This window comes from Devosia rhizoryzae, assembly GCF_016698665.1.
Lineage (GTDB): Bacteria > Pseudomonadota > Alphaproteobacteria > Rhizobiales > Devosiaceae > Devosia > Devosia rhizoryzae.
Window position 1 is genome coordinate 1 of the sequence record NZ_CP068046.1, and the last position, 228,680, is coordinate 228,680.

Consider the following 228,680-nt stretch of genomic DNA (forward strand, 5'->3'; position numbering starts at 1 on the left):
CGAAATGCTTGCGCAACTCGCAGATGGGGAAGGGAATGGCTGGGATGACGTTAACGCTGATGATGTCCTTGCTAATGCGCAAACATGGCTCCGCGCTATCATCGCGCGCGCAAAACGATGAGGCCCATCTCAGAGTAGACAGCTCTGCGCGCCTTCCCGGAGGTGCGTGTGCAGTGGGCAAGCAGACCAACCAAATCTTAACGGCAAAGTATGGAACAATACGTATGCTGGGTGGGTGCATGCGGTAATCAGGATATATAGGGAAGATAGAAGTTTCCTTGACCGGAACCAGCTCGCTCGTATCCGGCGCAAGTTTCGAGACATTGCGGAACAATGTTTGCAACAGCGTGTGGTGCTGTATCAAAGCAGCCGAGAGTCAGGCCCTTCCAATTTGGACAGAGGGTATTTCGCTACGGCGATCATCGACGGCGTGAACGACGATCCCGCGAACGAAAAACGATGTCTTGTCAGGATCAAGGATTTCAAACCCTTAGAGCCCTCTCAGCGGATGATGCTGGGCAACTTGCCGAGGGAGTCAGCACTGCTGTCAGCGGACAACCGCCTGAAGGGGTGGAAGGCGGCCGAAGATCTTCGTTCAATTTCGGACGAGGACTTTGCTATTCTAACGGGTGCTGACGAAGTCGATGAGATGTTTGGTATTGATTTGGTCAATCTACCAAAATTTCGATTTCGTACTGACCGCATGCGTGATCCGGAGTTCACTCATTTAATCTATCGCGCCTACCGAGGTCGGTGCGCGATAAGTGGTGTCACCTTGTTATCTGACGACGGCAGGTTTTGCGGACTGGAAGCAGCCCACATTTATCCCTACCGATTCCTTCAATTAAATATCGCTTCTGCAGGCATCTTATTAGCGCCATCTTGGCATAGCCGATTAGACATCGGCACGCTGATTATCGAAGATGATTACACTTGGCGAACGAAGAGTGAGGATAGCGACACCGCGCCGATTAAGAACAGGATTGTGCGGCTGCCGACCGTTTCTGATCAATGGCCAGACATCGCTTTGCTGCAACGCAAGCGAGCTCTTTTCGGCAGATAAGCTGTCGCAGGAAGGTACTTCCGCCCGTCAAAGCCTTGACCTCTTCGCCCAAGCCGCCATGGTTAGGTCGATTTCCTCGGCCAATCGAACCTTATGCAGCTCCTTCTCAGACTTTGTTTTTTCCTTGCCCTTCTGTCGGCGCCAGCTTTGGCACAGGTGCCAGGCTTGCCAAGTTCGTCGGCGCCTGAGGCTTCGGCCGCGGAGTCGACGCAGGCCGTCGATGACCTCGTTCGTATCCTGCAGGACGACACTGCGCGGGCAGAGCTGATCCAGCGCTTGCAACAGGAAGTGCCGGCCGACGCGGTGGCAGAGGCTGAGGCCGTGCCGCCTGATCTGAGCATAGCGCGGCAATTGGCCGAGTATACGCGCAGCGTAGCGCAAGGGGCCTCGCAAACCGTGCGGCAGCTTGGTGCTGCTCTTGGTAGCGTCCAGAACCTTTTCACCGGCGGTGTTGCAGCCGATACGGAAGCCTGGCGGAACTTGGCTATCAACCTTGGGCTGCTGATTATCGCGCTGTTCGGCAGTTTCTTTGTTCTTCGCCTGGCGTCAAACGCGCTCTGTGCACGCCTTTCTGCCCGTGTGGCCGCCGCCAACTGGGTGCGGCGGTTGGGCGCGCTACTCGTGGTCATCTTCGTCGATGCCGGTACGATCGTGCTTGCCTGGGCGCTTGGCTATGTCATTGCGCTCAACACCGGCACGCTGCCGAATGGGGAGATGGGCATAAACCAATCCTTGCTGCTCAACGCCTTTCTCGTGGTTGAGCTCAGCAAGCTGGCCCTGCGCATTATCCTCGTGCCGCATTTCCCGACCATTCGGCTGCTGCCGATCGCGGACGACAATGCGGTTTATTGGTCCTTTTGGCTCGGCCGGATCATCTCGCTGGTCGGCTATGGCTTCATGTTCGCAGCGCCCATGTTTTCAGGCATGGTGTCCTCGGCGGCTGGCGGCGCGGTTCAGGTGCTGACCATGGCAACGGCGATTACGATCGCCGTCATTATCGTGCTGCAGAACAAGAACGACGTGCGCGCCTGGCTGTCAGCCCTTGCGGTGCGGCATAACAATGGCGGTCTTTGGCGCTTGCTCGCGGCCGTCGGCCAGCAATGGCATATCCTCGTCATCGCCTATCTTGTGGCGCTGCTCGCCGTCTGGTTCGCCAATCCGGATGAAGCTTTGCCGTTCATGTTGGGCGCAACCATCCAGTCGATCATTGCAATCCTGGTAGGCTCGCTGATCGTTACTTTCATCGGACGTTTTGTCAGTACGGGCCTGTCCTTGCCGGCCGATGTACGTCAGCGCCTGCCATTGCTCGAAGGACGACTTAAGGCCTTCGTGCCCGGGGTGATGGGCGTGGTTCGTTGGGTGGTGATCGCGGCAGTTGTGCTTGCGATCGGGCAAGCCTGGTCGCTGTTCGATTTCGCAAGCTGGATCAGCAGCCCGGAAGGTCTTTCGGTGGTTGGCTCAGTTGTGTCGGCGGCCTTGATCATCCTGGCTGCCATCGCACTTCACGTGGTGGTGGCGTCCTGGGTCGAGTATCGGCTCAACACGACGATCGGGCGCATGCCGACGGCGCGTGAGAAGACGCTGCTGAACCTCTTCAAGAACGCCTTCACCATCGCCCTTGTGGTGTTCGGCCTTATGCTGGCTTTGGCGCAGATCGGGGTCAACATTGCGCCGCTGCTGGCCGGTGCCGGTGTCATCGGCCTTGCGATTGGTTTTGGTGCGCAAAAGCTCGTCGAAGACATCATCACCGGCATCTTCATCCAGTTCGAAAACATCATGAACGAGGGCGACGTCGTCGAGGTCGCGGGCAAATCCGGGACGGTGGAAAAGCTCACCATACGGTCGGTGACCATTCGCGACATGAGCGGAACGATCCACCTGATCCCGTTTTCCGCCGTTGCGCAGGTTTCCAACATGGTGCGCGGCTTCAGCTTCTATGTGTCGGAGGTGGAGATTGCCTATGACAGCGATATCGAAGCCGCCAAGCAGGCGATGCGCGACGCTTTCGCCCTAGTCATGGAAAAGGACGAGTTCAAGGACGTGATCCTCGACGATCTTGACCTTCAAGGGCTCTTTGCCATCACGCCGACTTCGGTGTCGCTGCGCTCGCGCATCAAGACGCTGGCGGGCAAGCAATGGGGCGCTGGCCGCTACTACAGCGAAATGTTGATGCGGCTCTTCGCCGAACGCGGCATTGAGACGCCGACGCAGCGGATCAACTATGTGTCCGACGCTGCAGGCCAAAAGCCGGTTTTCGAGCTCAAAGCGCCGCCAAGGCCTGCCTGACTCCTTCGTGATCGGAGGAGCGGTTTGCCTTAAGCTCATCTTAATCGGATGCGTTAATTCTTTGCTATGCGCGTCCGTTGCGGCACAGCCGGCGCGTTCGTGAATTCCGTAGCGCGTAGCACGAGGCTGAGATGATTCTTTCAAGCGGAAACGCTTCCCGTCGCCGTCGCTTGGCGGCATGGTTTTTTGCTCTTCTGGCCGGCGCTTCGGCGACGCTGCCGGCTCAGGCGAACACTGCCGACTTTGTGCGCGGCCTGTGGCCTGATGCCGAGCGGGCAGGGGTAAGCCGGCAGGCTTTCGATGCCGCGCTGGGCAATTACAAGCCCATTCCGCGGGTGATGGAGCTGACCAAGAAACAGCCCGAATTCTCGCAGACGGTGCAGCAATATATCGACAAGCGCGTGACGGCGGCGCAGGCCAGCAAGGGCCAGGCCATGCGCAATGAATGGGCGCAGACGCTTGGCGGCGCGCAACAGCGTTATGGCGTGCAGCCCGAGATTGTCCTTGCCATCTGGGGCATGGAAACCAATTTCGGTGGCTTCATGGGTGGCAACAACACCATCTATGCGCTGGCGACGCTGACGCAGAATGGCTACCGGGCCGAATTCTTCCGCAAGGAATTGCTGACGGCTTTGCGCATCGTTTCCGATGGACATATTTCGCCCGGCTCGATGGTGGGGTCGTGGGCGGGCGCCATGGGGCATACCCAGTTCATGCCGTCGAGCTTCATGAGCTATGCGGTCGACTACAATGGCGACGGCCGAAAGGATATCTGGAATTCGGTGCCGGACGCCCTGGGCTCTACCGCCAATTACCTCAAGAGCTTCGGCTGGCGCCCTGGCGAGACCTGGGGCTATGAGGTCAAGATTCCAAGCGGCTTCAATTTTGCAGCGGCTCGCCAGATGGAAAGAGCGCCGATCAGCCAATGGCAGTCCATGGGCATTACGCGCGTTTCCGGCCGGGCCTTTCCGCGCGCAGGCGATGTCGGCCGGCTCTATATGCCCGCGGGTGCGACCGGTCCGGCCTTTCTGCTGTTGCCGAACTTCGACGTGATCAAGCGTTACAACAATTCGGATAGTTATGCCTTGGCCGTCGGTCATCTTGCTGACCGGATCATTGGTGGCGGCAGCTTCGCGACGCCATGGCCGGCAGGGGACTATGCGCTCAACAAGGCGCAACGGACCGAGCTGCAGGCGCTGCTGTCGCGGGCTGGCTATGACGTGGGCACGCCAGACGGCGTTGTCGGACCCAAGACGCGGGCTGCGGTGATGGCGTACCAGGCGCGGGCAGGACTGCCCCCTGACGGGCACGTGTCCGGCCTGCTGCTCGAGCGGCTCAAGCGTTAACCTTTTGTTAACCCAGTGCTCCCACACTGGAGGGGCTTAAGTAGGGGGCAGGAAAGCGAGCAACATGCGGCGCTCCTGCCCCCGCCCATTTCAGTGCCACATTGTGCCCGGCTTTTTCTGCTAGCCCACAATCCTCCTGTTCCGCTCACCTCCGAAATGATCATGAACCCGTTCCGTCGCGCCGTTCTGGCGCTGAGCCTATTCGTTCTCGTTGCCACCGGTGCCGCCCAGGCGCAGTCGATCATGGATCCGTTCAATCTGCCTGCGGCAATGGACGGCGGAACCTCAAAGGTTGGTGACGGCATCGCCTATGGTGACGGGCCGCGGCACAAGCTTGATGTCTATGCGCCTGAGCAACGTGGGGAATTGGCGCCGGTCGTGTTCTTTATCTATGGCGGCGGCTGGAGCCGGGGAGAGCGGCGCGAATATGAATTTGTCGGCCGCGCCTTTGCATCGCGCGGCTTTGTTGCGGTGGTCGCCGATTACCGGCTGGTGCCGGAAGTGCGGTATCCCGATTTTCTTTATGACAGCGCCGCCGCGCTGCGATGGGTGCAGGACAATATCGCCAATTATGGCGGCGATCCGAACCGGCTGTTTCTCTCTGGCCACTCCGCGGGAGCCTACAATGCCGTGATGCTGGCGCTCGACTCCTCGTTCCTGCAGCAGTTCGGGGTCACCATGCCGGTCCTGGCGGTAGGGGCCTTGTCGGGTCCCTACGACTTTTATCCCTTCGAGTATAACGAGGTGAAGGAAGCCTTCGGCTATGCGCCCAATCCGCAAGGGACGCAGCCGATCAATCTGATCACCTCGGACGCGCCGCCCATGTATCTGGCGACCGGCACCACCGATCCGATCGTGCGCGTGCAGAACACCAACCGGTTTGCCGACAAGCTGAGGTCGCAGGGCGTTTGGGTGACGACGCAGTATTATGATGGTTTTGGCCATATGGAGCCGGTGCTGGCGATGGGCGCCATGTGGCGTTGGCGCATGCCGGTGCTGGACGACATGGTGGGCTTCTTCCAGCGCTTTGGCGCCTTCCCGAGCGGGGTTCCCTATATCGCGGTGATCCCAAGTGCGCCCGAGGAACTGCCGGACTCGATCATGCCCACCGATCAGATCCTGGAGCAGTTGAACCAGATGTTCCAGCCGATAGAGGACTAGAAACAGATCAGGCTTGACCATCCCACCGGCTGTCACCCCGGCGAAGGCCGGGGCCCATCCTGAGATTGGAGGCTGGGCCCCGGGTCAAGCCCGGGGTGACAATCGAGTTTGCGGCATGTTTCGGCCGTCTCAGCCCGCCGGTTCAATCACCACAGACTCCGCCGAGCGCGTGTTCGGCCCATGGAACACCGCCTCGATATTGTTCCCATCGGGATCAAGTACGAAGCAGGCATAGTAGCCTGGATGGTAATTGCGCTCGCCCGGACCGCCATTGTCCGTGCCGCCGGCGCGGAGGGCGGCTTCGTGGAAGGCTCCGACCATTGCGCGATCCTTGGCCTGGAAGGCCAGGTGAACGTGGCTCAGCACGGCGTCCGTGTCCGCGCCGTCGACGAAGAGTTCATCGACCTGAAACCAGTTCTCGCCGCTAGCGGTGATGGGTATGCCGAGCACCTTGAGCACTGCTTCGTAGAAGGTGCGGGTCTTGCCGAAGTCCCTGGCACGCAGGTGCACATGGTCGATCAGGCGGCCGGTGTGGTATTCCATGATCCTCTCCCCCAAAGCAAAACGCCCGGAGCGATCCGGGCGTTTGTGTCTTACTCGGCTTCGTTGGCCGGGGCGGCGTTGAGGAGGCCGTAGCGCTCCTCGCCGATCTTGGCGAGTAGATCGAGCTGGGTTTCAAGGAAGTCGATATGGCCTTCCTCGTCCTTGAGAAGCTCGTCGAACAACTGCTTGGACACATGGTCATGCAGTTCAGCGCAGAGTTCGCGGCTGTTCTTATAAGCTTCGCGCGCTTCGTATTCGCCTGCAAGGTCGGCTTCGAGCACTTCCTTGATGGTCTGGCCGATGCGCAGCGGCGCGACGCGCTGCAGGTTCGGATGGCCTTCGAGGAAAATGATGCGCTCGATCAGACGATCGGCGTGATGCATTTCTTCGATGGATTCGGCGCGTTCCTTGGCGGCGAGCTTCTTATAGCCCCAGTCGTCCAGAAGGCGGAAATGCACCCAATACTGGTTGACCGCGCCGAGCTCGAGAAAGAGGGCCTCGTTAAGCCGCTCGATGACCTGTGCTTCGCCTTTCACGACGTACTCCACTCCGTTGCTTTTTGAGTTTTTCCAACCCGGACTGGAGATTGACCAGTTCAGCGGGCTGATGGGCTTGCTGTGCCTGGTAGCTTTCGGTGACGCGCACGATAATGTCCACCACATTCGGCACGCAGCCCGAACATTTGGCGCGGCGATTGAGCTCCGCATAGACCTTGGCCGGCACGACAAGCTGCCATGGATCGGCTCGCAAAAGCTCAAGGACAATGTCCTCGATCTCCTTGGAAGTGATCATATTACACTGGCAGACAAGCATAGCAGGGCCGATCGGATCTCAACGGGCCGGAATAAACGCCTGACTATGTTGAATGTCAACGTCATAAAATAGCTAAGGAACTGCATGTTTTGCGCATGGTTATGGTCAAAACGCCGCAGGGCGAAACAGAAGACGCAAATCGCCCGTAGCTAAGCGGCACGTGGACGTCTCGAATGAAGCTTTCCCCGCTCGATATTCTCGGTTTCCTGCTGCCCAAAGACGGTGGCTCTGAACGCGTTGCCCAGGACCTCGCCTATGGGCCGGAAGCGCGGCATCGGCTCGATATCTATGCGCCCCGGCGCATGCTGGTGCCGGCGCCACCCGTCGTGGTGTTTTTTTACGGCGGCTCCTGGGGCACCGGCAACAAGGAAGCCTACGGTTTCGTCGGACGAGCGCTGGCGGCGCTGGGCTATGTGGTCGTCGTGCCCGATTACCGGCTGGTGCCGGACATCGAATATCCCGCATTTCTCGACGATTGTGCTCGAGCTGTGGGCTGGGTGGGTCAGAACATCAATCGCTATGGCGGGGACTGGACGCGCATGGCCTTGGCGGGTCATTCGGCCGGCGCCTACAATGCGGTGATGACGGCGCTCGATCCTCGGCTGGTCGAGGCACATGGACAGAGGCAGGCTATTTGCGGGGTCATCGGGCTTTCGGGCCCTTATGACTTCTTCCCCTTTGACGGGCCGATCTCGCTGCGCGTGTTCGGCGGGGTAGAGGATCCCAAAGCCACCCAGCCGGTCAACCATGTAGCGCCCGGCGCGCCGCCGATGTTCTTTGGCCATGGCGACAAGGACACGCTGGTCCTGCCGCGCAACAGCTTCCGCCTGGCGGAAAAATTGCAGCAGGTGGGAAGCCGTGCCGAGACGCGGATCTACAAGGGCCTGGCCCACGCCGGCCCGCTGCTCAGCATCGGGCTGCCGCTGCGCTGGCGGGCGCCGGTGCTCGCTGATATGGCAACGTTCCTGCGCGAGCTCTTCGGGCCTAGCCGCTGAGCTTGGCCTTGCGGTGGCGCGCGGCGATCACTGCGGCCGAAGCGGCGGTGCGGTGGGACGAGGAAAAGAACTCGCGATGGGCGAGGACGAGGACTGTTGCGAGACAAGTCGCGACCCCTACCCATTCCGAGACGAACCAGGCCACTGTCGACACGGAAAAATAATAGGCGCGAATGCCGCTGTTGAAGTTCTTGGCGCCGAGCGCGTTCATCTGCGCGATGGCCTCGATCTCTTCTTCGCCGGTCTCCCGATCATGGTCGAGGGCACCCAGCATGATGCAGAAATGGTTGAACTGGCGCAGCGACAGCGTGAAGGCGAAAAAGGCCAGAGCGAACATGGCGAGCATGACGGCAAGGTGAGCCTGGACGTCGACTACCGTGAGATTGCGGTCGAATGACAATGACTCCAGGGCGTTCATCAGCGTCGGCAACTGGCCGAAGACAGCAAACACCGCCAGGACCAGCAGCACCGCGGTGGAGGCCAAAAAGCTCACCGAGCCCATGATATTGCCCGAGAGAATGGCGTCGAAGGGGGACTCGCGCCGGGTTGCATTGGCCACCCAGTGACGGCGCTGCATGTTCATGATCACTGATAGCGACGGCCGCAGTTTTTCCACCTGCGGCACGACGATGTTGTAGGCGAGATAAACGAGCAGCGGGAAAACCGAGGTTAGCAGGGTGATAGTCACGGGGCGCTCCGCTGGATCGAATGGCGCTCACTATAGCGGCGCCATGTTGACCAGTTGTTGCCGCGCGATCAGATCGGGCGCGGCATGCGGCGGTGCAGGGTGTCTATGTCGGCGAGCACTTCGGGGCTGAGGACGAGGTCGCGCGCGGCGAGCACATGCGCCAACTGTCCGGTGCTTGTCGCGCCGATGATGGTGGAGGTCATGAAGGGCCGGCTGCGGCAGAAGGCAATGGCCATGTGGATGGGGTCGAGCCCGTGCTGAGCGGCGAGAGCATGGTATTGTTTGGCGGCGGCTTCCGAATGCTGGTTGAGCCGCCAAAATCCCTTCTGGTAGTCCTTGCGGCTGCCCTGCGGCGTTTGGCCGTCGAAATACTTGCCGGTGAGGAGCCCGCCCGCGAGCGGCGAATAAGCGAGAAGGCCAACGTCTTCGTGGTGACTGAGCTCGGCGAGGTCATGGTCGAAGATGCGGCGCAGGAGGCTATATTCGTTCTGGATCGTGGCTACACGCGGCAGGCCATGCTGTTCGGCAAGGCGCAGCCATTGCGCCGTTCCCCAGGCGGTTTCGTTGGACAGACCGAACTGGCGGATCTTGCCTTCGCGCACCATGTCGCACATGGCGCCGATCACTTCCTCCATATTGGCCAGGGTGTCGGCGGTGTCCTGCCTGGTCGGGTCGAAGGTCCAGTAGTTCTCGAAATTATAGTGGCCGCGGCTGGCCCAATGGATCTGGTAAAGATCGATGTAGTCGGTCTGGAGGCGCCGCAGGCTGCCCTCGACGGCTTCACGCACGCTGGCTTTGCCCGGGCGCTGACCGTTGCGGATGTGAGCGCTGCCGCCGCCAACGATCTTGGTGGCGAGCACCCAGCGGGTGCGGTCGCGCTCGCGTGCGAACCAGTTGCCGATGATCTCTTCGGTGCGATTGCTGGTCTCGGGGCTGCCCGGCACGGCATAGACTTCGGCCGTATCCATGAAAGTGATGCCGGCATCGCGCGCCATGGCGATCTGCCGGTGACCCTCGTCTTCGGTGTTCTGGCTGCCCCAGGTCATGGTGCCGAGGCAGATATCGGTCACTTCAATGTCGCTGCGACCAAGGGTCTTGAGGTGCATGGTTCTGTTCCGGTTGGCAAAATCGGGCGGACCCTAGACTGAAAGCCCGCCCCCGGGAAAGCCGGAGCGGGCGCAAAACGGTTCTGTCAAAAAACTGACATCAATCGGACGATGGGGGGTTGAGGTCTCGAACATGACCCCCTATATAGCCCTCACACGACGCGGCAACGCACAGTGTTTGACGCGGGATGGAGCAGCCCGGTAGCTCGTCAGGCTCATAACCTGAAGGTCGCAGGTTCAAATCCTGCTCCCGCAACCAAAAACCCCAGTTAAGCCAAGCGCTTAGCTGGGGTTTTCCTTTTTGTGCTCTCGTGTTGATAGCGTAGTGCTAGCGTATTGCTAGCGAGATCCCTCGTGCTGGACTAAAGGCGACCCAGTCAGCGATACTAGCACCGTGGAAACATTCCGGGTCTAATAGCTTGAGTATGCAGGTGATTGCGACCAAACGTGCGAACGCCAAAATTCTGGGTGCGTTTTACACTCCTGCAACTATCGCGGGAATGCTCGCCGAATGGGTGGTCCAAACAGGCAATGAACGGCTGCTCGAGCCCAGCGTTGGTGACGGCGCGTTGTTGGCTGCCGCGATTGAGCGCCGCCGGGAACTACGGGGGGCCCGTGGTGAACTGAGGTTTCTCGCGTGCGATATTGACGCCGCGGCTATTCAAGCATTGGAAATCTCGCTGCCAGATACCTTTGAGGCCCGTGCCGTCGATTTCCTCCAGCTCGATCCCGCCAGCACTGGCTTGTTTACAAGCGTCTTAGTGAATCCCCCATTCACTCGGAATCACTCTATAGAGCCAGCACGCAGAGAGATTTTGCGGCGGCGCTTTGGCGTTAATGGGGCCGCAGGGTTGTGGGTACACTTTCTCATTCACTCGATGGATTTTTTAGCGCCTGGAGGTCGACTGGCCGCGATAGTGCCGGCAGCAGCGCTTTTTACGACCTACGGACGCAACGCCATTGAGCGCATTTGCGCGCAGTTTGCCCACGTCGAAATTCGGCAGATCGTCGATAAACCACTATGGACAAATGGAGCGGCGGAGCGAGGGGCGGTCATACTCGCTTCCGGCTATGGAGTTGGCCACACGACGGTACCAACGCCCTCGCGGTGGCTCACTAACGGCTACCGAGAACCTAGTGCTCTTCCCATGCAATCTGGCGTATTTGGGAAGCTGGCCGCAATTGCCATACCTTTAGGCGACTTAGCCAGCATCGCAATTGGCGCAGTTACCGGCTGCAATGCTGTCTTCCTGTTGAGTGAGGAGGAGCGCTTGTCACTCGACATTCCTATCGAGCAACTCACGTCGATTGCCTCGCGGGCACGACAGCTACCCGGACTAACTATTACATGCAGCGAGTTGCTTGATAGCGCCCGCGCCGGAGAGAAGACTTGGTTGTTAACGCCGGAAAATCTCGCAGAACGCGGCACTGGCGTGAGAAGGCGATTAGCACAAATCTCTAAGAGAAAACGTGCGCACACCGTGTGGCTCAATAAGCGTGACCCATGGTGGCAAGTGGATGTCGGGCCGCCGTGCGATGCTTTCTATACGTACATGAATGACTTGGGACCCCGCCTGGTGCTGGCTGATCCGCAAGTGAGGTGTACCAACACCCTACATAGAGTGACGTTTAAGGCAGATATCCTTCGCCAGCAGCGGATCGCGGCTTCGCTTTCGATGGTGTCAACCTTTGGGCAACTCGCTGCCGAGAAAATCGGGCGCAGCTACGGCGGAGGGCTTCTAAAGTTCGAACTTATGGATGCACGGCGAGTACCTATCCTACCCGCTCGACAGGAATCACTTGAAGCTGTCCTCATGCTGGCGGATCACGCATTGCGCTCGGGTAATCGCGATAGAGCACGAGCACTCGCCGACGAAGCTCTGATAGCTCCTATTCTTGGCAGCAGGTGGGAATCCGATGTTCTCCTATTGGAGGACGAGTTAAAGGCGTCCCGAATGGCTCGGCGAGGCGGTTAGAGTATGGCTGAAGAGCTCCGATTCACGGCTGACGCCGCGTTGATAGATCGTTTGGGGCGGGAACTTGTCGGCAAACAAGAAACTGCGCTGATCGAACTAGTCAAAAATAGTTACGATGCTGATGCTCAGCGCGTTCGTGTAGATTTGACCCACGATAGGCTGGTTATCGACGATGATGGGGTCGGCATGAATAGGGAGGAGCTTGTCGGCGGCTTCCTACGCTTGGCCAGCGATATGAAAGTTCGTCATCCGCTCTCGTCAAAGTTCCTGCGCCACCGTGCTGGCCGGAAGGGCATTGGTCGTTTTTCGACACAACGCCTTGGCAGCAGCTTAAGGCTGCGCACGTGGAAAGGCGGTGACCAGCTTGGCTTGGAATTAAGGGTTGACTGGAGGGATTTCGAACGGGGATTGGAACTGGCCTCTATTCCGGTGTACCTGGAGGAGATCCCTCCAAGGCATGCCGGCACTGAGATTGAGATTGGCTCACTTCGGGACGGATGGACTCCAGCGCAGATACGAAGGTGCTGGCGCGGCGTAATGAACTTGCTGCAGCCTTTCCCGGTCGCACCCATCGATAATAAGCCGCAGGCCGACCCCGGGTTCGAGGTTGAATTTTACCAAACCAATGGGCTTTTTTCTGACCCGGAGCTAGTGGCGAACTTCCAGACGGAAATTCTTGACCACATGCACGCGGTCGTCGAATTCCGCGTCGATGAAAACGGCCGTGCTGAGTGGCGCCTTACTGATAATAAGTTTGGTGAGGGCATTTCTTGGACGGCAATCCACCACGAGCACAGCGATGGAAGCAACCCGCCCAATTATCAGCATCTGCACAATGCGTGGATGAAAGCTTACTACGCGATTCTCGATCCAGAGGAGTTCTCAAGTCTCATCTTTACGAGGGTGCGGGAGACTCTCGTGGCAGAAGGCGGCATTCGCCTGTACAGAAACGATTTTCGGGTAGTGCCATATGGCGAAGCGGACAATGACTGGCTTCGACTGGATGAGATTTATGGTCGTCGCACTATTCTAGTTCCTGTGGCCAATCGAAATTGGTTCGGTGTCATTGAAGTTCGTGATCCCGAGGGCCAGAGCTTCGAAGAACACACGTCACGTGAAGGATTGATTGAGACACCAGCATTCAGCGAATTGCGAGGCTTGGCGACCGCTGTCTTGCTCGATGCAGCACAAAGAATTGCGGCACAGCGGGGGCGGAAGACGCGCGCTGGCGGTTCAGCAGAACCCACAGAGAGGTTCTTAAATCGATTAAGAGAGGCAGTGCGCAAAGCACGAGAGTTAGATGAGGGCGCTTTTAGCTCCAGCACCATCGACGATGGCCCTCCTCCAAAAACAGGCAGCAGCACTGTCCAATTGATGACGGACGCTGAGGCTGTACTTACTGAGGCTCAGGCAATATTCGCTGATGAGCTCGCCATGCTCCGGTTGCTCGCTACTCTAGGCTTGACAGCCGCTGAATTCAGCCATGAAACCGGTATGACTTTTCAGGCCGTAAGGCTCGATTTCAAGCAAATCTTCGACGTGGCTCTCAATTCCCTACCTGATGATGATCCTTTCATCGCGCGTGTAGAGCGGGCACGATCAATGCTCGACCGTCTGGATGCGCTTACCTCATATCTCAATCAGCTGGCATCTGCCCGGTCCGCCAGGCAGCTGTCTCGGGTTAGCGTAAGTCGCGTCGTGGAAGAATTTGAGAAGGGCGTCCGGGATTTGGCAGCGCGAAGCGCGGTCAACTTGACAGTCGACACCCCACCGATTGAACCACTTTATACTCGGCCCATGCACAGTGCAGAGGTGGCCTCTCTTCTCCTGAACTTCTACTCGAATGCAATTAAGGCCATCAAGGAAACGACTACTGAACGCCGCATGCATGTAGAGGCGAGTAGCGAAGGGGAGGAGGTGGTTATTCGCTTCTCCGATACGGGCGAGGGCATCCCAGAAGAAAATCGTGAGAAGATCTTCGACCTTTTCTTCACAACGCGATCAGCGGCGCCAGCAACTGCAACGGCCCTTCAGGAAAACACAGGTACAGGGCTAGGCCTGTGGATAGTGCACCAGATCGTGACGCGGGCGAACGGCACCGTCGAAGTAGTTCAACCGCCGGAAGGGTTCGTCACCTGTATAGAAGTGCGGTTGCCCGCATATGAGGACAATGAATGATCGAATGGCTTTTCGTTGACGACGTGCCTGACGATCGTGCGTCTTTTGTTGACGCGCTAGAGATCGCAAACATCTTGCAAATCGCCGCTATTTCCGGCCTAGAGGCTAAGAGCATGTTAGCGGACAAGCGTATGGCGCCTGCTGGCGTACTCATGGACGTTGATCTTTCAAACGAGCAAGGAATGCAGGGCACAGGGCTCGGTTTGGCCTTTGATATTCGATCTGCTCAATATCGAGGGGCGTTGCCATCATTCCCCATCATACGCTTTTCACTGCGCGAGGTGGTCAAGCAAAACGTTGGACACGACACTTCCAGCGACGATGCTTTCGATCTCAAAATCTATAAGGACGATGTTAAAAAAGACGGCCACTTATCGTCGATGCAGTGCTGGATGCGTGGCACCTCGGCCATCTATGCCGCGATAGGGCCCAACGTAGATTTCTTAAATGCCGCTGGTGTGACCGCATCTCAGTGGGAGGCTTGGGGGGACGTGAGCTTTGTAGATGCGCTGCGTTATGCTGATCGCCCTCACCTCAAGGCCGCATGTTTCGTCCAACTAATCTCTACCCCAGGGTTGCTGATAGATGAAACGCTGCTCGCCACAAGGCTAGGCGTAGCCCCAGGCTCGACCGGGTATGCGGCTGTTTTAAAAGAGCTGGAAGTATTCCGATACACAGGCGTTGGCGCTGACTTTTTTCCGCGGTGGTGGGCTCGCGGACTTGAGGTGTGGTGGGATCAGGAGATCAATCCCGACGTGCCATTGTCTGGGGCATCGCTATCGGAACGCGTAACAGAACTACAGGCTCGGTTTGGCGAGTTTCAGCAACTCAGCATGCCTGAAAGTAGCCCAGGGAACCGACCCTGGCGCTTATGTTCTCTGAGCATGGAGCGGTCAGGAGAATTCCTTCCTGTGGATCCCATCTGGGCAGTGCCATTCAGGCCTCGAATGCTGCCAGCAGAATGGGCTGACCCAACGTACGCCGCGTTGGGTGTGGCTGCTAAAGACGCGGATAATCCGCAGCTTGACGGTGGGGAACTCGAGCGTCAGTTAAAACGGTATCGGAAAAACTGATGCATTTGCCGACCAATCTTCAACAGTTGGAGAGCGTGCTTCGATCCAAAAGGCCCACTAGGGCCACGGCAGATTTCTTACGTTCGCAGCGTTCAACCTTCGCCGCGCAGTGGACGAAAGACAGGTCTGTGCGCGCACGAGGCATGCCATTGCCCCTTCCACGCGATCAGGGCCTGCATCCCACAGGCTGCAGCCTTGAAGCGGCAACACTCAATTTTCATTTCAAGGCGAGTGAGGGAGGACGAAGTCCGGCACTTGCCGAGTTCCAGGTTAAGGTAACCGGGCTCCTAGAGGCGGGACCTGCCACGATTGAGTTGGAAGACCACTGGCGGATAGATGCCGAGGCTGAGCCGTCCCAAAACTCCAAAGCGCCAGGGAAGGAAGGTAGAGAGCCGCATCCTCGCTTTCACTTCCAGCGAGGAGGACATGCGCAGGACGTTTTCGCTGCCATGGCAGGATTTCTACCCAGTAAACATACGGAGCTACAGGTCGGAGAGTGGCGCTCATTGTTGCAGTATCCAGGGCCACGAATCCCTAGTCTGCCGTATGACCCCATCCTGGCTATCGACTTTTGTATCGCACAAAATGATGGTCCGTTGTGGAAGCTGCTAAGGGCCATCCCCGAGTACCGTAACCTCGTTGAAACCTCCCAACTTGAACTTTGGAAGCCATTCATTGATCGGCTAAGTGAACCGGCGGGTCGTCGGGATTGGCTTGGGCCGGTGGTCGCGTTCTAGCGGCCGCTATTGGGCGTCAATCCTCCCGGTAATACGACCCCACGCTTCTCGGAACTCTTCGTTCTCATAGTCTCGGCGCTCGAGCCAGTACGATTGATCACCACCCTTATCTCGGCTGGCAATTCGTCGCACGTCATTGATAGAGAGAATGTAGCAAGACGGTGCGTCTGCGTTCGCGTTGACCGTGATTATCCACCATTCGGATCGCAGAGTTTCGAGGGACTTTCCCAGCCCTACAGCACCTCGTTTGCTCAAGGCTTTTGATTGCACGCCAAAAAAGACCGTCTCATCATCGTTGACCACAATGAGGTCTGAACCGCGCGCGTTGCGAATAGTCGGCATCACGTGCCAACCGCGCCGGGATAGCTGCCATGCCGCATAGTTCAGCCCGGCATTTCCGGTGATTTGACTACGCTGTTTGGTGGTTTCTGCTGCCAAAGTTCGCTCCAATTTTGATTGGAGCTGCCCGGCGTGTAGCCGGGCGTTCGTAACCTTGCACACAGACAAGGCGCCGCCACCTTTGGGCAGAGCCTTGGACATGCGTGACAGCCGCCCGGCCAAGAGTTATCTCGACCGGCCTGTGTGCCTCGGGGTTACGACGCCCCACGGCTGGGATTGACCAAACCGCAAAAACTTCAATGCCACGAAGGGCGTCCATCTTCAACGACGCATATCTTTTGGTGCACGGTGACAGATAATGGAGACATGCCCAGCTGGATACCGCGTCCTAGTCCTCGTTGTCGCTGTCCGGCAGCGTATCGATAAACTCCGGCAGTTGCCCATTCACGAGCCAGTCCAGCAGATCCCCGTCCTTCAGCACAGAAGCAAAGTAGATGTGCCGCCATCCGTTTTTGCCACGGCCCGCCTCTAGCTTACGGAATGACCGGATCTGGTGAACTACGTTCTGGTCCAGCGCCCGCATGTTGGCCACAGTACGAATTAGATGACCGTGCATCTCTTTGACAAAATGGACGAAGCGCGGCTGTAATTTGAGCCCGGCCACATGACGTAAAAGGAGCGCCTCAAGGTCGGCCTCTAGACCATCCATTGGCATCAGCTCGAAACTGTGCGGGGCCTCATAGGGCTCTCCAACGACAATTCGCAAAACCCGATTTTCCACGAACTGGTCAAAGTAGGGGTGGATGAAAATCCGAAGATCGTCTTTGTCCAAGGTCTCGGCCAGCTTGTGCCCCTGGCAAATGTCGCACATCGGCGACAGGTTCGCCGGTATTACCGAAAAATGGGGAAAGTCCGTTTTAGGAAGATAGTGGTCAAGGGTGTGAGGCGTCCCGTCCTCACCGCAAGACGGGCAAATCTGGAGTTTTTTCTCGCGCATAGCGCTGAGGACAATCTGATGGGCGTGCCCATCGGCCGGTGAGTTGTACAGCGTCAGAAACGGCGTGGGGTTGGCTAGGCTTTCGTCCCACTGTTTGATCACTTCCGGATTGCCGGCGGCATCGATGAACGCTTGCACACGCTCAGTCCAATCATCGCCTACTCTGGCGAAGAATTTCGCGTTCACACCCTTTGCTCGTTCAGCGATGATCTCCTTAAGGAGTTCGACACTGCCTTTTTTAGGCAGGTCAAGTTTAGTCACCACTTGCCAGCCTCCATGGCGGTGATCTGCACAATGAGCTCTTCATTGATGTCATCGCCTAAGGCGTCAATGAGGGCCTCTGCAGTTCCAAATTTCTCTAATTCCGCGCGAAGCCAAGCTTCGTGCGGCTTTGCCACACGCTTGTCCTCAAAGACATAGGATGTGATGCGCTGCACATCGCCGCCGAAGGTTTCAAAAGGCGGATTGGAAATGTGGATCTCATCCTTGCCTCGACTGAAGACATGGACGCAATCAGCGGGGGTTTCACGCACCGTCACCACGGAGTGGGTGGCCAGGAGAGCTTTTGACGAGTAGGCCGCAAGTATTTCTTTGAGCATGCCGACGAACCTGATCTCCAGGGTTGGATGGAGGAAGAGTTCCGGCTCGTCGACCAGGATAAGACTGTTTTGCCGTATCGCGCCTAGTATGTTTATGACGATGTAGGAGAAGAGGCGTTGGCCAGAACTTAACCCGACTGGCTCCCCATCTTTGAAGAAAAAAACCCCGTCGATCAAGTTCACCCCGGACCGGATGGCCTCCGGCACGAGGTTTTCGACACGGTCGGCTGATATGCGAATATAGCGGCGAACGAGATCCCCATCCTCGACTTCTATGATCGTGCCACGTCTACCAAACCGACCAGTAGTCATGGCTTCCGTATCCGCGTCATCGTTCAACGCGAGGGCGGCGAATTCGAAATCGATCGCCGAACCCATGACGGATTCCATGGTTGCTATCTTCGCCGACCATTCCTGAATGCGGCCGAAACGCTGGTCGTGAGATAGGGCATTGATCAACGAGCTTGCAGCGTTAACCTTCGGAATGCTCCGGGAAAGTTGAACAGGCTGAGGGGAGTCGGTTTCGGTGCCACCAGCGCGGCCTCTGAGGCCAAAATACCGATAGAATCCCAAATCCTGGCGATCGGCCTGCTTCCCATCAGTCGCATCGACGGGAAACAGTTCGAATGGACTATAGGACACCACGACGACTTGGCTGGCTCCGGGCGGAGTGGTAAAGCCGGGTTCGTCTGCCGGCGTGTCGCCGTCGTCGAGCCAGGAATCGACCATTTGCCGGAGGAGCTGGGATTTGCCGACTCCATTCGGCCCGATGACGACGTTGATGTCGCGCGGAAGCAACGTATTGGACTCAAACGGCAAAGTCATGTCGCGCAAGACACCGTCGACATCTCGATACCGAAAGCCGATGTTGGCCAGCGCGGTTTTTCTGCCAGCCAAAATATGCCAGTTGTTCGAGAAAGCCTGCTGGGCACCACGCTCGCGGAGCAATGACGCGCCAAATGCGGGGTCCGCGATGAGCTTGATGGCTTGGTCATCCGCCAGATTGCGCGCGAGGTAGCTAGCATCGCGCAGCTTTTCCGCCACTTTTTGAGCAACTTCGCTACCGGCAATGCCGATGAGCTGCTCGTAAAATACAGTAGAGGTGGTGACTGAGACATAGTCGGCGTCTTCAATTGGGAACCTGCCATTCCAACCATTCGCCCGGCGTTCGACGAGGAAGGGATGCGAGTGGGGGTGACCGGCGAACATGATCTTGACCGGACCGAGTTCCACCTCCTCGCCGCCGATCACACACAGCGTTGGAAACGTCGTACGATTCCCATAGTCATCCCAGTTGTTATAAAGCAGGACGATCCCGTCCTTGCCGGATGCGGTGAACGCCGAAACCACTGCGTCATCCGACCCAGCATAAAGAATCCTCATCGTCCCTCCTAATCAGCCAATTGCAATTGGCCGACACTCGACCAGGTCTATCCCCGTCAAAACGGCGCTATGCGATTTTCGTCGGCGGCAGCACTCCACCCGGAGGGAAGGCTTTTGGCTCGAGTATTGCCGGAGGCCAAACGGGCACAGCGCCTATAACCGTTGCTGCCTCGGGATATTCAGGCCTGATAGCAGGTCGATAGTCACGTGTGCCCAATTGCCATAGCGAGTCGAGGTTCGCCAGATAGAGTCCAACCCGATGTTCGCTATCACCGATGATGCCCTCGTATATGCACTGGTGGGGGCTTCCGGGTGAGCGATCGAAGCTGCCAAGTTTAGCCGTCCAGGGGTCGGGCAAGTCCTGAGCAATTCTCGTAATTGCCGATCTATAATTTTCCGTGTCCACCTCTGAACCATGAAAGTAAAAACGGGCAGCAACTATCGCGGTTAATGTCCCTTTTCTCTCACCGAAGAACTGCACCGGTGACAACAACCCGGCCATGTAAATTTGCTCAATCGCCTCGATCACTCGTGTGTCGTGATCTTCGTCCCATACCACTTTAAAATCGTGGACCTGAGGGAGCGCTAGCGCGCGGCGGGTCACATCAAGCCATTCAACGGATCTGAAGACCGAGTAGTGGGTCCCGCGGCCGATCGAGCCGACAGGATTGGGTTCATCGTACAAACATGTGAAAAGCTTGGAATATTGCGGCACAGTAGTCATGGTCTAACACCTTGGTCGGAGGGTTGATGTGAATTCCTTCACGGCCGCCCCAATTTCGTCGGGGCCACCAATCGCTGATAAATATATAGCGGCGCTGTACCACGCGGAAGCTCTTGAGCCATGAGGATGGCGAAATGTGCCGCAAGGCTGACGCGGTGGCTTTAATGGTTGGCTTTTAAAGCTCGGCATGCAGGGGGCTAGCATATGACCTGGCTACATGCGGAGTATCGAAGGCTCTCAATGGTCTCGCTACGACATCCAGCAAACTATGTGTTTGATGGTCGGCAAATAAGTCCTGTTTGCTGCTTCTGACCTTATCTCGGTCATTCCACCTTCTTGGACGCTAGCGAACCGCTGGGTGGGCAGAATCTTTTACAGCTGGCGCTGCCAAAAGTGCTTGAAGTCGCGTTGGGTCGTCCCTAGCTATAATGCGCGAATTGGCGCGGGAGCCGAAAACTCCCTCGCTGCAGTTGACAGCTGCGACATTAACCCTGACCCGGAGATGAGAATGGTTTCTCTACCAGTTTATTCGACTTTGTTTTCCTGCCTGCATGATGAACCTGATTTTGTAGGTTCTCTTGGTCGGGGTACTCACTATTCTGTCCTGAGAAGCGTTGAGTGGCTCGACGTTATTCGCGAGCCGCTTTTGACACCGCAGATACACGACTTCGCGGTGATCTGGGATGAGGACCATGATACCCGCGTCATTTCTGCTATCGAACGCATCTATATGGCTGGCCTGCTCTCCCCGGTCCAGTTTGTCGGCGAACGCAAGGGCTTACTTTCTGTCATCCTCGCTTCCCGGTTCTTCTTCCACGGCGACGGGGGAGCGCTGGAGCAGTATCGCAAGGCAGTAAGCGAGATTGCGTCCAACCTTGGATTTGATAGCTGGACATCCGAGATTGGAACATTCGATCGCCAGCTTGGGTCGCCGCACCAAACTGACCCTGTAGGCATCATCAACGATACCGACGAAAAAGTGGAGACCTACCTCAGGAACATCGATAATCTTTGGGGGCTTGGAACTCGCAACTTTGAGCCGGAGCGTGACACCCTTTATCCGGGGTTGTTTCAGCTCGAGCCTCCATCGTTCACGAAGCCCCTACCGTTCCCGGCCTCACGAAGCTAGGGGAACTGAGCAGGATTGGCTCAGTTCCAAGCGAAGCCTTTAGTGGCGATGGCTGAGAGCCGCCTGTGCAGCCGGTGGCCTTGCTTTTCGCTACCCTTGTGGCGGCCCTAACCCTAATGCGGCTGCTGGTGCTGCTCTGCCGAAAGCAGTGAGCATCAATGCAGCAGCTTTCGTTGAAGGCTAACGAGTCCTGCAAGCCAGTCTGAAAACATCTCTGCTATCTCTGCATTACGTACACAGCGCCCTAGTGCATAATAAATGATGGCAGCCCCTTTTAAGGGGCGCGCAAGGAAGAGATAGCAGAGATTAAGCAGTCATTGGTCGATCTCTGCTATCTCTGTGCTGATCTACTGTTCTGCCTCCCCAATAGCATCCTTGACCGCCGCGCGACGAGCGCGCCATTGCTCGCCTTCAGGTGCGAATAAATCGAACACCTGAGGGTTGACATTGTATTTGCTGGGCCATCCGCCATAGGTTCTTGCTTGAGCATGCGCGTTAAGCCAATCGGCGTCCTCAAGAATTTGAACCGCACCTCGGCGAACGCGATCATCTGCCTTCTTGAACGCCTGACAGTGCTGGGTCATCCAGTCACGACCCACCGTGGGCACTTTCTCATCACACGCCACGATGGATCGAGCTAGCGACTGAGCCAATTCGAACGCCGGTGCGCTGCTGAGGATGGTCGAATAGAGTACATATGCGTGGCGACGAACCTTGCGCATATACCGGATTGCATAATGCATCGCATCCGAACCGACCTCAGTGGCCTGGTGGCCAAGCAACACATGGAACACAAGCGCGACTTCTGCCAACATGCCGGGATGCTTCCCGAGGTGTGCGGCATAGGCGGGCGCGAATTCCTGTGTCGCCAATAACATCCGTCGGATTTGAAGTTCCTCAGCATCAAACAAGCGGCGAGCTTCATCAGTAAGCGTCAAAAAACGAGGAAATGTGCTGGTCGTGGCGCCCCATGCATATTCAAGCCAATCGCCCCAGAGCTTTGTCGCTTCGCGCGCGTCGCCAATAACTGCCTCCAAATTGGGTGCAGCCAAGATGCATGGGACGAAGCGCTGGATAAGACCGTCTTCCGGCATGGACTTCATGTTATCGGCCAGTCCATTTGGGGTGCACGCCGCTAGGACGGAGACCCCCCAATTTTTGACTAGCATTGCACCGCGTTCGACCCGGTTGATCTGCCGGGGGCCGCCATCGCGGAGCTGCAACCAGTCCCCTCGATTCTTTGACGCATCGCCCTTATTCGAAGAGTCGATTGCACCGATCCAAGATGACATTTCTTCAGTTAGCATTAGAAGCCCTCGCTCGTTGGCTACGAGGGCATCCGCAAGCGCGGCAACTGTTGAATCGCTCGTGTACATCGCTGGCAGAGGTGGTCTGGGCTCACCTTTCTCAAGCCCCTCACACGCACTCGTCCATCGGTCAAACTGCTCGTTGTGCATTGACTTTATGCGCTCTGTTGCTGCTCGAATAGCTGGCGATTTACCCGCGCTAGGACCACCGCACAGGAACGCCCATTGGCGCGCTGAGACGCTCCAATTCGATTGGGGGCGAACCATCAGCTTAAAGCCATCATCAATGACAGAAGCGGCAGCGGTCACGGCGCTGATGATGACACCGCTTTGGTCATGACCAGTAGCGCTCGAGTAGGCGCGCGCAAAATCAGCAATGCACGGTGGCACTTCATCGAACTCGTACGGCGGTGGAATGACCTGCCGCAGCAAATCGCGCGGCCTCCCAAAGCCTGATGCGCCGGAAGCGGGAGCGAGCTGCGCGGCCTTGCTCCCGGGGTTGACCCATCCGTTTCGTTGAGCTTCAGCGAAGACGGCCTGATAGCCGGTGTTAGTCGGAGCGAAGCCGTCCCACTTGCGAGAAGCCTCCTTTGGATTGAACTTGTCCGACGTAGCTGACCAGCTAAGCCAAAGCTCACGCCCTACATCGCCCAGCTCGCGCAACCCAAGGCCCATACGAATCCAAAGATCATATTCGTCTGCACGCATGTGCAGGAGCGCGGACCGTAATTCCGAGACAGTCTTGGCAGAAACTCGCCCTACCTCAACTGTCTTACCCGTCGTAGGTGCGTCGCGGCCCACACTGTGTAGTGGCGCAAGCTCGCGCTCTACATACTCGGCAAGGTCGACGACATGGCCTGGACTATCGGCGCGAACTTCCCGCTCGGTAACGGTGAAAAACCTTCCCGATGAGTAGGCTTCAATGCCGGTGGTGTTCGACCCGAGCGCTGCGAACAGCCTGCCGTAGCCGATGACGTGCTGTCCGGTTCCGCTCGGGCTGATCTCAACGTGACCCCAGTCATGGAGGTCTTCCCTTACCCATCTGTTGGCGAGACGCCCTAGTCCCTTGACTTCTATTTGGTCTAAATCGATCCCCTGCCAGTGGCCCCCTGTGCCATCGGGACCAAGCGCGAATGCCAATCCCCAATCTTTTCCGCGTTGTGCGAGCGCCGCCTTGGCATCGTCGTAGCTGGCAAGCTGCGCCCAGTCTTCTGGCGTATCAGTCGAACCACGAGTGGCGCCGTTGACGTAGAATGGCACCTTCAGGGGTTTCTTGTCTGGCTGTGGCACCTTTTTCCATACAAGCCAACGGCGCACCACGCGCATTGCCTTAAAGGTTGAAAACCTTGTCATTTGCGGACCGACTCCGCGGTCTGCTACACGTCCAACATCCATTGGTAATACTGCCTTTGTTCGGGCAGGGTGGTGGCACACCCTGCCGTCAATATTGGCGGCGCATTTGTTGGGCTGGATGATGCAGCTGCTTTAGGGTGAAACAAGCAGAGGCATTCCAAATTCGTCCGACCCCGCGCCATTTAATGGTTTGAGGTCGGTTATGCGGCTTCGCTAGTGCTGCGCTTCGCGCCCGCGGCCATCCATTCGAGAATATCGCGCTCCGAATACCAGCAACGGCGGGTGCCCGTGGGGCTATAATAGCGCGGACCTTCGCCGGTCTGCCGCCAGTCTTCGATTGTACGGATGCTGATGCCGAGCAGCTCGGCAACTTCGAAGCCCTTTAGAGGGCGACCCTTTGGGGTATACGTGAACAACTCACAGAGCTGCTCGAATTTCATCTGGGGCATTATGATCTCCCGCGTATTTGCGTCGGCGGGGATCGCAGCCAACTTCGCGGGTGCCCGACTCCCTATTGGAGGGAGCTGCTGTTGTCATACCGTTAGGATAACGTGGTGGCCGCAAATCGTGCAAGTGCGTAGTTGCTGTCAGCAGGAAACGCGCTGCCGCTACTGGTCACTAAGGTAGCCCCGCTGCCGCCGCTGCGGTGGCGCTGTAGCGAGGGACTGCCCCGCGCCATCAGCGGGGTAGCGCTATGCGGGATCGCGGCTGTGCGGGCGGCCGTCATGCACGCAACGGCACCACATTGTCGCCCGCGGTAATGTGTCCCTGCTGTTCGATCCAGTCTCCGATGCGCTGGCACTCAGGATAAAGCCAATCGAGCCGCGTCAGATCAAGGTAATTGCGGGCGGTCACATCTGCCTGCGCGGGCACATGGCATGTCAGAAGGTCGGTGCGGAACTTCTCGATCAAACATTCGCGCATTGAGATATTCGTGTAAGTACGGCGCAAGTCGTGGCAACTCAAGGTCTTGCCCGCAATCTTACTGACAAGTTCCATTGGTGCACGTGGGTCCGTGACATGCCCGGTCTTGGACCGTGACGAGAAAACAAATTTGCTGATCGTCAACTTTTGCCGCTCCCGCAGCACCGCCACTGCCTGACTGTTCAATGGCAGGAACACCTCGCGCCCGTTCTTCGGGTCGGGCAGGTGCCACCAGCACGCGGCGGGGTCATCGCTGATGTTGACGCGATCCCACGTCAACATCGCCCCTTCATTGCGCCGCGCTCCTGTGAGCAGAAGGAACAGCGTCAAGTCAATCCCGGCGAGGGCGTCTTGGTTCTTAGGGGATGTGCGGGCATCGTGTAGCGCATTCCAGACCGTCCCGATGCCGCGTTTGTCGATATAGCGCTGTGTCCGGGTACCCAGCTTCGCCCAGTGGTCTTTCAACACATCGACCGGGTTGAACAGGAACAGGGGCGAGCCATCGGCGCGCCGATACTGACGGCTGGCGAAATTTATCAGCGCCCGCAGCGTGGTCATGCTGAGGTTGGCCTGACCGGGTGCTGGACCTTTGCCGCGGAGGCCCTTCGTCGCCATCTCGCGGTGCCGTTTACGAATGTCGTCCTCGGTGATGCTCGCGATGGGCCTATCCAGCCACGTTGCGAACACCTGTTCGACGTGCCGACGAACCTCGGCCTTGCTGCTGGGCTTCAGTTTGCCGGGGCGGTTGACATAAGCTTCCATCACCTGTCGCAGCGTTACCCGCTCCGCCTCTTCCGCTTTCTTCGCGGCACGCGGATCAATGCCATCCCGCATCTGTTGCAGAATGGCCTGCGCCCTGCGTCGCGCTTGGTCCTCTGTGAATAGTCCGAACCTGCCGATGGTGATGATGACTGCTTTTCCCTTGATCCGCCCTTGCGCGATAAAGGCTCGGACCCCGTTGGCCGTTACCCGCAGGCCATAGCCAGAGACGCGGTCATCCCAGTGAATTTCGTATGCAGTAGCGGGTGCCTTCACCCCGTCAACGTAAGCCTTGGTAAGCCTCGGCACGTGAGTATCCTCCAGCGCAGTGCTAGCACAGTACAAGCGCGCTAGGGGTAGCTAGGACGTAGTGCCACGCTTTTACAAGGACATCAAGTCATTGAATTTGCATAATAAATAGTACTGATTGCGGATAGGTCGTAGTCGACCGTAACCCTATTGCTCAAACTCATAACCTGAAGGTCGCAGGTTCAAATCCTGCTCCCGCAACCAATCTGAAAGGAAAGCGCTCGAAAGGGCGCTTTCTTTTTTTTCCAGCTCAGCGTTCGTCATTTCGATAAAGTCGAGCCGGTGTTTGGCTGAGGATTGGCATCATTCCATGCGCGCTGTTGCCCGTCCGCTTTGACCCCGTGGCGGACACTAACAGGCGACTACAAAGCGCCTGTTAGCTGACACTTGCGGTGACGTTGCTGGAGCTTCGGGCTCGTATCGCTGCTCAAAGATGCTCGCGTGCATCCAGCGTCAGATCAACATTGAACGCAAAGATCATGCCGGCAGGTCTCACATCGCGCCGAAGAGTGCTTTTTGTGCGATCTTGAGCGCAGTGATGGCATCGTGGCGGCTCTGGGCTTCCTGGAGGGCATCGATGTCGAGGGCGTCAAGACCTTTGGCGGCGGCCTTGAGGAAGTCGATGGCGTGGGTGGCCGTGGCAACGCTGTCTTCGCGGAAGGGGAACTGGTCGAGCTGCCAGACGCCGTTCCAATTGTTTTTCTTCAGCACATAGAAGAATTCGAAGAGTTCGATCGGATGGAGGCTGCCGGCGACGAGGTCATCGTCCCAGGAACGATAGTTGTCGTTGACGTCCATGCCGAAGAGGCGGCCGTGGTCGATGGCAAGCTGGGCCGAGTCGGCCGCAGATTCACCGCCCATGATGGAGTGGCCGAAATCGAGGAGGATGCCGACATTGGGCAGCCCGATCTTTTCGACGCCGAGAATGGTGCGGGCGACCGACCCAAAACTCATGCGGACGCGCGGTTCGCGCGGCTTGTATTCGATGACGAATTTGAGATCCGGGTTTTCCGACGCGAGTTGGCCGACGCCGTCGAGCGAACGCTGCCACTGCGTCGAGTAATCGACCTGAAATGGATAGTCCCAGCCGTCCTGACCGGGCCAGAGCTTGACGTAATCGGCCTTGTGGAAGCGGACGACGTCGCAGGCGGCCGTGATCAGCTCATGCGCCTTGCGGCGGATGCCGGCGTCAGGATTGGTGAAGGCGCCCTTGACGAAGTCGCGGGTGTAGATCTCGGGCGTGATGCCGATGACGCCCAGATTATTGCGATCGAGCGCCGTCTTGATCTGATCGTTGGAGAACTCGCCGCCGAAATAGGGCCAGTTGAGGTCGACGACCGAGAGGTCTTTCACCTGGCCGGCGAGATCGATGGCTTCGATGATGTTGCGCGGAATGCCGTAGCCATCGGTGGCGTAGCGGTCGAGATAGGTCGCAAAGTGCCAGATGCCGGCGCCAAAACGCTGGTTGGTCATTGGGTTCCTCCACTGTTCTGTTGGTCTGGTGTTGCAAGCGTCTGGGTCACGGCGGACTGCCAGCGCTGGCGTTGTTTTTGGGCGGTAGTTTCGTCCATCTGCGGCGCAAAATGGCCGGCGGCATGGACGCCCGGCATGGCAACGCCGATAGATGAGAAGGCGAGGGCGGCAGCGCCGAGGGCGCTGACTTCAGGCGCAGCGGCAGCAGCGACCGGGCGGCCGAGAATGTCGGACTGGAACTGCATCACCGTCTTGTTGCGCGAGGCCCCGCCATCGGCCCGGAGTTCGCCCAGGGGCGAGTCCATGTCGGCTTCCATGGCGGAATAAACGTCGGCGACCTGGAAGGCGATGGCTTCCAGTGCGGCGCGGGCGAGGTGGGCGGGCTTTGTGCCGAGAGAGAGGCCAGTGATGGTGCCGCGCGCATCGGCGCGCCAATGGGGGGCGCCGAGGCCGACAAGGGCGGGAACGAAGGCAACGCCGTTGCTGTCGGGGACGGTTTCGGCGAGGGCAGATAGCGCGGCTGCGTCAGCGAGGCCCAAAAACTCGGCGGCGAAGGCGGCGGTTTGGCCGGAGACGGAGATGTTGCCTTCAAGGGCGTGTTGGACCTGACCGTTCTGGCTCCAGGCGATGGTCGAGGAAATGCCATGGGTGGAACGGACGCGGTTGGGTGTCAAAGCCATCAGCGAGGTGCCGGTGCCGTAGGTGGCTTTTACCGTGCCGGGGGTGCGGACGCCGTGGCCGAAGAGGGCGGCGTGGGAATCGCCGATCATGGCGAGGATGGGCGTGCGGGCGGGGAGGGCGGTGGTGCCTTCGGCGGTGACACCGAAGCGGGTGTCGGAGGATCTGACCTCGGCCAGCATGTTCTGCGGCACGCCGAAGAGTGTGCAGAGATCTGCGTCCCAGGCCAGCGTTTCGGTATTGAAGAGCTGGGTGCGGGAGGCGTTGGAATGGTCGGTGGCGTGTGTTGCGCCGCCGGTGAGATTCCACAGGAGCCAGGAGTCGACGGTGCCGACGCGGAGTTCGCCCTTTTCCGCACGGGCGCGGGCGCCGGGCGTGTTGTCGAGTAGCCAGGCGATCTTGGCGGCGGGGAAGAGTGGGTCGAGCGCGAGACCGGTTTTAGCTTCGATGGTGTCGGCATAGCCGGCGGCGCGGAGGGCGTCGCATTTGGGGGCCGAGCGGCGACATTGCCAGATGACGAGGGGGCCAATGGGCTCGCCTGTTGCCGCATCCCACACGAGAATGGACTCGCGCTGGTTGGAGATGCCGATGCCGGCGATGTTGGCGTCACCGGCCTTGCGGACAACTTCTGCGATGACCGTCTTTACGCCGTTGACCAGCGCCGTGGCCGATTGCTCGGCCCAGCCAGGCTGGGGATAGGTGACCACATTGGGCACCGAAGCCTGGTGCAGCACGCTGCCGGTGGCATCCACAAGCAGGGCCTTGGTATTGGTGGTGCCCTGATCGATTGCGAGGATCAGCTCGCCACTCATTTCTTGCGCGCGACCGTCTGGCGAACAGCATCGGCGATGCCGGTTTCGTTGAGCCCGAAATGGTCGAACAGCCATTCGGCCGAGCCGGTGGGAACAAAACCGGGGAAGCCCAAGATGCGCATGGGGACCGGCTCGGTCGTGGCAACCACTTCGGCAATGGCGCCGCCCAGGCCGCCGCGGACGGAATGCTCTTCCACCGTGACGATGGCACCGGTTGCAATGGCAGCGGTGATTGCATCTTCGTCGAGCGGATTGACGGTCGCCATGTTGACGACGCGGGCCGAGATGCCCTCCGCGGCGAGGGTTTTGGCTGCGGCGACCCCGCGATGGACCATGGTGCCGTTGGCGATGATGGTGGCGTCAGTGCCTTCGACGAGGGTTTCGGCCTTGCCGATTTCGAACCTTGCGCCTTCGGGGCGTTCGAGCGCCGGAACCGCCATGCGGCTGACTCGGACGAAAACGGGACCATCATAGGCGGCGGCGGCCTTGATCGCTTCGGCGGTCTGCCAAGGGTCGGCCGGAACGATAAGCTTGAGGTTGTTGAAGAGGCGGAGCCAGGCCAGGTCTTCGATCGAGTGATGGGTCGGGCCCAATTCGCCATAGGCGACGCCGGAGGACTGGCCGATCAGCTTCACGTTGACATTGGAATAGGCGATGTCGGCTTTGACCTGTTCCAGCGCACGACCGGTAATGAAGCAGGAGGCGGCCGAAACAAAGGGCACCTTGCCGCCATTGGCAAGGCCGGCGCCGACGGCGACAAGCGTCTGTTCGGCGATGCCGACATTGACCATGCGCTCGGGAAACTTGGTGCGGAAGCCGCCGAGCTTGGACGAGCCGACGCTGTCGCTGACCACGGTGACGATGCGCGGATCGGCTTCTGCCAAGGCTTCAATCGTGGCGGCAAAACTATCGCGGCAGTCGAAAAGACCGGCTTTGTGGGATGGAGCAGCGCTCATCAGACGAGTTCCCGCATGGCTTGTTCGTATTGGTCTTTGTTGGGTACGCCGTGATGCCAGGACACGTTGTCATGCATAAAGCTGACGCCCTTGCCCTTGAAGGTGTTGGCGATAACGCAGAGCGGCTTGCCGCGCCCCTTGGGGGAGGCGGAGAGCACGTCGAGCAGCTGGGCATGGTCATGGCCATCGACCACTTCGACGTGCCAGCCGAAGGCGCGCCATTTGTCGTCGAGCGGGTCGAGCGAGGCCGTATCTTCCGTGCGGGCGCCCTGCTGCAGGCGGTTGCGGTCGACGATCAGCGTCAGGTTCTCGAGCTTGCGGTGCCCGGCGGTGAGCGCCGCTTCCCAATTGCTGCCCTCTTGCAGTTCACCGTCACCAGTAAGGACGAAGGTGCGGTAATCCGCCTTGTCGATCTGGCCGGCAATGGCGATGCCAGTCGCAACGGGGAGGCCGTGGCCGAGCGGGCCGGTATTGGTTTCGACGCCGGGCAGGTAGTTGCGATTGGGGTGGCCGTTGAGCATGGAGAGCGGCTCCATATAGGTCGCAAGGTCCGCCTCGGGGAAATAGCCGGCAGCGGCCAGCACCGAATAAAAGGCACCGGTGCAATGGCCCTTGCTCATGACGAAGCGGTCGCGGCCGGGATCGCGCGGCTCTTTGGGATTGTAGTGCATCACGCCGAAATAAAGCGCTGCCAGGATATCGGTGGCGCTGAAGTCGCCGCCCGGATGACCTTGCCCGGCCTCATAGACCATCTGGAAGCTGCGACGGCGAATCCACAGCGCCTTTTCGGCAATGGCGGCAATGCGATCATTGCTGCGATCATAGGCTAGAGCGCTCAATTGGGGTCCTCACTGCCGGATGGGGTGGCGAACGGTTGAGGCGCAAACTAGCGACCGACAATCGTTGCGGCAATCGAAAACTTTCGATTTTTGCGAAATTGAAAAGCCAAGAAGATGCGGATAATGGGGCGGTTTCGCCATTGACACGATAAGCGTGGCTGCTGCAAAACAGTGAAATCGCAAAAAATCGCAATGAACTGGAATGGTCGGCGATCGCGAACGAGGAGTTTCGCTGCATGTTCGACCGGCGCTTTGTGCTCGCAGCTCTTGCTTTGGTGGTTGTGCCCCTTTCCGGCTGCAAGATCGTGCAGATCGCCGAGGAGGAGGCTGCGGTGCCGGCCGGATTCGATGCGTCAGGCTATGCGGAAGGTATCTGGTCTTCGCAGGCGCTGCCGTATTTTTCCGAATCCGCGCGCCCGGTCACCGAGGTGATCCCGGCGATTGTCGCAGATCTCGAAGGGGCGGGGACGAGCTACGGTTACCGCGCGGGGGAAGGGTCTCCCTGGAGCTTTGTGGTCAATGGGACCGGCGAGGTCACGGCCAAGAACACCGAGTCTCGTGCCGGGACGCTGGAAGTAGCCGTGGATGGTCTGGCCGAGCCGGTGGTGGTGCAGATCGGGCCGGTCATTCGTGGCAATGGCGTTCGCGATGCGCTGCCCTTCGTCTCGTTCAAGGACTTCGTCAACCAGATCGAATATGCCAATGCCGGTAAGGCCCTGACCGCGCTGGCCTACCAGGCCATCGGAACCAATGCGGAGGCTGTTGCGGTGGGCGATACGGTGACCTTTACCGGTGCCATCGCTGTCAGTCGGCCGGGGGATGCGCTGATGGTCACGCCGGTCAGCCTCGAGGTGGCGCCGTGAGCGAGGTCGTCCTCAGCGCTCGTGCCATTACCAAGGCTTTCCCCGGAACCGTGGCCCTGCAGGACGTCGACTTCGACGTTCATGCCGGTGCGGTCAATGTGTTGATCGGCGAGAACGGCGCCGGCAAGTCGACGCTGATGAAAATCCTTGCCGGGGTGGAGCGGCCGACGCTTGGCACCATCACCATGGAGGGCCGGCCGGTCAGCTTTGCCTCGATCCGCGATGCGGCAAGCAACGGCATCGGCATCGTCTTCCAGGAACTCAATCTCTGCCCCAACCTCAGCGTCACCGAGAACATCTTCCTTGGCCGCGACATTACCAAGGCCGGTTTCCATATCGACCGGGCGGCGCAGCGAGCGCGTGCAGCAGACCTGCTGGCGCGGCTCGAGCACGATATCGATCCGGATTCTGAAGTCGCCGAGCTGATGATCGGCGAACAACAGATCGTTGAAATCGCCAAGGCGCTGGCTGAAGATGCCCGTATCCTCATCATGGACGAGCCGACTTCGGCGCTTTCCGCCTCGGAAGTGGAAGTGTTGTTCAAGGTTATCGGCGAGCTCAAGCGCGCGGGCGTCGCCATCATCTATATCTCGCACCGGCTCGAAGAGCTGATCCGCATAGGCGACCACTTCACTGTGTTGCGGGACGGGCGCCTTGCCGCCAGCGCACCGCGCGACGAGGTCAGCATTCCCTGGATCATCAGCAAGATGCTGGGCTCCGAAGCGGTGGCGGCCAAGCGCCCGCCGGCGATCGCACCGGGACCCGCCATTGTCGAAGTGGAAAACCTCAGCCTGCCGCGGCGTGGCCATGGGCTGGCGGTGGACAATGTGTCGGTGTCGTTTCGCCCCGCTGAGATCACCGCGATCTATGGCTTGCTCGGGGCAGGGCGGACCGAGTTGTTCGAGAGCCTTTATGGCCTCCGCTCCGGGGCATCCGGTTCGGTGCGGCTCGATGGCAAGGAGCTGGCGGGGCATTCGGTCAGTCACCGAATGAAGGCGGGGCTGCTGCTGGTGCCCGAGGATCGGCAGCGCGACGGACTGGTACAGAACCTCTCCGTCGGCGGCAATCTGGGGCTCGCAAGTTTGAAGCGCTTCACCAGGTTTTTCTCGATCTCCAAGGCAGCGGAAAAGCCGCTGCTGCAGGAGATCATCGGCCAGCTGCACATCAAGACGGCAGGACCGGACGCGCCGATCACCTCGCTCTCCGGCGGCAACCAGCAGAAGGTGGTGATCGGCAAGTCGCTGCTGACGCAGCCGCGGGTCTTGCTGCTCGACGAACCGAGCCGCGGCATCGATATCGGGGCCAAGGCGGAAGTGTTTTCCACCATGCGCGACCTGGCCGACAAGGGGCTCTGCATCGTCTATACGACCTCCGATCTCAAAGAGACTCACGCGGTGGCGGACCGCATCCTGGTGATGGCCTATGGCCGGATCACCGCGGATCTGCGCGCCGAAGACGCTACCGACGAGGCGCTGGTGCGCGCCTCGACCTTCAAATCCGACGAACCCGCTTTCGCCTGAGGAGCCATCATGTCCACTGCCAGCGCCACCGTTCAGTCCGGCCCCAGCGGCAACACCTCGGCCCTGCTGCTTCTGCTTAAGCTGCGCACCTTCATCGCCCTGATCGTGGTGACGCTGTTCTTCGCATTCATGGCGCCCAACTTTGTTTCCGTCGCCAACGCGATCATCATCTCCAAGCATGTGGCGATCAACGCCATCCTTGCGATCGGCATGACCTATGTGATCCTGACCGGCGGCATCGATCTTTCGGTGGGCTCGATCGTGGGTCTCACCGGCATGGTGGCGGGCGGGTTGCTGGCTCACGGGCTGCAACTGCCGATGCTGGGCATCATCGTCTACCCCAATGTGCTCGAAGTGATCTGCATCGCGCTTTTGGTGGGTACGGCGATCGGGGCGGTAAACGGCTTACTGGTCACAAAACTGGGGGTGGCACCCTTCATCGCCACGCTGGGCACGCTCTACGTCGCCCGCGGCGCGGCGTTGCTCCTGTCTGGCGGCGCAACCTTCTCCAACCTCGTCGGCAAGGAGGAGCTGGGCAACCAGGGTTATCCCATCATCGGTTCGGGCAATGTGCTGGGCGTGCCGGTATCCGTCATCATCCTTGTGATCCTGGCGCTGATCGCCGCCTATGTCGCCCAGCGCACCCCCTTCGGCCGCAAGGTCTACGCCGTGGGCGGCAATGAGCGGGCAGCGGCCCTGTCCGGCGTACGCGTCGATCGGGTCAAGATCGCGGTCTACATGATCTCCGGTTTCTGCGCTGCGGTGGTGGGGCTGATCGTCTCCTCGCAGCTTGTTGCCAGCCATCCGGCGAGCGGGGAAACGTTTGAGCTCAACGCCATCGCGGCGGCTGTTCTGGGCGGGACATCGCTGTCGGGCGGGCGCGGTTTGATCGGCGGCACCATTATCGGCGCCTTTGTGATCGGCGTCCTCTCCGATGGTCTCGTGATGATGGGTGTTTCCGAATTCTGGCAGATGGTGATCAAGGGACTGGTGATTATTGCGGCCGTGGTGCTCGATCAGTTGCAGCGCAGACTTGCCGCCAACACCCGCCAGGGTTAAGCCGGAGCACTGATATCGAGAGGGTGCGCCTTGGCTGAAAGCAGGACTGCAGCAGTGGCAAGACGGGGTCGCAAGGCCGCCGAGCCCGAAGGTTCGCGCCAGAACCTGCTCGCCGAGCCGCGGCGCATGAAGATCCTTGAATGGCTGCAGGAAGAAGGCAGCGCCCGGGTGCGCGACCTGTCGCAGGCCTTTGCTGTGTCCGAGGCGACGATCCGTCAGGATCTCGAACGCCTCGACAATGACGGCTTCGTGGTGCGCGAACATGGTGGCGCCTACCTCAAGTCCGTGCCCCAGCAAGTGCAGTCCATGTCCTTGCAGCACCTCACCAATATGGACCGAAAGAAGCGCATCGGCCGCGCCGCGGCAGGGCTGGTGCACAATGGCGAGACCATCATCCTCGATGCGGGCTCGACAACCACCGAGGTTGCCAACAACCTGACCGGCCACCAAAACCTCAACGTCATCACCAATGCAATCAACATTGCGCTGATGCTAGGCGCCTTGCCCAGCATGGCGGTGCACCTGTCGGGTGGGCTGTTCAAGGCGCCGACGCTTTCGGTCACGGGGGAGAAGTCGGGCGACTTCTTCAACGGCATTTTTGCCGAAAAACTGTTCCTCGCGACAGCCGCTGTTTCGTTCGAGGCGGGGCTGACTTTCCCTGCAATGGCCGACCTTTACGTTAAGCGCGCCATGATCAAAGCGGCTTCGAAGGTCTACCTCGTGGCGGACAGCACCAAGATCGGTCGCACCTCGTTTTCCTCGCTCGGGCCGCTCGACATGATCGGCGGCTTTATCACCGATGACGGAATTTCCGACTCGGACCGCGCCGAATTCGAGCGTCGCGGCATCGAGGTCATCATCGCGGCCTGATCGCGCTTTTCGCACTCGCATCATCTTCACGTCACGATGCAGTTTGCTAGCAGACTGTTAGCGTTGCGCTTGCCCTCTGGCGGGTTTTTTCCGGCTGAAGCGTTTTGCTGCGTCAATCGTCTTCAACTCTCGTTGACACTTTGCGATTTGTTTGCATACATCAGCAAACGCAAAAAATACGAAGCAGCCGAAAAGGCTTTGCACTGCGAACGACCCGTTTGGTCATGGAGGACGAAAATGAAGTTGATGAAGACTTTTGCTGCCCTTGCGCTGGGCGCAATGGCTGGCGTGGCGCTCGCCATTCCGGCGCATGCTCAGGATGGCGAACTGGTGGTGATCATCACCCCGAGCCACGACAATCCATTCTTCAAGGCAGAAGCCGACGGTGCGCAGGCCAAGGCGGAAGAACTGGGCTACACCACCCAGGTCTATTCGCACGATGACGACGCCAACAAGCAGAACGAACTGATCGACACCGCCATCGCGGCTGGCGCCAAGGCCATCATCCTCGACAATGCCGGCGCCGACGCTTCGGTCGCTGCAGTGCAGAAGGCCAAGGATGCGGGCATTCCGAGCTTCCTCATCGACCGCGAAATCAACGCCACCGGCGTTGCCGTGGCGCAGATCGTCTCCAACAACTACCAGGGCGCGACGCTGGGTGCCGAAGCCTTCGTCGAAGCCATGGGCGAGGCCGGCAACTATGTCGAGCTGACAGGCAAGGAATCCGACACCAATGCCGGTATCCGTTCATCCGGCTACCATGACGTGATCGACCAATATCCGGACCTCGTGATGGTGGCGCAGCAGTCGGCCAACTGGAGCCAGACCGAAGCCTTCACCAAGATGGAATCGATCCTCCAGGCTAATCCCGACATCAAGGGCGTGATCGCCGGCAATGACACGATGGCCATGGGTGCGCTCGCAGCCCTCGAAGCCGCCGGTCGCAACGACGTGATCGTCGTCGGCTTCGACGGCTCCAACGATGTGCGTGATGCCATCACTTCGGGCAAGATCCACGCCACCGTGCTGCAGCCGGCCTACCGCCAGGCACAGTGGGCCGTGGAACTGGCCGACAAGTACCTCAAGGAAGGCTCGACCGGCATGGACGAGAAGATCTCGATGGACTGCGTGCTGATCGACGAGACCAATGCAGGCAGTCTCGAAACCTTTGCGCTGGCTGATTAAGCTGAACGAATAGAATGACGGAGCCGGGCCGGAAGGTCCGGCTCTTTTGTTTAGCGGGGGGGCAAATGGCACTCGCGCCCTCCCCTGCACGATGTCACCCCGGCGAAGGCCGGGGTCCAGCCTGAAATCTCAAGATGGATCCCGGCTCAAGGCCGGGAAGATATCGGGGGTTTGGAAACGAAAGAAGATGCCAATGACCGCCACCGTCGCCCAGTGGGACATGTTCGAAGCCAGCTTCGAGGGGCCGCGCGAGGGCAATCCGTTTCTCGATGTCCAGTTGGAGGCCGTGTTCTCCCAGCATGCACGGGAAGTGCGGGTGCCTGGCTTTTACGATGGGGACGGCCTCTATAAAGTTCGCTTCATGCCGGACAATCCGGGTCCTTGGACTTTTACCACGCGCTCCAATGCGCCTGCGCTTGACCGGCAAGAGGGTGGCTTCGAAGCGGTGGCGCCGCGGCCCGGAAAGCACGGTCCGGTGCGGGTGGCGAACCGCTTCCACTTTGCCCATGCCGATGGCACGCCATTCCTGCCTTTCGGCACCACCTGCTATGCCTGGACCCACCAGCCGCTCGGCGAGCAGGAAAAGACGCTGCGCACGCTGGCAAAGACGCGCTTCAACAAGGTGCGCATGGGCCTTTTTCCCAAGGACTATCCCTACAACACCAATCAGCCGCTGCATGATGTCTTTGTGCGCGGTGCTGATGGCGCGCTCGATTTCGATCGCCCGAACCCACAAAGTTTCCGCCATTTCGAAACGCAGGTGAGGGCGCTGGGTGAAATGGGCATCGAGGCCGATGTCATCATCTTCCACCCTTACGACCGGTGGAACTATAGCGGCATGAGCGAGGCGCAGGATTATCGCTATGTCGCCTACCTGACGGCGCGGCTGGCGGCGTTCAGCAATGTGTGGTGGTCACTGGCTAACGAATACGACTTCATGCTCGATACCAAGCCGATGCACCAGTGGGACCGCTATTTCCACATCATCGAGGAAAACGACCCGGTCGGGCATCTGCGCTCCATCCACAATGGCGCGCCTGCCGCGAGCTACGATCATCGCAAGCCCTGGGTCAGCCATGTCTGCATGCAGCATTGGGACGTCAAGCGAACCGGCGAGTGGCGGCAGACCTGGGGCAAGCCGGTGGTCAACGACGAGCCCGAATATGAGGGTGACCTGGTCGAGGCCTGGGGCAATATTTCGGCACAGGAGCTGGTGCACCGCTTCTGGACCATGGCGCTGCGCGGCGCCTATGCCGGGCATGGCGAAACATTCGCCCATCCCGAGGACCTGATCTGGTGGGCAAAGGGCGGGGAACTGCACGGCGAGGCCTGGAAGCGGATCGGCTTCCTGCGCGATGTGCTCGAGGAAAGCGCGGTCAATGGGTTCGAGCCGATCGACGCCAGCGTCCGCTTCAGCGGGCGCATCTCGGGCGCGCGGGATGGCGACACGACCATTCTCTACCTCGGCGAGCATCAGCCGGCGATCTGGCCTTATGGCCTGCCCAAGGATGACGGGGAGTATCGGGTGGAGGTGATCGACACCTGGAACATGACCATCGAGCCGGCCGAGATCGTGCCGGCTCCGGCGAACCATCCGGTGCGGCATGGGGCGGTGGTGCTCAAGACCGAGCCGGCTGCGGCCTTTGCGGTGAAACTGCCGGTACGGCCGTATCTGGCCATTCGGGTGCGGCCGGCTTAGCTGCGGCGGGAGCTGGCGCGGGCGACGATGCGGGGGGTGACAACGAAATGCTCTGCCTCGGTGCGGCCTTCAATACGTTCGATCAGGAGGCGCGCGGCCTGAAGGCCCAGGAGTTCACCGGATTGGTCGACGCTGGTCAGCCGATTCTGCGCGAAGTCGCAGTACATCGTGTTGTCATAACCCACGATGGCGATATCGCCGGGAATGGAGAGACCCATGTCGGTGGCGACGCTGATCGCCTCGATGGCGATGAGGTCGGTCCAGCAGAAGAGGGCATCCGGCCGATCGGGGCTTTCGAGGATCTTGCGAATGGCGCTCTGCACGTCGCGCAGGGTTTGCGAAGAGCGCGTGATCTGGATGGCGGTGCCGAGGCCTTGTTCCATCATCTCGATGCGGTATCCCAATTCGCGCTGGCGGATGATGGTGGACGGTTCCTGGTTGAGGCTGACCATGGCGATGCGACGGTAGCCGTTTGTCGCTAGGTGCCGGACCACGAGCTTGGCGCCGAGCTGGTCGTCGTTGTTGACGGTGTCGAGGAGGCCGGCACCGGGTTCGTAGTGGCCGACCAGCACCAGTGGCACTCGCTTGGCGAGGGCAACGAGCCGCAGCGACTCTTCATTGGGGCCGATGAGGATGAAACCGTCCATCTGCCGGTCGATCATAGCATCGACCAGCTCGTTGGCATGAACGGACACCCCTTGCATAGCTTGGTACTGGGTACGGGCAAGGGCGGAGGTCACGCCGTCGAAAATGTCGGCGAAGAACGGGTTGCGCATGTCCGGAAAGAGGATGCCAAGCGTATAGGTGCGGCCGCGCAGCCCGCGGGCAGAGGCGAGCGGTCGATAGCTCAGCTTGTCCATCGAGACGCGGACTTTTTCACGCAGCGAGTCGCTGACACCATAAGCATCGCGCAAGACTTTGGACACGGCGGCGACCGATACACCGGCATCGGATGCCACATCCCGGATGGTCACGCGTCCTGGCCGTTTCGGGGCTTTAATTTCGGCCATTTAAATCGTTCTCCGGAGCTCCTTCGCTTAGCCGCCGCGAAAGGCTATTGCAATTCGCATCAGAATGTAGAACGCTACACGTAGAACAGTATACAGCCGCGTCAAGCGGCGGATTTGGGAGGTTTTACGCGTGTACGACGCAGCACTTGCGCATGGCTCAGCAGCATCGGTCTCCGGCTGGACAGCCAAGATGGTTCGCCCCTTGGCGGACGAGGGCGTCAGCACGCCTGCCAGCTTCCTGCGCAAGAGTTTTTCCGTGGATGCGATCGGCGGTTCCGAAGAACTGCGCATCACGGCGCTTGGCCTCTATATCGTTTTCATCAATGGCAAGCGTGTCGGCACGGATGTCCTGACACCCGGCTGGACCAGCTATGACAAGCGCCTGAGCTACCAAACCTATCCGGTTGCCGACCTGCTGGTCGCGGGTGAGAACACCATTGAAATCTGGCTGGCTGACGGCTGGTATCGGTCGCAGCTGATGTGGGGCAAGTTCCCCATCGTCAACACCTATGGCGACCAGATCGCCGCCCTTGCCGAATTGCGCAAAGGCGACGCTGTCGTCGTTGCAACCGATAGCAGCTGGGAGAGCGGGGAACTGCCGGTGCGCAAATCCGGCATCTATTTCGGCGAGATCTTCGATGCGCGTGTGGCGCCTGAGGCGACCAGTGGCAGCGCCGTCGTCGACTTCGACTTCGGTACTCTGGTGGCGGCGGAAAATACCGGCGTGCAGCAACTCGATGCGCTCCGTCCAGTGAAGCACTGGACCGATGCAGAAGGTGGCACGGTCTATGACTTCGGGCAGAATGTGGGTGGCTATGTTGCCTATTCGGTGCGCGGCGACGCTGGAGCTCGCGTGATCGTCGAGCACGCCGAAGTGCTCGACAAGCATGGTGATTTCTACAACGTCAATTATCGGACCGCCGAGGCTCGGACGGAGTACACGCTGTCGGGGCAGGGCGATGAGCATTATCGCCCGCACTTCACCTTTCACGGCTTCCGCTTTGCTCGCATCACGGTCGAGGGCACGGCCGAGGTGCGCAATGTCGTGTCGGTGCCGATCAGTTCGGTGACCGAGCTCAAGGCCGGCTTTACTTCAGGCAACACGCTTGTCGACCGCCTGTTCCTCAACACCGTCTGGTCGCAGCGCGGCAATTTCATCGACGTTCCCACCGATTGCCCGCAGCGCGACGAGCGGCTGGGCTGGACCGGCGACGCGCAGGTTTTCGCCAGCACGGCCATGTACCTGGCAGAAACCAAGAACTTCTTCCGCAAGTGGATGCGGGACGTGATGGCCGACCAGCGCGAAGACGGTGCGGTGCCTCATGTGGTGCCCGATCCAACGCGCCTCAAGCCCGAGCACTATCCTGGCTTCTACGGTTCGACCGGCTGGGGCGATGCGGTCTGGGTCGTGCCGTGGCAGCTCTACCTTCACTACGGCGACGTGGATTTCTTGAAAGAAGCGCTGCCCAGCATGATCAAGTGGGTCGATTTCGTCTGGTCGATCAGCGATGGCCCGATCGTGCAGCCGCCGCGCGAATGGGGCGCTCGCGGATTTTCCTTCGGCGATTGGCTGCAGCCGAGCGGCCCCAGCGCCAAGCCGCTGCCGACCATCAGCGATGAGGCGTCGGCCACGATCTACCTCTTTATCGCGTCAAGCCATGTGGCCAAGATTGCGCGCATTGCCGGCCAGGCGGATGTCGCTGACCGCTTCGAGGCGATGTCCGCCCAAGTGCGCGACGCGTTCCAGCGTGAGTTCATCACCGCGGCAGGCCGCGTAGGGGGCGATGACCAGACCTCCTATGCGCTGGCTTTTCTCCATGACCTGATCCCCGCCGACAAGCAGGAGGCCGCCAAGCGCTACTTCCGCAACGCCATCGCGCGCTCCGACGGCCGCATCGGCACCGGCTTTATCGGCACGCCGGCGCTGCTGCCGGCACTGGTCAAGATTGGCGAATGGGGCCTCGTCGCCGACGTCTTCCTTCAGGAAGAAGTTCCGGGCTGGCTCTACCAGGTCAAGATGGGCGCAACGACCATCTGGGAGCGGTGGGACGCCATCCAGTCTGACGGTACGATCTACAATCCGCAGATGAACTCCTACAATCACTATGCCTATGGCGCGGTGTGCCAGTGGCTTCTGGAAGGGGTTGCCGGGTTCCGGCCGGATGCGGAAGCGCCAGGTTTCGAGCACATCATCTTCGAGCCCACCGTGCTCGACGGCCTTTCGCCGGTTCAAGCGCACCACGACAGCCCGAGGGGCACCATCCGGGCCGGCTGGACCGTCGACGGCGACCAGGTGCGCTATGAGATCGAAGTGCCCGAAGGCACGCGTGGCACGCTGCGACTGGCCGATGCCTACCGCGATGCCAAGCTCGATGGCGCAACAACCACCAATGGCGCCGCCCTAAGCCCCGGCAAGCACACTGTTTCTTTCACCTTTGCTCCAGCCAAACGGCAGGAGCGGACGAAATCGCAGGTCAATGCCACGACGCCCTAGGGCCATGACAACTTCAGTTTCAACAAGGGTCCGGAAGGCGGACCACAAGGGAGGACGACCAATGACCAAGACCAGGATTTCAGCCCTGATGGGCGCCAGCGCCCTCGGCATGTTGCTGACGGCAGGCGCCGTGCAGGCGCAGCAATCGGGCAATCTGCAGTTTCTGATCGACAACGGCCCGCAATCGGTCGCCGTTGCCGAAGCCTGGGTTGCGGCCTTCACCGAGCAGAACCCGGACGTCACCATCGACATCGAAGTGCGCCCTGGTGGCGGCGAAGGCGACAACATCGTCAAGACGCGCCTCGCGACCGGCGCCATGGCCGACGTGTTCTTCTACAATTCCGGCTCGCTGTTCCAGGCCATCAACCCGGTGCAGAACCTCCTGCCCGTGACCAACGAGCCCTGGCAGGAAGGCATCCAGGACAGCTTCAAGTCGGTGGTATCGGCTGGTGGCGAAGTCTATGGCACCCCGTTCGCTCCGGCGATGGGCGGCGGCATCTTCTACAATATCCCGATCTACGAAGAGCTTGGTCTTGAGATTCCCACCACCTGGGAAGAGTTCATGGCCAACAACGAGAAGATCAAGGCGGCCGGCAAGACGGCTGTGATCCAGACCTATGGCGAAACCTGGACCAGCCAGCTTTTCGTCCTCGCCGACTTTTTCAACGTGCTCGCTGCCGAGCCGGACTTTGCGGAAAAGTTCACCGCCAACGAAGCCAAGTTCGCAACCTCGCCGGCTGCGCTGCGCGGCTTTGAGAAGCTGCAAGAAGTCTATGAAGCCGGTTATCTCAATGCCGATTTCGGCGCCGCGACCTATCCCGACGGCCTCCGCATGGTGGCAACAGGCGAAGGCGCGCACTACCCGATGCTGACCTTCGGCGTCGGCGCCATTGCCGAAACGCTGCCCGACAACCTCCAGGATGTCGGCTTCTTCGCCCAGCCGGGTGACAGCGCCGACAGCAACGGCCTCACCACCTGGATGCCGGACTCGGTCTATATCGCCAAGAGCACTGCCAATCCCGCACTTGCCAAGGCATTCGTCGGCTTCATCGGTTCGCCAGAAGGCTGCGATATCCGCAACGAGGCCGTGGGTGCCACCGGCCCCTACATGATCGAAGGCTGCGAACTGCCCGAAGACGTGCCGCCGGCCGTTGCCGACATGCTGCCCTACTTCCAGGAAGGTGGCCAGAACGCTCCGGCACTCGAGTTCCTGAGCCCCGTCAAGGGTCCGGCGCTCGAGCAGATCACGGTTGAAGTCGGCTCCGGCATCCGCCCTGCCGCCGATGGCGCCGCGCTCTACGACGAGGACGTCCGCAAGCAGGCCCAGCAGCTCGGCCTTGCCGGCTGGTAAGTCTTAGGGCTCAACATCTCGGCTCTTGCCCTCCCTCCCCCTTTGTGGGGAGGGTAGCGGCGCTAGGCCGAAGGCCGTAGCAAAGCTGGGTGGGGGCTGGCCGGTTGCAGACCAAAAAACACCCCCACCCTCATTCTCTCCCCACAAGGGGGAGGGAGGCGACAACGACGCCACCGGGAGCAACATACGCATGACGGCAATTGCTGCCACGACAGTGGAAGGGAAGGCCCCAGCCCGAAAGCGCCGCGGCTCGACTTACCCAGGCTGGTTCTTTTTGCCGGCCGCGATCATCTATGCGGTGCTGTTTCTCGCGCCCACCTTTGCATCGCTCTATTTCAGCCTGACGCGCTGGACGCTGTTCGACAGCGTCTTCATTGGGCTCGACAATTTTGCGCAATTCTTCCGCGAGCCATTCTTGATCCGCGGCCTTGTCAACACCGTGCTTTATGCGGTGATCACTTCGGGGCTGAAGGTCGTGATCGGCATGGCGCTCGCCATCATGTTGACCAGCCAGATCGTGGCGCGCGGCTATCTGCGCTCGGTGATCTTTTTCCCGGTGCTGGTCTCGACGGTGGGCGTCGGCATCACCTTCACCGTGCTGATGCACCCAACGCAGGGCATCATCAACGAGACGCTGGCGCTGTTCGGCATTGCCGGGCCAGGCTGGCTTGTGGACCCCCGCCTCGCGCTTTTTTCGGTGGCGCTGGTCGACGTCTGGAAAGGCGTGGGACTCGCGACAGTCATCTATATCGCTGGCGTCGTCGCCATCCCAAAGGACTATTACGAGGCGGCGCGCATCGATGGCGCGACCAAGTGGCAGAACTTCCTTTACGTGACGCTGCCGTTGATGCGGCCGGCGACCGCTACCGTCATTACGCTGTCCTTTATCGGCGGGCTTCGCACCTTCGACCTCATCTGGGCAATGACCAAGGGCGGGCCGGGCTTTGCCTCCGACACCGTGGCCTCGGTGATCTACAAGCAATATCAGGCCGGGTTCTATGGGCTCTCGACCGCCGGCAATGTGGTGCTCTTCGTGCTGATCGCAATCCTGGTCGTGCCGCTGACCATGTTCCTCAACCGCAAGCAGGGACACGAATGAAACACCGCGCTTCCCTCCTCGGCGGCATTGCCGCGATCATCGCGACCTTTGTGGTCTTCGTGATCCCGTTCCTCTTCATCATCCTCATGGCATTCAAGGATCGCCAGCAATCTGCATTACGCGATTTCTCCTGGCCGGCGGGCTTCCACCTCTGGGACAATGTCGTCGAGGTGGGGCAGACCCGAAACTGGATGATGATCACCGCCTTCATCAATTCGAGCATCATCACCGTTGCGAGCGTGACGCTGCTGGTGGTGTTTGCCGCCATGGTCGGCTTCGTGCTGGCGCGGCGCAGGACACGCTGGAACCCGCTGATCGAGTTCCTGATCCTTGCCGGGCTCATGGTGCCACCGGCCGTGGTGCCCACCATCTGGGTGCTGCAGGGGTTAAAGCTCTTCGGCACGATCCACGGCATGATCCTGATCGAGGTGGCCTATAACCTGCCGTTCTCGATCATCCTCTATCGCGCCTTTATCGCCACCATTCCAAGGGACATGGACGAAGCTGCGGTGATCGATGGCGCCCGGCCGCTCGATGTGTTCTTCCGCGTCATCCTGCCCATGCTGTGGCCGGTGACGGTGACCAATATCGTGGTGCAGTCGGTGGGCATCTTCAACGACTTCACCAACCCGCTCTACTATCTACCGGGCAATGCCAATGCGACGGTGCAGCTGACGCTCTTCAATTTTCAATCGCAGTTCAGCACCGCCTACAACCTCCTCTTCACCAATATCCTGCTGATCACCATCCCGCCGCTCATCGTCTTCCTGTTCTTCAACCGGCAGATCGTGGCGGGTATGACCGCAGGCGCCGTCAAAGGGTAATCGACATGGCCGGACTGCAACTGAAGTCGCTGCGCAAGAGCTATGGCGAAGTAGAAGTGATCAAGGGCGTCGATCTCTCGATCGACAATGGCGAGTTCGTGGTGTTTGTCGGCCCCTCGGGCTGCGGCAAATCCACCTTGCTGCGTATGATCGCGGGGCTCGAGGATATTTCGGGCGGCGAGCTGGTGATCGGTGACCGGGTGGTCAACGAGGTCGAGCCACGCGACCGCGGCATCGCCATGGTGTTCCAGAGCTATGCTCTTTATCCGCACATGACCGTCTACGACAATGTCGGTTTTGGGCTGAAGCTCGCCAAGACGCCCAAGGATGTGCGCGACAAGAAGATTCGCGACGCTGCCCGCGTCTTGCAGATGGAGCATCTTCTTGATCGCAAGCCCAGCCAGCTTTCGGGCGGGCAGCGGCAGCGCGTGGCCATCGGCCGGGCCATCGTGCGCCAGCCCGAAGTGTTCCTCTTCGACGAGCCGCTCTCCAATCTCGACGCGGCGCTGCGGGTGGAGACCCGCATGGAGATCGCCAAGCTGCACAACGATCTTGGTACGACCATGATCTATGTAACGCATGACCAGGTCGAGGCCATGACGCTGGCCGACAAGATCGTGGTGCTCGATGGCGGCGTCGTGCAGCAGGTGGGGTCGCCGATCGAGCTTTATCAGCGGCCCGCCAACCTCTTTGTCGCCGGCTTTATCGGCTCGCCCAAGATGAACTTCTTCCGGGTGACAGTGGATGCGGTGAATGGCAATAGCGTCAGCGTTTCGAGCAACGATCTGGCGGCGACGACCGTCGCGGTGGCAAAGCCGACGCTCAAACCGGGCGAGACGGTGACGCTCGGGGTGCGACCGCACGCGCTGCGGCAATCCGACAATGGCGGCGTCGTCGGCCGAGTCTTACTTGTCGAGCGCCTGGGCAACGAAACCAATATCAGCGTGACGCTGCCGAGCGGGACGATGCTGATGGCGGTGCTCGACGGCGATCGCGCCCTCCATTCAGGCGAAAGCATCGTCCTGGCATTCGATGCAGGTGACGCGCTGCTGTTCGACGGGGCAGGACAAGCGCTTTGAGATCGCGGATATTGGCACCTAGGTCATAGGCTGGCTCAAGGGCAGGCTTGGCCTAAAGAGAAGCCGCTACCTGGGCAGTTACTCAGATGAACGTCTGCTTCCCGAAGCACGGCGTAATACCAGTTCTTGCGCTCCTCGCCCCCCGAGCGTCCAACCTGCTTTCCGACCCCATTGCAAGCAATCCCGAACACGCCCGTGAACAACTACCCTACGAGCTGCCATAAGCCGTGCACGAGCATTCCGCGCGTTGGAACTGCATCCCAGCTCGATCATTAAGCGCCTCAGACAGGTGAGGTAACGTATCGCTTGGTGTAAGCCCCCCGTTCAGCCGAACGGCCGAGTTCTCCGCCCTCTCACCTGGTGAGGAACAATCTGTGTCAGCCCTGGCCAAAGCGGGCGATCAGAATCGGGAGCGGGAGATGAGTGAACAGTTTCGCATCAACCGTCGTGACATGCTGCGCATAGGGAGCGTGGGTGCCGCGGGCATGGTGCTTGGCGGTTCGGCGCTGGCGCAGTCCGGCGAGTATCTTCCCCCCACCGAGGTGGATACCGGTAAGGTGGTGGGCAACAAAGTCATCTTCGAGAACTGGCGCGCCCCTGCCGACGCGCCGTCGGCACCACCGCCAGCGCCGCTTCCGCCGGAGGAGCGGGTGGGCTTTGCCCTGGTCGGAATAGGGCGCCTTTCGCTTGAGGAACTCTTGCCGGCTTTCGGCGAATGCAAGAAGGCCAAGGTGACGGCGCTGGTTTCAGGGACACCGGACAAGCTTAAAACGGTGGCCGAACAATACGGAATTCCCGAGCAAAGCTGCTACAGCTATGACAATTTCGACCAGATCGCCGACAATCCAGATGTGCAGGTGGTCTATGTCGTGCTGCCCAACAGCATGCACCGTGAATATACGGAACGGGCGGCGCGCGCAGGCAAGCATGTGCTGTGCGAAAAGCCGATTTCGGTGAGTTCGGCTGATGCACAAGCCATGGTTGATGCCTGTGCGCAGGCTGGCGTCAAGCTGATGATTGCTTACCGTATTCAATACGAAGCCTATAACCGGCGGTTGCAGCAGTTTGTGCGGCAAGGCACGTTCGGGCGGTTGGTCGGCATGAGTGCGGTCAATGTTCAGACGGTTGCCGAGAACGGAACCCAGCAATGGCGACATAAGCGAGCAATGGCCGGTGGAGGATCATTGCCCGATATCGGGCTATATTGCCTCAACACGGCGCGTTTTCTGACCGGCGAAGAGCCGGTCGAGATTTCGGCCAGCATCTACAGTCCGCCCGACGATCCGCGCTTCGCGGAGGTTGAGGAAACCGTCTCGTTTACGCTGCGCTTTCCGTCCAACTTCATGGCAAATTGCTTCACCAGCTATGGCGCGCGGGATGACAAGTACCAGCGCCTCAACTTCGCTGAGGCGACTGTGGGCATGCCCAATGCCTACAAGTATGAAGGCCAGTCCATGCTGATCGGCCAGCGCCAGGGCGAAAACGACGGGGAAACGGAACTGGTCATCCAGGCACCCAACCAGTTCTCCGAAGAGATCGACCACATGGCAACGTGTGTTCTCGAGGACAGACGGCCCTACACTCCGGGGGAAGAGGGCGTCCAAGACCACAAGCTCATGGAAGCTATCTACCAGGCTGCCCAAACCGGCCAGCCTGTACAGCTAGAACCCATACTCGGTCTGGACGCGTTCCGCGGCGATCCGGCCACTGAAAACTCCTGATGGTCACTTTTAGCGCAAGCCTGACCTGAACTTGGCTTTCGCGCAACGCCATCTCAGCTGTATCTTGGTCTGTGACGTCTCTGCCTTCAACGGAAATGCCGGCGACCCATTGCGGACCTACACGCAATGATTGTGGGTTCCCCAAATCAGCCGTCGTGAGCGCGAAGCCAGCAGCGCTCTTATGAAATCCTTACGCCACTTGCCAGCAATCCATATGGAATGCTGATGGCGCCCGGGAGCACTTGGTGAGCCTCAACAACAGAGGCTCTAAATGCTTGACCTTACCTTTATCGCCCTCGGCGCCGGCACCCTGATCGCCCTCGCGATCTATGCTGCAGCGCTTGATCGGCTTTGAGCACCGCCATGCTCACGATTTCCTTCCTCATCGCCGTGGCCCTGGCCGTCTACCTCGTGGTGACGCTGCTGGCGCCCGAACGCTTCTGATCCGGAGCCATCATGTCCCTTATCGGTTGGCTGCAGATCGGCTTCGTGCTGGTCGCCGTCCTCCTTCTGGTCAAGCCGCTCGGCCTCTATATGGCCCGCGTCTTTTCCGGCGAACGCACCTTCCTCTCGCCCGTGCTCGCCCCCGTCGAGCGCGGCTTTTACGCCCTGGCCGGCGTCAAACCGGAACGCGAGCAGTCCTGGCTCGGCTATGCCCTCGGCGTCATCGCCTTCAGCATCGCTGGTTTCCTCGGCCTCTACCTCTTGCTGCGCCTGCAGAACTATCTGCCGCTCAACCCGCAAGGCTTCCCGGGCCTCGCGCCCGATCTCGCCTTCAACACCGCCGTGAGCTTCGTCACCAACACCAATTGGCAAAGCTATGGCGGCGAAACCACCATGAGCCATCTTAGCCAGATGCTGGGCCTTACGGTCCAGAACTTCGTCTCTGCCGCCACCGGCATCGGCGTCGCTATGGCGCTGACCCGCGCCTTCATGCGCTCCGGCGTGAGCGAACTGGGCAACTTCTGGGTCGATCTCACCCGCGCCACACTCTACGTGCTGCTGCCCCTCGCCATCGTTGTCGCACTGGCTTTCGTGGCAATGGGCGTGCCGCAGTCGCTCGACGCCAGCTTTGTCGCCACGACGCTTGAAGGCGCGCAGCAGACCATCGCCACTGGTCCGGTCGCCTCCCAGGAAGCCATCAAGCAGCTGGGCACCAATGGCGGTGGCTTCTTCAACACCAATGCCGCCCATCCCTTCGAAAATCCCACCGCCTTCTCGAACTATCTCAATATCATCGCCATGCTCGCCGTCTCCTCGGCTCTGGTCTACGCCTTCGGCCAGATGGTCGGCTCGCGCCGCCAGGGCTGGGCACTGCTCTCCGTCACCGTCATCATGCTGGTCGTCGGCACCGGCGCCATCTACTGGGCCGAAACCTTCGGCAATCCCTTGCTGACCGCGGTGGGCGTCGACCCTTCGCTGGGCAATATGGAAGGCAAGGAAGTCCGCTTCGGCCAGGCCATGTCGGCCCTCTATGCCGCCGTCACCACCGGCCTCTCCAATGGCGGCGTCAACGCAATGCATGGCTCGCTGACCCCGCTCGGCAGCCTCGTGCCGCTGTTCCTGATGCAATTGGGCGAAGTGCTGCCCGGTGGCGTCGGCTCGGGGCTTTACGGGCTTTTGGTCTTTGCCATCCTCGCGGTGTTCGTTGCCGGTCTCATGGTCGGCCGCACGCCGGAATTTTTGGGCAAGAAGATCGAGGCGCGCGAGATGAAGCTCGCAATGCTGGCCGTCCTCATCCTGCCGCTGACCATCCTGGGCTTCACCGCGGTATCTGCCGTAACTGAGTGGGGCACGAGTTCTGTCCTCACGCCCGGCCCGCACGGCCTCAGCGAAATCCTCTATGCCTACACCTCTGCCGCCGCGAACAATGGCTCAGCCTTTGGCGGCCTCACCGCCAACACGCCCTGGTACAACACGACCCTGGGCATCGCCATGCTTCTGGGCCGTTTCGCTTACCTCGTGCCCGTGCTGGCCATCGCCGGTGCCATCGCCAAGAAGCCGCGCGCTGCTGCCTCTTCCGGCACCTTCCCGACCGATCGTCCGCTCTTTGTCGGCCTCCTCATCGGCATCATTCTCATCTTGGGCGGGCTGCAATTCTTCCCGGCCCTGGCTCTCGGACCCATCGTCGAGCACTTCGTCATGCTCGCCGGCCAGAGCTTTTAGGAACATTCCATGTCCACTAAATCCATCTCGATCCTTGACCCGGCCATCCTCGTGCCGGCCCTCCGCGACGCGCTGCGCAAGCTCAACCCGCGCCAGCTCATCCGCAACCCGGTGATCTTCGTCACGGAAATCGTCGCGATCCTCGTTACCGTGCTCTTTGTCCAGGAATTGCTTGGGGAATCCGGAGTGCCTGGCTTTTCAGGTCAGATTGCCCTTTGGCTATGGCTTACCGTCTTGTTTGCCTGCTTTTCCGAAGCCGTCGCCGAGGGCGGCGGCAAGGCCCAGGCGGAGTCGCTCAAGCGCAGCAAGTCCGATCTCTTCGCCAAGAAACTGCTGTTTCCGAACGAGCGCGACAACCGCGCCTGCGAGGTCATCCCTGCCACGAGCCTCAAGCTCGGCGACATCGTCCTGGTCGAGGTCAATGACCTCATGCCCGGCGACGGCGAAGTCATCGAAGGCATTGCTTCCGTTAACGAAAGTGCCATCACCGGTGAATCCGCGCCCGTGATCCGCGAAGCCGGCGGCGACCGCTCTGCGGTCACCGGCGGAACCCAGGTCATCTCCGACTGGCTCAAGGTGCGCATCACCACCAAGCCCGGCGAAACCTTCGTCGACCGCATGATCACCTTGATCGAAGGCGCCGAGCGGCAGAAAACGCCCAACGAGATCGCGCTCTCGATCCTCCTCAGCGGCCTGACGCTGGTCTTCCTCATTGCCGTCGTGACGCTTTATGGCCTTGCCGCCTATTCCGGCACCGACCTGTCCGTCGCCGTTCTCGCGGCGCTCCTCGTAACCCTCATCCCCACCACCATCGGCGGACTGCTCTCGGCCATCGGCATTGCCGGCATGGACCGGCTGATCCGCTTCAACGTCATCGCCACTTCCGGGCGCGCGGTGGAAGCCGCCGGCGACGTCGACACACTCCTCCTCGACAAGACCGGCACCATCACCTTCGGTAACCGCATGGCCTCCGAATTCCTGCCCGTCGTCGGTGTCGGCGAAAAGGAACTTGCCGAAGCCGTTCTGCTCGCCAGCCTCGCCGATGAAACCGCCGAGGGCCGCTCGATCGTCGCCCTCGCCAAGTCCGACTTCGGCCTCAGCGAGCCGCGGATTGTTGGCAACGGCACGGCGACCATCGCCTTTTCCGCCCAGACCCGCATATCCGGCATCGACATCGAAGGCCGCCGCATCCGCAAGGGCGCCGTCGACGCTGTGCTCCGCTTCGTCGGCCTCGATCGCGCCACGGCGCCTGCCGACTTCACCAAGGCCGTCGACACCATCGCCCGCTCCGGCGGCACGCCGCTGGCCGTCGCCGAAGCCGATCGCCTGCTCGGCGTCGTGCATCTCAAGGACGTGGTCAAACCCGGCATCAAGGAGCGCTTCGCTGCCCTCCGCGCCATGGGCATCCGCACGGTCATGGTCACCGGCGACAACCCGGTGACTGCCGCCGCCATCGCGTCCGAAGCCGGCGTCGACGATTTCCTCGCCGAAGCGACGCCCGAGCAAAAGCTCGACTATATCCGCAAGGAACAGGTCGGCGGCCGCCTGATCGCCATGTGCGGCGACGGCACCAATGACGCGCCGGCCCTCGCGCAGGCCGATGTCGGCGTCGCCATGCAGTCCGGCACCCAGGCGGCGCGCGAAGCCGGCAACATGGTCGACCTCGACAGCAGTCCCACCAAGCTCATCGAGATCGTAGAGATCGGCAAGCAGATCCTGATGACGCGCGGCGCGCTCACCACCTTCTCCATAGCCAACGACGTGGCCAAATACTTCGCCATCATCCCGGCCCTGTTTCTCGTGACCTATCCGGAGCTCGGCGCCCTCAACATCATGGGCCTCCAGTCACCGCAATCGGCGATCCTTTCGGCAGTGATCTTCAACGCCCTGATCATCGTCGCACTGATCCCGCTCGCCCTGCGCGGCGTCAAATACCGTCCAGTCGGCGCCGCGGCGCTCCTTTCCCGCAACCTGCTCATCTATGGCCTTGGTGGCCTCGTCGCGCCCTTTATCGGCATCAAGCTGGTGGACATGGCCGTCACCGCCATCGGCATCATCTAAGGAGGCTAGCATGCTCACTCAAATCCCCCCCGCCATCGTAATTTTCGGCCTGCTCTCTGCCGTGACCGGACTTTTGTACCCGCTCGCGATCACGGGCGTTGCACAGGCCGCATTCCCCACTCAGGCCAATGGGAGCCGCGTCATCGACGAAGGAACAATCATCGGCTCCGACCTAATTGGTCAAAGTTTCAGCCAGCCGCAATATTTCTGGCCGCGCCCTTCGGCCACCGGACCGGAAGCCTACAATGCCGCTGCCTCCAGCGGCTCGAACGTCGGGCCAACCGGGGCAGCATTGATCGAGCGGGTAGGGGAGGCGGTCACTGCTACCGGAAAACCCACCGCCTCCGCCGATGCGGTGACGACCTCCGGCTCCGGCCTTGACCCGCACATCACCCCTCAAAATGCTGCAGCACAGGTCGAGCGCGTCGCGACCGCCCGCGGCGTTGACGCATCGGTCATCTTATCCGTGCTCGCCGATGTGACCGAAGCGCCCACCTTTGCTATCTTCGGTGAACCGCGCGTCAACGTGCTGCGCCTCAATCTGGCGCTGGACGAGGCCGCGCCCCTCGGGAACTAAGATGGTTCGCCAAACCGAAAAAGATCGGCCTGATCCCAGGGCCTTGCTCCAGCTTGCCGCGCGCGAAAGCCGCGGCAAGCTGACGATCTTTCTTGGCGCCGCACCCGGCGTCGGCAAGACCTACGCCATGCTGGAGCGCGCCCGGGCCCTCAGGGCCGCCGGCATCGACGTGGTCATCGGCCTCGTCGAAACCCATGGTCGCGGCGACACGGCCCGTTTGGCCGAAGCCATCGAAACCCTGCCGCGGCTTGAAAACACCGCCTATGGCGAGTTCGATCTCGACGCTGCACTCGCCCGCCGGCCCACTCTCCTCGTCGTTGACGAACTCGCCCACTCCAACAAAGCCGGGGCGCGCCACCCCAAGCGCCACCAAGACATCGCCGAACTCATTGCCGCCGGCATCGACGTCTGGACCGCGCTCAACATCCAGCATCTCGAAAGCCTCAGCGATCTCGTCGCCCGCATTGCCGGCGTGCCCGTGCGCGAAACCGTCCCCGATATTGTGCTCAAGAGTGCCGACGAGATCGTCCTCGTCGATCTGCCGCCCGCCGAGCTCATCGAGCGCCTTCATGCCGGCAAGATCTACCTGCCCGATAACGCCGCCCGAGCCGTGGACGGCTTCTTCAAGCCCGCAACTCTGACGGCCCTTCGCGAGCTTGCCTTGCGTCGTGCTGCCGATCGCGTAGACGACCAGATGGTCGACTTCCTTCGCCAAAGTGCCGTCGACGGACCCTGGGCCACCGGCGAACGCTTGCTCGTTTGCGCCGGCCCCGACCAGATGTCCGAAAAAGTCGTGCGCATTGCCAGCCGCCTTGCTTCTGGCCTCAATGCCCGCTGGCTGGTCGTCTCAATGGCGCGCCCCGGCGCCGCCCTGCCGTCACCCGCAGATGCCGAGCGGCTGGAAGAAACGCTACGCCTAGCCGAGCGCCTTGGCGCCGAAACGCGCCGCGAAACCGCTGCCGATTTTGTCGAAGCCATCCTGCGCCTTGCCCGGCGCGAGCACATCACCCAGATCGTCATCGGCCGACCCGCCGGCCGGCGCTGGCTCCGCCGCTCCTTGCCCGACGCCGTCCTGCGCCGCGCCGGCGACATCGGCGTTCATGTCGTTCCGGGCGAGCCTGAACCTCAAACGCGCAAGTCACGAAGGACTTTGACCGCTCCAGAATGGGCGCTAACTCTCGGACTACCCCTCGTATCGGTAAGCGCCACCACCCTTTTCGGCCTCGGCATCAATGCCCTTGTCGCGCTGCAGAACCTCTCGATGCTCTATCTCGCAGCCGTCCTGCTGTCGGCCGTGATCGCCGGGCGCTTCTCGGCGCTGCTTGCGGCCGGCCTGTCCTTTGTCGCCTACAACTTCTTTTTCATCGAGCCGACCGGCGCACTGACCGTCGCGCAGCCGCAGGAAGTTCTGTCGCTGGTGATCTTCATTGCCGTGGCGCTCGCCTCAGGCCAGCTCGCCGCGCGCTTGCGCGAACAGGCCGACCTCTCCCGCCAGCAGGCGCGCCAATCGCAGGCACTGCTTGATTTTTCCCGCAAGCTCTCGGGCGCGCACGGGCTCGACAGCGTCCTCGACGCCATTGCCAGCCACCTTCATTCCAGTCTCTCCCGCCCCGTCGTGGTCCTCACCGCAAACGAGGACGGAGAACTCGTGCCCACCTCCGCCTGGCCACCCGACCAGGCGCTCGACTTTACCGAACTTACCGCTGCGCGCTGGGCCTTCGACAAGCGCGAACCCGCCGGCTTCCTTACCGGCACCTTGCCGCAAGTGCGCTACCTCTTCCGCCCCATCATCTCGGCGCAGCGCATCTTCGGCGTCGCCGCTTTGCGCATGGGGCCAGGTGACGCGCCACTCCCCGCCGACGACGAACGCACCTGGATCGCGCTGCTCGACCAGGCCGCCATTGCCCTCGATCGCGCCCGCCTCAGCCGCGAAAGTGCTCAGGCCTCGGTGGCGCGCGAAGGCGAAAAGGTGCAGGCCGCGCTTCTTTCGTCGCTCTCGCACGACCTGCGCACGCCGCTGGCTTCCATCACTGGCGCCGTCACTACGCTCCGCCAGCTCGGCGACAAACTCCCCGCCGAGACCCGCGACGACCTCCTGCTATCGATCGAAGAAGAGTCCGGCCGCCTCAAACGCTTCGTCGCCAACCTGTTCGAAATGACCCGCATCGAAGCCGGCATCGTCAAAGCCCGCCGCGAACCCATCGATCTCCCCGCCATCATCGACGCCGCCACGGCCCGCGCCAGGCGCCTCCACAACGACCTTCGAATCGAGCTCAGCCTCGCGCCCGACCTGCCACATGCCTTGGGCGACGCTACCCTCCTCGAACAGGTGCTCTTCAACCTCCTCGACAATGCCCGAAAATACGGCGGCGCCGACCAGCCGGTCGCCGTATTCGCCAAGGCCGAAGGCAAGCTGGCCGCCATCTCCGTCACCGATGCCGGTAAGGGCATCCCGGAGGCCGATCTCGAAAAGATCTTCGAAAAATTCTACCGTCGCGCCAAGGGCGATGGCCGCCCCGCCGGCACCGGTCTTGGCCTTTCAATCGCCCGTGGCCTCATGACCGCGATGGGCGGCACCATCAAGGCAACGAGCCCCGCGGTCCGCAAGCGCGGCACCCGCTTCACCCTGCGCCTGCCGCTTGCCGAAAGGGACAACTGATGCTGCAACGCGTTCTGGTGGTCGATGATGAACCGCAGATCCAGCGCTTCCTCAAACCCGCCCTGATCGCCGCCGGCTTCGATGTCGAAACCGCCGCCACGGCCGCCGAAGCCAAGCGCCTCGCTGCCACCCGCGCCCCGGCGCTGATCGTGCTCGACCTCGGCCTGCCCGATGGCGACGGCAAGACCGTGATCGAATCAGTGCGGGCGTTTTCATCTGTGCCGATCATCGTGTTGTCGGCGCGCGAAGGGGAAATCGAAAAAATCGCGGCGCTCGACTTAGGCGCCAACGACTATGTCGACAAGCCATTCGGCATCGGGGAACTGCTGGCGCGTATCAGGGTCGCGTTGCGTCTTACGCAGTCGACCGAGCCGGTGCCATCGATCCAGAACTTTGGTTCGATCCGGCTGGATCTCGAACATCGCCTCGTGTCTGTCGGAGGCATCGACGTGCATTTGACGCCCAAGGAGTTCGACCTTTTCGCGTTGCTGGCGGTCAATGCCAACAAGGTCGTCACGCACAGGCAGGCTCTGACCAGTGTCTGGGGCTCGGCGCACGGTGAGGATGTGCAATATCTGCGTGTCATCATCGCGCAACTGCGGGCTAAGCTCGAAACCGACCCAAAGATGCCGCGGCACCTTCTTAACGTAGCGGGCGTGGGATATCGGCTCGTGGACTAGCACCCTCCATCTGCGGGCTCAGATGGGCATGTCCGCTCACGGACGGTATGCCGCACGTGAGGCCTCACTCGATAGATGCCGGCATGCCCGCACTGTTTGCGCCATGATGGTAAGGGTCGTGCCAGTGACGCCACTGCCGGCAAAGGCGCTGGCATCGGTGACATAAACGTTGGGAGCGTCCCACACTTGCCCCCACTGGTTGAGCACCGATGTCTCGGGGGACGCGCCCATACGCGCGCCACCGGTTTCGTGGATCGCCGCACCCATGACCATGACCTGCTTGAAGAAGCGCTTGAACAGAAAGCGGGACACGGGATCGGCATCGGGGTAGGCGCCGCGGCCCCACTCCCTTATGCCGCGAGGCGAGCCGAGAAACTCGACCTGCCCGCCGGCGTCATTGATTGTTTCGACAAACGCGGCTTCCTGCCGCTCCAGCAGCGCTGCGTCCTCGGGCTGGATCTTGCAGCGGATATGCGGGGCCGGGATGCCCCAGCGATCCTTGCGGGAGGGGTCAAGCGTGACGCGGTTATCGGCGTGCGGCTGCATGAGGCCGAAACCAAAGAACAGGAGCGAAGCGGGATCGTCGGAAGAGCCACCGCGCCCGATCGCGCCCTGATAGTCATAATCGGCACGCGGGGCAGAATTACCTGTGCTCTCGAAGCGCGGAATGAAGATGCCACCTGAGGCATCGTAGAACGGATCGGCGGGCTGGCTATCATCGCCGTTCCAGCCGCCCTTCATTTTGGGGTAGATGCCAAGGCCCAGCATGGGGATCTGGTCCATGAAGTAGCGCCCGAGCTGGCCGCTCGAATTACCAATGCCACCGGGATGATCACCGGAAGCAGAGTTGAGGAGCAGCCGCACGCTTTCGATCGGCGACGCGCAGACAACCACGTGGGCGGCGTTGACCACCGAATGCTCATAGGTGATCGCGTCGATGATCTCGACGCCCGTCGCCTTGCCGCCTTCAGTAACAACCCGGCGGGCGATGCTGTTGAAGCGGATAGTCAGACGTCCCGATCGTTTGGCTTCTTCCAGCGGACGCAGCACCCGGCTTGGCGAGGGTGCGAGCGAACGCCAGGCAACGACGTGGCGCTCGGGCCATTTGTTTTCGACCGTGCGCTTGAAGTCTTGTTCTGCCGGGCTGAGCTTAGCCGGCCCCTTGTACTTGCCGTCGGGCAGCGTGGAGACGCCGTCGGTATTGCCATAGAGGCCAAGGAACTCCTCGACTTCATCGTAAAAGGGTTCGAGATCGGCGTAGGAAATCGGCCAATCCACACCCTTTCCGGTGCGGCTTTGCGCCTTGAAGTCGTCGTCTGTCCAACGGAGCAGGACGCGGCCGAAGGTGTGGGTGCGCCCGCCGGCCTGCCGGCCACGGATCCAAACGAATGGTGCGTCGCTCGGCGTCGTATAGGGATTGTGCCGGTCATTCACATAGAACTTGCCCAGCATGCCCCGGAAGAAGGCCGCCTTCGACTGGACGGATTGCCCACCAAAGGTGGCGAGCGCTCGCTCCATGATGTTGATGGGCGGCACCCGCTTTGGCTTGCTTGCAGGATCGAAATCGGCCGGGGTGATCTCGCGCCCCGCTTCGAGCAGCAGCACGTTCAATCCCTGCGCCGTCAGTTCCTTGGCCGCAAAACTCCCCGATGCGCCTGAGCCGATGATGATGGCGTCGTATTTGGGGGAAGACATGGGGGGATCCTTGGAGCTTGGTCGTCGTGGAGCAACCCCGGACCAGCTGGTCCGGGGTAGGGAGTGGTCGAGTGAGCGGGAGGTTTACTGCCCGATGCGGCGCATGGTCTCGATGGAGCGGGTGGCGAAACGCTGCCAATCGGCGGGCAGATCGTGCTCGACGATCATAAGCTGGGCACCTGCATCGACGCTTCTGTTCCATAGCGTCTGCCAATCGAGCGTGCCATGGCCAAGATCGGCGAAGCCTTTTTCGTCCAGCCCTTGCCCCTCGGGCGCGATATCCTTGACATGCACCGCCGGAATGCGGCCCTGGTATTTTTCCAGCCATTGGAGCGGATCGGCGTTGCCGACCGCAATCCAGGCGAGATCGGGTTCGAACGGCACGGTGTCGCCCAGTAGGTGATCAATGGGGTAGCTGCCATCGGGCAGCGGCATCATCTCGAACTCATGATTATGATAGGCAAAGGTCAGGCCGCGCGCTTCCATGTCCTTGGTGTAGGCGGCGAGCTTGTCGCCGATGGCCTTCCAGCCTTCCACCGTAGTGGGACGGTCTTCCGGGTTGATCCACGGCACGACGACCAGCCACATGCCGAACTTTTTGGCGATCTCTTCGACGAGATCGGGAGACTGTTCGAAAATATCGAGCGTGAAATGCCCGGACTTGGCGGTCAATTTATACTGCTTGAGCAGGGCGACATAGTCGTCGAGTTCAGCCGGGTTTTCGGGCGGCCCAAAAAAGAAGGGCTGAACGTCGGTATAGCCGAGTTCGGAAAGGAGCTTGAGCTGCTCCTCCAGCGTCGCGGCGCTGCGAGAGGAGAACATCTGGAAGGACAGGTCGTTGTTCGGGATCATGGAAATTGCCTTTGGGTGTTCGTTCTAGGCGAGGCGAAGGTCGTCGGCACCGAACAGGTGGACGCGCGACGAGTCGGGGACGATGTGAATGGTCTCGCCTTCCTTGGCAGTGATGCGGTCGCGGAACACGCCGACCACGACGCTGCTGCCAATGCGCAGCTGCACCATGGTTTCGGCTCCGGTTGGTTCGACCAGTTGCACGACCGCCGGAATGCCGTCGCCATTGCCCAGCGCCAGATGTTCCGGCCGAATGCCGTAGGTGAGCTTTTGCCCGTCGCTAACAACCGTTGCTGATGGCAGCGGCAGGGTGACCCCGTCATTGCTGACGAATGCGCTGCCTCGAACGCTGCCCTCGATGAAGTTCATCGAGGGAGAACCAATAAAGGCGGCGACGAACTTGTTGGCCGGCTTGTCGTAGAGATTGAGCGGCGTATCGGCCTGCTCGACCTTGCCGTCGCGCATCACGACGATCTTGTCGGCCATGGTCATGGCTTCGATCTGGTCGTGGGTGACATAGATCATCGTTGTCTTGAGACGATGCTGCAGCGACTTGATCTCGGAGCGCATCTCGACGCGCAGCTTGGCATCGAGATTGGACAGCGGTTCGTCGAACAGGAAGACCTGCGGATTGCGCACGATAGCGCGGCCCATGGCAACGCGCTGGCGCTGGCCGCCCGAGAGTTGCTTGGGAAAGCGCTTGAGCATGGGCGTGAGGCCCAGGATCTCGGCGGCTTTGGCGATACGAGCATCGCGCTCGGTCTTGTCCAGTCCCTTGAGCTTGAGCGAGAAGGCCATGTTATCTGCTACTGTCATGTGCGGATAAAGCGCGTAGCTCTGGAACACCATGGCGATGTCGCGGTCCTTGGCGCTGACATCGTTGACGACGCGCTGGCCGATGCGGATCTGGCCGCCCGAGATTTCCTCAAGCCCCGCGATCATGCGTAGCAAGGTGGACTTGCCGCAGCCCGAGGGGCCGACCAGCACGACGAACTCGCCGTCCTCGATATCGATATCGACGCCATGGATGACGTCCACCGGTCCATAGGACTTGCGAACGCCGTTAATGCTGACTGAGGTCATGAGCTTGGTCCCATGGAAAAGAGGAGAGGGCGGGTCATCCCTTGACTGCGCCGCCGAGGATGCCGCGCACGAAATAGCGCTGCAGCGAGATAATAAGGAGGATTGGCACCGCGACCGAAAGGAAGGTTGCGGCCATTAGCGGGCCCTGGCCTTGCGTGGTCTGCGCCACGAGCCCGGCCAGGTTGACGGTGATCGGCGGCGACATGCCCGAACCGCCCATGAAGAGCAGCGGGATCAGCAGGTCGTTCCACGACCAGAGGAAAGCCATGATGCCGAGCGACGCCATGATCGGGCGCGACAGCGGCAGCACGATTGAAACGAAAGTTCGCAGTTCCGAAGCGCCATCGAGATAGGCGCTTTCATAGAGCTCCTGCGGAATGGAGGCCAGAAATCCGCGCAACAGGAAGATGCCGAAGGGCAAAGTGAAGCCGACCTGATAGAGCCAGATGCCCGGAATAGTGCCCGACAGGCCCACCGCATTGTAAAGGCGCAGCAAGGGCACGAGCGTGATCTGCGGCGGCGTGATCAGCAGCGCCACCAGCAGCAGCGATAGTGCTGTGCGGCCCGGAAATTTCATCCGCACCAGGGCATAGGCGCCGATCATTGAAAGAATGACGGTGAGGATCGTGGAGGGAATGGCTATCGCAAGCGAGGTGCCAAGGCTTGCTCCGACGCGCAACTGGTCAAGCGCCAGAAGGTAATTGTCGGCCGTCAGCACTGGACGAGCGAAAACGGTCCACCAACCCGAGCTGGCCGTGTCGATCTGCGGCCGGAATGAAGAGATCAGCAGCGCCAGGATCGGCATGAACCAGAAGGCAATGAACAGCACGACCACGAGGTGGACGAGCCACTTCAACCACTTGCCCTGGCTGGAACCTGCGCCAGTCGTTGCCAATGTCGCTGGCGTCTGAACGGTCGCGTCGGTCATGACCGTGCCTCCGAGCGGAACTGGAATATGTTGATGAAGGCGATCGGCAGCGCGCTGAAAAGCAGGATCACAGCAATGGCGCTGGCATGGCCAAGATTGCTGGCCGCGAACAGCTCGTAATAGAGCCGATTGGCGATCACGTCGGTGCCGAAATTGCCGTTGGTCATGACATAGACGATGTCAAAGACCTTGAGCGCGGCGATGATCATGGTTGTCAGCACCACCAGCACGGATGGCAGGATGTTGGGCAGGACGATCGAAAAGAACACCCGCCATTCGCCCGCGCCATCGAGCCGTGCCGCCTCGATCATTTCGGTGCCGACATTCTTGATGGCCGAGGAAAGGATCAGCGTTGCGATCCCCAGCTGCAGCCAAACGGCGATGAAGATCAGCGAGAGATTATTGACGACAGGCTGGATCAGCCAGGGCACGGGCCGCATGCCGAAGAGCCCTAGAAAGGCGTTGAACGTGCCGATCTGCGGCGTTCCGGCCGGCTGAAAGGAATACATCTGCGTCCAGATCACCGACCCAGCCGTAAAGGAAATGGCAGTCGGAAGGAGCACGATGGTCATCGCCAGCGGCTCGTACTTGACCTTGTCGAACAGCGTCGCCGCAGCCAGGGCCAGCACGACCGTGATGATGGGGAAAGCAATCAGCCAGATGATGTTGTTCTGAACGATGCCCAGCATGGAGCCGGAAAAGGCCCAGGCGTAGTTCTCGAAGCCGATATAGCTGGCCGCGCGGGCATCCATGAGCGAGGTGCCTAGGGTCACGATCACCGGAAAGATCAGGATCGTTGCGGCAAGGGCGATGGGCAGGAGCAGCCACACCCAGGGGCGTAGTCGCTGACCCGCACGTACAGGCATGAGGGAGAGCATGCCTTCCCCAGCGCCGAGAGCCAGGTATACCAGGATCGGTATGCCAATAGCTCCGGCGACAATGAGAAGCAGTACGATGGCAAGCGGGTCACTCATTTCAGCGCCGTCCGGGTGTGGCTAAGGGGATCACTCGGTGGTGGCTTCGATGCCGGCGAGGATGTTGTCGAGATCGCCGGGATTCTGCATGTAGCTCACGATCGCCTTGTAATAGGCTGAGCCGGTAGCAGCGCCGTTGAGCACGTTCGGGCCAGCTGCGAACTGGACGTCGCCGCTGAGATACTCAGAAGCGATCTTCTGCAGCAGCGGGCTTGGGTAGACGTCGGCCGAAACGTTCTGGTTGGCAACCGGCCAACGGTTGAGCGAAGCCAGGTAAGTCTGGGCCGGCGTCGAGGCGATATACTGGAGGAACGCCTTGGTCGCCGCATCATCGGTGAAGCCGACGCTGATGGCGGACTGGAAGAGTTCGTTGCCGTAGAACGCCGGATCGCTTGCCGGAACGCGGAAGAAGTCGATGTTGTCGCCCGGAACGGCAGTTTCGCCGATCAGGCCCGGAACCCACGCACCCCAGAGTGAAATCTGGCAGGTCGCCGGATCGGTGACGAGGCCGGTATAGCCGGTCGAGATCGGGGTCGAAAGCGCGCCGATGACGCCGCCCTGGACGTGGCTGTCCTGCATAACGACGCGGCCGAACTCTTCAAACGCCCACTTCACCTCTTCGCTGGTCCAAGGCAGTTCGCCCGAACCCCACTGGGCATAAAGCTCGGGGCCGTACTTCTTGAGGAAGATGTTGTCGACGATCTGCGCGCCCGGGAAGCCGCTGCCGGCACCGGCATTTTGCGCCGCGCACCAGACGGCGTTGCCCGCTTTAGCCTGTTCATTGGTCCAATCGACGATCGCCTGCCAATCCTGCGGCGCTTCGGGGCCGGTATAGCTCTTGGGATTGTACCAGACCATGAAGGGGTTCATGCCCTGATAGACGCCGAAGACCTTGCCGTCATAGGAAGCTGTTTCGAGCAGCATTTCACCGAAATTGGCGGTGAGTTCATCGCCGAACGCGGCAGTCAGGTCGACCAGCTGGCCGTTCTCGGCCAGATCGATGGCTTCACCCAACTGGATGTCGGCGACGTTGGGCGGGTTACCGGCCTGGATGCGCGACTGGACGATGGCGGTGATGTCCTGAGTGCCGGTATAGCGAACCTCGATGCCGGTGGCTTCACTGAACGCTGCGTAGACGTCCTGCAAGGTCTGGCCTTCAGCCCCGCTGTTCTGGCCGATGACTTCGACATAGCCGCCCGGCTCGATGCCTTCGGCAATGCGCTTGGCCTCGGCGACAGCCGCGTCGCGGTACTGATTGGCATCCTGTGCCAGAGCGGCAGCGCTGGAAACGGCAGACAGCGCAACGCCAAGAGCGGCCATGGCGGCCAGCTTGTTCATGATCATAATGGTTCCTCCGTTGTCGGTTTCAAGTCAGCCGATCAGGGCCGTCGTACCAACTGTAACAATTATCACGCATGTTGACACTTATATGTCAACACTGATCTAATAACGTCAAAATTGACGTATATAGGCAGCCGATGGAAATGATTGATGCTCTTCAAAGTTCGGCGCGACAGCGCGAATTCGATGCCGATGCCATTACGCTTCTTGAGGCCTTGCGGCGTGGTCCCAGGAGTCGCGCGGAACTGGCTAACACTATCGGGTGGTCGCGAAATACCGTCGCCGCCAAGCTTGCGTCCTTGATTGACGCTGGCTGGGTTATCGAGATCAACGATTCGCAGGGGGATCGCGGGCGACCTTTTACCCGCTACGGCCTCAATCCGGTGGCCACCCATATCTTTGTGGCGCGCTTTGACGCGGAAAGCGTAACGGCGGCGCTCACCCAGCTCAACGGCAACGTGCTCGATTGGGAGCAGCGCGACCTTCCTCAAGCGCAGGGGCCGGAAACGGCCATTCGCACGCTGGACGAAATGCTGGAAGCAATCTGCGGCCGTACCGGCATTTCCCGCTACCAGATCGGTGCCACGATTGTGGGGGTTCCGGGACCCGTATCGGAGATGCGGCGGACCGTGCCTTGGTCGAAGGTGGGCGTGTTGCCGGCCGACCTCGCTGCGCATTTCGGCATGAAAGTGGCAGTCGAGAACGATGCCAACATCATGGCTCTGGGCGTGCAACTCGAACATCCCGAAGCGGAGTCCGTGCTCTTTCTGCTGGTGGAAACCGGCATCGGCGCTGGTCTCGTCTTCGGAGGACACCTGCATCGGGGTTTTGGCGGCTGGGCCGGTGAGGTTGGCCACATTCCCGTTGCGGCAGGCGGCAACATTCCCTGCATCTGCGGCAATCGCGGCTGCCTTGCCAATGTCGCTTCCAACCCCGTACTGCTGCGGTCGATATCGACGCCAGAACGGCCTCTTAATACCGTCGAGGATTTGCGCGCCGCTGTTATCGATGGCGATACGGCAGCCATCGTCGCTCTACGCGAAGCAGGACGTCACATCGGCGAAGCAATCACCGGCCTTGTCGTCGGCCTTGCCCCCGACATCATCAGCGTCGGCGGCAACATCGCCCAAGTCGGCGACCACGTGATCGCCGGCATCCGCGAAACCCTTTCCACGCGTACGCCCCCGGCCATCTCCTCGCATCTGCGTATCATGGGGGCACCCGAGCATAACCGCACGGGTGTGAAGGGCGCGACCGAGTTGGCGCTTGATCTGCTTTTCCAGCTCTAAATACTTTTGTTCTTGAGAGAGGCGCGAAACGACTTGAACGGCCGGGCTGGGCGCTGACCTGCCATTGGCAGGTAGTTGTCGGCTCCAAAGCTATCCACCCCGTTCAGCTGCCAAGACTCACCTCCTTGTGGCATCAGGCTCTTCAAACGAGGTTGCTGGGCTTTCCTCCTCTTGCCCTGTTGCCGTGAGGGCACGGTGGGCGCTCCCTTGGGGGAGGTTTGCACATTGTTCATTGCCCGCCTCTAGATTGGTCGGTACTTTATCGATTAATGGGGCGAGCTGCCGGAAGGCGGCCTGTTCCGCGCGTGCTGGAGAGTGCAGTGTTTGAGTTGTGGCGCGGCGCTGGGGGCAGGACTTCTTGAGGTTGGCTCGGCAACATCTTTTGGGTGCGATCGCAAGCGCTCTCCTTTTGGGGGTGGCCGCTGCCGTGCCTGCATCTGCGCAGATGCTGGTGCCCGAGAACTTCTTCAACGCCCCGATCGACCCTGCTGCGCCCACCGCGGTGGAAGCGGACGAGCTGGTCTTTGACAGCGTCAACAACATCATCAGCGCCCGCGGCGACGTCGTGCTGCGGCTTGGCGGCTATACGATCACCGGCAATGAGCTGGTTTATCGCCGTGCCACCGGCGACATGGATGTGGTGGGCGATGCTACCGTGACCGATCCTGCCGGCAATGTGACGGCGAGCCCGACCATTTCGCTGACCGGCGGCATGAAGCGCGCCGTGCTCAACACCATGACCATCACCGCCTATGATGGCTCGCGCATCACCGCTGACAGCGCTGATTTCGACCGTGAGCTCGAAACCATCCTCACCAATGCGCAATATGCGCCTTGCGGCGAGTGTATCGATGAAGAGGGGCGGCGGATCGGCTGGTCGATCAGCGCAGCGCGCATCGTCCAGAACAACGAAGACGGCTCGATCAGCTTCGAGCAGCCAACTCTGGCGCTGCTTGGCGTGCCGGTCGCGTGGCTGCCCTATCTTTGGTTGCCTGATCTTAGCAACGAAGGCCTCGACCGCGTACCCAAGCCCAGCATCGGTTACACCGAACAGATCGGCCTCAAGGCCGAAGTGTCCTTTTCTGCGTATTCTTCGCGCTGGACCGATATCATTCTCACGCCGACCCTGCTCACCAATCAGGGCTTCTTGATGGGCGCCGAATGGGTGCAGCGTTTCGACAATGGGTCGATGCGTATTAAGGCATCGGGGCTTTACCAGTTCAACCCCGATGCCTTTACCTTTCCCGATGCGCGGCGGGAGTGGCGTGGCGCAATCCAGGCCCAGGGCGAGTTCGTACCGGTCGAAGAATGGACCGCCGGCTTTGCCTATGCGACCTTTACCGACAGCGCCTACTTCAAGGACTACCTCCTTGAGCCGCGCCGCGCCGGGATCAACGAAGTCTATGCGACGCATCTGACCGAAGACACGTTTGTCGATGCGCGCGTGCAGCAATACAATCTGCTGGGCGACACCGAAAGGTTCAACCAGCGCCAGGACGAGCAGGGGATTGCATTCCCCAACCTTCGCGTGGAGCGGACCTTCGATCTTCCGCCGGGTGCAGGCCGCATCGATGTCGAGGCCAAGATGCTCAACATCTATCGGGCGCGCGAACACACGACCACGGTCAACGGCATTCCGTATGACCTTGGCTATGGTGGTACCCGTTTGCACGGCATGACCCAGGCGAGCTGGCAGAACCAGCTGATCTTTGGTGGTGCGGTGGTGACGCCTTTTGCCGGGGTGCGCCTGGATGCGGCGTCATATGACAGGTCCTCTGCGACCGACCTTTCCAATCCCGGCATTCCCCCCGCCAATCAGGTTCTGCTTGGCGCAACGCCCATCGCCGCGCTCGATGTTCGCTATCCGCTCGCCGCCTATGGCAATGGTGTGACCCATCTGATCGAACCGATCGCGCAGCTGGTGTATCGCGGCGCTTCGAGCACGCAGCCGGGGATCACCAACGAAGACTCGCAAAGCGTGTTCTTCGATGACAGCAATCTCTTCAGCTACAATCGCTTCACCGGCATCGACCGGCAGGAGACGGGCCTGCGCGCCAATCTGGGTGGCCGCTATCTGCTCGACTTCAACGACGGCAATTATCTCGAACTGATCGGCGGGCAGTCGTTCCAGCTGGCCGGTACCAATGTCTTTGCCGAACCGAACCGTCAGCAGGTGGGCGTCGCTTCGGGGCTCGACCTGGCCTCGTCCTATGCGGTGCTCGGCGCTTATGGCGTGCTTGCCGATACGGTCAAGGCGGGCGGCAAAGTGCAGCTCGATACCGGCACGATCGATATCGCGCGTGCGTCGCTGGGCGCGACCTATTCCGGTGACCTCTTCAGCGCCGGCGTGAGCTATCGTTATGCGAGGGCAACGCCAGCAGCAGGCAATATCAGGGCGCAGCATGAACTCGGCGGCGAACTGACGGTGCCCTTCGCCGATTACTGGTCCGCAACTGGCCAGGCCTATTGGGACCTTTCGGCCAACAGTTTCCTTCTGGCGGGCGCTGGCCTCACCTATGACGATGGATATCTCAGCGTCGGCGGCTCCGCCGTCAGGACCGGGCCGACACATACCAGCCCGAACGACACGCGCTTCCTTGCGTCCTTCCGCCTCAAGGCGCCGGCGGGGCTCGATATCGGCTATTCGGGCGCGGTGCCGGTGGTGCAGGATTGGCTGAAACGGGCAGGGACGCCATGACGATGAAGCATTTTTTGGCCCCTCTCGTTGCCGGTGTCTTCGCGATCACTCTTGGCGCCTGCACCAGCTTTGCGCCGGTCTATGGCGATGTCTCGAGCACCAGCGTTTCCGCTGCGCGCTTCAACTTAGCGCCGCCCAAGAACCGGCTTGAGCAGATCATTCTCAACCGGCTCGACATCGCCTTTCCGGGCCCCGCCAATCCGAGCGATCCGGTGTTGACGGTAACAGCGGCGACCACGGGCCTGGCTGGTGGCCTCTCCAACGCCATTGTCGTGGGCAATCCGGTCTCGACCCGGGTCGAGGCGACGGTGACGATCACCCAGGGCGACCAGGTGCTGTTCACCACGCGGCGCTTTACCGACTCCACCTATCAGTCCGGCAAGCTCACGCCCACCGACGTGTTCTCGGCCACCGGCGCGCAGGAAACTGCGGCCAGGAGCACGGCAGAGTCCCTGCGTGCGGCGATCCTTGCCGGTTATCGGCCGGGCATGACCCCGATCACGCCGGCGCAGTAAACGCGCTCATTGTTTGGCAATCGGCAACACTGCGTGGCGCGGGCCCGCTGTTGCCTTGCGGCCGGTTTGTCCTGATATCGTGGGCAACAACGAGGAGCCCGCCATGTCCACCTACCATTTCCGTGCCGATCAGAATGCCGACGCCGATGCGCTGATCTTTCTGTTTCACGGCACTGGCGGCGACGAAAACCAGTTCTTTGATCTCGCCGGGCAGCTGTTGCCAGGCGCGCGGCGGGTCGCCCCCCGGGGCGACGTCAGCGAGGGCGGCGCCCTGCGCTATTTCCGGCGCACCGGTGAAGGCGTCTATGACATGGCCGACCTTGCCAAGCGTACCGCTGCAATGACGGACTTCGTTCGCGATCAGATCGGGTCGTCACGCCCGGCACGGGTGCTTGGGCTTGGCTACTCGAACGGCGCCAATATTCTTGCCTCAGTGCAATTTGCTGCGCCGGATCTCTTCGATGCGACCATGCTGATGCATCCGCTGATCCCGTTTGCGCCGCCCCCCGCTGACTTCCAGAACCGGAAGGTGCTGATCACAGCGGGGCGTCGCGACCCGATCGCACCGGCAGGAGCGACCCAGGCGCTGGCGGATTATTTTACGGCGAGCGGCGCGGCCACGACGCTTTTCTGGCATGAAGGCGGTCACGAATTGCGTGGCGAGGAACTGAGCGCCATCCAGGCTTTTCTTTGATCCGCAGCACTTTGTATGCCGAGGCGTGACGTGGCTCCGCAGAGAAGCTAAGCTCCCGGCAACAAACAGGTTCGAGGGCCGCCATGATCCGCTTTGCTGTCGCCACTTCGCTGTTTCTGGCTGGCTTTTCCCTGCCCAGCGTTCCGGTTCTGGCAGCAAGCTTTGATTGTGCCAAGGCCGGCACGCCATTCGAGCACGCCATCTGCGACAGCGAGGAGCTCTCCGCCGCCGATGTCCGGCTGGCGCGCACCTATGCCACGGCTGCCGGCGGCTTGAGCGAGAGCGCGACCGGGGCTCTGCGGGCCGGCCAGCGCGAGTGGCTGAACTATGCGCAGCGCGCCTGCACGCCCGATGCCGAACCTCTGACGCGTGGCGAATACAACGAGGAAGGCACTTCCTGTCTGGTCGACCTCTTCGCTTCGCGCGCCCGAGTGCTGGAGACCAGCCGGATGATCGAGGGTCTGCGGTTCTACCCGGTCAGCGAATATGAGGCGCTGCCCGATCCCGAGTATCAGGGAGATTCGTCCTGGGCGGTTGCCGAGCATGAACTGTCGCTGGTGCAGCTCGATGGTGAGCAGCCCTTCGCCGAATCTTTCAACGCGCTGGTGCGCGCCGAAGGCGAAACGATGCAGGGCGGCGACGAGAACGTCGCCAGCGATGCCAGCAGCGACAGCACCAATTCGATCACCGTCAAGGAAGTGGCCGGCACCGGGCGCATCACGCTCGACGTCAATACCTACTGGTATGGACATGGCGCAGCGCATGGCAACTACACCATCAGCTATCTCCACTTCCTGACCGGCGAAGGCCGAGCCCTCGAGGCCAGCGATCTCTTTACCGGCAAGAAGTGGCAGCAGGCCTTGCTGGATCTGACCGTCGCCGCGCTTGAGGAGGAGCATGGCGAAGCGCTGATGATGGATGGAACCGAGTATATCGAGGACACAGTCATCGATCCGGCAAGCTGGGACCTGTCGAACCCCTATGGTCTGGTGATCCAGTTCCAGCCCTACCAGGTTGCCGCCTACGCCTATGGCGCGCCGACCGCGACCGTGAGCTGGGACGATCTGGTGCCGTACCTTGCCGAAGGCTCCAACAGCATCCGCTTTGGCTTCTAGCGCCTAGGCCAGCAGGTCGCCCCATTCCTTGTGGCGGCGGAACTGGGCCACGACATAGGAGCAGACGGGGCGGATCTTGAAGCCCTGCTCGCGGGCATCGGCGATGGCGGCATTGACGAGCTTTGAGGCGATGCCGCGGCCCTCGAAGGCGGGTGGCACGCCGGTGTGGTCGATGACCATGGGGCCGTCACCGGACTTGCTGAAGGTCATCTCGGCTTCGGCGCCGCCATCGAGCTCGATGAAGTAACGGCCGCGGCTCGGTCCGTCTTCGCGCTGAATGGTGTAATCCTGATCGGCCATGATGGTGAAGTCCTTGATGGTTCAGCTTCGGATCGGCGGCGGTCCGAGCTCTGGGAAGAGGCTGCGCTCGGGCAGGAAGGGGTGGATCTCCAGCCCTTCCAGAAGCGCTGCCTTGGCCTCTTCATATTTGCCCTGCGTGTGGAAGATTAAAGCCCTGCCGGCGAGGGCGCCGAAATGGCGAGGCTCGAGTTCGAGCGTCTTTTCGACATCGCGGAGGGCACTTTCATAGTCGCCGCGAAGGAAGTTGGCGGTGGCCCGGAGGTTGTAGGCTTCTGCGTAACCAGGGTAATCGGCAACAAGCTCGTCGATCTGCGGCAGCTGGGCGACGGGACCGGCAAAGCCGCCGCCCTTGATGATCGCGTCGACGCGGGCTGCAAGTTCTGCGTCATCCGGATGGGTCCAGAGCTGCCAGATCTGGTCGCCTATGGCGCGGGCCTGGGCCTCGTCGGTAGCCCCGTGCAGGCTGGCGAACAGGGTGTCGAGTTCGGCGGATTGTTGGGCAGAAAGTTGGGCGAAGACTGTTGTGGCCGGAACGGCGGCGAACAGGACGGCGAGGATGAGAGCGCGTGCTAATCTTGCCATTTTGCGAGTGTGGCGTCTTCGCGACGCCGCATCAAGTGCCAATGTGCTAACGGAGGGGTAACACTTGCCGGCCCCCAAGCGTCAATCAAGGAGAAACCATGAGCGAACTGCAACACCATCTGATTTCCTCAGGGCCGCGACCAGTCGCCCCGTTCAGCCATGCGGTCGAGACCGACGGCTGGGTGTTCGTTACGGGGCAGATGCCGACCGATCCGGCGGCACCCAACGCGCCCCTGCCGGAGGGGATCGAAGCGCAGACACGACGCGTGGTCGAGAACCTCAAGATCGTACTCGGCGGCATCGGGATGGGGCTCGAACATGTGACCATGGCGCGCATCTACCTGACCCAGTTCGAGCGCGACTATGCGGCGCTCAATGCGCTCTGGCCCAGTTTCTTTGCAGAGGGCCGGTTGCCGGCGCGGACCACGGTTGGCGTAACGGCGCTGGCCGTTGGGGCGCTGGTTGAAATCGACCTCGTCGCGCGGCGGCCCTAGCCCCCACCTTGCCTCCCCGTCAGGAGAAGGGAGGAGAAGAATGGCAAATCCTCTTGCAGGATTTGTTCGGGCCGCCTAACCCTTTGCCCAGCTTTTCGGGAAGGATCACCATGCCGCAGGACGCCAACGCCATCCGCTCCATTCTGTCGCTGGCGCCGGTGGTGCCGGTGATCATCCTCGACGATGTGGCGCAGGCGCGGCCCTTGGCCGAAGCTCTGGTCGCCGGCGGCTTGCCGGTGCTCGAAGTGACATTGCGGACGCCCAATGCGCTGCGCGTCATGGAAGAAATGGCCAAAGTGACCGGCGCCATTGTCGGCTCCGGCACGGTGCGCAATGGGGGGCACATGAAGGCGTCGGTGGATGCCGGTTGCCGCTTCATGGTGTCGCCCGGCGCATCGCCGCGGCTGCTGGATGCGGCGGACGATGTCGCCATTCCCCTGCTGCCGGGTATCGGCACGCCGACCGAAGCCATGGCGGCGGCAGAGCGCGGCTATTCGTTCCTCAAGTTCTTTCCGGCCGAAGCGCTCGGCGGAGCGCCGGTGCTCAAGGCCTTTGCGTCGCCCTTGCCGGACATCACCTTCTGCCCCACCGGCGGCATCGATGCGGAAAAAGCCAAGACCTACCTTGGCCTTCCCAACGTGATCTGTGTCGGCGGCTCCTGGATCATGCCGGCCGATGCTCTTGCCAGCGGCGACTTTGCGCGCGTGGAAGCGCTGGCGCGCGAGGCGAGCGCGTTGCGGGGCTAAGCATCATGGCCAAGGACGTTCCCGAGCACGGGCTTGGCCATCTTCGCATCGTCCTGACCGAACATGCCTATCTTGGCCCGGGCCGGGCTGATCTCCTCGAAGGCATCGCCCAAACGGGCTCGATCGCGGCTGCCGGCAAGGCGATGGGCATGAGCTATAAGCGCGCCTGGAGCCTGGTACAGGCGCTCAATTCCGGGTTTGGCGTGCTGGTGGTTTCGAGCCGCGGGGGCGCTGGGCAGGGCGGAGCAAGCCTGACGCCGTTGGGCACGGATGTCTTGGCGCGCTACAGGGCGATGGAAGCGAAGGCACAGGCCGCCATTAACGAAGATGTCGAGGCCTTGCGCTCGATGATTTCCGATATCTCCCCATAAACATATCGCTTGCGTGATCGGTCTCTTCCGAGTCACGATGTGTTCCGAAGAACATATCGGAGATCCCATGTCCCGCATCCTGTTGTCCGCCATGCTGCTTGCCGCTACAGCGCTTCCGGTCATGGCTGAAAGCGTCAATGTCGCGGTTGCGGCCAATTTCACCGCAGTGGCAGAGGAATTGGCGGCAAAGTTCGAAGCGGAGAGCGGGCACGAGGTGGAGCTGAGCTTTGGCGCCACCGGACAACTCTATACCCAGATCACCCAGGCGGCGCCCTATGGCGTGTTTTTGGCGGCTGATACGGAGCGACCGGAAAAGGCCATCGCCGAAGGCCTGGCGGTGGACGGCAGCTTCTTCGTTTACGCCCAGGGGCGCCTTGCGCTCTATGGCGAGGGCGTCGATGCCGACAATGGCAAAGCGGCGCTGAAGGGCGACTTCGCCAAAATCGCAATCGCCGATCCCGAGGCGGCCCCTTACGGGCAGGCAGCGGTCGAAACGCTGGAAGCCCTCGGACTATGGGAAACCCTCGAGCCCAAGCTGGTGCAGGGCGAAAGCATTTCCCAGACGCTGCAGTTCATCGAAAGCGGCAATGCTGAGCTCGGTTTTGTGGCGGCCAGCCAGGTACTAGGCAAGGACGTCTGGATCGTGCCGGCGGAGCTGCATCAGCCGATCGAACAGGGGGCGGTGCTGCTCAAGGCAGGCGAAGGCAATGCTGCGGCAGAGGGGCTTTTGCAGTTTTTGCGTAGTGATGCGGCGGTGGCGGTAATCGAGGGGGCGGGGTATTCGGTGCCTTGATCTGAACGCGCACCCCCGCCCAGCCTCCCCCTGAAGGAGGGGGAGGAGTGGAGCCGGTGGTCTTGGCACGATAGAGCTCCTCCCCCGTCTTCCGGGGGAGGTTGGGTGGGGGTGTTTGCAAGAGGCATGAGCGAGCTGTACTCCCCCATTCTCCTGACCCTCATGCTGGCGCTGTGCGTGACGCTGATCCTGCTGCCGCTTGCAACGCCCATCGCGTGGTGGCTGGCGCAGGGGCGGGGCAGGGGGCGGGAGGTGGTGGGGGCCGTCGTGACGCTGCCGCTGGTATTGCCGCCCACCGTCCTCGGCTTCTACCTATTGCTGGCGCTGGGGCCGTTTGGCCCGGGCGGCGCATTAGCGTCGCTCTGGGGCGCGCGGACCCTGGCGTTTTCGTTCACGGGGCTGGTGATCGGCTCGATTATCGCCTCGCTGCCCTTCATGGTGCAGCCGCTGCGCAATGCTTTCGCCGCGATCGAAAGCGAAGTGCTGGAAACCGCCGACACATTGGGCGCATCGCGCTGGCAGCGCTTTCGCCGGGTGGTCTTGCCGCTCGCGCGGCCCGGCTATCTGGTGGGCGCCATCATGACCTTCGCCCATACAATGGGGGAATTCGGCGTGGTGCTGATGATCGGGGGCAATATTCCCGGACAAACCAAGGTCCTCTCCATCGCTATTTACGACTTCGTCGAGCGGCTGGAATGGGAACGGGCGCATGTCCTGGCGGGCGGCATGGTCGTTTTTGGCTTTGTGGTAATCTGGAGCTCGTTGGTCCTGGGCCGAGACCGTGAGCGCAGCGAGAATTGACGACTAACATGTTAGTTGCTAGGCCGGTTGCGACAACAGCCGGGGTGCCCCTATGCCTGCCATCGACAAGGTTCTTACCGTCGACGAGATGATGCGCCTGGCGCGGCGCCGGGTGCCAAAAATGTTCTTCGAATATGCCGATAGCGGCTCCTACACCGAGGGGACCTATCGGGAAAACGAGAGCGATTTTGGCAAGATCAAGCTCAACCAGAAGGTGGCCGTCAACCTTGAGGGGCGCAATCTCAAGGTAGCCATGCTGGGCAAGGAAATTGCCATGCCCGTCGCCATCGCACCCGCAGCAACCGGGGGCATGCAGACCGCGGACGGCGAGATCAAGGCCGCGCGGGCGGCGGCAAAAGCTGGCATCCCATTCACCCTTTCCACCATGAGCGTCTGCTCGATCGAGGATGTGGCGGAGAACACGACGGCGCCGTTCTGGTTTCAGCTCTATGTCATGCGCGACCGCGACTTCATCTATCGGCTGATCGACAGGGCCAAGGCTGCCAATTGCCCGGCGCTGGTTCTGACCATGGACCTCCAGATCCTGGGGCAGAGGCACAAGGACATCCGCAACGGGCTGGCGACGCCGCCAAAGTTCACGCCCTATTCGGTGTGGCAGATGATGCATCATCCCCTGTGGTGCATGCGCATGCTCGGCACCAAGCGGCACACGTTCCGCAATATCGTCGGCCATGTCGGCGGCGATCACGACCTCGCCTCGCTGTCTGCCTGGACGGCTTCGCAGTTCGACCCAACGCTGAACTGGGGCGATGTGCGCTGGATCAAGGAGCGGTTCGGCGGGCCGGTAATCGTCAAGGGCGTGCTCGACGCCGATGACGCGCAGGCGGCGGTGGACAATGGCGCCGATGCGGTCGTGGTCTCGAACCATGGTGGGCGGCAGCTGGACGGCGCGCCCTCGACCATTCGCGTGCTTCCGGAAATCGTCGACCGCGTCGGCAAGCGCACCGAGGTCTATCTCGATAGCGGCATCCGCTCCGGGCAGGACGTGATCAAGGCGCTGGCCTATGGGGCCAAGTCGACCTTTATCGGGCGGCCGATGCTCTATGGGCTCGGGGCTGGCGGCGAAGAGGGCGTGACGCGGGTGCTGGAGATTATTAGGCGTGAGCTCGATACGACAATGGCGCTGTGCGGCGAGCGGGATGTGCGCAATGTCGGGCCGCACAATATTTATTCGAACGACATTCCGGCGAGGAACGCGCCGAGGGTGCAATAGACTGTGCTCTTGCGCATCCCTCCCCTTGAGGGGTAGGGAATGAGGGTGGGGTAGGGCCGAGCACTCGGAACTGTATGCTTGGCCCCACCCCACCCAGCTTTGCTACGGCTCTGCGAGCCTAGCGGCGCTACCCTCCCCCTCTAGGGGAGGGAGGTGCAAGAGCACTATATTCAGCTCTCGTATAACGGGCTGGCGCCAGGGCTGAGCTGAGCGAACACCGCATTGGCGATGGCTTGCAGCTGTTCCGGCGTGCCGGTGCCGACGATGGTGCAGGTGAAGATCGTGTTGGCCCAGTAGAGCACCTGGTCGGTGCCGAGGCGGACGCTTTCGTAGGCCGGTCCACCCACGCCGGTGGCTGGGGTGATGTAGAGGGTTGTCCGCTCGCCAGCGGCATTTTCATACATCAGCTGGGCGGCGCGGCCGCCGGGAATTGCTGGGGCGGGGAGGAGGCGGCCGCCGAGAAAGGTGAGTCCCTGCACGGATAGATCGGGCATGGCAAGCGTGGTATCGAGACGGTTGGAGAGCCAGGTGGACAGATGTTCGCTATCGTTGCTTGCCACTTCAACCGCGTGGCGGTTTTCGGCGACATAGACGGTATGGGCGCTAACGGCGTCGGCGATCAGGCGATCGTAGAGCGCCGGCGCGTTCGCGCTCGGACGCAGCAGCCAGCCGGCGGCAATGCCGATGCCGAGCACGCAGACGATCATGGCGGCCTGAGCGACAGCGCGCCATTGGCGGCGCTGCGCCTGAAGTGCCAGGCGATGCGGATCGAGGTGGCTGGGCAGGGGTTCGGCACCGACGGGGGCATAGAGAGTGCGGATAGCGTCGGACTGACGCGCATAGGCCGCGACCTCGGCCATGGCGGCGGCATCGGCCTCGACCTTGACGCGGGTTGCCGCGTCGAGCTCGTTATCGAGATAGGCCATTAGCGTGTCACGAGAGATTTCGCTCATTTGACGGTCCGCAAGTGGGGCTGCGTTTCGCCGCCGGTCAGCTGGCGCAGCGTGGCGCGGGCGCGGCCGAGCCGGCTCATCAATGTGCCGGTCGGGATCTGCAAGATCGCGGCAGCTTCGGAATAAGCGAGGCCTTCAAGGGTCACGAGCAGCAAGGCTTCCTTTTGATCGAGGGGCAGGGTTTCGATGGCGCGGGCGAGTTCGGCAAGCGCCAGGTGTCCGGGTTGCGGGGCCGAGGTTGCGAGTTCGACCGTGGCGACATCCACCGTTTCGCCACGGCGGCGATCGCTGCGGCGGCTGTTGCGGTGGAGGTTTGTGAGGATCGTGAACAGCCAAGGACGAAGCGGTCCGCGCGGACGAAAGAGGCCGCGGCGGGCAATGGCGCGTTCCAGCGTATCCTGTACCAGGTCGTCGGCGCGGTCGATGTTACGGGTGAGCGCGCGGGCGTAACGGCGCAGGGCCGGCACGTCCTTTTCGAGCTCATCGAGAAAATCGACCACGCCGCAGCTTTCAGGCTTTATTCGACCGCAAGATGCCAGACGCCGCCGACGCCGTCACCGGTGATGTCGCCGGGCGCCTTGTCGTTGACCCAATAGTAAAGCGGCATGTCCTTGTAGGCCCACATCTTGGTGCCGTCGGTGCGCTCGACAATGCTGAAGTCGCCTTCAGCCTGGGCGGCGTCGTCGGCCATCAGCGGCGGCCACTTTTCGGCACAGCTATCGTAGCAATTGGTGACGCCGGCGGTGTCCTTGTCGAAGATGTAGAGCGTCATGCCGCTCTCGTCGGTCAAAACCTGCTTGCCGCCGATATCGGTGGATTTGACCATGCCGCCGAGATAGTCGACGGCAAAGCTTGGAGCGGCGATCAGGGCGAGCGCGGCGGCGCCCAGAAGAAGCGAACGGATGTGCATGGGATTTCCCTCCTGTTGCGAGGCCGACGCTGCGGCCTCCACCAGGATCAACACCGGGGCGGCGGGTTTAATCCGCAAATAGTTGTAGATTTTTCTTTAAGCGGCACAAGGCGCTGGACAGGTTCGGTGCGGATTGCTTTGTTAGCGCCAAGCGCTGCGCCGCTCGCAAAGGCCCAGCGATAAGAATGATCATTCCGGGAGGAACACCATGATGAAGAGACGCGAATTCTTTAAGCAGGCTACGGTTGCCACGGTTGGCGCCGCCGCTGTCACCGCCGGCCTTGCCGCTCCGGCAATCGCCCAGGGCAATATCACCTGGCGCATGGTGACCACCTGGCCAAAGAATTTCCCGGGGCTCGGTGTCGGCGCGCAGACGCTGGCCGATCGCATCACCAAGGCTTCGGGCGGCCGTCTGACCGTTCAGGTGTTTGCTGCCGGGGAAATGGTGCCCGGCCTCCAGGCTCTTGACGCCGTCATCGACGGTTCGGCCGAAATGAGCCACGGCACGCCATATTACTGGCAGAACAAGAGCCAGGCCCTGTCGTTCTTCACCGGCGTGCCCTTCGGCATGACCAACCGCGAACTCACCGCCTGGGTGCGCTACCTTGGCGGCCAGGAAATCTGGGACAAGGTCTACGACCAGTTCGGTCTCCAGGGCTTCCTTTCCGGCGATACCGGCACGCAGGCTGGTGGCTGGTTCCGCAACGAGTTGACCGGCGTCGCCGATATCCAGGGTCTGCGCTTCCGCACGCCAGGTCTTGGTGGCCAGGTCTGGGCAAAGCTTGGCGCTTCGGTGACCAACCTTGCCGCCGGCGAAATCTTTGCCGCGCTGCAGTCGGGTACGCTCGATGCCGCCGAATTCGTGGGCCCCTATAACGACCTCGCGCTGGGCTTCTACCAGATCGCCAAAAACTACTATTTCCCCAGCTTCGTCGAGCCGGGCCTCGCTACCGAAATCGTGGTCGACAAGGCCAAGTTCGCCGAGCTGCCGGAAGACTTGCAGGAAATCGTGCGCGTCTGCGCCCAGTCGGCCTATGACCAGGTCGCTTCGGACATGTATGCCAACGATCCGCGTGCGCTCAATGCGCTCGTAGCCGAGCATGGCGTTCAGGTTCGTGCATTCCCCGAAGAGATCGTCGAAGCCGGCGCCAAGGCCTCGATGGAACTGATCGCCGAAATCCGCGAAGGCGGCGATGCCCTGACCAAGGAAACCGCAGAAAGCTTCGTTTCGGCCTTCAACCTCCTCCGTCAGCGCACCGAAGGCACAGATATGCCGTATCTCGCGGCACGCGAGAAATACATCAAGTTCGAATAAGGACCGCTCGGTCAAAACGAAAAGTCCGGGTGAAAGCCCGGGCTTTTTGCTTTTCAGCACTTCATTTGTCTGAAGCTCGGTAAGTGGAGTTCTCTCCGGACAAGCCCGGCGCGCTTTGGGTAACTTATTCCTCTTATCCCCGCCCCTTCGACCTTGCGCTAGAGTTTCCCCTATCAGCCGGGCAACGATGGAGTTGCAACGATCAACTGTCCGGCGACAGTCGGGAGCACCCTGAATCGTTACGGGGTGTGGGTCCGGGGATGGGTCGCGGCGAAATCCGCCCCTAATAAACCTCCTGCCAGAAATCCTGACGCTCCGAGACGGCCTCCGTCTCACTCTACTACCTACCATCGAGGCGAAAGCCGTCTCGGGGCACCGTCAAATGTTCTTACCCGGAGGTTCCAGACCGACCGGCGCCTTGGCACGTCGCAACACCACAAACAAAAACGCCCCGGCGCGTGCCGGGGCGTCAGAACCAAAAGCTGATGATCCTAGTACAGCAGATCGGGCAGCGAGGTGATGAGCTGGGGGAAGAAGAACAGTGTCACGAGGCCAAGGATCTGCAGCAGCACGAAGGGAATGACGCCCTTGTAGATCATGCCGGTCGAAACACGGGAGGGAGCGACGCCGCGAAGGTAGAAGAGGGCGAAGCCAAAGGGCGGGGTGAGGAAGCTGGTCTGCAGGTTCACGCCCACCATGACGCCAAGCCAGATCGGGTCAACATCGAGCGCCAGAAGCACCGGAGCGGTGATCGGAATGACGATGAAGATGATCTCGAAGGTGTCGAGGATAAAACCCAAGAGGAACATTACCAGCATGACGATGATGATGGCACCAACGGCGCCGCCCGGCATGGACGAGAGGAATTCATGCACCAGATTGTCGCCGCCCATCATACGGAAGACGACGGAAAACACTGCAGCACCGAACAGGATGATGAAGACCATCGAGGTGATGGTGGCGGTGGAGATGACGGCCTGCTTGAGGATCGAAAAGCTCAACCGGCGACGCAGTGCTGCCAGCAGCAGTGCACCGACAGAGCCCACCGAAGCGGCTTCAGTAGGAGTTGCGATGCCGGCAAGGATCGACCCCAGAACCGCAAGGATCAACAGCAGCGGCGGGATAAGGGCAACCACGACTTCGCGCAGCAGACCCGCACGTTCAGATTCCGGCACCGGGGTGGCGGGAGCCGATTGCGGATCTCGCCAGGCCTTGAAGATGACGTATGCGGCATAAAGGGCCACGAGCAGGAGGCCGGGAATGATGGCGCCGGCAAAGAGCGCACCCACCGAGACGGGCTCGGGGGCAAAATTGCCCTTCTCCATCTGCACCTGGGCGTTGATGCCCGAAAGCATGTCGCCCATGAAAATTAGGACGGTTGAGGGCGGAATGATCTGCCCCAGCGTGCCCGAGGCGCAAATAACGCCGGTGGCGAGCTTTGGATCATAGCCGGCGCGCAGCATGGCGGGCAGGGAGATCAGGCCCATGGTGACCACGGTGGCGCCGACCACGCCAGTCGAGGCGGCAAGGAGCGCGCCGACGACGATCACCGAAAGAGCAAGACCACCGCGCAGATTGCCGAAGAGCTTGCCCATGGTGAGCAGCAATTGTTCGGCAATGCCGGATCGCTCCAGCATCACGCCCATGAAGACAAAGAGCGGCACGGCGACCAGCACTTCATTGGTCATGAGGCCGATATAGCGGCCGGCCAGAGAGCCATAGTTGGAGGGGTCGTAGACGCCGAGCATCCAGCCAACGAGGCCGAAGATGATGGCGGTGCCGGCCAGCGAAAACGCGACCGGGAAGCCGAGCATGAGGACGCCGATGACGCCCACGAACATGAGGGCGGCGAGGATCTCGCCAATAAGGACGGGATCCATCAGTGAACTTCCCTTGCGTCTTCAATGGGGTAACGGAGGTCGTCCGGCAGCAGCTCTTCACGATTGGCTAAAACCAGAATGGCGCGGGCAGCCATGGCGATGCCTTGGAGACCGACCAGTACGGCGAAGGCGATGATGAAGCTTTTCAGAATGAAAAGGCCAGGCATGCCACCAATATTGGCGGAGCCTTCATGGTAGCCCCAGGAGCGTGCCACGGCAGGATAGGTGTACTGCAGGACCACATACATGAATGGCAGGAGGAAAACGACGACGCCGAAAAGATCGGCCATGGCTTTGCGGCGGATCGAGGCGGGACGATAAAAAATGTCGACCCGCACATGATCGTCGCGCAGAAGCGCGAAGCCCGCAACGCCGGTGAACATGGCACCGGCGATCCAGACGTAAAGGTCCTGAACCCAAAGGGTGGATGTGTTGAAGAAGTAGCGCTGCACCACGACGGTGAAGCAGACCAGCACACAGGCTAGTGCCAGCCACGACAAGATCTGGCCGATCAGCCAGTTAATTGCGCTGATGCCTCGCACCAGCACGGCAAGTCCCTGCACGGAACGCCCTCCCCAAATTCGTCGTTCACGCCGACTTCTTTGGGCAAATTGAACATCATCCGCAAGAGCGGTCAACCGATCGCGGCAGCAATTGTGGCGGTTTAAGCTGGGACGTTCGGCTCGTTCAGGTGTTCTGGCTCAGTGGCCGATGGCGCCATCGACCAGAGCTTCATGCAGATGGATGATCTGCTTGCGTTCAAAGGTCTGGTCGCCGACGCGCAGCATGGCGCCGCGCAGGCTTACCGGGGCGGCGTGTTCCATGGCGAAGGCGATGGCTTTGGCCGCGGAGCGGAAGTGCCGGCCGCCTTGGGCCAGGGCGGTCTGACGATCAGAGCCCAAGAAGAGTTCGCCGGGGGCGTTGAGAATGTGCGAATACATAGACGACTTTCTGCCGGCATCAGGCCGGCCGGATGGCGCGCAAGCGCCTGGGTGCGGCGCTGAGATAGCGCCAGAATGAAGCACCCACATGTCAAATGGATGATACCGTCCGGCGGCCTTCAAGGCGCACGGGAAGACGGCAAAGGAGATGCGCAAAAGCGCTCAGCGGCGGCGCGAAACCGCAATGCTGATGCTGCTGCGTTCGTTTTCAACTGCCTCTTCGGCAGACTTTGCAGCAGTGCTGGGGACGAGATCGGTTTCTTCGACGACACGCTCATTGCGCTCGTTGATAGACTGAACCCGGTAGAGAACCGGCCCTTTGTCATGGGGCAGGCAGGCGACCACTTCGCATGTGCCGGCGGGACGATTGCTGAGCCGAGGCGCAGAGCGCAGCTCCAGCAATTGGCCGATCTTGTATAGGTGCGACATGGAACGCCTTGGTTGGCAGCGCTTGCCTGAAGCATGCGCCAGTGAATAGCCGCGCAAACTTGCGCAGCCAAAACGTTTGCAGATGGAGGGAAAAACAAACATCCGCCTTGTCCGGCGGGAATGAGATCGCCAACGAGGGCAGAACGTATGGAGCACATATCGAGGCTCGTTGCGCTTTTGTCAAGTGCAAGGGGTGCCGGACGGCCTTGCGCGGCAGGGTTGAGCGTGCTTTAGGGCGCTCTTGGACGCCGAAACGAACGCGTCACCCCACGTCATTGGGTTATCCCCCGCGGTTCTGTCGCCGCTATCCTCCACCTCAAAGGAGGCAATGCCCAAGCTCGAACCTAGAAGGCCATTCATGATCCGTCTTGAAAGCATCGGCAAGCAGAACGGCAAGCAGATCGTCTTTATCGAGGCGTCGGCGGCGCTGCAGAAAGGCGAAAAGATCGGTCTGGTCGGACCAAACGGGGCAGGCAAGACGACGCTCTTCCGCATGATCACTGGCGAAGAAGCACCCGACGAGGGGCAGGTGTCCGTCGATCGTGGTGTCTCCATCGGCTATTTCAGCCAGGATGTGGGCGAGATGGGTGGCAAGCCCGTTGTCGCCGAGGTTATGAACGGCGCCGGACCCGTCAGCGAGATGATGGCCGAGATGGCTGAGCTCGAGGCGGCGATGGCCGACCCGGATCGGGCAGACGAGATGGACACCATCATCGAGCGTTATGGCGAGGTGCAGGGCCGGTTCCAGGAACTCGACGGGTATTCGCTCGATGGCCGGGCTCGCGAAGTGCTGAATGGCTTGGGCTTTTCGCAGGAGATGATGGACGGCGATGCTGGGGCCCTGTCGGGCGGCTGGAAAATGCGCGTGGCCTTGGCACGGATTCTCCTGATGCGGCCCGATGTCTTGCTGCTGGATGAGCCGAGCAACCACCTCGACCTAGAAAGCCTGATCTGGCTCGAGCAATTTTTGAAAGATTATTCGGGCGCGCTGCTGATGACCTCGCATGACCGCGAGTTCATGAACCGCATCGTCAACAAGATCCTCGAAATCGATGCCGGCACGCTGACCAGCTATACCGGCGACTACGAGTTCTACCAAAGCCAGCGCGAGATCACCGACCGCAACCAGCAGGCACAGTTCGAGCGCCAGCAAGCGATGCTGGCCAAGGAAATCGCTTTTATCGAGCGCTTCAAGGCACGGGCCAGCCATGCGGCGCAGGTGCAAAGCCGGGTCAAGAAGCTCGACAAAATCGACCGGGTGGAGCCACCGAAGCGCCGGCAGACGGTAGTGTTCGAGTTCCGGCCGGCGCCGCGCTCGGGCGAGGACATCGTGCGCGTCGAGGGCGTGCACAAGCGCTATGGCAGCCGCACCATCTATGACGGGCTGGACTTTCATGTGCGGCGGCGCGAGCGCTGGTGCATCCTCGGCGTCAATGGTGCCGGCAAATCGACGTTGTTGAAGTTGGTCGCAGGAGCGTCGGAGCCGGATGCCGGCAATGTGGCGCGGGGGCCGAGCGTCAAGATGGGCTATTTTGCCCAGCACGCCATGGACATGATCGATGGCGACCAGACCATTTTCCAGACGCTGGAAAGCAACTTTCCGCAGGCCGGACAGGCGCCGATCCGCGCGCTGGCGGGAGCATTCGGGTTTTCCGGCGACGATATCGAAAAGAAGTGCCGGGTGCTTTCAGGTGGCGAAAAGGCGCGCCTTGCCATGGCGCTGATCCTCTTCGATCCGCCGAATTTCCTCGTGCTCGACGAGCCGACCAACCATCTCGATATCCAGACCAAGCAGATGCTGATCGAGGCGCTTTCGAACTTCGAAGGCACAATGCTGTTTGTCAGCCACGACCGGCATTTTCTCGCAGCCCTTTCAAACCGGGTGCTGGAACTCACGCCAGAAGGCGTACATGCCTATGGCGGCGGCTATACCGAATATGTCGCGGCGACGGGGCAGGAAGCACCCGGATTGCGCAGCTAGCTCGGCTTTCTGAACACAATGACCAATTGGTTCTACGTAGCGTCACTCATTGACGCACCGTAATTTGTGATACGTATTTGATGTGCTTCCCGGGACGGGCGGCGCTGGGAATCGGCTTGATTCTCAGTCTCTTGCGAGCTTCTATCCTGGGAACTGCAATGATTGGCCGCTTCGTTTACATGGCCGGCGCACCCGCGGGCTATATCGTCCTGCAGATGCTGTGGCGGGACAATTTACCGATGGCGCGGGTTCGCTCGCCCGAGATCGTGGTCGACCGGCTAAGGGGCGATAGCATGGATGTCCGGCGTGAAGACGAATATATGAGCCTGCCGGTCGCGCTGGGTTATGGGGTGCTGCTGGCAGCCCTTTCCGGCGCCGGCATGGTTCTTTCCGGTGACCGCAGCGTTTGGCCCGACGAGTGGGGCGAGATGATGGATGCACAGCCGGTGAGCCTCGCCTGGGCTAGATCTCGTTAAGGCGAACCGCCCGCACCACGGTGTGAACCCGATTGAGACCACCAAGCTTGGTGCCGGCATTGGCAACATGGCTTTCCACCGTACGCCGGGTAATGCCCAAGGCTTCGGCGACAGCCTCGCTGCTCTTGCCCTCAGCCAGAAGGCGCAGCACGTCGCGTTCGCGGTCGCTTAGCTCCTTGTAAGCGGGTCCGCGCTGCACAAGGCCGCGCAGCTGGTCGTGCTCGATGGGAAAGGTGGTGCCGAAAAAGCCCTGGAAGAGCCCATTGTCACTGAACTTGGGCAGACCCACGGCCCAGGCCAAGGTGTAGCTGCCATCGGGGCGGATCAGGCGATAGGCAACGCCATAGGCGGACTGGGTGTCGGTCGCGTTGAAAAAGGCCTGGCGGACGTTCATCAGGTCATCTGGATGAAGGGCCATTAACCAGTTGAAGCCAAGTCCCGTACCGGGATTCATGCCAGTAAAACGGTACCATTCCGGGCTCATGTAGAAGCAATGCCCGTCCACATCCGTGGCCCAGGCCATGAGGGAAGTGCCTTCAGTAACGGCCTTGAAATGCTGCCGCTCCGGTGTCCAAAGATGGACAGTAGGCTTATGATCTATAATGGTCATAGAATAGTCTTTGTTGACGATTGTCCCTCGTCACCCATCCGGTTACCGGATTCTCTGATACACTGGAAGAGAAAATCCTTAACTCAGGTTACACATCTCGGTGCTGGTGAGCATGGGGGCAAAATGCTATTGGCACGCGCGAGAGGCGAGGGGGACACTCGATGTTTGTTGTTGGCGGCGAAAGCCTGATCGATTTGGTGCCCGGGAGCGACGGGGCACGTGTTGCCCATGCCGGAGGATCGCCGTTCAACTGCGCCATTGCCTTACGCAAGCTGGGCAATGATGTTGGGTTTTTGTGCCCGATCAGCCAGGATGAATATGGCGACCTGCTGCTGACGCCGCTTGCCGAAGCGGGGGTCTCGGTGCTGCTTGAGGCGCGCGTGGCGGCACCGACCACCAAAGCGATCGTCAGCTTCAATGAGCGGATGCAGGCGTCCTATGTCTTCGAGCGCGGAGCCGATCGGGCGTTTTCGCGGGATGGGCTGATGGCGGCTCTGCCGGGGGCAATCGAGCTTTATCAGATCGGCGGATTTTGCCCGATCCTGCCAGAGGATGCGGCGGTGTGGAGCGACGTGGTGAAATCCGCCATCGGGCGCGGCGCGACGGTGTCGTTCGACATTAATGTGCGCGAGAAGCTGGTGGACGACGAGGCTGGCTATCGCGAGCGGCTAGGGCATTTTCTTGATCTCGCCCATATCATCAAGCTCAGCGAGGAAGACCACGAGTGGCTCCATCCGGGCCAAAGCATCGAGAGCCATGCCGATGCGCTTCTGGAGCGGCCCAATTGCGAGCTGGTTGTGGTGACGCTGGGCGAAGGCGGGTCGCGGGCATTTACGCGTGAGGCCAGCGCGGTGGCGCCCATCTACAAGCCGGCCGTATTTGGCGACACAGTTGGTGCGGGCGATAGCCTCATGGCGGGCATTCTCACCTGGCTTGAGGAAGCAGTGTCCCTGCGGCCGGAGGCCCTGATGGCGCTGAGCGAGGGTCAGCTCGGCCGAATGCTGGGTTTTGGCGCGGTCGTGGCAGGGATCAATTGCGGCCGCAAAGGCTGCCAGCCACCCAGCCGCGCGGAGGTGGATGCGGTGTTAGCCTGGGTCAGGCCAGGTTCCTGACCAGAACTCGGTGGCGGCTTCATCGAACTCACTGCCTGTCACCATGCCGATGACGTCCGTAAAGGTGGCGTCCGACACTTCGAACATTCCCGCCCCAGCGGGATTGTCCTGACGGAACGTGGCGACCTGGGGAAAATTCCGGATGGAGCCGATAAGGGCAAGTGTTTCGTGCCCCTCGGATGTGAAGCCTTGGAGCATGCCGAGCGCGATGAAGCCCTGATGGAGGGGAGCGCCGATATTGGCGACCAGGATTGGGTCGCCAATACGGCTCGAGAAGTTCAGCTCGTCTCGAAAGGTGCTGGGCAAGGACACGGTTTCACCCTCGGGAAGGATGCGGTCCTGATGGATGAAGATTGCCAGCTTGGACAAAGGCGAGCCCCGGTATAGAGGCTCAGCCTTAGCGTGATTATCCGAATGGATAAACTACCTATGTGCGGTCATGCGCTGTAAGCGCGCACGGTCTGACGCTGTTCGCCCAAGCCTTCGATGCCCAGATGCATGACGTTGCCGGGTTTGAGCCAGACGGGCTCGGGCTTGATGCCCATGCCAACGCCGGGCGGGGTGCCGGTGGTGATGACGTCGCCGGGCTGGAGGCTCATGAACTGGCTGACATAAGAGACGATCTTTTCGACGCCGAAAATCATCGTCTTGGTGGAGCCGTTCTGGTAGCGGTGGCCGTCGACTTCAAGCCACATGGATAGGTTCTGTGGATCGGCGACCTCGTCCTTGGTGACGAGCCAGGGGCCGATCGGGCCGAAAGTGTCGGCGCCCTTGCCCTTGTCCCAGGTGCCGCCGCGCTCGGTCTGGAAGTGGCGTTCGGAGACGTCGTTACAGACGCAATAACCAGCCACGTGGTCCAGCGCATCGGCTTCCTCGACATAGCGGGCTTCCTTGCCGATCACGATGGCGAGCTCGACTTCCCAGTCGGGCTTGATGGCGTTCTTGGGAATGATCACATCGTCATTGGGGCCGATGATGGCGCTGGTCGCCTTCATGAAGATGATCGGTTCTTCAGGAATCTTGGCGCCGGTTTCGGCGGCGTGGTCGGCATAGTTGAGGCCGATGCAGATGAACTTGCCGACATTGGCGACGCAGGGCCCGATGCGTTCGCTAGCACTCAGCTCAGGCAGCGCGGCAATGTCGGTGGCGCGGATACTGGCCAGACCTTCGTCGAGAAGCGTTGTGCCGCCAATATCGGGAACAATGCCGGACAGATCGCGAATGGTGCCGTCATCGGCGAGGATGGCGGGCTTTTCGGCGCCCTTGGCACCGACGCGGAGCAGTTTCATGCTTGGTCCTTCTTGGGTTAGGCGGCAGAGGGGCGAATGATGCCCTTCTTGAGAATGATGTTGGCGTAGAGCCGGCTTTCGCCGGTCTGGATGACGGCTGCAGCTTTGCGGGCGCGGTCGTAAAAAGCGAAGCGCTCGATGGTGGTGAAGGACATCTTCGGCTCGTGCCGGGTGATGATGTCCTGAAATGCGTCATAGATCGGTTCGCGCGCATCGGGATCGCCGACCACGGCCATGCCGATGGCGGCTTCGTCCACGAATTCATCGAGCGGCATGACGGTGAGCACGGCTTCGAGCATGTCCGTTGCCGAAATGCCATCGGCGCGCATGGTCAGCGGTCCCAGAAATTCGGCCGGGAAATTGGCGTCGGCGATGACGATTTCGTCGCCATGGCCCATGGCACGAAGCGTCGACAGCAGTTCGGGGCCGAGCAGGGGCGGGATGTTCTTGAGCATGATGTTGTCCGGTCAACCGAAGGGGAAGTCGTTGGTGTCGGCGGCAAAATCAGCGCCGTCGGCGAAGAGCTCGGGATGTTCCTGAGCAAAGGCGAAAAGCTCGACCATTACAGCGTCGATGTGAGCGCGGATGGCTGCCATGGCCATGGCGGTGTCGGCGGCAAGAATGCCATCGAAGATCGCCTGGTGCTCGCTGATGGTGTGGGCAAGGCGGCGGGGCGTGATGATCAGGCGACGGGCGCGATCGAGATTGGCGCGGGCCCGGTCGATGATGGACTTGACCTTGGTCAGGCGCATGCCGCGAAAAATGATGTCGTGAAAATCGACGTCCACGCCATGGAAGGTTTCGGCATCGTCGCGGGACGCGGCTTCGCGTTGCGCCGCCATGTTGGCATGAAGGCTGTCGATGACCTCGGCGTCGTGCCGGCCGATCAACACGCGCAACGCTTCTGACTCAAGGCCTTTGCGGATCAGCATATATTCGCGCACGTCGGCAATCTTGACGAGGGACACGGTCGTGCCGCGCTGCGGGGCGATGTCGACGAGACCTTCATCGGCCAGACGCGCCAAGGCTTCGCTGACCGGGAAGCGCGAAACGCCGAGCTGGGTGCAGAGCGCGGACTTGTCGAGCATGGCTCCCGGCGGCAAGGCGAGCGTCACGATAGCGTCGCGCAAGGTATTGGTCACGTCGACGGTCACGCTGCCGCGCGCAAAGGTGCCGGCGGGTGGCAGAAATTGATAAGGACCGGCTTCCGTTTTCATGCTAACATGTTAGTCAGAGCGACGCTGAATAACAAGCCGATGTTCCCCATTTGCGTTCGCCAATCCGGGGCAGCATTCGGCACGTTGCGATGCGAACCGCATTCCACTGGCCCCTGGAACATCGACCACAATGACCGACATCATGACCCGCCCCGAGGGCAAGACACTGGTGCTGAACGCGCTCGACAATATCGCCGTGGCGCTCAGCAATCTCGATGTGGGAACGCCGACGCAGCAGGGCGTCAATGTCGTGCGGCGCGTGCCCAAGGGGCACAAGTTCGCCACGCGGCCGATCATGGCGGGCGAAGCGGTCCGCAAGTTCGGGCAGATCATCGGCTTTGCGAAGGAAGCGATCATTCCCGGCGACTGGGTGCATGAGCACAATTGCGGGATGGGCGGCGCCGACGGCACCTTGCACCACGACTATGCCTTTGCCGAAGGCGCCGTGCCGGTGAACTTCCTGCCGATCGAGCAGCGGGCGACATTCGAGGGCTACCGCCGTGCCAACGGGTCGGTGGGAACGCGCAATTTCATCGGCATTCTGACCTCGGTCAATTGCTCGGCGACGGTGGCAAAATTCGTCGCCGAAGCGATCAACCGCTCGGGGATCCTCGAGGACTATCCAGAGATCGACGGCGTCGTGCCCTTTGTGCATGGCACGGGCTGCGGAATGGAGTCGCGCGGCGAGGGCTTCGATATTTTGAAGCGTACGCAGTGGGGCTACACGTCCAACCCCAATCTGGGCGCTGCCCTGCTGGTCGGCCTCGGCTGCGAAGTGTTCCAGATCGGGCGGATGAAGGAGCTTTACGGCATCGAAGAGGGCGACGCCTTCCAGTCGATGACCATCCAGGAGCGCGGTGGCACCAAACGGATGATCGAGTGGGGTGTTGAAAAGGTCAAGGAAATGCTGCCTGTCGCCGCGGCGGCGCGCCGGACGACGGTGGATGCAAGCGAGCTGACGCTGGCGCTGCAATGCGGCGGGTCGGATGGCTATTCGGGCATCACCGCCAACCCGGCGCTTGGCTATGCAGCGGACATTCTGGTGCGCAATGGCGGCACCGCGATCCTCTCGGAAACGCCGGAAATCTATGGCGCCGAGCACCTTCTTACTCGCCGTGCAGCATCACGCGAAGTGGGCGAGAAGCTGATCAGCCGGATTAAGTGGTGGGAGGATTACACCCAGCGCAATCATGGCGAAATGAACAACAATCCCTCGCCGGGCAACAAGCTGGGCGGGTTGACGACGATCCTCGAGAAATCGCTCGGTGCAGCGGCCAAGGGCGGAACCACGCCGCTGACTGCGGTCTATGAATATGCCGAGAAGGTCACTGAAAAGGGGTTCGTGTTCATGGACACGCCGGGCTTCGATCCAGTGTCGGCGACCGGGCAGGTGGCAGGTGGCGCCAATGTCCTCGCCTTCACCACGGGGCGCGGTTCGGCTTATGGCTGCAAGCCCGTCCCCTCGATCAAGCTCGCGACGAACTCGGATGTTTATGCGCGGATGACCGACGACATGGACATCAATTGCGGCGACATCGTCGAGGGCGTGAGCATCGAGGAGAAGGGCCGGCAAATCTTCGACCTGATGTTGCGGGTCGCGTCGGGGGAGCGGACGAAGTCGGAAGAGCTGGGCTATGGCGACAATGAGTTTGTGCCGTGGCAGGTTGGGGCGGTGATGTAGGGCAATCTTCCTTCTCCCCTTGCGGGAGAAGGTGCCCGTAGGGCGGATGAGGGGTTCGGGCCTGTCTCGACACTCGACTTCATGGAGAGGGCCATACCCCTCATCCGTCTCGCGCTGTGCGCGATCCACCTTCTCCCGCAAGGGGAGAAGGGAAGGTGGGGGCTACTCCAAAAACCGGACCTTGCCGATATGGGCGAGGTTACGGTTGCGCTGGGCGTAGTCGATGCCGTAGCCGACGACGAATTCGTCTGGAATGTCGAAGCCGATCCATTTTGCCGGAACATGCGCCTCGCGGCGGGATGGCTTGTTGAGGAGGGCGCAGACTTCCATGCGGCGGGGGTGTCTGGTCTCGAGGATTTCGAGCACGTGCTTGAGCGTGTGGCCGGTATCGATGATGTCTTCGACCACCAACACATCGCGGTCGGCGATCTCGCCGCGCAGGTCCTTGAGAATGCGCACTTCGCGGCTCGATTCCATGGCATCGCCATAGGAGGAGGCTTCGAGGAAATCGACTTCCACCGGCAGATCGATCTCGCGCACCAGGTCGGCGATGAAGATGAACGAACCGCGGAGGAGGCCCACGACGACGAGCTTGTCGGTGTCGGCGAAATGGGTGGAAATGTCTCGGGCCAGGCCCTCGACGCGGGCGGCGATGGCTTTGGCGGAGATTAGCTCGTCGACGGTGTAGGGGGCTTGGGGCATCGCTGGTCCGAGGGAATCGAGTCTGCGGGACAATACCCCCACCTAGCCTCCCCCTGATAGGGGGAGGGACAGATCAAGTTTGTGGCGATCAGCGAGGAAGGGCCGTTTTACCCATGAGGTCGAGGTCGATCGAGCGGGCAGCCTGCCGGCCTTCCCGGATGGCCCAGACGACGAGGGACTGACCGCGGCGCATGTCGCCGGCGGCATAGACCTTGGGGACGGTGGTGCGGTAGCTTATCGTGTCGGCGAAGAGATTGCCGCGCTTGTCATAGTCGGCACCCAGCTCGGTCAGCATGCCTTCCTGGACCGGGCCGGCAAAGCCGATGGCGAGGAGCACGAGGTCGGCCTTGATGATGAATTCGGAGCCGGGGATGGCGACGCGCTTGCGGTCGACGCGGGCGCATTCGACGCCGGTCACCTGACCCTTGGCATTGCCGACGATCTTCATCGTGCCGGCAGAAAATTCGCGGATGGCGCCTTCGGCCTGGGAGGACGAGGTGCGCATCTTGACCGCCCAGTTGGGCCAATTGGTGAGCTTGTTTTCAAGCTCGGGCGGCATAGGGCGGACGTCGAGCTGGGTGACGGCAATCGCCCCCTGGCGGAACGATGTGCCGACGCAGTCGGAGGCCGTGTCACCGCCACCGACGACGACGACATGCTTGCCGGCAGCGGTCAGCTGGAATTGGTCGGAAACGTCTTCGCCACCGACGCGACGGTTCTGCTGCACGAGGAAGGGCATGGCGAAGTGGACGCCATGGTAGTCGAGGCCTTCCACATCGACGGGGCGCGGCTTTTCGGCGCCGCCGGTCAGCAGGACGGCATCATGGTCGCGCTTCAGATAGGAGAGCTTGTGGGTGACGCCGATATTGGCGCCATAGTGGAAGGTGACGCCTTCGGCTTCCATCTGGCTGACGCGGAAGTCGATATGGTCCTTTTCCATCTTGAAGTCGGGGATGCCGTAGCGAAGGAGGCCACCGGCCTTGGGCTCGCGCTCATAAAGATGGACTTCGTGACCGGCGCGGGCCAGCTGCTGGGCTGCAGCCATGCCGGCGGGACCGGCACCGACAACGGCGACCTTCTTGCCGGTCGAGGCTTCGGGCGTTGCGGGCTTTACCCAGCCATTGCGGATGGCCTTGTCGGCGATGGCCTGTTCCACCGTCTTGATGGCGACGGGGGTGTCCTCGAGATTGAGGGTACAGGCTTCCTCGCAGGGCGCGGGGCAGATGCGGCCGGTAAACTCAGGAAAATTGTTGGTGGAATGGAGGTTGCGCGAGGCTTCCTCCCAATCGCCGTTATAAACGAGGTCGTTCCAGTCCGGGATCTGGTTATGGACCGGGCAACCGGTATCGCCATGGCAGAACGGAATGCCGCAATCCATGCAGCGGGCGGCCTGATCGGCGACGCGTCCTTCGGACATAGGGATGATGAATTCGCCGAAATGGCGAATGCGATCGGAAGCGGGTTCATAGCGCGCTTCTTCGCGTTCGATCTCGAGAAAGCCTGTAACTTTACCCATAGGACTACTCCCTCGCTTCGCGGCATTCGACGGCGGAAACCCGCCAGCCGACGAGGTCCGGATGATTTTCAGGATTGGACAATTGCCGCACCAGCATGTCGCCGGCACCCGCATTAAGCGCTTCGCGGCAATCGAACATGCTCATGGCGCGCTGCTGAAGACGGGCTTCAACCGGCTTGAACTGTCCCTGGGCGTTCTTGAACATGATCCAGACGATGGCATCGGCATAGGACGGTGCGGCCAGGCCAAAGAACAGCGCAACACCGAGCAACATAGGCTTCAAATTCATTGCGCTAACTCCCCTGCCGCCACGTAGCCGCCGGTCGACCGCTTCTTTTCCATTTCTAGGATGGCGCGGCGGTACTCGACTGGCATGACCTTGACGAATTTTGGCCGCATCTCGACCCAGTTGTCGAGGATGGCCTTGGCTTTGGTCGAGCCGGTGTAGTGCAGGTGATTGGAAATCAGCTGATGCAGGCGCTCGTCGTCGTGCTTGGTCATGTCGCCCGAGATGTCTACGCGGCCATGCCATTCGAGGTCGTTGCCGTGGTGGTGCAGCTTGCGCATGAGCTGCTCTTCTTCCTCGACCGGTTCGAGATCGACCATGGCGAGGTTGCAGCGCGAGCGGAAGGTTTCGTCTTCGTCGAGGACGTAGGCGACGCCGCCACTCATGCCGGCGGCGAAGTTGCGGCCGGTGGGGCCGATGACGACGACGAGGCCGCCGGTCATGTATTCGCAGCCATGGTCGCCCGTGCCTTCGACCACGGCGATGGCGCCGGAGTTGCGGACGGCGAAGCGTTCGCCGGCGACGCCGCGGGCATAGAGTTCACCGGCGGTGGCGCCATAAAGGACGGTGTTGCCGACGATGATCGACTTGGACGGCTCGAACTGCACCTTCTCGGACGGGCGCACGACAATGCGGCCGCCGGAAAGGCCCTTGCCGACATAGTCGTTGGCGTCGCCGATCATGTCGATCGAGATGCCCTTGGCGAGGAAGGCGCCGAAGGCCTGGCCGGCCGTGCCGCGCAGGGTGATCGAGACCGTGTCCTCGGGCAGGCCGTCATGGCCGTACTTCTTGGCAAGGGCGCCCGACAGCATGGCGCCAGCGGAGCGATCGCGCGAACGGATCGGCAGCTCGATCTGCACGGCGGTGCCGTGTTCGAGGGCGGACTTGGCGAGTTCGACGAGCTTTCGGTCGAGCACGGTTTCAAGGTGATGGTCCTGGCGCTCGGACTGGAACAGCGTGTCGCCGCCGATGGGCTCTGGCTTGAAGAAGACCTTGGAGAGGTCGAGGCCGAAGCTCTTCCAGTGATCGTCGGCGCGGCGCTGATCAAGAAGATCGGAGCGGCCGATGATGTCGTTGAGTGTGCGGGCACCGAGCTCGGCCATCAAGCCACGCAGTTCTTCGGCGACGAAGAAGAAGTAGTTGATGACGTGTTCGGGCGTGCCCTTGAAGCGCTTGCGCAGCACCGGGTCCTGGGTGGCGACGCCGACGGGGCAGGTGTTGAGGTGGCACTTGCGCATCATGATGCAGCCGGCCGCGATCAATGGCGCGGTCGAAAAACCGAACTCGTCGGCGCCGAGGAGGGCACCGATCAGCACGTCGCGGCCCGTCTTGAGACCGCCATCGACCTGGAGCTTGACGCGGCTGCGGAGGCGGTTGAGCACCAGGGTCTGGTGGGTCTCGGCAAGGCCGATCTCCCAGGGTCCGCCGGCATGCTTGAGCGAGGTCAGCGGCGACGCGCCGGTGCCACCATCATAGCCGGAAATCACGATGTGATCAGCGCGCGCCTTGGCGACGCCGGCGGCAACGGTGCCGACGCCGACTTCGGAGACGAGCTTGACCGAGATGTCGGCCTGCTCATTGACGTTCTTGAGGTCGTAGATGAGCTGGGCGAGATCTTCAATGGAATAGATGTCGTGGTGCGGCGGGGGCGAGATGAGGCCGACGCCGGGGGTGGAGTGGCGCGTCTTGGCGACGATCCAATCGACCTTGTGGCCGGGCAATTGGCCGCCTTCGCCGGGCTTGGCACCCTGCGCGACCTTGATCTGGATCTGGTCGGAATTGACCAGATATTCGGTGGTGACGCCAAAGCGACCGGACGCGACCTGCTTGATGGCGGAGCGCAGCGGGTTGGGCGAGCCATCTGGCAGGGGCTTGTAGCGATCGGGTTCTTCGCCGCCTTCACCGGTATTGGACTTGCCGCCGATCTTGTTCATGGCGATGGCAAGCGTCGTATGGGCTTCGCGGCTGATCGAGCCGAAGCTCATGGCCCCGGTGACGAAGCGCTTGACGATCTCGGCGGCGGGCTCGACCTGGTCGAGCTCAATGGCTTCGCCGAAGGGGCGGATGTCAAACAGGTGGCGGATGGCGAGGTAGCCGTTTTCGCCCGAGTTTACACGCGCGGCGTAGCTTTCGTAGCGGGTGAGGGCGGTTTCTGGGCTTTCGTCGGCAGTGCGCACGGCGTGCTGGAGATCAGCCACGACGTCCGGGCTCCAGGCGTGCTTTTCGCCGCGGATGCGATAGGCATATTCACCACCGATATCGAGCGCCTTGCGCAGAACAATGTCGTCGCCAAAGGCGTCGGCATGGCGGCGCACCGTTTCCTCGGCAACTTCGACGAGGCCTGCGCCTTCGATGGAGGTCGCGGTGCCGAAGAAGTACTTCTGCACGAAGTCCGAGTTTAGGCCGATGGCGTCGAAGATCTGGGCACCGCAATAGCTCTGGTAGGTCGAGATGCCCATCTTGGACATGACCTTGAGGAGGCCCTTACCGACCGACTTGATGTAGCGGTAGACCACTTCATCGGCCGACACCTCGGGCGGATATTCGCCTTCGGCATGAAGGGCCGCCAGGGCCTCGAAGGCGAGGTAGGGGTTGATGGCTTCGGCGCCGTAGCCGGCCAGCATGGCGAAGTGGTGCATCTCGCGGGCTTCGCCGGTTTCGACGACGAGACCGGACGAGGTGCGGAGGCCCTTGCGGATCAGGTGATGGTGGACGGCAGCAGTCGCCAGCAGTGCCGGGATGGCAATGCGATCGGCGGCGACGAGGCGGTCGCTCAGAATGATGATGTTGTATTCGCCACGGACGGCGGCTTCTGCCACTTCGCAGAGGTCGCTCAGCGCCTTCTCCATCCCTTCCGCGCCTTGGCTGGCATGGTAGGTGATGTCGAGGGTGCGGGTCTTGAACTGATTGTCTTCCATGTCCCCGATGCCACGGATCTTTTCGAGATCGGGGTTGGTGAGAATGGGCTGGCGCACTTCAAGGCGCTTCTCGCGGGACGAGCCTTCAAGGTCGAAGATGTTGGGACGCGGGCCGATGAAGGAGACGAGCGACATCACCGATTCCTCGCGGATCGGATCGATCGGCGGGTTGGTGACCTGGGCGAAGTTCTGCTTGAAATAGGTGTAAAGCAGCTTGCTCTTGTTGGAGAGCGCCGAGATGGGCGTATCGGTGCCCATGGAGCCGACGGCTTCCTGGCCGGTCGTGGCCATCGGCGCCATCAGGATCTTGATGTCTTCCTGGGTGTAGCCGAAGGCCTGCATGCGATCGAGCAGCGACTCCGAGGTGGACGGCGCCTTGGGCTCGGTTTCGGGCAGATCTTCGAGGACGATCTGGCTGCGAGCGAGCCACTCGGCGTAGGGGTTCTTGGTGGCAAGCGTGCGCTTGATCTCGTCGTCCGAGATGATGCGGCCTTCTTCGAGGTCGATCAGCAGCATGCGGCCGGGCTGAAGGCGCCAGCGTTCGACGATGTCTTCGTCCGGAATATCGAGCACGCCGGATTCGGACGCCAGAACGACGTGACCTTCCTTGGTGACGAGGTAGCGCGCCGGGCGAAGGCCATTGCGGTCAAGGGTGGCGACGACATAGCGGCCGTCGGAAAGCGACATGGCGGCGGGGCCGTCCCATGGCTCCATAAGGGCGGCGTGATATTCGTAGAAGCTGCGGCGCTGTTCATCCATCAACGGGTTGCCGGCCCAGGCTTCGGGGATCAGCATCATTGCCGCGTGGGGCAGCGAATAGCCGCCACGCACGAGGAATTCGAGCGCGTTGTCGAAGCAGGCGGTGTCGGACTGGCCCTCATAGGAGATCGGCCAGATTTTGGTGATGTCGTCGCCAAAAAGCGGGCTGGAGACCGACGCCTGGCGGGCCGCCATCCAGTTGACGTTGCCACGGATGGTGTTGATCTCACCATTGTGGGTGGTCATGCGGTAGGGGTGGGCGAGCTTCCAGGAGGGAAAGGTGTTGGTCGAGAAGCGTTGGTGCACGAGGGCAATGGCGGACTCGAAGCGGTCGTCGTGCAGGTCAGTATAGAAGGAGCCGAGCTGGTCGGCGAGGAACATGCCCTTATAGACCAGGGTGCGCGCCGACATGGAGACGACATAAAAACCGTTGTCGGAATTGGACTCCGGCACTTCGGCGTAGACGGTGTTGGAGATGACCTTGCGGACGATCAGCAGCTTGCGCTCGAACTCGTCCAGCGTCAGCCCGTCGGGCCGGCGGATAACCATCTGTTCGATCACCGGCTGGGTGGCTATGACGCCGCGGCTCAGCTTGCCGTTGTTGGTCGGCACGATGCGCTCGCCGAGAAGCTCGAGGCCTTCGCCCTCCAGGCAGCGGCGAATGACGGCGGCGCAACGATCGCGCAGACCTTCCACATTGGGGTAGAAGATCATGGCAACGGCATAGCCGTGCTTGTCGGGAATGGCGAAGGGCAGGACCTTCTGGAAGAAGGCGTGCGGGGTCTGCACCAGAATCCCAGCGCCATCGCCCATCAACGGATCGGCGCCCACGGCACCGCGATGCTCGAGGTTCTCGAGAATTTCGAGACCCTTTTCGACCACTTCGTGGCTGGGCTTGTTCTTGATGTTGGCGATCATGCCGATGCCGCAGGCATCGTGCTCGTTGGCGGGGTCGTAGAGGCCTTGAGCCTGCGGGCGGCCATCGACGCGCTTGCCGTTCAAGATCAAGGTTTTGGTCTTGGCAGTGCTCGTCTGGGCGGGAGTTCCGGTCCGTTCGTATGCCATGGCTTTACCTCGTTTGTTCGGCGCCCTTTACGGGCTATTGCTTTGTCGTGGCGCATCCTTGAAGACCGGCATTCCGGCGGCTGGATGCTCTCTTTTCCTCTAGGGCGCAGAGCTCTGTGCGGGTCGTACTACAGGGTACGGCTCGGATGAGCAACTTCGACCTTTTTGTGGGGAGCGGCACTGCATCCAAATGGCCGCTCATACTCTTGGCTGTTTCAGCCCCGCCTATCCGTTTCCACTCATAGCAAAGTGGGCCAGCCGGACCAGCGTGCGTGCTTGCCGCGGAGAGCGGGGCGACGCGTCAGATAGGACAGACGTGCTGCCCTAACGAAGTCACATTTGCATAATTCAAAACTTGCTGCAAGCGCTTTTGCCGTCATGCAGACACAAAAAATAGGACTTTGCGGCAAAGTCCTATAGAAAAGCGTAGGAAATTAGCGGCTGGTCGACCATTTGGCGGACGACCAGCCTGTTTAATTCTTGAAAATCCTATTCGAGATGCGACTTGATGAACCAAAGGTCCTTGTCGAGCTCGCGCGAGAAGGCTGTCAGGATATCGGCTGCATCAGCATCACCGGCTTCGTCCGTCGCATCGATATCTTCGCGCACCTGGTTGGCAAGTGTCGCGAAACGGTCGGCAAGGGCGGCAAGATGATCCGGAACCTTGCGGATGTCGGTGGGGTAGGGCTCAAGCTTGGTGGCCTTGGCGATCACCTGACTGGTGCCCAGGGCAATGCCATCGAGCTGGGCGACACGCTCGGCAATGATGTCGACATGGGTATCGATGGCAGCGCGCATCGGATCAAGCATTTCATGCACGGCGATGAACTGGATGCCCTTGAGGTTCCAGTGCGCCTGCTTGACGATCAAGGCGAGATCGATGGCGTCGGCCAGGCGGGCATTGAGGATGTCGATCACGGTCGACTTGGCATTGCCCTCAAGGGCGATGGATGGGGTGCTCATGGGTAGTTCCTTGGGAGGAGATTGCCCATCTAAACCCGCCGCCCGCGGGGCAGTTCCTTGCGCGCGCGCAAACAAAAAGCGCGGCCCTTGTGGACCGCGCTTCTATCACCAAAATGTCGTCGATGTTAGTTAACCGACTGGTCCTCGATGGTCTGCTGGGTGCCACCATTGATCTGAATGGTGCGCGGCTTCTTGCTTTCGGGCAGTTCGCGCTTCAGTTCGAGATGGAGCAGGCCGTTCTCGAGCGTGGCACCATGAACCTCGACATAGTCGGCAAGCTGGAAACGCAGCTCAAAGGCGCGTTCGGCAATGCCGCGATGGAGGAATTCACGCTTGCCATCATTGGTCTCGGCGGGCTTGGCGCCCTTGACCACGAGGCTGTTCTCCTTGGTTTCCACGGCGATGTCGCCATTGGAGAACCCGGCTACGGCGATGGAGATACGGTAGGTATCATCGCCGGTGCGCTCGATATTGTAGGGCGGGTAGGACTTGGTTTCCTGGGCGCCCAAGGTGTCGAGGCGGTTGAACAGGCGGTCGAAGCCGACGGTGGAACGATAGAAAGGGGAGAAGTCGATGGTCTGCATTTTCACGTTCTTTCACTAAGCAACATGGTTGAGCATTCCGCCTTTGCACTGACCGGTCCCAGAAGCGGCGAACGGTGGTTTTTCGCATCAGCGGCGTCCCCGGATATCCGGCGGACAGCCATGATGTAGGGGGTGTTTTTCCCGGTTCAAGAGCTTTTGCGGCATGAACCGAAAATGAACGTTTCGGTCCGATCCGGTTCACTCAAGGCGGCTTAGAAAGGGTCATGTGAACGGCGACGCAAACCGTTTACGAGGCCCTTTGGCCTGCCCATCACCCCGCCCCCCGCATGGGACGGGCCAAGGACCAAGCCAGCAGCTTTCGGGCTGCTGGCTTTTCTGTGTTCAGCGGTTATGGTGCGCCAAATTCTCACGAGGCCGCACGTGAACGCCCAAGTCGATCCCAACGGACCCAGGCTGGTCAATATTGCCAGCAATCCCGTGCCCGAGGGTGCGCGACCGGGCTATTTCATGACGTCGGACCGAGTACGGCTGCGCTATGCCTTGTGGCCGAAATCGGCGGGGCCGCAGCGGGGCACGGTGTGCCTCGTGCAGGGGCGGACCGAATATATCGAAAAGTATTTCGAGACGATCGAGGATTTTCGCAGGCGCGGCTTTGCGGTGGCGACCTTCGATTGGCGGGGCCAGGGCGGGTCGGACCGGCTGATCCCTAACCGCACGCTGGGCTATGTCGACCGTTTCGACGACTATGTCACGGACCTCCGCTGTTTCCACGCCGAAATCCTACTCCCCGATTGCCCGCCGCCATTCTATCTGGTCGGGCACTCGATGGGCGGGCTCGTGAGCCTCCACACCGCGACGCGGGACCGGCTGATGTTCGACCGGATGTTTTTGTCGACGCCAATGGTCGGCCTTCACAACATGGACGAGAGCCTGGGGCGCAGCCGGATCATTTCAGAGACGCTGAGTTTTATCGGGCTTGGGCATATGCCGCTGGCGCGCCGGGGCGACCGGCGGCCGGACGAGGCCATGTATCCGAACAATCCGCTGACCTCGGACATGCTGCGCTACAAGCGCATGGTCGAAACCGTGCGGGCCGATGACAGCCTTTATCTCGGATCGCCCACCTTCCGTTGGCTGGCGGCGGCAATGCGGGCGATGCTCGAAACGCGGGCGGACCAGTTTCCAGGCGACATCCGCATTCCCTTGCTGATCTTGGCGGCGGCGCGGGACACCATCGTGTCGACACCAGCGATCGAGCAACTGGGACTGCGGCTGCGCACAGGGCGGCACATGGTGATCGCTAATGGGCGGCATGAGCTGTTCATGGAGACCGACGCGATCCGCGGCCAAGTCTTGGCCGCGTTCGATGCGTTCATCACCGAACAGTCTGCGTAAAAATGGCTACGTAGATAAGCCTTTGGTAAGTGTGCCGCTTTATAGTGCCCGGACGGTCAGAATGACCGGCTTTTCCCAGAACGGGCACTCGCGCGATGCAGGTATTTCGTCGCTTTTCTCGCGACACGCGAGGCAATATCGCGATCATTGTCGCGTTTATGCTCATGCCTATGCTGGTATTGGCGGGCGGCGCCACCGACATGGCGCGCTACGAGGCCCATCGCGCACAGCTGCAGGACGGGGTCGACCGCGGCGTGTTGGCGGCAGCATCGCTGTCGCAGACCATGAATGTGCAAAGCACGATCAGCGACTACCTCAAGACCTTGAGCTTCAAGGATGACGTGACGCTCAGCGTCACGCCCAATGTCGCGCTCAACAACCGCACGATTACAGTGACGGCGGATTACGAGATGCCCACGGGCTTCCTGCCGCTGATCGGCATTGCCAGCCTGCCGATCCATGTGGTCGCGCAGGCGCAGGAGAGGCGCAGCAATGTGGAAATGTCGCTGATGCTGGATTTCTCCGGCTCGATGGCGGGAAGCAAGTACACGTCCCTGAAGTCGGCAGCGACGCAGTTCGTGCAGACTATGATCACCCCGCAGACAGCGAGTTACACTTCGCTCAACATCGTGCCCTATGCGGGTCAGGTCTCGGTGGGACAGACGATCTTTGACGCCATGCAGGGCGCGCGGGCGCATTACAATTCATCCTGCTTCCTGCTGCGGCGGCCCGACTATGCTGCGGGGCTGATCAATCTGGCAGGCCGGGAGCAGATCCCGCATTTCACCAAGTGGAACGACACGAACTCCAAGCCTACCATGCCGGCCAATATGAACCCGGCCTGGTGCCCCTCTGACGATACGTCGATCACCTTCATGTCCAACAATCAGACGGACCTCGTGAACAAGATCGCCGGCTACAAGATGTATGACGGGACAGGCACGGCGATCGCCATGAAGTGGGGTCTGATGCTGCTCGATCCGGCGCTGCGGCCGCTGATCATGCAGGCGGTGCAGCACAATATGGTGCCGGCCAACTTTGCGGGGCGCCCAGCGGATTTTACCGACGGCAATACGATCAAGGTTCTGGTCCTGATGACGGACGGCGCCATCACCGAGCAATATACCGCGCTCGACCCGACCAAGGACGTGCGCGCGCCCAACAATACCAAGCTGTTGCGGGACACGAGCTACAACACCGACCAGTCGGTCACCGAGACCAAGAAGCATTTCAAGACGGTCTGCCAGATGGCCAGGACCAACAATGTTCTGGTGTTTACGGTCGGCTTCCAGCTCAGGGACAGCAATGCCGGAGAGTTGGCGATGAAGAACGAGCTGCGCGCCTGCGCCACCAGCACCTCGCATTATTACGACGTGCAGGGACTTGATATCGCTACTGCTTTCCGCTCCATCGCTACAACCATCCAGCGCGTGAAGCTCACGCAATGATCCGGCGAAGCAAAGATAAACGCGGGTTCTGGCACGACGGGGCAGGCGCCGCAGCAGTAGAATTCGCGTTGGTCATTCCGATGCTCTTGATGATCGTGGGGTCAACGCTCGAGGCCGGCTGGATCATGATGCAGACGATCATGCTCGACCGCGGACTCGACCAGACGGTGCGCGAATTGCGGGTGGGGAGCTTTGCCAATCCGACGCAGGAGCTGATGCGCCGGCGGGTCTGCGCGCGGGCGATGATCCTGGCCGATTGCGAAGCGCATCTGGCGCTCGAGCTTTTTCCCATCAATGGCAGTTCCGGCTATCCGAGCGACGCTCAGCGTTGCGTCAACCGCAACAGCGCGGTAGCGCCCGTGCTGCGCTTTACGCCCGGCGGCCGAATGCAGACCATGTTCGTGCGGGCCTGCTATGTAGTGTCACCGATCACGCCGGGACTAGGTCTTGGCCTGTTATTGCCCAAGGATGATTCGGGGGCCATTCGCATCATCGCCAAATCGGGCTTCGTGAACGAACCATGAGCATGATGCCAAGGACATTTCGCCACGATCAGCAAGGCGCTTCGATCATCGAATTTGCGTTGATGGCGCCGATCCTTCTGGCGCTGCTTCTCGGTGCGGTGACGCTGTTCGACCTTTTCCGGAACCTCCAAAGCGTCGAGAAAGCCACCTTCACCGTGGGCGATATGATGTCGCGAGAGCTTGCAATGGACCAGACGAAACTGGCGTCCATGCTGACGCTGGTGAAGAAGATGGTGCCGACGGCAAGCGACGGGGGGCTAAGGGTCTCGAGTGTCACCAAGACCGGCGGGAACCTCCATGTCAATTGGTCCAAGCCGGTCGGCTCATCGATCCCGACGACGCCGGTTTCAACCGCCAACCTGCCCGCTATTGCCGAGGGCGACACGGTGTTGATCACGGAAAGCTTCGTGCCGCACCGAGCGTTTGTCGATACATTCGGACTCGACGCGGTGGTCTTCAGCGCCAGCGCGGTGCATCGCCCGCGCTTCGTCAATTCGATGTCGTTCCCGAACTAACTAGCGTTGACCAGGGCCAACGCCTTTTCGAGCAGTTGTGGCGTCGCAGCGGCCACGACATTGCCGCCGCCGGTCGGGTCCGAGCCGTCCCAGCAGCTGATGGCGCCGCCCGCTTCACGGATGATCGGCACCAGGGCGGCGATGTCGTAGGTATTGAGATAGGGTTCGATCACGAGGTCGGCCTGGCCGGCTGCGAGCAGGGCATAGCCATAGCAGTCCATGCCGAAGCGCTGGAGGCGGGTTGCCGCTTCCAGTGCTTCCCACTTGGCGAGAAGTTCGGTGGTGTTGAAGAGGCGTGGCGTTGTGGTGAAGACGCGGGCGCTTTCAAGGTCGGTGGCGCCGCTGGTGCGGTTGGGTAGGGCAGCGTCGCCGCGGCGATAGGTGGAGCGGCCGGGTACGGCGAGAAAGGTCTCATCGATGAAGGGCTGGCTCATGAGGCCAGCAACGGCAATGCCATCAACGGCGAAGCCGATCAGCGTGCCCCAGACGGGGGCGCCGGAGATGAAGGCGCGCGTGCCGTCCACCGGATCGATGATCCAGGAATATCGGCTATCGCCGGAAGAGCCCCATTCTTCGCCGATGATGGCGTGATCCGGGAAGGCCTCCTCAATCACCATGCGAATGGCCGTCTCGGCGCCCTTGTCGGCCTCGGTGACGGGGTCGAAGCCGCTGGCAAGCTTGTTGTCCACCGTGAGCGGCGTCCGGAACAGGAGAAGCGTTTTTTCAGCGGCAGCACGGCTGGCAGCGAGCAGAACGGTTTCAACGCGCGCAAAATCGATGTCAGCACTGGTCATGAGATGCTCCAAAGCCTATTCGGCAGCGCGTTGCGCCAGCGGCGCGGCACCGGCGAGGGAGGCGAGGTCGAGCCCGATAAGGGTGTGGATCAAGCGCTCGATCAGGGTCTTGATGGTTTCGAAACCCTCGTGTTTTTCGAGGGTCGCCTCGTTCATGTAGAGGTGCCGGCTGATCTCGATCTGGAGGGCATGAACGCCATGGGGCGGGCGCCCATAGGTGCGGGTGCAAAAGCCGCCGGCATAGGGGCGGTTTCGCGCAACGCGGAGCCCCGCGGCGGTGAAGACGGTTTCAACGAGATCGACCAAGGGGCCGGCGCAGGTCGTGCCATAGCGATCGCCGAGGACGATGTCGGGCGTTGCGCGCTCGCCATGCTTGCCGATGCGCGGCATGGAATGGCAATCGATGAGGACCGCTAGGCCAAAGCTGGTGACGCTCTCGCTGAGCAGCTTTTGCAGGGCGGCATGGTAGGGATGGTAGATGCCCTCGATGCGCATTCGAGCATCATCAAGGCTCAGGCGATCGCGGTAGATCGGCTTGTTTTCGGCCACGACGCGCGCCAGCGTGCCCAGGCCCGCGGCAACGCGTGGCGAAGTTGTATTGAAGCGGTCCGACAACGGCTCGGCAAACATCGTGGGGTCGAGTTCCCAGGGTTCGCGATTGACGTCCAGATAGGCTCGGGGAAAGTGCGCCCTTAGCAGGGGTGCGCCCAGATGGGGCGCCCGCGCGAACAGTTCGTCGACGAAAGCATCTTCAGACTGGCGGATCGAAAGGTGGTCGAGCCGCGTCATGGCAAGGAAGCGCTCGGGATAAACCCGGCCGGAATGGGGCGAATTGAACACGACCGGCGCGACCAGGCGGCGGGGCCGGATGGTCTCAAATGCCGGTTGATCCCAGTAGTCCGACCGCACGCCTTCTCCCCCGATCAGCGGCGTGACCGCCGAAGTGATTTGCTTTGCATCAGTTTCGCCCGGCCCGGCGCTGTTGTCCAGTTGTCGCACAAGGACATCGACGTCACGAAAAGCGTAGCCAAGTGAAGCTCTAACGGTTGCGAAAGCGAACAGGTGGCATAAACATCGCAACAAATGCGACTCACCTGCCGGCGCGGCCTTTCGGGCCTTCGGCGCGGACCCATGGAGTTTTGATGAAGCGGATCCTGCTCGCCGAAGACGACAACGACATGCGTCAGTTCCTGACCCGCGCGCTCAAGACCGCGGGCTATGATGTCGTCTCGTTCGATAATGGGCTTTCGGCCTATGAACGCCTGCGCGAAGAACCGTTTTCGCTGCTGCTCAGCGACATCGTCATGCCGGAGATGGACGGGATCGAACTGGCACGGCGAGCGACGGAACTCGATCCGGACCTCAAGGTCATGTTTATCACCGGTTTTGCAGCCGTGGCGCTCAACCCCGATAGCGACGCGCCCAAGGATGCATCGGTGCTGAGCAAGCCCTTCCACCTGCGCGACCTTGTGAGCGAAGTCGAGCGTCTGCTGGCCGCCTAGGTCTTGGGGTGAGGGCGGTCTGCAAATGGCAGTTTTCTGCGCTTCCGGTACTCACGTACTGATGTACGCTCCGTTCCGGTTCTCGAAAACCACCATTTTCGCCTCGCCCTGACCCCAATCCCTCCCGCTCATGTCGCTATCCACAGGCATGGAAATTGGCGCTTGACCAGCACTGCGGATTTATGGTCTATCCGCGCCACCGGAAGGGCCTAGCGGCTTTTCCTTCCCGGAGAGATGGGCGTATAGCTCAGCGGGAGAGCACCTCGTTGACATCGAGGGGGTCACAAGTTCGATCCTTGTTACGCCCACCATCTCTCTAGAAGACTTTCGCCTCAGGCGATGGGAGTATAGCTCAGCGGGAGAGCATTCGCTTCACACGCGAAGGGTCACAAGTTCAATCCTTGTTACTCCCACCATCTGATCTGGCACCGAATGCCTTCCTTTGACATTGCCGACAGATCACGCCACATGCTTGTTCGCGCCGCGTTGCATTTGGTTGCAACCATCGGGCGCGCTGCTCGTTCGCGTGCAGCGGTTCCACGATCGGGGAAAGCATGACTGATTCGGAACAGTGGGTCGGTGCCAGCGAAGAAAACGCGCGCTTCCGGCTCCTGGTCGACTCCATTACCGATTACGCGGTCTATATGCTGGACCGTGACGGCGTTGTGACCACCTGGAATGCCGGCGCCGAGCGCTTCAAGGGCTACAAGGCCGCCGAGATCATCGGCCAGCATTTTTCACGCTTTTATCCCGAGCCCGACCGTGCTGCGGGGGCACCCCAGCGAGCGCTTGAAATCGCGGCGCGCGAGGGGCGCTTTGAGACCGAAGGCTGGCGTCTGCGCAAGGACGGAACGCCGTTCTGGACCCACGTGGTCATCGATCCCATCAAGGCGCCCAACGGCGAGCTGATCGGCTTTGCCAAGATTACCCGCGATCTCAGCGAACGTAAGCACGCCGAGGCCGCGCTGGCCGAGAGCGAGGAACAGTTCCGGCGTCTCGTGCTCAACGTCGTCGACTACGCCATCTATATGCTCAGCCCCGAGGGCATGGTGACGAGCTGGAACCTTGGCGCAGAGCGCATCAAGGGCTATGGCGCCGAGGAAATCGTCGGCCAGCACTTTTCCCGCTTTTATCCAGAAGAGGATCGCCTTAAAGGCGGACCGGCGCGCAGCCTCGAGATGGCGCGAACCACCGGGCACTACCAGGCCGAGGGCTGGCGGGTGCGCAAGGACGGTTCGCGTTTTTGGGCGAGCGTCGTCATCGACGCCATTCACAACGAACAGGGCGAGCTGATCGGCTTTGCCAAGATCACTCGCGACGTCACCGAACGGCTGGAGCAGCAGAAGCGGCTGGAACAGGCGCGCGAAGAGCTGTTCCAGGCGCAAAAAGTCGAGGCGATCGGGCAGCTGACCGGCGGGGTGGCGCACGATTTCAACAATCTGCTGATGGTTATCCTCGGCAGCCTCGAGGTTCTGGGCCGGCGCGTGTCACTGGAGGAACGCGACCGCAAGCTTGTCGACAATGCCGTGCACGCAGCGCAGCGTGGCGCGCAATTGACGCAGCGCATGCTGGCCTTTGCGCGGCGGCAGGACTTGGAACAGACCCCGGTCGATTTGCCGGACCTGGTGCGCGGCATGAGTGATCTCCTGTCGCGCACGCTTGGTCCGACCATCCTGATTGAAACACGCTTTCCGGTCGCCCTGCCCAAGGTGCTGGCCGATCCCAGCCAACTCGATTCTGCGCTGCTCAATCTTGCGGTGAATGCGCGTGATGCCATGCCAGAGGGCGGGCCGCTGATCATTTCGGCGCGCGAGGTGGTCGTCGGTAATGATCAGCCGGACCTCAAGCCAGGTCGCTATGTGTGCCTTGCCGTAGAGGACCGTGGCGAAGGCATGGACGCCGAAACGCTGGCGCGGGCGACCGATCCCTTTTTCACCACCAAGGGCGTGGGCAAGGGTACGGGGCTCGGCTTGCCCATGGTGCAGGGCATCGCCCAGCAATCGGGCGGCAAGTTCCTGCTCAAGAGCCAGGTAGGCGCGGGCACGACGGCCGAAATCTGGCTGCCGATAGTGGGCGACAAAATGCCCGAGCTGGTCGAGGCTGTTCCGGAGCCGGTGACTGCGCAGGGCAGGCGGCTCAAGGTTCTCGCGGTGGACGATGACGCGCTGGTGCTGATCAACACGGCGATGATGCTGGAGGAGCTGGGGCACGAGGTGCTCGAGGCAACCTCGGGCGAACAGGCGCTGCAACTGCTCGAAGCGGCGGGCGATGTCGATCTTGTGGTCACCGACCAGGCCATGCCGCGGATGACGGGCCTGGTGCTGGCAGGAGAAATCGCGGCGCGCTGGCCGGGCCTGCCCGTGATCCTCGCCAGTGGCTATACCGATATCGAAGAAGCGCGGGTGATGAAGCTGCCGCGGCTGGCGAAGCCTTTTTCGGAGGCTGATCTCGAGCGCGTCATTGCCCGCGTCACTGATACCGAACCAAGCGTCGCAGCGGGCTAGCTACCACATGGTGGCTTTGGCGCGCTCCGGCCAGGCTTTGTCATAGCTTTCGCCACCGACCTGATTTTCGGTCATGCGCGCGAGTATCTCGCCGGGCGTCGGCAGTGTCGCAGGGTCGACCTGACGTTTGGGATTCCACAGTTCCGAGCGCACGATGGCGCGGGCGCACTGGAAGTAAAGCTCGTCCAGTTCGAGGACGATAACGGTGCGCGGGGCTTTCTCCTCCACGGCGAAGCTTTCAAGCAGCACCGGATCGACCGACAGATGCGCACGGCCATTGGCGCGCAGCGTGGTTCCGGAGCCGGGAATGAGGAACAACAAGGCGCAACGCGGATCGCGGACAATGTTGCGGAGCGAATCGATACGGTTGTTGCCGCGCCGATCCGGCATAGCCAGGGTCTGGTCATCGAGGATGCGGACGAAGCCGGGCTTGTCGCCCCGGGGCGAACAGTCGATGCCTTCAGGACCAATCGTGGCGAGCGCGGCAAAAGGGCTTGCTTGGATCAGGCGGCGGTAATCGGGTGTGACCGTATGGGCGACCTTGACCATGGAAGCGGGGCCCGGCTCGGGCAGGTAAAGGGTTTCGAGCTCTTCAATCGAAGTTATTCGGGTCATGAAAATGGAACACCAGCTGGGATTTGGGTGTAACTATCCCCATATGACCTGCGAATAATAGGCCGACAAAGGAGTTATGCCATGGACGCCCATGCTTATCCCGTAACCCGCACCGATGCCGAATGGCGCCAGAAGCTGACGCCTGAACAGTACCAGGTGATGCGCGAGCACGGCACCGAACGGCCCGGCAGTTGCGCGCTGCTGCACGAACATCGCCAGGGCACGTTTGCCTGCGCCGGATGTGATACGCCGCTGTTCGGCTCGACGCTGAAGTTCGAAAGCGGCACCGGTTGGCCAAGCTTCAACGACCCGATCTCGGGTTCGGTCGCGACCACGACCGATCGCTCCTATGGGATGACGCGCACGGAAGTGCATTGCGCCACCTGCGGCAGCCATTTGGGTCACGTTTTTCCGGATGGCCCGCCGCCCACCGGCTTGCGTTATTGCATTAATGGCGTAGCGCTGAATTTTACGCCCAAGGAATAAGACAAGCCCCGGACGAAAGTTCGGGGCTTTTTTTTATGTGCCGCGCGGTTTGGCGCGATTGGTGGCGGGGGCGGCGATGGGGTCATCTGGCCAGGGATGGCGCGGATATCGGCCTTTGAGGTCTTTTTGCACATCGCGCCAGCTGCCGCGCCAGAAGCCGGGGAGGTCTCGGGTGGTCTGGATCGGGCGATGCGCTGGAGACAGAAGAACCAGCAGCAGCGGGATCTTGCCATTGGCGATGGTGGGATGGCGATCGAGGCCGAAGAGTTCCTGGACACGAATTTCCAGCGCCGGACCGTTTTCGGCAGCGTAGTCTATGGGCAGGTGCGAGCCTGAAGGCGCGTGGAAGTGGCTAGGCAGCAGCCGGTCGATCTCCTGGCGCTTGGACCACGGCAGGAGCGTATCGAGCGCCTGGCCAAGGTGATCAGGAGTGATGGAAGAGAGGCGGGTTTCGCCGATGAGGTGCGGGGCGAGCCATGCCGGGTTTGCGCTGAGGCTTATGTCGGAGAGGTCGGGCCACTCGTCGCCAAGGGTCTGATGAAGGTAGGTACTGCGGGCACGAAGAGCCTTTTGCTCCTTGCTCCACGGCAGGGTGTCCGGACGTTTCAGTGCGGCCTCAGCCAGCAGCATGGCTGCGGCCTCGAAGTCGGTGACTTGTGCGGTGTCGTCGGCGAGGCGCAGGGCATCGAGCTTGCGCTGGCGGCGAGCGCGGACGGAATTGGTCTGCGGGTCGAAACTGAGGGTGGTTTCGGATTTGATGTGTGCAGCAAAGAGCGTTTCGATGTCGGCAGCATCGAGGGCTGCGGCGGAGCGGATACGGCCGGCGGTGGCGCTGCCGGTGATATCGGCGACGACCAAGAACGGAGCGCTCGCGAGGGGATGCGTTTCATCGAGCTGAGCCTGGCGGCCATTGGCGAGCCGGAAGCGACCGCGAGGCCCGGCAGCTTGCGCGACGCGGTCGGGAAAGGCGCGGGCAAGGTGATGGCCCGCAGGAAGGTTCTCCGTCGAGGATTGGCCGCCCAGCTTTGCCCAACGCTGGGCGAGGCTGCGCGCGTCATTTGCTCGGGGTGAGCGATCAGCACGAAAGCGTTCGAGGCGGCGCGAGAGGTCGGGGTCATCGCCGCCAAGACCGCGTTCGCCGATCAAGACGGCCAGATCGCTAGCGGTACGAGCATCGCCGTCGTCGGCGCCGGCGACCACCATGTGCGCTAGGCGTGGATGAAGCGGCAGGCGGGCAAGCGCCTTGCCGGATGCGGTGAGGCGGCCGAATGGATCGATCGCATCGAGGCGGGTAAGCAGGGCCTTGGCCTCGGCCCAGGCCGGCGCCGGCGGAGGATCTAGGAAGTGCAGGGCTTTGGGAGCGCTGATGCCCCAGGCAGCGAGATCGAGAGCGAAACCGGCAAGATCGGCGGCAAGTATTTCCGGGGTCTCGAAGGCGTCGAGAGCTGCCGTTTGTCCCTCGTTCCAGAGACGAATGCAGACACCCGGACTGGTTCTGCCTGCGCGGCCGCGGCGCTGGTCGGCGCCGGCGCGGGACACGCGGCGGGTGGCGAGGGTCGTAAGGCCGGTTGCGGCTTCAAAGACCGGGACACGGCGGAAGCCACTATCGACGACGATGCGGACGCCTTCGATGGTTAGCGAGGTCTCGGCAATCGAGGTGGCAAGCACGATCTTGCGGCGGCCGTCCGGAGCGGGCTGGATGGCGCGGTCCTGCTCGGCAGGGGTAAGCTGGCCGTAAAGCGGTGCAAGGTCGGTATTTGGCGGCAATCTGGTGGCTAAGCGCTCCGCTACGCGGGTGATTTCGCCCTGGCCAGGAAGGAAGACGAGGGCGGAGCCCTCATGCTCGCGCATGGCCTTGAGCGTGGCATTGGCGACCTGGTCTTCGAGACGGACCAAGGGATCCGGCTCGGCATAGAAAGTTTCAACCGGAAAGGTGCGACCGGGGCTATCGATGACCGGCCCATCGTCGAGCATGGCGGCAACGCGGGCACCGTCAATGGTGGCGGACATGATTAGAATACGCAGGTCTGGACGCAAAGCGCGCGCGTCGAGGGTCAGGGCGAGACCGAGATCGGCGTCGAGGCTCCTTTCATGGAACTCATCGAAAAGCACTGCAGCGACGCCGGTAAGCTCGGGATCGTCCAGCAGCATGCGGGTGAAGACGCCTTCGGTGACGACCTCGATGCGCGTTTTAGCGGAGGTTCTGGACTCCAATCGCACGCGATAACCGACGGTTTGGCCGACTTCCTCACCAAGCAGGTTTGCCATCTGCCTTGCTGCCGCGCGGGCAGCAAGGCGCCGGGGTTCGAGGACGATAATGCGGCCATCTCCGCGCCAGGGCGCAGCGAGCAAAGCCAGCGGCACACGCGTGGTCTTGCCGGCGCCGGGCTGAGCGACGAGTACAGCCGCAGTGCCACTCGCCAAGGCTTTAGCCAGGGTGGGAAGGGCGGCGTCGATGGGCAAAGCGGGCCAAGACATGGCTTGGGATAGCCGCTGATGGCGGGCTGGGCAACGGGCGGAATAATCTTTCAACCACGACCGTACCGCTCCGTTCTCAGGCCTGTCGCTTGCGTTTAGGGTGCGGCGCCTGAGTAATCGAATCGGCTGGAGAGACCGTGCAACTAACCCGCATCAGCAATGGCGAGATCACCGTCGACATCGCGGCCCTCGGCGCGGAAATGCAGTCGATCCAGACGCGGGATGGCCGGCATTGGCTCTGGCATGGGGACGCATCCTATTGGACCGGGCGGTCGCCAGTCCTTTTTCCCATGGTTGGGCGCGCGCCGAACGACACGGTGAGCATCGAGGGCGAGCGCTTCCAGATGAGCCAGCATGGCTTCGCACGGCGCAGCAATTTTTCGCTGGTGGTGGAAGAGACCGATCGCTGTGTCTACCGGCTCGAGGCTTCCGAGGCGACGCTTGCCATGTATCCGTTTCACTTCCGTCTCGATGTCGAGCATCGGCTAGAGGGGCGGGCGGTGGTGGTGACGGCCGAGGTGACCAACCAGGATCGGCGCGTGATGCCCTATGGCATCGGCTTTCATCCAGCCTTTGCCTGGCCGCTGCCAGGCGCAGGAGATGCGCCGCATCGTGTGGTGCTGGACAATGGCGGGGAGCTTGGGCTGCATCGGTTGTCGGGCGGGCTGGTCGAGCCGGAGCCGGTGGCTTCGCCCTTTGCCGCGGGGGCGCTGACGCTTGCCCACGAGATGTTCCGGGCCGATGCGATGGTGTTTCCGGAAGGGGCGGGCGCGGGGTTGCGCTATGGACCGGATGTGGGGCCTTCGGTGAAATTCACCTGGGAAAACCTGCCTAATTTCGCGCTGTGGTCCAAAGGGGACGCGGGCTTTATCTGCCTCGAGCCCTGGCATGGGACGGCGGCAGAGGTAGGCGGATCGGATGAGCTGAGCGAACGGCCCTACTCCGAAACACTGGGGCCTTGGTCGACGGCGCGCTATTCGTTTCGGGCGGAATTGCTGGACTAATAAGGCCCCTCACCCAGCGCTTCGCGCCTACCTCTCCCCGATGGGGCGAGGTAGGGAGAAGTTACTCGGCGGCGCCGCGGAGGTCTGCCATGGCGTCCGGGCCGGCGGGGTCGCCGGGGGCGGTTTCGCAGTTGAGATCGGGGAAGGCGGCGATGCGCTGGTTGCGGAAATCAGTGCGGAGGACGATCAGGCCCCGTTCTTCGAACCAGGTTAGCAGGCGGCGGGCGCGGCTGGAGGAATGGGTGCCGTAGAGCCGGGCTAGGGTCGCGTCGGAGGGGCAGGGCTGGGCGGTGAGCGCGGCTTGCGCAAGGATCAGGAAGACGCCCTGAACGTCGTCGGTCAGGGTTTCGGAGAGGGCCAGTGCCTGTTGCCAGCCGTCGGAACTCGCGGTGGTTTCGTCGGGCGCGACGCGCGCAACCGCAAGGAGGCGCTTGAAGGCAGGCAGGGCTGGCGGCTCGCCGGGAACGCGGCGGATGCGGCAGCGGACCAAAAAATCCTGGTAGAGCACGGCGGTGGTGCGGAAGCTGGCGTCGGGGTCACTCAAGAGCTCGGCCATGACGGTGGCGATCTGCGCTTCGCGTTCGGCTTCATCGATCTCGGGGAAAAGCGAGATGGGTTCTGGCGTGGCTTCGGCGCGGGCCTTGGCGACCTGGGCCAGAAGCTCGTTGGTCGAGGGTGGCGGGGGAGGCGGCGGACGCCGGACGACGGGACGGCTAAGTTCTTCAGGAGCTTGGGTAAAAATCAGGTCGGCGGCATCGACAGGCGCTTCAGGTAGCGGCGTCAGCTTGGGGCTAGTGGAGCGGGCCGAGGTCTCGACATCGCCGATGACCACCGGCAAGGGACGGCGGGAGATGGCTGGGCCAAGGGCAACGAAATGGCCACGGGCGAGGTCGCGGAATTGCTCGGCCTGGCGGCGATCCATGCCCAAGAGGTCGGCGGCGCGGGCCATGTCGATATCGAGAAAAGTACGACCCATCAGGAAGTTGGAGGCCTCGGCGGCGACATTCTTGGCGAGCTTGGCGAGGCGCTGGGTGGCGATGACACCGGCAAGGCCACGCTTGCGGCCGCGGCACATGAGGTTGGTCATAGCGCCGAGCGATAATTTGCGCGCTTCATCAGACACTTCGCCGGCCGCGGCGGGAGCGAAGAGCTGGGCTTCGTCGACGACGACGAGGACGGGATACCAATAGTCGCGATCAGCATCGAACATGCCACCGAGGAAGGCGGCGGCGGCGCGCATCTGCTGTTCGACGTCGAGGCCTTCAAGATTGAGGACGACGGAAACGCGGTGCTGGCGAACGCGCGCGGCGATGCGGGTCAGTTCGTTGTCGGTGCGGGCGGCGTCGACCACCAGATGTCCGTAACGGTCCGACAGCGTTACGAAATCGCCTTCCGGATCAATGATGCATTGCTGCACCCAAGGGGCGGATTGTTCGAGGAGGCGGCGAAGGAGGTGGGATTTGCCGGAGCCGGAATTGCCCTGCACCAGGAGGCGGGTGGCCAGCAGTTCCTCGAGATCCATGTGGGCCGGGCCGGTACCGCGGCTTTCGCCCATGTCGATGGAAACCTGCATCAAGACTCACGCTTACTGTTTGGCTGACCCTTATGGCAGAGAGCTAACGATTCGGGTCTAGCTGACAGATCGCTGCTAACAGTTCTCTCCAAAACGGATCACAAATCTCGCAGCAGACGCGCCGGTCGTGCTGACGCGGCGCGGAGGATGGTCATGGCGCCCAGGAGGGCGGTGACCAGAAGGGCAACGCCGAGGACGATCGTGATCACGTCGGGCCGGTAGGTGAACTCGACTTCGAGCATCAGCGCGCTGACGACGCGACCGACGCCGAGGCCGATGATCGTTGCCGGAATGGCGGCGAGGAGGCCGAGCAGCCCGTATTGGATGAAGGCGGTGGCGATGAGCTCGGTGCGGGTGGCGCCGAGGACTTTGGTGATGACGGTATCGGCTTCGCGCTGGCGGCGGCCGGTGGAGAGGCTGCCGATGAGGACTAGGAGGCCGTTGCCGACCGCGAGGCTGCCGACCAGGGTTGCGGCGAAGGAGAGTTGGCTCAGGGCATCGGTCACCTGCTTGAGGGTATCGCCGACCGAGATGAAGCGGATGTCGGGGAGGTCGGCGGCGAGGCGGCGGGTTACGGCTTCTTCCTGACCAGGCGCCGCGGTGACGGCTGCGAAGAGGGTGGTGGGGTAGTTGTCGAGGACGCCGGGGGAGAAGCTGGCGAGGAAGTCGATGCCGCCTTGCCACGAATAGTCGCGGAAATTGGCGACCGTGACTGTCTTGGGTTCGCCGAAGATTTCGAAGGTCAGGGTGTCGCCGATGTCGACGCCGAGGCCATTGCGGAGGCTTTGGTGCAGCGAAACTAGGCCGGGGCCGGAATAGTCATTGGGCCACCAGTCGCCGGCGACGAGGCGGGAACTCAGGGGCATTTCGGCGCGCCAGGTAAGGGGCACTTCGCCGGATAGGAGGAAAGTGGCTTCCGGACCGCGGGTGCGGGTCTCAGCGACGGGCACATCCTTGATGGCGGTGAGGAGGCCGCGAAGCATCGGCGTCGAGACGAAGCGGCTGATGCCGCTGGCCGGATCGGCGGAAAGGCTTTCGAGCGCTTCGACTTCGTCGGGGAAGAGATCGGAGCCGACAAGGGTGGGGGCATCGAAGGCGGAGGCGCCCAGAAATTCCTGCTGCAGATTGGCTTGCATGACGAGGACTACGATCAGCATGGCAAGGGCCATGCCGGCGGAAACGGCGACGGCAGCGGCGTTCTGTCCGGCGGTGGAAATATTGCGCAGGGCGTGGCGGAGCACGCGGGGGCCGGTTTCGGGGAGACGGGCGAGACCGAGCTGAACCAGGCGAATAAAGAGCTGGAACAGAATTGCGGCCATGGCGCTGGCAAGGCCGAAGGCAAATACGAGGGTCCAGTCGCCGGTCATCAGCCAGGCAAGGACGAAGAAGGCGGCGATGGAGGCCAGGAGCGGGAGCACCTGCCAAGAGAGGAGCAGGGAACTCCAATCGACCGGCGGGGCGTCGAGGCCCTTGGCACGGAACAGGAGGACCGGACGAATGGTCTGGGCCTGTTGCAGCGGCAGATAGGCAAAGGCAAAGGCAGTGATGAGGCCGGCGCCGGCGGCGACCAAAATGGGTTGCGGGTAGATGGAGGGGGCGAGCGAAATGCCGACGGCGCCGCCGATATAGGGCAAGAGGATCCAGGCGATGCTGGCGCCGACCAGGAGGCCAATGAGAACGCCGACCAGCGCGAGGGCAGCGACCTGGGTCAGGAAGTGAATGAAGACGCGGGAGCGGCCGGCGCCGATCGAGCGCATGACCGCGATAACGCCAGAGCGCTCGGCAATATAGGCCCGCATGCCGGTCCAGACGGAAACGCCGCCGATCAACAGCGAACCGAGACCGACGATGACCAGGAAGCGCATGAACAGGTCGTAGTAGCGCACCATTTGGCCGAGGCCGTCGCGGGCGGAGCGGATGGTCCAGCCGCTGTCGATGAAGCGGTCGACGACGGTTTCGAGGCCGCGGTCGATGTCGCGATCGGTGAGGTGGAGCTTGTAGCGGTACCAGGTGCCAAGTCCGGGCAGGGGCGAGGTGCGATCGCTGACGCTGTTGAAACCATCGACCAGGATCAGCGCCGGCATGCCGAGGCGGAAGCCGCGCACGGCGGCATCGGGCAGGCGGGAAAGGGTGCCGCGGATGATGAACTGGCTGCCGCCCAGGCCGATGGTGTCGCCGACACTGGCCTCGAGTTCGTCGAGCATGACGGGATCGACGAGGACGCCGGGGATGTCGTTTTCCTTCGCAAGAAGAGTGTTGACGTCCTGGTCCGCAGGAAGGTTGGGGCTCACCACCTGGCCAAGCAGGGGGTAGCTCGGGCCGACGACGCTGACATCGGCGAAGGCTTCGCCGGTAAAGCTTTCGGCGCGCAGATTGGTGTCGATGACGAGGACGGTGCGGCCGAGTGTGTTGAGGGACGCGAGTTCTTCGGGGGTCGCGAGGCGGTCGGCGCGCGAGATTTCGATGTCGCCGCCCATGAGTTCGGCGGCGCCTTCCTCAATGGCCGAGGTGATGCTGGCGCCGACGGAATTGACGCCGGCGATGAGGGCGGTGCCGACGGCGAGACAGACGACGAGCAGCAGGAAGCGACGCAGGTCGCCGCGCATGTCGAGAAGGCCGATGCGGATCGCGGGCCAGATGTTCATGGGGATATGCTGTGGTGAGTTGGTTTAACGAGCAGTCGGTGCGCGTGAAGAGCACCCCCACCCGGCCTCCCCCTTAAGGAGGGGGAGGAGTTCGGCCGGTGCGAGACCACTAGGTTGCCCTCACTCACAGGAGCGCTCCTCCCCCGACTTACGGGGGAGGTTGGGTGGGGGCTGGTCTGAAAGAACAAGGCGTTAGACACGGTGCGTCGTCTCAGTCAGCTCGCCCGCCGTCATCGTGTAGACGCGGTCGGCTTTGGCGGCGAGGGCGGGGTCGTGGGTGATGAGGACGACGGCGGTGCGGTTGCGGCGGGCGAGGTCGAACATGAGGTCGACGACAACAGCGCCGGTTTTCTGGTCGAGATTGCCGGTGGGTTCGTCGGCAAGGAGGAGCGGCGGATTGGCGACGGTGGCGCGGGCGAGGCCGACGCGCTGTTGTTCGCCGCCGGACATGGCGGAGGGCCGGTGATCGAGGCGGTCGCCAAGGCCGACGGCGGCAAGGGCGGCGGCAGCCTTGGTGCGGATTTCGGCCATGCCCAGCTTGGGCTCGGCGATTTCGGTGGCAAGGCCGACATTGTCGAGCGCGGTAAGGGATGGAATGAGGTGAAAACTTTGAAAGACGATGCCCAGCGTATGGCGGCGGAAGCGGGCGAGCTCGTCTTCGTTCATTTTCCCCAAGTCGCGGCCATTGACGATGACTGCGCCGCCGGTGGCTTTTTCGAGCCCGGCGAGCAGCATCAGCATGGAGGTCTTGCCGCTGCCGGACGGTCCGACGATGGCGACCACTTCGGCGGGGGCAACCTGAAGCGAAACATTGCGCAGAATGGTTAGGGGACGGCCGGCGACATCGAGCGTGTAGTCGATGTTTTTTGCATCAACGATAAGAGCTTCCGAACCGGCCATAGATGCTTTTCCCCCTGGCCCACTTGTCTGGGTGGTTTGCCAAACCTCCTTTAGCGGTAAGTTATTGGCCAATCCGTAACAAGGGCGTCATTGCCTTCAGTTTTGCTCTGGTGTCGGCCGGGCAGTGCTGGCAGGAATGAGCCGGGCGGTCTTTATGAGGGAAGTAGATGACGATGCGATTGTTGCGCGTGGTTTTGGCGGCGCTGGTCTTGCAGGTGGCGGCGATGGTGCCGAGCTTTGCGCAGGACCAGATGGCACTGTTGAACACCTATATTGGTGACTGGCGCGGCGAGAGTGCCCTGATCGGTGGCGACCGCAACGAGCCGTTCCGCTGCCGTCTGAGCGTGGCGCAGGGCGACGTTGGCAAGATCAACTATACCGGCCGCTGCACGCTGGTGAATGCGACGCTCTCGATCAGCGGGACCATCGCTTATAAGGAAGACCAAGGGCGCTACGAAGCGGCGATGAGCTCCAATGCGGGCTATACGGGGCTGGCGGTGGGCCGGGTTTCCGGCGACACGATCAGCTTCGATCTGCGTGAGCAGGCCAAGGATCGGGCGGGCAGCGATGTGCGGATCGGGGCCAAGATCGTCCTCGTGCGCGACACGATCCAGGTAGATTTCGAGGTCGAGTTCAACGAATCGGGCGAAGTGCTGACCGCGGCGGTGCCGTTCAGCCGGTAGGATTTACCCCCACCTCAGCTCTGATAGGGCTTGATGGCCCAAGCAGCGCTATCCTCCCCCTGCAGAAGGGGGAGGAGGTGAGAAAACCTGGGCTTAGAGCCGCACCAGGGTTTTGACATCCACTGGCAGGCCTGTCGCAAAGCTCTGGTTGGCAGCAATGCCGGTGAGGATGGAGAGGGCGCCGTCGCGGTGGTTGGCGCCGTAGCCGGGGCGCGGGGTGGCGTCCCCGAAGATCTCTTCGAGCATGATCTTGTCGCCGCCGCCATGGCCGCCTTCGCCTTGCTTGACCGGGACTTCGACCGCTTCGCCATGAAGCGGGAAGTGGTAGAGCTTCACGCCCTTGGCCGCGCCTTCGGTGTCGGAGGTGGAGCCGGCATTGATGTAGCTGGTTTCGTGTACGGTGAGTTCGAGGCGCCCGCCGGTGCCGTTGATGGCGACGTTGAAGCCTTCCCAGGGCGCATAGGCATAGAGCGAATAGGTCATCACCGCCTTGTTGCGGTAGCGGACCATGACATTCATCGTGTCTTCGATTGAGATGCCGTCGCCGAACACGTTCTGATCGCGCTGGTAGCCGTCTTCCTTCTCGGCGTCCCAATAAAGACCCTTCTGCACCGGGTTTGAGGTCAGATCGATGGCGAACTTGTCGTCCTTGGCGGCTTCGACGCCGGTGGTGCGGGTATAGGGGGTGAAGACGCCGCGCTCTTCGGCATTGGCGCGGCCATAAAATTTCAAATCGCCCATGCCGAAGACCGTGCTTGGCTCGGAGCCGAGCCAGAAGTTGACCAGGTCGAAATGGTGCGTCGACTTGTGGACCATTAGGCCGCCGGAATTGCGCTTGTCGCGGTGCCAGCGGCGGAAATAATCGGCGCCATGGCGAGTATCGAGCAGCCATTCGAAATGAACCGAGGTGACCTTGCCGATAGCGCCATCTGCGATCATCTCGCGCAGGGCCGAATTGTGCGGGGCATAGCGGTAGTTGAAGGTGACGCGGACTTGTCTGCCGGTGCGCTCGACGGTGTCGAGAATGGCCTGGCACTTTTCGGCGTCGGTGGTCATCGGCTTCTCGGTGATGACGTCGCAACCCGCTTCAAGCGCGGCAATAATGTAGAGGTGGTGGGTGCGGTCGATCGAGGTGACGATGACGGTGTCCGGCTTGTGCTCGGCCAGCATCCTCTTAAAGTCCGCCGCCTTGTAGGTGGGGACGGGCTCGCCGCCCAGTTCGCCTGATATGACCTTGTTGGTGAAATCCATGCGCGCCTGGTTGGTATCGCAGAGCGCCACGAGGCGGGATTGGGCGCGGTGCGGGCCCAGGATTGCCTCATAGAACATGCGGGCGCGGCCGCCGGTGCCCACCAGAGCGTAGGTCTTGGTCATCGATTTCCTCCTCGAAACGTCGCTGCGCAAGACTTACGCCGTGCCTGTACAATCTTCCATACAAGATTGTGGAAATCTGCGATAGTTTCCATTGACCGCCGGTTGGGGTAGGGGAGCGACATGAGCGAGATCGCAGGCGACATCGTTGCGGAAGAAACCATGGCCATGCGCGTGGTGGGATCACTTCGCGACGAGATCGTCTCGATGGCAATGAAGCCCGGCGACGTCATATCGGAGAGCGATATCGCGGCGCGCTACGGGATTTCCCGGCAGCCGGTGCGGGAGGCGTTTATCCGGCTGGCGCAGCAGGGGCTGCTCTTGATCCGGCCCAAGCGCGCCACGGTGGTGAAGAAAATATCGCCCGATGGGGTGCGGCAGAGCCGGTTCATTCGCGAAAGCATCGAGGTCGAGATCATCAGGCGGGTGGCGGCGCAGCCGGGGGCGGATGCAGCGGCGGTCTTGGCGGGGCTGATTGCGGACCAGGAAGAGGCGTCGGGCAAGGGTGACAGCCGCGGCTTTCACCTCCTTGACGAGCTTTTTCACCGGACCTTGGCGCGGCTGGCGGGAGTGGAATATGCCTGGCAGCTGATCGACGATCACAAGATGCAGCTCGACCGGGTGCGATATCTGACGTTGGGCGTGAGTTCGAGCCAACGGGCGATCGCCGAGCATAAGGCGATCGCCGAAGCGGTCGGGCGGGCAGATGTTGCCGGGGCGGAGCGGGCGATGCGCGATCATCTGGGGCGGGCCGAGGCGCTGTTGAGCCAGACGATCGCCGATTTCCCGGATTACTTCGAATAGGAACCAGCAGCGCCGCAGACTTGTTCACCAAGAGAGTGGCCTTTAGGTTGGCGCTCGACTTGATTTGGGGAATACAATGAAAACGCGGCGGCTGGGCAAGACGGGTTACGACGTAAGCGAAATCGGGCTCGGCTGCTGGCAGCTGGGCGGTGATTTCGGGCCTGTGGGCGACGAGACGGCCAATGCCATTCTCGACCATGCGCTGGCGGGGGGCGTGACCTTCTGGGACACGGCTGACGTTTATGGCGGCGGGCTTTCGGAGAGCCGGATCGGCGCGCATGCCAAGAGCGCCGACGTCAAGGTTGCGACAAAGCTCGGGCGTTCAGGCGCCTTGTTCCCGAACGGCTATACCAAGGATGGCATTCGCGAGAGCCTCCAGGCTTCGGCTTCGCGGCTGGGTGTCGCAACGCTGGACCTGGCGCAGCTTCACTGCGTGCCGACCGAGGTGCTGCGCGAAGGTTCGATCTTCACCTGGATGGATGAGCTCAAGGCCGAGGGGCTGGTGCGCCACTGGGGCGCCAGTGTCGAGACCATCGAGGAGGGTCTGATCTGCCTCGACCAGCCGGGTTGCGCGACGCTGCAGATCATTTTCAACATTTTCCGGCAGGACGCGGCGGAGAATTTGCTGCCGCTGGCGGCGGAGCGCGATGTCGGCGTGATCGTGCGGTTGCCGCTGGCCAGCGGGTTGCTGAGCGGGAAGTACGACAAGACCACGCGCTTCGATGAAAGCGACCATCGCAACTATAATCGCGACGGCGAGGCTTTTTCGGTGGGCGAAACTTTTTCCGGTATCCGCTTCGAGCGCGGCGTCGAGCTTGTGGCGCAGCTCAAGGGCCTTGCGCCCGAAGGCATGCCGATGAGCCAGTTCGCCCTGCGCTGGATCCTCGATCATCCGCAGGTTTCGACGGTGATTGCGGGCGTCAGCAAGCCCGAGCAGATCGCGGACAATGTGGCCGCAAGCGAGCGCAAGAGCCTGTTCCCGGCGCTGAACAAGCAGCTGGCCGAATGGTACGAGAAGAATGTGAAGGCGGAGATCCGGGGCGGGGTGTGAAGACCCTTCACCCGGCGCTTCGTGCCGACCTCTCCCCAGAGGGGCGAGGTTAAGCAAGCTCAAGCTGCTGTGTGAGACCTAGCGGTGCGCGATTTGGGCACCTAGGTTAGGGCCACCTGCCGCATAACCAGAGTTCCCCCGATGTCCCATCCTGCCTTCGAGCTTGTCCGCGACGAGCGTATTGCCGAGATCAATTCGCAAGCGCTGCTCTACAAGCACAAGAAGACCGGGGCGGAGGTGCTGAGCCTCGTCAATGACGACGAGAACAAGGTGTTCGGCATCACCTTCAAGACGCCGCCGGAGGACTCCACTGGCATCGCGCATATTCTCGAGCACTCGGTGCTGTGCGGATCGCGGAAATATCCGGTCAAGAAGCCGTTTGTGGAGCTCCTCAAGGGCTCCATGCACACCTTCCTCAACGCCATGACCTATCCGGACAAAACGGCCTATCCGGTGGCGAGTCAGAACCTCAAGGATTTCTATAACCTTGTGGATGTCTATCTCGATGCGGTGTTGTTTCCGCTGATCTCGGAGGATACGTTCGAGCAGGAGGGCTGGCATTACGAGCTCGAAAGCGCGGATGCGCCGCTGGTTTATAAGGGTGTGGTCTTCAACGAGATGAAGGGCGTGTATTCGTCGCCGGACTCGGTGATGCATACGCTCAGCCAGAACGCACTTTATCCGGATACGACCTATGGCAAGAGCTCGGGGGGTGATCCGAAGGCCATTCCCGAGCTGACCTACGAGCAGTTCAAGCGCTTTCACCAGACCTATTATCATCCGAGCAATGCACGGGTGGTGTTTTCGGGCGACGATGCGCCGGAGCAGCGGCTGGCAATTCTGGATGAGTATTTCAGTCAGTTCGACCGCATCGCCGTGAATGCCGAGGTCAAGTTGCAGCCGCGCTGGAATGCACCGCGTCAGGTGTCCGGCACCTATGCGGGTGCGATCGATCCGGAGAAGCGCCGCGACGGAATGGTGACGGTCAACTGGATGATCGATCCTCCGGAAGATCGCGAAGAAACGCTGAGCCATGGCTTGCTGAGCTATTTGCTGGCCGGCAATTCGGCGGCGCCTCTGCGCAAGAAGCTGACCGAGAGCGGGCTGGGCGAAGGCATGATCGGGGGCGGGATCGGCACCTATCTGCGCCAGCCGATGGGCGGTTTTGGACTGAAGGGCATCGATCCGGCGGATGCTGGGAAGGTTGAGGCGCTGGTACTGGAAACGCTGGGCGAGATCGCCGAGAGCGGTTTTTCAGAAGAGCAGCGCGAGGCAGCGCTCAACACGTTTGAATTCAACCTGCGCGAACAAAATACCGGCGGCACGCCGCGGGGTATGACCTATATGTTTTCGGCGCTCGGCTCGTGGCTGCATGGCGGCGACCCTCTGGCGCCGCTCGTCTATGAGGATGCGCTGGCGTCGCTGAAGCAGAAGGCGGGCGAGGGGCATTTCGAGCGTGAAATCCGCCGGCTGTTCCTCGACAACCAGCATCGCGTGACGGCAAAGCTTGAGGCCGATCCGGAGCAGGGCGCGCGCGAGGCAAAGGCGGAAGCGGACCGGCTGGCGGCGGTGCGGGATGGTCTCGACGAGACTGCGCGCCAGCATGTCGTCGAGCGGACGGAGCGGCTCAAGGCCTTGCAGGAGGCCGTCGACAAGCCGGAGGATCTGGCAAAGATCCCGACGCTGACGCTGGCTGACCTCGATCGGGATATCCGCACCGTGCCCACCGAAGAGAGCGCCATCGACGGGGCGCGGCTGCTTTATCATGACCTGTCGACGCTGGGCATTCTGTATCTCGACCTGGGGTTTGACCTCCACGTGCTCGACAAGGAGCACTTGCCCTATTTGCCGCTATTCGGGCGGGCCTTGCTGCAGACCGGGACGCAGAAGGAAGATTTTGTTTCGCTGACGCAGCGGATCGGGCGGACGACTGGCGGGGTGCAGCAGCACCGGGCGCTGGCCACAAGGCAGGACGGCTCGGGCACGGCAGCGTGGTTCTTTCTTTCGGGCAAGGCCGTGCCGGACAAATTCGGCGCCATGCTCGAGATCATGGGCGAGGTGCTGCTCGACGCAAACCTCGATAATCGCCAGCGTTTCCGGCAGATGGCGCTCGAGGAAAAGGCCGGGTTCGAGGCGCGTCTTGTTCCTGGCGGCAACGGGATTGTCGACACGCGCATCAAGGCGGGGCTGACCGAAGCGGGCTGGATCGCCGAGCAGATGGGCGGCGTAAGCTATCTCGAGTTCTTGCGGGGCCTCGTGAAGCGCATCGACGCGGATTGGGATGGCGTCGAGGCCGTGCTGCGGACAATTCGCGACCGGCTGTTCAACCGGGACGGAATGGTGGTCAACCTCACCGCGGACCAATCGCTGTGGCAGCAGGCGCGCAGCGAACTGGGCCCATTTATCGGCGGCCTTCCCGATCTCGACTATCCGATAGCGGACTGGAGCCAGGACCTCCTGCCCAAGAACGAAGGGCTCGTGATCTCGGCGCAGGTCAATTATGTGGGCAAGGGCGCGAACCTCAAGGCGCTTGGGCTGGAACTCAGCGCGGCAGCGACGGTGGTGCTGCGGCATCTCAACACAACATATTTGTGGGACAAGGTGCGTGTGCAGGGCGGCGCCTATGGCGGGTCGAGCCGCTTCGACCTGAGTTCGGGCAATTTTGCTTTCCTCAGCTATCGCGACCCCAATCTGCTGAAGACCGTGGATGCCTATGATGGGGCAGCCAAAGCCTTGCGCGCCGGGATCGGCGAAGCAGACCTGGTGCGTTCGGTGATCGGCGTCGTCGGCGATCTCGATCGGCCGGAGTTTCCCGATGCCAAGGGATATTCGGCCATGTGGCGCATCCTGAGCGGCACGACCGACGCGATGCGCCAGCAGCGGCGCGACGAAATCCTTACGGCATCGCCGAAGGATTTTGAGGCGGTGGCGGATGCGCTTGAGGCCGTGGCACGAGAGGGCCATGTGGTGGTGCTGGGTGGCGAGGCGGCGATCGCGGCGGCGAATGATAAGCGGCCGGGGATGCTTGAGGTGACCAAAGTTCAGTAGGGCAGGATAAACGCCCCCTCATCCGTCTCGCTGGCGCGAGCCACCTTCTCCCGCAAGGGGAGAAGGGTAAGTTGGTGGTTGTTTGGGCACAGTGCCCCCTTCTCCCCTTGCGGGAGAAGGTGCCCGAAGGGCGGATGAGGGTTACTTGCTCAGCACTTCAGCCAAATAGGGCAGGCTCACGTCCATGCGGTAGTCGACGCCGGAATGGTTGTCCGGGAATTCTTCGTAGCGGTGGGCGATGGCTTGCGCTTCGAGATGTTTGTGGATGCGGCGGGTGCCGTAGAGGATCGCGTATTGGTCCTCGGTGCCGCAATCGAGGTAGAAGCCCTTGAGCTTGGTGATGCTGTCGGCATGGGTCTTGACCATCACGGCAGGGTCCCAGTGCAGCCAATTGTTCCAGCGGTCCTCGATGACCTCGCAGGTGTCGAGTGTGACCGGCAGCCGGATGCCAAGATAGGCGTCCGGATCCGGGTCAAAGCTCGCTGCCTGGCAGAGGAACATCAGGACATGGGTGTCCTTGCCATCGAGCTTGAGCTTGGCTTCGAAGGCATTCATCCATTGCTCGATCGAGTTTCCCTGCTTGGCAAGAGCCATCAGTATGTCCGGGAAGCCCGCGAGATACAGGTTCTCGAAACCGGCATCGCCGGAATGACTGGCAGCGGCCGACCAGGTGTCGGAATGGCGCATGGCGTGGACTAGGGCGCCAAAGCCGCCGGAGGATTTGCCGAAGACGCCGCGCTTGCCCTGGCCGCCGCAGCCGAACTTGCTTTCGACTGCGGGGAGCATTTCGTCGATCAGGAAGTCCTCGTAGTTCCCGAGAACGGGTGAGTTCACATATTGATTGCCGCCGAGACGCGAGAAGCAATCGGGAAAGGCGACGGCGACCGGGGCCATCTTGCCGTCGCCGATCAGCCGATCGAGGCGCTCGGGAACGTTTTCGGTGAAGCTTTTCCAGGCGGTGTGGGCCGGGCCGCCCGCGGTATAGCCGACGAGATCGACGAGGAGGGGGAGGTTTTCGCCGGTGTGGCCGGCGGGGATGTAGACGTCGACAATGCGAGTCGTGGGATCGCCGAGGAGATTGCCGGCGAGGGCTTTGCTGTCGAGGGTGAGGCGGTAGATGGTGCCGGCGGGATGATTGGTTTTGCGCATGTTTTTGTTCCTTTTTTGACGAGCCTAGCACGGGAGCGCGGCATGCGCCTCCCTCCCCCTTGAGGGAGGGATTGAGGGAGGGGGTGGTTCAGTTCGTCACTGATGGACCCCCACCCCCAGCCCCTCCCCTCAAGGGGGAGGGGAGCCGGGCCGGCAGTCGTACTGAACCGCCCTGCATTTAGAGTCGTTGTGGACTCCATGAACAAGCCGATCCTCAATCGCGATCTTTATGTGCCTTCGATCGATGCGTGGATCGATCCCAATACGCCAAAACCGCGGGCGATCATTACGCATGGGCATGCCGACCATGCGCGGTCCGGGCATGGCGCGGTGCTGGCGACGCCGGAAACGGTGGCGATCATGAAGGTGCGCTATGGCGAGGATTGCGCCGGCACGTTCCAGGCATTGGCGCTGGGCGAGCGGCTGGTGATGGACAATGCCGTGGTGAGCCTTCATCCCGCCGGGCATATTCTGGGATCGGCGCAGGTGCTGATAGAGGCCGAAGGGCAGCGGGCGGTGGTGACGGGGGATTACAAGCGCCTGCCGGACCGGACCTCGGAAGCGTTCGAGCCGGTGGACTGCGATATTCTGGTGACCGAAGCGACGTTCGGACTGCCGGTGTTTCAGCACCCAAAGCCACAGGCGGAGATCGCGCGGCTGTTAAAATCGGTGGCGGACCAGCCGGAGCGGGCGCATCTGGTCGGGTCGTATGCGCTGGGCAAGGCACAGCGTGTCATTGCGCTGTTGCGCGATGCCGGCTGGGACAAGCCGATCTACCTTCATGGCGCGATGATCCGGCTTTGCGAGCTATATCAGGAGCTGGGTGTCGACCTCGGCGAGCTGATCCCGGCCACCGGCATGCCGAAGGCTGCGATGGCGGGGCAGATCGTGATTGCGCCGGCTTCGGCCATTCGCGACAGGTGGAGCCGGCGCTTTCCCGATCCGGTCGTGTGCCAGGCTTCGGGCTGGATGAGCATCAAGCAGCGGGCGCGACAGGCGCTGGTCGAGCTGCCGCTGGTGATCTCGGACCATTGCGACTGGGGCGAGCTCAACACATCCATCATCGACAGCGGCGCCTCGACCGTGTGGGTGACGCATGGACGCGAGGATGCGCTGGTTTATTGGTGCCGGCAGCAGGGTTTGGACGCCGAGCCGCTGGCGCTGCCGGGGCTCGATGACGATGGCGGGGAGGGCGGCGAATGAAGCGCTTTGCCGACCTCCTTGAACTGCTTGCCCTGACGCCATCGCGCACGCGAAAGATCGATGCCTTGGCGCAGTATTTCACCGAAGTGCCCGACCCCGATCGCGGGCTGGCGCTGGCGGTGCTGACAGGGGAGATGGATATCCGCAACGTCAAGCCGGCGCTTTTGCGCGAAACGGTGCTGCGCGAGGTGGACGAGACGCTGTTCGCCATGAGCTACGACTATGTCGGGGATCTCGGCGAAACCATCGCGCTGATCTGGCCGCATCACGGCGAGGGCGAATTGGCCAAGCTCAGCGAGGTGGTGGCGATCCTCAACCGCACCAGCAAGGCGGAATTGCCGCTTGTAATCGGCGATATGCTGACGCAGGCGGCGATCCACGAGCGCTGGGCGCTGATCAAGCTGGCGACGGGGGCGCTGCGCGTGGGCGTGTCGGCGCGCCTGGCAAAGACGGCACTGGCGGAAATGAGCGGGGTCGAATTGCAGGCGATCGAAGAAGTGTGGCACGGGATCAAGCCGCCCTATCTTGAACTCTTCGAGTGGCTGGAGGGCAAGGCGGGACGGCCGGATATCGATCATACGGCGCGGTTTCATCCTCTGATGCTGTCGACCCCGATCGAAGATGCCGATTTCGGCAAGCTCGATCCCAAGGATTTTTCGGCCGAGTGGAAATGGGACGGCATCCGCGTGCAGTTGGTACTGGGCCGGGATGGCGCGTCGATGTTTTCGCGCACGGGCGACGATATTGCGGCGAGCTTTCCCGATGTGGTCGAGGCGGCAATAGGCCATGCGGTGCTCGATGGGGAATTGCTGGTGGGGCATGATTTTGAAGCGCGCAGCTTCAACGACCTGCAGCAGCGGCTGAACCGGAAAGTGGCGCAGGGCAAGCAGATGGCGGAGCTGCCGGCTTTCGTCAGGGTCTATGACATGCTGTTCGATGGCGATGAGGATATCCGGACTCTGAGCTGGCAGGAGCGGCGGGCAAGGCTCGAGGCGTCGTTTGCCAAGAACCCGCAGACGCGGATGGATGTGTCCGAGATCTTGCCGTTCGGCGACTGGGAGGATTTGGCGCGGCTGCGGCGCATGGGGGCCGACGAACATGGGCATGAGGGCGTCATGCTGAAGCTGCGCACCAGCCCTTATGTACCGGGACGGCCCAAGGGCTATTGGTTCAAATGGAAGCGGGACCCGAACGTCGTCGATGCGGTGCTGATGTATGCGCAGCGCGGGCACGGGAAGCGATCCTCGTTTTACTCCGACTATACGTTCGGCGTGTGGAAGGGGAACGAGATCGTGCCGATCGGCAAGGCCTATTTTGGCTTCACCGACGAGGAGCTGAAGCAACTCGATCGCTGGATCCGTGCGCATACGGTTTCGGCCTTCGGGCCGGTGCGCGAGGTGAAGAAGGAGTTGGTCTTTGAGGTGGCATTCGACTCGGCGCAAAAGAGTGCGCGGCACAAGTCGGGCGTGGCCTTGCGGTTTCCGCGCATCAACCGGATCAGGTGGGACAAGCCGGCCCAGGAAGCGGCGCGGATCGAGGATATGGATGCGTTTGTGGGGTAAATGATGTCGTCACGAAGCAATCATGCGCGGCTGGTCGCGCTGGAAAAGGAAATGGATGAGGCGGCGGCGAATTTCGATTTCGAGCGTGCCGCGGCCTTGCGCGACGAGATTGCGCGCTGGAAGGGCGAAGACGAGGGTGTCGTAGGCCAGCCGCCGCCAGGGCAGATGGGGCTAGGCTCGAACGTGCCGGTGCGCGAGCCGCCCAAGAACTGGGTGAAGCCGAAGAAGCCGGATTTTATGACGAGGAATGTGAAGCCGAAGGGCGGGCGCTAGTTTTTATCGTAATGGAAGCGGCACTGGTTAACCCATAGGATTTCGCCTTCAACTCGATAGACCAAGCGATGCTCCTTGGTGATGCGGCGCGACCACCAGCCTTTGCGATCGCCTCTGAGTGCCTCTGGTTTTCCGATGCCGCTGAAAGGAGAGCGTCTGCAGTCCTTGAGCAGCGTGTTGACCTTCTCGAGAATATCGCGGTCGTTTGCTTGCCAATGTTGATAGTCGTCCCAGCCTGTCTCTGTGAAGAGAAGTTTCACTCAGGCCACTCGGCTTCAATACCTTTGCCTGCCTCAAAATCAGCTTCACCTTGAGTCAGACGCCGAGAGTTCGCTTTGGTGCTGTTTAGGTGGAGGGTTTCTTTCCAACCCTCGAACTCCTCCAAAGACATGACAACGACAGGCTGCTTTCCAGCTGGACGCGTGATGATGAGGGGTTCGAAATCGGTCACTACCGCATCTATGTCGGCAGCTATATTCTTGCGGAAGTCGGAAATGGATTTGGCGCGCATAGGGAACTCCTTAGCGCAATATGTACCTTATGTTGTACAAACTCAAGTCACGCCTTGGCGAAGCGTCGGTCGGCGAGCTTTCGGATCTCGCGCAGTTCGGTGATCGTGGTTTCGAGGTCGTCGCGCTGGCGTTCGAGGAGGGCGATGCGTTCGTCGACTTTTTCCGAAAGGAGGTTCACCTGCTGGGTGCGGTCGGCGTCGTAGAGGCTAAGATAGTCGGAGATATCGCGCAGGGAGAAGCCCAGGCGCTTGCCGCGCAGGATCAGGATGAGGCGGGCACGGTCGCGACGACGGAAGATGCGGGTGGCGCCGACGCGTTCGGGGGACAGCAGGCCCTTGGCTTCATAGAAGCGAATGGCGCGAGTCGAGATGCCGAACTCCTTGGCGAGGTCGGCGATGGCGAAGAGGTCGCGGTTTTCCGGGTCGACGTGCTTCACTTGGCCCTCGCATGGGTTTTCGCATATTCTTCACGCAGCTCTTTCTTAGAGAGCTTGCCAATCAGCGTCTTGGGCAGGGTGTCCTTGAAGATGAAGTGCTTGGGCATTTCAATCTTGTTGAGCTTGTCGGAGAGGAAGCTCTTGAGGCCCGCCTCGGTCGCGGTCTGGCCTTCCTTGAGCTTGATATAGGCCACCGGGGCCTCGCCGCGATATTCGTCGGGCACGCCGATGACGTTGACCTCTTCGACTGCCTCGTGGGTCATTAGCGCTTCCTCGATGGTGCGCGGATAAACGTTGAAGCCGGAGCAGATTATGAGATCCTTGATGCGGTCGACGAGGAAGACGTAGCCGTCGTCGTCCATGTGGCCGACGTCGCCGGTCCGGAGCCAGCCGTCCATGAAGGCATCGCGCGAGGCTTCTTCGTTGTCGTAGTAGCCGGGCATGACCTGCGGGCCCTTGACCTGCAGCTCGCCATTTTCGCCGACACCGACGAGGCTCTGGTTGTCGACATCGACGAAGCGGATGTCGGTGCCGGGGAGGGGGAGGCCGATGGACATGGGCTTTGAAGGCTTGCGCAGGGCAGCGCAGCAGACAACGGGGCTAGCTTCGGTGAGGCCATAGCCTTCGGCCAGCAGGGCCTTGGACTTTTTGGCAAAGGCAGCACGGACTTCGTCGGGCAAGGCGGCGCCGCCGGAAATGGCGACTTCAAGGCTTGTGAGCTGTTCGGGCTTGGCACTGTCGGCACGGGCCACGGCGTTGAGCAGGGTTGGGACGGCGGGCAAGACATTGGCCCTGGTGCGCTCGAGCAGCGCCAACAGCGCCTTAAGTTCGAAGCGCGGCAGCATGATCACCGGCGTGCCATTGCTGAGCGGCACGTTCATGCAAACGGTCATGGCAAAGATGTGGAAGAAGGGGAGGACCGCGACGACCTTGGAGGGCGGCAGGAAAAGGCCGTCACCCCATTTGTCGATCTGGCTCATATTGGCCGAGATATTGGCGTGGGTGAGGAGCGCGCCTTTGGGAATGCCGGTAGTGCCACCGGTATATTGCTGGACGGCGATGTCCTTGCGCGCGTCGATGGTGACAGCCGTGGGCGTGTCGTTGCGGCTCAGCAGATCATCGAAATAGCTGATGCTGGCGGCGTGCGGAGATTGGCGCGGCTTGGCAAGGTCCTTGCGCTTTGCCACCGAGAAGAGGATTTTCTTGACCAGCGGCAGCGCGTTGGGGAAGTGCGCGACCACGAGCTTTTTAACATGGCCAGCCTTGAGCAGTGCCTCGCCTTTTTCGAAGATCTGCTGGAGATCGAGCGTCACCAGGATATCGGCGCCGGCATTCTTGGTGATGTGGCTGAGTTCGGGGACGGTGTAGAGCGGGTTGCAATTGACGACGGTGCCACCGGCCCGCAGCACGCCGTAATAGGCAATCGGGTAGAAGGGCGTGTTGGGCAGCATGAGCGCGACGCGCGTGCCCTTGGTGACACCGAACTGGGTCTGGAGCGCGCCGGCAAAGGCGATGATCTTTTTGCCGAGCTCACCGAATGAGGTCGTGCCGCCGAGGAAGTCGAGGGCAAGGGCGTGGGGGGTCTTGGCGCAGGCAGCGAGCACTTGCTCATGCACCGGGGTTTCGTCGATCCGATCGTCCCAGCGGATGTTTTCGGGATAGCTCGAGACCCAGGGGCGCAGGCTGGTGGTCGCAGTCGTGTCCATGGGGTTCCTCCACATGCCGCAGGGAGCGGCTTCAATCCTGTGCCGTTTGCGTCTCGCGCCTCTGCTCAAGGGCAGGTTTATTCGGCAGTGGGTGGAAACTATTCCACTTGTTTACGTTAGCGTCAACGGAGGGCAGGGGCATTCCAACATCGAACAAGATTATGCCGCGTCAGCCGAGCGAAGTCGCTTGAACCTAATGGTCTCACCGTTGACGTATAGGTAAACTTGAGTAAGGTATCGTTGCCCTGTCGAAAGCGCGCTAAGCTGCGCCTCAAGGCAGAGCCGGCAAAGCGGCCGGGAGTGAATTGACGGGCAAGGCCCAGGGCGCGGGTCGGCCTGTCCGAGGAGGAGTGGGCGATGACCATTTTGCTGATCGTAGCCGGGCTTGCGGCCTTTGCGACCTTGGCCGTGCGGGAAAGCCCGCTGTGGCAATGGGGTGCGGCATTCGTGCTGCTTGGATTTGCCTCGGGGCTCGACTTCGAGAGTGCTGCGGTTGCCTATGAACTGGGCTGGTTCTCCTGGCTGTTTATCGTCTTCGGCGCGGTGCTGCTGGTGCTCTCCGTCAAGCCGATCCGCATGGCTATCCTGATCCCGCCGATCTATGGCGCGGTGCGATCCATCCTACCCAAAGTGTCCAAGACCGAGCAGGAAGCGCTCGATGCCGGTACGGTCGGTTGGGATGCTGAACTCTTTTCAGGCCGTCCGGACTGGGACAAGCTGACCAAGATCCGGCCGCTGACGCTGACTGCGGACGAGCAGGCGTTTCTGGACAACGAGACCGAAACTGCCTGCCGGATGATCGACGATTGGGACATCCGCCATAACCGTGCCGACCTGTCGCCGGAGCTTTGGGACTATCTCAAGCGCAAGGGCTTTTTGGGCATGCTGATTGCCAAGGAGCATGGTGGCCTGGGCTTTTCGGCACAGGCGCAGTCGATGATCGTTTCCAAGATTGCCAGCCGATCGGTGGCGGCGGGCATCACGGTGATGGTGCCCAATTCGCTTGGGCCCGGCGAATTGCTGGAAAAGTATGGCACGCCGGAGCAGAAGGAAAAGTACCTCCATCGTCTCGCCGTGGGCGATGAAGTGCCGTGCTTCGCGCTGACCGGCGTGCATTCGGGATCCGATGCCGGGGGCATGCGCGATGTCGGGGTTGTCACCAAGGCAATGTGGAACGGGCAGGAAACGCTGGGCGTCCGGCTCGACTTCGACAAGCGCTATATTACGCTGGCGCCGATCGCGACGCTGGTGGGCCTCGCCTTCATCCTCAAGGATCCCGACAACCATCTGGGGCGTGGCGACAATATCGGCATTACGCTGGCGCTGATCCCGCACGATCATCCGGGGCTTGATATCGGCCGCCGGCACTTCCCGGCGCGGCAGGCCTTCATGAACGGTCCGGTGCGCGGCAAGGACGTCTTTATCCCGATGGACTACCTGATCGGCGGCACCGCCTATGCCGGGCAGGGCTGGCGCATGCTGATGGAATGCCTCTCCACCGGCCGCGCCATTTCGCTGCCGGCGATCGGGACGACCTCGATGAAGTCGACGCTGCGGGTAACGTCGGCCTATGCTCGCGTGCGCCGGCAGTTCGGTATTCCGGTGGGGCTGATGGAAGGCGTGGCCGAGCCGCTCGGCGAGATGGTGAAGCGCGCTTACATGTATGAGGCGGCGCGGCGTCTCACCGCCTCGATGGTCGACGAAGGCCAGCGCCCGGCGGTGATCGCGGGCCTCCTCAAATATACGACGACCGAAGCCATGCGCGACAGCATGGACGACGCTTTCGACATCCAGGGTGGCCGCGCCATCCAGGACGGACCGGGCAATTACCTGTTCGGCGGCTATATGGCCATTCCGGTGGCGATCACCGTGGAAGGCGCCAATATCCTGACGCGCACGCTGATGACCTTCGCGCAGGGTGTGCTGCGCGCGCATCCGTACCTGCTCAAGGAAGTGCAGGCGGCGCAGAACAAGGACAAGCGCGCTGGGCTCGATGCGTTCGATACTGCCTTTGGCGGGCACACGCGGTTCATGCTGCGCAATATCGTGGCGAGCTTCCTCCATGGCGTCAGCAATGGGGCCTTTGCATCCTCGCCGAATCAGGGGCCGATGGCGCGCTACTACCGCCATCTTCATCGTTACGCGCAGGACTTCGCGCTGGTGGCGGACTGGACTACGGTGGTGCTGGGCGGAGCGCTCAAGCGCAAGCAGAAGCTTTCGGGCCGCATGGCCGATTTGCTTGGCGAGCTTTACCTGATGTCGGCGACCCTGAAGCGCTTCGACGAAGAAGGCCGTATCGCCGAGGATCGCGAATTGGTCGAAGCGATCATGGATGACCGTATTGCCAATCTCGAGCGTATTCTCGGGGAGGTTTTTGCCAACTTCCCCAATCCGGTTTTTGCCGGGGCGATGAAGTTCTTGTGCTTCCCGCTGGGGCGGCATGCCAAGCGCGCTTCGGACCGGGCAAATTATCGCTTCGCCAAGGCAGTGCTGCAGCCCGGCGCCTTCCGCGATCGGCTGACCACGGGCACCTATGTTTCGCACGATCCGGACGATGTCACGGGTGTGCTCGAAGATGCGTTTATCAAGGTGACAGAGGCCGAAGAGATCGAAGGGCGCTTCATCAAGGCGGCGCGCAAGGGTGTGATTGAGCGGCGGCATGATCGCGATGCGATCGACGATGCCATCGCCGCAGGCGTGCTTAACGACAATGAGGCCGGCATCATGCGGGCGGCGGACGAGGCGACCAATCGGGCCGTCAATGTCGATGATTTCGACGATGTGCTGAAGCCGACAGCACCACGGCTGGCGGCGGAATAGGGAGCTGCAGGCGCAGCCTGCGCCTCCCTCCCCCTTGAGGGGAGGGAATGAGGGTGGGGGTGGTTTAGTGGGTCACGGAGGGACCCCCACCCCCAACCCCTCCCCTCAAGGGGGAGGGGAGGACGACTGAAAAATCGAGGAACGCAATGATCGCCCACAACGCGACCGAGACCCCCAACTGGAGCTTTCATACCGATCTCGAAAAGATCGGCTGGCTGACGATCCATTCGCCGGAAGGCTCGGTCAATACATTGAGCCGCGAGGCGATCACTGAGCTCGAGACGCTGGTCGGGCAATTCGAGGCGCTGGCAAGTTCGGGTCAGCTGGTCGGGGTCGTGCTCTTGTCGGGCAAGGATTCGGGGTTCATTGCCGGAGCGGATGTGTCCGAGTTCGACACGATGAGCGATCCTTCGGTGCTGACCGAGGCGCTGAAGCGCACGCATGCGCTGTTTGCGCGGATCGAGAAATTGCCCGTGCCGGTGGTGGCGGGCATCCATGGCTTTTGCCTGGGCGGTGGGCTGGAGCTGGCGCTGGCCTGCCACTACCGCATCGCGGTCAACGATGAGAAAACGCGCATCGGCTTTCCCGAGGTCAATCTGGGGATCTTTCCAGGGTTTGGCGGCACCGGACGCTCGATCCGCCAGGCGGGTCCGGTCGATGCCATGCAGATCATGCTGACCGGCAAGATGTTGCGGGCCGGGGCGGCGCGCAGGCTGAACCTCGTCGACAAGCTGGTGCGCCATCGCGACATGCTGCGATGGGAAGGCCGAAAGGCGGTGCTGCAGAAGCGCAAGTCGAGCGAGGCTGGTTTGGTGAAGCGCGCCATGGCGCTGCCGCTGGTGCGCGAGGCCGTGGCCAACAAGATGCGCGAACAGGCGGGCAAGAAGGCGCGCAAGGAGCATTTCCCAGCGCCCTATGCCCTGATCGACCTGTTTCAGAAACATGGCGACGACTGGAAGGCCATGGTGCGCGGCGAGATCGATGCCTTCGTGCCGCTGATGGGGTCGCCGACGGCGACCAATCTGCGGCGGGTGTTTTTCTTGTCCGAGAGCCTCAAGAAGCAGGGTCTAAAGGGGGCCAAGTTTTCGCGCGTGCATGTTATCGGCGCCGGTGTCATGGGTGGCGATATTGCAGCCTGGTGCGCCTATCGCGGCATGAGCGTGACGCTGCAGGACCTCGACATGGAGCGCATCAAGCCGGCGCTCGATCGAGCCAAGAAGCTCTTCACCAAGCGCTACAAGAAGCGGCGCGAGGTTGATGCGGCAATGCTGCGGCTGACTGCGGATCCGCAAGGCACCGGGGTGGCGCGGGCGGATGTGATCATCGAAGCGGTGGTGGAAAAGCTCGAGGTCAAGCAGGCGATCTTTTCGGGGCTGGAGGACAAGATGAAGCCCGGCGCCATCATGGCGACCAATACGTCGTCGATCGAACTCGAGCGCATTGCCGAGGCACTGAAGGATCCGGCGCGGCTGATCGGGCTCCATTTCTTCAACCCGGTGGCGCAGCTGCCATTGGTGGAAGTGATCCGCTCGCGCTTCAACTCGGACGAAGCCATTGGTAAGGGCGCGAGCTTTGCCCAAGCGATCGGCAAGTCGCCGGTGGTGGTCAAGTCCGCGCCGGGCTTTTTGGTGAACCGCGTGCTGATGCCCTATATGCTCGGAGCGGTGGAGCGGGTGGAGCGCGGCGAAAGCAAGGAAGTGCTCGACGCCGCGGCCGTTGCCTTCGGCATGCCGATGGGGCCGATAGAGCTCATGGATACGGTGGGCCTCGATGTCGGCAAGTCGGTGGCGACAGAACTCGGTCATGCCGTGCCTGAGGGCAGCCAGTTTGCCAGGCTGATCGCCGAGGGAAAGCTTGGCCGCAAGAGCGGCGAGGGTTTTTACAAGTGGGAAAACGGCAAGGCGGTCAAAGGCGAAATGCCGGAACGCGAGGACCTTGCCAAGCTCGGCCGTGAGCTGGTGAAGCCTCTGGTCGACATGACCGAAGTGGTTGTGTCCGAAGACGTCGTCGCCTCGCCGGACCTCGCCGACATCGGCGTCATCATGGGCACCGGCTTTGCCCCCTTCCTCGGCGGGCCGATGAAGGCTCGCGCCGATGGCCGCGCGTAAGGAGATTTGAGATGAGTGAAACCAAGCGCGTTGCCATTGTCGGTTCGGCCCGCATTCCCTTTGCCCGCGGCGGCACGGCCTATGCGGACGAGACCAACCTTTCCATGCTCAGCGCCACGATGACGGGACTGGTCGACAAGTATGGGCTCAAGGGCGAAAAGATCGACGAGGTCATTGCCGGCGCGGTGATCAACCATTCGCGGGACTTCAACATTGCGCGCGAGGCGGCGCTGGATGCAGGCCTTTCGCCGCGCACGCCGGGAACCACGATGCAGATCGCCTGCGGCACGAGCCTGCAGGCGGCGCTGGTGCTGGCGGGCAAGATCGCTTCGGGGCAGATCGATAGCGGCATCGCGGCGGGGTCTGACTCCGTGTCGGATAGCCCGATTGTTTTTGGCCCAAAATTCCAGAAGCGGTTGCTGGGCGCCAATGCCGCCAAGACGACCGGCGACAAGGTCAAGGCTTTCACCAAAGGCTTCTCCTTCGGCGAGCTGACGCCGGTGGCGCCTTCGGTCAACGAGCCGCGCACGGGGCTGTCCATGGGCCAGCATGCCGAGCTCATGGCCAAGGAATGGGGCATCACCCGCGCCGAGCAGGATGCACTGGCGGTGGCGAGCCATCGCAATGCCGCCAAGGCGTATGACGAGGGGTTTCACGACGACCTCCTCGTGCAATGCGCTGGGCTGGTGCGCGACAACAATGTGCGTGCCGATGCCAATATGGAGAAGATGTCGACGCTCAAGCCTGCCTTCGACAAGACCAGCGGGCAGGGGACGCTGACGGCGGGCAATTCGACGCCACTGACGGACGGCGCGGCCGGGGTATTGCTGGCCTCCGAAGAGTGGGCGCGAGCGCGTGGGCTGCCGATCCTGGCCTATCTCACCACCGGCCGTGTCGCTGGCAATGATTTTGCTCATGGCGAAGGACTGTTGATGGCGCCGACCATTGCCGTCAGCGAAATGCTCGATAAGGCAGGCCTGAGCTTTGCGGATATCGACTATTTCGAGCTGCACGAGGCGTTTGCAGCGCAGGTGCTGTGCACGCTCAAGGCCTGGAAACACCCGGACTACAACCGCGATGTGCTGGGGCGGTCCGACGTTCTGGGCGAGATCGATCCGGCCAAGATCAACGTCAAGGGTTCGAGCCTTGCCTACGGGCATCCGTTTGCCGCAACGGGGGCGCGGATTTTGGGTATCACGGCAAAGCTTTTGAGCCAGGATCCTGGGAAACGAGCGCTATTGTCGGTCTGCACCGCCGGCGGCATGGGTGTCGCAGCATTGGTCGAAAGCGCAGCATGAACGACAACGTCGTCAAGTTCCGGCGGCCCGAGAAAAAGCCCGAGCCGCCGGTAAGAAAGCCTCGCGGCCCGACGCCAGGATGGCTGCCGTTCGCGGTGTTGCTGGCGGTGGCCCTGGTGATCTATGCTGTGGGGCAGGCGGGGCTGCTTGGTTAGGAACGTGCGATGAGCGAAAAACTCGATCCGATCATTTCCGAGTTCGAAACGCAGGAGCAGGCGGACTCCTACGACCGCTGGTTTCGCAAGAAGGTGCAGGAGTCGAAGGATGATCCGCGTCCTGCCATCCCGCACGACGAGGCTATGGCACGGCTCCGTGAGACGATCCGGCGCACATCGCGGAAAAGCGCTTGATGCAAGTGCAGTGGTCGGCTTTCGGATTGGACCAAGCTGACTTGGCCGCTGCATACGTTGCGCAATTCAATGTAACGGCTGCTCTCAGTCTTTATGAGCGCTTTGCCGAGGTTGCGCTGCTTTTGTCTGATCGTCCCTATATGGGGCGACCGGGACGCGTTGCGGGTACTCGGGAATATGTCGCCCACCCCAACTACATCATGATCTACACGGTTCATACGGATCGGATCATCATCGACAACGTCGTCCATTCCCGCCGCGAATATCCCTGATCGCGCCGCCTCACCGCACACCATTGCATCAAAAAGCGTCAGCATTGACGCATAGGTCAATGTTTTGCTTGTCAGTGGACGCTTCCTGGCGATACCGTCCAACGAACTTGACCGCCGGCACCAACGGCGGCGAGGGCTAAGCCGCACATAGAGGGGCGGCAACAAGACTTTCAGGACTTCCACAAGGAGATGGGACGAGAATGAAGTTTACGCAAACCCTGACTGCGGTAGCGACCGCGGGCCTCATGGCCGCGCTGATGACTGGCGCCGCTTCGGCCGTGACGCTCAACATGATGAACGGCTCCGAACCCGGCTCGATCGATCCGCATCAGGCTTCGGGCGACTGGGAAAACCGCATCATCGGCGATTACCTCGAAGGCCTTATGGCCGAAGACGTCAATGCGGAAGCCATTCCAGGCCAGGCCGAAAGCTACGAAATTTCGGAAGACGGCCTCGTCTATACCTTTACCCTGCGTGACGGTATTCAGTGGTCGGACGGCGAACCCGTCACCGCAGAAGATTTCGTCTTTGCGTTCCAGCGCCTGTTCGACCCCAAGACCGCTTCGGACTATGCGTATCTGCAGTTTCCGATCAAGAACGGTTCGGAAATCGCTGACGGCAGCGTCACCGATTTCAACGAGCTGGGCGTCAAGGCCATCGACGACAAGACCGTCGAAATTACCCTTGAAGGCCCGACGCCGTTCTTTCTCCAGGCGCTGACCCACTACACCGCCTATCCCGTGCCCAAGCATGTGATCGACGAGGTCGGCAACGACTGGACCAAGATCGAGAACATCGTTTCGAACGGCCCCTATACGCCGACGGAATGGACCCCCGGCAGCTACATCAAGTCGGTCAAGTCCGACACCTATTGGGATGCTGCAAACGTCCAGATCGATGAAGTGAATTACTTTGTGCAGGACGATCTGGCCGCCGCCCTGTCGCGCTATCGCGCTGGCGAATACGACATCCTGACCGACATCCCCTCCGACCAGGCCGAGTGGATCAAGACCAACCTGCCGGGCCAGGACTATTTCGCGCCGTTCCTCGGCATCTACTATTATGTGATCAACCAGGAGAAAGAGCCCTTCGACAATCCTGATGTCCGCAAGGCTCTGTCCATGTCGATCAATCGCGACGTGATCGGCCCCGACGTGCTCGGCACCGGCGAATTGCCGGCCTATGGCTGGGTTCCGGAAGGCACTGCCAACTATGAAGGCGTAGAGCCCTACCAGCCCGAATGGATCGGCCTCTCCTATGAAGAGCGTGTGGCCGAAGCCAAGTCGATCATGGAAGGCCTGGGCTATACCTCGGCTTCTCCGCTTGCCGTGCAGCTCAAGTACAACACCAATGACAACCACCAGCGGATTGCCGTGGCGATCTCGTCGATGTGGGAACAGATCGGTGTGAAGACCGAGCTCTTCAATTCCGAAACCGCCGTGCACTACGACGCACTGCGCGCCGGCGACTTCGACATCGGTCGTGCCGGCTGGCTGCTCGACTATTCGGACCCGTCCAACACGCTTGACCTCTTGCGCAACGGCATCATGCAGGACGGCGCCATGAACTGGGGCAACAACTACGGCCGCTACCAGAATGACGAGTTCGACAGCCTGATGGACCAGGCAACCACCGAGCTTGATCTCGCCGCGCGTGCCAAACTGCTCGGCCAGGCTGAAAAGATCGCGATGGATGAAACCGCCGCTTTCCCCATCTACTGGTACATCGCCCAGAATGTCGTTTCGCCGAAGGTCACCGGTTTTGTGTCCAACGCTTCGGACATTCACCGGACGCGCTGGTTGAGCAAGTCCGAATAAGCCCAAGGCAATAATGCGGCGTCGCCCCTTGGGAGGGGCGGCGCCGTGCGTTTTTGATCCGCCGACGTGCGCTTGAAGGCGCGGTGGATGCGAAAGGTCCAATTTTCATGTTTGGATATGTAGCGCGGCGCGTGCTGTCGGCCATCCCGATTGCTTTGATCGCCGTTACAGCCTGTTTTTTCATTCTGCGGCTGGCGCCCGGCGGTCCCTTCGATGGCGAACGCGCGCTGCCGCCGACAACGCTTGCCAACCTGCGAGCGCATTACAATCTCGACCTGCCGCTGATCCAGCAATACTGGATCTATGTGACGCGATTGCTCCAGGGCGATTTCGGCCCGTCCATGGTCTACAATGACTTCAGCGTCGCCGAGATGTTGTGGATCGGCCTGCCGTTCACGCTGATGCTGGGATTTACAGCCTTTATCATCGGCACGATCGTGGGCTTGATTGCGGGCGCGCTGAGCGCGGTCAACCAGAACAAGCTGCCCGATTTCGTGCTCGTGGCGCTGGTGATGGTGGGGCTCGTCGTCCCCAATTTCCTGATGGCCGCCATCGTGCAGCTGGTGTTCGGGGTTTACCTCGACTGGTTCCCGGCCGGGGGCTGGCAGAACGGCTCGATCGCGCATCTGGTGCTGCCCGTCTTTGTTCTGGTTCTGCCGCATGCCGGGCGCACCGCGCGCCTCATGCGCGGGTCGATGATCGAAGTTCTGGGCTCCAACTATGTGCGTACCGCGCGGGCCAAGGGGTTAAGCGAGCGGCTGGTTCTGGCGCGGCACTCGATCAAGGCCGCGCTCCTCCCGGTGGTCTCCTACCTAGGGCCAGGCCTGTCGTATCTTCTGACCGGATCGCTCGTCGTCGAGCAGGTGTTCGCTTTGCCGGGGATCGGCAAGTATTTCATCAGCGCCGCGCTCAATCGTGACTATGGCCTCGTGCTGGGAACGACCATTTTGTACATGTTCATCATCCTCGCGGTGAACCTTGTGGTCGACATCATCTATGCATGGCTCGATCCCAAGGTAAGGTACAAATAATGGCCGGACTAACTGGCAAGGACGCCGTCCTCACCGACTTCGCCAACAAGCTCGAGAAGGCGCCTGCAGGCCGCTCGCTGACACAGGACGCGATGAAGCGCCTGTTGCGCAACAAGGCGGCGCTGGTTTCGATCGGCGTCGTCATCTTCATCGTGCTGTTCGCGTTCTTGGGGCCGTACCTTTTGCCGTGGAGCTACGACAAGATCGACTGGTCGGGCATCCGCAAGCCACCGAACTTTGAAGCGGGCCATTATGCCGGCACCGACCAGAACGGTCGCGACATGCTGGCCCGCATCATGCAAGGCACGCAGATGAGCCTCATCGTGGCTGGTGTCGCAACGCTGGTGTCGGTGATCATCGGTGTCGTTTATGGCGCGATCGCAGGCTATTTCGGCGGGCGGGTCGACGCCATCATGATGCGTTTCGTCGATATCATGTATGCGCTGCCCTATATCTTGTTCGTGATCATCCTGGTGGTGATCTTCGGGCGCAATCCGGTGCTCTTGTTCGTGGGTATTGGGTGCCTTGAATGGCTGACCATGGCGCGCATCGTTCGCGGGCAGACGCTTTCGATCAAGGAGCGCGAATTCGTGGAAGCGGCGCGGGCAAGCGGCGCGAGTTCGTGGTCGATCATTTTCCGCCATATCGTGCCGAACCTGACCGGGCCTGTGGTGATCTATGCGACGCTCACCATTCCCGAAATCATCCTCACCGAGTCGTTCCTCTCCTATCTCGGCCTCGGCGTGCAGGAGCCGCAGACATCGCTCGGCACCCTGATCTCGTTCGGCTCGCCGGTGGCAGAAACGCTGCCCTGGATGCTGATCGGGCCAGCCGTCGTGCTGGTGAGCCTGCTGCTCTGCCTCACCTATATCGGCGACGGGCTGCGCGACGCACTCGACCCCAAGGATCGCTAAGCCATGGCACTTTTGGAAGTCAAAAACCTCAAGGTGGATTTTGCCACCAATGATGGCACCGTCCAAGCCGTCAAGGACCTGAGCTACACGCTCGAAAAGGGCAAGACGCTGGCCATCGTGGGCGAAAGCGGATCGGGCAAGACGCAGGGCGCCTTCGCGCTGCTCGGCCTTCTCCCCAAGAACGGCCGTGCCTCGGGCTCGGTGATGTTCGACGGCAAGGAAATTCTCAACCTGCCGCTTCGCGACATCCGGGCTTACCGTGCTGCCCGTATCGGCATCATTTTTCAGGACCCGATGACCTCGCTTAATCCGTATCTGCGCATTTCGCGGCAGATGACGGAAGTGCTGGAGCTGCACAAGGGCATGAGCCACAGCGCAGCGCTGGCCGAGAGCGTGCGCTTTCTCGATGCGGTGCGTATTCCGGATGCCAAGAACCGGGTGCGCATGTATCCGCATGAATTTTCGGGCGGCATGCGGCAGCGCGTGATGATCGCCATGGCACTCCTTTGCGGACCGGAACTGCTGATCGCGGACGAGCCGACCACGGCGCTGGACGTAACGGTGCAGGCCGGGATTATCGACCTCCTGGTGGATCTTCAGGAGGATTTCGGCACCTCCATCATCCTGATTACCCATGATTTGGGGATCGTTGCCGGCACCTGCGAGGATACGCTCGTCATGTATGACGGGCGGGTGATGGAATACCGCAAGACCGAGGCGCTCTTTGCCAATCCCGAGCATCCCTATACGCAGGGGCTCCTCGCGGCGGTGCCGCGGCTCGACCGCAAGGTCGATCGGCTCTCCACTGTTTCCTACGACTTCATGAGCGCACGAGGCGAGGCATGAGCGACAAGCAACCCATTTTGCAGGTCCGCAATCTCTCGGTCGATTTCCAGATCCCGACCGGGCTTTTCGGCAAGACCAAGGTGCTGCATGCGGTCAAGGACGTGTCCTTCGACCTCTACCAGGGCGAGACGCTCGGCATTGTGGGCGAAAGCGGATGCGGCAAGTCAACCTTGTCGCGCGCCGTGATCCGGCTGATCGAGGCCACGTCCGGGCAGTCACTGTGGATGGGCAAGGACATTACCAAGATGAGCCCGCGCGAGCTGATTGCCTTGCGCAAGGACATCCAGATGGTGTTCCAGGACCCGCTGGCTTCGCTCAATCCGCGCATGACCGCGGGGCAGATCATCGCCGAGCCGCTGCAGATCCATTACCCCGAAGTGGGCAAGGAAGAGCGGACGCGGCGCGTCGCCGAAGTGATGCAAAAGGTCGGGCTGACTCCAGCCATGATCAACAAATATCCGCACGAGTTTTCCGGCGGTCAGTGCCAGCGCATCGGCATCGCCCGGGCGCTAATCACCAATCCGAAGATGATCGTCTGCGACGAGGCCGTTTCGGCGCTCGACGTTTCGGTGCAGGCGCAGGTCATCAACCTTCTGATGGACCTGCAGAAGGACCTGGGGATCTCGCTTCTTTTCATCGCGCACGACATCGCCGTGGTTCGCCATATCGCGCAGCGCGTCATGGTGCTTTACTTCGGCGAAGTGGTGGAAATCGGCGACAGCGAGCAGGTGGTGACCGATCCGCAGCACGATTACACCAAAAAGCTCATCGCCTCGGTGCCGGTGCCTGATCCGAAAATGGAGATGGAACGGCGCGAGTTGCGCCGTCGCATGCGGAGGGAAGCGGCGGCTGCAGCCTAGTCGCGCGAGCCGGTGCACTTTTGTGGATTGGCCGGTTCAGGCGCGTTGACAGCTTCCGTCAACTTGCCTATGAAGAGCCCAGTTTTCGGGCGCCTTGGCGCCCCTTTTGTTTAAGCCGAGGATTACATCGATGAAAGTCCGCAACTCGCTGAAGGCGTTGATGACTCGCCACCGCGCGAACAAGCTCGTCCGCCGTCGCGGCCGCGTCTATATCATCAACAAGGTCGACAAGCGCTTCAAGGCTCGCCAGGGTTAATCCTTAGGCAAGCTTGATCCCGTTTTTCTGACAAGGCCCGCATGAAAGTGCGGGCCTTGTTGTATGTTGAGGCTATGACGGCAGGGGAGCGGCGCGGCATGGCTCTTTCACATACCATCGTGGTGGCGATCGATGTGCCCTACGACAAGGCATACGCCTATCTCTCCGACCCGCGCTCCTATGCGGACTGGGCAGCCGTGCTGCCGGAAACCTATCGGCAGCTCCCGGATGGCGACTGGGTTGCCGAGGTGCGGTTCGGCGGCGAGCGCCATATCCGTTTTTCCCAACCAAATAGCGTAGGCGTCTTGGACCATGCCGTGTTCCGGCCGGGCGAGGCGCCTTTGTGGATGCCGATGCGAGCGCGTCCGCAGGACGATGGCACCGAACTCAGCTTCACCTTTACGCAGCGGCCCGACATGAGCGCCGACGAGTTCAACTCCACCGTCGAATGGATCACGACGGACCTCCAGACGCTCAAGACCGTGCTGGAGCATCGCTATCCCCACCAATAGGAAGTGGCTGGCTGCCTAGCGGACGTTCAGCAATTCGTTGGTTTCAATAGCGGCCTGGCATATCTCGGCAGTGTCAGGCGCCAGGCCCGCTGCCTTGATCAGGATGTGACGAAACTGTTCGGCCTCGCTGCCCGAAAGACGCGACAGCACGCGTGCCTCAACGGCATCGACTGCCTTGGTCAGGGTGGCGAGCCTGGCTGCGCCGTGATCGGTAAGATTGATGTGGCGGGCCCGGCGATCGGCTGGGTCGGGCGTGCGGGTAAGGAGGTTTTCCCGCTCCAAGCCGTCGATCAGGTAGGTCACCGTGGTCCGATCAAGGCCAAGCCGTTCCGCAAGAACGACCTGGCTCTGACAATCGGTTTCGGCGATGGCGGTCAGCATCATGAAGCCGCGCGATCCGCCCGGCAGGTCTTTGAGACTATCGTCGACCTGCTTGAGGTAATCGCGCAGCAGCGCGGTCAGTGCCCAGCCCAGATTGCTGTTGGATGGTGACATGGAAAGGACGCGTCCTTGATGTGTGGCGCCATGTTACCGTCCCCCGCAACACGCGTCATCCCCGATCTTAGGCGGCGGCGGGAACGGAGAGACGTTCGGCCATGAGCTTGCCGCGCTTTTCGGCAGTGGCATAAGCATCAGCCAGGATCTGCGCTGCCTGCGGGCGCAGGGCTTCCATGGCAGGCGTGACTTCGGCCAGGGTCAGTTCGACTTCCATCACTTCAACCTCCAGCCCAAGCATGTCTTCGAGCACGCGGCGATAATAGGCGGTGGCGTGATCCCAGCCGTGACGTGGGGTGCCCGGACCATAACCACCGCCCTTGGCGACAACGAGCTGCGCGGGGCGACCCTTAATGGGACTCTGCGTGCCGGGGGCAAAGCGGGCGTCGGTCAGCAACAGGTCGATCCATGCCTTGAAGTGCTGCGACACGCCATAGTTATAGAGCGGAATGGCAAAGATGAAGGCGTCCGCGGAGGCCAATTCGTCGGCCACCTGCTTGGAGAGCGCCAGGCCTTCGTTCTGCTCGGCGCTGCGCTGTTCGGCTGGCGTATACGGACCGAACACGGCCGCGGCCCAGGCTGTTGCGGGCAGTGGTTCGATGCCGACGTCGCGACGGACGATGCGGGCATCCGCGTTGTCTTCGACACCGGCTTGAAGGCGGTCGGCGACAGAGCGGGTGACTGAGCCATCGTGACGGATGCTGGCATCGAGGCGGAACAGGGTGGACATGAGTGATCTCACTGAAAGTATCAATGTAAGATCATCTAGATCACCGACTATATGTCTGCAAGATCATTGTGAGCAGGTCAGGTGTGCAAAACGAAAAGGGCCCGCCGATCTGGCGAGCCCTTTGGATTGAAACACTGGAACTGTGTGATTAGCTGGAGCCAGCGCCGTCCTGACGGACGAAGGCGATGCGGAGCATATTGGTGGCGCCGGGGGTGCCCAGGGGAATGCCAGCGGTGATGGCGATGCGGTCGCCGGGGCGGGCGAAGCCTTCCTGATAGGCAATGACGCAGGCGCGGTCGACCATGTCTTCGAGGCTCACGGCATCTTCGGTCTGGACGCAATGGACGCCCCAGACCACCGACAAACGGCGGATAGTGCGCTGGTTGGGCGAAAGGACGATGATCGGCTTGGCAGGGCGCTCGCGGGCGGCACGGATACCGGTCGAGCCCGAGGCCGTGTAGGTGACGATGGCAGCAAGATCGAGCGTTTCGGCAACCTGGCGCGTGGCGGCCGAAATGGCGTCAGCGGCGGTAGCTTCGGGCTCGGTCTGGGCGGCACGGATAATGCCGCGATAGTTGGCATCGCTTTCGACGGCCACGGCCACCTTGTTCATGGTGGCGACGGCTTCCACCGGGTATTGGCCGGAAGCGGATTCGGCGGAGAGCATGACCGCATCGGCGCCTTCGAAAACGGCGATGGAAACGTCAGACACCTCGGCGCGGGTGGGGACCGGCGCGGTGATCATGGATTCGAGCATCTGCGTCGCGACGACCACCGGCTTGCCGTAGCGGCGGCACATGCGGATCATTCGCTTTTGCAGGCCAGGCACGGTTTCGAGCGGCAGTTCGACGCCGAGATCGCCGCGGGCGACCATGATGGCGTCGGAGAGCTTGACGATCTCTTCGAGCCGCTCGATAGCCTGCGGCTTTTCGATCTTGGCCATGACGCCGGCGCGGCCCTGAACGATCTTGCGCACGTCGATAATGTCTTCGGGACGCTGCACGAAGCTGAGCGCAATCCAGTCGACCTCGGCCTTGAGGGCTTCGAGCAGATCGGCGTGATCTTTTTCCGTCAGCGCGCCGGTGGGCAGAAGCGTATCCGGCAGCGAAACGCCCTTCTTGTCGGAAAGCTTGCCGCCATAGACCACCTCGGTCTCGATGACGCCGCCTCCGACTTTAGTCGCCTTGAGCTGGAGCTTGCCATCGTCCAAAAGAAGACGGTCGCCGACGGAAACGCTTTCGATGATTTCCGGATGCGGCAGGTAGACGCGTTCGGAATTGCCGGTATCGTTCTTGTCGCTGTCGAGCGTGAATTTCTGGCCCGCGACGAGGTTCACCGAGCCTTCGGCGAACTTCCAGACGCGAAGCTTTGGGCCCTGAAGGTCGGCGAGGATGCCGATCGGGTGATTGAGGCGCTTTTCGACCGAGCGGATACGCGCCACGGTCTGGTGCATGAGCTCATGGCTGGCATGGCTCATATTGATGCGGAAAACGTCGGCGCCGGCCTTGGCCAGTTCCTCGATCTGCTTTTCCTCGTTGCTGGCAGGGCCAAGCGTGGCGAGGATCTTCGCGCGTCTGATCCGTCTCATTGCGTATCCGTGGTGGCTGGCGTTTCAGGGGCGTCGGGGTCGACCAAAAAGGCAGGATCTTCAAGATCTTCGCCCAGATCCGGCCCGACCACTGCCGGTGCGCCCGCGTTCTCGGTGAGCTGCAGCGTCCAGTCCGCCCGGTTCTGTGTATCGATTTCAAAGAACCCGGTGCGCTCATAGCCCCGGGCGAGGCAATCCTCAACCCCGAATATGGTGAAGGTTTCGTCACGTGTGCACATGAAGACGTCGCCGTCCCAAGCGCCACCACCGATGTCGTCCACCGCGTAGAGGTAATAGAAGCGGCGTTGCAGGTCGCCCTGGTAAAGGGTGCGGCAATCGCCGGGAGGGGCTTGCCACCAGCCTTCGCTCATCCAGCCACGCTCGGCGCGATAGCCGAGGCTGACCGAAATCAAGTTGGCAGTCTGGTTGCAGATGCGCAGCTCGGCCTGAGCCGGGGTGGCAAACGCGAAAAGGCCGGCAATCGCCGGGAGCAGCAGTGTGGTGCCGAGACGGATACCGCGCAATGGAAAGCCGGAAAACATGAAAAAGCGAGCCCTTGTTTGACCCGATGGAGTCAGCCGGGTCAATGGCTAATGGCTTTCTATGACGGAAATTGGAGCGGGGCTTTTGCCCAGGCGATCACGCTTCCGTAGTCTTCGCCGCGGCGGCAGGCGGATGTGGATTGGCCCGAGAAATTGGTTGATCCTTAACTATCGTTACGGTTCATGGGCGCCAGGAATTTCGGATATTTTTGCTCCCGTACGTGCCGCAAGGCGCGGATGCGGGCTGCCATTGAAAGAGGTTGATCATGGCCGTTGAAGATAGCGTCGCGCAGGACCAGCTCCGCGCCTTCATCGAGCGCATCGAGCGCATGGAAGAAGAAAAGGCTGCCATTTCCGCCGACATCAAGGAAATCTATGCCGAAGCCAAGGGCAATGGCTTCGATACCAAGATCCTGCGCAAGATCGTCGCCATCCGCAAACAGGACACCAATGAGCGCATGGAGCAGGAAGCGCTGCTCGAGCTCTACATGTCGGCGCTTGGCATGGTCGAGGCACCGCCGGAGCGATAGGTCAGGTCACTGACGTTTCGGCTCTTGCGCCTCCCTCCCCTTGAAGGGGGAGGGATCGAGGGTGGGGAGGGGCCACGCACTCGATGTTGGGAGCTTGGCCCCACCCCACCCAGCTTCGCTAGGTCCCTGCGGGACGAGCTTCGCTACCCTCCCCCTCCAGGGGAGGGAGCGCAGGAGCCGATGGATCTTGCGGGACTAGGGAAGCCGCCGTCAGCTTGACCGAGCGCCATTGCGTGTTGGAAACGCCGGTGCGCGGGCTGATGGCGTCGGGGAAGTCGAGCAGGATGTCGATAAATCGCGCCGAAGCGAGTGCCGCGGGAACGTCGAAAGTGAAGCGCTCGGTTTCGCCGGAGGGGACTTCGATCTCGCCGAGCGCTGTGCCGTTAGCGGAGACATGAACGCGCTGCGCGGGCGGGCCGGGTAGGGTGACGCCGGTCAGTTCCAGCATCAAGGTCAGGTCCTGTGGCTCCGATATGGCGAACCGCAGGCGGGAGCTTTGGCCGATCGAGTGCATGCCGTCGCCGGCGGGGCCTTCCCAGCCGCAGGGGCGCAGTTCGCGCGTATCGGGGCCGCCCGAGCGGAAGTTTAGTTCGGTGCCAATGGTGTAGTTGCCGGTGACTGGCTGCGGCAGGCAGGTCGTGGTGTGGTCGATGTAGTAGGCGCGGAAATCATCCGATACGTTGGGGTGGATCGCGTCCCACAGGACGACAAGCTCGGTGATGGCGAGGAGGCCAGCCAGGGCGTAAGTAGTGATCGCGGCGGGAGATGTTCTAGACAAGCGCAACATTGCCTCCCAGCCAAGCGAGAGTAGTGAACCAAGCGCCGATCAGCAGGCCGGCAAGGGTGATCGCAAAGACCAGACGATAGCCCCCGAGCAGCGTCGCCAGCGTGATGGTGACGGGCGGCATGCCGGCCATGAAGCGCAGCATCGAGGCGAGACCTGCTGCCAGCGGGATAACCGTGGCGACAAAGACGAAGAGCGCGGCCGGCCATTGCCGACGGAGCGCAAGAACGGCGGTGGCGATCAGGCCGGTAATCGCTGCCAGGGCCAGGATTTGCGCGTTCGAAACCCAGGCGCCATCGGTCGGCCAGCTGGTGAGGCCCTGCCAAAGATAAGCCATGGGGTTTGCGATGACGCGGGCCCAGGCGCGCTGAACATGGCTGAAGGCGAGGCCGTCGCCGATCCAGTAATGGAGAAAGGCCATGTAGGCAAAAAGGCCGAGCGGGGAGAGGAAAATGGCGAGGACAAGCCTTGGTTGGCCGAGTAGCCCACCGACGACGCCGCGCCAGGTGCCGGCCTGCTTGCGATAGTCGAGCAGCGCCTGAAGGCCGATAGAGAGCGAGGCGAAGACGCCGACTATGCGCGTGGCCGAGAGCAGGGCCGACGCCAGGGCGGCGCCGAGATAGTTTGAACGACCGAGGGCGCGGAAGACGATGGTGGTCAGCAGCACGAACATGACTTCGGTGAAGAAAGTCGTGAAGTAGATCGAGAGCGGGCCGCTGAGCATGAAGGCGGCATAGAGCGTATAGGCGCGGAGGTTACGGCCGAGCAGCGGCCAGGCGAGCACGACGGCGGCATAGGCGGTGATGATCGACATGCCGCTCGCGAGGACGATGGTCGGGATCGGGATCAGCTTGCCAACGACGCCGACAAGCATGGGATAGAAGGGGAAAAACGCCCAGTTGCCGGCAGCGATGCGGCTCGGCACGGGGAAACGGTCATAGCCGGTCTCGGCCATGCGGATATACCACTCGCAATCCCAGCGGCAGAGCGCGCCGAAATAGTTCGACCATTCGGCATCGGGCTGTGCGTAGCGGAAGGCAAAAAAGCGCAGCAGCGTGCCGGTGACCACGAAGAGGAGGGGCAGGAGCCAGACCCACAGGGTAGGGCGATCCGCATGGCGATCGAGCTGAGGTGAAAACATTGGCCCTCCTGCCACCGACAAAGCGTATGGCGGCAGAAAAGGATAGGGCCCGACATCTGCGTGGGGCGCAAGGGTGCCATGTTCGGCTGCATGCAACGGAAATGGCCCAAGCGTGCTTGGGTGGATCAGCCCTCAACAGAGTCACATCCTATGACGATCGGTCAAACGCCTGAAGCCCTCGTCCATTCGCAGGTAAGTTTCCATCCGCCGCAGCTTGCCGTTATCGTTCCCTCGTACAATGAGCGGGACAATATCGAGCTCCTGTACGAAAAGGTGGCTCTGGCGCTGGGTGGCACGCCTTGGGAAATGATCGTCGTCGACGACGATAGCCCGGACGGCACGGCCGATGTGGTCAATGAATTGAGCCGCGTCTATGCCAATATCCGCTGCCTTCATCGCTTCGGCCGCCGCGGGCTGGCTTCAGCCTGCGTCGAAGGCATGGCGGTAACATCGGCGCCTTATGTGGCGGTGATCGATGCGGACCACCAGCACGACGAGTCCATTCTTCCCGAAATGCTGGCTCGGGCGCAGCATGGCGCCGATCTTGTCGTCGGCTCGCGTTTCGTCGAAGGTGGCTCGGCTGGCGATGGGCTGAGCGCCACTCGCCTTTCGGGCAGCAATTTTGCCAATCGGCTGGCCGGCATGATTGCAGGGCAGACGGTGAGCGATCCGATGTCGGGCTTTTTCCTGATCCGTAGGGAAGCGGCGCTCGAAGCGGCGCCAAAGCTTGCCAGCGATGGCTTCAAGATCCTGATCGATCTGATCGTGACCTCGGCGCGCATGGGCAAGCCTCTCAAGATCGAGGAAGTGCCCTACACCTTCCGCCAGCGCCATGCCGGCGAAAGCAAGATGAACCCGCTGATCGTCATCCAGTATCTTGGGCTCTGGGTTTCCAAGATGACCGGTGGTGCGCTGCCACCGAGTTTTTTGTTGTTCGGTCTTGTGGGTGGCACGGGCGTCGTCGTGCATCTGGCGACGCTTTGGCTTTTTACCTCGGTGTTCGCACAAGGCTTTGTCGTCTCGCAGATCGCGGCAACGCTCACCGCCATGACCTGGAATTTCGTGCTCAACAACAACCTGACCTATGCCGATCGCAAGCTGCGCGGCATGAAGATGGTCAAAGGCTTGATCAGCTTTTTCGCAATCTGCGCGCTGGGTGGCGTTGCCAACATTTCGGTCGCCAACGCGATCTACCAGTGGGACCACCAGACCTTTATCGCCGGCCTTGCGGGCGCGGTGATGAGTTCGGTGTTCAACTATGCCGTGACGCGCGCCTTTACCTGGAAGTAAGGCGCGCTTCCATCGTTACGCTTTTGCCAAGGCCGCCTTCATGGCGGCCTCGTCGTATCCGAGGGCTGTGAGTGCGGTGGCGACGATGCCGCTGCGATCAAGGCCTGCGGCGGCGTACATGTCGGCTTGCGTTGAGTGCTCGGTGAAGACGTCCGGAATCATCAACGGGCGGAAGCGCAGCTTGCCGTCAAGGAGGCCATTGCTAGCGAGGAAGGTCGCCACATGGCTGCCGAAGCCGCCGATGCCGCCTTCTTCGGTCGAGATCATGACGTCGTGGCTTTGCGCCAGCTTGGCGATCAGCTCTTCATCGAGCGGCTTGAGGAAGCGTGCATCCGCCACTGTGGGGTTTAGGCCGAGCGCTGCCAGCTTGTCGGCGGCAGCGAGGACTTCGCCGAGGCGCGTGCCATAGGAGAGGAGCGCGATGGTTGCGCCCTGGCGTACAATGCGGCCCTTGCCGATGGTGAGGATTTCGCCGCGCGCGGGCATGTCGACACCCATGCCGTCGCCGCGTGGGTAGCGGAAGCTGATCGGGCCGTTGTCGTATGCGGCGGCGGTTGCCACCATGTGGCGCAGTTCAGCTTCATCGGCAGCGGCCATTTGCACGAGGCCTGGCACTGCCCCGAGATAGGCATTGTCGTAGTTGCCCGCATGGGTGGGGCCGTCGGCACCGACATAGCCGGCGCGATCGATGGCGAAGCGTACCGGTAGCCCCTGGATGGCCACGTCGTGCACGACCTGGTCATAGGCGCGCTGCAGGAAGGTCGAGTAGATGGCGCAGAACGGCTTCATGCCTTCCGACGCCATGCCGGCGGCAAAGGTCACCGCGTGCTGCTCGGCGATGCCGACGTCAAAAATGCGGGTGGGGAAAAGCTCGGCGAATTTATCGAGACCGGTGCCATTGGGCATCGCCGCGGTGACGGCGACGACGCGCGGGTCGGCCTCGGCTTCCTGGATCAGCGTTTCGGCGAAGACATTGGTGTAGGACGGAGCGTTGCTGACCGCCTTAGCCTGGGCGCCGGTGATGACGTTGAACTTGGACACGCCATGATATTTGTCGGCCGAGTTTTCGGCTGGGCCGTAGCCCTTGCCCTTCTTGGTGACGGCGTGGATCAGGATCGGGCCGGCATCGGCGTCGCGGACATTTTCGAGGATGGTCAGCAGGTCGTCGAGATTATGACCGTCGATGGGACCGACGTAATAGAAACCCAGCTCCTCAAAGAGGGTCCCGCCAGTGAAGAAGGAGCGGGCGAACTCTTCGGTCTTGCGCGCCGGTTCATGGAGGAAGGGCGGGAGTTTGGATACCACCGCCTTGGCCGCCTCGCGGGTGCCGCGATAAACCGGGCCAGACACGAGACGTGCCAAGTAAGATCGCAGGGCGCCGGTGGGCGGGGCGATCGACATGTCGTTGTCATTGAGGATGACGATCAGCCGCGCATCCATGGCGCCGGCATTGTTCATCGCCTCATAGGCCATGCCGGCGGACATTGCACCGTCGCCGATCACGGCGATGACGTTGCGCGGGGTGTCGAGCTGTTGGCTGGCGACAGCCATGCCAAGACCCGCCGAAATCGAGGTCGAGGAATGGCCGGCGCCGAAGGGGTCGTATTCGCTTTCGGCCCGGCGGGTAAAGCCGGAGAGGCCATCCTTCTGGCGCAGCGTACGCATGCGCGAGCGGCGGCCGGTGAGGATTTTATGCGGATAGGCCTGGTGACCAACGTCCCAGATAATGCGGTCGTGCGGGGTGTCGAACACGGCGTGCAGCGCCACGGTCAGTTCGACGACGCCCAAGCCGGCGCCGAGATGGCCGCCGGTGACCGAGACAGAGTCGATCAGTTCGGAGCGGACTTCATCAGCCAGTTGACGCAGTTGCTCGCGCGGCAGGGCGCGGAGGTCGGCAGGCGTGTGCACGGTGTCGAGCAGCGGCGTTTGGGGCGTATCGGCCAACTGGTCCTCGCAAAACAAGCAATCGACCTTGTTTAGGCGCGGATACGGGCCTTGGCAATGCCGAGAGCCGCCGGTGGCGGCTCACAATATTGAAGCCTTCATTTCAGGCTATTGCGCGGCAGAGCAGGTTTTAGATGCTAGTTGATCGACGGCGAGGCGGCGGTAAATCGGTCGGCGCTGAGAGCCGGCATGTCGCCTACACCCTTGACCAGGGTGTGACGGCCCATCTCCGACGTGGGATCGAAATCGGCCTCATCATGGTCGAAGATCACCGCGAAATGGTTGGACTCGAGCGCGGCGGGCGCCATGAACACTTCGGCCACATGATCGAGATCGGGGGCGACGAGGTCACGTTGACGGATGCCAGCGTTGGTAGTGTCGCGGGTTGCGACATGGGCCGCGAGGGCTACGGCCAGCGGATCGGCGCCGTTGGCCTGCGTGGCGCCAAATGTTTGCTCAAAGAGGCTGTTGACCGGGCGAGCGGGCTTTCCGCCCATGGCTGCAGCGGCAAAGCCGTTTGCAGCGTCGAGCGCCGGCAGCTTGGTTGGCAGTGTCGGCGAAGCTGCTGCTACTGCCGGGGTATTTTCCTGCAGCAACATTTCAAGCGCGCGTTGTGCGCCGGCGTTGGGCGCGTTGGTCGGCACATAGGCGGAGAGCGTTTCGGGCGGCGCGCTCATGATGACCCGCGGCGTCGGCATGGTGGGTGCGGTCAGGGCGGCAAGTGCCGTCACGGCGTCACCGGAGGGCAGGGTGCGGGCGGTGGTCGCGCGCAGATCCTCGGGCATGGTCACCGGCATGGCGACTGCGACGGTGGTTACCTCGGCAGCGTCCAGCGGCGTGCTGCCCGTGGTCGAGAACGGAATGGCCCCGATGCCTGCAGTTGCCACTTCGATACCGGCAGGCGCAGCGCCGCCGAGATCGGCCGGACGCATAGTGGGCCAGACCGGATCGACACGGCGCGTTTGTGGCGCAACGGCAGCAGCGGTCTGAACCGTGGGCTGGGGGGCAGCAGAGACCGGGGCAGGGGCGGCATTGTTGCCACCACCGAACAGCATGTCGACCAGGGTGCGACCGCCACCACCGGCGACTTGCGTACCCGAGCTAGAGTCGCCGCAGGGGTAAGAATGGCAGCGCTTCCACTCGTTCATGGCGACCTGATAGCCTTCCTGGGAGAGCGGTGTGCCATCGGTGGGCAAGTGCATGGTGCGGCCGTCAGGGAAGATTTCCTTGAGCTGCGCGCGCGTCATGCGCGGCCAGGCACGGACCGAGCCGGTATCGAGGTGAACGAAGGGGCTGCCGGAGGTCGGGTAGTAACCGACGCCGCCGACCTGCTTGCGCATCGCCGCGGCACGAAGTTTGGAAAGCGAAATGCCGGGAATAAAGAAATCCATGGCGTGGCCCTTGGTGTGCTGGCTGTTTTCAGCAACGCCCGACGAGGTTTCGCGCAGCATTTCGTTGGTCGCGGGGGAGCGGTAGGCGGAGACGACGTTGACAGGCTCGGAGCCGCCGACTTCCTGGTAGACCTCCCAGACAAGGTCGAACAGGCGCGGGTCCATCTGCGTCGGCTCGTTGCGGCGCCAATCGCGCAGGAAATAGTTGAGCTCGTTCAGCCCGGACTGCACATATTGCCCGTTGCGCTTGAAAACGATGCGGGCCGTTTCCTTGGTGTGGGTGTAATAAAGGTAGAGCGCGCGCTCGCTGGCCGCCTGAACCGGCGCCGAAACAAGCACTGCAGACAGGGTCAGCAGCGCAGCAAATACCAGCCGCACCAAAGCCCGTCCCTTGAACACATTCGATACCGTCACGCCAAACTCTGCCCGGTTAGTGTCAGATATGGTGGACGTTAGCGCTAAACCGAAACGAATTTCTTAACGCTAACCAGATGTGAACCGGTACCTCCCCTGCTCACAGCCTCGTTATTAAGGGTAAATCCGGGCACAACCAAGGCGAAATTGTAAAGGGGGAGTTAAGCAGGCGGCACCCGATGGCTGTGCGATAGCCTCCCTCCCCTCGAGGGGGAGGGTAGCGGCGCTAGGCTCAAAGAGCCGTAGCAGAGCTGGGTGGGGTGGGGGCGAGTATTCGGAACTCGGTCGCGGATGTAGGATGTCAGGCGCGTGTGGCCCCACCCCACCCTAGTTCCGCTACGGCCTGCCGGCCAAGCTGCACTACCCTCCCCCTCAAGGGGAGGGGTGCAGGAGCCGAAGCTTCAAAGGCTCATTAAGGGGCCAGTTCTTCCGGTGCAGTCTCCACGGCCGCAATGATCGCGGGCGCGGCCGTGGGTGCTAGACCCATGGCGGCGATCAGGGCTTCGTTGTGGCCGTAGACGTCGCCATAGGAGCGGAGCGTGCCGTCGGGGTCGGCGCGCAGGGTAAAGTAGGCGAGATGCACCGGAATTTGGTGCTCCGGGTTCACCCAGCGTTCGGATGGGCCAAACATGCCCTCGAGCGAGGCACGGGAAATGTTGGGCTCATTGGCCATCAGCGCGCCGGCAAATTCCATCGGGTTTTCGACGCGGACGCAGCCATGGCTGAATGCCCGCGAAGAGCGCCCAAACAGCGACTTGGACGGCGTATCGTGGAGGTAAACGTCGTGCTTGTTGGGGAACAAGAACTTGATCTGACCCAGGGCGTTGTCTGCGCCGGGGCGCTGGCGGACCTTGAAGGGGAAATAGCTGGTCGAAACCTGCGACCAATCCACCTGCCAGGGGCTGACGACATTGCCCTGGTAAAGGAGGTCCATGTTCTTGGCGTCGGTATAGCCCGGGTTGCGCAGGACGGCCGGCGCAATCTCGCCCTTGATGATCGACGACGGAACATTCCAGTAGGGGTTCACGACCACATGCCGGATATTGTCCGAAAAAATCGGCGTCTGGTTCTTAGTGGTGCCGACCACAACGCGGGTCGTGTATTCGGGCTTGCCGTTGCGCTGGATGGTCAGCTTGAATTCGGGAATGTTGACGAAGACGTTGAAGTCGCCGAGATCGCTCGGCATCCAGCGCCAGCGCTCCATATTGGCGATGATGTCTTCGCGACGGGTGGCGGCGCCACCGTTGAGCGCGGCAACAGTCGCCGGCCCGATGATGCCATCGACTTCGAGGCCCTGTCCTTCCTGGAACATTTTGACGGCGTCGACGGTCAGCTCGTCATAAAAGCTCGAGGTCGAGGTCGAGGCCGTGACCTTGAGCCGTTCGCGAATGGCGGGAACGCGCGTGTCGGCGCCACCGGGACGCAGGACCGGGCCGTTACCGATTGGAGTCGGGCGCTTGGTGGTGTCGGTTTCGAAGCTGGCCAGCGCCTTGCGCAGGGCCAGGAATTCTGGGTGGTGGGGCTGCAGCTCGTTGAAGATCGCGACCGGGTCTTCACCCGAGACCAGGCGCTCGAGGATTGCGGCTTCGTTGATCGGCTTGGGCTGGATATCGAGCAGTTCATTGACCGACTGCGGGCGAATGCGGCCGTTATGGATATGGTGCGCATAGCGCATCGTGGCCGATGTGAAGGCGGTTTCCAGCGTCGCAAGCGCTATGGAATCGCCCTTGAGACGCGACATGTCGAGTTCGGGCGTGAGGTAATCGGACGGGCGGAGGCCTTCGGCTTCGGCATTCTCGAATACAGCGATCAGCTTGTCGGCGGCGTCCGAGAAGGTGACCTTGCCGACGGCATCTTCGCTCAGCCAGATGGGCTCGAAGTGACGTTCGCCATAAAGGAAATAAAGGCGCTGGGCTTCTTCATGCGCGGCGGTGTCGGGGCGAGCGCCATAATAGGCAGCGGAGAGGCCGGACTTGATGGTGCGCCCAAGATCGCTTTGTGCCGGAGCGATGACGACGCGGCTGGCTTCGAGGGCCGCCACGGCTTGCTGGGCGAAGGTTGGGTGCGCAAGGCTCGTCGAGGCCAGAAGGGCGACAACACCGACCAAAAGCTTATGCATGGATGCTCCTTGACGCTGCGGCAGCCTGGCCGACTCCGGTCAAAGAGCGTGCCGCTCAAAAATTCATAAACCGCAAAGCTTAACGCGAGCAATCACTCGCAACTTCGTGAAACGGGCTTGTGGCAGAGGCGCAACGGGGCACCCGGCCGAAGCCGGATGCCCGAGCTCAAAAGACTAGAACTTGTAGTTCACACCGGCGCGGATGACGCTGAAGCGCTGGGTGACATCGCGATTGCCGAGGCCGGGAAGGCCGTTGTAGGCCTGGCTGCCGAGATCGACGTAAAGGTATTCGGCCTTGAGCGAGAGGTTCGAGGTCGCCTGGGCTTCAAGGCCCACGCCCGCGGTCCAACCGAGGTGATTGGCGCCCTGCGAGGTGACCACGCCGGCATTGTCGACCTGAGCCGAGCCGCGGCCATAGGCGACGCCGAGTGTCGCGAAGGGCATGACCTGGCCGATGGGAATACCAGCACGGCCGCGTACAGTGCCGTAGAAGTCGGTCTTGGCGGTAAAGGTGCCGCCGCCGGGATTGGCCTGGCTATAGCCGATATTGGCCCAGTTGAGATCGGCTTCGCCGCCGAGCACGAAACCGCCCATATCCATGTTGTAGCCGGCGGTGCCGCCCAGCGTCCAACCCTGGGAGTTGTTGTTGGTGGTGCCTGCGCCCACAGCGGGGCTTACATTGGTCGTGCCCCAGCTGTAGCCGCCGCTGACGCCGGCATAAAAGCCGGTCCAGTTGGCGGAAGACGAACCGGCGAAAACCGGCGACGAAGCTGCGCTGGTATTGGTCCAAAGATCCGCCGCAAAGGCAGAAGTGGAGAGGGCGACAGATGCGAAAAGCGCAATGCCAAGACGTTTCATAATAGGGGCCTCGCGGTTAATTATTGAGGGCAAAATCGACCCAAAAATTTAACGTCGGGGTAAGAAACGTGGTTAACGGCTCGCCTTTTCAGTCACGATTTAAGTGATCGTTATCCGTCAGGCGGCGTCGCTGATCAGCCCCTCGGCGAGACCATATTCGTGCAGCTTGCGATAAAGCGTCGAGCGGCCGATGCCCAATGCGCGAGCCACCCGCGACATGCGGCCGGCGTGATGAGCAATGGCAAATTCGATCGCCGCGCGCTCGATATCGGCAAGGGCATGAAGCTCGCCGCCATCGTCGAGGAAGCGGTCGCGCTGCTTGGGGGCGGGGAGGTCCGGTCGCAGCCGGGCAGGGGCGGCGTCGATGTGGATCGGTGCCTTAAGCACGGTGGCCAGTTGGACGGTGCGCAGCGCTTCCTCGCGGCCAGCAGCATGGGCGACGATCTGCGGGAAGTCTTGAGTCTCGAGGAAGGCGCCGTCGGCAAGGACGATCGCGCGGTAGACGGCGTTTTCGAGCTGGCGGATATTGCCGGGCCAGTCATAGCTTTTCAGCAGCTCGGTCGCGGCGGGGGTAATACCAAGGACGCGCTTGCCGGCTTCGGCAGAGAAGCGGGCGATGAAGTGCGCGACCAGATCGGCGAGGTCATCCATGCGCTCGCGCAGCGGCGGCACGTAAATGGGAAAGACGTTGAGGCGGTAGAACAAGTCCTCGCGGAATTCACCGGACTTGGCGAGATTGAGCAGCCGCCGGTTGGTGGCCGAGATCACCCGGACATTGACCTTTTCGTGCCTTGTCGAGCCGACCGGCTCGATCTCGCCTTCCTGAAGCGCGCGCAGGAGCTTGACCTGGGTTTCGAGCGGCAGCTCGCCCACTTCATCGAGGAATAATGTGCCGCCATGGGCCTCGGCAAATTTGCCCTGCTGGTCGGCATGGGCGCCGGTAAAGGCACCCTTCTTGTGGCCGAAGAGCACGGATTCAACGAGGCTGGGCGGGATGGCGCCGCAATTGACGGCAACGAAGGGTTTGCCGGCGCGATCTCCCGTGCCCTGGATGATGCGGGCGACGAGTTCCTTGCCAACGCCGGTTTCGCCTTCGATCAGTACCGGAATGGCGGACTTTGCGGCCTTGCTGCAGAGGGTCAAGACGCGGGCCATGGCGGGCGCCGCGGCGATCATGTCGGAACGCGAGAAGGTGCCGGACTTACGTGCATGTTCGGCGCGGATGGCGGTTTCGAGCGCATCGAGCTTCATGGCATTGCGCAGCGAAACGATCAGCCTCTCGGGCGCCACGGGCTTGACGAAATAGTCTGCCGCGCCCTGGCGCATGGCGGAGATGACGGTTTCGAGCGAAGCATTGGCGGTCTGGATGATCACGGGCGTGGTGAGGCCTTCCTTGCGCATGGCTTCGAGCACGCCCATGCCATCAAGATCGGGCATGACGAGATCGAGGATCATGGCGCCGACCTGGCGATCCTCGCGCAGAATGGAGAGGGCCTGCTCGCCGCCGGTCGCAGTGATCGGCTTGAACCCGGCCCGGTTGGCGACCTCGGCGGTCAACCGCAATTGCACCGGATCATCGTCCACCACCAAAACACGCGTCATCGATACCCCAATCGAAAAGTCCAACGGCGCACGAATCTTGATGTGCCGTTTTGGGAAGACGATGCCGGGCGGGGTTTAAGAGGGCGTTAATGCTGAAGATTTCGTGGCTAAAGAAAAAGGGCCGCGGCGGTTAAGCCGTGACCCTCCAGAGCGTTTCAGTTTTGGAGCCGCTTACTGCTGGGCACCCTGGAGCTTATAGAGTTCGTCCTTCACTTCGAGTTTCTTGCGCTTGAGAGCGGAGACCGCCAGGTGGTCGGATTGACGATCCTGCAGTTGCGAGAGGATTTGCCGATCCAGTTCCTGGTGGCGCCGGGTAAGCGCTGCGATGTGGCCTTCAGTCGTCATAGTAACTCCTTAAAGCGTCATGGACGGGGGTATCGTCACAAAACTTTCGCACTTTGTCGACCGCTAAGGCTCACTTTGGAAAGGTGATGCAAAATGGGCAATGATCGAGTAACCAGAGATGCGAGAGAGGCCCGTGGAGCACCGGTTTTTTCCATGTTGTTGCTGAGCAAGGAACAAGAAGCCCAGTTCGGACTGGAGCTGGCGACCAAGCGGCAGGAGCATGCCGACCTCGATGCTGCCATAATTACGCTCACGCAATCGCAGTTCGCGGACCGCATGCTGATCCAGCGATTGAAGAAGCGGAAGCTGACGCTCAAGGACCGCATCGTGCAGCTGGAAAACATCCTCCTGCCCGACATCATTGCCTGATCCCAAAACTTGGGCTAATGGCGGACTTTGCGGAGCGGCACGGGGGACAAAGCCATGCTCAAGCCAAAGGTCGCCATCGTCATGGGCAGCCAATCGGACTGGCCCACCATGCGGCTGGCCGCTGAAACCCTCGAAACTCTCGAAGTCGAATACGAGGCGCGCATTGTTTCGGCGCATCGCACGCCCGAGCGCATGGTGGATTTTGCCACCAATGCAAAGGCTGAAGGCGTCAAGGTGATCATTGCCGGGGCAGGGGGCGCAGCGCATCTGCCGGGCATGATCGCGGCCATGACGACGTTGCCGGTTTTTGGCGTGCCGGTGCGCTCCAAGGCGCTGAGCGGCATGGATAGTCTTTATTCCATCGTCCAGATGCCGGGCGGTGTTCCTGTCGGCACTTTGGCGATTGGCGAGCCGGGCGCAATCAATGCGGCGCTGCTTGCTGCGTCGGTTCTGGCGCTGAGCGACGACGAGCTCGATGAGCGGCTGGAGCTTTATCGCGCGCGACAGACCGCATCCGTGCCGCAGTTTCCCTCCGACACCGAGTAGCGCCTTGACCGACTTCAAACCCCTTCCGCCCGGCTCCACCATCGGCATCTTGGGTGGTGGCCAGCTCGGGCGCATGCTGGCGCTGGCAGCGGCAAAGCTTGGATTGAAGTCGCATATCTATTGCCCGGATCCGCAAAGTCCGGCCTTCGACGTTACGCCGCTCAAGACCGTGGCCGCCTATGACGATCACGAAGCGCTCCGCGCCTTTGCCGCGCAGGTGGACGTGGTCACCTATGAGTTCGAGAACGTGCCCGCAGCGTCGGCGGAAGTTCTGGCCGGATTGAAGCCGCTCCGTCCAGGCGCCAATGCGCTGGCGATCTCGCAGGACCGGCTGGCAGAAAAGAGCTTTCTCGCCTCCAAGAATATTCCCGTGGCGCCCTACCGGGCCGTGCATTCGATCGACGAGTTGCGGGCGGCGATCGCCGAGCTTGGTCTCCCCGCAGTGCTCAAGACAACCCGGCTTGGCTATGACGGCAAGGGACAGCGCGTGTTGCGTGAACCGGGCGATGCGGAGACGGCTTTCGCGGAACTGGCGCCGCATCCATTGGTGCTCGAAGCCTTCGTGCCCTTCGAAAAGGAGATTTCGGTGGTGGTGGCACGCGGGCTCGACGGAACGGTGCGCGCCTTCGATGCCGCTGAAAACGTGCATCGTCACCACATTCTTCACACCTCGACCGTTCCGGCCGATGTGCCGGCGGGGGTCGAAAAGCATGCAGCCATGCTGGCCAAGGTCATTGTCGTGGCGCTCGACTATGTCGGCGTGCTTGGCGTTGAGTTCTTCGTCATTCCCGGTGACCGCCCCACACTGATGGTCAACGAGATCGCGCCTCGGGTTCACAATTCCGGCCACTGGACGGAAGCGGTGTGCCTCACCGATCAATTCGAGCAACATATCCGCGCGGTAGCTGGGTGGCCGCTGGGCGATCCGCGGCGCATGGCGGATGTGGTGATGCAGAACCTGATTGGCGACGAAGTCGAGATCGTGCCGGGCGGGCTCGACGGCGACACCCAGCCGCATCTTTACGGCAAGGCCGAAGCGCGTCCGGGGCGGAAGATGGGGCACATCAACCGCATCGTGCGGGGCTAGGCCACCCCTCATCCGGCGCTGCGCGCCACCTTCTCCCGCAAGGGGAGAAGGGAAGACAGGATCTCCGCTTCATCTTCCTTCTCCCCTCGCGGGAGAAGGTGCCCTAAGGGCGGATGAGGGGGGCTTATCTCGCCAGCCAAGCCCGCATTGCTTCTATGACTGCCAGCGGGTTCTCCAGCGTCGAGACATGACCGGCTTCCGGAAACACAACCATTTCCGCATCCGGAATGGCCGCCGCCATTTCTTCAGCTAGCTCCGGTGGAGTCAGACGATCTTCCGCACCAACGCCTACCAGAGTTGGAACCTTGATGCCGGCAAGATGCGGACGCGAGTCGGCGCGGCCCATAATGGCTTCCTGCTGCCGGTAATAGGCAGCGTCGCCGACGCGCATCGCCATGTCGTGCACCGCGTCCCCGACCGGACCGCCGACATGATGGGCGGCGAGGAGGTTGGGCAAAGAAGTGCGAGACACCAGCGACGCCTTGCCCTGGACGACCAGCGCCATTTCTGCGCGTCGGGCGGTCTTCCGTTCTTCCGTGTCGGGGCGGGCGGAGGTGTCCAGCAGGGCCAAATGCGTCACCCGCTCTGGCGCCTGGCGCATGATCTCGAGCGCCACGTAGCCGCCCATGGACAGGCCAGCAAGAGCGAAGCGGGCGGGCGCCGAGACCAGGACGCGTTTGGCCATGTCAGTTATGGTGTCGTCGAGCGTCAGATTGGGAATGGTCGGCGCTGCAAGGTCGGACAGGCCGGCCGCGACAGCGTGCCAGAGATGGGCATCGCAGCGCAGGCCGGGCAGAAGGACGAGTGGCTGCATGCTGATCTCCCGATCGGTCTTTGGCTGGAAGGGGCAATATAGCGGCACTTTTCCACTGGCCAAGTGTGGACAGGCCCCCTTTGTTGCGCTATAGGACGCGCCACGGTGACCGGTTCAGCTGGTCGGCGGGGTGGTCCTTTTGGCCTTCTCGCATCCATCCAAACATATTGCCTAGCTTTGAAAGGGCGGTTGACCTTTGCAAGTAGTCGTTCGCGATAACAATGTTGACCAGGCGCTGCGCGCACTGAAGAAGAAGCTGCAGCGTGAAGGCGTCTTCCGCGAAATGAAGCTGCGCAACTATTACGAAAAGCCCTCTGAGAAGAAGGCTCGCCAGAAGGCCGAGGCCGTTCGTCGCGCCCGCAAGCTGGCTCGCAAGCGCGCCCAGCGCGAAGGCGGTGTCGCCGCAGCACCGGCAGCACGTCCCGGCGCACCGGCGGCCCGCTCGTAGGATCGGTCGCATAGAATTTCAAAACGCCGTCCTTCGGGACGGCGTTTTTGTCTGTTTAGGCGCTCTTCGGCCTCACCCCACCCAGCTTCGCTAAGCCTTGCGGCTAAGCTGCGCTACCCTCCCCTCGAGGGGAGGGAGGTGACGACCCAAACTTCGGATTATCAGAGGCATCAGCTCGTGCGCCTCCCTCCCCTCGAGGGGGAGGGAATGAGGGTGGGGTGGGGCGCTAGGAGTGGCGTTCCGGGCTGTCGCTCAGTGACGCCGCCGGTCCATCAGCGCAACCGCGATCGCCAGCACTGCAACCACCGGCAGTTGCACCACCAGTGCCGTGCGTGCATCTGGAAACAGCGTCCCCGCCGCCAGCGATCCGACAAAGCCTCCGCCCACCTGGAAGAAGCCGGTCATCGCCCCGGCTGCGCCGGCAATGGCGCCGAAGCCGGACATGGCGGCGGCCGTGGTGGACGGACTGATGAAGGCAAGCGCCAGCATCCAGATGCCGACCGGCGCCATGATGGCCAGCACGGAACCAGGAAAAAGTTGCGGCAGCACGGCAAAGCCCAGGCCGCTGATGGCGAGCAGGATCAGCGCAATCTCGACCAGGCGTGCGCCGCTGATGCGGGTCGAAAGGTAGCTCACCACCAGATTGCCTGAGATGAAGGACGCGGTTTGCACCAACAGCGCTATGGCGAACTGGAAGGGCGTCAGTCCCAGATCGTCGATCAGGATAAAGGGCAGGAGTGCGGTAAAACCGTGGAAGCCGGAAAAGGTCAGGCCCAGGAGAAGAGATGGAAAGATGAAATCCGGGGAAGCCAGCAGCCTGCGGTAGTTGCGGGCGATCACGGCCGGGTTAAACGGCTGGCGTGATGTTACCGGCAGCGTTTCGCGGGCGCCAAGGCTAAGGAGCGCGAGGATGGCGAGGCCAAAGCCCGCCATGACGATGAAAAGCTGATGCCAGGTGCCGAACAGCAGCACGATGCTGCCCAAGGTCGGTGCAACGGCCGGCGTCACGGTCAGGATCAGGTTGATCAGCGTCAGGATGCGGATGGCTTCGCTGCCCGTGAACTGATCGCGCACCATGGCGCGAGAAAGGGCGACGCCCGCCGAGACGCCAAAGCCCTGGATGAAGCGCCCGACAAACAGCCATTCCAGCGTCGGGGCGATGGTGCAGAGCAGGCAGCCCAGGACATAGATGGCAAAGAAGACGAGGCCGACACCCCGCCTTCCATAGCGATCCGAGAGCGGACCGCAGATGAGCTGCGCCAGGGCAAAGGCTGCGAAGTAGACGCTGAGCGTCAGCTTGCCGCCCGCATCGGTGGTGCCCAGATCCTCGACCAGCGTCGGCAGGGCAGGAGCATAAAGCGTCAAGCTCAGTGGCCCGGTCGCGACCATCAAGCCGCCGATGATGGCGGTGCGGCGGGCGGACATGCCCACCGGGCGTAGGGTGGTCACTGGGCTAGCGCTCGCTCGAAGAAGGGCTTGGCATGGGCCCAGATCCCTGCATCCCAAAGATCGGAATGGCCGGCACCGGGGACGATCCAGAGCTCGTCCTTGTTGGAGGCCAAAGCATAAAGGCGCTCGCCATTGGAGACGTCGATCGTCGTGTCGCCCGTGCCATGCGCGACCAGCACTGGCTCGGCGACGTCGGCGATCCACTCGTCATTGCGGTATTGATCCTGCATGACCATGGTCACCGGCAGGAACGGGTAGCGTTCTCCGGCTACCGTCACCGCCGACAAAAACGGCGTTTCGAGCAGCAGCGCTTTGGCGTCGCGTTGGCTCGCGACATAGGTTGCCGGGCCCGAGCCGAGCGAACGGCCCCAGATCAGGAGCGGAACGTTCTTTGTTGCGGCAAAGTCGAAGGCCGCGAGAGCGTCTTCGAGGACATTGGCTTCGGAAATGTCGCCGGGGGAGGCCGGGAAGCCGCGGTAATCGAAGGCAAGGAAGCCATAGCCATCGGCGACGAACTGCTCGAAGCGCTCGTGCTCGGCGGAGAAACTTTGCGAGTTGCCCTTGTAGTAGACGATCAGCGGCATGCCCGCGCGTGGCGCCTGATACCAGCCGTTGACCACGCTTTCGCCGGTGTTGATGGCAACCTGTTCGGCACCGCTGAGCAAGGTCGAGGTCAGGGCAGTGACATCGCCGGTCGCGTCGTATTGGAGCGCCCGCTGGTTGACGAACATATAGCCGACGATGCCGGCATAGGCGACGACCAGCAGCAGGACCAGAGCAACAAGACCACGGCGCAACAGTTTCACGGGAGCTTCCTCAAGCGAACTCGCCCCGCTTCTAGCCTAGTCGATCACAGTTCGGAAATGGTCTTGTCCAAGGCCTGTTTGAAGACTTCGTCCGGCTGGGCGCCGGAAAGCGCATATTTTTCGCCGAAGACGAAGAAGGGAACGCCGCGGATGCCTTGCTGCGCGGCGCTGGTGGCAAGTTCTGCGGTGATCGAGAGTTCGTTCTCGTCGTTGATGGCGTCCAAAGCATCGCCACGATCCCAGCCGAACTCGACGGCAATGTCAGCGAGGACATTGTCGTCGTTGATCTGCCGGTGCTCGAGGAAATAGGCGTCGGCGATGGCATTGGCCAATTCATGCTGGTTGCCATTGGCTTTGGAGAGGCGGGTGATCGTATGCGCCTTGGCCGTGTTGAACATGCGCGGCTGCTGGCTGAGGTCGAGGTCGATCCCGGCCTTGCGCGCCTCGCCTTCAACGCGCTCCCACATCTCGCTCGGCTCTTTGCCGTATTTTTCCTTGAGCATCTGACCCACGTCGACGCCTTCCGGCGGAACGTTGGGATCGAGATAGAAGGGGTGGTTTTCGAAGATCACGTCGACATCGTCGGGCAGGGCGGCCAAGGCCTGATCGAGCCGCGCCGAGCCGACGAGGCACCAGGGGCAGACGACATCGGTGAACACATCGATCTTGAGTTGCTTGGTCATCTGCGCACTTTCGGAAAAACGAAACTCCCGCCCAGATGGAACTCTGGACGGGAGGAAACAAGAGGGCACTTGGGGGTAAGTGTGCCTTAAGCTGCCGGGGCAGGAGCGGGCTGCTGAGCCTGCATCAGGGCGAATGGCGGGGAGTAGGCGACGGCAAGAGCGAGGCCCATCACGGCGCTGAAACCGACGATTGCCAGGGTCGGCGACATCAGCAGGGCAGCCGGGGTCGACACCTTGCCGATGCGCACCATGCCGGCCAAGGTCACGAGAAACAGGGCAGAGCACAAGATACTGAGCTGCAGGCTATCAAGCGGCGGCGTGATGTAGGGCAGGAGAATATAGGCAGCGATGATGGCGGTGAGCCAGACCAGCGGAGCGCGATCATTGGTTGAGCGCGTCACGGCCCAGAAGGCGACACCGAGCATCGACAGTTGAGCGAGATGGCCGACGGCGCCAATCCAACCCGGAATGCCGAAGGGGGCAAAGAAGAGCGGCAACACGTTCATGGCTTCGGCGCCAAGATTGACCAGACCGAAGAGGCCCAGCGGCAGACCGGCGGCAACCAGGAACGATAGCGCATCGCGATAGGGATGGGCGTGGGCGCGCTGGCCGGACTGGACTGTGTTGATCGTTGCAGTGGTGGCCATTTGAGCGGCTCCCGTTCTTCTAGACGCTGAACCAACTGCCCGAATGGAGATCGGGTTCCGCAAGCGTCAACGCGGCGTGGTCAACATCGCTCTTGCCGTGACTGACGTCCCCACCTATTCGGATGGTAAGATTTCGTTAGGAGATTTTGGTCTGATGGCGGACGCAGAAGACGAACGCATTGAAGCACTCGAAGCGCGAATTGCCTATCAAGATCAGACGATTGAGGAGCTCAACCAGTCGATCACCGAGCAGTGGAAGATTATCGATCTTCTCACCAAAAAGCTTTCGACGCTCGAAGAACAGGTGCGTTCCGGCAGCTACATCGCCGACCCGGCAAGCGAGAAACCACCCCCGCATTACTAGCTGCAAGTTTTCGTGATGAAACCACTTGACAGGTGCCGAGTTCTTCGGTCGCAGCAACATGCTGCGCCCTCCAAAGTGGTCCCGGCCCTGCCCCCCCCCGGCCGGGACCAGGCTTTGGAAACAACAAGGCCCGCGTGAGCGGGCCTTTTGCATTTCAGGTGTGTCGAGCGGGCTAGTGGCCCAGCGCCTTGACGATGTCTTCGGTCATCTTCTTGGCGTCACCAAACAGCATCATGGTGTTGTCGCGATAGAAGAGTTCGTTCTGGACGCCAGCGTAACCAGCGGCCATGCCGCGCTTGATGAAGAGCACCGTGCCGGCATCTTCGACGTTCAAAACTGGCATGCCGTAGATCGGCGAGCTCTTGTCGGTCTTGGCCGAGGGGTTGGTGACGTCATTGGCGCCAATGACGAAGGCCACGTCCGACTGGGCGAATTCGGAGTTGATGTCTTCGAGCTCGAACACTTCGTCATAGGGCACGTTGGCTTCGGCGAGGAGCACGTTCATGTGCCCCGGCATGCGGCCGGCCACGGGATGGATGGCGTATTTGACTTCGACACCGGCGGCCTTGAGTAGATCGGCCATTTCGCGCAAAGCGTGCTGGGCCTGGGCGACGGCCATGCCGTAGCCGGGCACGATGATGACCTTGCCGGCATTCTTCATCAGGAACGCAGCATCGTCTGCGGCGCCCTGCTTGACCGGACGGTCGTCTTCGACGCCACCGGCAGCAGACGACGTGTCGCCGCCAAAGCCACCCAGGATGACCGAGATGAACGAGCGGTTCATCGCCTTGCACATGATGTAGCTCAGGATGGCGCCCGAGGAGCCGACCAGCGCGCCGGTGATGATCAGCGCAGTGTTGCCGAGGGTGAAGCCGATGCCTGCCGCGGCCCAACCGGAATAGGAGTTGAGCATCGAAACGACCACCGGCATGTCGGCGCCGCCGATCGGAATGATCATCAGCCCGCCCAGGATCAGGGCAAGGATGGTGATGGCCCAGAACAGCCAGGGATCGGCAGAGACGGTAAAGGCCCAGACTAGCGCGATGATGGCGACGCCCAGCGCGATGTGAATGAAGTGGCGGAAGGGCAGGATGATCGGCTTGCCGCTCATATTGCCGTTGAGCTTGGCGAAGGCGATGACCGAACCGGTGAAGGTGAAGGCGCCGATGGCGACGCCGATCGACATTTCGACCAGCGCCTGGGCGTGGATGGCGCCGGGCACGCCGATGCCGAAGGCTTCAGGCGCATAAAGCGCCGCTGCGGCCACGAAAACAGCAGCCAGACCAACCAGCGAGTGGAAGGCGGCAACCAGCTGCGGCATGTCGGTCATCTTGACCGTGCGCGCCATGTAAGCGCCGATGGCGCCGCCAAGACCGAGGCCGGCAATGATCAGCAGCCAGCTCAGCCAGTCGCTGGGCGAAGCGACCAGGAGGGTGGTGACGATGGCTATGCCCATGCCGACCATGCCGAAGGTATTGCCGCGGCTGGCGGTGCGAGGGCTCGAGAGGCCGCGCAGGGCGAGAATAAAGAGAACGCCCGAGATCAGGTAGAGAAGGGCGGCGATATTTGCGTCGATCATCGTGATCAACCCTTCTTCTTGTACATGGCGAGCATGCGCTGAGTCACGAGGAACCCGCCGAAGATGTTCACCGAAGCAAAGACCAGCGCGATGAAGCCGAAGAGCTTGGAAGCCCAGCCGGCGTCATTGACCGAATGGACGCCGACGGCAAGGAGCGCGCCGACGACGATGACCGAGGAAATGGCGTTGGTGACGCTCATCAGCGGCGTGTGGAGGGCAGGGGTCACGCCCCAAACCACGAAATAGCCGACAAAGATGGCCAGGACGAAGATGGCAAGGCGGAAGGTGAAGGGGTCGATGGCGCCGCCGATCGCCCCATGGGCGATGGCCGTGGCAAGATCCGCCGTGGTGTTTGCAGTTGTTTCCATCTTAGTTGCCCTCCTCCGGAGCGACAGGCTTCTTTACGGCAGGCTTGCGGGCCGCCGGCTTCTTGACGATGGTTGGGCTCGCGGCTGCCGCCGTGTCGATCACTGCATCTGCCCTTCGGGTCGCAGCGCGCTTGCGCGGGGTAACCGAAGCCGGTTCAGCCCCATCGGGGATGGACTGCTCGACTCCGGGCTCGGCCTTTTTTGGCGTATCGGCCATGGCCGGTACATCCGCCTTCTTGGCCGATGCGCGGCGCACTGCCGGACGAGCGGCAACCGGCTCTGTGGCAACTGCTGCGGTTACTGGGGCTGCGACGGGGGTAACGACCGGCGCTGCGGCGGCCTGCTGGAAGTTGGGATGCACAACGGCCCCGTCGCGGGTCAGAACGGTGGCCTTGACCAGTTCGTCGTCCCAGTTGACCGCGAGTTTCTTTTCCTTGGCGTCGATCAGCGTCGTGATGAAGGCAAGGATATTGCGGGCATAGAGCTGGCTGGCGGTGGTCGGGATGCGACCCTGCACATTGGTGTAGCCGACAATGATCACGCCATTATGGTCGACGACCTTGCCGGGTTGGGTCAGCTCGACATTGCCGCCGCGTTCGGCCGCGAGGTCGACGATCACCGAACCGGGCGCCATGGACTCGACCATTTCGCGGGTGATTAGGCGCGGCGCGGGGCGGCCTGGAATCAATGCGGTGGTGATGACGATGTCTTGCTTGGCGATGTGCGAAGCGGTGAGCTCGGCCTGTTTGGCCTGATATTCGGCGCTCATCTGCTTGGCATAGCCGCCTGCGGTTTCGGCCTGCTTGAACTCTTCGTCCTCGACGGCGATGAACTTGCCGCCCAAGGACTCGACTTGTTCCTTGGCTGCAGGGCGCACGTCGGTCGCCGAAACAACGGCGCCGAGACGCTTGGCGGTGGCGATGGCCTGGAGACCGGCAACGCCGGCGCCCATGACGAAGGCCTTGGCCGGGCGGACGGTACCCGCAGCAGTCATCATCATCGGCATGGCGCGTTCGAAAACGGCTGCCGCTTCGATGACGGCCTGATAGCCGGCAAGGTTGGCTTGGGAGGAAAGGATATCCATGACCTGGGCGCGGGTGATGCGCGGCATGAATTCCATGACCATGGCGGTGACGCCGGTCTGGGCCAAGGCGGCAACATCGGCTTCGTTGCCATAGGGATCGAGCGCGCCGATCACCAGTGCGCCGGGATTGACGCCGGTCAGTGTGGACGCTGAGGGACGGCGGACGCAGAGGACGATGTCGGCGCCTTGAACGGCAATGGCGACGGTCGGGCTGATGGTCGCACCGGCGGCAACGAACTGGTCGTCGCCGATCCGGGAGCCGAGACCAGCGCCTTCTTCGACACTGACCGTGGCGCCGAGGCCAATGAACTTGCCCACGGTTTCGGGGGTGGCGGCAACGCGGCTTTCACCCTCCGCCCGTTCGCGCAAAACGGCGATCTTCATGAAAACTCTCCTACCCGCCTGTCCACGGACAGGCTCGTTTCAACCAGCCCGATAATTGGTCCCGCTCAGGGCTGGACGACGAAGTAAAGCACCACCATGAAAGCGGCGAGGCCGTAAACGGTCCACTTCACGCCAGTCACGAAGCCCGAATAGGTTTTTTCGTGCTGCGCGTAATCCATAAAGGATTCCTGTACCGGAGCGGGGTGGGGATCGGTGGGGTGCTGAGTAGCCATCAGGTCCTCGAAGGCATAGTCGTCAAAAGGTGGTAAGCCGAAAGTCGTACGTCCCTCAGGGAGACGTTGCTTCCAGCTCGTCGATAAGGCGCTCGATCATGGAAAGGCCGAGCGACCAGAATTGAGGATCTTTGGCATCGAGTCCGAAGGGCGCCAAAAGCTCGGAATGATGCTTGCTTCCCCCGGCTTTGAGCAGCTCGAAATAGCGCTCCGCAAAGCCTTCACTGGCTTTTTCATACTGAGCATAAAGCGAGTTCACAAGGCAATCGCCAAAGGCATAGGCGTAGACATAGAAGGGCGAGTGGATGAAGTGCGGAATATAGGTCCAGAACACTTCATAGCCGTCGTTTGAGGCGACGCCTTCGCCCAGCGATTCCCGCTGCACATCGAGCCAGATCTGGTTGATCTCCTCTGCCCGCAACTCGCCCTGCCGGCGGGCGGTGTGGACGCGGCGCTCGAAGGTGTAGAAGGCGATTTGCCGCACCACTGTGTTGAGCATGTCCTCGACCTTGGAGGACAGAAGCGCAAAGCGCTGCTTGGGGTCGGTGGTGTTGTCGAGGAGCGAGCGGAAGGTCAGCATCTCGCCAAAGACCGAAGCGGTTTCAGCAAGGGTCAGCGGCGTATTGGCGAGGATCGGCCCTTGCGCGGCGGCGAGGCGCTGGTGGACGCCATGGCCCAGTTCGTGCGCCAAGGTCATGATGTCCCGCGTGCGTCCGAGATAGTTCAGCATCAGATAGGGATGGGCGCTGGGCACGGTCGGATGCGCAAAGGCGCCCGAAAGCTTGCCGTTGCCGGTGGGTGCGTCGATCCAGCCGGAGTTGAAGAAGGGCCGGGCGACGTCGGCCAGTTCGGGCGAGAAGCGGCCATAGGCGTCGAGCACGGTGGTGACGGCGGTGTCCCAGTCCCAGATGCGCTCGTCGCTGGTCGGCAGCGGCGCATTGCGGTCCCAGGCATTGAGCTTGTCCTTGCCGAACCAACGGGCCTTCATCTTGTAGTAGCGATGCGAGAGACGCGGATAGGCTTCTTCGACTGCCTTTTGCAGCGCATCGACGACTTCGCGTTCCACCGAATTGGCCATATGGCGGCTGTCGGCAATGTCTTCGTAGCCACGCCAGCGGTCGGAGATTTCCTTGTCCTTGGCCAGCACATTGGTGATGTGTGTGAAGAGCCGCACATTGGCTTTGAAGGTTTTTGCCAGTGCCTCGAACGCCGCTTGCCGCTGTGTCTCGTCGCGTTCGGAAAGCAAATGCAAGGTCGATTCCAGGTTCAGCGTCTCGCCGTTGACCTCGAATTCGAGGCCCGACAGCGTTTCGTCGAAGAGCCGGTTCCAGGCCGAATAGGCGGTTACCGACTTGTCGTGGAACAGCTCTTCGAGCTTGTCGTCGAGCTGGTAGGGCTTGGCCTTGCGCAGTTCGGCGAACCAGGTCTTGTAGCGCGCCAGTTCCGGATCGGCTGCGATCGCGGCATCGAGTTCGGCATCGCCGATGCGGTTGAGTTCGAGTTCGAAGAACAGAACCTTGGTGGACAGCGAGGTCAGCGCCTCGTTGGTGTCGCCCATGAACTTGGCGCGGTCTGGATCGGTCGACTTCTGCGCATATTGGAGAAACGAGAAGGAGCCGATGCGGCCGGTGAGGTCGCCGAGGACTTCGCTGTCCTTGATGGCGTCGACGAGTTTGCCGGAGGCGGTCAGGTCGGCCAGCTTGCCTTTGTATTTGGCCTCGAACTGCGTTGCGAGGCTTTTGGCTTCGTCCAATGCGGCCTTGAACTCGGCGCTGTCCTTGTCCGGATAAAGATCGGTGAGGTCCCAGACCGGCAGGTTGCCGAATTGGTTATGGCCCTTTTGCGCTGCGGCTGCGGACATATTCGCGTCTCCGGAAATCATTTGCGGCGGACCTTAGCCAGCGAGAGTCTTGCAGGGAAGGCGTGTGCTGTCGAAAGGCCCCCTCACCCGGCCCAAGAGGGCCGACCTCTCCCCCAAAGGGAGAGGTGTCGCTTCGCAACGGGCTGACCCCCACCTCTCCCTAGGGGGAGAGGTCGACGCGTAGCGGCGGGTGAGGGGGCCTTTGCTTGATTAGCTGCCCGCGATCACTCGGCTGCCGCCTTCCCAAATCAGCTGCAGCGCCAGCGAGAATACCAGCCAATAGGCGATCCGGTAAAAGAGGCGCGCATCGATCCGCCGCACCAGGTAGACGCCGACAAAGACGCCGAGCACGCCAACTGGCGCAAGGGCTGCCGAGAGCAGCAGGTTCTGCGCGTTAAGCTGTCCGAGGAAGTAATAGGGGATGAGCTTGGACGTGTTGACGATGGCGAAAAAGAACGCCGTGGTGCCGGCATAGACGGCAGGGGCAAGGCGGCGCGGCAGGACGTAGATCTGGAAGGGCGGGCCGCCGGTATGGGAGATGAAGCTGGTGAAACCGGCGACGCCTCCCCAGAACGTGCCCCAGGGCTTTGACGGCGGCAGGCCTTCGAGCTTCTTGCGCAGTGGAAACACGGCGTCGATGCAAAACAAAAGCGTCACGACGCCGACCATCAACAGGACCGCGGCGTCACTGACCACGGCCCAGAGCACCCAGCCCAGGATCGTGCCCACGGCGGCGCCGGGCAGCATGATGCGGATGATGTTCCAATCGCATTCGCGCCGATACATCCAGATCGCCACCGCATCCATGCACAGCAGCACCGGCAGCATCATCCCAGCGGCATCGCGTGGCGCCATGACCAGGGTCAGGAGCGGCACGCCAACAACGCCGAGCCCACCGAGCAGGCCGGCTTTGGAAAGGCCCACGATCAGGACCGCAAGCACGGCGACGGTGACGAAAAGGGGGTCGATCATGGGGTGGATCACAAACGGCCCAAAGACCTCATCCTGAGCTTGTCGAAGGACGAGGTCGGGCACCGGTGGCTGCGACCTCGTGGTTCGACAAGCTCACCATGAGGTCTAGGGGAGTAGGGGGCGCAAAACAAAAAAATCCCCGCCGAAGCGGGGATCGATCTTATTCGTCGTCGGAATTGCTCTTGAGCGACTTGAGCTTGGCGAAGACGGAGTCTGCGTCGAGCTCGTCGGCGGCATTCTGTGCGCGCTGGCTGCCTTCTTCGCCGCCACCGTAATTGCCGGTGTCGGCATGGGCACGGCTGGCGGCGCGTTCGAGGGCTTCCTCGGCGGTCATCAGCGTCGTGCCTTCGTTGAGCTCGGCCTGGGCCGGAGCGTCCTTGGAGGCGCGCTTGACCTCGAGATCGAGGTCGATCTGGCTGCAGAGGCCCAGAGTCACGGGGTCCATGGCCGTGAGGTTGGCCGAGTTCCAGTGCGTGTTTTCGCGGACCGAATCGATGGTCGACTTGGTGGTGCCGACGAGACGCATAATCTGCGCGTCCTTGAGCTCGGGATGATTGCGCACCAGCCACTTGATGGCATTGGGTCGCTCGTTGCGGCGCGAAATCGGGGTGTAGCGCGGTCCCTTGCGCTTGGGCGCGGCGACGCGAACCTTGGGGTCTGACACCTTCATGCGGTAGTTCGGATCGGCTTCGGCCTTTTCGATCTCTTCGCGGGTCAGCTGACCGTTCTGGATCGGGTTGACGCCCATGATGCCGGCGGCGACGTCGCCATCGGCGATGCCCTGGACTTCGAGCGGGTGCAGCGTGCAAAAGGCCGCGATCTGCTCGAACGAGAGCGCAGTATTGTCCACCAGCCAGACGGCGGTTGCCTTGGGCATCAGAAGGGTCTGGGACATGAGCTAAATTTCTCCTGGAGGCGCGGCCGGTTTTCCTCCGGGCCGCTCCGCCTCTTGGTCTAATGCTGAGGGGGAACTGCCGGTCAATATAAGGAAAATGCCGCCAATCCGCAATCATTAACTCAGCTGTTCACCGCTTCCGAACGCGGTCACCAGCACCAGCTTGCCGCGATGGCGGCGCGTTTCCATGGCGGCATGCGCGTCGCTCGCGCGCTCCATCGGAAAGGTGGCGATTTCGGGTCTGGCAAATCCGGGCGAGGAGAGGGCGGGCAGGAGGTCAGAACGGATCCGCGCGGCGATGGCAGCCTTGGTTTCGGCGGTTTGCGGGCGAAGTGTCGAGCCCGAAAGCGTCAGTTCCCGGGCCATCATTTGCCGAAGCGGCATTGTTGCGGTGGCGCCTTCCAGCGTCGAGATCTGGACGATATGGCCTCCACGCGCAGCAGCCGCGACATTGACCGCGAGCATGGGTCCGCCAACGAGGTCGACGATGCGGTCGGCGCCGCGTCCATCTGTCAGCGCCATGACGCGCTCGGCGATGTTTTCGCGGGTGCGGTCGATGACCGCGACGGCGCCAAGTTCGGCGCAATAATTTGCTTTATCATCGTCCGAGACGATGCCGATGGCTTTGGCACCCAGAATGCCGCTGATCTGGATGGCTGCGCCGCCGATGCCGCCGGCAGCGCCATGGACGAGGACGGTCATGCCCGATCGAAGGCCCGATCGCATGACCAGCGTCTGCGTGACCGTGAACCAGGTTTCGGGCAGCGCTGCCGCTTGCTCAAGGCTCCAGCCGTCCGGCACCGGCAGAACCTGCCCCGAAGGCACGGCGGCATATTCGGCATAACCGCCGCCATTGGTGAGCGCCATGACGCGATCGCCAGAGGCAAAGCCGCTGACTTTGTCGCCGACAGCCACGATCTCTCCAGCCACTTCGAGGCCGGGCAGGGGTGAGGCACCCGGCGGCGGATCGTAATGGCCGCGCCGCTGCGCGAGGTCGGGGCCGTTGACGCCCGCTGCCGCGACCCGGATCAGCACGTCGGTGGCCTCAATCTGCGGCAGCGGCACGCGCTGCGGGGTCAGGACTTCGGGACCGCCGGGCGCGGCGATGGTGATGGCGAGCATGTCTTGGGGCAGGGTCATACTCGCATGCTGGCGCAAGCCGTCTTGTCCCGCAAGCGCTCTGCGCTACACTCTCCCGCACAAGGAGAATGCCATGTTCGACGACGATCGACCCAAGCCACCCAAGAGCCATGAGATCGGCATGGCGCTCGATACGCTCTCCATCGAAGAGCTCGAAGCCCGCATCGGTCTTCTGGAAGCAGAAATCGTGCGCTTGCGAAGCGCCATCGACGCCAAAGGCAGTTCGCGCAAAGCCGCTGACGCGGCTTTCCGCGTCTAGGTTAAGAAATCGACTCCTGTTAAGCCTCAATTAAGCTTTGGGTGCTAGCTTCTCATTATTCAGATTGTTCTGAATTTTTCAGAGTGGTTTTCCCTCTGTTTGACGCCTCCCTGTTAACTTCGAGAGCTGCATCCCATGCGGCTCTTTTTCTTTTTGTGCCAGGGCTTGCGGCGCCACGCTTAAACCAGATTTTGAGGATAGCTCGGCGTTTCAAGTGACGCCGTCGCGCGTTGCTCCTAGCATGGCGCGAAGCGGAGGACCGGGCGGGATGGATCGAGGCGAAACCAGAGAAGCGATCTCGATCGGACCGCGCATCGTCGCCTCGGGCGGGTTCGACGCGCTTTATCGCGAAGGCATGGCGCTGATCGAAAGCGTTGCCGCCTATCTCGACGATCAGGGCCGCATCGAAAGCCGCGTGCTGCCGCGCGAGGCGGGCTTCCTTTACGCCACCGAATCCATGCGCCTTACCACAAGGCTGATGCAACTTGCCTCGTGGTTGCTGCTGCAGCGCGCGGTCAATGAAGGCGAGATCAGCCGCGAGAATGCCCGTTCCGAAAAGGAAAAGGTCAAGTTCTCCGCCACCCCATCGGAGCGCGGCGGGCCGGGCTATGATCTTTTGCCGGAGACGCTGCGCAGCTTCATCGACAAGGGCGATCGCCTGTTCGATCGCGTGATGCAGCTCGATGCGCTGGAAAAGGGCAGCCTGCCCGAGGTCAATTCGCCTGCAGCCAACGGCATTGCCGATCAGCTGGCGCGGCTCAAGGCGGCGTTTGGGCGCTAAACGGCGCGCGGTCCGAAAAAGACGATAGCGGCTCCGGCGAGGGCCAAGCCAGCGCCGATCATGTCCCACCGGTCCGGCCGAATACCTTCGAAGCCTGCCATGAAGGCGATGGAGGCGACAATATAGATGCCGCCATGATCTTTTGCCCGAAGCGCTGCGCAGCTTCATCGACAAGGGCGATCGCCTGTTCAATCGCGTGATGCAACTCGATGCGCTGGAAAAGGGCAGTCTGCCCGAGGTCAATTCACCTGCTGCCAACGGCATTGCCGATCAGTTGGCGCGGCTCAAGGCGGCGTTCGGGCGCTAAACGGCGCGCGGTCCGAAAAAGACGATAGCGGCTCCGGCGAGGGCCAAGCCAGCGCCGATCATATCCCAACGGTCCGGCCGAATACCTTCAAAGCCTGCCATGAAGGCGATGGAGGCGAGAATATAGATGCCGCCATAGATAGCAAAGGCCCGCCCGGCGCTGTTCTGGCCTGTGAGCGTCAGCAGGTAAGCAAAGATGCCCAAGGCGATAAGCGCGGGCAGCCACAGAAGCGCGTTGCCACCGCGCGCCGCCTGCCAGACCAGATAGCAACCGCCGATCTCGAAAGCGGCAGCGGCGAAAAACGTGACGAAAGCCATCCTGCACTCCAACAAAAAACCCGGCACAGAGGCCGGGTTTTCCAATTCACACAAGCAACCTGGCTTAGATGCCGAGGCCCTTGAAGCGTTCCTTGAAGCGCGAGACGCGGCCGCCGCGGTCCATCAGCTGGCCCGTACCACCGGTCCAAGCCGGGTGGGTGTTGGGATCGATGTCGAGCTGCAGCGTGTCGCCTTCCTTGCCGTAGGTCGAACGGGTCTGGTAGGTGGTGCCATCGGTCATCACGACGTTGATGGTGTGGTAGTCGGGGTGGATGTCACTCTTCATGGCGCGCCTCAAATCAAACGGGCGCCGCAGCGCCCGGAGAGCAGAAAACTGGTGTTGGGCGGGTTCCTACATGAAGAGGCCCGGTTCTGCAAGACCGGCGGCGCGGCAATTTTGCCGGTCGCCCCATGGTTGCGGGGCATCTAGCCAGAGCCTATATGGGGGCGGTCGCGCGATGCGACCCCGTGCAGCAAAAAGCGGCCAAAAATCATGACAGACCAGGCCGTGCCGCTTTCGCCCGATGCCGAAACCATTGCCGCCAAGGCCAAGAAAGCGCCGGGGCGCCTGCAGCCGCTGCGCCGGCTTTTGCCATTCATCCTGGCCTATCCGGTGCGGCTGACGCTCACCGTTCTCTTTCTTCTTGTCTCCGCCATTTCGTCGCTCGCCATTCCTGCGGCCCTGGGCGGGGCCATCGACGAGGGCTTCGTCAGCCAGAACCTTGAAAATGTCGGCCGCTATGGCTGGCTGATCATCGGCATCGCCGCCGTCATGGCCTTCGCCAGCGGCGCGCGCTTTTACTTCATCTCCGTGCTCGGCGAACGCGTGCTTGCCGATCTGCGGCAGGCCGTCTTCGGGCACTTGCTGCGCCTCGACACAAGGTATTTCGATACGCATCGCGTCGGCGAGCTCACCAGCCGCCTTAATGGCGATGTCGTCACCGTCCGCAATGCGGTGGGCTCGAGCTTTTCGCTGGCCCTTCGGTCGCTGGTGACCATAACCGGCGCCATCATCATGATGCTGCTGACGAGCCCGGTGCTGACGCTGGCGGTGATCATTGCGCTGCCGGCGATCTTGCTGCCGGTTATGGCTTTTGCCCGCAGGCTGCGGGGCATGTCGCGCAAGACCCAGGATGCGCTAGCCGATCTTTCTGCGATGGCGACCGAAATGCTGGGCGCTAACCGCACGGTCAAGGCTTTCGTCCAGGAAGAGCAGCAAACCGTGCACTACGATGTGCGGTCTGAAGCCAGTTATCAGGCCGAAGTGTCCCGCCTTGGCGCGCGCGCCTTTTTGGTCGGCATGGTCATTTTCCTCGGTACCGCCGCTCTCGTCGGCCTTGTGTGGTGGGGTGCCAAGTCGGTGTTCGACGGCTCGGTCACGGCAGGGCAGCTGGCGCAGTTTCTCGTCTATGCGTTGATGGCGTCCGGCGCGCTCACCAATGTTTCCGAAGTGCTCGGCACGCTGCAGACCGTGTCCGGCTCTACCGAGCGGCTGATCGAGATCCTCGATACTGAGATTGAAGTCCGCGAGCCGGCCAACCCCGTGCCGCTGCCCCAGCCACCGTTGGGCACGGTGCGCTTCGACAATGTCGATTTTTCCTATGCGGGACCGGATGGTGAGCCGGTGCTCCGCTCGCTCGACTTTTCCGTCAGCAAAGGGCAGACCGTAGCGCTGGTGGGACCGTCGGGCTCGGGAAAGTCGACGACGCTATCCCTGCTTCAACGCTTTTACGACGTGACCTCCGGCACGATCAGTGTCGATGGCGTCGACATCCGTCGCGTCAAGCTTTCCGAGCTCCGCCAGCGCTTCGCCTATGTCGAGCAGGAGCCGGTGATTTTCGCCGGCACCATCACTGACAATATTCGCTTCGGCAAACCCGATGCCTCGACCGAAGAAGTCATCGCTGCCGCCAAGGCTGCCTTGGTCGACGACTTCGTGTCGGACCTGCCGGGCGGCTATGACACCATGGTGGGCGAACGCGGCGTGATGCTTTCCGGCGGCCAGAAGCAGCGCCTGGCCATTGCCCGCGCCATCCTCAAGAACGCACCGATCTTGCTGCTCGACGAAGCAACTTCCGCCCTCGATGCGCAAAGCGAGCGGCTGGTGCAACTGGCACTCGAGCACCTGATGCAAGGCAGGACCACGCTGGTCATTGCCCATCGCCTCGCCACCATCCGCGACGCCGACAACATTCTCGTGCTCGACGGCGGCGAGATCATCGACCAGGGCACGCATGGCGAGTTGGTCAGCAAGGGCGGGCGCTACGCGGAACTAGCGCGGCTGCAGTTCCGGATGGACGAGCCGGCCTAAGGCACCCCCTTCCGAGCGTCGCAAGGCTCCTTTGTCGCCAAGCTCTGCTTGCCTTCCCCTCTGAGGGGGAAGGTCGGCGTCAAGTATGTGGCACCCCTTCACCCTCCCCCTTAGAGGGGAGGGTAGCGAAGCTTGGCTGCAGGCCTTAGCGTAGCTAGGGAGGGGGTGCCTCTTGCCTACTCAAACACTGCAGCACCAAATCCCAAAGCCGCTCCCGCCCCAGGATCAGCAGCCACACTGTTCCGTCCGCCGGCACGATTTCCACCAAGCCGCCCGTGGCCGCATTGCTGGTCCCCAGCCTTCCGGCTGGATCAAGCACCAGCCCATCCAGCGGATACGCCAACCCCGCCGACCTCTCAAACCGCACCGGCAGAAGGGGGTGCACCGACACGCGCTCGCCCGCCTGTGCCTCGAAGGCAAAAGGTCCGGACACGGCCAGCGCCACGTCCACTTCGTCGACCAGCAAGACGTGCCGCTCGGCGCCCACCTGCAACAAGGCACTCAGCGCTGCCAAAGTATGGTCGAGCCGTTTGCCGGTCATCCCCAGCGCCAGCGTCACCGGCGCCTGCGTCGAATAAAGTGCCTTCTGGAAATCGGTGGTCACCTGTTCGCTGAGTTCGATGACGCGCGTCCGCTGCTCCCAGCCTTCTCGGTCGCGCAGCGAATCGAGGTCGCCAATGATGGCCTCGGGCACGAGCCCGGCGGCGCCGATCGTATCGCCGCCGCCATCGGCTCCCACCAGCGCCACGCCGCGCGCGGCCAGTTCACGCAGCAACGCCTGGTCCACTGTTCCGCCGCCGACAATGGCTAGGGGCCGAGTGAAGACGAGCGGGATGGCCGCCTGATTCAAAGGGGATTGCACTGGCGAAAATCTCTTCGTAAGGTCCGCGCGTCTCGCTGGGGTGTTCCGGGGTTCCGGAGCTGAGAGTTACCCATTGAACCTGAACCAGGTCATGCTGGCGGAGGAAGTTCGAGATGGCAAGGGCGCCTGTCTCGCGCTCCGACCATTGACACCAACCCTTCACCCATGGCCGCAAACCGATGTGAAGGACGAAACCCATGGTCAAATCGTTTTCCCTCGCGCTTGCGGTCCTCGTCGCCGGATTTTCCGGTGCAGGATACGCGCAGGATAAGCCGACGCTCACCGCCTATACCTATGATGGCTTTGCCGCCGAATGGGGTCCGGGTCCGCTGCTCAAGGCGGGCTTCGAGGCCACCTGCAACTGCACGCTCAACTGGGTTGCTGCCGACAGCTCGATCGGCACGCTTCGCCGCGTGCAGCTCGAAGGCGCGACGACGGAAGCCGACGTATTGGTCGGGCTCGATACCGCCATTGCCGGCGAGGCGCGCGCCACCGGCCTTTTTGCAGATCATGGCCTGACACTTACCGGCCTCGACCTGCCGGAGGACTGGTCCGACAGCCAGTTCGTGCCCTTCGATTATTCCCACTTCGCCTTCATGCACGATACCGACACGATGCCGGTGCCGCCCAAGAATTTTGAGGAGCTGATCTCGCTTCCCGAAGACGTCAAGATCGTGATCCAGGATCCACGCTCGGCGACTCCCGGGCTCGGCCTCCTGCTCTGGGTCAAGGCTGCCTATGGCGACCGGGCCCCGGAAATCTGGGCCGGGCTCAAGCCGCATATCCTGACCATCACGCGCGAATGGAGCGAGAGCTATTCGCTGTTCCTGGAAGGGGAGGCGGACATGGTGCTGTCCTATACGACCTCACCCGCCTACCACATCTTCGACGAAGATGATCACACGATCAAAGCGGCACTCTTTAACGAAGGGCATTTCCCGCAGATCGAAGTGGCGGGAATCTTGAAAAGCTCGGACCAGCCCGAGCTTGCCGCGCAATTCCTCGCCTATCTCGCCTCGCCTGAAGGGCAGAAAGCGATCCCAACGACCAACTGGATGTTCCCCGTTGTCGACCTCGGCGCGGATCTCGATCCGTCCTTCGCCGACTTGCCTCAGCCGACGAAGACGCTGACGCTGAGCGAAGAGGACATCATTGCGAATTCCGGGGCTTGGATCGACGAGATGCTGGCGGCTGTGCAGTAGCTGATGGTCTGAACCTTCATGTGTGTTGCGAAAGCACCCCCACCCAACCTCCCCCGTAAGTCGGGGGAGGAGTGTCATCGCGTTTTGGGCGCGATCGCGGACAAACACCGGCAGGCTCCTCCCCCTTCTGCAGGGGGAGGCCGGGTGGGGGTTGCTAGCGCTAAGGGGGGAGGTGTGTTTTGATCCTCCCGCACCGTCCCCTTCGCATCGCCACCGCCGCCATCCTATCCCTTGCCATTGCCGCACTCATAGCGTCGGTGTTGTGGGCAATCTTCGCCGCGGCGACCAGCGCGGTTGCGCCGTCCCGCATCGACATCCCGCACCTTTTGCGCATGACGACGCTGCAGGCCGGTCTCACCACCGGCCTGTCCTTGATCGTCGGCATTGCCCTAGCCTGGTCGCTAAACCGGTTGCGATTTCCCGGCCGCGACCTCGTCGTTGGCCTCTTTGCTGCCGCCATCGTCACGCCGGGAATGGTCGTCGCCTTCGGGCTCCTGTCGATCTGGGGCCGCAATGGCTGGATCAACCAGGCGCTCAACGCTGTCTTCGGCGTCACCGTTGAAAGCCCTGCCTACGGCCTTGGCGGCATTCTTCTGGCCCATGTCATTCTCGACGGTGCCTTTGCCGCCCGCATCCTCCTGGCCCGGCTCGACGCCATTCCGGCGAACCGACTTAAGGTAGGCCAGTCGCTTGCCTTGTCCGCCGGCCAGCGGTTTCGGTTGATCGACTGGCCAGCGCTTCGCGGCTCACTGCCTGGGCTGGGCGCCATCATCTTCCTTCTGGCCTTCACCAGTTTCCCGATCGTCCTGTTGCTCGGCGGGGGACCAGCCAACCAGACGCTGGAAGTCGCCATCTATTCCGCGGTCCGCCTCGATTTCGATCTCATCGGCGCCGTACGCTTGGCGCTGACGCAAATGGCGGTCTGCGCCGCGGTTATCGTCCTCGCCTCGGCATTTACCGCCGTACCGACCGCACTCGGTCGCTCGGCGCAGCCCACGTGGTCGGACAGCCGCTTCGCGCGGGCGCTGCAGGGACTGGTGCTTGCTCTTTCAGTGCTCGGTTTTGCCTTGCCGCTGATCTGGGTGCTGGTCGATGGGGTCGTGGGTGGCTTTGGGCGCGTCGTCGCACAGCCGAGCTTTTGGCAAGCGACCGCCACCAGCATCGGCATCGGCGCGGCTTCCGCCGTTCTGACACTGCTACTGGCCCTGGTGCTGGCCTTGGGCCGCGCGGCTGCAGCGAACAGTGTCGCTCGCACGCTGCTCGGCGTGCCTGCCTATGCCTATCTTGCGGTGCCGGCGGTGGTGTTGTCGCTGGGCTTTTTCCTGCTCGTCCGCAATGTCGGCCTGCCGCTCGGAGCGGTTTCACCGATCGTCGTCATTTGTGCCAACAGTTTGCTGGCACTTCCCTTCGCCATGGCGACTTTGGCGCCACCGCTCGATGCCATCGTGCGCACGAAAGGCAAGCTTTTGCGCAGCTTGAACATGTCCGGATGGGCGCAATTTGCGCGCATCGAATATCCGCTGCTCGGTCGCGATATTGGGTTGATGCTGGCGCTGAGTTTCTGCTTCAGCCTCGGGGATCTCGGCGTTATCGCGCTCTTCGGCACGCAGGACTTCCAAACCCTGCCGCTGCTGATGTATCGGGCGCTCGGCTCCTACCGCAACAACGATGCCGCCGCTATCGCCGCCATCCTCCTGATCGGCACCATCGTGGCCTTTGTCGGCCTGCCGCGCCTCATCGAAAGGCTTGCTCATGCTCCGCGCCAGTGACCTGGAGTTCAGATATCGACCCGAAGAAGCGCCCTACCGTTTCAGCTTCGAAGCCGCGGCGGGCGAGGTCACGGCGATTTCCGGCGCCAGCGGGTCCGGGAAATCGACGCTCCTCGATCTTCTTGCGGGATTTCTCCAGCCGAGCCGGGGTGCGCTGACGCTGGACGACACCAATCTTCTGCCGCTCGAGCCTGAACACCGCCCGGTCTCGCTGCTGCTCCAGAGCGACAATCTCTTCGAGCATCTGAGCGCGGTTGGAAATGTCGACCTCGGCATGCCTCGCGGCGAGCGTGGAAGGGAAAAGGTGGACGACGCTCTAGCGGAAGTGGGTTTAAGCGGACTGGGTGGACGCCCCGCTTCGACGCTTTCTGGCGGCCAAAAGCAACGCGTGGCGCTGGCGCGTACCCTGTTGCGCAATCGTCCGGTGCTGCTGCTGGACGAGCCGTTTTCGGCGCTCGATGATGAAACACGCGGCACGGTGCGGACGCTGGTCGGTGAGCTGACCAACCGTCACAGCTGGCATACGGTTCTTGTCAGCCACCATGCCGACGACATCGCGGCCTTGGCCAGCCGGCACTACCGGATCATCGACAAAAAGCTAAGCGAAGCGGTCTAGCTTCGCCACGCCGTCAGCACACGGTCGAACAGGACTTGGGCATCCTCGTCCTTTTCTAGGGTGAGGATGGCATTGCGGCCGGTGCCGTAGACAACCGCCAGATCTAGCCAGCGCTGGCTGTCGAGAAGGCCGGTATTGGTCGCGACATCTTCTTCCGAAGCGCTCAGCGCGAAGAGGAAGGAGTTGCCGACAACCCTGGCGGCGGCGCCTTCGAGGGCCGTGCCCGGCACCAGCTCCTCGTCCTTGAGCAGGACGCCTGCCAGGGTCGCGATCGAGCCGCCGATAAAGGTGTCGGGGACGTCGAAGCTGATTTCCATCAGGTGGCTGGCGGGCAGTACCGGATCGTTGTTCTTGCGGATGGTGATCGATACGCCCAGGTTTCGAGCCGGAATGCTGGCTTCGCCGACCAGGGTCGGTGCGCCGATTTCGTCCGTACCCTCGGTCCAATCAACGGTGCCCGAGAAGGGAACGGCGCCGCTTTGGCCATCGGCGGAAGCCTCAAGCAGCAGGGACTGGTTGCCTGCAAGGTTCACCGGATCGACGCTGGCGACCGGATCGTCGGTCGCAGCGATGGTGGTATCGGCGCCGGAGAGGCGCTCTTCCGACTTGGCCTCGCCATTGAGCGCCGGCAGCACTGTTTCGGTGCCGGTCGGCACGACGGGCTCGGGGGACGGCTCGAGACGGTCGTCTGTTTCAAGGCCTTCAAGGGCTGCCGTGGGCTCATTGGCCTGTGTCGTTGCCGTGTTGCCCGGACCGGCAGCGCCCTCGTCGCCCACCGTGGTGTCGGCAACCGTCGTGTCCATCGTGGGCACGACGGGTTCGGTAACCTGCGCCTGTTCGGTAACCGTCGGCGTGCTGCTGCCGAACATCTGGTCCAGATCGACGAAACCTTCGCGCCAGGCCCAGAAACCGGCGCCACCGACGCCGACGAGCAGCAAGGCAAAGACCACGAGGAAAATAGTCAGGCCTGCACCGGAGCGCGTTTCGGCATTGGCAGCGGCAAAAGCGGCATCCTCGGGACGCTCCGGCACTGCTTCTGCCTCAAGCGGTGCCGGATCGTTGCGCTCGGGCAGGGGCTCGGCGAACTCGCCGCGCGCTTCACGATCCAGCGTTTCGATGGCGCGTTCGATGGCGCCTTCGGCTTCCTTGGCCTCATCGTTTTCGAGGTCGACTTCGCGCACACTCGACAGCGCCGGCTCGGTCGGCAACGGCGGCGAAATGATGACGGGCTCGGATGCCGGCTGGCGCGCCAGTGCTGTGCTGCCAAGGCTCGATTCAATGCGTGAAGGGGTGGACGCCGGGGGGAAGGTGATCGCCGCCGTGTTGGCGACGGCAGGAGGCGGCGTTTCGCGGCGTGAGAAGAAGGACAGGCGGCCAGGCTTGGATTCTGGCTTAGTCTCGACCAGAGGGATGACTGCGGGCTGCTCGGACTCGCTCGGTGCGTTGACGGAAGACGCCTGGGCAATGATGTCTTCGATCGACGTCGTTGGCGGCTCTTCCGCTGCCGGCGGCTCGGGCTCGGGCGTCGCTTCGACGACTGGCTCAGGTTCTGGTGCTGGTTCGGCCGCGACCGGCTCAGGAGCGGGTTGGGGTTCGAGGATCGGTTGGGGCTCAGGCTCTTGGGCCGGTTCGAGTACGGGCTCGACGACAGGCTTGGGCGCTTGCGACGCGGGCCGGGGCGTGAATGCCGGCCGGGCAGCGGCTTGACCTTCACGGCCAAGGCTGATCACTGCTTCGCTGGCTTCCTGCTCAACCTGGCGAATGCAATCTTCGAGCTGCAGCCGGTGCTGGGTAATGTCGCGGGCGGGAAGGGGAGGATTGATGGCGCGCAACTGGCCGACCAAAGCCGTGCGTGCCTTCTCGTAGACCGCGCGCCGCGCAGCCCCGTTGTTCTCCGGCAGCGCCGAGATGGCTCGGCGCAGCAACTCCCTATAATCCGCCATCAGCTACTCGGTACTCACTCTTGCAGCGCAGTTGTAACAAAATTTCTCAATCTTGGAATGGGTCAACCACCAGGATCGTGTCTGCTCGTTCCGGGCTGGTCGACAGCAACGCCACCGGCGCGCCGATCAGCTCTTCGATATAGCGAACATATTTGACTGCCTGAGCCGGCAATTCCGCCCAGGACCGCGCCCCTGCCGTGGTTTCCGACCAGCCCTCAAGCGTTTCGTAGATCGGCTTAACGCGCGCCTGTGCTCCCATTGAGGCAGGCAAATAATCTATGCGTGAACCATCGAGTTCGTAGCCGACGCAGACTTTTATTTCCTTTAGCCCGTCGAGGACGTCCAGCTTGGTCAAGGCAATGCCGGTGATGCCCGAGGTCTTGACGGTCTGGCGTACGAGGACGGCATCAAACCAGCCGCAGCGGCGGGGGCGGCCGGTATTGACGCCGACTTCCTTGCCGACGGTTGCCAAGTGCCGGCCGATCTCGTCGTCGAGTTCGCAGGGGAAGGGGCCTTCGCCGACGCGAGTCGTATAGGCCTTGGTGATCCCCAGCACATAGCCGATGGCGGTGGGGCCAAGGCCCGAGCCGGCAGCAGCCTGGCCGGCTACGGTGTTGGAGGAGGTCACGAAGGGATAGGTGCCATGATCGTTGTCGAGCAGCGCGCCTTGCGCACCTTCGAACAGGATGCGGGCGCCGGCCTTGCGCTTGTCGTCGAGCACACGCCAGACCTGGTCCATGAAGGGTAGGATCTGATCGGCGATCGAAATTAGTTCGTCGTAGATGGTCTGCGCTTCGATCTCGACGAGGCCGATGCCGCGGCGCAGCGCATTGTGATGTGTAAGCAGCCGCTCGATCTTGGGCAGGAGCGTATCGGGTTCGCTGAGGTCGATCAGGCGGATAGCGCGGCGGCCGACCTTATCTTCGTAAGCCGGGCCGATGCCGCGGCGGGTGGTGCCGATCTTGAGCCCGGCATTGGCATCTTCACGGATGCCGTCGAGTTCGCGATGGAGCGACAGGATCAGCGGCGCGTTGTCGGCAATGCGCAGCACTTCGGGCGTGATCTTGACGCCTTGGCCGCGCAGCTTTTCCATTTCGGCGACGAAGTGGTGTGGGTCGACGACGACACCGTTGCCGATCACGGAAAGCTTGCCCTGGACGAGGCCGGAGGGCAGCAGCGCCAGCTTATAGCTCACGCCATCGATGACCAGGGTATGGCCGGCATTGTGGCCGCCATGGAAGCGCACGACGACGTCGGCGCGCTCCGAAAGCCAGTCCACGATCTTGCCCTTGCCCTCGTCGCCCCATTGCGAGCCGACGACAACCACATTCGCCATATTTCAGTCTTCCCCAAAGAGGCTGCATCGCGAGTGGATGCGCCACGGGTCTGGCTCAAGGAGCCGCACCCAGCCAAGCTCAAGACTAACCCTTCGGCCAAGATTGTCGGGTAGGATTGCGGCCGAATAACTGTTAAGTCGGACTGTCCTTACATCACACCGGCCAAGATGACAAAGCCGCAAGACCACCAAATTCGCGGCAAAAGCGCCGGGCTTCTCGACCAACCGTATCTGCTTCTGGTGCTGGCCCCGCTATTCTGGGGCGGAAACGTCGTTGCGGCCAAGCTGGTCGTTGGAGAGATCGATCCATTTTTGCTGCTGTCGGCGCGGTGCGTCGGCGCGACACTGTTTATTCTGCCGTTCTCCTTGCCCTTCTTACGCAATGATTGGCCGCAGATCAGGCGTACATGGCCCCTGGTCATGGGCTTTGGAGCGCTAGGCTATGCGCTTTACAATGTGCTTCTCTATGTTGGCCTGACGACGACAACCGCCGTCAACTCTTCCATCGAAACCGGCGCCTTGCCGATGATGATCTTGCTGGCCAATTTCGTCATCTTCCGCGTACGCGCCAATATGTTGCAGATCCTTGGCGTTGCGATCGCCATTTCCGGCGTCATGCTGACCGCGACGCATGGAGACCTGCGGCGCGTGCTGACGCTCGATATCAATGTCGGCGATGGCTTTGTTCTCCTCGCCTGCCTCACCTACACGGCCTATACGCTCGCGCTGCGCTTCCGGCCGCAAATTCACATGATGAGCTTCATGGCCGTGGCCTTTACCGGCGCAGCCATCACTGGTCTTGTCATGTTGCAGCTTTTCGGCCCGGGGCTTGGCAGCTATGCGACCCTTCCTTCAATGTCGCCGACCGTTTGGGCGGTGCTCGCCTATGTGATGATCTTCCCGTCCATGTTCAGCCAGATTGCCTATGCCCGCGGGGTCGATCTCGTGGGGCCTAACCGGGCGGCACCGAGCCACAACCTCATCCCGGTTTTTGGCGCCTTGGGTTCGGTTCTGATCCTGGGCGAGCGACTGGAGGTCTACCATTACCTCGCCGCAGCGATCATCATCGGTGGCATCGTGCTCGCCGAATGGGCGGCCCGGCGGAAGTAAGGAGCATCGATCTCGACGACGGAAGACACTCCTTCCGGAACATTTGAGCGCTCCCGTCATTTGTCTGACGGTACCTGTTGGACGGTAGGAACAAGCCGATGCTTTGGACGATTGCGGTTATTCTTCTGGCACTTTGGGCGATCGGCCTGGCCTTCAAGGTTGCCGGCGCGCTGATACATCTGCTGCTGGTGCTTGCCTTAATCGTGGTGCTCTATAACCTCTTCATCAAGCGCAAGACTTGAGCTGAACCGCGAGCGCTAATGAAAAAGGCGGCCAATTGGCCGCCCTTCTGTTTGTCGTCGATGTCTTTTAGAACCGCAGCGCCTTGGCCTGCTTGACCCCTTCGAGCTTGGCGATCTGGCCGAGCTGTTCATCGGTGAGGGTGCCGTCGATGGCGAGCAATGCAATGGCGTCGCCGCCGACATCGGCGCGGCCAAGGTTGAAGTTGGCGATGTTGATGCCCAGCGTGCCCAGGAGGGTGCCGAGGCGGCCGATATGGCCCGGCTTGTCCTCGTTGGTGACATAAAGCATGGACGAGGTCAGCTCGGCTTCCATGTTGATGTCCTTGAGCTGAATGATGCGCGGCTTGCCGTTGGCAAAGAGCGTGCCGGCGATCGCGCGGGTCTGCTTTTCGGTCGTGAGCGTCAGGCGGATATAGCCTTCGTAAGCGCCCTGCTGGTCGCGGTTGGTGGTTTCCACCACGATGCCGCGATCCTTGGCGATCTGGGGCGCCGAAACCATGTTGATGTCGCCGAGCGAGGGTTTGAGCACGCCGTTGATGGCGGCTGCGATCATCGGCTTGGTGTTGAGCTGGGCGACACTGCCTTCGAACTCGATTTTTATGCCGGTGATGGCCGTCTCGGTGAGCTGGCCGGCAAAGGAGCCCAGAGTTTCGGCAAGCTTGACCCAGGGGGTCAGGAGCGGGGCTTCTTCAGCCGAGATTGAGGGGAAGTTCAGCGCATTGGTGATCTCGCCGGTCATCAGATAGGCCGAGATCTGCTCGGCGACCTGGAGCGCCACGTTTTCCTGGGCTTCGGTGGTCGAGGCGCCAAGGTGCGGGGTGCAGATGACGTTGGGTAGCTCAAACAGCGGGTTGTTCTCGGCAGGTTCCTGCAGGAACACGTCGAGCGCCGCGCCTGCAACCTGGCCGGACTTCAGCGCCTGGTAAAGCGCTTCCTCGTCGATCAGCCCACCACGGGCGCAGTTGATGATGCGAACGCCCTTCTTGGTCTTGGCGAGAGTTTCAGCATTGAGGATGTTGCGCGTGGCGTCGATCAGCGGCGTGTGGAGCGTAATGAAATCGGCGCGGGCCAGGAGATCGTCGAGCTCGACCTTTTCGACACCCATGGTCTGGGCACGTTCGGGGGTGAGGAAGGGGTCGTAGGCAACAACCTTCATCTTGAGACCGACGGCGCGGTCGGCAACGATCGAGCCGATATTGCCCGCGCCGATAAGGCCGAGGGTTTTGTTAGTGACCTCGACGCCCATGAAGCGGTTCTTTTCCCACTTCGATGCACGGGTCGAGGCATCTGCTTCCGGCAGCTGGCGGGCCAAGGCGAACATCATGGCGATGGCGTGCTCGGCCGTGGTGATCGAATTGCCGAAGGGCGTGTTCATCACGATGATACCCTTCTTGGTCGCGGCGGGAATATCGACGTTGTCGACGCCGATCCCGGCACGGCCAATGACCTTAAGATTGGTCGCGGCGGCGATAATCTTTTCGGTCACCTTGGAGGCCGAGCGGATGGCGAGGCCATCATACTGGCCGATAGCTTCGAGGAATTTTTCCTTGTCCTTGCCGAGATCGGGCAGGTAGTCGACCTCGACGCCGTTGTCCTTGAAGATCTGGACGGCAGTGGGGCTCAGTTTGTCGGAAACGAGAACTTTGGGCATGGCGGGGTGTCCTGGAATTTGTGTGTGTGGAGAGAGCCCCCACCCGGCCTCCCCCTGCAGAAGGGGGAGGAGTGGCTCCGAGTGTCTGGCACGTTCTTGCCAAGCACTCGATCAGCCCCTCCCCCTTTTGCAGGGGGAGGTTTGGTGGGGGTTCTAAGTCTTAGGCAGCGATCTTGAGCGCGGCTTTTTCTTCAGCGAAGGCCCAGTCGAGCCAAGGCGTCAGCGCCGCAAGGTCGGAGGTTTCCACCGTCGAGCCAGCCCAGATGCGAAGGCCTGCCGGGGCGTCCTTGTAGGAACCGAAGTCGTAGGCGACGCCGAGCTTGTCGAGGCGGGCGACGATGGCCTTGGCGAAGGCAGCCTGGGCTTCATCATCGAGCGCCGTCACCGCGGGATCAACGATCGAGAGGCAGACCGAGGTGTTGGAGCGCTGGTCTGCGTTCTTGGCCAGGAACTCGACCCATGGGGTCTTGGCGACCCAGTCGGACAGCACCTTGAAGTTGGCGTCAGCGCGGTCCTGCATGGCCTTGAGACCGCCGATGGAGAGGCCCCACTTCATGGCGTCGATGGCGTCTTCGATGCAGAGCATGGAAACGGTGTTGATGGTCTCGGCCTTGAAGATGCCTTCGATCAGCTTGCCGCCCTTGGTCAGGCGGAAGATCTTGGGCAGCGGACGATCGGGCTTATAGGTCTCGAGCCGTTCGACGGCGCGGGGGGACAGGATCAGGATGCCGTGCGCGGCTTCGCCGCCAAGCGCCTTCTGCCAGGAGAAGGTGACGACATCGAGCTTGCTGAAGTCCAACTTCTGCGCAAACGCACCAGAAGTCGCGTCGCAGATGGTAAGGCCCTCGCGATCGGCCGGAATCCAGTCAGCGTTAGGGACGCGGACACCCGAGGTGGTGCCGTTCCAGGTGAAGACGACATCGCGGTTGAAGTCGACCTGGGTGAGGTCGGGCAGTTCGCCATAGGGGGCTTCGAGGATGCGGCAGTCGGCAAGCTTGAGTTGCTTCTGGACGTCGGTCACCCAGCCGGCGCCGAAGGATTCCCAGGCGAGCATGTCGACGCCGCGGGCGCCCAGAGCGCTCCAGAGGAACATTTCGACGGCGCCAGTGTCGGAAGCAGGGACGATGCCGATGCGATAGTCGGCGGGAACTTCAAGCAGTTCGCGCGTCAGGTCGATGGCTTCCTGGATGCGGGCCTTGGCGGGCCTGGCGCGGTGCGAACGACCGGTCAGTGCATTGGCGAGCACATCCACCGTCCAGCCTGGACGCTTGGCACATGGGCCCGACGAAAAATTGGGGTTTGCCGGTTTCACCGCCGGTGCGGTCAGGGGCGTATCAGCCATCTTAAGCGGCCCTCCCAGGCCTATGCGTCTCGCGTTAGGGCGAGATGTCCTGAGGCGGGAAATACGCCCGGGGAGGGGTCGGCGTCAATGGGGAACTTCGGCAAGCAGGCTTGCGACGCAAGAGCCTAGCCGTGGTTTTGTGCAACCGTGGTGTAGAGGCGAACCATGTTGGTGTTGTTGGCGTCGTCCCAATAAACGCGGCAAACGAGGCTTCGGGCATGGCCGGAGCGAACCAACTTGAGGCCCAAGGCATTCTCGGCTGCCTGCTCAGGGGAGCGGGCCTCGATCCTGAGTTCAGGTTCGACGATGCCGGTCCGCAAATCTATGACTCTGAATGTAGGCAAGGAACTATCCTGTTTTCAAGAAGATGTAACATGCCGAAACAGCGCTGCCCCTAACTTGCGTTAACGGCCAATCCGCTTTCAAGGGCTAATCAATCAAGGCTCGAGGCTGAGATAAACCGGATCAAAACCCGCCAGAGCGGTCAGCTTTCTCAGGTCCCTGATCCACACCTTGCCGCTTTGCAGGCTGATAGCGCCGGTGCGGCGCAGCACCTGGAGCGTGCGGTTGACATGGACCGTGGAAAGGCCCACCGCCGCCCCCAGCTCAGCCTGAGTCATGGGAAGGTCATAGCTGCCTTCGGCGGAGGTCAGTCCGACAGCGGAAAGGCGATACCAGAGTTCACACAGGATGCTTGCCAGCCTTTCGGTGGCCGTGCGGACACCGAGGCTGATGATCCGCTCGCGGCCAATTGCAGCGTCAGTCGCCGCCGCCCGCTGGCTGGCACGAAGAATGGCAGGAAATTGTGCGGCAAGTTCGGTGAAAGTGCGGGTTCGGATACGGCCGAGCTGACTATGGGCAGTCGTCACGCATTGCGCGGTGGCGACCGTGCCGGAAAGGAAGCCGAAATCGACAAAATCGCCAGGAACCACCATCGCGGTGATCTGCCGGCGGCCATTGGTCAACAGCCGAAAATGACAGATCCAACCGCTTAGCAGGACCGAAACATCCCCAAACGCTTCCGGATGAAGCTCCTGAAGAGGCGGGATCAAGGGGCCGCGGTTGACGGCGCGGCGCAAAGCTTCGCGCGCCTCGGCGTCGAGCGGCTCGAAAAGTGACAGTCGGTGAATGAAGCGCTCGACAGGGTCGTTGCCGAGCAGCGGGCCGGCAAGACTAGACACGCTGACTGGCACTCCGCGCGTCTAGACTGGCGCACAAGGCTGCCGCGAGCGTGTCGGCATTTGCCGGCTTGGTGATCCAGGGAATGTGGGCAAAGCGGTCTGGCCGCTCTTCAGGCCCGTAGCCGCTCGCGATGGCGACGGCCAAACCCTTTTCCTCAAGCAGGGGGATGACATCGTAGGCCTGACCATCAGCGAACTGGATATCGAGCACGGCCGCATTTGCCGTGCAGTTGCCCGAAAGCAGAATCTGGCGCAGCTCACCAAGCTTGCCGACCGTGCCGACAACTTCGGCGTCAAGCGCCTCAAACTGCTGGGCCATGTCCATGGCCAGCAGGAATTCATCGTCGCAAATTAGAACCCGAAGGTCGCGGCTAGTAGTCTGCGTCAATACGAGAATCCCCTGGCGACGATACTATTGCCAGTCGGGAATCGGCCCTATCACATAGGTTAACAGCGGCGGACGATTGTCGCTCACGTGATCAGTCGGACGCTTCGACCGTATTGAAGTCGAGTTGAACCTCGAACAGCACCTTGCCTTCGGCATCGCTAACCTGGATCTTGAGGGCTCGGCTGGGTCCGTCGCCAGGCAGTTCCTGCGCCGCGATCTCGGTCAACGTGCGCGTGGCCTCCGTGCGGGCCGTCTCTTCATCTTCAAGTTCAATGCCCATACGATCAAACGATGTTCTGGTGCCATCGGTTATGTCGAAGAAGAAGTTGGCCATCGGCGTTTCCGGCAGATTGGAAGCGTTCGGCTGAGAAACTTGCCCCTGCGAGCAAACGTTCCGGACGAGGTGTGAGCGTCGAGCCGATGTGATCGGCATTTGAATCGTCCCCACGCCACTAGGCGGACTGGGTCAAAGGCTCTAGCCTGCTCCGGAAATAACTTCGCTGGGACTTGGTCATGACCGACAATTCACTGTTCGCCCGCTTCGTGGCTCTTGTCGGAGGCGCCGCCGTTGCGGTGCGACATGCTGGCGATGGGCCGCGTCCACCGGCCTATGGCACCGCTCCGACCATTCCCGGGCCCAAGCCGCAGGGCAAGATTCCAACGCTCAAGATGCCGACGGCCATGGGCTGGCAAGGTGATCACAAGCCGACGGCAGCGCCGGGCCTGAGGGTCAACGCCTTCGCCAAGGGGCTCACCCATCCGCGCAACATCCATGTCTTGCCCAATGGTGACGTGCTGGTTGCAGAATCGATGGGGGAGGAAGGCAAGGCCAGCAGCGTCTTCGACCATGCCATGCAGGCGACGATGAAGCGCGCACGGGCTTCGGGTACGAGTCCGAACCGGATCGTGCTGCTGCGCGATCCTAACGGTGACGGCACCGCCGAGGAGCGCCACAACTTCATCGAAGGCGTGCGGCAACCCTTCGGCATGGCGCTGATCGGATCGACACTTTACGTAGGCGCCAGCGATGCGGTGCTCGCCTATCCCTATGAGCCGGGCGCCACGCGCATCGCGGCGCCAGGTCGCAAGCTGATGGACCTGGTGCCCGGCGGACACTGGACGCGCAATCTCATCGCCAGTGCCGACGGTACCAAGCTCTACGTGGCGGTGGGCTCGCTCAGCAATATCGGCGACCAGGGCATGGCGGCGGAGGAGAACCGCGCTTGTATCCACGAGCTTGATCTTGCCAGCGGGCAGTCCCGTATCTTTGCCGGAGGGCTCCGTAATCCGGTGGGCATGGCCTGGGAGCCGGTGGGCGGCATGTTGTGGACGGTGGTCAACGAGCGGGATGGATTGGGCGATGAGACGCCGCCCGATTACCTGACCTCTGTGGCCGACGGCGCTTTCTATGGCTGGCCCTATAGCTATTGGAACCGCATCGTCGACGATCGGGTGCCGCAGGATGCGGGGAAGGTGGCCGGTTCGACGCAGCCCGATTTTGCTTTGGGCGGGCATACGGCTTCGCTGGGCCTATGCTGGCTGCCCGAGGGAACCTTGCCCGGCTTTTCGCCCGGCATGGCGATCGGCCAGCATGGATCGTGGAACCGCTCGAAGCTTTCGGGATACAGGCTGGCCTTTGTCGAGTTCCAGAACGGCAAGCCGGTTGGGACGCCGCGCGACATGCTTACCGGATTCTTGTCGGCGGATGAAAAGTTCTCGTTCGGGCGGCCGGTGGGTGTGGCGCTGGCGAGCGATGGTGCAGTGCTGGTGGCCGACGACGTTGGCGACGTGATCTGGCGCGTGACCCGCGCCTAACGAAAAGGCCGGTGTCGTTCTGACACCGGCCCTTCGATTTAGCTCTGGCGGATGTGGCGGTCCGCCACGTCCGGCTTAGTTGAAGCGGTAGCGAACAGTGCCGCGGACTTCGTGTACGAAGTTGTTGGGGATCGAGTAGGGGTTGGGAGCGGCATCGTTGTTGAGGTCGTGGATGTAGAGACCGCGATAGCCGATATCAGCTACAACCTGACCGAAGTCATAGCCGGCGCCGATCATGCCCGCTGCGGCGAAGCTGGTGTTCTGGTCGCGGGTATCCGCAAAGCCAGGACCATTGGTGATGAAGTCGTTGAATGCCACACCGGCACCACCACCGACATATCCGAACATGCCACCGGCAGCGCCATAACCGTCGCCACCCAGTGCAAAGTCATAGTAGGCGTTAGCCAGGAGAACAGTTGAGCGCAAAGAAAGCGTATGGACGCCCGCTGCCAGCGGACCTGCGCCGGTCGTGGTCAGTGTGGTGCGCATGCCTTCGTTGTTGAAATAATCGACGGTCGCGTCGACGCGAAGTCCGTTGCCCAGTTCATAACCAGCGCCAGCACCGACAGAGTAGCCGTAGCCGAAGCCGTCGATCGGGAAAGCAGGGTCGATAGCGGTCGGGTGGTTGACGCGCGGTGCCCACATGAGGTTACCGGCGGCGCTGCCGCGCAGGTAGAACGAGCCCGAGACGCCGTAATCGACATCGGGGATTTCGATCACGGGCGGATAGTAGGGCATGTCAGCCGCGATTGCGGAGCCGGCAATAAGGGTGGCTCCTGCCACCAGCATTGCTTGCGTAAGCGTGCGCATCAAGAAGTTCCTTTGGTTGCCACGACACCAGTCGATTGCAGCCAATATCGGAGAAACTTCTTAAAGCGCGCTTAACCAAGCTCTTTAACCCTAACCATCGCTCAAAGTATTTGGTTACTGAAGTGTTACTTTGGTGATGTGGTTGGTTACGTGAGACTTAGGCAACTTGCCTTATGGCGGCTTCCACCTGCGACACGACAGTCTCGACCAGACCGGCATCGTCGGCCTCACCCATGACGCGGATCACCGGCTCGGTGCCGGAGGCGCGGACGACGAGGCGGCCCGATGTGCCCAGCATGGCTTGGCCGTCGGCAATGGCCTGGATGACCTGCTTGTGCTCCAGCGGCTTGCCGGACTTGAATTTGACGCTGCGCAGCAGCTGCGGCACTTTTTCGAAGCGCGCGCAGATGTCGGAGATCGGCTGGTTCTTCTGCTTCATCACCGCAAGGAGCTGAAGGGCGGCAACGAGGCCATCCCCCGTGGTGGTGAAATCGGACAAAATGATGTGCCCAGACTGTTCGCCGCCGACGTTGAAGCCCTTGTTGCGCATGGCTTCAAGCACGTAGCGATCGCCCACCTGGGTGCGTTCGAGCGTCAGGCCAAGCTTGGTCAGGTGCCGTTCGAGACCGAGATTGCTCATGATGGTGGCAACAATGCCGCCGCCTTGCAGCATCTGCCGCTCCATCCAGCTTTCGGCGATCACGGCCATGAACTGGTCGCCATCGACCACATGGCCTTTTTCATCGATGATGATAACGCGATCGGCGTCGCCATCGAGCGCGATACCGATATCGGCACGCACTTCCTTGACCTTGGCGGCGACGGCTTCGGGGGCGGTGGAGCCAACCTTGTGGTTGATGTTGAAGCCATCGGGCTCGGCCCCGATGGTGAAGACCTCGGCGCCCAGTTCCCATAGGGCGATCGGGGCGACTTTGTAGGCGGCGCCATTGGCGCAATCGAGCACGACGCGAAGCCCGGCCAGATCGATGTTCCGGGGCAGGGTGCGCTTGGCGTATTCGATATAGCGGGTGCGGGCTTCCTCGTCGCGATGGGCGCGGCCGATTTCCCTTCCTTTGGCGAGATGGCGCGACATGTCGCTGTCGATCAGGCTTTCGATCTCGAGTTCGATCTCGTCGCTAAGCTTGTAGCCGTCGGGACGAAAGAGCTTGATGCCGTTGTCGTCAAAAGGGTTGTGCGAAGCGGAGATCATGACGCCAAGGTCAGCGCGCAACGATCGGGTCAGCATGGCGACGGCGGGGGTGGGCATTGGGCCGAGGAGATAGACGTCCATGCCCACGGCGGTGAAGCCTGCTGTCAGCGCCTGTTCGATCATATAGCCGGAGCGGCGGGTATCCTTGCCGATGACGACGCGATTGCGGTGATCGCCGCGCACGAACTTGGTGCCCGCCGCCATGCCCACCTTGAGCGCCAGGTCAGGCGTGAGCTTATCGCCATTGGCGAGGCCGCGAATGCCATCGGTGCCGAAATACTTTCTGACCATCGCCGACCTCGGTTCACTGGTTGTCTTGGGATAATATCACGTTTCGCTGCAATAGCTGAATGGGCGTTGAAACGAAAGGGCAGGAGCAAGGAGAGGCCCATGCGATCCTCGCAACCCGTACTCGTGGTGAATTGTCTTGACGCAAGACGATGCTTACTCGAACAACGGGCCGGCTCTTAACCTGGGATAGATATATGCACGCGATTTCCGGTGGTGGTTCGGTGGATACCTCTCCGGAGACGACATTTCTTGCCGGTGGTGGGAATCTCGGGGCGCTGATCAGGGCGTACAATTGGACTTCTACGCCGCTCGGCGCACCCGCGACGTGGCCGGGGAGCCTGCGGACGCTGGTCCAGGTCATGCTGACGTCGCAACAGCCCATGTTCATTGCTTGGGGTCCTGACCGGACCATGCTCTACAATGATGGCTATGCACCCATGTGCACCAACCGTCACCCGTGGGCTCTGGGCAAGCCGTTTGGCAAGGTCTGGGCGGACATCATCGCCGATGTCGGGCCGATCATGGAGGCCGCCTATGCCGGTGTCCCGACCTATATGGACGACATCGAGTTCCAGATGGTGCGCCATGGGCGTACGGTGGAGACGCATTTCTCCTTTGGCTATACGCCGGTGCATGACGAAAACGATCAGGTCGCCGGCATGTTTTGTACGGCGCTCGAAATCACCGCCGAAGTGGTTGCGGCCAAGACCAGGACGCGCGAGCTCGATCGCCTGCGCGCCTTGCTGGAAAAAGCGCCGAGCTTCATGGCCGTCCTTCATGGGCCGGAGCATCGCTTCGAAATAACCAACGCGGCTTATCGCCAGCTGATCGGCCATCGCGACGTGATCGGCAAGACCGTGCGCGAAGCACTGCCTGAGATCGAGGGCCAAGGCTTTTACGAGTTGCTCGATGGTGTCTATGGCACCGGCCAGATCTTTATCGGCCGCAGTATGGAAATCGACCTGCAGCAAACACCGGATGGTCCGCTGCAGAAGGGCTTTTTGAACTTCGTCTATCAGCCCATGTATGATGACGCTGGTCAGATCACGGGCATATTCGTCGAAGGAAACGACGTTACCGATCTCAAGGGGGCGGAGCTGGCGCTGCGCGCAGCGATGTCGGTGCAGGATACGCTTACTGGCGAACTGCAGCATCGGATCAAGAACAGTCTCGCTATGGTGGGCGCCATCGCATCGCAGACCTTGCGTGGCGAGGACATTGCGGATCGGCGCGCCTTGTTCGACTCTCGCCTCAGTGCGCTGGCAACGGCGCATGACATTTTGACCAATAGCACTTGGACGACGGCATCCTTGCGCGATGTTGTCGAGGGTGCATTGGCACCGCACATGCCGTCCGAAGATCGCGTAACGCTCCAGGGCATCGAGTTTGATCTAAATCCCAAGCAGGCGCTGTCCATGGCTTTGGCCATCCACGAGCTTGCGACAAACGCTGCCAAATACGGCGCGTTTTCAACGCCTGAGGGGCGGGTACTTATCAGCTGGGCGTTTGATCCGGCGGGTGAGAAGCCAGTGTTTCTGTTCAAGTGGGAGGAAAGCGGCGGGCCTCCCGTGGTGGTGCCGAGCCGAACCGGCTTTGGCTCGCGGCTCATCACCAAGGTGCTGGCGGCAGATTTTGAAGGCAAAGTCAGCGTCGAATATCGCCCGGAAGGTCTTCTCTGCGTGCTCCGCTCGGACACAGGCTGCGTCGCGCCTGAGCAGAACCTGGCGAGGAGTGCGTAGAGAATGGCTCACTCCAAACCCATCGTTCTGGTTGTCGAAGATGAAGCGTTAGTCCGCATGGCCATCGTCGATCGCCTTGAGGAAGAAGGCTTTCTGGTACTCGAAGCCGCCAATGCCGATGAGGCACTCAGGATCCTGGTGAACAATCTCGACGTGCGGCTGGTGTTTACCGATGTGGACATGCCCGGCACGATGAATGGCATCAAGCTGGCAGCGGCAGTTCGCGATCGCTGGCCGCCGATCAAGATCGTCGTCACCTCGGGCTACAAGCATGTGAAACTCGATGAGATCCCCGCGCAGGCCGAGTTCGTGCCCAAGCCCTATAATGCCGACCGGCTGATCAACGCCTTTCGGCGACTGACAGACTGATCAGGCGGCGAGGCCGATAGCTGATCTGCAGCGAGATTAAAGGCACAAAGAAAAACCTCCCCCCTTGATCAGGGAGGAGGTTTTGTTTGTGCAGTAAAAGCGGGGATCAGCTTTCCGGCTGCGGTTCCAGACCTGGTTCCGGTGGAGCGTCCGGGCGCTTCTTGCCGGATTTTCCAGCAGAAGGTACCCCGGAAGCCTTCGGCGCCGATGGGCCGCTATCCTCGGGGCGAGCCGGCTGCTTGCCGTCCATCAGAGCGCGCAGCTCGTCGCCGGTGAGGGTTTCGAACTCTAGCAGAGCCTGGGCAATCGCCTCCCACTGGTCGTGGTAGGTGGTGAGGATGTCCTTGGCGGATGCCTCGCCGTCTTCGATCAGCTTGCGAACTTCCTGGTCGATCAGCCGAGCCGTGTCATCGGACATGTTGGTCGACTGCGTTACGGAATGGCCGAGGAAGACTTCCTGGTCATTGGACTTGTAGCGTACGCGGCCGAGCTTTTCGCTCATGCCCCATTCCATCACCATGGAACGCGCCAGTGAGGTCGCCATCTGAATATCGCCAGAAGCACCCGACGTGACCTTGGCCGGACCGAACTTGATGATCTCGGCTTCGCGACCACCAAAGAGCATGGTCAGGCGGGCCAGAGCCTTTTCGCGGCTGAACGAATAGGTGTCGTTCTCGGGCAAGGTCATGACCATGCCCAGCGCACGGCCGCGCGGGATGATGGTGGCCTTGTGGATCGGGTCGATGCCAGCAACCTTAAGCGCAATGATGGCGTGGCCGGCTTCGTGGTAGGCGGTCAGCTTCTTTTCATCGTCGGTCATGGCCATGGTGCGGCGCTCGGCGCCCATCATGATCTTGTCCTTGGCGTCTTCGAATTCCTGATGGGTGACGAAGCGCTTGTTCTTGCGCGCCGCCATCAGGGCCGCTTCGTTGACGAGGTTCATGAGGTCCGCACCGGAGAAGCCGGGGGTACCGCGGGCCAGAACCTTGAGGTCGACGTCGGGCGCAAGGGGGACCTTGCGGACGTGGACCTTGAGAACCTTTTCGCGGCCCGAGACGTCCGGGTTCGGCACGACGACCTGACGGTCGAAACGGCCGGGACGAAGCAGGGCAGGGTCAAGGACGTCGGGACGGTTGGTCGCGGCGATCAGGATGATGCCTTCATTGGCTTCAAAGCCGTCCATCTCGACGAGGAGCTGGTTGAGGGTCTGTTCGCGTTCGTCGTTACCGCCGCCAAGACCGGCGCCACGCTGGCGGCCGACGGCGTCGATTTCGTCGATGAAGATGATGCAGGGGGCATTCTTCTTCGCCTGTTCGAACATGTCGCGGACGCGGCTGGCGCCGACACCGACGAACATTTCAACGAAGTCAGAACCCGAAATGGTGAAGAACGGCACATTCGCTTCGCCTGCGACCGAGCGGGCGAGCAGCGTCTTACCGGTACCGGGAGGGCCGACCAAGAGCACGCCGCGCGGGATACGACCGCCGAGGCGCTGGAATTTGCCCGGATCGCGAAGGAATTCGACGATTTCCTCGAGGTCCTGCTTGGCTTCATCGACGCCGGCGACGTCTTCGAACGTCACCTTGCCCTGGGTTTCGGTCAGAAGCTTGGCGCGCGACTTGCCGAAGCCCATGGCGCCGCCACGGCCGCCCCCCTGCATCTGGCGGATAAAGAAGAACCAGACGCCGATGATGACGATGAAGGGCAGCCAGGAAGAAAGGAGGATCGACCAGAATGGGCTCGATTCCGGCGCACGGGCGGTGATCGAGACGTTGCGATCTTCGAGGCGCGAGATGACATCGGCCCCATCGGGGATGATGGTTTCGAAACGGCTGCCATCGCTGAGCTGGCCGGAGACGATATTGTCGGTGATGGTGACGGCGGAAATTCGTCCCGCATCAATATCGGTGACGAACTGGCTGTAACTTTTCTCGGCGATCGAGATCGATCGTGTCGACGACTGGAAGACCTGGAACAGGCCCATCAGCATGAAAAGGACGACCAGCCAAATGGCAAAGTTGCGGAAATTTCCGTTCATCAATCCTGTCCCGGAAGGAAGAGGCCGCGCAAAGCGACGCTAGTGGCCCGAATGTAAGGCCCGCAATAGGGCGTTACAAGGGCAAGGCCTCGCCTGTTCGGCCGGCCTCGTCCAGTCATAATGTCGCGACGGGGTTAATGCTGGGTGAGGGCGGATAGATGCATCGGCCCGGCGCAAAATAAAGCGCCCCGGCTTATGGCCGGGGCGTTTCGAAGACCTTGAGAGGTTTAGTTAGCGCGGGCGGCTTGCTGAACGGCGTCCTGCACCTTTTCGAAAGCGCGGACTTCGATCTGGCGAATGCGCTCGCGGCTGACGTCGTATTGCTGGGCAAGCTCTTCCAGCGTTGCCGGGTTGTCCTGAAGACGGCGGGCCTGGAAGATGGCGCGTTCGCGTTCGTTAAGCACATCCATGGCAGTGGTGAGCATGCCCATGCGCTCGGAGAACTCTTCGCTTTCGCCAAGGCTGGTTTCCTGATCCGGCGTATCGTCGACAAGCCAGTCCTGCCATTCGGAAGAGCCTTCGTCAGCGCGCATGGGCGAATTGAGCGAGGCATCGCCGGAGAGGCGGGAGTTCATCGAGACCACGTCATCTTCGGTCACGCGGAGGGTAGTGGCGATCTGCTTGATCTGGTCGGGATGGAGCGAGCCATCATCGAGCGCAGCGATCTGGCCCTTCACCTTTCGCAGATTGAAGAACAGGCGCTTTTGTGCGGCCGTGGTGCCGATCTTGACCAGGCTCCAGGAGCGCAAAACGTATTCCTGGATCGCGGCGCGGATCCACCACATCGCGTATGTAGCGAGACGGAAGCCTTTGTCGGGCTCGAAGCGCTTGACCGCGTGCATGAGACCGACATTGCCTTCCGAGATTACCTCGGAAATCGGCAGGCCATAGCCGCGATAGCCCATGGCGATCTTGGCGACGAGACGCAGGTGCGATGTGATCAGCTTCTGGGCCGCGCCGGGATCAGCATGTTCCTTATAGCGCTTGGCGAGCATGAACTCTTCGTCCGGCTCAAGCATTGGAAACTTGCGGATTTCCTGCAGATAGCGGCTAAGGCCGCCCTCGGCGGAAAGAATGGGAACATTGGACTGGGCCATTAAGCACCCCCTTTTTGGTTTCCCCCGCATGAAGCGGGCGGAACGCCTCCCTCTGTCCCGAAGGCACAGAGACAGACACTCATCATATAGGTTGCAGTTTGGCGATTTTAAGAGGCCGAATTCGCTTCAATGTTAGAGGCGTCTTCCGGTTCCCACTCATCGCCAGATCATTCATCGGTATAATACGATAGATTGGCGATAAGTTCAAACACGTCGGTGTGAGTCTATCTTATCGCTCCTAGGCCTCGTCCTGAGCCCACCAAAGGACAGGGTCTGGGCCACGAGCATTTGAGTGCCCGACCTCGTGGTTCGACAGGCTCACCATGAGGTCTCATACGCTACCGTGCAACGGCGCGATCAAAGGGTTCGAGCGCATCTTCAAGGGCTTGAAGATCGTCTGGCAGATCGGCTTCGAACATCATTTCCTCGCCGGTGGTCGGGTGTTCGAAACCGAGTTCGGCGGCATGGAGGGCTTGCCGGCCGAGCGTGCGGATGGTTTCGGCGAGTTCGGCCGGAAGCTTGTTGATCTTGGTGGCAAAGCCGGGTGCGTAGAGGAGGTCCGACACAAGCGGATGGCCGATATGGGCCATGTGGACGCGGATCTGGTGGGTGCGTCCGGTTTCAAGCTGACACTGGATGCGGGTGATGTCCCAGCCCTCACCGCCATAGCGCGCTTCGACATTGTAATGGGTAATGGCCTCGCGGCCCTGTTTCAGCACGGCTTGCTTCAAACGATTGCCGGGGTCGCGGCCGAGAGGGGCATCCACAGTGCCCATGCCAGATTGAGTCATGCCCCAGGCGTAGGCGGTATAGGCGCGATGCAGCGGGCCGGTGCGGCCGTGATCAGCGAACTGGGCGGAAAGGTGCTTGTGCGATTTTTCGGTTTTCGCTGCCACCATGACCCCGGACGTGTCCTTGTCGAGCCGGTGGACGATGCCAGGGCGCTTGACGCCGCCGATGCCCTGCAGGCTATCGCCGCAGTGAAAGAGCAGTGCGTTGACCAGCGTGCCATTTGGCGAGCCAGGGGCAGGGTGGACCACCATGCCGACGGGCTTGTTGATGACGATGAGCTGGTCGTCCTCGTAAAGAATATCGAGCGGGATATCTTCCGGCTCCGGGTCGGCATCTTCGGGCGGCGGGGCAAGAAGGACGATTGTCTCGCCCGTCTTGAGACGATAGTTGGGTTCGGCGACGGGCTTGCCGTCCACAGTGACGGCGCCGGAGAGGATCAGGTCCTTGAGGCGGCTGCGGCTGAGGATGTCATGCGCACGGGCCAGGGCTGCATCGAGCCTTGCGCCGGCCAGCGTTTCGTCGACAACAACCTCGATGGGCTCGCCCTCGAACAAGAGATCGGTATGGTCGGCCATGAGCAATCCTGAACCAAATAGACCCGCCGCGGCCGAGGAACTCACGCCGGAAGCACGGGTAATGCTGGGAAGAGCGCGGCGCTCGTTCGGTATTTCGATCGGCATCCTGCTTTTGGGCTTTATGGCGATTGGTTTTGCGCTTGTCTATCGCGTGATGCGCGACCGGCCAGCGCCGTCAGTAGCGGAAAGCATCTCATTGCCGTTCCACTTCGAGGCAGTCTCGGCGATCCTCATCGACAATACGATCCAAGTCACTACCCGCGATGGCAATTCTGCCATGCTCAACATCTTCAATGCCGAGACGGGCGAACTCATCAGCTCAGTGAACATCAATTCCGACCTTCGTCCGGAGGCGACCCTGGAGTCGTTGGCGCAGGAGCGCGAAAGCGGAGCCGAGATGGCGGAATAGCCGCTTTAGCGGCCCTGGATTTCCTTGAGTGCCTGCAGCCGGTCGGAGACTTTGCCGCGGCCGTTTTGAGCGGGGGCGGGCATGACGTCGGTGCTTTCGCCGTCGTCGGCAAAGCGCTGGACGCGGTCGAAGAGGCTTTCCTCGGTGCTGCCGCTCGGTTTGCTGTCGGTGTCTACGGCATAAACGAGGCGGGAAACGCTGGCGGCGATGTCGTTGAGTTTTTCGCGGAGATGGGCTTCCTCGAAGCGCTCGCTTTCCCAATCGGCCATGATGCCGGCTTCGACATTGCCGACCTTTGCGCGCAGGGTTTCGAGCTCGTCCTCCATGGAGAGCTTGTCGGCCAGGAGCTGCTCGACCCGGCCTTCACTGCGTTCTACCGTAGCGGAAGTCTCGGCCAGGATGGCGTTAAGACGGTTTTCGGCACTGGCAATGCGGGCTTCGGCTGCGACCAATTCCTGAGCATCGTCCTCGCGCTGACGGTCGCGTCCGGCGAGGGCATCGCGCATCTGCGCGATGGCGGCAGTGGCTTCGGCGCTGCGGCGATCGGAGTTTTCGAGGCGTGAGATCAGGCTGTTCGCCTGCTCTTCAAGAAAAGCGGCGCGCTTGCGCTCGATGGCAAGGGCGGTGGTCAGCTGATCGATGTCCTCGTCATATGTGCCGGAGAGCGAAAGCCCGTCGATCTTGGTGGCGGCAGCAAGACCACCGCGCAGTGAATTGCGCAGGGTTTCGATTTCTTCAGTACGCGTTTCCGCTTCACGGTCGCGCATGCGAAGCCGCTGGGCAAGATCGGCGCCTTCTTTTTCCAGTTCGAGCACGCGGGCGCGCAGCTCCACCTCGCGCGTTTCGAGTTCGCTGACGATGGCCAGGTGCTTTTCACGTTCGGCCTTGAGGGCACCAAGATCGGTGCGCTTCTGATTGACGTCGCCCAGCTGCTCGGCGAGGCGCTTGCGAAGCGTTTCGACGTTCATTTCGAGGCGGCGGGTCGAGAGCGCGAATTCGGCGCGAAGTTGATCCTTATCGGCGCGGAACTCGGCCATGGTGATCGGGGTCGCGGCTTCGATGCGGCGCTTGGTGAGGCGAACGGCGCGTTTCCAAACCGCCGGCATGACCACGAGTGCGACCAGCCCTGCCACAAGCAGGCCCAGCGCAAAATACATCATGTTCTCGATCAGCATCGAGCAAACTCCGGCGGCGACTAGGATCGCTTATAGCTGACGGCGTCGGATGTGGCAGCAAAGAATGGGTGCGCTGCGGCTTGCGGAAGGATTAACCCTAACAGGGGCGGTCGAAGTTCGCTCAGAAGGGATTCCAGGTGGGCTGTGCGGTGAAATTGAGGTAGCCGACATTGATGCCAAGGCGGGCGCCAACGCCGGAGCGGATCGGAACAACGACGACATCGGCGCGCTTGGTCACGGTCATGCCGACGCCGCCGATGACATAAGCGGAGCCGTCGACGCCGGGATAGCGGCCCAGAATGTCCTGGATCGAGGTCAGATTATAGACCAGCATCATGACCTTGGAGCCATCGCCGCCGACGTCGAGCCCGATGCTGGGGCCTTGCCAATAAATCGAAAACTGGCCGGCATTGCGGGTGTAGAGCGTGCCCTCACCGTATTTCGCGCCGATAAAGAGGGCGCCACCGGCTTCTTCGCCGAGGATATAACCATTAGGCTGGCCATATTGGCTGACCGCGTTTTCGACTACCGATGCCAAGCCCTGGGCGGCGGAGCCGAAGAATTCCTGCCCGTTGTTGATGATCTCTTCGCCAGAGAACGTATCGCCCAAGGAGCCGCCCTGCTGCGCCAATGCTGGAGTGGCGGGCACTGCCAGAGCAAGCACGACGCCTAGAAGCTGTGCGATCTTTTTCAGCATGGTTCGATCTCCCCTTGAGACCAGCCTGCTTAGGAAGACCTTAGGTCTTGCGCGCCACAATGAGCGCATCGGCAGCCGATCACTGGCCTGGATCATGACGCAAACCTCTAAACAAATCTTAACCATGATCGCCGTCATGCTGCCGCTTTTTGGGCCGCTTGCCGCCACCAGTGTTAAGGCGCAGTCGATCGTCGATTGGGTCGAGACCGACCCGCTAACGGGGCTGGCGATCGGCGGCATGGATCCGGTCAGCTACTTTACCGAAGATGCACCACTGCCGGGAAAGCCGGACTATGAAGTGGTGTGGATGGGCGCACCCTGGCTTTTCGCCAACAAAGCCAATCGCGACGTGTTCGAACGTCAGCCCAAAATTTATGCGCCGCAATATGGGGGGCATGGCGCCATGAGCATGGCGCGCGGCTTTGTTTCCGATGCCGATCCCTTGATCTACGCCGTCTATAAACAGCGGCTCTATCTCTTTTATTCTGCCGCCAATCGCGAGGCCTTTCTGCTGGCGCCGGATGCTGCGGCGTTACGAGGACAGGAGCATTGGCAGGTCTTGTCCAAATCGCTCTCGACCCGGTAGTGCCGTATTCAAAGCCGCTTTATTGTCCCTTCAACTGATTCCCCTTGCCCTCCGGAGACCAAGCCCATGGATGTTATCGAGCTCAAGGCGACCGACCTTGCCGCCATGCTGTGCTCGCGGGTTTGCCACGACCTGATCAACCCGATCGGGGCGATCGGCAACGGGCTCGAAGTGCTCGACGATCCCAACCAGAGCGAAATGGCGGAGGGCGCACGCGACCTGATCGCCAGTGCCGCCAAGCAAAGCCGGGCCAAGCTTGAATTCGCCCGCCTGGCCTATGGCGCTTCTTCGACTGCCGGCACGGATATCGATACGCGCGAATGCGAGCGCGTGGCGCGCATCCTGTTCGAGATCGAAAAGGCCGACCTCGAGTGGGACGTGCCGCTGATCCTTTTGCCCAAGCACAAGGCCAAGCTCTTCATGAACATGCTGCTGATCGCAGCAGGTTCGGTGCCGCGCGGGGGCGTGGTTTCAGCCAAGATCTCCGGGCCGGCAGGGGAAGAAAAATTCGAGTTCAGCTCGAAATCCGATCCCGAAAAGCGGCAGCGCACGCTGGTGCCGTCAGGCTCGGCGGGGCTCCTCTCCGGCATGCCGGAAGAAGGCGCAGTCGACGCGCGGGGAATCCAGCCGTTCTATACCGGACTTCTGGCGCGCATGACGGACATGGAGCTCAATATCGGGCTCGAAAACGAGATGTTCTTCTTTACCGCAACACCCAAGGCCCAGGCGCAAGCCGCCGAATAGAACAATTGGGGTAACGATTTCCGAACCACTGGTCCGGCATAGTCGGACCGGATTTCCTTGTTCGGGGCACTGCCATGCCGACCTGCCTCATCGTTGATGATTCCAGCGTAGTGCGCAAAGTCGCGCGGCGCATTCTGGAAGATCTCGACTATACGGTGGACGAGGCCGAGGACGGCCAGGAAGCCATGGACAAGTGCCGGCTCGACATGCCGGACGCGATCCTGCTTGACTGGAACATGCCCATCATGAGCGGGCTGGAGTTCCTCAAACTTCTGCGCAGCTACATCGGCGGGGAAACGCCGCGCATCATCTATTGCACGGTCGAGAACGATATCGGTGCAATTGCCCAGGCGCTGAAGTCGGGGGCCGATGACTACATGATGAAGCCATTTGACCGGCAGGTGCTGGAAAGCAAATTCGACATGGCGGCGCTGAAAGCGGCTTAGCTTTTGGAGACCTCATGGTGAGCTAGTCGAACCACGAGGTCGGGCGCACAGAGGCTGGGGGCTGCGACCTCGTCCTTCGACATGCTCAGGATGAGGTTTAGGTGGTAGATTCTGCCGCCCGGCCTAGTAGAAATGCCCTTTCTCGATCATTCTTGGTGAGCTCTGCCGCGCGGAGAAATGCGGTGTTTGCCTCCTGGTGGCGCCCCAGTTTGCGCAAGAGATCGCCGTGGACACCGTAGAGCAGGTGGTAGTTTTCGAGCGTTTTGCCGCTGCGAAGCTTTTCGACGATGGGCAGGGCCGCTTCGGGGCCCTGAGCCATGGAGACGGCGACGGCGCGGTTGAGTTCGATAACGGGCGACGGGGTGACCTGGTTGAGGAGTCCGTAGAGGGCGGCGATCTGGCCCCAATCGGTGTCCTCGGCTTTGCGAGCGCGGGCGTGGCAGGCGGCGATGGCGGCCTGGAGCGTGTAAGGTCCGGCGATGCCGCCAAGGTTCTGCGCACGGGCTAGTCCGTAGAGGCCGCGGCGGATCATCAACTGGTCCCAGGTGGCGCGGTTCTGGTCCATCAAGAGGACCGGCTCGCCTTTGCTGTTTGTGCGCGCCTTGGCGCGGGAATGCTGAATTTCCATCAGCGCCAGAAGGCCATGCACTTCAGGCTCGTTGGGCATGAGCTGAGCTAGCGTGCGCCCCATGCGCATGGCTTCTTCGCAGAGCTGCGGGCGCATCCAATCCTGGCCAGCGGTAGCGGAATAGCCCTCGTTGAAGATGAGGTAGAGCACGCCGAGGACTGAGGCGACGCGCTCCTCGCGCTCTTCGCCTCGTGGCACCTCGAAGGGCACACCGGCGTCGGCAATGGTTTTCTTGGCGCGGACGATGCGCTGGCCGATCGCGGTGTCCTGGGCCAGGAAGGCGCGCGCGATTTCTTCCGTGGTGAGGCCGCCAATCAGCCGCAAGGTGAGCGCGACACGGGATTCCGGCGGCAGGATCGGGTGGCAGGAGGTGAAGATCAGGCGCAGCAAGTCGTCGCCGACATCGTCATCGAGGGCGTCGTGGAGGGCGGTTTCGGTGTCAGGCACCTCGTCCTCCACCGTGCGGCCGATCTCTTCGAGCTTGCCTGCGGCCATTTTGCGGTGACGGAAATAGTCGATGGCCTTGCGCTTGCCCGCCTGCATCAGCCAAGCACCGGGATTGCGCGGCACGCCCGTTTCCGGCCAGGTGCGGAGGGCAGCCATCAGTGCTTCCTGCGCCAGCTCCTCGGCAAGAGAAATGTCGCGCACCATGCGGGTGAGGCTGGCGATGACGCGCGCCTGCTCGACACGCCAGACCGTGGTGATGGCTCGGTCCGTCTCCCGCCGATCGCGCATAGTCGTGTCGGTCATGAGCTTGTTCTCTTAGTACACAGAACAGGGGAGAGAACATGAAGCCTCGGCTGCAATCGTCAAGTGGCATCGTGTTGACGATTGGCGAGGAGCGGGTTCGACACGAATGAAAGCGGCGCCGAAGCGCCGCTCTCTTATTCCGCCGTATCGGGTTCCACTCTGTCGAAGCGCAGCCCGGTCAGCGGGCAGTCCGCTGCTTCCCCTATGGTGAAGCCGGTTTCGTCCTGCTCCAGCGGACAGGTCATTGGGAAGGTTGCGTTACCGAGACGGCCGGTAGCGTCTGTCAGAACCAACTGGTCCTGCGAAAGAGTATAGGAGCCGGTGACGGTCCGATTGATGCGGTCGCGGAGTTCAAAGGTTTCGTCGTCGTTGAGGGTTAGGGAGATGCCACGGGCAGGACCTTCGGCGCCGACGTTGTAAATCGCGCCGACCGGGGTTGCGGCAGCTTCAGCAGCTGGGATTACAACCGACCGGGCGATCTCTGTCTCGACGTTCTGGAGTTCGCTCGAGCGCTGGGCAAGGGTAGCGGTCAGTTCCTCGACCTGGGGCTGCAGAATGGTCAGCTGTTCCTGGTAGCCGTTGACGTCATTCTGGAGCTGGGCCTGACGCGCTTCCAGTTCTGCTGCCTGCGCCTCAAGGTCGGCAACCTCGGTGCGGGCGGCTTCCGTCTGCGTGCTGCTGTCGGCGAGCTCCTGCTGAGCGGTGTTCAACTCGTTGCGGGAGGACTGAAGCTCCGACTGTGTTTCAGCAAGGCTTGCCGTGGCAGTGGCGGCTTCTTCGGCGATCTTGGCGAGATTGTTCGCAGCGGTTTCTTCCTGGCGGCGCGCTTCTTCGAGACGTGTGCCGACATCAAGCAATTGCTGGTTCGAGCTTTGAATTTCGGCTTGGAGCGATGCTTGGCGGGCAGCCAATTCTTGGGTCTGCGTGGTTGCAGCGGCTAGATCTTCTTCAAAGGCACCCGCTTCCGAGCGTCGCGTAGCGAGGTCCTGGGTGGTGGTGTCAAGCTCGCTGCGACGAGCGGCAAGATCGGTGTTTGCGGTTTCGAGCGCAGCGGCGGCTTCGTCGCGCTGCTGCTGAAGGGTCGCGAGTTCGGCTTCGACATCGGCGAGGGCGCCGTCGGACTGCTCGCGAAGAGTGAGGTCACCGCGCAAGCTGTCGCGCTCGCTGGTCAGGGTTGCAACTTGGCTCTGGAGATTGCTCGACTGGCCCGAGCTGTTGATCCAGACGGCAAGAAAGGCCAGCCAACCGGCGACCGCAAGGACAAGAATAGTCAGGACCAACGGTTCGCGCAGGCGCTGCGACATGTTCGGCATAACAAGACCCCCAAAAGCTCTGAGGGCAGAACGTGGCGCTTATGCTGCTGGTTCCGGGGCCGTCAAAACGAAAACCCCGCGCTGGCGGCGCGGGGTTTTGAAGGAGCGTGTGCTCGAAGGACTTAGGCGACCTTATCGCTGTAGGTCTCGTTTTCGTCAGGTTCGCGAAGCACATAGCCGCGGCCCCAGACGGTTTCGATGTAGTTCTTGCCGCCGGTAGCGACCGAGAGCTTCTTGCGGAGCTTGCAGATGAAGACGTCGATGATCTTCAGTTCCGGCTCGTCCATGCCGCCATAGAGGTGGTTGAGGAACATTTCCTTGGTGAGGGTGGTGCCCTTGCGGAGCGAAAGGAGCTCCAGCATCTGGTATTCCTTGCCGGTGAGGTGCACGCGCTGGCTCTGCACTTCGACGGTTTTTGTATCAAGGTTTACAAGGAGATCGCCCGTCGAGATGACCGACTGGGCGTGGCCCTTGGAGCGGCGGACGATGGCGTGGATGCGGGCCACGAGTTCGTCCTTGTGGAAGGGCTTGGTCATGTAGTCGTCGGCGCCGAAACCGAGACCGCGGACCTTGTCCTCGATGCCGGCAAGGCCGGACAGGATAAGAATTGGCGTCTGCACCTTGGCAACGCGCAGCGTGCGCAAGACTTCGTACCCGCTCATATCGGGCAGGTTCAAGTCGAGCAGAATAATATCGTAGTCATAGAGCTTACCGAGATCGACGCCTTCTTCACCGAGATCGGTGGTGTAGACGTTGAAACTTTCGGACTTGAGCATCAACTCGATGCTCTGCGCCGTGGCGCTATCGTCCTCAATAAGGAGTACCCGCATTATATTCCCCTTGTCATTCGTTCCTGCTGGAACCCGCGAGAAGCAAGGCCAATTGCTTCTATCGCTCCAACCCTACTGGATATGATCAAAGCCTAAGCCCGATTAGTTAACAAAGTTTAATTCCGATCCGCAATACGCAAACTTCGGTAAGGTGAATTAAGTTTAACTTGTTGAAAATGCTCGTAAAACTGGCTGAAAAAATCTTAATGCATTACATTAGGAAGAGCTTCCAAGCGACTCTGTGGACTCAAGCATTCTGCGAAAATGTGGGGGTTTTTGGATGGCCGGAGCGCAGGGCGCATTTCGCCGATCATCATCGTCATTAAGGCATTTCGGTTAACGATCGGTTACCATCCGATTCGATTCGACGGCGGCCCGGAAACCATAATGGGCAGTCCTGGACCCCTTTGATGAACGCATCCTGAATGAAAGCGCTGATCTCTGCCATCGACGCCATCGAAGACGTCGAAGTCTTTGGCCGCGTCAAATCGGTCCAGGGCCTCCTCATCGAAATCGTGGGGCCGGTGCGCGAGCTGCGCGTCGGCGGACGCGTGATGATCGAGGCAACCGATGGACGAGACCTCGCGGCCGAGATCATCGGTTTCCGCGATGGGCACGCGCTGTGCTTGCCGTTCGGCGAATTGGGCGGGGTGCGGCTCGGGTGCCGGGCGGTGTTCCGGAGGCATGACGGATCGGTCAATCCATCCGAGGCGTGGCTGGGGCGGGTCGTCAACGCCAATGGCGAGCCCATCGATGGCAAGGGACCATTGCTGCGCGGAGCGGTCTCTTACCCGCTACGGCAGTCGCCGCTGGCGGCGCATGACCGCACGCGGGTGGGTGAGCCGATCGAGCTTGGGGTGAGATGCCTCAATACCTTTACGACCATGTGCGAGGGGCAGCGCATGGGCATCTTTGCCGGCTCGGGTGTCGGAAAATCGGTGCTGATGTCGATGCTGGCCCGCAATACCGATGTCGACGTTTCGGTGATTGGCTTGATCGGCGAGCGCGGGCGCGAGGTGCACGAGTTCATCCAGGAATATCTGGGTGAGGAAGGCCTGGCCCGGGCGGTTGTTGTCGTCGCCACTTCGGACGAAGCGGCTCTGATGCGGCGGCAGGCGGCCTATATCTCGATGGCGCTGTCGGAATTCTTTCGCGACCAGGGCAAGCGGGTGCTTTGCATGATGGACTCGTTGACCCGCTTTGCCATGGCGCAGCGCGAGATCGGTCTGGCCATCGGCGAACCGCCAACGGCCAAGGGATATCCGCCCACGGTTTTCACAGAATTGCCACGATTGTTGGAACGGGCCGGTCCGGGCATGCCAAATTCGGGGTCTATTACCGGTCTCTTTACCGTTTTGGTGGAAGGTGATGATCACAACGAGCCCATTGCCGATGCCGTTCGCGGTATTCTCGATGGGCACATTGTGATGGAGCGCGGCATTGCCGAGCGGGGGCGTTACCCGGCCGTCAATGTGCTCCGGTCCATCTCGCGGACCATGCCAGGGTGCGTTCCGGACCATGTCCGGCCCACCCTGTCGCGGGCGCGGGAACTCATGTCCATATTTTCGGACATGGAGGAGCTGATCCGGCTGGGGGCTTACCGGAAAGGGTCAGATCCGAACGTGGACCGCGCCATCGCCATCTACCCAAAGCTCGAGGGCTTCCTCGGTCAGCGGCGGGACGAGACGACGACGATCGGGGAGGGCTATGCCGTGCTCGCTTCGATCATCGCCGAGGCGGATGCGGGGGCATGATGGAGCGGTCAGTGTATTTGGCCGATCCGGACTGACTTGGTGTGTAAGGAGTACAGGTCGTGAAATCGCGCAGCGAGAGCCTTATTCGGCTCAAGAAGTTCCAGGTGGACGAAAAGCGCCGCCAGGTCATGCAGATCGAAATGATGGTGGCCGACTTCGAGCGCATGGCGTCCGAACTCGACCAGCAGATCGAGATCGAGCACACCAAGACCGGCATTTCCGATGTCGCCCATTTTGCTTATTCCACCTTTGCCAAGGCGGCCTTGACCCGGCGGGATAATCTTCTCGCGTCGGCCAATGATATGAAGAGCAAGCTCGAGGCTGCGCAGGATGCGCTGGCGGAAGCGCTTGAAGACCTCAAGAAGGTCGAGCTTCTGGATCAGCGCGAGCATCAGCGCGAAAAGGATGAGCAGAGCAAGCTGGAGCAGGAGGGCTATGACGAAGTGGCTCGACTGCGGTTTCGGCGGTAGGTCGGCGCCTGACTTGATGCAGGGGATTGATGCAGCATCGCACACCCCCTTCCGAGCTCCGCTAAGCCTAACGGCTAAGCTTCGCTTGCCTTCCCCTCTGAGGGGGAAGGTAACATCGTGGTGCCGGGCAAACCTGTGCAATGAATACGCTAAACAAAAAGGCCCGCCGAAGCGGGCCTTTCGTTTTTTTGGCTAGAGCCAATTACATGTCGGTAGCGCGCATTGCCGGGGTGTTGGCATAGGTTGCTTCATCGTAATCAGGCAAGGCTTCAAGCTGTTCGCGGGTAAAGTCGCTGTAGATCACGATGTCGCCGCCTTCGTTGGAAGCAAACTCGAGGTTGTCGAGGGCAACAGCAACGGTCTTCTGGCCGATGCCGAGGAAGCCACCGAAGTCAACGAGCATGGCATCGATCTGGCCATCCTGGGTGAGCAGGAGGTCTTCGACTTCAGCGATGTCTTCTCCATCCGGGCCGATGACGGTTGCTCCATCGAGGTTTTCGGCAGTCAGGGCATCACGTTCGATCGTGTTGTAGCCTTCGCGCGGCATCATGCCGGTGGTCATTGCGCCATCAGCAGGGGCAGTTGCCGGATTGGCAGCCGGCGTTTCGGAAACGGCGCCCGGATCAGCCGGAGCCATTGCCGGGTCAGCGGCCGGGGCCATTGCGTCGCCAGCCGGAGCCATTGCATCGGTGTTGGCAGCATCGGCAGCGGCGGCATCAGCTGGGTCTTCCCAGACGAAATCCGGAGCGGCGGTCAGTGCTTCGGCCGTGGTCGGCAGCACCCAGCGCATGGTGTTGTCGGCAGCCATCTCGTAGGTCATTTCCGAGAAGTCGATGGCGACGTTCTTTTCGCCGATGCCGAGGAAACCACCGACGCCGATAACAACGGCGAGGACGTCACCGTCAGCGGACAGGACGAGGTCGTTGACGGTGCCGATTTCTTCAGCGTCGTCGGCAGCGCTCGAATAGATTGGGGCACCGAGGACTTCCGAAGCAATGGCGTCGCCTTCACCAGCAGTGTAGCCGGTGGCGATGCTGGTCGGGGTGCGAGTCGGAGCGGCCGTTGTGGTGGTGTCGGTGGCAGGAGCCATCGCATCGCCAGCCGGAGCCATTTCATTGGCAGGGGCCATTTCATTAGCCGGAGCCATTTCGTTGGCCGGAGCCATCTCATTGGCGGGTGCCATTTCGTTGGCTGGAGCCATCTCGTTGGCAGGGGCAGTTTCGTTGGTGGTCGCAGGGGTCTGTGCGATCGCGGCAGTGCCGAGGGCCAGCGCAATTGCCGTGCTAGTCAGAAGCGTGCGGATCATAGTAGGCTCCAAAGGTTCATCGTTGCGGTGAACAGGGCCATGCGGCGCAAAACTTGCCGGTCGCGCGCCGTATGGCCCCTCTGATGACTGCTCAACGCGATCAAACGCGAAGGTGTTCCGCAGCTTTTTTGAGCAGCCTGCAAAAAGCGAAATCAAAAGGCCGGCTTCCGCATTTATGCAGAGCCGGCCTTTTTCGCCTCCCCATTGTTGGGGTTATTTTTTCCAGCGCGCCCGATCAGTGCCCGGCGCTGCTTTGTTGCCTTGGCGCGCGGCATGGGACGCGCAAATTGGCTGACAACAGGACAATAGCGCAGTTCTGATGGCAGGCCAGTGCCGGCCGGGTTAATGGCTTAACGCAGGATTAATCGACGAGGCGCGCCGTTGCCTTGTCATAGTCGCGCATGGCGCGATGCGGCATGCCGCCGTCCGAAAATTCGGGGCCAAAAGCGACAAAGCCGAGCCGCTCGTAGAAGTCGAGCTTGTCGGACTGGGCGGTGAGGTAAAAGCGGTCTTGGCCATTGGCACGGGCGTGGGCCATGGCAGCGGCGATCAGCTTTTTGGCGACACCGCGGCCCCGGAACGCCTGGCGCACTGCGACGCGGCCAATCTTGACGTGCTCAGGCTGCTCGATCAGCCGCAGCGTGCCTACGACCTCACCGGCCAGGATGGCCACGAAGTGGGTGGCGGTGAGATCATAGCTGTCATTTTCTTCCTCTTCAGGGACCTTTTGCTCCCAGACGAAGACTTCGCGGCGTAGGGCGAAGGCGGCGTTGCAGAGGGTGGAAAAGACGGGGACGGGGAAGATGGCTGGCTCGGTCATGAGCGGGGTTTTAGTTGGTGGGGGTCGGGTTGAAAACCCAAGTTTTGCGCGTGTTGCTCCACCCACCCTTGGTCCCTCTCCATCAAGGGGAGGGAGACGATGAACATGGGCTTCGGGGTGTTGAAGAGACCCCCACCCGGCCTCCCCCTTCAGGAGGGGGAGGAGTTCGGACGGTGGGCTTGGACGGACTTCGCCCCGTCATTCAAGAGGATCAGGTCTATGTTTCTGCCGCTTCGAGTTCTGCCAGTTTGTCGAGGGCGGGGGCCTGGTGGACGAGGTCGTTGATGAAGCTGAGCTTTTCGATGACGGGTGGGCTGAGGATGAAGGGGTAGGCGTCGGGTTGACCGACGGCGCGGTTGAGATTGTTGATGAGGCTCGAAAGCGGGATCCAGTTGTCGATGATGGTCGACATGTCGGGCGCCATGTAGGGGTCGAAGGTCACCGGCGGGATGGCGAGGTTTTCATCGCCGGTGCGGGGGCGGGCGCGGATGCCGTAGGCGGCAGCCATTTCGACGGTATCGACGATGTGGAGGTAATGCGCCCAGCTTTCCGCGAAATCCTCCCAGGGATGGGCGGTGGCATAGGCGCTGATATGGGTGTTGTACCAGCCGTCGGGGGCGCCGTTGGCGTAATAGGTCTTGAGCGCTTCACCATAATCTGCGCGTTCATCGCCGAAGAGCTGCCGAAAGCGGTCTAGGCTCGGCTTGTTGTCGACGAGGAGATCCCAATAATGGTGGCCGATCTCGTGGCGGAAGTGGCCGAGCATGGTGCGATAGGGCTCGCCCATCTGCGTGCGGCGGCGTTCGCGCTCCGCATCGTCGGCTTCGGCAAGGGAAATGGTGATGATGCCGTTTTCGTGGCCGGTCATAACCGGGGAGGTCTGGTCATCGGCGAGGAAGCGGAAGGCGAGGCCGTGCTGTGGGTCTTCGGCGCGGTCTTGCAAGGGCAGGCCAAGGCGGATCAGGGAATACATGAGGCGCTTTTTGGCGCGCTCGATGCTTTGCCAATGCAGCAGATTTTCGGGGTTGGAGAGATCGGGCACGATCTCGTTATGGCGGCAGGCGGCGCAATAGGCTTCGCCGCCCTCGGGCACGAGCCAGTTGCAGGCGGCGTGTTCGGCATTGGCGCAATACACCAGGCGTTCGCCGGGGAGGGCGGGGCTGGTCCAGGCGCCATTGTCATCGGTGAGCGAGACAAGCGCATTGGCTCGCGGCGCATAGCCCAAAGCATGGCCGCAGCGTTCGCACACTGCGTTCTCGAAGTAGATCGTGTTGCCGCAGTGATCACAGGAAAAAAGTCGCATGGATGCGCCCCCAAAAGCCAAGTTGAACAATGCCCGCGGTCACAAGCCCGTTCCAGCGCAACTCCGTTGTGATCGGAGCGTTTTCCGTTCACAGCAAGGGAGGAAGCCATGCGTGTAGACGAAGCCAAAATCCGCGACCGGGCCTATCAGCTTTGGGATCAGGCGGGGCAGCCGGATGGGCGGGACCAGGAGTTCTGGCACGATGCCGAACGCGAGCTGGCCGAGGAAGAAGAGGTCGATATTTCGTCCGAAGCGGCCAAGCTCGACCTGCCGCCGACAGTGCCGGGCGGCTTGCCGATCTAACCCTAGTGCCACGCCCTCGTCCTTCGAGGCTGCACTTTCTTTCGCACCTCAGGATGAGGGCTACTTTGGCCACAGGATGGCCCTAGACGCTGCCGACTGTCTTGAGGCGAATGCGCGGGTGAACCTCGTTCTGGCTCATGACGACCGTTTGCGGGCGGAAGCGCTCGATGATGGAGCGGACATGGGGACGGATCGAAGGTGAGGTGATCAGCACGGGGAGTTCGCCCTGCTGCGCGGCGCGTTCGAAACCCTGCTGGATGGCGCCGATGAATTGCTGGAGCTTTGATGGCGCCATGGCGAGGTGACGGTTTTCGCCATCGCCGATCATGGCTTCGGCGAAATCGCGTTCCCATTGCGGGGAGAGGGTGAGGAGCGGCAGGTTGCCATCGGGGCCCAAATTGGCGGCGCAGAGCTGGCGCGACAGGCGGGCGCGGACATGTTCGATGATGGTTTGCACCGAGCGGCCGGAGCCGGCGATTTCGGCTATGCCCTCGAGGATGGTCGAAAGATCGCGGATCGAGATGCGTTCGGTGAGCAGCGCCTGAAGGACGCGCTGGAGGCCGGAAACGGTGATCTGGCTCGGCACGATGTCCTCGACGAGCTTTTGCTGATCCTTCGGCAGGCCGGTGAGGAGGCTCTGGACGTTGGCGTAGCTCAATAGATCGGCGACGTTGGCCTTGAGCACTTCGGTGAGGTGGGTCGAGATGACGGTAGAGGGGTCGATGATCGAAAGGCCGCGCAATTCGGCTTCGTCGCGCAAAGCAGGTTCGATCCAGGTCGCTGGCAGGCCGAAGGTCGGCTCGGTGGTGTGGTGGCCGGGCAGGTCGATCTGGTTGCCATAGGGGTCCATGACCATGAGCTGGTTGGCATAGATCTGGCCGGAGCCGGCTTCGACTTCCTTGATGCGGACTTTGTAGTCGTTGGGCTCGAGCTGCATGTTGTCAAGAATGCGCACCGGCGGCATGACGAAGCCGAGTTCGAGCGCCAGCTGGCGGCGGAGGGCCTTGATCTGCTCGGTGAGGCGATCGGAGCCGTTTTCGTCTTCCTTGACGAGGCTGAGGAGGCCGTAGCCGAGCTCGAGCTTGAGATCGTCGATCTTGAGGGCATCGGTGATCGGCGGTTCGCTCGGCTGAGCAGCCGAGGTGGGTGCGTTCTTGGCCAGTTCCTGCGCGGCTTCGGCGACTTGCCGGACCTGCTTGGTGCCGGTGGCGCGCCAGGCAAGATAGCCGACGCCGGCGGATAGGGCCATGAAGGGGATGAAGGGCATGCCGGGGAGGAAGGCGAGGGCGCCCATGACGGCGGAGCTCATGCCCAGGGCGCGCGGATAGCCGGTGAACTGGCGCGACAGGGCCTTGTCGGCAGCACCGGTGACGCCGGATTTGGAGACGAGGATACCGGCTGCGGTCGAGACGATCAGCGCGGGGATCTGGGAAACGAGGCCGTCGCCGATGGTGAGGAGGGTATAAACGTTGCCGGCTTCCTGGACCGAGAGGCCTTCCTGCATGATGCCGATCAGCATGCCGGCGGAGACGTTGATAAAGGTGATGATGAGGCCGGCAATGGCGTCGCCGCGTACGAATTTGGAGGCACCGTCCATGTTGCCGAAGAAGGCCGATTCGCCTTCGAGTTCGGCGCGGCGCTTCTTGGCGGTGTCTTCGTCGATGAGGCCGGCGGAAAGGTCGGCGTCGATGGCCATCTGCTTGCCGGGCATGGCATCGAGGCTGAAGCGGGCGGCGACTTCGGCGATGCGGCCGGAACCCTTGGTGATGACGATGAAGTTGACGATCACCAGGATGATGAAGATCACGATCCCGATGACGAAATTGCCACGGGTGATGAAGTTGCCGAAGGCCTCGATGACGTGGCCGGCAGCGTCGGTGCCGTTATGGCCTTCGGACAGGATCAGGCGCGTGGTGGCAAGGTTTAGGCCCAGCCGCAGCATGGTGGCGATCAAAAGGACGGTCGGGAAGGCCGAGAATTCGAGCGGCTTCTGGATGAAGAGCGAGGTCATGAGGATCATGACCGAGAAGACGATCGAGATGGCCAGCAGCATGTCCACGAGGATCGCGGGCAGGGGCACGATAAGGATCAGGATCAGGCCCATGACGCCGGCGGCTAGGGCAATGTCGCCCGAGCGCAGGGTTGCGCTCACCTGACCGAAGGTGGGGAGCTTGAAGGCGCGAGAGGTGGTGGGCAGGTCGGTCATTTTCAGGCCTTACACGGAGCCCCCCTTCTCCCCTTGCGGGAGAAGGTGCCCGAAGGGCGGATGAGGGGTGCTGAGAGCACCCTGAATGCTGCGTTTAGGGCAAAATCCCTACCCCTCATCCGTCTCGCGCGAGGCGCGAGCCACCTTCTCCCGCAAGGGGAGAAGGGAAGGCCGGTGGGGAGGGGAGAGCGAGCCATCAAGCCACCGCGCGGCGTTCGCCGGGTTCGGGCACATGGGTGCCTTCGTCGGCATATTGGTTGAGTTTGTTGCGCAGGGTGCGGATGGAGATGCCCAGGATGGTCGCGGCATGGGTGCGGTTGCCGAAGGTGTGGTCGAGGGTGTCGAGGATGAGGTCGCGCTCGACATCGGCGACGGTGCGGCCGACGAGGGCGCGGTTCATGGCCTCGGCGGTTTGCGCGGCCATCATGGCGGGCGAGGTCGCACGGGCGGCTTCGGCGAGGCCCATGCCGTCGGGCAGGACGATGGCTTCGGTGCCGATGGTGTCGCCGGAGGAGAGCAGCACGGCGCGGTGGAGGGTGTTTTCCAGTTCGCGCACATTGCCCGGCCAGGGGGCTTTCACCAGGGCATTGCGCGCTTCTGCGGAGAGTGCGCGCGGCGGGATTCCGTTGGCCTTGGCGTATTTGGCGACGAAATGCTCGGAGAGGGCGATGATGTCGCCGGGGCGCTCGCGTAAAGCCGGGAGTTTCAGGTTTACGACGTTGAGGCGGAACAGGAGGTCTTCGCGGAAGCTGCCTTCACGCACGGCCTCGCTGAGATTGCGGTTGGAAGTGGCGAGGATGCGGATGTCGACGGGCACGGGCTTGGTGCCGCCAACGCGGTCGATGACGCGTTCCTGGATGGCGCGCAGGAGCTTGGCCTGGAGGCGCACGTCCATTTCGGAAATTTCGTCGAGCAGGAGGGTGCCGCCAGAGGCTTCCTCGAACTTGCCGATGCGGCGCGCGACGGCGCCGGTAAAGGCACCCTTTTCGTGGCCGAAAAGCTCGGATTCGAGCAGTGCTTCCGGGATCGCGGCGCAGTTGACGGAGATAAAGGCTTTCGACGCGCGCTTGGAGCGGGCGTGAACGTATTTGGCGACGACTTCCTTGCCGGTGCCCGATTCGCCGGTGATCAGGATCGAGGCTTCCGAGCCAGCGATCTGCTCGGCCATCTTGACGACGCGCTCCATGGCCGGGTCGCGATAAAGGAATTCCGAGCTTTCGCGGGCGACGGCGGCGATGACGGCGGCGATCAGCTCGGCGTCAGGCGGCAGCGGGATATATTCCTTGGCGCCGGCGCGGATGGCGTTGACGGCGGCGGCGGCATTGGTCTCGACGCCGCAGGCGACGACCGGCACGGCGATGCGCTCGGCTTCTAGCCCGGCAATGAGGCCCGAGATGTTCATCATCACGTCGACGAGCAGCAGGTCGGCCCCCTTGCCGGCGCGGAGGGCGGCGAGGGCAATTTCGATCGAGGGGGCATGGGCGACCTTGGCGCCGCCGTCCATGGCCATCTTGGTTGCGGTGGAGAGCTGGCCTTCGAGGGCTCCAATGATGAGCAGACGCACGATCAGTTCTCCCTTACTGCGGCTTGATGATTTCGGTCATGGTGACGCCGAGCCGGTCTTCGACCAGCACGATTTCACCACGGGCGACGAGGCGGTCGTTGATGAAAATCTCGACCGCTTCGCCGACCTGGCGGTCAAGTTCGATGACGGTGCCGGCATCCATCTTGAGCAGGTGGGAGACCGGCATCTTGGTGCGGCCGAGGACGACCGAGACGCGCACAGGAACATCGAACACCGCTTCAAGATCGGCGGCAGTCTTTTCGACATAGTGTTCCTGCCCGTTGCGTTCGGGGGCAGCCATTTCGTCGAGGCCGAAGCCTTCGTTTTCGGCACTCATTGGTGGTGCTCCCTGGCATGGTGTGCGGCAGCGGTCTTGGAGCGCGCGGCAAGGTAGGTGGCGATCTGGCGATCGATGTTCTTGGAGGTTTCGGCGATGTCGCGAACGAGGCCGCCATCGACCCATTCCAGGCGGCCATCGCCAAGGCGAATATCGGGATCACCCATAACGACGAGGCGACCGGCAAAACCGGCATGAGCCATTTGCGCGGTGGCTGCTTCGCGGATGGCGTCGGCGAGGTCCGGATGACAGCGGATGACGAGGTGCGGCACGCCATCAAGGCTCGGGAGACACTCGCGCACCAGAGCTTCCAGCTCGGTCAGCGGGTGCCGGGCGACGAGATGGAGAGCAAGCTTGCGGCCGACGGTGACCGCCAGGTCCACGGATTCGCGATGATTGCTGTCGCGCGCTTCGTCGAGTGCGGCCATCAGCTGGGCAGTCTGCGTCGCCAGCGTTGCTGAAGCAGCCGCAATGGTTTGCGCGGCCATGGCGGAGGCGTTCTGCTCGCCGGCGCGCATGCCTTCGGCATAGGCTTCCTGACGAGCATTGGCGACGAGCTGGGCGACAACGTCTTCGGGGATCGTCGGCACCGGTGGCGCGGAAACGCGGCCGGGGCGGTGCTCCATGTTGAGATCGAAAAGGAAGCGGGCAGGGGCGGCCATGGGTTAAGCCACCATCTGGTCGTCGGACTTGGACTTCATGATCAGGATTTCGCCCTTGGCAGCGAGGTCCTTGGCGGTGGCGACGAGGCGGGTCTGGGCTTCGTCGACATCCTTCAAACGCACCGGACCCATGCCGGCCATGTCGTCCTGCAAGAGCTTGGCGGCGCGGCCCGACATATTGGAGAAGAAGCTTTCCTTGACGGTTTCGTTGGCACCCTTGAGGGCCAAGGCGAGGTCGCGTTTGTCGAGCTTGGAAAGCAGCGTCTGGATGGCGGAAGTTTCAAGCTTGGCGAGATCCTCGAAGGTGAACATCAGCGCCTTGATGCGCTCGGCATCGTCGCGATTGAACTCTTCGAGATTGGTGATGAAGCGCGCTTCGGTCTGGCGATCAAAGCTGTTGAAGATTTCGGCCATCTGCTCGTGGCTGTCGCGGCGCTTGGAGTGATTAAGCGTCGACATGAATTCGGTGCGCAGCGTCATCTCGATCTTTTCGAGAATTTCCTTTTGCACCGGATCGAGGCCGAGCATGCGCTGCACCACGTCCATGGCCAACTCTTCAGGCAGGACGGCGAGGACCTTGGATGCGTGGTCGGTGGCAATCTTGGAAAGGACGACGGCAATGGTCTGCGGGTATTCGTTCTTGAGGTAGGCGGCGAGAATATCGGCCTGCACGTTGGAAAGCTTTTCCCACATGTTGCGGCCGGCCGGTCCACGGATTTCTTCCATGATGGCGTCGACCTTGTCCTGGGTGAGGAAGCTCAGGAGCAGGCGCTCGGTGGTGTCGGTATTGCCCGAGAGCGAGCCATTGGACGAAATCGTGGTGACGAATTCGATCATCAGGTCATCGAGCATTTCCTGGGTAATCGGCCCAAGGCGAACCATGGCGCGGGAAAGCTGCTTGATTTCGAGTTCGTCGAGTTCGTCGAAGATCGGCTTGCCATAATCGGGGCCGAGCGCGAGCAGGAGCGCGGCGGCCTTTTCGTCGCCCTTGAGCAGGCGGTTTTCGCCACCGACCTGAAGCTGGGCGCCCAGGGGTGCAAGGGAGGCGTCGGGTGCTTGGGAGATCAGGGACATGGCGGTTACGCAGCGCTACCGAGCCAGTCGCGCACGATCAGCGCGGCCTGCTTGGGATTTTCTTCGACCAGGGTGCCGACGGTCTTGAGGGTCTGGAGCTGGGTTTCGCCCATGGACTTGGCGTTCTGGACCCAGGCGGGAGTCTTGTCCCTCGGTTCGTCTTCGACGATGACCTCGACCAGACGCCCATCGGCGCCGACCACGCCATTGTGGCCAAGTTCGGCGGCGACCGGCAAAGCCAGCGGCTTGGGCTCCGGCGAGAGAACCTTCTTAAGAAGCGGCCGCATGACGAAGAAGACGAGCGCCAGGGCGATAAGAAGTGTGACGGCCATTTCGGCGCCGTCCATGATGTCGTCGCGGGTGAAATCGAGGAGGCCAGCGCCCGAGTCGGTGCCAGCAATGGCCAGATCCGGACGCTCGGCAAACTGCATGTTGACCACTTCGACGCTGTCGCCGCGATCGGCGGAATAGCCGACGGCCGAGCGCACGAGCGCCAGGATCTGCGCGACTTCATCGGCGGTGCGCGGCGTATAGGTGAGGTTGCCGGCGCCATCGTCATTGTAGACGCCATCGACCACGACCGCGACCGAGAGGCGCTTCAGGGCGCCGGCTTCGGTGATGTTGGTCTGGGTGGTTTTGGAAATCTCGTAGTTGACGGTTTCGGAGTTGGACGTGCCCTGTTCGGTCGCGGTGCCGGGGGCGTTGGAGGCGCCCGGCAGCTCGTTAGCGACGCTGACCTGGCCGTTGGCGGCGCCGGTCGTGTTTTCCGTGTCGCTGGTCTGGGTCGAGCGAACGACCTGGCCTTCAGGATCGAAGCGCTCTTCGGTGACGGTGGAGCGGTTGAGATCGAGTTCGGCCGAAACCTCGACGCGGGCGCGGCCGGCGCCGACGACATTGGCCAGCATGTCTTCGAGGCGCGTGCGCAGACGGTTTTCGTAGCCAAGGGTGCGCTCGTCGGCCTGGGCCGACATCATGCCGGCTTCATCCTGGCCGGTGCCGGAGGCCAGGAGATTGCCCTGGTCGTCGACGATGGAAACGCGGCTGGGCGAGAGGCCTTCGATGGCGGAACCGACGAGGTGCTGGATGGCGCGCACTTCGCCGTTGGAGAGTTCGCCACGGACCGAAAGAACGATCGAGGCGGAGGGGTCCTTGCGTTCGCGGCGGAAAAGCTCGCGTTCGGGCAGGACGAGGTGGACGCGCGCCGACTTGATGCGGGTGAGGGATGAGATGGTGCGGGCCAGCTCGCCTTCGAGGGCGCGAACATTGTTGATGTTCTGGACGAAGCTCGTGGCGCCCAGGGTGGACTGCTGGTCGAAGATTTCGTAGCCGACCTGCCCGCTGGTGGGCAGGCCTTCGCTGGCCAGCGACATGCGCAGGGTCGTGATCTGGTCGCGGGGGACGAGGATGGTGTCGCCGTCGCCACGCAGTTCGTAGGGGATGGACTGGGTTTGCAGCTCGGTGAGGATGGCCGAACTGTCTTCAAGGCTCAGGCCCGAGTAGAGCGGAGCAAGATTGGGCGTCTGGCTGCGCATGATCAAAAAGCCAAAGAAACCCAGCATGAGCACGGCGACCATCACCATGGCGGCGATGCGCGGCATGCCGATCCGGTTAATGAGGTTGCTTAGACTTTCCACGCCGTCACTCTGGTTTCGTGGCCGCGCACCAGGCGCCCCACTCTCGTCTCGGACACCGGCATGTGTTGGCCCACAAACCAGTGGGCAAAAATTACCTAGCGGATGGTAAACATTGTCTTAACTATCGGCTGAAGAATGCTAATTGCGGCAGAAATTGCCGGGCTTGACGAGGAGGAATTTGATGGTTCGCGTGCTGGGCCGGGTGACGTCGATCAATGTGCGCAAGGTGCTTTGGGCGCTGGACGAGATCGGCGAGTCTTATTTGCGGGAGGATTGGGGATTGCCGGGGCGTGATCCGAAGGTGCCGGAGTTTTTGGCGCTGAACCCGAACGGGCAGGTTCCGGTGCTGATCGAGGACGACGGCAGCGTGCTCTGGGAGAGCAATGGGCTGCTGGTTTATCTGGCGCAGACGCGGGGTGCGCTGTTGCCGGAGGATCGGCGTGCGCTGGGGCTGGCGCTGCAATGGCTGGGCTGGCAGGCGAGCGAACTCAATCCATCCTGGGGCTATGTCGTGCCGGGATTGTTGCGGCGGATGCCGGGCTACGATGATCCGGACAAGATCAGGGAGGCGATCGGGCGCTGGACGGGGACGATGGGAATTTTGGACCGGGAGCTCGAAAAGGGGCGGCCGTTTTTGGCGGGCGATGTGTTTTCAGTGGCAGATATCGCGGTGGGCCTGAGTTGTCACCGCTGGTTCAAGACGCCGTTCGAGAAGCGGGAATTTCCGGCGGTGCGAGATTATTACGAGCGCTTGCGCGGGCGAGAGGCAGGGGCGCGCTGGATGCCGGAGGACTATGGGTGAGGCGGACCCCCAACCAGCCTCCGCCGTTAGGCGGGGGAGGAGTTCGATCGTGTTCGGGGCAAGATAATTGGCCTACTTAAGCGCAACAAAAAGGCCCGCCGGATTGCTCCGGCGGGCCTTCTTTTCACGACCGGGAGTGTTAGCCCTCGCGGTAATGCTGGATCCACGTTGTCCGCAGTCCGGCAAGGCCGTGTTTGTCGATGGCGGCCTGCCAGTTGAGGAATTCGTCGACACTGAGCGTGTAGCGCTCGCAGGCTTCTTCAAGGCTGAGGAGGCCACCGCGGACTGCGGCAACGACTTCGGCCTTGCGCCGGATAACCCACCGGCGGGTATTGGCTGGCGGGAGATCCGCGATCGTCAGCGGACTTCCATCCGGGCCGATAACGTACTTCACGCGTGGACGCATCTGGACGGTCATTCTACTCACTACTCAAACCTGACCATGGCTTGGAGCGTAGCCGAACGGGCTTAAAAAACCCTCAAGGGGAAACTTACAACAGGTTAAGAATGAAGGAGAATTTTGATCACTTTGGCATGGGCGAGGCCAAAGGATGCGACCCTCCCAACATGTGCTGGGAGGGCAAAAGCTTGTAGCGGCGATCGCCGGGCTTAGCTGCCGGAGCCGGTGGCCGGGGTGGTGGCGGCCTGCAGGCGGACGTCGGTGACGTCGGACAAGGCGACCTTGTTCTTGCCGACCGTGAGCATGGGCTCGGTGCCGGAGAAATCCACGGCGGTGACGGTGCCGATGGAGGACGTGGAGACCGCCACTTCCTTGCCCGAAAGGTTGGTGCCCTTGATCTCGATCGTATAAACCCCATCCGGCTTCTTGTTGCCGTCCGAGCCCATGCCGTCCCAGAGGAAATTGCCCGGGCCCTGATTGAGTGCACCGTTTTCGGTATAGACAGTGTTGCCCTTGGCGTCCTTGATGGTGACGGTGGCGTTGGCGACGTTGGCATCGGCGGTATAGGCCCACATGGCCCCGCCGTCCTTGAGTTCGCCGGTCTTGCCGGAAGCGGTGACCTGTTTGCCGATATAGCTCACGGCATCGGCGCGGAAACCGTTTTGGGTATTGAGCAATAGCGCTTCGAGGAAGTCGTTGGTCTTAAGTTGCTGCTCGACGCCGGTGAACTGCACCAGCTGCTGGGTGAACTGGTTGGTGTCGAGCGGATCGAGCGGGTTCTGGTTCTTGAGCTGCGTCGTCAGGATCGACAGGAAGGTGTCGAAATTGTCGGCAATGGTGGAGCGGGAGAGATTGCTGACGCCGGATGTATTTGCGGCGCCGCCGACGCTATCGATGGCCATCAATGGTCTCCCTAAGCGATGATGTTGACGCCGCGCGCTTGCAGCGTGCCGCGATAAAGGTTGACGGTGGGCGTGGGCTCGGGGGTTTCGTCGACCGGCTTGCCATTGTCATTGGCCGTGCCGTGGCCGGCGTTCTGGCCCTTCTGGCCATCCCCCATGCCGGGCTGGCCGGCGAAGGGGTTTTGTTTCAGGGAAAATTCGAGATTGGTCTTGCCGGCATCGACACCGGCCTGTTGCAGGGCGCGTTCGAGGCCGCGTTGGTCGCGCTGCATGAGGTCAAGCGTTTCGGCTTTTTCGACCGTGAGACGGGCGCTGACCGATCCGGCATTGTCGATTTCGAGCCGCACGTCGATGCGGCCAAGTTCGGGCGGATCGAGGCGGATCTGAAAGCGGGTATTGCCGCCCTCGACTTGGCGCGCCATTTCGAAGGCGATCTGCGGCAGGTTGAGTTGCTGCTGGCTGGTCTGGTAGCCGGGCTGGGTTACGACGCGGGTGGTGGCGGCGGAATCGATGCGGGGCGTTGCGGGCTGCTGGCTGGCCTGCGGGTCGACGGGCGCCGGCTCGTTTGCCGTTGGCGCAATGAAGGCCTGAGGATTGGCGGGTTCGCGGCGCGCTTCGACGCGATCGCGCGGGGCCGAGTCCGCCGGTTGATCGGGTTTAGCGTCGGGTTTTGGCGCAGCATCGACTGGGTCGCTGAGCTTGGCTGCCGGGGCAGGAGCCTCCGCTGACTCAGCGGTCTTTCCGGCCAGCACCGGCTCGGTGAGTTTCAGTGCCGGGAGGGCAAGCTCGGGCTCCTGTGGCACCTCCGTCTTGGCGAGGCCCGCGGCGACGCGGGCGAGGGCTTCGTTGATTTCGGCAGATGGAGGCTGGCCGGGGGGCATGCCGATGGCGGCAAGCTTCTCATCCGGCACGGCATCGGCATCGAGCGCCGCAAGCATCGCGCCAAGCTTGTCGCCGACCTGCTTGAGCTTGGCGAGGGCGGCGGCTTCGCCGCTGATCGACGCAGCATCGTCGGCCTTGCTCGCGACGGCGATGGATTGTGCCAGCGGCGCGAGAAGCTGGGTCAGCGCACCGGCGAGCCCGGTATCTTCGGCGCCGGTTTCGAGGAGGACAGCAAAATCCTCGGGGACGGGCAGGGTGGCGAGATCGAGCCCCAGAGCATCGGCCAAGCCGGTGAGGGCCGTATCGACTTGCTTCAGGAGATCGGGATCGAGCGGCCGGCCGGCATCGAGGCTGGCCTTGAGCGTGCCCAAGGCCTCGACGAGATTGAGGACGGGCGCTGGGTTGGGGGCCATGACTGGTGCGGCAACCGGATCAACGGTTATGTCCGTTTGTGCCTCGGCCTCCGGCTCGCCAGCACCTGTTTCCAGGCCGAGCGCAAAAACGTTGCCGATGGCGCTGTCGAGGGTGACCTGGCCTGTCGGGGCTGCAATTTCCGGCGCGGTGTTGCCGAGCAGGGCGGCAAAAAGGGCGAGCGCGTCGCTGCCCGCGGTGGCGGCTTGCGGCGCGGCGCCGAGTTGCGCCGCAAAGGAGTGCGTGGCGGCGGGGCTGATAACGGTCAGGTGTGAAGCCACGATGGGCATCCTCGGACAGACATATTCCGGATCATCGATGCAAGTGGCTTGCCAGTTATGATTATCGAGCGCGGTCAACCGGTTGGCGGTGAGTTGCTAACGATCAGTCGTCGCAGGGTGGTCATCCCTGCCGCCCAATCGGCAAAAGCTGCCGGGCGGTGGACAGGCTTTCTTTGGGAGCGTAAAACGCCCGCACATCGTAGCCGCTGGCCCTTGACCCCAACCGGATACCCAGGAAATGCTGAACTCGCTTGATATCGCCAAGCGCCCAGAGGACACGCGCGTTGTTGTCGCCATGTCCGGGGGCGTGGATTCTTCCGTCGTTGCCGGCCTCCTTGCCAAAGAAGGCTATGAGGTGGTCGGCGTCACCCTCCAGCTTTACGATCATGGCGAGGCAACGCACCGCAAGGGCGCCTGCTGCGCGGGGCAGGACATCCACGATGCCCGTCGGGTCGCGGCAAAGCTGGGCATTCCCCATTATGTGCTCGACTATGAAGAGCGCTTCAAGAATGCGGTGATCGAGCCCTTCGCCAATGCCTACCAGCAGGGCGAAACGCCGGTGCCCTGCATTGCCTGCAACCAGAGCGTCAAATTCGTCGACCTGATGACGGTGGCGCAGGAACTGGGCGCCGACGTCTTGGCCACCGGCCATTATGTGCAGACGCGGCTGGGCGCGGACGGCCGCCGGCACTTGTTCCGGCCGGTCGATAGCGACCGCGACCAGAGCTATTTCCTGTTTGCGACGACGCAGAGCCAGCTCGATTTCCTGCGCTTTCCACTGGGCGGCATGAGCAAGGCCATGGTGCGCGAACATGCGCGGGAAATGGGGCTCGAGATTGCCGAAAAGCACGACAGCCAGGACATCTGCTTTGTGCCGCAGGGAAAGTATGCCGACATCATCCGCAAGATGCATCCCGAGGCGCTAGCCACGGGCGAGATCGTGCATCTGGACGGACGCGTGCTCGGCACCCATGAGGGCATCGTTCATTATACGATCGGCCAGCGCAAAGGCCTTGGGGTCGCGGCGGGCGAGCCGCTTTACGTGGTCAAGCTCGAGCACAAGACCGGACGCGTCGTGGTCGGTCCGCGCGAGGCGCTGAAGACGCACACGGTGCGGCTGCGGGATGTGAACTGGCTGGGCGCCATGCCCCTGGCGGAAGCGGCGTCGGGCAATGGCGCGCCGGTCGAGGTCAAGGTGCGCTCGACCCGCGGGCCGCAGCCGGCGGTGATCCAGATGGTGGGCGGGCAGGTGTTCGTGACGCTGGTCAGCGGCGAATATGGTGTGTCGCCGGGACAGGCCTGCGTGTTCTACACCGATGACTCGGCGACCAGCGAAGTGCTGGGCGGCGGGTTTATCG

At 61.7% G+C, this 228,680-nt stretch carries 214 protein-coding genes, 3 tRNA genes and 1 riboswitch (1 of these 218 running past the window's edge); of the genes, 102 read left to right on the top strand and 115 right to left on the bottom strand.

What is annotated here, in order from left to right:
- Nucleotides 1-337 precede the first annotated feature (337 nt).
- The 4 genes from JI748_RS00005 to JI748_RS00020 all read left to right on the top strand — a co-directional run bounded on the left by JI748_RS00005 (nt 338) and on the right by JI748_RS00020 (nt 5,856).
- Entirely contained in the window at nt 338-1,063 is a 726-nt protein-coding gene (locus JI748_RS00005) for an HNH endonuclease (protein WP_201633608.1), read from the top strand.
- A gap of 156 nt (nt 1,064-1,219) precedes the next feature.
- Nucleotides 1,220-3,349: a mechanosensitive ion channel domain-containing protein gene (locus JI748_RS00010; protein ID WP_407644957.1), complete on the top strand. Its 2,130-nt coding sequence runs from the start codon at nt 1,220-1,222 to the stop codon at nt 3,347-3,349.
- Between the two features lie 131 nt (nt 3,350-3,480).
- Nucleotides 3,481-4,695, top strand: coding sequence for a lytic murein transglycosylase (locus tag JI748_RS00015; RefSeq protein WP_201633614.1), 1,215 nt, complete (start codon nt 3,481-3,483; stop codon nt 4,693-4,695).
- Between the two features lie 162 nt (nt 4,696-4,857).
- A complete protein-coding gene (locus JI748_RS00020; RefSeq protein WP_233280573.1) occupies nt 4,858-5,856 on the top strand; it encodes an alpha/beta hydrolase in 999 nt (332 codons plus the stop codon).
- A gap of 129 nt (nt 5,857-5,985) precedes the next feature.
- Here JI748_RS00020 and JI748_RS00025 read toward each other — a convergent pair whose 3' ends face one another.
- From JI748_RS00025 to JI748_RS00035, 3 genes are read right to left on the bottom strand one after another with little or no spacing between them, the layout of a single operon-like run.
- Nucleotides 5,986-6,399: a VOC family protein gene (locus JI748_RS00025; protein ID WP_201633617.1), complete on the bottom strand. Its 414-nt coding sequence runs from the start codon at nt 6,397-6,399 to the stop codon at nt 5,986-5,988.
- Nucleotides 6,400-6,449: 50 nt separating this feature from the next.
- Nucleotides 6,450-6,935: a bacterioferritin gene (gene bfr, locus JI748_RS00030; protein ID WP_164535689.1), complete on the bottom strand. Its 486-nt coding sequence runs from the start codon at nt 6,933-6,935 to the stop codon at nt 6,450-6,452.
- On the bottom strand, nt 6,901-7,212 hold the full coding sequence (locus JI748_RS00035) for a (2Fe-2S)-binding protein (protein ID WP_164535688.1): 312 nt from the start codon (nt 7,210-7,212) through the stop codon (nt 6,901-6,903). The genes bfr and JI748_RS00035 overlap by 35 nt, the downstream gene beginning before the upstream one ends.
- A gap of 173 nt (nt 7,213-7,385) precedes the next feature.
- Between JI748_RS00035 and JI748_RS00040 the strand changes: the two genes are divergently transcribed.
- Entirely contained in the window at nt 7,386-8,207 is an 822-nt protein-coding gene (locus JI748_RS00040; protein ID WP_201633620.1) for an alpha/beta hydrolase, read from the top strand.
- Here JI748_RS00040 and JI748_RS00045 read toward each other — a convergent pair.
- Both JI748_RS00045 and JI748_RS00050 read right to left on the bottom strand, forming a co-directional pair.
- On the bottom strand, nt 8,197-8,895 hold the full coding sequence (locus JI748_RS00045; RefSeq protein ID WP_233280575.1) for a DUF599 domain-containing protein: 699 nt from the start codon (nt 8,893-8,895) through the stop codon (nt 8,197-8,199). The genes JI748_RS00040 and JI748_RS00045 overlap by 11 nt on opposite strands.
- A gap of 68 nt (nt 8,896-8,963) precedes the next feature.
- Nucleotides 8,964-10,001 (bottom strand): aldo/keto reductase, encoded by a 1,038-nt coding sequence (locus tag JI748_RS00050; protein WP_201633623.1) that lies wholly within the window; start codon nt 9,999-10,001, stop codon nt 8,964-8,966.
- 182 nt (nt 10,002-10,183) lie between these two features.
- Here JI748_RS00050 and JI748_RS00055 point away from each other — a divergent pair.
- From JI748_RS00055 to JI748_RS00070, 4 genes are all read left to right on the top strand, one after another.
- Nucleotides 10,184-10,260 (top strand) — tRNA-Met (locus JI748_RS00055).
- Between the two features lie 172 nt (nt 10,261-10,432).
- On the top strand, nt 10,433-11,977 hold the full coding sequence (locus JI748_RS00060; RefSeq protein ID WP_201633626.1) for an N-6 DNA methylase: 1,545 nt from the start codon (nt 10,433-10,435) through the stop codon (nt 11,975-11,977).
- A gap of 3 nt (nt 11,978-11,980) precedes the next feature.
- Complete coding sequence (locus tag JI748_RS00065) at nt 11,981-14,155, top strand: sensor histidine kinase (protein ID WP_201633629.1); 2,175 nt, start codon at nt 11,981-11,983, stop codon at nt 14,153-14,155.
- Nucleotides 14,152-15,228 carry a response regulator gene (locus JI748_RS00070; RefSeq protein ID WP_201633632.1) on the top strand — a complete coding sequence of 359 codons (1,077 nt, stop codon included), beginning with the start codon at nt 14,152-14,154 and terminating at the stop codon, nt 15,226-15,228. The genes JI748_RS00065 and JI748_RS00070 overlap by 4 nt, the downstream gene beginning before the upstream one ends.
- 743 nt (nt 15,229-15,971) lie before the next feature.
- Here JI748_RS00070 and JI748_RS00075 read toward each other — a convergent pair.
- The 4 genes from JI748_RS00075 to JI748_RS00090 form a co-directional block, all read right to left on the bottom strand.
- The gene (locus JI748_RS00075; RefSeq protein ID WP_201633635.1) at nt 15,972-16,403 is read right to left on the bottom strand and encodes a hypothetical protein; all 432 of its coding nucleotides are present in this window, start codon (nt 16,401-16,403) and stop codon (nt 15,972-15,974) included.
- A 289-nt stretch (nt 16,404-16,692) separates the two neighbouring features.
- Entirely contained in the window at nt 16,693-17,562 is an 870-nt protein-coding gene (locus JI748_RS00080; protein WP_201633637.1) for a hypothetical protein, read from the bottom strand.
- Nucleotides 17,559-19,283, bottom strand: coding sequence for an ATP-binding protein (locus JI748_RS00085; RefSeq protein WP_201633640.1), 1,725 nt, complete (start codon nt 19,281-19,283; stop codon nt 17,559-17,561). Before JI748_RS00085 ends, JI748_RS00080 begins: the two co-directional genes overlap by 4 nt.
- A gap of 67 nt (nt 19,284-19,350) precedes the next feature.
- Nucleotides 19,351-20,007 carry a hypothetical protein gene (locus JI748_RS00090; protein ID WP_201633643.1) on the bottom strand — a complete coding sequence of 219 codons (657 nt, stop codon included), beginning with the start codon at nt 20,005-20,007 and terminating at the stop codon, nt 19,351-19,353.
- A 508-nt stretch (nt 20,008-20,515) separates the two neighbouring features.
- On the opposite strand from JI748_RS00090, the gene JI748_RS00095 reads away from it, so the two are divergent.
- The gene (locus JI748_RS00095) at nt 20,516-21,136 is read left to right on the top strand and encodes a hypothetical protein (RefSeq protein ID WP_201633646.1); all 621 of its coding nucleotides are present in this window, start codon (nt 20,516-20,518) and stop codon (nt 21,134-21,136) included.
- Nucleotides 21,137-21,483: 347 nt separating this feature from the next.
- On the opposite strand, the gene JI748_RS00100 is transcribed toward JI748_RS00095, so the two are convergent.
- From JI748_RS00100 to JI748_RS00130, 7 genes are all read right to left on the bottom strand, one after another.
- Nucleotides 21,484-23,796 (bottom strand): DUF3987 domain-containing protein, encoded by a 2,313-nt coding sequence (locus JI748_RS00100; protein ID WP_201633648.1) that lies wholly within the window; start codon nt 23,794-23,796, stop codon nt 21,484-21,486.
- A gap of 200 nt (nt 23,797-23,996) precedes the next feature.
- Nucleotides 23,997-24,245 (bottom strand): helix-turn-helix transcriptional regulator, encoded by a 249-nt coding sequence (locus JI748_RS00105; protein ID WP_201633651.1) that lies wholly within the window; start codon nt 24,243-24,245, stop codon nt 23,997-23,999.
- Nucleotides 24,246-24,519: 274 nt separating this feature from the next.
- Nucleotides 24,520-25,788: a tyrosine-type recombinase/integrase gene (locus JI748_RS00110; RefSeq protein ID WP_201633654.1), complete on the bottom strand. Its 1,269-nt coding sequence runs from the start codon at nt 25,786-25,788 to the stop codon at nt 24,520-24,522.
- Between the two features lie 492 nt (nt 25,789-26,280).
- Nucleotides 26,281-27,261 carry a sugar phosphate isomerase/epimerase family protein gene (locus tag JI748_RS00115; protein WP_201633657.1) on the bottom strand — a complete coding sequence of 327 codons (981 nt, stop codon included), beginning with the start codon at nt 27,259-27,261 and terminating at the stop codon, nt 26,281-26,283.
- Nucleotides 27,258-28,751 (bottom strand): FGGY family carbohydrate kinase, encoded by a 1,494-nt coding sequence (locus JI748_RS00120; protein ID WP_201633660.1) that lies wholly within the window; start codon nt 28,749-28,751, stop codon nt 27,258-27,260. Before JI748_RS00120 ends, JI748_RS00115 begins: the two co-directional genes overlap by 4 nt.
- Nucleotides 28,748-29,707, bottom strand: a complete 960-nt coding sequence (locus tag JI748_RS00125) for a transketolase family protein (RefSeq protein WP_201633663.1) — start codon at nt 29,705-29,707, stop codon at nt 28,748-28,750. Before JI748_RS00125 ends, JI748_RS00120 begins: the two co-directional genes overlap by 4 nt.
- Complete coding sequence (locus JI748_RS00130; RefSeq protein WP_201636910.1) at nt 29,707-30,459, bottom strand: transketolase; 753 nt, start codon at nt 30,457-30,459, stop codon at nt 29,707-29,709. Before JI748_RS00130 ends, JI748_RS00125 begins: the two co-directional genes overlap by 1 nt.
- 323 nt (nt 30,460-30,782) lie before the next feature.
- Here JI748_RS00130 and JI748_RS00135 point away from each other — a divergent pair, with 323 nt between their 5' ends.
- From JI748_RS00135 to JI748_RS00160, 6 genes are all read left to right on the top strand, one after another.
- Nucleotides 30,783-31,409 (top strand): DUF2291 family protein, encoded by a 627-nt coding sequence (locus JI748_RS00135; protein WP_201633666.1) that lies wholly within the window; start codon nt 30,783-30,785, stop codon nt 31,407-31,409.
- Entirely contained in the window at nt 31,406-32,929 is a 1,524-nt protein-coding gene (locus JI748_RS00140) for a sugar ABC transporter ATP-binding protein (protein ID WP_201633669.1), read from the top strand. Before JI748_RS00135 ends, JI748_RS00140 begins: the two co-directional genes overlap by 4 nt.
- Before the next feature lie 9 nt (nt 32,930-32,938).
- A complete protein-coding gene (locus tag JI748_RS00145) occupies nt 32,939-33,988 on the top strand; it encodes an ABC transporter permease (protein ID WP_201633673.1) in 1,050 nt (349 codons plus the stop codon).
- Nucleotides 33,989-34,042: 54 nt separating this feature from the next.
- Nucleotides 34,043-34,858, top strand: coding sequence for a DeoR/GlpR family DNA-binding transcription regulator (locus JI748_RS00150; RefSeq protein ID WP_233280576.1), 816 nt, complete (start codon nt 34,043-34,045; stop codon nt 34,856-34,858).
- A 246-nt stretch (nt 34,859-35,104) separates the two neighbouring features.
- Nucleotides 35,105-36,043 carry a D-ribose ABC transporter substrate-binding protein gene (locus tag JI748_RS00155; RefSeq protein ID WP_407644958.1) on the top strand — a complete coding sequence of 313 codons (939 nt, stop codon included), beginning with the start codon at nt 35,105-35,107 and terminating at the stop codon, nt 36,041-36,043.
- Nucleotides 36,044-36,230: 187 nt separating this feature from the next.
- Nucleotides 36,231-37,742 carry a DUF5060 domain-containing protein gene (locus JI748_RS00160; RefSeq protein WP_201633677.1) on the top strand — a complete coding sequence of 504 codons (1,512 nt, stop codon included), beginning with the start codon at nt 36,231-36,233 and terminating at the stop codon, nt 37,740-37,742.
- On the opposite strand, the gene JI748_RS00165 is transcribed toward JI748_RS00160, so the two are convergent.
- The gene (locus JI748_RS00165; protein WP_201633679.1) at nt 37,739-38,752 is read right to left on the bottom strand and encodes a LacI family DNA-binding transcriptional regulator; all 1,014 of its coding nucleotides are present in this window, start codon (nt 38,750-38,752) and stop codon (nt 37,739-37,741) included. The two genes, JI748_RS00160 and JI748_RS00165, sit on opposite strands and share 4 nt — an antisense overlap.
- A gap of 190 nt (nt 38,753-38,942) precedes the next feature.
- Between JI748_RS00165 and JI748_RS00170 the strand changes: the two genes are divergently transcribed.
- The 12 genes from JI748_RS00170 (at nt 38,943) to JI748_RS00225 (ending at nt 55,463) form a co-directional block, all read left to right on the top strand.
- Nucleotides 38,943-41,246, top strand: coding sequence for an alpha-L-rhamnosidase (locus JI748_RS00170; RefSeq protein ID WP_201636914.1), 2,304 nt, complete (start codon nt 38,943-38,945; stop codon nt 41,244-41,246).
- Between the two features lie 61 nt (nt 41,247-41,307).
- On the top strand, nt 41,308-42,597 hold the full coding sequence (locus JI748_RS00175) for an ABC transporter substrate-binding protein (protein WP_201633681.1): 1,290 nt from the start codon (nt 41,308-41,310) through the stop codon (nt 42,595-42,597).
- Nucleotides 42,598-42,787: 190 nt separating this feature from the next.
- Nucleotides 42,788-43,696, top strand: a complete 909-nt coding sequence (locus tag JI748_RS00180) for a carbohydrate ABC transporter permease (protein WP_201633683.1) — start codon at nt 42,788-42,790, stop codon at nt 43,694-43,696.
- A complete protein-coding gene (locus tag JI748_RS00185) occupies nt 43,693-44,520 on the top strand; it encodes a carbohydrate ABC transporter permease (protein ID WP_201633685.1) in 828 nt (275 codons plus the stop codon). Before JI748_RS00180 ends, JI748_RS00185 begins: the two co-directional genes overlap by 4 nt.
- A 5-nt stretch (nt 44,521-44,525) precedes the next feature.
- On the top strand, nt 44,526-45,599 hold the full coding sequence (locus JI748_RS00190; RefSeq protein WP_201633687.1) for an ABC transporter ATP-binding protein: 1,074 nt from the start codon (nt 44,526-44,528) through the stop codon (nt 45,597-45,599).
- A gap of 419 nt (nt 45,600-46,018) precedes the next feature.
- Nucleotides 46,019-47,320 (top strand): Gfo/Idh/MocA family protein, encoded by a 1,302-nt coding sequence (locus JI748_RS00195; RefSeq protein ID WP_201633689.1) that lies wholly within the window; start codon nt 46,019-46,021, stop codon nt 47,318-47,320.
- A gap of 351 nt (nt 47,321-47,671) precedes the next feature.
- Complete coding sequence (gene kdpF / locus JI748_RS00200) at nt 47,672-47,764, top strand: K(+)-transporting ATPase subunit F (protein WP_201633690.1); 93 nt, start codon at nt 47,672-47,674, stop codon at nt 47,762-47,764.
- 12 nt (nt 47,765-47,776) lie between these two features.
- Entirely contained in the window at nt 47,777-49,486 is a 1,710-nt protein-coding gene (gene kdpA, locus JI748_RS00205) for a potassium-transporting ATPase subunit KdpA (RefSeq protein WP_201633692.1), read from the top strand.
- A gap of 9 nt (nt 49,487-49,495) precedes the next feature.
- On the top strand, nt 49,496-51,547 hold the full coding sequence (gene kdpB / locus JI748_RS00210; protein ID WP_201633694.1) for a potassium-transporting ATPase subunit KdpB: 2,052 nt from the start codon (nt 49,496-49,498) through the stop codon (nt 51,545-51,547).
- A gap of 10 nt (nt 51,548-51,557) precedes the next feature.
- Entirely contained in the window at nt 51,558-52,124 is a 567-nt protein-coding gene (gene kdpC / locus JI748_RS00215; RefSeq protein ID WP_201633696.1) for a potassium-transporting ATPase subunit KdpC, read from the top strand.
- Nucleotide 52,125: 1 nt separating this feature from the next.
- Nucleotides 52,126-54,783 carry a sensor histidine kinase gene (locus tag JI748_RS00220; RefSeq protein WP_201633698.1) on the top strand — a complete coding sequence of 886 codons (2,658 nt, stop codon included), beginning with the start codon at nt 52,126-52,128 and terminating at the stop codon, nt 54,781-54,783.
- Complete coding sequence (locus tag JI748_RS00225; RefSeq protein ID WP_201636916.1) at nt 54,780-55,463, top strand: response regulator; 684 nt, start codon at nt 54,780-54,782, stop codon at nt 55,461-55,463. The genes JI748_RS00220 and JI748_RS00225 overlap by 4 nt, the downstream gene beginning before the upstream one ends.
- A 36-nt stretch (nt 55,464-55,499) precedes the next feature.
- On the opposite strand, the gene JI748_RS00230 is transcribed toward JI748_RS00225, so the two are convergent.
- The 6 genes from JI748_RS00230 to JI748_RS00255 form a co-directional block, all read right to left on the bottom strand.
- Nucleotides 55,500-57,158 carry a GMC oxidoreductase gene (locus JI748_RS00230; RefSeq protein WP_201633699.1) on the bottom strand — a complete coding sequence of 553 codons (1,659 nt, stop codon included), beginning with the start codon at nt 57,156-57,158 and terminating at the stop codon, nt 55,500-55,502.
- A gap of 84 nt (nt 57,159-57,242) precedes the next feature.
- Complete coding sequence (locus JI748_RS00235) at nt 57,243-58,010, bottom strand: sugar phosphate isomerase/epimerase family protein (RefSeq protein ID WP_201633701.1); 768 nt, start codon at nt 58,008-58,010, stop codon at nt 57,243-57,245.
- A 24-nt stretch (nt 58,011-58,034) separates the two neighbouring features.
- A complete protein-coding gene (locus JI748_RS00240) occupies nt 58,035-59,090 on the bottom strand; it encodes an ABC transporter ATP-binding protein (protein WP_201633703.1) in 1,056 nt (351 codons plus the stop codon).
- 34 nt (nt 59,091-59,124) lie between these two features.
- A complete protein-coding gene (locus JI748_RS00245) occupies nt 59,125-60,018 on the bottom strand; it encodes a carbohydrate ABC transporter permease (RefSeq protein WP_201633704.1) in 894 nt (297 codons plus the stop codon).
- Nucleotides 60,015-60,992, bottom strand: a complete 978-nt coding sequence (locus JI748_RS00250; protein ID WP_201633706.1) for a carbohydrate ABC transporter permease — start codon at nt 60,990-60,992, stop codon at nt 60,015-60,017. The genes JI748_RS00245 and JI748_RS00250 overlap by 4 nt, the downstream gene beginning before the upstream one ends.
- 30 nt (nt 60,993-61,022) lie before the next feature.
- Entirely contained in the window at nt 61,023-62,330 is a 1,308-nt protein-coding gene (locus tag JI748_RS00255; protein WP_201633708.1) for an ABC transporter substrate-binding protein, read from the bottom strand.
- A gap of 146 nt (nt 62,331-62,476) precedes the next feature.
- On the opposite strand from JI748_RS00255, the gene JI748_RS00260 reads away from it, so the two are divergent.
- The 5 genes from JI748_RS00260 to JI748_RS00280 all read left to right on the top strand — a co-directional run bounded on the left by JI748_RS00260 (nt 62,477) and on the right by JI748_RS00280 (nt 68,644).
- Entirely contained in the window at nt 62,477-63,622 is a 1,146-nt protein-coding gene (locus JI748_RS00260) for an ROK family transcriptional regulator (protein WP_210338812.1), read from the top strand.
- Nucleotides 63,623-64,049: 427 nt separating this feature from the next.
- Complete coding sequence (locus JI748_RS00265; RefSeq protein ID WP_201633714.1) at nt 64,050-66,320, top strand: LPS-assembly protein LptD; 2,271 nt, start codon at nt 64,050-64,052, stop codon at nt 66,318-66,320.
- Nucleotides 66,321-66,322: 2 nt separating this feature from the next.
- The gene (locus tag JI748_RS00270) at nt 66,323-66,835 is read left to right on the top strand and encodes a hypothetical protein (protein ID WP_201633717.1); all 513 of its coding nucleotides are present in this window, start codon (nt 66,323-66,325) and stop codon (nt 66,833-66,835) included.
- A gap of 103 nt (nt 66,836-66,938) precedes the next feature.
- Nucleotides 66,939-67,529, top strand: a complete 591-nt coding sequence (locus tag JI748_RS00275; protein WP_201633720.1) for an alpha/beta hydrolase — start codon at nt 66,939-66,941, stop codon at nt 67,527-67,529.
- Nucleotides 67,530-67,612: 83 nt separating this feature from the next.
- Nucleotides 67,613-68,644: a DUF3298 domain-containing protein gene (locus JI748_RS00280; protein ID WP_201633723.1), complete on the top strand. Its 1,032-nt coding sequence runs from the start codon at nt 67,613-67,615 to the stop codon at nt 68,642-68,644.
- A gap of 3 nt (nt 68,645-68,647) precedes the next feature.
- Here JI748_RS00280 and JI748_RS00285 read toward each other — a convergent pair whose 3' ends face one another.
- Nucleotides 68,648-68,944, bottom strand: a complete 297-nt coding sequence (locus tag JI748_RS00285; protein ID WP_201633726.1) for a GNAT family N-acetyltransferase — start codon at nt 68,942-68,944, stop codon at nt 68,648-68,650.
- Between the two features lie 21 nt (nt 68,945-68,965).
- Nucleotides 68,966-69,526: a tetratricopeptide repeat protein gene (locus JI748_RS00290; protein ID WP_201633728.1), complete on the bottom strand. Its 561-nt coding sequence runs from the start codon at nt 69,524-69,526 to the stop codon at nt 68,966-68,968.
- Between the two features lie 107 nt (nt 69,527-69,633).
- Between JI748_RS00290 and JI748_RS00295 the strand changes: the two genes are divergently transcribed.
- The 6 genes from JI748_RS00295 (at nt 69,634) to JI748_RS00320 (ending at nt 73,965) form a co-directional block, all read left to right on the top strand.
- Nucleotides 69,634-70,020: a RidA family protein gene (locus tag JI748_RS00295; protein ID WP_201636918.1), complete on the top strand. Its 387-nt coding sequence runs from the start codon at nt 69,634-69,636 to the stop codon at nt 70,018-70,020.
- A gap of 110 nt (nt 70,021-70,130) precedes the next feature.
- Entirely contained in the window at nt 70,131-70,766 is a 636-nt protein-coding gene (gene eda, locus JI748_RS00300) for a bifunctional 4-hydroxy-2-oxoglutarate aldolase/2-dehydro-3-deoxy-phosphogluconate aldolase (RefSeq protein ID WP_201633730.1), read from the top strand.
- A gap of 5 nt (nt 70,767-70,771) precedes the next feature.
- Nucleotides 70,772-71,137 (top strand): winged helix-turn-helix domain-containing protein, encoded by a 366-nt coding sequence (locus JI748_RS00305; protein ID WP_201633732.1) that lies wholly within the window; start codon nt 70,772-70,774, stop codon nt 71,135-71,137.
- Between the two features lie 67 nt (nt 71,138-71,204).
- The gene (gene modA, locus JI748_RS00310) at nt 71,205-71,930 is read left to right on the top strand and encodes a molybdate ABC transporter substrate-binding protein (RefSeq protein ID WP_201633734.1); all 726 of its coding nucleotides are present in this window, start codon (nt 71,205-71,207) and stop codon (nt 71,928-71,930) included.
- A 126-nt stretch (nt 71,931-72,056) separates the two neighbouring features.
- Entirely contained in the window at nt 72,057-72,731 is a 675-nt protein-coding gene (gene modB / locus JI748_RS00315) for a molybdate ABC transporter permease subunit (protein WP_201633736.1), read from the top strand.
- Between the two features lie 61 nt (nt 72,732-72,792).
- Nucleotides 72,793-73,965 (top strand): alpha-hydroxy acid oxidase, encoded by a 1,173-nt coding sequence (locus tag JI748_RS00320; protein ID WP_325166915.1) that lies wholly within the window; start codon nt 72,793-72,795, stop codon nt 73,963-73,965.
- Nucleotides 73,966-74,135: 170 nt separating this feature from the next.
- Here the strand turns inward: JI748_RS00320 and JI748_RS00325 are convergent, their stop codons facing one another.
- Genes JI748_RS00325 through JI748_RS00335 form a run of 3 tightly spaced genes read right to left on the bottom strand, consistent with a single transcriptional unit; the run spans nt 74,136 to nt 75,828 of the window.
- Nucleotides 74,136-74,918, bottom strand: coding sequence for an anti-sigma factor family protein (locus tag JI748_RS00325; protein WP_201633740.1), 783 nt, complete (start codon nt 74,916-74,918; stop codon nt 74,136-74,138).
- Nucleotides 74,915-75,418 (bottom strand): sigma-70 family RNA polymerase sigma factor, encoded by a 504-nt coding sequence (locus JI748_RS00330; RefSeq protein WP_201633743.1) that lies wholly within the window; start codon nt 75,416-75,418, stop codon nt 74,915-74,917. Before JI748_RS00330 ends, JI748_RS00325 begins: the two co-directional genes overlap by 4 nt.
- A 17-nt stretch (nt 75,419-75,435) precedes the next feature.
- Nucleotides 75,436-75,828: a COG4315 family predicted lipoprotein gene (locus JI748_RS00335; RefSeq protein WP_201633746.1), complete on the bottom strand. Its 393-nt coding sequence runs from the start codon at nt 75,826-75,828 to the stop codon at nt 75,436-75,438.
- Nucleotides 75,829-76,036: 208 nt separating this feature from the next.
- On the opposite strand from JI748_RS00335, the gene JI748_RS00340 reads away from it, so the two are divergent.
- The gene (locus tag JI748_RS00340; protein WP_233280577.1) at nt 76,037-77,143 is read left to right on the top strand and encodes a TRAP transporter substrate-binding protein; all 1,107 of its coding nucleotides are present in this window, start codon (nt 76,037-76,039) and stop codon (nt 77,141-77,143) included.
- 491 nt (nt 77,144-77,634) lie between these two features.
- Here the strand turns inward: JI748_RS00340 and JI748_RS00345 are convergent, their stop codons facing one another.
- The 4 genes from JI748_RS00345 to JI748_RS00360 all read right to left on the bottom strand — a co-directional run bounded on the left by JI748_RS00345 (nt 77,635) and on the right by JI748_RS00360 (nt 80,393).
- The gene (locus JI748_RS00345; protein ID WP_201633748.1) at nt 77,635-79,023 is read right to left on the bottom strand and encodes a TRAP transporter large permease; all 1,389 of its coding nucleotides are present in this window, start codon (nt 79,021-79,023) and stop codon (nt 77,635-77,637) included.
- Nucleotides 79,023-79,586, bottom strand: coding sequence for a TRAP transporter small permease subunit (locus JI748_RS00350; RefSeq protein WP_201633751.1), 564 nt, complete (start codon nt 79,584-79,586; stop codon nt 79,023-79,025). The genes JI748_RS00345 and JI748_RS00350 overlap by 1 nt, the downstream gene beginning before the upstream one ends.
- Nucleotides 79,587-79,724: 138 nt before the next feature.
- Nucleotides 79,725-79,964, bottom strand: a complete 240-nt coding sequence (locus JI748_RS00355; protein WP_201633754.1) for a hypothetical protein — start codon at nt 79,962-79,964, stop codon at nt 79,725-79,727.
- Between the two features lie 162 nt (nt 79,965-80,126).
- Nucleotides 80,127-80,393 (bottom strand): hypothetical protein, encoded by a 267-nt coding sequence (locus JI748_RS00360; protein ID WP_201633757.1) that lies wholly within the window; start codon nt 80,391-80,393, stop codon nt 80,127-80,129.
- A gap of 358 nt (nt 80,394-80,751) precedes the next feature.
- Here JI748_RS00360 and JI748_RS00365 point away from each other — a divergent pair, with 358 nt between their 5' ends.
- The gene (locus JI748_RS00365) at nt 80,752-82,374 is read left to right on the top strand and encodes an ABC-F family ATP-binding cassette domain-containing protein (protein ID WP_201633759.1); all 1,623 of its coding nucleotides are present in this window, start codon (nt 80,752-80,754) and stop codon (nt 82,372-82,374) included.
- Nucleotides 82,375-82,532: 158 nt separating this feature from the next.
- Nucleotides 82,533-82,850 (top strand): hypothetical protein, encoded by a 318-nt coding sequence (locus tag JI748_RS00370; protein WP_201633762.1) that lies wholly within the window; start codon nt 82,533-82,535, stop codon nt 82,848-82,850.
- Here JI748_RS00370 and JI748_RS00375 read toward each other — a convergent pair.
- Nucleotides 82,837-83,460, bottom strand: a complete 624-nt coding sequence (locus tag JI748_RS00375; protein WP_201633765.1) for a LuxR C-terminal-related transcriptional regulator — start codon at nt 83,458-83,460, stop codon at nt 82,837-82,839. The two genes, JI748_RS00370 and JI748_RS00375, sit on opposite strands and share 14 nt — an antisense overlap.
- A gap of 161 nt (nt 83,461-83,621) precedes the next feature.
- Between JI748_RS00375 and JI748_RS00380 the strand changes: the two genes are divergently transcribed.
- Nucleotides 83,622-84,572, top strand: coding sequence for a carbohydrate kinase family protein (locus JI748_RS00380; protein WP_201633767.1), 951 nt, complete (start codon nt 83,622-83,624; stop codon nt 84,570-84,572).
- Here the strand turns inward: JI748_RS00380 and JI748_RS00385 are convergent.
- The 4 genes from JI748_RS00385 to JI748_RS00400 form a co-directional block, all read right to left on the bottom strand.
- A complete protein-coding gene (locus JI748_RS00385; protein ID WP_201633769.1) occupies nt 84,546-84,941 on the bottom strand; it encodes a hypothetical protein in 396 nt (131 codons plus the stop codon). The two genes, JI748_RS00380 and JI748_RS00385, sit on opposite strands and share 27 nt — an antisense overlap.
- Nucleotides 84,942-85,009: 68 nt before the next feature.
- Nucleotides 85,010-85,861 carry a fumarylacetoacetate hydrolase family protein gene (locus tag JI748_RS00390; protein ID WP_201633771.1) on the bottom strand — a complete coding sequence of 284 codons (852 nt, stop codon included), beginning with the start codon at nt 85,859-85,861 and terminating at the stop codon, nt 85,010-85,012.
- Between the two features lie 17 nt (nt 85,862-85,878).
- Nucleotides 85,879-86,316 carry an RbsD/FucU family protein gene (locus tag JI748_RS00395; RefSeq protein ID WP_201633773.1) on the bottom strand — a complete coding sequence of 146 codons (438 nt, stop codon included), beginning with the start codon at nt 86,314-86,316 and terminating at the stop codon, nt 85,879-85,881.
- Between the two features lie 12 nt (nt 86,317-86,328).
- Nucleotides 86,329-87,078 carry a GntR family transcriptional regulator gene (locus JI748_RS00400; RefSeq protein ID WP_201633775.1) on the bottom strand — a complete coding sequence of 250 codons (750 nt, stop codon included), beginning with the start codon at nt 87,076-87,078 and terminating at the stop codon, nt 86,329-86,331.
- A gap of 130 nt (nt 87,079-87,208) precedes the next feature.
- Between JI748_RS00400 and JI748_RS00405 the strand changes: the two genes are divergently transcribed.
- Complete coding sequence (locus tag JI748_RS00405) at nt 87,209-88,759, top strand: UxaA family hydrolase (protein ID WP_407644929.1); 1,551 nt, start codon at nt 87,209-87,211, stop codon at nt 88,757-88,759.
- Nucleotides 88,760-88,921: 162 nt separating this feature from the next.
- Here the strand turns inward: JI748_RS00405 and hpt are convergent, their stop codons facing one another.
- From hpt to JI748_RS00435, 6 genes are all read right to left on the bottom strand, one after another.
- A complete protein-coding gene (gene hpt / locus JI748_RS00410; RefSeq protein WP_201633777.1) occupies nt 88,922-89,461 on the bottom strand; it encodes a hypoxanthine phosphoribosyltransferase in 540 nt (179 codons plus the stop codon).
- Nucleotides 89,462-89,549: 88 nt separating this feature from the next.
- The gene (locus JI748_RS00415; protein ID WP_201633779.1) at nt 89,550-90,977 is read right to left on the bottom strand and encodes a glutamate synthase subunit beta; all 1,428 of its coding nucleotides are present in this window, start codon (nt 90,975-90,977) and stop codon (nt 89,550-89,552) included.
- A 4-nt stretch (nt 90,978-90,981) separates the two neighbouring features.
- Entirely contained in the window at nt 90,982-91,266 is a 285-nt protein-coding gene (locus tag JI748_RS00420; protein ID WP_201633781.1) for a hypothetical protein, read from the bottom strand.
- Nucleotides 91,263-96,005: a glutamate synthase large subunit gene (gene gltB, locus JI748_RS00425; protein ID WP_201633784.1), complete on the bottom strand. Its 4,743-nt coding sequence runs from the start codon at nt 96,003-96,005 to the stop codon at nt 91,263-91,265. The genes JI748_RS00420 and gltB overlap by 4 nt, the downstream gene beginning before the upstream one ends.
- A gap of 489 nt (nt 96,006-96,494) precedes the next feature.
- Entirely contained in the window at nt 96,495-96,968 is a 474-nt protein-coding gene (dps, locus tag JI748_RS00430) for a DNA starvation/stationary phase protection protein Dps (protein ID WP_164535645.1), read from the bottom strand.
- A gap of 125 nt (nt 96,969-97,093) precedes the next feature.
- Nucleotides 97,094-97,552 carry an Hsp20 family protein gene (locus JI748_RS00435; RefSeq protein WP_164535644.1) on the bottom strand — a complete coding sequence of 153 codons (459 nt, stop codon included), beginning with the start codon at nt 97,550-97,552 and terminating at the stop codon, nt 97,094-97,096.
- A gap of 381 nt (nt 97,553-97,933) precedes the next feature.
- Between JI748_RS00435 and JI748_RS00440 the strand changes: the two genes are divergently transcribed.
- The 4 genes from JI748_RS00440 to JI748_RS00455 all read left to right on the top strand — a co-directional run bounded on the left by JI748_RS00440 (nt 97,934) and on the right by JI748_RS00455 (nt 101,395).
- The gene (locus tag JI748_RS00440) at nt 97,934-98,908 is read left to right on the top strand and encodes an alpha/beta fold hydrolase (RefSeq protein WP_201633787.1); all 975 of its coding nucleotides are present in this window, start codon (nt 97,934-97,936) and stop codon (nt 98,906-98,908) included.
- Between the two features lie 95 nt (nt 98,909-99,003).
- On the top strand, nt 99,004-100,356 hold the full coding sequence (locus JI748_RS00445; protein WP_267911601.1) for a TadE/TadG family type IV pilus assembly protein: 1,353 nt from the start codon (nt 99,004-99,006) through the stop codon (nt 100,354-100,356).
- Entirely contained in the window at nt 100,353-100,880 is a 528-nt protein-coding gene (locus tag JI748_RS00450) for a TadE/TadG family type IV pilus assembly protein (protein ID WP_201633792.1), read from the top strand. The genes JI748_RS00445 and JI748_RS00450 overlap by 4 nt, the downstream gene beginning before the upstream one ends.
- The gene (locus tag JI748_RS00455) at nt 100,877-101,395 is read left to right on the top strand and encodes a TadE/TadG family type IV pilus assembly protein (protein ID WP_201633794.1); all 519 of its coding nucleotides are present in this window, start codon (nt 100,877-100,879) and stop codon (nt 101,393-101,395) included. Before JI748_RS00450 ends, JI748_RS00455 begins: the two co-directional genes overlap by 4 nt.
- Here the strand turns inward: JI748_RS00455 and JI748_RS00460 are convergent.
- Together JI748_RS00460 and JI748_RS00465 are read right to left on the bottom strand one after the other, a co-directional pair.
- Nucleotides 101,392-102,189 (bottom strand): inositol monophosphatase family protein, encoded by a 798-nt coding sequence (locus JI748_RS00460; RefSeq protein ID WP_201633795.1) that lies wholly within the window; start codon nt 102,187-102,189, stop codon nt 101,392-101,394. The two genes, JI748_RS00455 and JI748_RS00460, sit on opposite strands and share 4 nt — an antisense overlap.
- A 15-nt stretch (nt 102,190-102,204) precedes the next feature.
- A complete protein-coding gene (locus JI748_RS00465) occupies nt 102,205-103,188 on the bottom strand; it encodes an N-formylglutamate amidohydrolase (protein WP_233280578.1) in 984 nt (327 codons plus the stop codon).
- Between the two features lie 143 nt (nt 103,189-103,331).
- Here JI748_RS00465 and cpdR point away from each other — a divergent pair, with 143 nt between their 5' ends.
- The 4 genes from cpdR (at nt 103,332) to JI748_RS00485 (ending at nt 106,195) form a co-directional block, all read left to right on the top strand.
- Nucleotides 103,332-103,691, top strand: coding sequence for a cell cycle two-component system response regulator CpdR (gene cpdR / locus JI748_RS00470; protein ID WP_164535639.1), 360 nt, complete (start codon nt 103,332-103,334; stop codon nt 103,689-103,691).
- Between the two features lie 236 nt (nt 103,692-103,927).
- Nucleotides 103,928-104,002 (top strand) — tRNA-Val (locus JI748_RS00475).
- Nucleotides 104,003-104,032: 30 nt separating this feature from the next.
- Nucleotides 104,033-104,107: transfer RNA gene (locus JI748_RS00480), tRNA-Val, on the top strand.
- Between the two features lie 138 nt (nt 104,108-104,245).
- A complete protein-coding gene (locus JI748_RS00485) occupies nt 104,246-106,195 on the top strand; it encodes a hybrid sensor histidine kinase/response regulator (protein WP_201633797.1) in 1,950 nt (649 codons plus the stop codon).
- Here JI748_RS00485 and JI748_RS00490 read toward each other — a convergent pair whose 3' ends face one another.
- On the bottom strand, nt 106,196-106,810 hold the full coding sequence (locus tag JI748_RS00490; RefSeq protein WP_201633799.1) for a pyridoxamine 5'-phosphate oxidase family protein: 615 nt from the start codon (nt 106,808-106,810) through the stop codon (nt 106,196-106,198).
- A gap of 81 nt (nt 106,811-106,891) precedes the next feature.
- Here JI748_RS00490 and msrB point away from each other — a divergent pair, with 81 nt between their 5' ends.
- On the top strand, nt 106,892-107,296 hold the full coding sequence (gene msrB, locus JI748_RS00495; RefSeq protein ID WP_201633801.1) for a peptide-methionine (R)-S-oxide reductase MsrB: 405 nt from the start codon (nt 106,892-106,894) through the stop codon (nt 107,294-107,296).
- Nucleotides 107,297-107,329: 33 nt separating this feature from the next.
- On the opposite strand, the gene hrpB is transcribed toward msrB, so the two are convergent.
- Nucleotides 107,330-109,774 carry an ATP-dependent helicase HrpB gene (gene hrpB / locus JI748_RS00500; protein ID WP_201633804.1) on the bottom strand — a complete coding sequence of 815 codons (2,445 nt, stop codon included), beginning with the start codon at nt 109,772-109,774 and terminating at the stop codon, nt 107,330-107,332.
- A gap of 137 nt (nt 109,775-109,911) precedes the next feature.
- Here hrpB and JI748_RS00505 point away from each other — a divergent pair, with 137 nt between their 5' ends.
- Nucleotides 109,912-110,778: an aldose 1-epimerase family protein gene (locus tag JI748_RS00505; RefSeq protein ID WP_201633806.1), complete on the top strand. Its 867-nt coding sequence runs from the start codon at nt 109,912-109,914 to the stop codon at nt 110,776-110,778.
- 61 nt (nt 110,779-110,839) lie between these two features.
- Here JI748_RS00505 and JI748_RS00510 read toward each other — a convergent pair whose 3' ends face one another.
- The 3 genes from JI748_RS00510 to JI748_RS00520 form a co-directional block, all read right to left on the bottom strand.
- Nucleotides 110,840-112,351 carry an ATP-binding protein gene (locus JI748_RS00510; protein ID WP_201633808.1) on the bottom strand — a complete coding sequence of 504 codons (1,512 nt, stop codon included), beginning with the start codon at nt 112,349-112,351 and terminating at the stop codon, nt 110,840-110,842.
- 98 nt (nt 112,352-112,449) lie between these two features.
- A complete protein-coding gene (locus JI748_RS00515) occupies nt 112,450-114,996 on the bottom strand; it encodes an ABC transporter permease (RefSeq protein WP_201633810.1) in 2,547 nt (848 codons plus the stop codon).
- 192 nt (nt 114,997-115,188) lie between these two features.
- The gene (locus tag JI748_RS00520; RefSeq protein ID WP_201633812.1) at nt 115,189-115,896 is read right to left on the bottom strand and encodes an ABC transporter ATP-binding protein; all 708 of its coding nucleotides are present in this window, start codon (nt 115,894-115,896) and stop codon (nt 115,189-115,191) included.
- Between the two features lie 167 nt (nt 115,897-116,063).
- Here JI748_RS00520 and JI748_RS00525 point away from each other — a divergent pair, with 167 nt between their 5' ends.
- Nucleotides 116,064-116,579 carry a heme-binding beta-barrel domain-containing protein gene (locus tag JI748_RS00525; RefSeq protein WP_201633814.1) on the top strand — a complete coding sequence of 172 codons (516 nt, stop codon included), beginning with the start codon at nt 116,064-116,066 and terminating at the stop codon, nt 116,577-116,579.
- A gap of 93 nt (nt 116,580-116,672) precedes the next feature.
- Here JI748_RS00525 and JI748_RS00530 read toward each other — a convergent pair whose 3' ends face one another.
- Nucleotides 116,673-117,953, bottom strand: coding sequence for a Gfo/Idh/MocA family protein (locus JI748_RS00530; protein WP_201633816.1), 1,281 nt, complete (start codon nt 117,951-117,953; stop codon nt 116,673-116,675).
- A gap of 120 nt (nt 117,954-118,073) precedes the next feature.
- Between JI748_RS00530 and JI748_RS00535 the strand changes: the two genes are divergently transcribed.
- From JI748_RS00535 to JI748_RS00545, 3 genes are all read left to right on the top strand, one after another.
- Entirely contained in the window at nt 118,074-118,754 is a 681-nt protein-coding gene (locus JI748_RS00535; protein WP_201633818.1) for a GntR family transcriptional regulator, read from the top strand.
- A 76-nt stretch (nt 118,755-118,830) separates the two neighbouring features.
- Nucleotides 118,831-119,805, top strand: coding sequence for an aldo/keto reductase (locus JI748_RS00540; protein WP_201633820.1), 975 nt, complete (start codon nt 118,831-118,833; stop codon nt 119,803-119,805).
- Between the two features lie 141 nt (nt 119,806-119,946).
- Nucleotides 119,947-122,853, top strand: a complete 2,907-nt coding sequence (locus JI748_RS00545; RefSeq protein ID WP_201633823.1) for an insulinase family protein — start codon at nt 119,947-119,949, stop codon at nt 122,851-122,853.
- A 141-nt stretch (nt 122,854-122,994) separates the two neighbouring features.
- Here JI748_RS00545 and JI748_RS00550 read toward each other — a convergent pair whose 3' ends face one another.
- Entirely contained in the window at nt 122,995-124,002 is a 1,008-nt protein-coding gene (locus JI748_RS00550; RefSeq protein WP_201633826.1) for an alpha/beta hydrolase, read from the bottom strand.
- A 198-nt stretch (nt 124,003-124,200) separates the two neighbouring features.
- On the opposite strand from JI748_RS00550, the gene JI748_RS00555 reads away from it, so the two are divergent.
- Genes JI748_RS00555 through JI748_RS00565 form a run of 3 tightly spaced genes read left to right on the top strand, consistent with a single transcriptional unit; the run spans nt 124,201 to nt 127,040 of the window.
- Nucleotides 124,201-125,205: a ligase-associated DNA damage response exonuclease gene (locus JI748_RS00555; protein WP_233280579.1), complete on the top strand. Its 1,005-nt coding sequence runs from the start codon at nt 124,201-124,203 to the stop codon at nt 125,203-125,205.
- Entirely contained in the window at nt 125,202-126,767 is a 1,566-nt protein-coding gene (locus JI748_RS00560) for a cisplatin damage response ATP-dependent DNA ligase (protein WP_201633830.1), read from the top strand. The genes JI748_RS00555 and JI748_RS00560 overlap by 4 nt, the downstream gene beginning before the upstream one ends.
- Nucleotides 126,768-127,040, top strand: a complete 273-nt coding sequence (locus tag JI748_RS00565) for a UvrB/UvrC motif-containing protein (protein ID WP_201633832.1) — start codon at nt 126,768-126,770, stop codon at nt 127,038-127,040.
- On the opposite strand, the gene JI748_RS00570 is transcribed toward JI748_RS00565, so the two are convergent.
- From JI748_RS00570 to JI748_RS00585, 4 genes are read right to left on the bottom strand one after another with little or no spacing between them, the layout of a single operon-like run.
- Entirely contained in the window at nt 127,037-127,300 is a 264-nt protein-coding gene (locus tag JI748_RS00570) for a Txe/YoeB family addiction module toxin (RefSeq protein ID WP_201633834.1), read from the bottom strand. The two genes, JI748_RS00565 and JI748_RS00570, sit on opposite strands and share 4 nt — an antisense overlap.
- On the bottom strand, nt 127,297-127,551 hold the full coding sequence (locus tag JI748_RS00575) for a type II toxin-antitoxin system Phd/YefM family antitoxin (protein ID WP_164535620.1): 255 nt from the start codon (nt 127,549-127,551) through the stop codon (nt 127,297-127,299). Before JI748_RS00575 ends, JI748_RS00570 begins: the two co-directional genes overlap by 4 nt.
- Before the next feature lie 47 nt (nt 127,552-127,598).
- A complete protein-coding gene (locus JI748_RS00580) occupies nt 127,599-127,988 on the bottom strand; it encodes a MerR family DNA-binding protein (RefSeq protein ID WP_201633836.1) in 390 nt (129 codons plus the stop codon).
- Complete coding sequence (locus JI748_RS00585) at nt 127,985-129,694, bottom strand: long-chain-fatty-acid--CoA ligase (RefSeq protein ID WP_201633838.1); 1,710 nt, start codon at nt 129,692-129,694, stop codon at nt 127,985-127,987. The genes JI748_RS00580 and JI748_RS00585 overlap by 4 nt, the downstream gene beginning before the upstream one ends.
- A gap of 357 nt (nt 129,695-130,051) precedes the next feature.
- On the opposite strand from JI748_RS00585, the gene JI748_RS00590 reads away from it, so the two are divergent.
- The 13 genes from JI748_RS00590 (at nt 130,052) to JI748_RS00650 (ending at nt 142,778) form a co-directional block, all read left to right on the top strand.
- Nucleotides 130,052-132,514 (top strand): acyl-CoA dehydrogenase, encoded by a 2,463-nt coding sequence (locus tag JI748_RS00590; protein WP_201633840.1) that lies wholly within the window; start codon nt 130,052-130,054, stop codon nt 132,512-132,514.
- 146 nt (nt 132,515-132,660) lie between these two features.
- The gene (locus JI748_RS00595) at nt 132,661-134,622 is read left to right on the top strand and encodes a 3-hydroxyacyl-CoA dehydrogenase NAD-binding domain-containing protein (protein ID WP_201633843.1); all 1,962 of its coding nucleotides are present in this window, start codon (nt 132,661-132,663) and stop codon (nt 134,620-134,622) included.
- An 11-nt stretch (nt 134,623-134,633) separates the two neighbouring features.
- The gene (locus JI748_RS00600; protein WP_201633845.1) at nt 134,634-135,920 is read left to right on the top strand and encodes an acetyl-CoA C-acetyltransferase; all 1,287 of its coding nucleotides are present in this window, start codon (nt 134,634-134,636) and stop codon (nt 135,918-135,920) included.
- Nucleotides 135,917-136,075: a hypothetical protein gene (locus JI748_RS00605; protein ID WP_201633848.1), complete on the top strand. Its 159-nt coding sequence runs from the start codon at nt 135,917-135,919 to the stop codon at nt 136,073-136,075. Before JI748_RS00600 ends, JI748_RS00605 begins: the two co-directional genes overlap by 4 nt.
- 9 nt (nt 136,076-136,084) lie before the next feature.
- The gene (gene relB, locus JI748_RS00610) at nt 136,085-136,270 is read left to right on the top strand and encodes a type II toxin-antitoxin system RelB family antitoxin (RefSeq protein WP_201633849.1); all 186 of its coding nucleotides are present in this window, start codon (nt 136,085-136,087) and stop codon (nt 136,268-136,270) included.
- Between the two features lie 41 nt (nt 136,271-136,311).
- Nucleotides 136,312-136,542 carry a type II toxin-antitoxin system RelE/ParE family toxin gene (locus JI748_RS00615; protein WP_201633852.1) on the top strand — a complete coding sequence of 77 codons (231 nt, stop codon included), beginning with the start codon at nt 136,312-136,314 and terminating at the stop codon, nt 136,540-136,542.
- 200 nt (nt 136,543-136,742) lie between these two features.
- Nucleotides 136,743-138,359, top strand: coding sequence for a peptide ABC transporter substrate-binding protein (locus JI748_RS00620; RefSeq protein ID WP_407644930.1), 1,617 nt, complete (start codon nt 136,743-136,745; stop codon nt 138,357-138,359).
- A gap of 107 nt (nt 138,360-138,466) precedes the next feature.
- The gene (locus JI748_RS00625) at nt 138,467-139,390 is read left to right on the top strand and encodes an ABC transporter permease subunit (RefSeq protein ID WP_201633855.1); all 924 of its coding nucleotides are present in this window, start codon (nt 138,467-138,469) and stop codon (nt 139,388-139,390) included.
- Nucleotides 139,390-140,304 (top strand): ABC transporter permease, encoded by a 915-nt coding sequence (locus JI748_RS00630; RefSeq protein WP_201633858.1) that lies wholly within the window; start codon nt 139,390-139,392, stop codon nt 140,302-140,304. The genes JI748_RS00625 and JI748_RS00630 overlap by 1 nt, the downstream gene beginning before the upstream one ends.
- Nucleotides 140,305-140,307: 3 nt before the next feature.
- Entirely contained in the window at nt 140,308-141,150 is an 843-nt protein-coding gene (locus JI748_RS00635) for an ATP-binding cassette domain-containing protein (protein ID WP_201633860.1), read from the top strand.
- On the top strand, nt 141,147-142,010 hold the full coding sequence (locus tag JI748_RS00640; protein WP_201633863.1) for an ABC transporter ATP-binding protein: 864 nt from the start codon (nt 141,147-141,149) through the stop codon (nt 142,008-142,010). Before JI748_RS00635 ends, JI748_RS00640 begins: the two co-directional genes overlap by 4 nt.
- Nucleotides 142,011-142,140: 130 nt before the next feature.
- A complete protein-coding gene (gene ykgO, locus JI748_RS00645) occupies nt 142,141-142,266 on the top strand; it encodes a type B 50S ribosomal protein L36 (RefSeq protein WP_046139985.1) in 126 nt (41 codons plus the stop codon).
- A gap of 98 nt (nt 142,267-142,364) precedes the next feature.
- A complete protein-coding gene (locus JI748_RS00650) occupies nt 142,365-142,778 on the top strand; it encodes an SRPBCC family protein (protein WP_201633866.1) in 414 nt (137 codons plus the stop codon).
- Nucleotides 142,779-142,793: 15 nt separating this feature from the next.
- Here the strand turns inward: JI748_RS00650 and JI748_RS00655 are convergent, their stop codons facing one another.
- From JI748_RS00655 to JI748_RS00670, 4 genes are all read right to left on the bottom strand, one after another.
- A complete protein-coding gene (locus JI748_RS00655; RefSeq protein WP_201633869.1) occupies nt 142,794-143,273 on the bottom strand; it encodes a MarR family winged helix-turn-helix transcriptional regulator in 480 nt (159 codons plus the stop codon).
- A 67-nt stretch (nt 143,274-143,340) separates the two neighbouring features.
- Nucleotides 143,341-144,003, bottom strand: coding sequence for an FMN-dependent NADH-azoreductase (locus tag JI748_RS00660; RefSeq protein ID WP_201633871.1), 663 nt, complete (start codon nt 144,001-144,003; stop codon nt 143,341-143,343).
- 148 nt (nt 144,004-144,151) lie between these two features.
- A complete protein-coding gene (pyk, locus tag JI748_RS00665; protein ID WP_201633873.1) occupies nt 144,152-145,591 on the bottom strand; it encodes a pyruvate kinase in 1,440 nt (479 codons plus the stop codon).
- Nucleotides 145,588-146,133, bottom strand: coding sequence for a DUF1036 domain-containing protein (locus JI748_RS00670; RefSeq protein ID WP_201633875.1), 546 nt, complete (start codon nt 146,131-146,133; stop codon nt 145,588-145,590). Before JI748_RS00670 ends, pyk begins: the two co-directional genes overlap by 4 nt.
- A gap of 266 nt (nt 146,134-146,399) precedes the next feature.
- Here JI748_RS00670 and JI748_RS00675 point away from each other — a divergent pair, with 266 nt between their 5' ends.
- Nucleotides 146,400-146,663, top strand: coding sequence for a DUF2312 domain-containing protein (locus JI748_RS00675; RefSeq protein ID WP_164535603.1), 264 nt, complete (start codon nt 146,400-146,402; stop codon nt 146,661-146,663).
- A 118-nt stretch (nt 146,664-146,781) separates the two neighbouring features.
- Here JI748_RS00675 and JI748_RS00680 read toward each other — a convergent pair whose 3' ends face one another.
- Together JI748_RS00680 and JI748_RS00685 are read right to left on the bottom strand one after the other, a co-directional pair.
- Nucleotides 146,782-147,441 carry a hypothetical protein gene (locus tag JI748_RS00680; RefSeq protein ID WP_201633877.1) on the bottom strand — a complete coding sequence of 220 codons (660 nt, stop codon included), beginning with the start codon at nt 147,439-147,441 and terminating at the stop codon, nt 146,782-146,784.
- Nucleotides 147,434-148,588 carry a hypothetical protein gene (locus JI748_RS00685; RefSeq protein ID WP_201633879.1) on the bottom strand — a complete coding sequence of 385 codons (1,155 nt, stop codon included), beginning with the start codon at nt 148,586-148,588 and terminating at the stop codon, nt 147,434-147,436. Before JI748_RS00685 ends, JI748_RS00680 begins: the two co-directional genes overlap by 8 nt.
- Before the next feature lie 150 nt (nt 148,589-148,738).
- Here JI748_RS00685 and JI748_RS00690 point away from each other — a divergent pair, with 150 nt between their 5' ends.
- Complete coding sequence (locus tag JI748_RS00690) at nt 148,739-149,878, top strand: glycosyltransferase family 2 protein (RefSeq protein WP_201633881.1); 1,140 nt, start codon at nt 148,739-148,741, stop codon at nt 149,876-149,878.
- Between the two features lie 15 nt (nt 149,879-149,893).
- Here JI748_RS00690 and dxs read toward each other — a convergent pair whose 3' ends face one another.
- The 6 genes from dxs to JI748_RS00720 all read right to left on the bottom strand — a co-directional run bounded on the left by dxs (nt 149,894) and on the right by JI748_RS00720 (nt 158,551).
- Entirely contained in the window at nt 149,894-151,822 is a 1,929-nt protein-coding gene (gene dxs / locus JI748_RS00695; RefSeq protein ID WP_201633884.1) for a 1-deoxy-D-xylulose-5-phosphate synthase, read from the bottom strand.
- Between the two features lie 137 nt (nt 151,823-151,959).
- Complete coding sequence (locus tag JI748_RS00700; RefSeq protein WP_233280580.1) at nt 151,960-153,627, bottom strand: DUF882 domain-containing protein; 1,668 nt, start codon at nt 153,625-153,627, stop codon at nt 151,960-151,962.
- Nucleotides 153,628-154,039: 412 nt separating this feature from the next.
- Nucleotides 154,040-155,746, bottom strand: coding sequence for a L,D-transpeptidase family protein (locus JI748_RS00705; RefSeq protein WP_201633887.1), 1,707 nt, complete (start codon nt 155,744-155,746; stop codon nt 154,040-154,042).
- A gap of 174 nt (nt 155,747-155,920) precedes the next feature.
- Nucleotides 155,921-156,604, bottom strand: a complete 684-nt coding sequence (locus tag JI748_RS00710; protein ID WP_201633890.1) for an outer membrane protein — start codon at nt 156,602-156,604, stop codon at nt 155,921-155,923.
- Between the two features lie 117 nt (nt 156,605-156,721).
- On the bottom strand, nt 156,722-158,206 hold the full coding sequence (locus JI748_RS00715; protein ID WP_201633893.1) for a sigma-54-dependent transcriptional regulator: 1,485 nt from the start codon (nt 158,204-158,206) through the stop codon (nt 156,722-156,724).
- Between the two features lie 171 nt (nt 158,207-158,377).
- Complete coding sequence (locus JI748_RS00720) at nt 158,378-158,551, bottom strand: YdcH family protein (protein WP_164535597.1); 174 nt, start codon at nt 158,549-158,551, stop codon at nt 158,378-158,380.
- A gap of 153 nt (nt 158,552-158,704) precedes the next feature.
- Here JI748_RS00720 and JI748_RS00725 point away from each other — a divergent pair, with 153 nt between their 5' ends.
- From JI748_RS00725 to JI748_RS00735, 3 genes are read left to right on the top strand one after another with little or no spacing between them, the layout of a single operon-like run.
- Nucleotides 158,705-158,920, top strand: coding sequence for a YdcH family protein (locus JI748_RS00725; protein WP_164535596.1), 216 nt, complete (start codon nt 158,705-158,707; stop codon nt 158,918-158,920).
- 54 nt (nt 158,921-158,974) lie between these two features.
- Entirely contained in the window at nt 158,975-159,466 is a 492-nt protein-coding gene (gene purE, locus JI748_RS00730) for a 5-(carboxyamino)imidazole ribonucleotide mutase (protein ID WP_201633896.1), read from the top strand.
- Between the two features lie 4 nt (nt 159,467-159,470).
- The gene (locus JI748_RS00735) at nt 159,471-160,553 is read left to right on the top strand and encodes a 5-(carboxyamino)imidazole ribonucleotide synthase (protein ID WP_233280581.1); all 1,083 of its coding nucleotides are present in this window, start codon (nt 159,471-159,473) and stop codon (nt 160,551-160,553) included.
- Nucleotides 160,554-160,677: 124 nt separating this feature from the next.
- On the opposite strand, the gene JI748_RS00740 is transcribed toward JI748_RS00735, so the two are convergent.
- Complete coding sequence (locus JI748_RS00740; protein WP_233280582.1) at nt 160,678-161,367, bottom strand: alpha/beta fold hydrolase; 690 nt, start codon at nt 161,365-161,367, stop codon at nt 160,678-160,680.
- A 196-nt stretch (nt 161,368-161,563) separates the two neighbouring features.
- Between JI748_RS00740 and rpsU the strand changes: the two genes are divergently transcribed.
- Nucleotides 161,564-161,815, top strand: coding sequence for a 30S ribosomal protein S21 (rpsU, locus tag JI748_RS00745; protein WP_201633902.1), 252 nt, complete (start codon nt 161,564-161,566; stop codon nt 161,813-161,815).
- A gap of 252 nt (nt 161,816-162,067) precedes the next feature.
- On the opposite strand, the gene JI748_RS00750 is transcribed toward rpsU, so the two are convergent.
- From JI748_RS00750 to JI748_RS00765, 4 genes are all read right to left on the bottom strand, one after another.
- Complete coding sequence (locus JI748_RS00750; protein ID WP_201633905.1) at nt 162,068-163,264, bottom strand: multidrug effflux MFS transporter; 1,197 nt, start codon at nt 163,262-163,264, stop codon at nt 162,068-162,070.
- A complete protein-coding gene (locus JI748_RS00755) occupies nt 163,261-164,070 on the bottom strand; it encodes an alpha/beta hydrolase (protein WP_201633908.1) in 810 nt (269 codons plus the stop codon). The genes JI748_RS00750 and JI748_RS00755 overlap by 4 nt, the downstream gene beginning before the upstream one ends.
- A 44-nt stretch (nt 164,071-164,114) precedes the next feature.
- Entirely contained in the window at nt 164,115-164,753 is a 639-nt protein-coding gene (locus JI748_RS00760; protein ID WP_201633911.1) for a DsbA family oxidoreductase, read from the bottom strand.
- Nucleotides 164,754-164,839: 86 nt separating this feature from the next.
- On the bottom strand, nt 164,840-165,400 hold the full coding sequence (locus JI748_RS00765) for a hypothetical protein (protein WP_201633913.1): 561 nt from the start codon (nt 165,398-165,400) through the stop codon (nt 164,840-164,842).
- 43 nt (nt 165,401-165,443) lie between these two features.
- On the opposite strand from JI748_RS00765, the gene JI748_RS00770 reads away from it, so the two are divergent.
- A complete protein-coding gene (locus JI748_RS00770; RefSeq protein WP_407644931.1) occupies nt 165,444-165,764 on the top strand; it encodes a SlyX family protein in 321 nt (106 codons plus the stop codon).
- 172 nt (nt 165,765-165,936) lie between these two features.
- On the opposite strand, the gene JI748_RS00775 is transcribed toward JI748_RS00770, so the two are convergent.
- The 8 genes from JI748_RS00775 to JI748_RS00810 form a co-directional block, all read right to left on the bottom strand.
- On the bottom strand, nt 165,937-167,340 hold the full coding sequence (locus JI748_RS00775) for an NAD(P)(+) transhydrogenase (Re/Si-specific) subunit beta (RefSeq protein WP_201636934.1): 1,404 nt from the start codon (nt 167,338-167,340) through the stop codon (nt 165,937-165,939).
- A gap of 8 nt (nt 167,341-167,348) precedes the next feature.
- Nucleotides 167,349-167,711 (bottom strand): proton-translocating transhydrogenase family protein, encoded by a 363-nt coding sequence (locus JI748_RS00780; protein ID WP_164535586.1) that lies wholly within the window; start codon nt 167,709-167,711, stop codon nt 167,349-167,351.
- A gap of 1 nt (nt 167,712) precedes the next feature.
- A complete protein-coding gene (locus JI748_RS00785) occupies nt 167,713-169,179 on the bottom strand; it encodes a Re/Si-specific NAD(P)(+) transhydrogenase subunit alpha (protein ID WP_201633916.1) in 1,467 nt (488 codons plus the stop codon).
- 65 nt (nt 169,180-169,244) lie between these two features.
- Entirely contained in the window at nt 169,245-169,412 is a 168-nt protein-coding gene (locus JI748_RS00790) for an aa3-type cytochrome c oxidase subunit IV (RefSeq protein WP_201633919.1), read from the bottom strand.
- A 55-nt stretch (nt 169,413-169,467) separates the two neighbouring features.
- Nucleotides 169,468-171,294 (bottom strand): M3 family oligoendopeptidase, encoded by a 1,827-nt coding sequence (locus tag JI748_RS00795; RefSeq protein ID WP_201633922.1) that lies wholly within the window; start codon nt 171,292-171,294, stop codon nt 169,468-169,470.
- 189 nt (nt 171,295-171,483) lie between these two features.
- A complete protein-coding gene (locus JI748_RS00800) occupies nt 171,484-172,245 on the bottom strand; it encodes a sulfite exporter TauE/SafE family protein (protein ID WP_201633925.1) in 762 nt (253 codons plus the stop codon).
- Nucleotides 172,246-172,405: 160 nt separating this feature from the next.
- Nucleotides 172,406-173,140 carry a DUF1013 domain-containing protein gene (locus tag JI748_RS00805; protein ID WP_201633928.1) on the bottom strand — a complete coding sequence of 245 codons (735 nt, stop codon included), beginning with the start codon at nt 173,138-173,140 and terminating at the stop codon, nt 172,406-172,408.
- Nucleotides 173,141-173,257: 117 nt separating this feature from the next.
- On the bottom strand, nt 173,258-174,280 hold the full coding sequence (locus JI748_RS00810) for an NAD(P)H-quinone oxidoreductase (protein ID WP_201633930.1): 1,023 nt from the start codon (nt 174,278-174,280) through the stop codon (nt 173,258-173,260).
- A 73-nt stretch (nt 174,281-174,353) separates the two neighbouring features.
- Between JI748_RS00810 and JI748_RS00815 the strand changes: the two genes are divergently transcribed.
- Together JI748_RS00815 and rcdA are read left to right on the top strand one after the other, a co-directional pair.
- Nucleotides 174,354-174,539, top strand: coding sequence for a DUF1192 domain-containing protein (locus JI748_RS00815; protein ID WP_201633933.1), 186 nt, complete (start codon nt 174,354-174,356; stop codon nt 174,537-174,539).
- 268 nt (nt 174,540-174,807) lie between these two features.
- Nucleotides 174,808-175,320: a protease adaptor protein RcdA gene (rcdA, locus tag JI748_RS00820; protein ID WP_201633936.1), complete on the top strand. Its 513-nt coding sequence runs from the start codon at nt 174,808-174,810 to the stop codon at nt 175,318-175,320.
- Here rcdA and JI748_RS00825 read toward each other — a convergent pair.
- Entirely contained in the window at nt 175,317-175,448 is a 132-nt protein-coding gene (locus JI748_RS00825) for a YnfA family protein (protein ID WP_201636936.1), read from the bottom strand. The two genes, rcdA and JI748_RS00825, sit on opposite strands and share 4 nt — an antisense overlap.
- 14 nt (nt 175,449-175,462) lie before the next feature.
- Here JI748_RS00825 and JI748_RS00830 point away from each other — a divergent pair, with 14 nt between their 5' ends.
- On the top strand, nt 175,463-175,627 hold the full coding sequence (locus JI748_RS00830) for a DUF1465 family protein (RefSeq protein ID WP_201633939.1): 165 nt from the start codon (nt 175,463-175,465) through the stop codon (nt 175,625-175,627).
- Here JI748_RS00830 and JI748_RS00835 read toward each other — a convergent pair.
- Nucleotides 175,624-175,944, bottom strand: coding sequence for a YnfA family protein (locus JI748_RS00835; protein WP_201633942.1), 321 nt, complete (start codon nt 175,942-175,944; stop codon nt 175,624-175,626). The genes JI748_RS00830 and JI748_RS00835 overlap by 4 nt on opposite strands.
- Nucleotides 175,945-176,008: 64 nt before the next feature.
- The gene (gene rpmE, locus JI748_RS00840) at nt 176,009-176,230 is read right to left on the bottom strand and encodes a 50S ribosomal protein L31 (protein WP_201633945.1); all 222 of its coding nucleotides are present in this window, start codon (nt 176,228-176,230) and stop codon (nt 176,009-176,011) included.
- A 207-nt stretch (nt 176,231-176,437) separates the two neighbouring features.
- Here rpmE and JI748_RS00845 point away from each other — a divergent pair, with 207 nt between their 5' ends.
- Nucleotides 176,438-178,255 (top strand): ABC transporter ATP-binding protein, encoded by a 1,818-nt coding sequence (locus JI748_RS00845; protein WP_201633948.1) that lies wholly within the window; start codon nt 176,438-176,440, stop codon nt 178,253-178,255.
- A 154-nt stretch (nt 178,256-178,409) separates the two neighbouring features.
- Here JI748_RS00845 and JI748_RS00850 read toward each other — a convergent pair whose 3' ends face one another.
- A complete protein-coding gene (locus JI748_RS00850) occupies nt 178,410-179,117 on the bottom strand; it encodes a thiamine diphosphokinase (RefSeq protein WP_201633951.1) in 708 nt (235 codons plus the stop codon).
- Between the two features lie 26 nt (nt 179,118-179,143).
- A riboswitch (TPP riboswitch) is annotated at nt 179,144-179,240 on the top strand.
- A 74-nt stretch (nt 179,241-179,314) separates the two neighbouring features.
- Between JI748_RS00850 and thiB the strand changes: the two genes are divergently transcribed.
- The 3 genes from thiB (at nt 179,315) to JI748_RS00865 (ending at nt 182,704) form a co-directional block, all read left to right on the top strand.
- A complete protein-coding gene (gene thiB / locus JI748_RS00855; RefSeq protein ID WP_201633953.1) occupies nt 179,315-180,319 on the top strand; it encodes a thiamine ABC transporter substrate binding subunit in 1,005 nt (334 codons plus the stop codon).
- A gap of 179 nt (nt 180,320-180,498) precedes the next feature.
- Nucleotides 180,499-182,088, top strand: coding sequence for an ABC transporter permease family protein (locus JI748_RS00860; protein WP_201633955.1), 1,590 nt, complete (start codon nt 180,499-180,501; stop codon nt 182,086-182,088).
- Nucleotides 182,072-182,704 (top strand): ATP-binding cassette domain-containing protein, encoded by a 633-nt coding sequence (locus JI748_RS00865; protein ID WP_201633957.1) that lies wholly within the window; start codon nt 182,072-182,074, stop codon nt 182,702-182,704. Before JI748_RS00860 ends, JI748_RS00865 begins: the two co-directional genes overlap by 17 nt.
- Here JI748_RS00865 and JI748_RS00870 read toward each other — a convergent pair.
- Complete coding sequence (locus JI748_RS00870; protein ID WP_201633959.1) at nt 182,701-184,647, bottom strand: hypothetical protein; 1,947 nt, start codon at nt 184,645-184,647, stop codon at nt 182,701-182,703. The two genes, JI748_RS00865 and JI748_RS00870, sit on opposite strands and share 4 nt — an antisense overlap.
- 46 nt (nt 184,648-184,693) lie before the next feature.
- Nucleotides 184,694-185,983: an adenylosuccinate synthase gene (locus tag JI748_RS00875; protein WP_201633961.1), complete on the bottom strand. Its 1,290-nt coding sequence runs from the start codon at nt 185,981-185,983 to the stop codon at nt 184,694-184,696.
- 168 nt (nt 185,984-186,151) lie between these two features.
- Here JI748_RS00875 and JI748_RS00880 point away from each other — a divergent pair, with 168 nt between their 5' ends.
- Both JI748_RS00880 and JI748_RS00885 read left to right on the top strand, forming a co-directional pair.
- Nucleotides 186,152-187,093, top strand: coding sequence for a DMT family transporter (locus JI748_RS00880; RefSeq protein WP_201633963.1), 942 nt, complete (start codon nt 186,152-186,154; stop codon nt 187,091-187,093).
- Nucleotides 187,094-187,191: 98 nt separating this feature from the next.
- Nucleotides 187,192-187,335 (top strand): lmo0937 family membrane protein, encoded by a 144-nt coding sequence (locus JI748_RS00885; protein WP_201633965.1) that lies wholly within the window; start codon nt 187,192-187,194, stop codon nt 187,333-187,335.
- 67 nt (nt 187,336-187,402) lie between these two features.
- Here JI748_RS00885 and serA read toward each other — a convergent pair whose 3' ends face one another.
- From serA to JI748_RS00915, 6 genes are all read right to left on the bottom strand, one after another.
- Nucleotides 187,403-188,986 carry a phosphoglycerate dehydrogenase gene (gene serA / locus JI748_RS00890; protein WP_201633968.1) on the bottom strand — a complete coding sequence of 528 codons (1,584 nt, stop codon included), beginning with the start codon at nt 188,984-188,986 and terminating at the stop codon, nt 187,403-187,405.
- A gap of 160 nt (nt 188,987-189,146) precedes the next feature.
- On the bottom strand, nt 189,147-190,328 hold the full coding sequence (locus tag JI748_RS00895) for a phosphoserine transaminase (RefSeq protein ID WP_201633971.1): 1,182 nt from the start codon (nt 190,326-190,328) through the stop codon (nt 189,147-189,149).
- 125 nt (nt 190,329-190,453) lie between these two features.
- Complete coding sequence (locus tag JI748_RS00900; protein ID WP_201633973.1) at nt 190,454-190,672, bottom strand: hypothetical protein; 219 nt, start codon at nt 190,670-190,672, stop codon at nt 190,454-190,456.
- 93 nt (nt 190,673-190,765) lie between these two features.
- Nucleotides 190,766-191,509 (bottom strand): Crp/Fnr family transcriptional regulator, encoded by a 744-nt coding sequence (locus JI748_RS00905; RefSeq protein ID WP_201633975.1) that lies wholly within the window; start codon nt 191,507-191,509, stop codon nt 190,766-190,768.
- Nucleotides 191,502-191,897, bottom strand: coding sequence for a response regulator (locus JI748_RS00910; protein ID WP_201633977.1), 396 nt, complete (start codon nt 191,895-191,897; stop codon nt 191,502-191,504). Before JI748_RS00910 ends, JI748_RS00905 begins: the two co-directional genes overlap by 8 nt.
- Nucleotides 191,898-191,988: 91 nt before the next feature.
- Entirely contained in the window at nt 191,989-192,231 is a 243-nt protein-coding gene (locus JI748_RS00915; protein WP_201633979.1) for a DUF6894 family protein, read from the bottom strand.
- A gap of 179 nt (nt 192,232-192,410) precedes the next feature.
- Between JI748_RS00915 and JI748_RS00920 the strand changes: the two genes are divergently transcribed.
- Nucleotides 192,411-193,712, top strand: coding sequence for a PQQ-dependent sugar dehydrogenase (locus JI748_RS00920; RefSeq protein ID WP_201633981.1), 1,302 nt, complete (start codon nt 192,411-192,413; stop codon nt 193,710-193,712).
- A gap of 75 nt (nt 193,713-193,787) precedes the next feature.
- Here the strand turns inward: JI748_RS00920 and JI748_RS00925 are convergent, their stop codons facing one another.
- Both JI748_RS00925 and glmM read right to left on the bottom strand, forming a co-directional pair.
- Entirely contained in the window at nt 193,788-194,522 is a 735-nt protein-coding gene (locus tag JI748_RS00925) for a hypothetical protein (RefSeq protein WP_201633983.1), read from the bottom strand.
- 157 nt (nt 194,523-194,679) lie between these two features.
- Nucleotides 194,680-196,023 (bottom strand): phosphoglucosamine mutase, encoded by a 1,344-nt coding sequence (gene glmM, locus JI748_RS00930; protein WP_201633985.1) that lies wholly within the window; start codon nt 196,021-196,023, stop codon nt 194,680-194,682.
- A 194-nt stretch (nt 196,024-196,217) separates the two neighbouring features.
- Here glmM and JI748_RS00935 point away from each other — a divergent pair, with 194 nt between their 5' ends.
- Both JI748_RS00935 and JI748_RS00940 read left to right on the top strand, forming a co-directional pair.
- A complete protein-coding gene (locus JI748_RS00935) occupies nt 196,218-197,762 on the top strand; it encodes a sensor histidine kinase (RefSeq protein WP_201633987.1) in 1,545 nt (514 codons plus the stop codon).
- A gap of 3 nt (nt 197,763-197,765) precedes the next feature.
- Nucleotides 197,766-198,131, top strand: coding sequence for a response regulator (locus tag JI748_RS00940; RefSeq protein WP_201633990.1), 366 nt, complete (start codon nt 197,766-197,768; stop codon nt 198,129-198,131).
- A gap of 106 nt (nt 198,132-198,237) precedes the next feature.
- On the opposite strand, the gene ftsH is transcribed toward JI748_RS00940, so the two are convergent.
- The 3 genes from ftsH to JI748_RS00955 form a co-directional block, all read right to left on the bottom strand.
- On the bottom strand, nt 198,238-200,169 hold the full coding sequence (gene ftsH / locus JI748_RS00945; RefSeq protein ID WP_201633993.1) for an ATP-dependent zinc metalloprotease FtsH: 1,932 nt from the start codon (nt 200,167-200,169) through the stop codon (nt 198,238-198,240).
- A 227-nt stretch (nt 200,170-200,396) separates the two neighbouring features.
- Nucleotides 200,397-201,266 carry an RNA polymerase sigma factor RpoH gene (gene rpoH / locus JI748_RS00950; protein WP_201633996.1) on the bottom strand — a complete coding sequence of 290 codons (870 nt, stop codon included), beginning with the start codon at nt 201,264-201,266 and terminating at the stop codon, nt 200,397-200,399.
- A gap of 338 nt (nt 201,267-201,604) precedes the next feature.
- Entirely contained in the window at nt 201,605-202,633 is a 1,029-nt protein-coding gene (locus tag JI748_RS00955; protein ID WP_201633999.1) for an RluA family pseudouridine synthase, read from the bottom strand.
- Here JI748_RS00955 and JI748_RS00960 point away from each other — a divergent pair.
- The gene (locus JI748_RS00960; RefSeq protein WP_201634001.1) at nt 202,632-203,042 is read left to right on the top strand and encodes a DUF6476 family protein; all 411 of its coding nucleotides are present in this window, start codon (nt 202,632-202,634) and stop codon (nt 203,040-203,042) included. The two genes, JI748_RS00955 and JI748_RS00960, sit on opposite strands and share 2 nt — an antisense overlap.
- 5 nt (nt 203,043-203,047) lie before the next feature.
- On the opposite strand, the gene JI748_RS00965 is transcribed toward JI748_RS00960, so the two are convergent.
- Nucleotides 203,048-204,217 (bottom strand): coiled-coil domain-containing protein, encoded by a 1,170-nt coding sequence (locus tag JI748_RS00965; RefSeq protein WP_201634004.1) that lies wholly within the window; start codon nt 204,215-204,217, stop codon nt 203,048-203,050.
- A 121-nt stretch (nt 204,218-204,338) separates the two neighbouring features.
- Nucleotides 204,339-204,914, bottom strand: coding sequence for a DUF1134 domain-containing protein (locus JI748_RS00970; RefSeq protein ID WP_201634007.1), 576 nt, complete (start codon nt 204,912-204,914; stop codon nt 204,339-204,341).
- A 124-nt stretch (nt 204,915-205,038) separates the two neighbouring features.
- Between JI748_RS00970 and JI748_RS00975 the strand changes: the two genes are divergently transcribed.
- The 3 genes from JI748_RS00975 (at nt 205,039) to JI748_RS00985 (ending at nt 206,690) form a co-directional block, all read left to right on the top strand.
- Nucleotides 205,039-205,500 carry a YHS domain-containing (seleno)protein gene (locus JI748_RS00975; protein WP_201634010.1) on the top strand — a complete coding sequence of 154 codons (462 nt, stop codon included), beginning with the start codon at nt 205,039-205,041 and terminating at the stop codon, nt 205,498-205,500.
- A 66-nt stretch (nt 205,501-205,566) separates the two neighbouring features.
- Entirely contained in the window at nt 205,567-206,244 is a 678-nt protein-coding gene (gene chpT, locus JI748_RS00980) for a histidine phosphotransferase ChpT (protein ID WP_201634013.1), read from the top strand.
- A 74-nt stretch (nt 206,245-206,318) separates the two neighbouring features.
- Nucleotides 206,319-206,690, top strand: coding sequence for a response regulator (locus tag JI748_RS00985; RefSeq protein WP_201634016.1), 372 nt, complete (start codon nt 206,319-206,321; stop codon nt 206,688-206,690).
- 97 nt (nt 206,691-206,787) lie between these two features.
- Here the strand turns inward: JI748_RS00985 and JI748_RS00990 are convergent, their stop codons facing one another.
- The 3 genes from JI748_RS00990 to ctrA form a co-directional block, all read right to left on the bottom strand.
- Nucleotides 206,788-208,068 (bottom strand): RNA polymerase sigma factor, encoded by a 1,281-nt coding sequence (locus tag JI748_RS00990; RefSeq protein WP_233280585.1) that lies wholly within the window; start codon nt 208,066-208,068, stop codon nt 206,788-206,790.
- A 134-nt stretch (nt 208,069-208,202) separates the two neighbouring features.
- The gene (locus JI748_RS00995) at nt 208,203-209,381 is read right to left on the bottom strand and encodes a coiled-coil domain-containing protein (RefSeq protein ID WP_201634019.1); all 1,179 of its coding nucleotides are present in this window, start codon (nt 209,379-209,381) and stop codon (nt 208,203-208,205) included.
- A 122-nt stretch (nt 209,382-209,503) separates the two neighbouring features.
- Nucleotides 209,504-210,211 carry a response regulator transcription factor CtrA gene (ctrA, locus tag JI748_RS01000; RefSeq protein ID WP_201634022.1) on the bottom strand — a complete coding sequence of 236 codons (708 nt, stop codon included), beginning with the start codon at nt 210,209-210,211 and terminating at the stop codon, nt 209,504-209,506.
- Nucleotides 210,212-210,636: 425 nt separating this feature from the next.
- Here ctrA and fliI point away from each other — a divergent pair, with 425 nt between their 5' ends.
- Entirely contained in the window at nt 210,637-211,965 is a 1,329-nt protein-coding gene (fliI, locus tag JI748_RS01005) for a flagellar protein export ATPase FliI (protein ID WP_201634025.1), read from the top strand.
- 59 nt (nt 211,966-212,024) lie between these two features.
- Complete coding sequence (fliJ, locus tag JI748_RS01010) at nt 212,025-212,435, top strand: flagellar export protein FliJ (protein WP_164534683.1); 411 nt, start codon at nt 212,025-212,027, stop codon at nt 212,433-212,435.
- Between the two features lie 202 nt (nt 212,436-212,637).
- On the opposite strand, the gene JI748_RS01015 is transcribed toward fliJ, so the two are convergent.
- From JI748_RS01015 to JI748_RS01025, 3 genes are all read right to left on the bottom strand, one after another.
- Nucleotides 212,638-213,741: a PRC-barrel domain-containing protein gene (locus tag JI748_RS01015; protein WP_201634028.1), complete on the bottom strand. Its 1,104-nt coding sequence runs from the start codon at nt 213,739-213,741 to the stop codon at nt 212,638-212,640.
- 361 nt (nt 213,742-214,102) lie between these two features.
- The gene (locus tag JI748_RS01020) at nt 214,103-214,561 is read right to left on the bottom strand and encodes a GNAT family N-acetyltransferase (RefSeq protein WP_201634031.1); all 459 of its coding nucleotides are present in this window, start codon (nt 214,559-214,561) and stop codon (nt 214,103-214,105) included.
- A gap of 217 nt (nt 214,562-214,778) precedes the next feature.
- Nucleotides 214,779-215,864, bottom strand: coding sequence for a zinc-binding metallopeptidase family protein (locus tag JI748_RS01025; RefSeq protein ID WP_201634034.1), 1,086 nt, complete (start codon nt 215,862-215,864; stop codon nt 214,779-214,781).
- Between the two features lie 108 nt (nt 215,865-215,972).
- Here JI748_RS01025 and JI748_RS01030 point away from each other — a divergent pair, with 108 nt between their 5' ends.
- Nucleotides 215,973-216,167 carry a DUF2934 domain-containing protein gene (locus tag JI748_RS01030; protein WP_164534680.1) on the top strand — a complete coding sequence of 65 codons (195 nt, stop codon included), beginning with the start codon at nt 215,973-215,975 and terminating at the stop codon, nt 216,165-216,167.
- A gap of 82 nt (nt 216,168-216,249) precedes the next feature.
- Here the strand turns inward: JI748_RS01030 and flhA are convergent, their stop codons facing one another.
- The 6 genes from flhA to fliF all read right to left on the bottom strand — a co-directional run bounded on the left by flhA (nt 216,250) and on the right by fliF (nt 223,644).
- Nucleotides 216,250-218,373 (bottom strand): flagellar biosynthesis protein FlhA, encoded by a 2,124-nt coding sequence (gene flhA, locus JI748_RS01035; RefSeq protein WP_201634037.1) that lies wholly within the window; start codon nt 218,371-218,373, stop codon nt 216,250-216,252.
- Between the two features lie 196 nt (nt 218,374-218,569).
- Nucleotides 218,570-219,937, bottom strand: a complete 1,368-nt coding sequence (flbD, locus tag JI748_RS01040) for a sigma-54-dependent transcriptional regulator FlbD (RefSeq protein WP_201634040.1) — start codon at nt 219,935-219,937, stop codon at nt 218,570-218,572.
- Between the two features lie 13 nt (nt 219,938-219,950).
- Complete coding sequence (gene fliN, locus JI748_RS01045; protein WP_233280650.1) at nt 219,951-220,238, bottom strand: flagellar motor switch protein FliN; 288 nt, start codon at nt 220,236-220,238, stop codon at nt 219,951-219,953.
- 32 nt (nt 220,239-220,270) lie between these two features.
- Nucleotides 220,271-220,936 (bottom strand): FliH/SctL family protein, encoded by a 666-nt coding sequence (locus tag JI748_RS01050; protein ID WP_201634046.1) that lies wholly within the window; start codon nt 220,934-220,936, stop codon nt 220,271-220,273.
- Nucleotides 220,937-220,939: 3 nt separating this feature from the next.
- Nucleotides 220,940-222,010 (bottom strand): flagellar motor switch protein FliG, encoded by a 1,071-nt coding sequence (gene fliG / locus JI748_RS01055; protein ID WP_201634049.1) that lies wholly within the window; start codon nt 222,008-222,010, stop codon nt 220,940-220,942.
- A 5-nt stretch (nt 222,011-222,015) separates the two neighbouring features.
- The gene (gene fliF, locus JI748_RS01060; protein ID WP_201634052.1) at nt 222,016-223,644 is read right to left on the bottom strand and encodes a flagellar basal-body MS-ring/collar protein FliF; all 1,629 of its coding nucleotides are present in this window, start codon (nt 223,642-223,644) and stop codon (nt 222,016-222,018) included.
- A 181-nt stretch (nt 223,645-223,825) separates the two neighbouring features.
- Between fliF and JI748_RS01065 the strand changes: the two genes are divergently transcribed.
- Nucleotides 223,826-224,446, top strand: coding sequence for a glutathione S-transferase family protein (locus JI748_RS01065; RefSeq protein ID WP_201634055.1), 621 nt, complete (start codon nt 223,826-223,828; stop codon nt 224,444-224,446).
- Nucleotides 224,447-224,585: 139 nt separating this feature from the next.
- On the opposite strand, the gene sciP is transcribed toward JI748_RS01065, so the two are convergent.
- From sciP to JI748_RS01080, 3 genes are all read right to left on the bottom strand, one after another.
- A complete protein-coding gene (gene sciP, locus JI748_RS01070; protein WP_035085775.1) occupies nt 224,586-224,864 on the bottom strand; it encodes a CtrA inhibitor SciP in 279 nt (92 codons plus the stop codon).
- Nucleotides 224,865-225,055: 191 nt separating this feature from the next.
- Nucleotides 225,056-225,748, bottom strand: a complete 693-nt coding sequence (locus tag JI748_RS01075) for a flagellar hook assembly protein FlgD (protein ID WP_201634058.1) — start codon at nt 225,746-225,748, stop codon at nt 225,056-225,058.
- Nucleotides 225,749-225,759: 11 nt separating this feature from the next.
- Nucleotides 225,760-227,322 carry a flagellar hook-length control protein FliK gene (locus JI748_RS01080; RefSeq protein WP_201634061.1) on the bottom strand — a complete coding sequence of 521 codons (1,563 nt, stop codon included), beginning with the start codon at nt 227,320-227,322 and terminating at the stop codon, nt 225,760-225,762.
- A 238-nt stretch (nt 227,323-227,560) separates the two neighbouring features.
- Between JI748_RS01080 and mnmA the strand changes: the two genes are divergently transcribed.
- On the top strand, nt 227,561-228,680 hold the 5' portion of the coding sequence (mnmA, locus tag JI748_RS01085; RefSeq protein WP_201634064.1) for a tRNA 2-thiouridine(34) synthase MnmA. 32 nt of this gene lie beyond the right edge of the window; the window shows 1,120 of its 1,152 coding nt (coding positions 1-1,120); it begins with the start codon at nt 227,561-227,563; its stop codon lies off the right edge, out of view.

Bases quoted from the DNA above. Each gene is read 5' to 3' on its own strand.
- glmM (WP_201633985.1), bottom strand. From the start codon at position 196,023: ATGGTCAGAAAGTATTTCGGCACCGATGGCATTCGCGGCCTCGCCAAT.
- kdpB (WP_201633694.1), top strand. From the start codon at position 49,496: ATGTCCACTAAATCCATCTCGATCCTTGACCCGGCCATCCTCGTGCCG.
- JI748_RS00535 (WP_201633818.1), top strand. From the start codon at position 118,074: ATGAGCGAGATCGCAGGCGACATCGTTGCGGAAGAAACCATGGCCATG.
- JI748_RS00270 (WP_201633717.1), top strand. From the start codon at position 66,323: ATGAAGCATTTTTTGGCCCCTCTCGTTGCCGGTGTCTTCGCGATCACT.
- JI748_RS00620 (WP_407644930.1), top strand. From the start codon at position 136,743: ATGAAGTTTACGCAAACCCTGACTGCGGTAGCGACCGCGGGCCTCATG.
- JI748_RS00155 (WP_407644958.1), top strand. From the start codon at position 35,105: ATGAAGACTTTTGCTGCCCTTGCGCTGGGCGCAATGGCTGGCGTGGCG.
- JI748_RS00760 (WP_201633911.1), bottom strand. From the start codon at position 164,753: ATGACCAAGCAACTCAAGATCGATGTGTTCACCGATGTCGTCTGCCCC.
- JI748_RS00780 (WP_164535586.1), bottom strand. From the start codon at position 167,711: ATGGAAACAACTGCAAACACCACGGCGGATCTTGCCACGGCCATCGCC.
- ftsH (WP_201633993.1), bottom strand. From the start codon at position 200,169: ATGAACGGAAATTTCCGCAACTTTGCCATTTGGCTGGTCGTCCTTTTC.
- JI748_RS00040 (WP_201633620.1), top strand. From the start codon at position 7,386: ATGAAGCTTTCCCCGCTCGATATTCTCGGTTTCCTGCTGCCCAAAGAC.
- JI748_RS00455 (WP_201633794.1), top strand. From the start codon at position 100,877: ATGAGCATGATGCCAAGGACATTTCGCCACGATCAGCAAGGCGCTTCG.
- eda (WP_201633730.1), top strand. From the start codon at position 70,131: ATGCCGCAGGACGCCAACGCCATCCGCTCCATTCTGTCGCTGGCGCCG.
- fliN (WP_233280650.1), bottom strand. From the start codon at position 220,238: ATGGCTGCCCCCGAACGCAACGGGCAGGAACACTATGTCGAAAAGACT.
- JI748_RS00180 (WP_201633683.1), top strand. From the start codon at position 42,788: ATGACGGCAATTGCTGCCACGACAGTGGAAGGGAAGGCCCCAGCCCGA.
- JI748_RS00625 (WP_201633855.1), top strand. From the start codon at position 138,467: ATGTTTGGATATGTAGCGCGGCGCGTGCTGTCGGCCATCCCGATTGCT.
- JI748_RS01025 (WP_201634034.1), bottom strand. From the start codon at position 215,864: ATGCGACTTTTTTCCTGTGATCACTGCGGCAACACGATCTACTTCGAG.
- fliI (WP_201634025.1), top strand. From the start codon at position 210,637: ATGAAAGCGCTGATCTCTGCCATCGACGCCATCGAAGACGTCGAAGTC.
- JI748_RS00865 (WP_201633957.1), top strand. From the start codon at position 182,072: ATGCTCCGCGCCAGTGACCTGGAGTTCAGATATCGACCCGAAGAAGCG.
- JI748_RS00435 (WP_164535644.1), bottom strand. From the start codon at position 97,552: ATGCAGACCATCGACTTCTCCCCTTTCTATCGTTCCACCGTCGGCTTC.
- JI748_RS00710 (WP_201633890.1), bottom strand. From the start codon at position 156,604: ATGAAACGTCTTGGCATTGCGCTTTTCGCATCTGTCGCCCTCTCCACT.
- JI748_RS00600 (WP_201633845.1), top strand. From the start codon at position 134,634: ATGAGTGAAACCAAGCGCGTTGCCATTGTCGGTTCGGCCCGCATTCCC.
- JI748_RS00960 (WP_201634001.1), top strand. From the start codon at position 202,632: ATGAGCAATCCTGAACCAAATAGACCCGCCGCGGCCGAGGAACTCACG.
- hpt (WP_201633777.1), bottom strand. From the start codon at position 89,461: ATGCCCCAAGCCCCCTACACCGTCGACGAGCTAATCTCCGCCAAAGCC.
- JI748_RS00835 (WP_201633942.1), bottom strand. From the start codon at position 175,944: ATGGCTTTCGTCACGTTTTTCGCCGCTGCCGCTTTCGAGATCGGCGGT.
- JI748_RS00285 (WP_201633726.1), bottom strand. From the start codon at position 68,944: ATGGCCGATCAGGATTACACCATTCAGCGCGAAGACGGACCGAGCCGC.
- JI748_RS00790 (WP_201633919.1), bottom strand. From the start codon at position 169,412: ATGGCTACTCAGCACCCCACCGATCCCCACCCCGCTCCGGTACAGGAA.
- JI748_RS00655 (WP_201633869.1), bottom strand. From the start codon at position 143,273: ATGTCACCATCCAACAGCAATCTGGGCTGGGCACTGACCGCGCTGCTG.
- JI748_RS00810 (WP_201633930.1), bottom strand. From the start codon at position 174,280: ATGACCCTGCCCCAAGACATGCTCGCCATCACCATCGCCGCGCCCGGC.
- JI748_RS00920 (WP_201633981.1), top strand. From the start codon at position 192,411: ATGACCGACAATTCACTGTTCGCCCGCTTCGTGGCTCTTGTCGGAGGC.
- JI748_RS00995 (WP_201634019.1), bottom strand. From the start codon at position 209,381: ATGCCGAACATGTCGCAGCGCCTGCGCGAACCGTTGGTCCTGACTATT.
- hrpB (WP_201633804.1), bottom strand. From the start codon at position 109,774: ATGTCTTGGCCCGCTTTGCCCATCGACGCCGCCCTTCCCACCCTGGCT.
- JI748_RS00090 (WP_201633643.1), bottom strand. From the start codon at position 20,007: ATGACTACTGTGCCGCAATATTCCAAGCTTTTCACATGTTTGTACGAT.
- JI748_RS00070 (WP_201633632.1), top strand. From the start codon at position 14,152: ATGATCGAATGGCTTTTCGTTGACGACGTGCCTGACGATCGTGCGTCT.
- JI748_RS00185 (WP_201633685.1), top strand. From the start codon at position 43,693: ATGAAACACCGCGCTTCCCTCCTCGGCGGCATTGCCGCGATCATCGCG.
- JI748_RS00530 (WP_201633816.1), bottom strand. From the start codon at position 117,953: ATGACCAAGACCTACGCTCTGGTGGGCACCGGCGGCCGCGCCCGCATG.
- JI748_RS00955 (WP_201633999.1), bottom strand. From the start codon at position 202,633: ATGGCCGACCATACCGATCTCTTGTTCGAGGGCGAGCCCATCGAGGTT.
- JI748_RS00915 (WP_201633979.1), bottom strand. From the start codon at position 192,231: ATGGCCAACTTCTTCTTCGACATAACCGATGGCACCAGAACATCGTTT.
- JI748_RS00965 (WP_201634004.1), bottom strand. From the start codon at position 204,217: ATGCTGATCGAGAACATGATGTATTTTGCGCTGGGCCTGCTTGTGGCA.
- kdpA (WP_201633692.1), top strand. From the start codon at position 47,777: ATGTCCCTTATCGGTTGGCTGCAGATCGGCTTCGTGCTGGTCGCCGTC.
- JI748_RS00970 (WP_201634007.1), bottom strand. From the start codon at position 204,914: ATGCTGAAAAAGATCGCACAGCTTCTAGGCGTCGTGCTTGCTCTGGCA.
- flhA (WP_201634037.1), bottom strand. From the start codon at position 218,373: ATGACCGACCTGCCCACCACCTCTCGCGCCTTCAAGCTCCCCACCTTC.
- JI748_RS00765 (WP_201633913.1), bottom strand. From the start codon at position 165,400: ATGGCCACCACTGCAACGATCAACACAGTCCAGTCCGGCCAGCGCGCC.
- JI748_RS00670 (WP_201633875.1), bottom strand. From the start codon at position 146,133: ATGTTTTCCGGCTTTCCATTGCGCGGTATCCGTCTCGGCACCACACTG.
- JI748_RS00770 (WP_407644931.1), top strand. From the start codon at position 165,444: ATGGAGATCGGGTTCCGCAAGCGTCAACGCGGCGTGGTCAACATCGCT.
- JI748_RS00165 (WP_201633679.1), bottom strand. From the start codon at position 38,752: ATGGCCGAAATTAAAGCCCCGAAACGGCCAGGACGCGTGACCATCCGG.
- modA (WP_201633734.1), top strand. From the start codon at position 71,205: ATGTCCCGCATCCTGTTGTCCGCCATGCTGCTTGCCGCTACAGCGCTT.
- JI748_RS00815 (WP_201633933.1), top strand. From the start codon at position 174,354: ATGTTCGACGACGATCGACCCAAGCCACCCAAGAGCCATGAGATCGGC.
- JI748_RS00390 (WP_201633771.1), bottom strand. From the start codon at position 85,861: ATGAAACTGCTCCGCGTCGGTGCCAAGGGCGCCGAAAAGCCCGCCATC.
- JI748_RS00445 (WP_267911601.1), top strand. From the start codon at position 99,004: ATGCAGGTATTTCGTCGCTTTTCTCGCGACACGCGAGGCAATATCGCG.
- rpoH (WP_201633996.1), bottom strand. From the start codon at position 201,266: ATGGCCCAGTCCAATGTTCCCATTCTTTCCGCCGAGGGCGGCCTTAGC.
- JI748_RS00025 (WP_201633617.1), bottom strand. From the start codon at position 6,399: ATGGAATACCACACCGGCCGCCTGATCGACCATGTGCACCTGCGTGCC.
- JI748_RS00395 (WP_201633773.1), bottom strand. From the start codon at position 86,316: ATGCTCAAGAACATCCCGCCCCTGCTCGGCCCCGAACTGCTGTCGACG.
- JI748_RS00450 (WP_201633792.1), top strand. From the start codon at position 100,353: ATGATCCGGCGAAGCAAAGATAAACGCGGGTTCTGGCACGACGGGGCA.
- ykgO (WP_046139985.1), top strand. From the start codon at position 142,141: ATGAAAGTCCGCAACTCGCTGAAGGCGTTGATGACTCGCCACCGCGCG.
- JI748_RS00575 (WP_164535620.1), bottom strand. From the start codon at position 127,551: ATGCGCGCCAAATCCATTTCCGACTTCCGCAAGAATATAGCTGCCGAC.
- JI748_RS00985 (WP_201634016.1), top strand. From the start codon at position 206,319: ATGCCGACCTGCCTCATCGTTGATGATTCCAGCGTAGTGCGCAAAGTC.
- JI748_RS00230 (WP_201633699.1), bottom strand. From the start codon at position 57,158: ATGTCTTCCCCCAAATACGACGCCATCATCATCGGCTCAGGCGCATCG.
- JI748_RS00345 (WP_201633748.1), bottom strand. From the start codon at position 79,023: ATGGATCCCGTCCTTATTGGCGAGATCCTCGCCGCCCTCATGTTCGTG.
- JI748_RS00785 (WP_201633916.1), bottom strand. From the start codon at position 169,179: ATGAAGATCGCCGTTTTGCGCGAACGGGCGGAGGGTGAAAGCCGCGTT.
- JI748_RS00195 (WP_201633689.1), top strand. From the start codon at position 46,019: ATGAGTGAACAGTTTCGCATCAACCGTCGTGACATGCTGCGCATAGGG.
- JI748_RS00585 (WP_201633838.1), bottom strand. From the start codon at position 129,694: ATGGACACGACTGCGACCACCAGCCTGCGCCCCTGGGTCTCGAGCTAT.
- JI748_RS00515 (WP_201633810.1), bottom strand. From the start codon at position 114,996: ATGAACATCTGGCCCGCGATCCGCATCGGCCTTCTCGACATGCGCGGC.
- JI748_RS00705 (WP_201633887.1), bottom strand. From the start codon at position 155,746: ATGCATAAGCTTTTGGTCGGTGTTGTCGCCCTTCTGGCCTCGACGAGC.
- JI748_RS00400 (WP_201633775.1), bottom strand. From the start codon at position 87,078: ATGAAAACGGAAGCCGGTCCTTATCAATTTCTGCCACCCGCCGGCACC.
- JI748_RS00725 (WP_164535596.1), top strand. From the start codon at position 158,705: ATGTTGTTGCTGAGCAAGGAACAAGAAGCCCAGTTCGGACTGGAGCTG.
- JI748_RS00335 (WP_201633746.1), bottom strand. From the start codon at position 75,828: ATGCACATCCGTTCGCTTCTTCTGGGCGCCGCCGCGCTCGCCCTGATC.
- JI748_RS00595 (WP_201633843.1), top strand. From the start codon at position 132,661: ATGATCGCCCACAACGCGACCGAGACCCCCAACTGGAGCTTTCATACC.
- JI748_RS00525 (WP_201633814.1), top strand. From the start codon at position 116,064: ATGACGATGCGATTGTTGCGCGTGGTTTTGGCGGCGCTGGTCTTGCAG.
- JI748_RS00660 (WP_201633871.1), bottom strand. From the start codon at position 144,003: ATGTCCACCCTGTTCCGCCTCGATGCCAGCATCCGTCACGATGGCTCA.
- JI748_RS00405 (WP_407644929.1), top strand. From the start codon at position 87,209: ATGACCGACATCATGACCCGCCCCGAGGGCAAGACACTGGTGCTGAAC.
- relB (WP_201633849.1), top strand. From the start codon at position 136,085: ATGAGCGAAAAACTCGATCCGATCATTTCCGAGTTCGAAACGCAGGAG.
- JI748_RS00675 (WP_164535603.1), top strand. From the start codon at position 146,400: ATGGCCGTTGAAGATAGCGTCGCGCAGGACCAGCTCCGCGCCTTCATC.
- JI748_RS00120 (WP_201633660.1), bottom strand. From the start codon at position 28,751: ATGAGTGGCGAGCTGATCCTCGCAATCGATCAGGGCACCACCAATACC.
- JI748_RS00375 (WP_201633765.1), bottom strand. From the start codon at position 83,460: ATGACCATTATAGATCATAAGCCTACTGTCCATCTTTGGACACCGGAG.
- JI748_RS00260 (WP_210338812.1), top strand. From the start codon at position 62,477: ATGATTGATGCTCTTCAAAGTTCGGCGCGACAGCGCGAATTCGATGCC.
- JI748_RS00640 (WP_201633863.1), top strand. From the start codon at position 141,147: ATGAGCGACAAGCAACCCATTTTGCAGGTCCGCAATCTCTCGGTCGAT.
- chpT (WP_201634013.1), top strand. From the start codon at position 205,567: ATGGATGTTATCGAGCTCAAGGCGACCGACCTTGCCGCCATGCTGTGC.
- JI748_RS00925 (WP_201633983.1), bottom strand. From the start codon at position 194,522: ATGCGCACGCTTACGCAAGCAATGCTGGTGGCAGGAGCCACCCTTATT.
- JI748_RS00280 (WP_201633723.1), top strand. From the start codon at position 67,613: ATGATCCGCTTTGCTGTCGCCACTTCGCTGTTTCTGGCTGGCTTTTCC.
- JI748_RS00135 (WP_201633666.1), top strand. From the start codon at position 30,783: ATGTTCGACCGGCGCTTTGTGCTCGCAGCTCTTGCTTTGGTGGTTGTG.
- JI748_RS00220 (WP_201633698.1), top strand. From the start codon at position 52,126: ATGGTTCGCCAAACCGAAAAAGATCGGCCTGATCCCAGGGCCTTGCTC.
- JI748_RS00275 (WP_201633720.1), top strand. From the start codon at position 66,939: ATGTCCACCTACCATTTCCGTGCCGATCAGAATGCCGACGCCGATGCG.
- JI748_RS00145 (WP_201633673.1), top strand. From the start codon at position 32,939: ATGTCCACTGCCAGCGCCACCGTTCAGTCCGGCCCCAGCGGCAACACC.
- JI748_RS00255 (WP_201633708.1), bottom strand. From the start codon at position 62,330: ATGAACAAGCTGGCCGCCATGGCCGCTCTTGGCGTTGCGCTGTCTGCC.
- JI748_RS00805 (WP_201633928.1), bottom strand. From the start codon at position 173,140: ATGTCCCAGACCCTTCTGATGCCCAAGGCAACCGCCGTCTGGCTGGTG.
- JI748_RS00245 (WP_201633704.1), bottom strand. From the start codon at position 60,018: ATGACCGACGCGACCGTTCAGACGCCAGCGACATTGGCAACGACTGGC.
- JI748_RS00720 (WP_164535597.1), bottom strand. From the start codon at position 158,551: ATGACGACTGAAGGCCACATCGCAGCGCTTACCCGGCGCCACCAGGAA.
- JI748_RS00250 (WP_201633706.1), bottom strand. From the start codon at position 60,992: ATGAGTGACCCGCTTGCCATCGTACTGCTTCTCATTGTCGCCGGAGCT.
- JI748_RS00510 (WP_201633808.1), bottom strand. From the start codon at position 112,351: ATGCAGGTTTCCATCGACATGGGCGAAAGCCGCGGTACCGGCCCGGCC.
- JI748_RS00875 (WP_201633961.1), bottom strand. From the start codon at position 185,983: ATGGCGAATGTGGTTGTCGTCGGCTCGCAATGGGGCGACGAGGGCAAG.
- JI748_RS00115 (WP_201633657.1), bottom strand. From the start codon at position 27,261: ATGACCAACCAGCGTTTTGGCGCCGGCATCTGGCACTTTGCGACCTAT.
- JI748_RS00990 (WP_233280585.1), bottom strand. From the start codon at position 208,068: ATGACCGACACGACTATGCGCGATCGGCGGGAGACGGACCGAGCCATC.
- JI748_RS00590 (WP_201633840.1), top strand. From the start codon at position 130,052: ATGACCATTTTGCTGATCGTAGCCGGGCTTGCGGCCTTTGCGACCTTG.
- sciP (WP_035085775.1), bottom strand. From the start codon at position 224,864: ATGACCGTCCAGATGCGTCCACGCGTGAAGTACGTTATCGGCCCGGAT.
- serA (WP_201633968.1), bottom strand. From the start codon at position 188,986: ATGCCCAAAGTTCTCGTTTCCGACAAACTGAGCCCCACTGCCGTCCAG.
- msrB (WP_201633801.1), top strand. From the start codon at position 106,892: ATGGACGCCCATGCTTATCCCGTAACCCGCACCGATGCCGAATGGCGC.
- JI748_RS00125 (WP_201633663.1), bottom strand. From the start codon at position 29,707: ATGAGCGCTGCTCCATCCCACAAAGCCGGTCTTTTCGACTGCCGCGAT.
- JI748_RS00360 (WP_201633757.1), bottom strand. From the start codon at position 80,393: ATGTCGCACCTATACAAGATCGGCCAATTGCTGGAGCTGCGCTCTGCG.
- JI748_RS00170 (WP_201636914.1), top strand. From the start codon at position 38,943: ATGGTTCGCCCCTTGGCGGACGAGGGCGTCAGCACGCCTGCCAGCTTC.
- JI748_RS00605 (WP_201633848.1), top strand. From the start codon at position 135,917: ATGAACGACAACGTCGTCAAGTTCCGGCGGCCCGAGAAAAAGCCCGAG.
- JI748_RS00740 (WP_233280582.1), bottom strand. From the start codon at position 161,367: ATGCAGCCACTCGTCCTTCTGCCCGGCCTGCGCTGCGATGCCCATCTC.
- JI748_RS00355 (WP_201633754.1), bottom strand. From the start codon at position 79,964: ATGTATTCGCACATTCTCAACGCCCCCGGCGAACTCTTCTTGGGCTCT.
- JI748_RS01075 (WP_201634058.1), bottom strand. From the start codon at position 225,748: ATGGCCATCGATAGCGTCGGCGGCGCCGCAAATACATCCGGCGTCAGC.
- JI748_RS00560 (WP_201633830.1), top strand. From the start codon at position 125,202: ATGAAGCGCTTTGCCGACCTCCTTGAACTGCTTGCCCTGACGCCATCG.
- JI748_RS00370 (WP_201633762.1), top strand. From the start codon at position 82,533: ATGATTGGCCGCTTCGTTTACATGGCCGGCGCACCCGCGGGCTATATC.
- JI748_RS00235 (WP_201633701.1), bottom strand. From the start codon at position 58,010: ATGATCCCGAACAACGACCTGTCCTTCCAGATGTTCTCCTCTCGCAGC.
- rpmE (WP_201633945.1), bottom strand. From the start codon at position 176,230: ATGAAGAGTGACATCCACCCCGACTACCACACCATCAACGTCGTGATG.
- JI748_RS01030 (WP_164534680.1), top strand. From the start codon at position 215,973: ATGCGTGTAGACGAAGCCAAAATCCGCGACCGGGCCTATCAGCTTTGG.
- JI748_RS00420 (WP_201633781.1), bottom strand. From the start codon at position 91,266: ATGAATTTGAAGCCTATGTTGCTCGGTGTTGCGCTGTTCTTTGGCCTG.
- JI748_RS00380 (WP_201633767.1), top strand. From the start codon at position 83,622: ATGTTTGTTGTTGGCGGCGAAAGCCTGATCGATTTGGTGCCCGGGAGC.
- fliG (WP_201634049.1), bottom strand. From the start codon at position 222,010: ATGTCCCTGATCTCCCAAGCACCCGACGCCTCCCTTGCACCCCTGGGC.
- JI748_RS00880 (WP_201633963.1), top strand. From the start codon at position 186,152: ATGACAAAGCCGCAAGACCACCAAATTCGCGGCAAAAGCGCCGGGCTT.
- JI748_RS01065 (WP_201634055.1), top strand. From the start codon at position 223,826: ATGGTTCGCGTGCTGGGCCGGGTGACGTCGATCAATGTGCGCAAGGTG.
- JI748_RS00545 (WP_201633823.1), top strand. From the start codon at position 119,947: ATGTCCCATCCTGCCTTCGAGCTTGTCCGCGACGAGCGTATTGCCGAG.
- JI748_RS00795 (WP_201633922.1), bottom strand. From the start codon at position 171,294: ATGATTTCCGGAGACGCGAATATGTCCGCAGCCGCAGCGCAAAAGGGC.
- JI748_RS00130 (WP_201636910.1), bottom strand. From the start codon at position 30,459: ATGGTCTATGAGGCCGGGCAAGGTCATCCGGGCGGCGACTTCAGCGCC.
- JI748_RS00895 (WP_201633971.1), bottom strand. From the start codon at position 190,328: ATGGCTGATACGCCCCTGACCGCACCGGCGGTGAAACCGGCAAACCCC.
- JI748_RS00020 (WP_233280573.1), top strand. From the start codon at position 4,858: ATGAACCCGTTCCGTCGCGCCGTTCTGGCGCTGAGCCTATTCGTTCTC.
- ctrA (WP_201634022.1), bottom strand. From the start codon at position 210,211: ATGCGGGTACTCCTTATTGAGGACGATAGCGCCACGGCGCAGAGCATC.
- JI748_RS00365 (WP_201633759.1), top strand. From the start codon at position 80,752: ATGATCCGTCTTGAAAGCATCGGCAAGCAGAACGGCAAGCAGATCGTC.
- JI748_RS01020 (WP_201634031.1), bottom strand. From the start codon at position 214,561: ATGACCGAGCCAGCCATCTTCCCCGTCCCCGTCTTTTCCACCCTCTGC.
- modB (WP_201633736.1), top strand. From the start codon at position 72,057: ATGAGCGAGCTGTACTCCCCCATTCTCCTGACCCTCATGCTGGCGCTG.
- kdpC (WP_201633696.1), top strand. From the start codon at position 51,558: ATGCTCACTCAAATCCCCCCCGCCATCGTAATTTTCGGCCTGCTCTCT.
- JI748_RS00690 (WP_201633881.1), top strand. From the start codon at position 148,739: ATGACGATCGGTCAAACGCCTGAAGCCCTCGTCCATTCGCAGGTAAGT.
- JI748_RS00715 (WP_201633893.1), bottom strand. From the start codon at position 158,206: ATGACGCGTGTTTTGGTGGTGGACGATGATCCGGTGCAATTGCGGTTG.
- JI748_RS00800 (WP_201633925.1), bottom strand. From the start codon at position 172,245: ATGATCGACCCCCTTTTCGTCACCGTCGCCGTGCTTGCGGTCCTGATC.
- JI748_RS00975 (WP_201634010.1), top strand. From the start codon at position 205,039: ATGATCGCCGTCATGCTGCCGCTTTTTGGGCCGCTTGCCGCCACCAGT.
- JI748_RS00065 (WP_201633629.1), top strand. From the start codon at position 11,981: ATGGCTGAAGAGCTCCGATTCACGGCTGACGCCGCGTTGATAGATCGT.
- JI748_RS00340 (WP_233280577.1), top strand. From the start codon at position 76,037: ATGATGAAGAGACGCGAATTCTTTAAGCAGGCTACGGTTGCCACGGTT.
- JI748_RS00175 (WP_201633681.1), top strand. From the start codon at position 41,308: ATGACCAAGACCAGGATTTCAGCCCTGATGGGCGCCAGCGCCCTCGGC.
- JI748_RS01015 (WP_201634028.1), bottom strand. From the start codon at position 213,741: ATGATCCGCACGCTTCTGACTAGCACGGCAATTGCGCTGGCCCTCGGC.
- JI748_RS00485 (WP_201633797.1), top strand. From the start codon at position 104,246: ATGACTGATTCGGAACAGTGGGTCGGTGCCAGCGAAGAAAACGCGCGC.
- JI748_RS00935 (WP_201633987.1), top strand. From the start codon at position 196,218: ATGCACGCGATTTCCGGTGGTGGTTCGGTGGATACCTCTCCGGAGACG.
- JI748_RS00490 (WP_201633799.1), bottom strand. From the start codon at position 106,810: ATGACCCGAATAACTTCGATTGAAGAGCTCGAAACCCTTTACCTGCCC.
- JI748_RS00015 (WP_201633614.1), top strand. From the start codon at position 3,481: ATGATTCTTTCAAGCGGAAACGCTTCCCGTCGCCGTCGCTTGGCGGCA.
- JI748_RS00940 (WP_201633990.1), top strand. From the start codon at position 197,766: ATGGCTCACTCCAAACCCATCGTTCTGGTTGTCGAAGATGAAGCGTTA.
- JI748_RS00885 (WP_201633965.1), top strand. From the start codon at position 187,192: ATGCTTTGGACGATTGCGGTTATTCTTCTGGCACTTTGGGCGATCGGC.
- dps (WP_164535645.1), bottom strand. From the start codon at position 96,968: ATGAGCACCCCATCCATCGCCCTTGAGGGCAATGCCAAGTCGACCGTG.
- gltB (WP_201633784.1), bottom strand. From the start codon at position 96,005: ATGGCATACGAACGGACCGGAACTCCCGCCCAGACGAGCACTGCCAAG.
- JI748_RS00160 (WP_201633677.1), top strand. From the start codon at position 36,231: ATGCCAATGACCGCCACCGTCGCCCAGTGGGACATGTTCGAAGCCAGC.
- thiB (WP_201633953.1), top strand. From the start codon at position 179,315: ATGGTCAAATCGTTTTCCCTCGCGCTTGCGGTCCTCGTCGCCGGATTT.
- JI748_RS00550 (WP_201633826.1), bottom strand. From the start codon at position 124,002: ATGCGCAAAACCAATCATCCCGCCGGCACCATCTACCGCCTCACCCTC.
- JI748_RS00325 (WP_201633740.1), bottom strand. From the start codon at position 74,918: ATGAGCGAAATCTCTCGTGACACGCTAATGGCCTATCTCGATAACGAG.
- JI748_RS00035 (WP_164535688.1), bottom strand. From the start codon at position 7,212: ATGCTTGTCTGCCAGTGTAATATGATCACTTCCAAGGAGATCGAGGAC.
- JI748_RS00685 (WP_201633879.1), bottom strand. From the start codon at position 148,588: ATGTTTTCACCTCAGCTCGATCGCCATGCGGATCGCCCTACCCTGTGG.
- JI748_RS00190 (WP_201633687.1), top strand. From the start codon at position 44,526: ATGGCCGGACTGCAACTGAAGTCGCTGCGCAAGAGCTATGGCGAAGTA.
- JI748_RS00240 (WP_201633703.1), bottom strand. From the start codon at position 59,090: ATGACCTCAGTCAGCATTAACGGCGTTCGCAAGTCCTATGGACCGGTG.
- JI748_RS00520 (WP_201633812.1), bottom strand. From the start codon at position 115,896: ATGGCCGGTTCGGAAGCTCTTATCGTTGATGCAAAAAACATCGACTAC.
- JI748_RS00095 (WP_201633646.1), top strand. From the start codon at position 20,516: ATGGTTTCTCTACCAGTTTATTCGACTTTGTTTTCCTGCCTGCATGAT.
- JI748_RS00100 (WP_201633648.1), bottom strand. From the start codon at position 23,796: ATGACAAGGTTTTCAACCTTTAAGGCAATGCGCGTGGTGCGCCGTTGG.
- JI748_RS00305 (WP_201633732.1), top strand. From the start codon at position 70,772: ATGGCCAAGGACGTTCCCGAGCACGGGCTTGGCCATCTTCGCATCGTC.
- JI748_RS00650 (WP_201633866.1), top strand. From the start codon at position 142,365: ATGGCTCTTTCACATACCATCGTGGTGGCGATCGATGTGCCCTACGAC.
- JI748_RS00540 (WP_201633820.1), top strand. From the start codon at position 118,831: ATGAAAACGCGGCGGCTGGGCAAGACGGGTTACGACGTAAGCGAAATC.
- JI748_RS00415 (WP_201633779.1), bottom strand. From the start codon at position 90,977: ATGGGTAAAGTTACAGGCTTTCTCGAGATCGAACGCGAAGAAGCGCGC.
- JI748_RS00460 (WP_201633795.1), bottom strand. From the start codon at position 102,189: ATGACCAGTGCTGACATCGATTTTGCGCGCGTTGAAACCGTTCTGCTC.
- JI748_RS00870 (WP_201633959.1), bottom strand. From the start codon at position 184,647: ATGGCGGATTATAGGGAGTTGCTGCGCCGAGCCATCTCGGCGCTGCCG.
- JI748_RS00050 (WP_201633623.1), bottom strand. From the start codon at position 10,001: ATGCACCTCAAGACCCTTGGTCGCAGCGACATTGAAGTGACCGATATC.
- JI748_RS00085 (WP_201633640.1), bottom strand. From the start codon at position 19,283: ATGAGGATTCTTTATGCTGGGTCGGATGACGCAGTGGTTTCGGCGTTC.
- JI748_RS00845 (WP_201633948.1), top strand. From the start codon at position 176,438: ATGACAGACCAGGCCGTGCCGCTTTCGCCCGATGCCGAAACCATTGCC.
- pyk (WP_201633873.1), bottom strand. From the start codon at position 145,591: ATGAGACGGATCAGACGCGCGAAGATCCTCGCCACGCTTGGCCCTGCC.
- JI748_RS00105 (WP_201633651.1), bottom strand. From the start codon at position 24,245: ATGCCCCAGATGAAATTCGAGCAGCTCTGTGAGTTGTTCACGTATACC.
- JI748_RS00565 (WP_201633832.1), top strand. From the start codon at position 126,768: ATGATGTCGTCACGAAGCAATCATGCGCGGCTGGTCGCGCTGGAAAAG.
- JI748_RS00290 (WP_201633728.1), bottom strand. From the start codon at position 69,526: ATGGCAAGATTAGCACGCGCTCTCATCCTCGCCGTCCTGTTCGCCGCC.
- rcdA (WP_201633936.1), top strand. From the start codon at position 174,808: ATGGATCGAGGCGAAACCAGAGAAGCGATCTCGATCGGACCGCGCATC.
- JI748_RS00630 (WP_201633858.1), top strand. From the start codon at position 139,390: ATGGCCGGACTAACTGGCAAGGACGCCGTCCTCACCGACTTCGCCAAC.
- JI748_RS00555 (WP_233280579.1), top strand. From the start codon at position 124,201: ATGAACAAGCCGATCCTCAATCGCGATCTTTATGTGCCTTCGATCGAT.
- JI748_RS01050 (WP_201634046.1), bottom strand. From the start codon at position 220,936: ATGGCCGCCCCTGCCCGCTTCCTTTTCGATCTCAACATGGAGCACCGC.
- cpdR (WP_164535639.1), top strand. From the start codon at position 103,332: ATGAAGCGGATCCTGCTCGCCGAAGACGACAACGACATGCGTCAGTTC.
- purE (WP_201633896.1), top strand. From the start codon at position 158,975: ATGCTCAAGCCAAAGGTCGCCATCGTCATGGGCAGCCAATCGGACTGG.
- JI748_RS00635 (WP_201633860.1), top strand. From the start codon at position 140,308: ATGGCACTTTTGGAAGTCAAAAACCTCAAGGTGGATTTTGCCACCAAT.